A 171,032-nucleotide genomic window follows, 5' to 3' on the forward strand; every position below is an offset into this window, starting at 1 on the left:
AGCGACCTGTTCTGCGCGCGCAGCTGGTTCACCCACAGCGAGGACTCCGGCAGCCAGGCCGAGGGCGGCTGGCCCAGCTTGCTGGTGTCCCAGCCCTGGGTCAGCGCGGTGAGCACGCTGGCGGAGTCCAGCGCCTGCACGTCGGCGCGCAGGCAGTAGTCGTCGATCACCGGGCGCTGGCCGTTCCAGGCGATCGCCGCGCTGTTCAGCGGCTCGAACACGCTGGGCGTGACCACCACCCGCATGGTCAGCTCGCCCTGCCTGCACTCCCCGGCCTGCGCGGCCGCCCTGCGGTCCAGGATGCCGCCCAGCCAGGTCCAGCTGAGGTAGCCGAGGACGACCAACGCGACCACGCCGACGACCACGAAGGGCCATCGAGCCATCCCGCGCCGGGTGCCTTCCCCAGCCGCGCGGTGTCGAGCCATCCGACATCCCCTTCAGCCCTGCGTGATCGACCGGCATTTCCGTACCGGGATCACCATCAAACCGTTGGTAATCAACAGCCACGAACCGTCAGCGTGTCACGCTAACAGGTGACAGAAGAGCGTCAAGATATGTCACGGAGAGTGGATAGCGGCTGAGGTTTGCGGAAACTTGTTGTGATCGTCGCCCGGGGAGCCCCCCACTGGCGGCTCCGGCCATCCGAGCAGCGTGCGGCACAACTCGACCAGCGCCGCGCGCAGCGGCTCGGCCCGGCGCGAAAATGCACTTTGCATTTTGACGTACTCCGCCCGGCCTTCCCCTGTTTCGATCCGGACCGGCGGATAACCCAGTGCCGCGAGATCGTAGGGGCTGGCCCGCATGTCGAGTTCGCGCACCGCCAAGGCCAACTCGAAACAGTCCGCGATCAGTGCCGACGGCGTGTGCGGCGCGAGTTTGTAACCCCACCGGAACAGGTCCATGGTGGCGTGCAGGCAGCCCGGCTGCTCCAGCTCCAGCTGGCCCTCGCGGGTGGGTTGCAGAGTGTTCAGCGGCCGCGCGGGCTCGGTGAAGAACCGGAAGGCGTCGAAGTGCGAGCAGCGCACCTGGCTGTTCTCCACCAGCCGGTCGGTGCCCTCGTGCCCCAGCCGCAGCGGCCAGCCCACGTGCCGGACCTGCTCCGGCGAGGTCCGGTAGACCATCGCCCATTCGTGTAGTCCGAAGCAGCCCAGCCGCGGCGGCCTGCTCGCGGTCGCGCTGAGCAGGGCCACCACGAACTCCGCGGTGCGCCGCCGGGCGGGCGGGAAGGCCGCCGGGTCCAGCGTGACGCCCTCGGCCGTGCGCGTGTAGGCGGGCCAGCGCAAATACTCCAGCGCCGAGTCCCCGGCCAGGGTCACCCCCGGCCCCGGATGCCACCGCTCCAGCTGCGCGGGCTTGAAGCTGTAGTAGGTGAACATGAAGTCCAGCACCGGGTGCTTCTCGCCGCCGGCCTTGCGGGCGCGGTGCCCCTCGGTCCACGGGCGGATGCGCTCCAGGTAGGTGGCGCGCTGTGCGTGCCAGTCCGCCTCGTCCAGGACGAGGTGCTGGGCAGGCGTGGCGACCACCTGCCGATTCTAGGTCACGCCAACCCGAGCACCGCCCAGCAGATCTTGCCGCCGGCGCTGGGGGTGCGGCCGTGGGAAAGGGCGAGCTGGCCGACCGCCGGTGGCGCGGGGGGAGTGGTGCCCGGCACCCGGTCGCGCACGGACAGGCTGAGCCGGTTCTCGCGCAGCCGCACCCGCACCCACACCTCCGGGCTGCCCTCGGCCACCGCGCCGGCCACCAGCTCGTCGACGATCAGCAGCGCGTCGCCGAGCACCTCGTGCCAGCCCCAGTCCAGGCAGGCGTCGGTGACGAACAGCCGGGCCCGCAGCGCGCTGATGTCCCCGCCGGGCAGGTGCACCTCCCGCTGCCGGACCGCCGGTGGCGCCCGGCAGACCCGCACCGCCTCGGCCAGCGTCGCGCACACCGGCATCACCTTGGGCAGCACGCCGCGCAGCAGCACCTCCCGCAGCTCCGGCTCCGGGGCGACCAGGGCCATCGGGATGCCCGGCCACTCGTTGACCCGCTGCCAGACCCGGTAGAACAGGCCGACGCCGTGCGCGGGACCGACCTCAAGACGGGCCAGGTTGACCACCAGCGCGCCCGGTTCCTCCGCGGCCACCTTGAGCAGCCCGTCCAGCAGCCGGTGGTGGGTGGACAGGTCGAGCCGGCCCATCGGCTGCACCACGGCGAGGTGACGACGGCTCCAGGTGATCAGCCGGAGCGGGCTGGGCCCGGTCATGCCTCCGCGGAGTCCCGCCGTGCGAGCCTGCGCCGGATCCGCCTCCTGCCCGCCTTGGCCGCCGCTTCCACCGCGGCTTCGCTGAGCCGCAGCCGCTGCGCGACCTCGCGGAAGGAGCGGCCCTCGGCCAGCAGCAGGAGCAGGACGCGGTCCGACTCGTCCACCAGGTCCTTCTGGTCGAGCATCCACACCGCGTGCATCCGGTCCACCACCACCTCCGCGGGGCCGCTGGTCTGCAGCGGGGCCAGCATCGGGTGGTCGAACACCCGGTTGGCCACCGACTGCTTGCGGAGGTGGTCCACGCACAGGCGTTTGACCACGGTCATCAGGAACTGCCGCAACCGGCTGCGATCCAGGCCAGGATGCGCGGCGGTGCGGATGAAGGCTTCGTGCACGAGATCCTCGGCGTCGTCCCCCGCGCCGCGTCGGGCGGCGAGGCGGACCAGTTCGGGGCGCAGCAGCGCGCACTGTCGCCAGTCGTGGGCGGAGAAGGACAGGGTGTTCGGTGACGTGGTGCTCATGGCGGCCCCACTGATCAAAGTTGTTACCCTCTGTGAGTATGTCGCTACTGTGTCTACCCGCGCGCCGCCCGGCGGGGTGTGAGCCAGTTCACAGTTCAAGCAGGACGTGATCGTTCGTAGTTCTTCATGGGGGATGAGCTACAGGTCGTCAGCGGGACGCCACGCCGGAGTAGGGAGGGTGCGGGCGTTTCCGTCGCTGGCAACCACAGGGTGGGATGGCGCGACCCGAGCGGGCGGATGTCACGATTTGCCCCGGGCGCGGACCGTCCCGCACAACAGAGCCCGGCGTCCGGCATGTGGACGCCGGGCTCTGTTGCATTGGGCGTGCTCCGCACGCCAGATTTTTCGCTCTTGAGTCGCCTCGTCACGCATCCGCCGCACGCGAAGCAAGCTTCGGATGCGTCGGACGCGTGACAAGGCGACGCGAAAAATCAACCCCACCGCGATGTCAGAGGCCCGCCGTGTCGCTGGCGCGCCACGCCTCTTCGCGACAAGTCATCGCGAGTGATGATCCGCGGGCCGTTGTCGCTGGCCTGGTGCGCCGCTTGGGCCGACACGCCGCCCCGCTTCGGCCTACGCCCGTCCCAGTTGGGCTCACGTCCCGCCCCGCTTTGGCCAACCCCCCGTCCGGCATGGCCAACCCCCCGCCCCGCTTTGGTCAACGCCCTGTCCGGCATGGTCAACCCCCGTCCGCAACGGCCAATCCTCCGTGCCGCGACGGCCGAATTCCCCCTCCCCCGGGTGCCAGAACGGCCAACGCTCCGGGCGAGGTGTTCGCCGGAGGGTTGGCCGTTCTTGTTCCGTGTGTGGCTAGCTGGGGACGTGGGTTGCGTCTCGGACTGTGCCCACGTACTCCTCGACCAGGTCCTCCAGAGCGACCACGCCGAGCATGGTGCCGTCGGCGGCGACCGCGCCGGCCAGGTGGCTTTGGGCTCGGCGCAGGGCGGCGACCGCCTCGTCCAGGCGGGCGTCGGCTGGCAGTTCCGGCAGGCCGCGGATGCGGTTGCGGGGGACCGGGGTCGCTGGGTCCGCGCCTGCCAGGTCCAGGACGTCCTTGACGTGCAGGTAGCCGCGGACCGAGCCGGTGCTGGTGCGGACCGGGAACCTGGAGTAGCCGGTGCTGATCACCGCTTGTTGCACGTCGCCGACCGTGGGCTGTTCCGGGACCGTGGTCAGCTTGTCCAGGGGGACCAGGACGTCAGCGACCGTGCGCTGGGCTGAGGACAGGGTCTGGGTGAGCCTGCGGTGTTCGGAGTCGTCGAGCAGGCCCTCGCGGCGGGACTCGGCGATCAGCTCGGACAGCTCGGTGGGGGTGTAGGCGCTGTCCAGCTCGTCCTTCGGCTCCACCTTGAGCAGCCGGAGCACGCCGTTGGCCAGCCAGTTCAGCGTGGTGATCACCGGGCGGACCACCCGGACGAAGAACACCAGCGCGGGCACCATGCGCAGCGAGGTGCGTTCCGGGCCGGCGATGGCGATGTTCTTCGGCACCATCTCGCCGAGCACGATGTGCAGCATCACCACGATCAGCACCGCGGCCACGAAGGCCAGCACGTCGGCCACCGCCTCCGGCACGCCCAGCGGCACCAGCAGCGGACTGAGCTGCGCGGCCACCGCGGGCTTGGCGATGGCGCCCAGCGCGATCGAGCACAGCGTGATGCCCAGCTGCGCCCCGGCCAGCATCAGCGAGATCCGCTCGCTGGCCGCGATCACCGTGCGCGCCCCGGCCGAACCGGCGTCGGCGAGCAGTTCCAGGCGGTCCCGGCGGGCGCTGATCAGGGCGAACTCCGCGCCCACGAAGAAGGCGTTGAGCGCCAGCAACAGCACCGAGACCAGCAGGGCCACTCCGCCGCTCATGCCCGCACCTCCTCAGGCGCGACCACAGAACCGACCGGGGCCTGCTCGGGCACGCGGGTGACCCGCAGCTCGGCGATCCGGTTGCGGTCCATTCGCATCACGGTCAGCCGCCAGCCGTCGTGCCGGACCTCGTCGCCCACCTGCGGGATGCGGCCCAGCCGGTAGAGCACGTAGCCGGCGATGGTCTCGTAGTCGCCGTCGGGCAGGTCAAAACCGGTGGCCTCGGCCACCTCGTCGCCGCGCAGCAGACCCGAGACCATCCAGCTCTGCTTGCCCAGCGGGCGGACCGGGTTGACCTCGCCGCGGTCGTGCTCGTCCCGCACGTCCCCGACGATCTCCTCCACCAGGTCCTCCAGGGTGACCAGGCCCGCCGTGCCGCCGTACTCGTCGACCACCAGCGCCACCTGGAGACCCGAGGCGCGCAGCCGGTCCAGCAGCGCGTCCCCCTCCAGGGTGTCCGGCACCGTCGGCACCGGGCGGGCCAGCGAGGCGACCCTGGTGGTGTCGCGTTGCGCCACCGGGACGCCGAAGGCCTGCTTCACGTGCACCACGCCGATCACGTCGTCCAGGTCGCCGCTGTGCACCGGGAACCGGGAGAACCCGGTGCGCTGGCTCAGCTCGATCAGGTCCAGCACGCTGGCGTCCGAGCGCAGCGCCTGCACGTGCACCCGTGGCGTCATCAGCTCATCGGCCAGCCGGTCGCCGAAGCGCAGCGAGCGGTCCAGCAAGGTGGCGGTGCTCTTGTCCAGGGTGCCGCGCACCGCGCTGGTGCGCACCAGCGAGCCCAGCTCGTGCGGGGACCGCGCCGAGCGCAGCTCCTCCACCGGCTCGACGCCGAACATGCGCACGATCCAGTTCGCCGCCCCGTTCAGCCCGGTGATCACCCAGCCGAAGGCGCCGGAGAACCCGGCCTGCAAGCCCGCGGTGGCGCGGGCGGTGGACAGCGGCCTGGCGATGGCCAGGTTCTTGGGCACCAGCTCGCCGAAGACCATGGACAGCACGTTGGCCATCAGCACGGCCAGCGCCAGGGCGATCACCAGCGAGGCCGACTGGGGCAGCCCCAGCCAGCTCAGCAACGGGCCGAACAGCCTCGCCAGCGCCGGTTCGGCCAGGTAACCGGTGACCAGGGTGGTGATGCTGATGCCCAGCTGGGCGCCGGAGAGCTGGAAGGACAGCGTCCGGTGCGCGTGCTGGACCTGCTTGGACCTGCGGTCGCCGACATCACGCGCGTGCGCGTCGACAGTGCTGCGCTCCAGCGCGGACAGGGAGAACTCGGCGGCCACGAACAGGCCGGTGCCCAGGGTCAGCACCACCAGGCCGACCAGGCTGAGCACGATGGAAAGCGTTCCGGTCACCTCGGGCCTCCGAGGAGACGGGTGTCCGGGTTGCTATGACAGCCGGGGCTTTCCCCCGGCTCGCTACTGTTTCCGGGGGACCGCGCGTCTGGCACGGGGTGCTTCACTCCTCAAACAGGATGGATCACAGGATCGGACCCGCGTGCGCGGATCGTACCCAGTGTAAGCGCTGGACAAACGCGGTCCGGCGGCAAAGCTGTGACCCATGTCCCCTCTTCGCGGGAACATCAGCGCGGCGGCGCCGTGGAGTCGCGCAGCACGACCTCGCCGTTGACCCGCACCGACCGGGCCTGCGGCGGCGGGTCCTCATCCAGCGCCAGCCTGGCCGCGCGCTCGCCCATCTCCTCCAGCGGCAGCCGGACCGTGGTCAGCGAAGGCACCAGGTCGGACAGGGTGGGGATGTCGTCGAACCCGGCCACCGAGATGTCCGCCGGGATGGTCAGCCCGGCCGCGCGGAAGGCGGCCATCGCGCCCAGCGCCATCACGTCGTTGACGGCGAACACGCAGGTCGCCCTGGTCTTGCCGGCCAGCAGCCGCTCGGCGGCCGCGTAGCCGCCGTCGCGGGTGAACCCGCCGTGCAGCACGTCCTCGGCGCCCAGCTCGATACCGGACTCGGCCAGCCCGGCCCGGAAGCCCGCCAGCCGGTCCCTGGCGCTGACCAGCTCCGGCGGCCCGGCCAGCACGGCGAAGCGGCGGTGGCCCTGCTCGATGAGCGCGCGGGCCAGCTTGGTCGCACCCAGCTTGTTGGCCGGGATCACCGTGTCCGCGGGCAGCCTGGCCTGGGACACGCAGGCCAGCCTGCCGCCCTGGGCGGTGAAGGCCTGCACCTCGGCGGCCAGCTGCGCGGTGGTGTTGCGGTCGGTGGTCCTGGTGCCCGCCAGCACGATCGCCCTGGCCCGGTGCGCGCGCAGGGTGGACAGCAGCGCCAGCTCGCGGCCGGGGTCGCGGTTGGTGGTGCCGAGCACCACGATCAGCCCGTTCTCCTCGGCCACCCTGGTCACCCCGGCGGCGATGGAGGAGAAGTACGGGTCGGCGATGTCGTGCACCACCAGGCCGACCAGCACGCTGGAGTTGCGGGCCAGCGCCTGCGCGGAGGCGTTGGGCAGATAGCCGAGGACGCGCGCCGTGGTCAGCACCCGGTCGCGCAGCTCGGTGCTCACCTGCCGGGTGCTGCCGTTGAGCACCCGGGACGCGGTCGCCAAGGACACGCTCGCCTGTCTGGCCACCTCGGCCAGCGTGACCTGCCGTTGCGTCACTGGTCTACCTCCATACTCGCGGTACGCAGAGTAGCGGTCGCGCGCCTTGACGGTGGCGATCCGGTGACCGTAGCGTGTTGGAAAGCGCTTTCCAGACTGCCGCCGAAGTTCACGGGAGGTCGACATGTCGGTGCGCCCCATCGGGATCGCACTCAACGGGGTTACCGGGCGGATGGGATATCGGCAACACCTGGTCCGATCCCTGCTGGCCATCCGCGCCGAAGGCGGCGTCCGGTTGCCCAATGGGGACACCTTGTTGCCGGAGCTCGTCCTGCTCGGCCGGGACCCGGCCAAGCTCAAGGACATCGCCGACCGGCACGACCTGCCGAACTGGAGCACCGATGTGGACGGTGTGCTCGCCGACCCCGCGGTCGAGGTCTACTTCGACGCGCAGGTGACCAGCGCGCGGGCCGAGGCGGTGCACCGGGCGGTCGCCGCGGGCAAGCACGTCTACGCGGAGAAGCCGATCGCGCCGGACGTGCCGACCGCGCTGGCGCTGGCGCGGGCCGCCGAGGCCGCGGGCATCCGGCACGGGGTGGTCGCGGACAAGCTGTACCTGCCCGGCATCCAGAAGCTGCGGCGGCTGATCGACGGTGGCTTCTTCGGCCGGGTGCTCAGCGTGCGCGGCGAGTTCGGTTACTGGGTGTTCGAGGGCGACTGGCAGCCCGCGCAGCGGCCCAGCTGGAACTACCGCGCGCAGGACGGCGGCGGCATCGTGCTGGACATGTTCGCGCACTGGAGCTATCTGCTCGAAGGCCTGTTCGGGCCGATCACCGCGGTCACCGCGCGGGCGGTCACCCATGTCCCGCAACGGTGGGACGAGCAGGGCCGGCCGTACGAGGCCACCGCCGACGACGCCGCCTACGCCATCTTCGAGCTGGGTGACGGGGTGGTCGCGCAGGTCAACTCCTCCTGGTGCACCAGGGTGCGGCGGGACGAGCTGGTGGAGTTCCAGGTGGACGGTGTGCAGGGCAGCGCGGTCGCCGGGCTGCGCGAGTGCGTGGCCCAGCACCGGGCGCACACGCCGAAACCGGTGTGGAACCCGGACCTGCCGGTGGACTCGGACTTCCGGTCGCAGTGGCAGCCGGTGCCGGACAACACCGTCTTCGACAACGGGTTCAAGGCGCAGTGGACGGAGTTCCTGCGGCACCTGGCCGATCCCGAGCCCGCCGCGGCCTACCCGCACAACTTCCACACCGCCGCCCGCGGGGTGCAGCTGGCCGAGCTGGGCCTGAAGTCCTCGGCGGAGGGCCGCCGACTGAGCGTTCCGGAGCTGACGTGACCGAGGTCCTGCTGCCCCAGCCCGACGGCACCCTGAGCCGCCACGCACTCGACACCGGCGGCTGGCGCTGGTCGCGGCCGGCCAGGGCGGCCACCTCGCGGCAGGTGCTGGCCGCCGCGCACGTGGTCGCCGACCCCTTCGCCGACAACACCCCCGGCTCCCCGGCCGCCCTGGACTGGGACAGCACCCTGGCCTACCGGCACCACCTGTGGCGGCACGGGCTCGGCGTGGCCGAGGCGATGGACACCGCCCAGCGCGGCATGGGCCTGGACTGGCCGACCGCGGCCGAGCTGATCCGCCGCAGCGCCAAGGAGGCCCGCGCCTGCGGCGGCCGGATCGCCGCCGGGGTGGGCACCGACCAGCTGACCGGACCGGCCACCCTGGACCAGGTCGCCGATGCCTACCTCGAACAGCTCGAGGTGGCCGCCGAGGCCGAGGTCCAGCCGATCCTGATGTGCAGCAGGGCACTGGCCGCCGCGGCGGGCTCGGCCGAGGACTACCACCGGGTCTACGACCGGGTACTGGGCCAGGCCGATCAGCCGGTGATCCTGCACTGGCTCGGCCCCGCCTTCGATCCCGCGCTGACCGGCTACTGGGGATCGACGGAGGTCCCGGAGGCCACCGGGCACTTCCTGGACCTGATCCACGCGCACCGGTCCAGGGTGGACGGGATCAAGGTCTCGCTGCTGGACGCCGGGCACGAGATCGGCCTGCGCCGCAGGCTGCCCGAGGGCGTGCGCTGCTACACCGGCGACGACTACCACTACCCGGAGCTGATCGCCGGCGACGAGCAGGGCCACAGCGACGCCCTGCTCGGCATCCTGGACGGCATCGCGCCGATCGCGGCCGCCTCACTGTCCCTTTTGGACTCCGGGGACACCGCGGGGTTCCGCGCGCAGCTGGCCACCACGGTCCCGCTGTCCAGCCACCTGTTCGCCACCCCCACCTATCACTACAAGACCGGTCTGACCTTCCTGGCCTGGCTGACCGGCCACCAGTCCGCCTTCGCCATGGTCGGCGGCGCGCAGTCGGCCCGCTCCCTGCCGCACCTGGCCGAGGTGCTGCGCCTGGCCGACCGCACCGGTCTGCTGCCCGACCCCGAGCTGGCCGCGCGCCGCTGGACCGCCCTGCTCGCCACGGCCGGAGGCCTGTGATGCACCGCCTGTCGATGAACCAGATGACCGTGCGCAGCCTGTCCATCCCGGAGCTGCTGGCGGCCTGCCTGCGCCACGAGGTCCCGGCGGTGGGCCTGTGGCGCGATCCGGTGCAGACCCACGGGGTGACCCGGACCGCCCGCGAGGTCAGGGAGTCCGGCCTTGAGGTCTCCTCCCTGTGCCGGGGCGGTTTCCTCACCAACCCGGCGAACCAGCCCGAGGCCCTGGCCGACAACCGCCGCGCCATCGACGAGGCCGCCGAGCTCGGCGCGCAGTCCCTGGTGCTGGTCGTCGGCGGCCTGTTCGACCGCGATCTGCCGGCCGCCCGGACCCGGGTCGCCGACGCGGTGGCCGAACTGGCCCCCTACGCCGCGGAACGGGAGGTCGTGCTGGCCCTGGAGCCCATGCACCCGGTGTTCTGCGCGGACCGGGGCGTGCTGTCCACGTTGAAACAGGCGCTGGACATGGTGGAGGCGATCGGCAGTCCGGCGGTGCGGGTGGTGGTGGACACCGTGCACGTGTGGTGGGACCCGGAGGTCGAGGCGCAGATCGCGCGGGCGGGGGAGCGGATCGCGCTGTACCAGGTATGCGACTGGATCACGCCATTGCCGGCGGATGTGCTGGCCGGACGCGGGATTCCGGGGCAGGGGCATATCGACTTCGGACATCTGGGGCGGTGCGTGGCCGGGGCCGGTTATGCCGGGGTGGCCGAGGTGGAGGTCTTTCACGAGGAGGTCTGGGCGGCGGATCCGGACGAGGTGTTCGCCAGGGTGGTCGCGGCGCACCGGGAACTGGTGCTGCCCGGATTGACGTCGGGCTGAACCGCGCAAATCTGGCACCGGTGCTGAACAAACCATTTACCGGTGAATGAGACCTGTGTCACCAGGGCCTTTGGTGTGCCTCAATTCGGTGAAACACGGGCCGTTGTCGGGCGAAATCGGACGCGCGTACTCTTTCGCCCTTGACAGGTCCGGTTGACCCGGGCGGTGTGACATCAGGAGGGACCTCACCGTGAGCGCGACCGTCAACGAAGCGGCGCCGCAACGCGGCTTCTTCGGCCAACCACGAGGGCTGTCCAGCCTCTTCTTCACCGAGATGTGGGAGCGGTTCTCCTACTACGGGATGAAGGCGCTGCTGGTCATCTACCTCTACAAGGCCGTGAGTGAGGGCGGCCTGGGCATTCCCAAGGAGACCGCGATCGCGGTCGGCTCGGTGTACGCCGCCGCGGTGTACATGGGGTCCCTGCCCGGTGGCTGGATCGCCGACCGGTTGCTCGGCGCGCAGAAGGCGCTGCTCTACGGCGGCATCCTGATCATGTTCGGGCACATCAGCATGGCCATTCCGGCCGGGGCGTCCACGACCTACCTCGGTCTGGTGCTCATCGTGCTCGGCACCAGCCTGCTCAAGCCGAACATCTCCAGCATCGTCGGCCGCCTCTACGCCGAGGACGACCCGCGCCGCGACGCCGGGTTCACCATCTTCTACATGTCGATCAACATCGGTGGCGGCATCGCGCCGCTGCTGTGCGGCTTCCTGGCCGCCCAGTGGGGTTACCACGTGGGCTTCGGCGCGGCCGCGGTCGGCATGTTCTTCGGTCTGCTGCAGTACGTGCTCACCCGCAAGAACCTCGGCGAGGCCGGTCTGCGCCCGACCAACCCGCTGCCGGAGGACCACCGCGCCAAGATCGTCGGCCGGCTGGTCGGCATCGTGATCGCGGTGGTGCTGGTGATCGTGGCCGCGATCTCCCTTGGCTGGCTGGCCGTGGGCGGCGTGGTCGACCTGATCAGCCTGCTGTCCATCCTGCTGCCCGCTGGCTACTTCGTGTTCATGCTGCGCAGCGGCAAGACCACCGACGTGGAGCGGGACCGGGTCAAGGCCTACATCCCGCTGTTCATCGGCGCCACCCTGTTCTGGATGATCTTCGAGCAGGCTGGCACGGTGCTCAACATCTACGCCGAGGAGCGGGTGGACCGCAACATCTTCGGCTGGGAGTTCCCGGCGCCGTGGTTCCAGTCGGTCAACCCGGCCTTCATCGTGCTGCTGGCCCCGCTGGTGGCCGCGCTGTGGCTGCGCATGGGCACCCGCCAGCCGACCACCCCGCGCAAGTTCGCCGTGGCGCTGGTGCTGGTCGGCGCGTCCTTCGGCATCCTCGCGGTGGCCGGGCTCAGCGGTGAGAAGGTCGGCGCGCTGTGGCTGCTGCTGGTCTTCGCGGTGCAGACGGTCGGCGAGCTGTGCCTGTCCCCGGTGGGCCTGTCCGCCACCACGAAGCTGGCCCCGGCCGCCTTCGCCTCGCAGATGATGGGCCTGTGGTTCCTGGCCACCGCGGCAGGCAACGGCATCGCGGGCCAGATCGCGCCGCTGTCCACCACCATGTCCGAGCTGGCCTACTTCGGTCTGCTCGGCGGTGCGGCGATCCTGCTCGCGGTCTGCCTGTGGATCGGCGCCAACCGGGTGAAGCGGCTGATGCACGGCGTCAACTGACGCACCCGCTGCCCGCGCCGGGTCAGGCCGCCGAACTGGCCGCCCGGCGCGGGCAGCGCGTCGGCAGGCTGGTCAGCATCGGCAGCGTCCGGCCGTCGCCGCGTTGCGGCGGCCCGGCCAGCTCCAGGCCGGGGTGCCGCTGGAACAGCTCGCGCAGCGCGATCGTGCCTTCCAGTCGGGCCAGCGCCGCGCCGACGCAGAAGTGGATGCCGCCGGAGAAGGCCAGGTGCTCCCTGGCGTTGGGCCGGGCCGGGTCGAACCTCGCCGGGTCCGCGAACACCGCGGGATCCCGGTTGGCCCCGGCCAGGGAGAGCACGATCTGCTCGCCGCGCCGGATCCGCCGCCCGCCCAGCTCCAGCTCGGTCCTGGCGTAGCGCTCGGTCAGGTGCACCGGCGGGTCGTAGCGCAGCGTCTCCTCCACCACCGCCCCGGCCAGGCCGGGATCGTGGCGCAGCCGGTCCAGCGCCTCCGGGTGGGTCAGCAGTGCCAGCGCGCCCTTGCCGATCAGGTTCACCGTGGTGCCGAATCCGGCCAGCAGCAGCAGTCCGCTGGTGGCCAGCAGCTCCCGGTCGCTCAGCGGCTCCCCGTCCACCTTGGCGTGCACCAGTCCGCTGAGGATGTCCTCGGCCGGATGGCGGCGGCGGAAGGCGATCAGCTCGGTGAAGAACTCCTGCAGCTCGGCCATCACCTGGCGCAGCCGCTGGTGCTCGCCGACGGAGTGCACCCCGTCGAAGGCGGGCGCGATCCGGTTCGCCCAGCCGCGGAAGCGCTCGTGCTCCGGCGCGGGCACGCCGAGCAGGTCGCAGATCACCTGCACCGGCACCCGGTTGGCGAAGGCCGGGATCAGGTCGACCTCGCCGCCGAACTCCGCCAGGCTGGCCCGCACGGTCTGCTCGATCCGCTCGGTGTGCTTGACCACCGCGCGCGAGGTGAACCAGGGTGCGGCCAGCCTGCGCAGCCGGGTGTGCGCCGGCGGGTCCAGCATCAGGAACGAGTCCTCGATGGGGTGCACCAGCTCGTCCTCGGCGCGCACGACCGGGGGCGCGTCCGGGTGGCGCATGCCGAAGCGGTCGTCCCGGAACACCCGCGCGGCCAGCGCGTGCTCGGTGGTCACCCAGAAGCCGAACCGGCTGCGCACCAACGGGCCTGCCGCGCGGATCTGCTCGTAGAGCGGATAGGGGTCGCCGGTGCCGCGGCGGACCAGCCGCGCGCCGGGGTCGCCCAGCGCCGAGCCGCCCCACAGCAGGGCGCGGTGGGTCAGGAAGGTCAGCTGTTCCCGCAGGTGTGTCAGCACGGTCATCGGGCGACCCCTCTCAACACGGTCTCCACCACCAGTTCCGGCGCCTGCTTGGGCGCGAGCTCGCCGTTGTCCACGGCCTCCCAGGCCGCGCAGACCACCGCCACGAACACCTGCACCACCCAGTTCGGCGACAGCTTCGGCGTGAAGTGCCCGCTCGCCTGCTGCCGGATCACCAGCGCGCGCAGCGGCTCGGCCAGCCGCTCGAACCCGGCCATCACCTCGCGGTCCCTGGCCAGCGCGCTCTCGTTGGCCAGCCAGGACACCCTCGGCCCCATCGGCAGCAGCGCGGCGGCCAGCTGGGAGAGGGCGCACTCCGGCGGTTCGGCGGTCATGTCGACCTCGGCCAGGCCCTCGGCGATGGTGGCCAGCGCGTCGAAGGCCAGCGCCTGCAACAGCACCTCCCTGGTCGGGAAGTGCCGGTGCACGGTGGTGCGGCCGATGCCCGCGGCCGCCGCGATCTCGCCGAGGCTGGCGCCGGAGTCCTTGGCCAGCAGGCGGGCGGCGGCGTCGAGCACCCGGCTCCGGGTGCGGTTACCGCGTGGTGTGGTGGACATCCCCTGTCCCATCTGGAACAACTTTGTTCCACTGTCTCGTCACGCCCTGTCCTGGGCAAGGGGCCGGATGGCGGATGCGGATGCCGCCGTTCGGTGGTGTCCCGGCTGCTTGACGTGAACTCACCGTCACGAAAGAATCTCGCGCACTGAGAGAAGTGGGGGGCGGCATGGCTGGCGAGGACACGCGTCCGGTGGTGCGGATCAGCGACCAGGAGCGGGAGGCCGCGGTCGCGCGGCTGAACACCGCGGTCGCCGACGGCAGGCTGACCTGGCCGGAACACAACGACCGGCTGGCCAAGGCCTACGCCGCCCGCACCGCGGCCGAGCTGGCCCCGGTGCTGGCCGACCTCGGCAAGCCCGCGCCGCCTGCCCAGCGGGTGGTCGCGGTGGGCAGCAAGATCCAGCGCGCGATGGAGCCCGGCCGGGTCGAGGTCAAGGCGGTCTTCGGCGCGGTGATCCTGGACCTGTCCGGGCTCTCCGGCGACATCGAGGTCGAGGTGGTGGCCAACGCCTTCTGCGGCAAGGTGATCATCACCGTGCCCGGCGACGCCACCGTGCTGGACGAGGGCAGCGCGGTGCTGGGCAAGCGCGCGCTGCCGGGCGCCACGGCCACGCCGGGGCCTCGGGTGCGGATCACCGGCCGCAGCACGCTGAGCAAGCTCGCCGTGCTGCGCGGCTGAACCCGCCTGTGACGAACCCGTGACACGGCCCGCACGGAACGCGGACTCCGCTTTCCTAGCGTGCTGGCATGATCACGACAACGAGGGTCCTGCGCCTGGGAATGGTGGCCGCCGCGGTCGCCGTGCTCCCCGCGCCCGCGGCCCAGGCGGCACCGGAGATCAACTGGCGGCCCTGCGCCCAGGTGGCGAAGGACTGGCCCTACAAGGACGACAGCAGGACCGAGTGCGCGGAGCTGACGGTCCCGCTGGACTACGCGAAACCACAGGGCCGCAAGACCACGGTCGCGGTGAGCCGGGTCAAGGCCACCGGTCCGGCCCAGCGCAAGGGCGCGATCTTCTTCAGCACCGGCGGCCCCGGCATCGGCAACCTCACCGGTCCGCACGACATGACCGAGCGGCGGATCAGCGGGCTCAACACCGAGTACGACTTCCTCGGCATGGATCCCCGGGGCACCGGCTACAGCGAGCACATCTCCTGCCCGGCCCCCGATCCCGGGCAGCTGCCGCCCACCGCCACCGCCAAGGAGCGCGCCAGGAGCAGCTTCGACTACGAGGCCGGGCACAACAAGCGTTGCGCGGCAACGGATCCCGAGTTCGTCCGGCAGCTCACCCCGGACAACGCCGCCCGCGACGTGGACGCCTTCCGCGCCGCGCTCGGTGAGCAGAAGATCGGCTTCTACGGCATCTCCTACGGCACCCTGATCGGCACCCGCTTCCGCGCGCTGTTCGACGACCGGGTGGACAAGATGCTGCTGGACTCCGGCATGCCACCGGTCCAGGACCACACCTGGATGGACGAGAGCATCGACCAGCAGTCCGAGGCGGCGTTCCCGGCCTTCCTCACCTGGCTGGCCAAGCACGACCCCGAGTACCACTTCGGCAGCACCGCGGCCGCGGTCCGCAAGACCCTGTTCGACCTGCGTGCCGAGCTCGGCCGAAACCCCCGCCTGGTCGGCGGGATCCGGCTGGACGCGGAGTGGGCGAGCAGCCACTTCAGTGCCAGTCCCGCCGGCTACGGCCATGCCGCGAGCGAGCTGGCCAAGGCGCTGGAGGGTGGCGCGCCCGCGCCGGCGCCGGACCAGCCGGCGAAGCGGGCCTTCGGCCTCGGCGACCCGCACAATGGCATGAACGCCTTGCAGTACAACGCGATGATGTGCAACCAGGGCACCGGCGCCAGGGACTTCGACGCGATCTGGGCGAACAACGAGGACCGGCAGCGGCGCTACCCGGCCACCGGTGGCGGCAACCTCACCGTGTGGTGCGCGCAGTGGCCGTGGCCCGGCCAGGCGCTGCGACCGGTGCGCGGCAAGAGCCCGCTGCAGCACGTGGGCCACCTCGACGAGGGCAGCACGCCCTACCCGTGGACCGTGGCCACCAGGAACGCCGTCGGCGGCGCGCTGCTCACCGTGCTGGACGACTCGCACGGCTCGCTGTCCAAGATCCCCTGCGCGGCCAAGGCCGTCGACTTCTTCCGCACCGGCCGCACCACCGAGGGCAGCTGCCCCGGCACGAGCTGACCCAGCAACGGAGTTCTCCCATGCGTACTCTCCCCGCCCTCGGCGCCGCCCTCGCGGGCCTGCTCCTGGCCGCCCCCAGCGCCCAGGCCGCGACCGTGGACTTCACCGGCGCGGTCAACGTCAACGGCTGCTCCGGCTCCGTGGTGCGAATGCCCAGCTCCCGCGACCACGACAAGGCCCTGGTGCTGACCAACGGCCACTGCCTGGAACGAGGCCGCCCGATCCCGGACGAGGTGCTGGTGGACCAGCCCTCGCACCGGCTGTTCGACCTGCTGGACGGCTCCGGCAAGGTGGTCGCCGGGGTGCACGCCGCGCGGGCCCTCTACGCCACCATGACCGGCACCGACATCGCGCTGTACCGGCTGCACGACAGCTACGCCGACCTGGCCAGGCAGGGCGTCCGCCCGCTGACCGTCTCGGCCAAGCGACCCGCCCGCGGCGCCGACATCCGGGTGGTTTCCGGCAGCTGGAAGCAGATCTTCTCCTGCAAGATCGACCAGTTCGCCTACCGGGTGCTGGAGACCGGCTACGTCACCAAGGACGTGGTGCGCTACACCCCGGACTGCAAGACCGGGCCCGGCACCTCCGGCTCGCCCGTGGTGGACGCGGCCAGCGGTGAGATCGTGGCCATCAACAACACCAGCAACCGCGAAGGCGAGCAGTGCACGGCGAACAACCCGTGCGAGATGGACCGCGACGGCCGGATCACCGTGCGCAAGGGCATCGGCTACGCCACCCAGACGCACTGGCTGGTGGACTGTTTTGGGCCAGGCAACCGGTTCGACCTCCACCGCAAGGGCTGCCTGCTGCCCAAGCCCTGAGCCGCAATCCCGCTGGAGGCCAGGCCGGTCGGTCTGGCCTTCAGTCCTTGGTCCGCACCATCCGGTAGGCCGTGAAGGCCAGCAGCGCGGCGAACAGCAGCACCGAGACCCTGGGCGGCAGCAGCAGCGCCAGCCGCACCCCGCCGTAGGCCGAGACCACCCCGGCCAGCCCGAGCAGCGCGGCCGAGCGCAGATCGGCGTTGCCGCGCTTGAGGTTCTGCACGGTGGCGATGATCCCGGTCGGGATGACCACCAGCAGCGAGGTGCCCTTGGCCACCACGTCGCTGATGCCGAAGAGCAGGATCATGGCGGGCACCATGATGATCCCGCCGCCAACGCCGAACAGGCCGGACAGCGTGCCCACCAGCAGCCCCAGCGCCAGCATCAGCACCGCGCCGCCGACGTCCAGCTCCGCCTCGGCCAGCCGGTGCGGGGTCTCCAAACCCAGTCGCACCGCGGTGAGCAGCAGCAGCGCGGCGAAGCCGTAGCGCAGCCAGCGCACCGGCAGCACGTGCAGCAGCCAGGTGCCGATCAGCGCCCCCGCCATCGACCCGGCCGCGAGCAGGGCGGCCACCACCCAGTTGACCGAGCCCTCCATGGCGTAGCCGAGGGCGCCGGTGACCGAGATGGGCACCACCGCGGCCAGTGAGGTGCCGTGCGCGAGCTTCTGGCCAAAACCAGCCAGCAGCACCAGTGCGGGCACGATGAGCACCCCGCCGCCGACCCCGAACAGGCCGGAGAGCAGACCGCTGGTCAGCCCGATGGCGAGCAGGGTGACCGGGGCCTGCCGGAGTGGGGACTGCTGGACCTGGTTTAGCTGGTCGGGCATGCGCTTCCTCGGTTTGGCGGCTGGCGGAACTGGCTACAGTATTTGTGGCGGATTGTTGATATGGCAACTAGGAGGCGCTCGTGCCCAGGCCGCGCAAAAAATCGCCGACGGCCAAGGTAACCGAGCTGCCCGGACTCAGCGCGCCGACCCCCTTGGGCAACCAGCTCTACCGCCTGCTGGAGGAGGCGATCCTGGACGGCACCCTGGCCCCGGGCCAGCGCCTGGACCCCGACGAGCTGGCCCGGCACTTCGGGGTCAGCCGGGTCCCGGTCCGGGAGACGCTGCGCGCGCTGGACGTGGCGGGCTGGATCGAGCAGCGCCCGCGCGAGGGCGCCTGCGTGCGCACCTGGTCCGCCCAGGAGGTGGTGGACCTGTTCGAGGCCAGGACCGTGCTGGAGGGCGAGATCTCGGCCAAGGCCGCGCTGCGCCGCACCGAGCCGCAGCTGACCAGGCTGACCGAGCTGGTCGCGCTGGGCCGGGAGGCGCTGGACTGCGAGGAGCCGGAACGCCTGCCCGGCATCAACGAGCACTTCCACGCCGCGATCGCGGCCTGCGCGCACAACGAGGTGCTGGCCGGCATCCGCGAGGGCCTGGCCAAACGGGTCCGGTTCTACTTCGCCGCGGTGGCCCCGGCCCGTGGCGCGGACAGCATCGCCGAGCACCAGGCCCTGGTCACCGCGATCCGCAACCGCGACGCGGGTCTGGCCGCCGAACTGGCCCGCCAGCACGTCCGCCGCACCAGGGCCGCCCTCGGCGAGCTGCTCGCCGACGCGGGCGCCGGTCCCTGACCCGGCTATGGCGTCGAGCGGCGGTGCCTGCGGACGGTCTCCTCGACCAGGTCCAGCACCGGGTCCAGGTCGTCGGCGGGCAGCCCCATCGCCAGGTGCGAGACCAGGCCCTCCAGCACCAGCTCCAGGAACGCGGTCAGCACGTGCACGTCCACGTCGTCGCGCAGGTTCCCGGCCTCGCGCTGCCGTTGCAGGCGGGCCCGGGTGGCGGCGGTCAGCGCCTCGGAGCGCTCGGCCCAGCGGCTGCGGAAGTCCGGGTCGGTGCGCAGCCGCCGGGAGACCTCCAGCCGGGTGCCCAGCCAGTCCGCGGGATGCTCGCCGCCCTCGTGCGACTCGTGCTTGAGCAGCTCGCGCATCACCTGCACCAGGCCCTGCTCGGCGACCACCTGGGCCATCCGGAGCGCGTCGTCCTCGGCCAGGGCCAGGAACAGCGACTCCTTGTCCCGGAAGTGGTGGAAGATGGCCCCGCGCGACAACGCGGTGGCTTCCTCCAGGCGGCGGACCGTGGCACCCTCGTAGCCATAGCGGGCGAAGCAGGTCCGCGCGCCGTCGAGGATCTGGCGGCGGCGCGCGTCGAGGTGGTCCTGGCTTACCCGTGGCACGGGACTGATCGTGACAGTCCGCACCAGGCCGGTGCAAACCGTACGTACGTACTTCACAGTCGCCCGTAGGCAGCAAACGCTTTCATTTCCGCCAACCGGCCGTTGACAGCCCCGCCTGGCGGTGGTGTTATTCGGCCCGCGGGATTGGAAACTTTATTTACTGTCCCAGTTGGTCTTGTCGTACCAGGTGAGTCCGCCAGCTCGCGCACCTCCGCCGCCGCCCCTGCAGACGACCGCTTTTCCGCAAGCTGTGAGGTAACCGTGGCAACGAGTCCAGCCCGGTCACGACGTGTGACCGCGGCCTCCATCGCGGTGGCGCTGGCCGCCTTCGCCGTCTCCGCCGCTCCCGCCGCCAGCGCGGCGCCCACCGACTACCAGGCCGAGGACGCGACCATCTCCCAGGGCGTGGTGGAGTCCAACCACGCCGGGTTCACCGGACGTGGTTTTGTCAACTACACCAACGCGGTCGGCGGCTACGTCGAGTGGACGGTCAACGCGGCCGCCGCGGGCACGCACGCACTCACCCTGCGCTACGCCAACGGCACCGCGGCCAACCGGGCCCTGGACGTCACCGTGGACGGCGCGACCGTGGCCAACGACCTGGCCTTCGCCGGCACCGGCGCCTGGACCACCTGGGCCACCAAGAACATCACCGCCCCGCTGAAGGCGGGCGCGAACAAGATCAGGGCCACCGCGGTGACCGCCGACGGCGGCCCGAACCTGGACAAGCTGACCGTGGACAGCAGCGACACCCAGGCGCCGGGCGCGCCGCCGAACCTGCGCGCCACCGGCAAGTCGGCCACCTCGGTCTCGCTGGCCTGGGACGCGGCCAGTGACAACGTCGGCGTCACCGGCTACGACATCTACCAGCACGGCCAGCTGATGAAGAGCGTCGGCGCGGTGCTGGCGGCCACGGTGGAGAACCTGGAGCCGGACACCCTCTACGACTGGACGGTCTTCGCCAAGGACGCCGCGGGCAACGTCTCCCCGGCCTCCAACGCGGTGCCGGTGCGCACCGACGCGGCCCCGCCGGACAACGAGAAGCCCACCGTGCCCGGCGCGCTGCGCTCGACAGGCAAGACCGCCACCAGCGTCGACCTGGCCTGGACCGCCTCCACCGACAACGTGAAGGTCACCGGCTACGAGATCCTCACCGACGGCGCGCAGACCGGCACCGCCGACGGCAACACCACCACGCACACCGCGGCCGGCTTGCAGCCGAACAAGGCCTACACCTTCCAGGTCCGCGCCAGGGACGCCGCGGGCAACCGCTCGGACCTCTCCACCCCGATCACGGTGACCACGGGCGCCAGCGGCGGCACCGGCGTGCCCGAGCCGGGCGCGGTGAGCCAGATCGCCGGCGGCGTGGACGTGGCCTGGGGCGTGGGCTTCCTGCCGGACGGCTCCGCGCTGGTCACCGAGCGGGAGACCTTCAACGTCCTGCGCGTCACCCCGTCCGGCCAGAAGACGGTGCTGGGCAAGATCCCCGGCGCGCAGAGCACCGGCGGCGAGGGCGGCGCGCTGGGTCTGGAGATCTCCCCGAACTTCGCCGCCGACGGATTTGTGTACATCTACCACACGGCCAGCTCCGGCAACCAGCTCGTGCGGGCCAAGCTGACCGGCAACACCCTCTCCGGCTGGCAGACCCTGCTCGGCGGCACCCCGAAGAGCCGCTTCCACAACGGCGGCAGACTGCGCTTCAGCCCCGACGGCAAGTACCTGTTCGTCTCCACCGGTGACGCGCAGAACGGCCCGAACGCGCAGAACCTGAACAACAACGCGGGCAAGATCCTGCGTCTGAACCCCGACGGCACCATCCCCGCGGACAACCCCTTCCCCGGCAAGGCGATCTGGAGCTACGGCCACCGCAATGTGCAGGGCCTGGACTTCGACTCCCAGGGCAGGCTGTGGGCCTCGGAGTTCGGCAACTCCCAGCAGGACGAGGTCAACCTGATCACCAAGGGCGGCAACTACGGCTGGGACAAGTGCGAAGGCACCTCTGGCACCGGCTGCGCGGGCACCATCCCACCGAAGAAGACCTGGTCCACCAGCGCCGCCAGCCCCAGCGGCCTGACCATCATCAACGACCACGTCTTCGTCGCCACCACCAAGGGCGAGCGGATCTACCGGATGCGCATCGACGCCAACGCCAACCTGGTCGAGCAGAAGGTCTACTTCCAGGGCAGCTACGGCCGCCTGCGCACGGTCGAGGTGGACAAGCAGGGCGACATCTGGCTGACCACCAGCACCGACAAGGACGGCACCCCGGGCAACGACCGCATCCTGCGCATCGACATCCAGTACTCCGGCGGCGACCCCCAGCCCGGCGACTTCAAGCTGACCAGCACCGCCTTCACCGACAACGCGATGATCCCCACCCGCCACACCTGCGCCGGCGACAAGGTCGCGGGCCAGGACCCCAGCCCGCCCCTGTCCTGGGGCGCGGGCGCCACCGGCGCCAAGGCCTACGCGATCGTCTTCGCCGACCGCGTCAACAACGGCAACAAACTCCACTGGGCGATCTGGGACATCCCAGCCGCCACCCTGGGCCTGCCGGACAACCTCCCAGCGGGCTTCACCGTCCCCGGCCAAGGCGGAGCCAAGCAGAAGGCCATGGGCAGCGGCGCCAACACCCAGAAGTTCTTCGGCCCCTGCCCCGGCGGCAACACCAACCCCTACACCTTCACCCTGTACGCCCAGAACACCACCACCATCCCCGGCCTGACCGCCAGCTCCTCCATGGCCCAGATCGAGTCCGCGATCAAGGCCAGCAGCACCGCCAACACCGTCCTGCGCGGCCGCTCCAACGCCAAGGCAGGCTGACCCACAATCAACCGGCACCGCTGCCGGGGCGAGGAAATTAACCCCGCCCCGGCAGCGGCAGTCCCCCCTTTCGTCGCCGGAAAGATTCGCCGGGCCTCGAAGAGATCGCCGTCAGCGCGGACCGCCCGAGAAAAGTGAAGCCGCAAGGCGGGAACCGAGAACAAAGCAACGCCGCAGGTAGAAACACGAACAGCGATCCCCAGAACCGCCAGCGCAATATGCGCAAAAGCGTGGCGGTGGATTTCTTGATTTTGTTTGGGGGAAGGCCATCCCATAAGCTAGCCCAGCGATTGGGCAGGCCTCACCGCCTGCCCCGAAAGCCCAATCAGGGATGGCCTAGGGGCCCCAAACCAAATCGAGAAATCCACCGCAACCCAGCGACGACCCAGCGACCCCAACGTGAGACAGCCAACCCCCCAGATCGACGGAGTGCGAGGTTCACCTTCGCCGTGTAGCTTCGGATGTCGGTCGATCACAAGGGGTGATCAAAAGTGCTGTCGTCCGATACAACAACGTTCGCCGAACCGCAAGCCCAACCGCTCCACGACCGAGCGGAAGCAGAGGCATATGTCGCTTCTGTCTGCTTCAAAACCGGCCCACCCGCCCTCGTCGGCGTCGAGCTGGAATGGACCGTGCACCACGCGGACCACCCTCGCCGCCCACTCACCACCGACACGCTCCGTAACGCCCTGGGCACCCACGCGCCGCCCCTCCTGGCGCCGGAGAGCCCGCACCACCCGCTCCCGAACGGCTCCCTGATCACCGTCGAACCCGGTGGCCAGGTCGAGATCTCCACCCAACCGGCGCCGAGCCTGGCGGGCCTGCTGCCCGTGGCCACCGCCGACATCGCCTACCTCGTCGAACTGCTCCGCTCGGCCGGTCTCCGGCTGGGCAAGCACGGCATCGACGCGCACCGGCTACCGAACCGCCTGCTCCAGGTCCCGCGCTACGCGGCGATGGAGTCCGCGTTCAACCGGCGTGGCCCGGACGGCCGGACCATGATGTGCAGCACCGCCGGACTCCAGGTGTGCGTGGACGCGGGTGAACCCGGCCGGGTCGCCACCCGCTGGGCCACCGCACACGCGCTGGGACCGCTGATGCTGGCGGCCTTCGCCAACTCCGCCGAGTTCGCCGGGCGCCGCACCGGCTGGGCCTCGGCCCGGATGCGCGCCCTGTTCGGCACCGACCCCAACCGCACCCGCGCGGGCGAGGTCAGCGAGGATCCCGGCGGCGACTGGGCGCGGCGGGTGATGGACACGCCGGTGATCTGCCTGCGGCGCCCGGGAACCTGCTGGGACGCCCCGCCGGGCCTGACCTTCGGCGCGTGGGCCGACGGCGCGCTGGACCGCCGTCCGACCACCGACGACCTGGACTACCACCTCACCACCATGTTCCCGCCGGTCCGCCCGCGCGGGTATCTCGAGATCCGCTACCTGGACACCCAGCCGACCGGCGAATGGGTGGTCCCGGTGGCGCTGCTGCTCGCCCTGTTCCACCGCGAGTCCACAGTGGACAGCGCGCTGGACGCGGTCAGCGCGGCCGCCGACCGCTGGCACGAGGCGGCACGGCACGGGCTGACCGATCCGGTGCTGGCCATGGTGGCGCCACAGGTCTTCGACCTGGCGCTGCGCGCGTTGCCCGAGCTCGGGCTGCCAGCCGCCACCGCGGCGCTGGTCGAGGAGACAGTGGGATACCTGTTGGCCGGCCGTGCTCCGGTCGGCGCCGCCGAGGAGCTGGCATGACCGTCAACCCGATCGAGCTGCCCATCGAGAAGCTACGCGGATCCGTCGGCGAGGCGTTACAGCGCGCCCGCGCCCGCAGCACCACCCTGACCAACGCCGTCGACGAGTCCGACCTGGTCAAGCAGCACTCCAAACTGATGTCCCCGCTGATCTGGGACCTGGCGCACATCGGCAACCAGGAAGAGCTCTGGCTGGTCCGCGACGTCGGCGGCCGCGAGCCGGTCCGCTCCGACATCGACGAGCTCTACGACGCCTTCAAACACCCGCGCGCGGGCCGCCCGGAGCTCCCGCTGCTCAACCCGCGCGAGGCCCGGACCTACGTGCGCGAGGTGCGGGAGAAGGTGCTGGACGTGCTGGACACCTCACCGCTGGAGGGCGGACGGCTCCTCGACGGCGCGTTCGCTTTCGGCATGATCGCCCAGCACGAGCAGCAGCACGACGAGACCATGCTGGCCACTCACCAGCTCCGCGTCGGCGCCGCCGCCCTGCACGCCCCGCCACCACCGGACCCACCGTCCGATGTGGACGAACTACCGGCCGAGGTGCTCATCCCGGGCGGCCGTTTCGAGATGGGCACCTCCACCGAGGCGTGGGCGCTGGACAACGAACGACCGGCGCACACCGTGCACGTGGACCCGTTCTTCCTGGACACCACCCCGGTCACCAACGGCGCCTACCGCGAGTTCATCGCCGACGGCGGCTATGACGACCAGCGGTGGTGGACCGAGGCGGGCTGGGCGCACCGCCAGCGAGCGAACCTCTCCGCCCCGCTGTTCTGGCGCGCCGACGGCCACCACGGCTGGCTGCGCCGCCGCTTCGGCGTGCTGGAGACCTTGCCGGACAACGAACCCGTGCTGCACGTCAGTTTCCACGAGGCCAAGGCCTACGCCACCTGGGCGGGCAAGCGGCTGCCGACCGAGCCGGAGTGGGAGAAGGCCGCCCGCTTCGACCCGGCCACCGGCCGCTCCCGCCGCTATCCCTGGGGCGATGAGGATCCCGGTCCCGAGCACGCCAACCTCGGCCAGCGGCACCTGCGACCCGCGCCCGCCGGGTCCTATCCGGCCGGGACCTCCCCGCTGGGCGTGCGGCAGCTGATCGGCGATGTCTGGGAGTGGGTGGACAGCGACTTCAAGCCCTATCCCGGTTTCGCCGCCTTCCCCTACCGAGAGTACTCCGAGGTCTTCTTCGGCGGTGACTACAAGATGCTGCGCGGCGGCAGCTTCGGCACCGACCAGGTCGCGGTGCGCGGCACCTTCCGCAACTGGGACCACCCGATCCGCAGACAGATCTTCAGCGGGTTCAGGTGCGCACGCGATGTCCGCCAAGGGGAAGTGAACCGCTAGGCGTGTGCCGCCATCTGGCTTACCTCGGCCCCGCCATGCCCTTGGCCGACCTGGTGCTGACCCCGGCGCACTCGCTGCTGCGGCAGTCCTGGGCGCCGGCGGACATGCGCGGCGGCGGCACGGTCAACGCCGACGGCTACGGCGTCGGCTGGTACCCCGCGCCCGGCGCGGACCCGGTCCGGCACCGCAGCGCCCGTCCACTGTGGACGGACACCTCGTTCGCCTCCTGGGCGGGCGCGGTGTCCTCGGGCGCGGTGCTGGCCGCGGTCCGCTCGGCCACCGTCGGCATGCCGGTGACCGAGACCGCCAGTGCCCCGTTCGCCGACGGGCGCTGGCTGTTCAGCCACAACGGCCGGGTCACCGGCTGGCCGCACTCACTGGCCGCGCTGGCCGGGGCGCTGCCGGTGACCGACCTGATGACCCTGGACGCCGCGACCGACTCGGCCCTGCTGTGGGCCGTGCTGCGCAACCGGCTGCGCGCGGGCGAACCCGCCGCGGCCGCGGTCGCCGACCTGGTCCGGATGGTGGCGGAGGCCGCCCCGGACTCCAGGCTCAACCTCTTGCTGACCGACGGCACGAGCATCGTGGCCACCACCTGGTGGCACTCGCTGTCCGTGCGCCACACGGGAAGTTCCGTGATCGTCGCCTCCGAACCCTCTGATGAGCGCGACTGGCAGCCGGTCCCCGACCGGCACCTGGTGGTAGCCACTCCGTCCACTCTGGACACGACTCCCCTAGAGGATCTTCGATGACCCTGCCCGTGCTCGACATCCACCTGACCGAGAACGACGCGGCCGCCGCGCTGCGCGCCGATGTCCTCAGTGGACTGACCGCCAACCCGAAAACTTTGCCGCCCAAGTGGTTCTACGACGAACGCGGCAGCGAGCTGTTCGAGCAGATCACCGAGCTGCCCGAGTACTACCCGACCGGAGCCGAACGCGAGGTGCTGGCCGCGGTCGCGGACGAGATCGCCGCGACCACCGGCGCGGAGACCATGGTCGAGCTCGGCTCCGGCTCCTCGGCCAAGACCCGCCTGCTGCTGGACGCCTTGCGCGCCAACGGTTCCCTGCGCCGGTTCATCCCGCTGGACGTCTCCGCCGCCGCCCTGGTCCAGTCCACCCAGGCGCTGGCCGAGGACTATCCGGGCCTGGAGATCCGCGGCGTGGTCGGCGACTTCACCCGTCACCTGGAACGGCTCCCGGTCGGCGGCAGGCGGCTGGTCGCCTTCCTGGGCGGCACCATCGGGAACCTGCTGCCCGCCGAACGCGCCGAGTTCTTCGCCAGTGTGCGCGCCACGCTCAAGCCGGGGGAGTGGCTGCTGCTGGGCACCGACCTGGTCAAGGACCCGGACACGCTGGTGCGGGCCTACGACGACGGTCAGGGCGTGACCGCGGAGTTCAACCGCAACGTGCTGCGGGTGCTCAACCGGGAGCTGGCGGCGGACTTCGAGGTGGAGGCCTTCGAGCACGTCGCGGTGTGGGACGAGGACTGGGAGTGGATCGAGATGCGGCTGCGCGCCACCAAGGCGATGAGCGTGCGGGTCGAGGAGCTGGGCCTGGAGGTCAAGTTCGACGCGGGGGAGGAGCTGCGCACCGAGGTCTCGGCCAAGTTCCGCCAGTCCGGTGTCCGCCGCGAGCTCGCCGCGACAGGCTTCGACCTGCGCAAATGGTGGACCGACCCGGCCGGTAGGTTCGGGGTCTCGCTCGCCCGCGCGGAGGGGTAATAGGGTCTAAACATGAATCTTGTTCGCAACCTGGCGGTCAAGCTCGGCCGCCAGGAGTGGTTCGCCAAGCTCGGCCGCAAGCTGGTCCCCCTGGACGTCAAGATCCAGCAGCGCACCAAGGGCAAGATCAGCGTGTCCGAGCTGCTCGGCCTGCCCGCGCTGCTGCTGACCACCACCGGCCGCAAGAGCGGTCAGCCGAGGTCGGTGCCGCTGCTGTTCGTGCCCTACGGCGAGGAGTTCATCGTCACCGGCTCGAACTGGGGCCAGCAGCAGCACCCGGCCTGGTCGGCAAACCTGCTGGCGAACCCCGACGCCGAGATCACCCTGCGCGCCAAGCGTTTCCCGGTGACCGGCCGCCTGGTCACCGGCGAGGAGCGAGCCAAGGTCTGGTCCGAGATCGTCAAGGTCTGGCCCGCCTACGACACCTACGCCGAACGCGCGGGCGACCGGGAGATCCGCGTCTTCCTGCTCCGGAAGAAGTAGCGGGACCCCTCCCGGTCGACCCACGGTCCACTCCACCCCGTGGCCGCACCCCCGTCCCCGCCCCGCAAGCTCTGGCTGCTGGCGGGAGCGGGGGTGCTGGTGGCGGCCGCGCTGGTGGTGGTCCCGTTGCTGCGCAGGGGAAACCCGATCGAGGACGTGGCCACCGCGGTCGCCGAGGCGATGACCGACTACGACGAACTCGCCTTCGCCGCGCAACTGTGCCCCGTGACGCCCCGCCCGGAGTGGCCGGCCGCTGACCTGGCCGCCGCGCCCGATGTGCCGGTCGAAGTGCTGACCGTCGAAGGCCGCACCGTCCGCCCCGCCACTGATGCCACCCGAACCGCCGCCATTCCCGCGCGGCCGGGTGCCGAGCCCACCCAATCTGGAGCCGAGTCCGCCCGGTCGACGCCCGTCCCAGCTCAGTCGACCGGCGCTTCTGCTCAGTCCGGTGCTGGGTCTGCTCGGTCGATCACCGGCCCAGCTCAGGCGACCGGCGCTTCCACTCAGTCCGGTGCTGAGTCCGCCCGGTCAACCATCGGCCCAGCTCAGCTGACCAGTGCTTCCGCCCAGTCCGGTGCCAAGTCCGCCCCGCCGATCGCCGCACCCGGTCAGCCGACCAGCACTTCCGCCCACCCCGGTGCCGCGCCCGCCCCGTCGACCGCCGCTCCCCCGCCGAGCACCGCCGGTCCTCCTTGGCCGACCCCCGTTCCTGCCCGGCCCACCGCCAGTCCAGCTCAGCCGACCGCCGCTTCAGGTCAGCCCACCGCCACTTCCGCCCAGCCCGCCACCGCTTCAGCCCAGCCGACCGGCGCGTCCACCGCGTCCGCCCGCCCCACCCCCGACCCCGCGGTGCCAACCGCGGTCCTCGCACTCGGCACCATCCGCTTCACCCTGCACATCGACCGCGCCGGCTTCGACCGCCCCTGCGTCATCGCCCTGCACCGCGCCCCCGCGCCCGGCTAGGCCCTGCCCTCCAGGTACCGCTTCGCCAGCCGGACCTCCTCCGCCACCTCGCCGGTCACCTTGCGGCGCAGCACCGGTTCCAGCCAGCGCAGCCATGGCCGGAAGTGGAAGTTCAGCGTCCGCGTCAGCCGGGTCCCGCGCTCGACCGGGGTGCACACGAAGCTCGCGTCGAAATCCGAGAACAGCCGGGTCAGCCGGTTGGCGGGGGCGGGTGCCAGGCGGACGTCGACCCGTTCGCCGGGGGTGCGGCGCATCTGGGACACGGTGGGCGGCACCGGCAGGCCGGCCAGGCGGGGCCGGAAGGCGAACTCGGTCAGGTCGCCGTCGCGGCGCATCCACACCACGGGGCGGATCTTGCGGTCGACCTCGGCGTAGCGCCGGGCGTCCATGACGAACTCCAGCAGTTCGTCCGGGGTGCAGCCGATCGTCTCGGTGACCTCGATGGTGAGCATGTAGCCACGCTACCCATGATTCAGTCCCGTAGTCCGGCGAACAGGTCCGACTCCGGGATGGTCGTCGGCACCGTGGACCAGGCCAGGTGGTAGTCCTCGGTGGGCCAGACCTCGCGTTCCAGGTCCCTGGGGTGGGCGAAGAACGGGTGGGCCGGGTCGGACTGGGTGGCGTGGGCGCGCAGGGCGCGGTCCCTGGTGGCGAAGTGTTCGGGGCAGTGGATCTTGGTGGTGATCGGGTGTGGTGGTTCGGGTGGGAGTTCGACGAGCACCTCGCCCATCGCCGAGTCCCGGCCGCTGGCGAGGATGGCCTCGTGCAGGGTCTGGAACCAGGCTCGGCTGAGTCTGGCGTGGTAGTAGAGCTTGCTGGGCTGCCAAGGGGTTCCGGCTTCCGGGAACTGGTTCGCAACGGGGGCGGCGGCCAGCGCGGCGAGGGTGACCTCGTGGGTGCGCAGGTGGTCGGGGTGTGGGTAGCCGCCGGTCTCGTCGTAGGTGAGCACCACGTGGGGGCGGAACTCGCGGAACTGGCGGACCAGGGCCGCGGTGACCTCGGTCAGCGGGCGGGTGGCGAAGCAGTCCTGGGGGAGTTCTTCGCCGTTGGCGGGCAGGCCGGAGTCGGGGAAGCCGAGGAAGTGCTGGCGGACGCCCAGGATCCGGGCGGCCTCGGCCATCTCCCTGCGCCGGATCGCCGGCAGGTCGGCGCGCACCTCGGGACGGTCCAGTGCCGGGTTCAGCAAGTCACCGCGTTCGCCGCCGGTGCAGGTGACCACCAGGATCTCCACACCCAGGCTCGCGTAGTGCGCCAGCGTGGCCGCGCCCTTGCTGGACTCATCGTCGGGATGGGCGTGCACGGACAGCAAGCGGAAGTTGGGCATGACCTAAACTTAGGTCGGACCTACAGATGGGTCAAACCTATTAGTAGGTCGGACCTAAGGTATGCTGCGCGCATGGGACTGCGGGAGCAGAAGAAGCGGGAGACCCGGCAGGCCATCTCGGACCTGGCCACCCGGTTGTTCATCGAGCGCGGTTTCGAGGCGGTCACCATCGCCGAGGTCGCCGCCGTGGCCAAGGTGGCCAAGATGACCGTGACCAACCACTTCCCGCGCAAGGAAGACCTGGTCCTGGACATCCACGCCGAACTGGCCGGCAGCCTGGCCAACACGGTCCGGGCCAGGGCCAAGGGCGTCACGGCCTGGGCGGCTCTGCGCGCGGCGTACCTGGCCGCCATCCCGCGTCACGACCCGCTGCTCGGCTTCGCCGAACCGGCCTTCATCTGGATGATCAACGACTCGCCGACCCTGCTGGCCCGCCTGCGCGAGTTGCACGAGGCCCGCGAGCAGGCGCTGGCCGCCACCCTGGCCGCCGAGGAGACCGCGGCCGACGACTTCCTGGTCCGCGCCGTGGCCGGACAGCTGGCCAGCGCGCACCGGGTGCTGTTCGAGGACGCCTTCCGCGCCATCCAGGCCGGGGTCAGCCACGACGAGCTCGCCGAACGCCTGCTGGTGACGGGGCGAGCGGTGTTCGAGCTGCTCCGGCCGTCGATCGGCGACTTCGCGCCGCGCAAGTGAGGTTGCCGCGCGGGTGACGGCGCGGCGCGGGTGACGCTCCCGGGCAGTGCGACGGGCGGTGCGCCGCCGCGGGAACGTCACCCATCGGGCATCCGGTGACCCTCGGTGGAGGTCGCCAGCACCGGACACCCAGCCTGGTGGGAAGGATCAGCGCCTAGCGGCTCACAGCGGCAGGGCCTGCTCGATGTCCGACCACAGGTCCTCGACGTGCTCGATCCCCACTGACAGCCGCACCATCCCGGCCCCGATGCCCGCCGCCGCCAGCTCCTCCTCGTTCAGCTGCCGGTGCGAGGTGCTGGCCGGGTGCAGCACCGTGGTCTCCACCCCGCCCAGCGAGGCCGCCAGCTGCACCACCCGCACGCCCTTGCTGAACGCGTGCCCGGCCTCCCGCCCGCCGGCCAGCTCGAAGGCGATCATCCCGCCGAAGTCGGCCAGCAGCCGCGTGGCCACCTCGTGGTCCGGGTGTGAGACCAATCCCGGCCAGTGCACCGCGGTGACCGCCGGGTGCTCGGCGAGCCGTTCGGCGAGCACGGCGGCGTTCGCGCAGTGCTGGCGCATCCGGATCGGCAGGGTCTGGATGCCGCGGATGGTCAGCCAGGCAGCGAAGGGATCGGCCATCGCGCCCAGTTCCATGGCGTGGTGCCAGACCTTGCGGTGCAGGTCCTCGTCGGCGAAGGCCAGGATGCCGCCGGTGATGTCGCTGTGGCCGCCCAGGTACTTGGTCGCCGAGTGCAGCACGATGTCAGCGCCGTGGGCGAGGGGCCGGCACAGCAGCGGGGTGGCGAAGGTGTTGTCCACGATGGTGGTCAGGCCCGCGGCCTTGCCCTCGGCCAGGAAGGCGGGCAGGTCGATGACCCTGGTGACCGGGTTGGCGATGGTCTCCAGGTACAGCAGGCGGGTGTTGGGGCGCACCGCGGTGGCCACCTCGGCGGGGTCGTCGCCGGGGATGTAGGTGACCTCGATGCCGAAGCGGGCGGTCAGGTCGGCCAGGGTGGCGAAGGTGCCGCCGTAGAGGCACCGTTGCGCGATCACGTGGTCCCCGCTGCGCAGCAGGCCGAGCAGGGCGGAGTTGATCGCGCCCATGCCGGAGGCGGTGGACACCGCGCCGACCCCGCCCTCCAGCGCGGCGACCGTCTCCTCCAGGGCCCGGGTGGTCGGGTTGGCGTAGCGGCTGTAGACGAAGCCGGTTTCCGGGGAGTCCAGTGCGGCGGCCAGCGCGTCGGGGTCGTCGAAGGCGAAGTTGGACGCCTGGTAGATCGGCACGCTGATCGGGCGCGAGTTCGGCAGCGCCGGGGCGGTGATGTGGACGGCTCGGGTCTCGGGGCGCGTGGGCGTCATGCGTTTCAGCCTGCTCGGGCAACAGGGGCGGGGACAGCGCCAATCCCGGGTAGATTGGTTTGCCTATGGAGCCAATACCGTGGCCGGTGGACCGGCTCGTCGCTCAACTCGGCCGCTGGTCGGCCGGGCGCGGTCCGCTGTACCTGCTGCTGGCCGAGCGACTGCGCCAGCTCATCGACTCCGGCCAGCTGCCCCCGCGCGCCACGCTGCCGCCGGACCGCACCCTGGCCGAGCGGCTCGCCGTCGGCCGCACCACGGTGGTCGCCGCCTACGACCGGCTGCGCCAGGAACGCAAGTTGGAACGGCACCAGGGCCGGGGCACCTGGGTCGCGCCCGCGGTGCTCTCCGGCTGGCGCGGCGCGCAGATCGCCCCGGCCAGCCCGCTGTTCCTGAACTACCTGGAACCGCTGGACGACGTGCTGCCGCTGGCCTGCGCCGCCCCGCACGGCCCGCCGCCGGAGCTGGCCGCGGCCTACCAGCGCGCGCTGCCGCTGCTGCCCGAGCTGGACAGCGGCGACATCGGCTACCACCCGCTGGGCCACCCCGCGCTGCGCGCCGCGCTCGCCGAGCGGCACACCAGCCGCGGCCTGCCCACCGATCCCGGCCAGATCCTGGTCACCACCGGCGGCCAGCAGGCGCTGGCGCTGCTCGCCCGGCTGTTCCTGAAACCCGGCGACCAGGTGCTGGTGCAGGCCCCCACCTATCCCGGCGCGCTGGAGCTGTTCCGGGAGGCCGCCGCGCTGGTCCGCTCCGTGCCGACCGGGCCGGACGGCCTGGACGTGGCCGCGTGGACCGCCGCCGTGGCCGCCGACCGCCCCGGCCTGGCCTACCTCAACCCCACCCACCACAACCCGACCGGCGCCACCGTGCCCACGCTGGCCCGCCGCCGGATCGCCGAGGTGGCCGCCGAGCACGGCGTGCCGCTGATCGAGGACGACATCCTGGCCGGGCTTTCCCTTGACGGCAGCGAGGATCCGCCGAACGTCGCCTCCTTCGCCCCGCCCGGCGCGGTGATCACCGTCGGCTCGCTGAGCAAGGTGGTCTGGGGCGGCATGCGGGTGGGCTGGATCAGGGCCGCGGAGGGCCAGATCGCCCAGCTGTCCCGGATCAAGTCCATCCACGACCTGGGCAGCGCGGTGCTGGAACAGCTCGCCGCCGCCGAGCTGCTGCCCGCGCTGCCGGAGATCGCGGCCCGCCGCGGCGCGCAGCTGCGGGCCCGGCACGACCACCTGTGCGCCCAGCTGGCCGAGCAGCTGCCCGGCTGGCGGTTCCGGCGCGCCGGTGGCGGGCAGTGCCTGTGGGTGCGGCTGCCCGGCTGCGACGCCTCGGCCTACGCGCAGGTCGCGCTGCGGCACGGGGTCGCGGTGCTGCCGGGGGACGCGCTGGCCACCGACGGCAGCGGTGCGGACCACCTGCGCATCCCGTTCACCGCCCCGCCGGAGCAGCTGACCGAGAGCGTCACCCGGTTGGCCGCGGCCTGGCGGGCCTTCCGGCGAACGGGGCACAGCCCGGCCGCGGTGCATGCGATGGTCGTGTGATCTGGGTCAGTTAACCCTGCGTTCGGCCCTTGTTCCGACTCGGGCTTGTCCCCATCTATGTTGATGTTCCTAACATCCGCTCATGAGTGACGGATTCTCGGCGAACCGGCGCGCGTTCCTGCGCACCACCGGACTGCTCGGCATGAGCGCGACCATGCTGGGCGGCGCGGGACTGAGCGCGCAGGCCACGCCCGAGGACGACGCGCGGCACAGCGGGGACGGCGCCGGCGCGGCGGCGCGTCCGGCGGACGTGCAGAACCCGCGCTTCACCCTGGCCGTGGTGCCGGACACCCAGTACCTCTTCGACCGCGACCGCGGCGACCGGGAACCCCTGGAAGCCACCTTCGAGCACGTGCTGGACCAGGCCAGGGAGCACAACATCGTGTTCCTGGCGCACCTGGGCGATGTCACCGAGAACGGCCTGCCGGACGAGGTCGCCGAGGCCGACCGGGCCTTCCGCGTGCTGGACCGCAAGCGCTTCCCGTACAGCGTGCTGGCAGGCAACCACGACATCAACTCCCGCACCGACGACCAGCGCGGCCGCAGCCCGTACCTGGATGCCTTCGGCCCCAAGCGGTTCGAGCACTCGCCGACCTTCCGCGGCGCCTCGCCCGGCGGCTACAACAGCTACCACGTCTTCCGCGCCGGTGGCCGGGAGTGGCTGCTGCTGGCGCTGGACTGGCGGGTCTCCGCGGTCGGCTACACCTGGGTCCGGCAGGTGCTGGACAAGCATCCCGGGCTGCCGGTCATCCTCACCACGCACGAGTTGGTGCACGCCGACGGCGGCACCGGCGAGGCCGAGCTCTCCGCCGCCGGGAAACAGATGTGGGACAAGCTGATCGCCGGTGAGGACCGGATCTTCCTGACCCTCAACGGCCACTTCTGGCCACCCGGCCGCACCACGCTGCGCAACAAGGCCGGCAACGAGGTGCACCTGCACATCACCAACTACCAGGACCGCTACTACGGCGGCGGCGCGATGCTGCGGCTCTACCACTTCGACCTGGCGCGCAACGTGATCGACGTGGAGACCGTCGCACCCTGGCTGCTGCGGCGTCGCCCGGAACGGCTCAACGTGCTGGAGCAGCAGGAGATCCGCCGCACCGGCGCGGCCGACCGGTTCACCGTGGAGATCGACTTCACCGAGCGGTTCCGCCGGTTCGCGCCGCCGCCGGTGCGCCCGGCCCGGCCCGCGCCGGAGGTGGTCATCCCCGGCACGGTGGCCTACTGGCGGTTCGAGGACGCCGAGCGCTTCGCCGACCTCTCCGGCAACGGCAACCACCTCACCCGCGCCACCTTGCCCGGCGCGCCGACCGACGCGCTCAGCCACAGCGAGGAGCACCACCCCGACCAGCCCGGTCACGGCAGCCTGCGTATGCACGGCGGCGGCTACCTGCGCACCGCCGCGGACGCGCCGCTGACCAAGCTGACCTTCCCGCGCGGCTACACCATCGAGGCATTTGTCAAGCTGCCCAAGGACTTCGACCACCGGCACGCCTGGTGCGGCCTGTTCACCACGGTGGCCACCGGCGCGGACGCGGGCAAGACCGGCGACGACCCGAGGGAACCGCTGGCCACGCTCAACCTCTCCGACGGGGCCGCCTTCCAGTGGGCGGTGTTCCCGCGCAACCAGGAGGGCCTGTCCACCAACTGGGGGCACGAGCTGCCGCGCGCGCACTGGTGGCACGTCGCGGTGGTCAACGACGGGCGGCGCAGCGTGTTGCACGTCGACGGCGCGCCGGTGCTGCGCAACCCCGACACGCCGGCGGTCGGCATCCCGGCGGCGGTCGGCGGCTGGCTGGTCGGCGCGTACGCCTATGACCGGAAGGTGGAGAAGAGCTTCACGGGGTGGCTGGGCGATCTGCGGATCGTGGACCGCCCGCTGCGCCGGGAGGAGTTCCTGACCGGGCGCTGACGGACTCGCCCCGCCGCCACAGGGCGACTCCGGTGGCGATCATCCAGGCCCAGGCGGCCACGGTGCACGGCAGCGCGCCGCTGAGCCAGCCGAGCCCGCCGCGGTCACCCGGCGCGAGCAGCCGGGTCGACGATCCCGTTGGCGTTCGTGGTGGTGGTGCTGGCGGCGCGGCTGGCCGAGCCGGCGGCCGGCACGCTGGACTGGGACGCCGGGGCGCTGCTCGGCCGCATTCAGTGAAATGCCTGCTCTTGCCGCTGCACTGGCGAGCTGTGAGGGTTCGACACAAACTTGTGTTCGACCCAGCTTAAGGAGTACGCGGTGGCCCGACAGGGTTTCCCATGGCTGCGCGGGGCGGGGGCGGTGACCGCGATGGCGGTGGTCGCGGCCACCGCGCTGACCGGCACCGGCGCGGCGGCGCCCGAACAGGAGAGCACCGAGCGGTTCGCGCTGGAGTCGGTGAAGTGGGCGCCGTGCCCGGACGCGGTGTTCGTCAACGACCCGCAGGCCGACCGCACCCGGTTCGGCTGCGCCACCTACAAGGTGCCGATCGACTACCGCAAGCCGTCCACCGGCTCGGTGGAGATCGCGCTGCTGCGGCGGCTGGCCGATGACCCGGCGCGCCGGATCGGCTCGATGTTCATCAACCCCGGCGGGCCGGGCGGTTCCGGCTACCTGGGGCCGATCCGCGCGGACCGGCGCTACGGCGCCGAGGTGCTCAAGCGCTTCGACATCGTCGGCTTCGACCCGCGCGGGGTGGCCCGCAGCAGCCCGCTGCGCTGCTTCACCACCGCCGAGGAGGCCAACGCGGTCGGCGACCGGCAGATCGCGGTGCCGTTCACCCGGCAGGAGGTCAGGGACGCGGTCCAGGCCGGCCAGGACCACAGCGCGGCGTGCGCCAAGAACGCCGGTCCGCTGCTCCGGCACATGTCCACCAAGAACGTGGCCAGGGACCTGGACGTGCTGCGCCAGGCCGTCGGCGACGCCAAGCTGACCTTCGTCGGCTTCTCCTACGGCACGCTGATCGGCTCCACCTACGCCAACATGTTCCCCAGCAAGACCAGGGCGATCGTGATCGACGGCAACGTCGACCCCGAGCTGCGCACCGGGGACGGCCTGGAGTCCGACCGGCAGCGGGCCGAGGGCTTCGAGCTGGCCCTGGACGGCTTCCTCAAGCGCTGCACCGCGGCCGGGCCCAAGTGCGCCTTCAGCGAGGGCGACACGCGGAAGAAGTTCGACGAGCTGCGCACCCGGCTGCAGCGCGAGCCGATCACCCTGCCCACCGGCGCCAAGCTGACGCTGAGCGCGTTCACCAGCAACGTGAGCACCGCGATGTACGCCGCGGACCGCTTCGCACCGCTGGCGGTGGCGCTGCAGCAGGCATACGCCGCGATGAGCCCGGTGGACGTCCTGGACCGGGGCAGGTCCGAAGCGCCCTCGGACTTCCTGACCAGGGAAACGCCGAGGAACAGCCTGGACGCGCTGGCCGACACGCCCTACACCGGCGACGACTCCTTCTACGGCGTCAACTGCATCGACAAGCCCTACCTGCGGCTGCCCGCCGCCTACCCGGTGATCGCGAAGATCTGGGAGCGCCAGTTCCCCACCTTCGGCCGGTTCCAGGCCTTCGACGCGGTGCCGTGCGCGACCTGGCCGGGTGGTTCGGACCGCTATGACGGGCCGTGGCACAAGAAGACCGAGCACCCGATCGTGGTGATCGGGAACTATTACGACCCGGCCACCCCGTACTCGTTCTCCCAGCGGATGGCCAAGCAGCTCGGCTCGGCGCGGCTGGTCAGCGTGGACTCCTTCGGCCACGCGATCCTGGGCCGCTCCAAGTGCGTGGACGACCTGACCACGGCCTACCTGGCCGAGTTGAAGGCCCCGGCGAACGGGATCGTCTGCCAGCCCAACGCGCAGCCCTTCGCCTGACCCGCTGGTCCACGACGCGGCCCCGTCCGGTTCACCGGGCGGGGCCGTTGTCGATTCCCCAACTGGAAGGCCTTCCAGCCAGCGAGTTTCGGATGATCTCGGAGAACGGACGGTCGAGTAGCCGCAGCGCAACGTGCCCGCATCGGAACGGTCACGAGGGGTGAAATCCTTTGCCCGCGCATGACCAGACTGCACGCCTGCAACAAACGGGCGGGAGGACACAAGGAGATGCGCAGATCAGGCAGGCTCGGCCTCCGCGCGGCCGCGATCGCCGCACTGGCGGTGGCACTGGTCGCCGGGTGCGGGTCCGCGCCGGAGGAAACCAGGGACGCCTCGGTGGTCAACCGGGCCGCCAAGACCAAGAAGCTCACCATCGGTATCGCCTACGACCAGCCTGGCCTGTCCGAGCGGGTGGGGGAAGGCAAAATCGAAGGATTCGACGTCGACGTCGCCGAGTACGTGGCCCGCGAGCTCGGCGTGCAGGCCGACAACATCACCTGGAAGGAGAGCAGGGCGGGCGAGCGGGAGAAGGCGATCATGGACGGGTCGGTGGACCTGGTGGTCACCACCTTCTCCATCACCGAGGACCGCAAGACCAGGATCGCCTTCGCCGGGCCGTACTTCATCGCCGGGCAGGGACTGCTGGTGCGCATGACCACCAACGACATCACCGGCCCCGAGTCGTTGAACGGCAAAAAGCTGTGCACGGTGCCGAACACGACCTCGGCGCAGACCATCAAGGACCGTTTCGCCAAGGGCACCCAGCTGGTGGAGTACTTCCGCTACTCCGAGTGCATCAGCGCGCTGCTGCTGGGCAACGTGGACGCGGTGACCACCGACGACGTCATCCTGGCCGGGTACGCCGCGCAGAACCCGGAGCTGCTGAAGGTGGTCGGCAAGCCGTTCAACCCGGAGCGGTACGGAATCGGCCTGGCCAAGGACGACGTCTCGGGCAAGGGCAAGGTCAACTCCGCGATCGAGAAGATGATCAGCTCAGGGGAGTGGAAGAAGTCCCTGGACAAGCACGTCGGCCCGTCGGGCTACCCGGTGCCCACGCCACCGGAGGTGAACGAGCGCTGAGCGCGCTCCTGCCTGCCAAGGCGGCGGCGGACGCTTCGGCCGGGGTTTGAAAACCCACAAAGCGGGTCTCTCGTCTTCTCCGTACGGCCTGGAGACTGCTAACCACATCCCCGCGAGCAGACGCTCACAGCAACCGCCGCCAAGGCCACGCCACGTGACGGCGGCTGGTCGCGGGGATGTGGTTCGCTGTCGGAAGGTCGTGCGGAGAAGACGAGAGGGCCGCGAGCACGCTGGGTCTTGAGTCGGCAGCCCAAACCCCGCCCCGCAACCTGCTCATCCGGGTGTTGATCTGCCCCACCCCTCCGGGGGTCTGCCCGTCCGGCGAGGACATTCTTTTGATCTTGGTCTTGGGTTTTCAGTCAAGAGCGAAGATCAAGAGCGTCCTCGCCGGACGGGCAGAGATCAAAGCATGGGGGGAAAGTCAAAGTCAAAGGCCAAGACGCAGGCGGGTCTTGAGGTTCCCCATGCCCGTCAACCTTCCGAAATCACACCACATCCCAGCCCACGGCCGCCGTTGCGTGGCGTGGCCTTGGCGGCGGTTGCTGTGTGCGTCCGTGGGCTGGGATGCGGTCTGATGTCTCCAGGTTGACGGGCATGGGGAACCTCAAGACTTCGGACAGGTTTTGAAAAGCCACCCCGGTCGCTGGTCCCTGGTCGCGAGCGTGAAAAAGCGGGCGGGAAGACCTTTGGCCTTCCCGCCCGCCCCGTTCACGAGCCCCGGTGGGGGATCGCTCAGCTGCGGACCATCTTCCGCAGCACGTACTGCATGATCCCGCCGTTGCGGTAGTAGTCGGCCTCACCGGGGGTGTCGATGCGGACCACCGCGTCGAACTCGACCTTGCCGCCGTCGGTCTTGGTCGCGGTGACCTTGACCGTGCGGGGGGTGGTGCCGTTGTTCAGCTCGGTGACGCCGGTGAAGTCGTAGGTCTCCGTGCCGTCCAGGCCCAGGGTGGCCGCGGTCTGGCCTTCCGGGAACTGGAGGGGGAGCACGCCCATGCCGATCAGGTTGGACCGGTGGATGCGCTCGAAGGACTCCGCGATGACCACCCGGACGCCCAGCAGGCTGGTGCCCTTGGCGGCCCAGTCGCGCGAGGAACCCGAGCCGTACTCCTTGCCGGCCAGCACCACCAGCGGGATGCCTGCCTCGGCGTAGGCGACGCTGGCGTCGTAGATGGTGGTCTGCTCGCCGTTGGCCAGGAAGTTGCGGGTGAAGCCGCCCTGGACGTCGTTGAGCAGCAGGTTGCGCAGGCGGATGTTGGCGAAGGTGCCGCGGATCATGACCTCGTGGTTGCCGCGGCGGGAGCCGTAGCTGTTGAAGTCCTTGCGCTCCACGCCGTGTTCGCTGAGGTACTTGCCCGCGGGGGAGTCCGGCTTGATGGAACCGGCCGGGCTGATGTGGTCGGTGGTGACCGAGTCGCCCAGCAGGGCCAGCACCCGGGCGCCGCTGACGTCCGTCACCGGCTTCGGGTCCATCTCCATGCCCTCGAAGTACGGGGGCTTGCGGACGTAGGTGGAGTCATCGGCCCACTCGAAGGTCTTGCCCGTCGGCGTGGGCAGCGACTTCCAGCGCTCGTCGCCTGCGAAGACGTCCGCGTAGTCCTTGACGAACATCTCCGAGCTGATGGAGCTGGCGATGACGTCCTGGATCTCCTGCGGGGTCGGCCAGATGTCGGCCAGGAACACCGGCTTGCCGTCCGGGTCGTTGCCCAGCGGCTCGGTGTTGAGGTCCAGGTCCATGGTGCCGGCCAGGGCGTAGGCCACCACCAGGGGCGGGGAGGCCAGGTAGTTCATCTTGATGTCGGGGCTGATCCGGCCCTCGAAGTTCCGGTTGCCCGACAGCACCGAGACCACCGACAGGTCGTTGTCGTTGATGGCCTTGGAGATCTCCTCCGGCAGCGGGCCGGAGTTGCCGATGCAGGTCACGCAGCCGTAGCCGACCAGGTGGAAGCCGAGCTTCTCCAGGTACGGCAGCAGCTGGGCCTTCTCGTAGTAGTCCATGACGACCTTGGAACCCGGCGCCAGGGAGGTCTTCACCCACGGCTTGCTGGACAGGCCCCGCTCCACCGCGTTCTTGGCCAGCAGCGCCGCGCCCAGCATCACCGAGGGGTTGGACGTGTTGGTGCAGGAGGTGATCGAGGCGATCGCCACGTGCCCGTGGTCCAGCGTCGTCTCGGTGCCGTCGGCCAGGGTCACCGGCACCGTGCGGTGCGGGCGGGCGCCGTTGGCGCGGGCGTTGGACGCCGGGGCGTCCGAGGCCGGGAAGCTCTCCTCGCTGGCCTCGTCCACGCCGTCCTCGTCGGCGACGTAGTTGCGGATGTCGACCCGGAACTTCTCCTTGGCCTCCGACAGCGAGATCCGGTCCTGCGGCCGCTTCGGGCCCGCGATGGACGGAACCACGGTGGACAGGTCCAGCTCCAGGTGCTCGGAGTACTCCGGCTCCACGGACGGGTCGTGCCAGAGGCCCTGCTCCTTGGCGTAGGCCTCGACCAGCGCGAGCTGCTCGGCCGGACGGCCGGTCAGGCGCAGGTAGTCCACGGTCTCCTGGTCGATCGGGAAGATCGCGGCGGTGGAGCCGAACTCCGGGCTCATGTTGCCGATGGTGGCGCGGTTGGCCAGCGGCACCGCGGTCACGCCGGAGCCGTAGAACTCGACGAACTTGCCGACCACACCGTGCTTGCGCAGCATCTCGGTGATGGTCAGCACCAGGTCGGTCGCGGTGGCGCCGGGGGGCAGCTCACCGTGCAGCTTGAAGCCGACCACCCTGGGGATGAGCATCGAGACCGGCTGGCCCAGCATCGCGGCCTCGGCCTCGATGCCGCCGACGCCCCAGCCGAGCACGCCGATGCCGTTGACCATGGTGGTGTGGCTGTCGGTGCCGACCACGGTGTCCGGGTAGGCCTGGCCGTTGCGGGTCATCACCACGCGCGCCAGGTGCTCGATGTTCACCTGGTGCACGATGCCGGTGCCCGGCGGCACCACCTTGAACTCGTCGAAGGCGGTCTGGCCCCAGCGCAGGAACTGGTAGCGCTCCTTGTTGCGCTGGTACTCCAGGTCCACGTTGCGCTCGAAGGCGTCCGGGCGGCCGAAGATGTCGGCGATCACCGAGTGGTCGATCACCAGTTCGGCGGGCGCCAGCGGGTTGACCTTCGTGGGGTCGCCACCGAGCTGGGTGACGGCCTCGCGCATGGTGGCCAGGTCAACGACACAGGGCACGCCGGTGAAGTCCTGCATGATCACCCGGGCCGGGGTGAACTGGATCTCGGTGGCGGGGTCTGCCTTGGGGTCCCAGCTGCCCAGCGCGCGGACGTGGTCGGCGGTGATGTTCGCCCCGTCCTCGGTGCGCAGCAGGTTTTCCAGCAGGATTTTCAGGCTGTACGGCAGGCGCTGGGCGCCCTCCACGGCGCTGAGCCGGAACACCTCGTAGGAGGCGTCACCGACGGTCAGCGTGCCGCGTGCGCCGAAGCTGTCCTTGCTCACGGGTGCGGTCACGTGCAACTCCATCTCGCGGCGGTGCAAGTTCGGGGAACGAGGGCGAGTCTTGCGCACCCGAGCCGAGCGCGCCGCCGTGCCCTCCTGGCTCTAACAGTACGCTTGTCCTATATTCACGTTCAACCGGGGGTGGCGCGTGTCGGGTTACATGGCACGTGTCGCCGGACACACCGGGACGCGAAGGGACTGGGGATGCTCCGTCTGGAGGGAGTGGGCAAGCGCTACGGACGCGGCCCGCTGGTGCTCGCCGAGGTCGACCTGGCGCTGACCGCCGGCCAGACCACGGTGGTGCGCGGCCGCAACGGCTCCGGCAAGTCCACCCTGCTGCGAGTCGTGGCCGGGGTGTGTCAGCCCAGCCTGGGCCGGGTGCGCGGGAGACCGGCCCAGGTGGGCTACGTGCCCGAACGTTTTCCGGCACACCTGCGGCTTTCCCCGATCGGCTACCTCCGACACCTCGGCGCCGTCCGCGGCCAGTCCCGCGCGGCCACCGAGGCCCGGATGACCGAGCTGCTCACCAGGCTGGCCTTCGCCGGGGAGCCGGACGAGCCGATGAACCGGCTGTCCAAGGGCAACACGCAGAAGATCGCCCTGGCCCAGGCCCTGCTCGCGCCGGTCGGCCTGCTGGTCCTGGACGAGCCGTGGACCGGCCTGGACACCACCGCCGCCGGCGTGCTGGGCGAACTGCTCGCCGAGGAGGCCGCGCGCGGGGCCGCCGTGCTGCTCATCGACCACGAGGAGCACCACGAGCTGATCCGCCGGGACCGCCTGGTGGAGATCGCGCAGGGCCGGATCCGGGTGCACGACACCCCGCCGGAGGACCTGGTCGAGCTGACCCTGCGGGTGCCCGCGCGCGCCGCCGACACGCTGCGCGCCACCGCCCGCGAGCTCGGCGGCACGGAGGTCACCCGATGACCGCGCTGCTCCGCTACCTGGCCGCCGACCTGCTGCGCTCGCAGGCCTTCTTCCTGCCCGCGCTGCTGTTCCTGGCCGTGCTGGGCATGCTCAACAGCGGCGACCCCGGCCCGCCGCTGTCGGCCTACCAGGGCACCGCACTGGTCATCTACCCGGTCGCGGCCGCGCTGACCATGGTCATCGCCAACGCGGAGGACCCGGTCGCCCGCCAGGTCACCCTGGTCACCGCGCGCGGCTGGGGCCGGGTGCTGGCCGCGCTGCTGGCGCTGGCGGTGCTGGCCCTGCTGCTGCTCACCGCGCTGGCCCTGCTGGTCCCGCTGCTGGTCAACCCGCGCCCGCAACCGCCGAGCCTGCTGCTGGCCGGCGCGCTGGCACACCTGGGCAGCGGCCTGCTCGGGGTCGCGGTCGGCCTGCTGTGCGCCCGGCCGCTGCTGCACCGCCCGGTGCACGCGGTCAGCACCATCCTGCTCGGCGTGGTGCTGGTCGTCTTCCTCGGCCGGGTGCCGCCGATCGGCAACCTGATGACCCTGCTGGAAGGCGGCGACGGCAGCCACGCGCTGGCCGCGCTCACCGGCAACCTCGCCCTCTCCGCCGGGCTGCTCGCCGCCACGGCCGCCCTGGTCTACGCCATCGGCCGCAAACGACTGTGAGACAAGGAGAACCGCGATGATCCACCACGTGCAACTGGCCGGTCCGCCCGGCTGCGAGGACAGCATGCGGGCCTACTACAGCGGCGTGCTCGGCTGGACCGAGATCCCCAAGCCGCCGCTGCTGGCCGCGCGCGGCGGCTGCTGGTTCGCCGTGCCCGGCGGCGGCGAGCTTCACATCGGCGCCGAGGAGGGCTTCCGCCCCTCGGCCAAGGCGCACCCCGCCTTCGTCACCGACGTGCACGCCCTGGCCGCCACCCTCACCGCCGCCGGCCACCAGGTGACCTGGGCCGACCCGGCCGAGATCCCCGGCCGGGACCGCTTCCACACCACCGACCCGGTGGGCAACCGTCTGGAGTTCCTGGCCGGCTGACCCCGGGGCGGGCCGCCACCCGCCCGACCGCTTGCCGCCGCCAGCCGCGCACCCGCCGCTGCGTCACCCACCAGGGGGATCAGGCGAGCTGACACCGGGTACCCCCGCTGACTACCGTCTGTGCCCATTCGGACGAACCGGAGGAGCCTCAACGATGCGGGTACCGTTGACCGTCGCCGACTTCCTCGACCGGGCGGAGACCGTCTTTCCCACCAGCACCGCGGTGATCGACGAACCCAGCCAACCGGCCGCGGCGGTGCCGACGACCACCTATGGCGAACTGGCCCGGCGGGCGCGGGCCTGGCAGGCCGGGCTGGACCGGCTCGGGGTGGGCGAGGGCGAACGCGTGGCCGTGGTCAGCCACAACTCCGCCCGGCTGCTGGAGTTGCTGCACGCCGTGCCGGCCAGCGGGCGGATCTGCGTGCCGGTGAACTTCCGGCTGCGGCCGGAGGAGATCGAGTACATCGTCGGCCACAGCGGCGCCTCGGTGCTGCTGGTCGACCCCGAGCTGGCCCCCGCGCTGAGCGGGATCTCCGCGCCGCACAAGCACATCCTCGGCGAGGAGACCGAGACCGAGGTGATGCGCTTCGGCACCGAGCCGCGCCCGTGGGCCGCGCCGGATGAGGACGCCACCGCCACCATCAACTACACCTCGGGCACCACCGCCCGCCCCAAGGGCGTGCAGATGACCCACCGCAACATCTGGATCAACGCGATGACCTTCGGCCTGCACGCCAGGGTCTGGGAACGCGACGTCTACCTGCACACCCTGCCCATGTTCCACTGCAACGGCTGGGGCATGCCCTTCGCCGCCACCGGCCTCGGCGTGCCGCAGGTGGTGCTGCGCAAGGTCGACGGCGCGGAGATCCTGCGCCGGGTCGAGCGGCACGGCGTCACCCTGGCCTGCGGGGCGCCCGCGGTGTGGAACATGGTCCTGGATGCCGCGCAGGAGTGGGACGGCGAGATCCCCGGCCGGGACCGGGTGCGCATCGTCTGCGCCGGCGCGCCGCCGCCCACCCGCACCATCGCCCGCATCGAGGAGGAGCTGGGCTGGAGCTTCCAGCAGCTCTACGGCCTCACCGAGACCTCCCCGTTCCTCACCTTCAACCGCACCCGCCCCGCCGACCTCGACCTGCCCGCCGAGGAGCGGGCCCGCAAGCTCTCCCGCGCGGGCGCGCCCGGCATCGGCGTGCGCCTGAAGATCTCCGACAGCGGCGAGGTGCTGGCCCGCGGCAACACCGTGCTCGCCGGGTACTGGGAGAACCCGGCGGCCACCGAGGCGGCCCTGGAGGGCGGCTGGTTCCACACCGGCGACGGCGGCACCCTGGACGAGGAGGGCCACCTCAGCATCTCCGACCGGAAGAAGGACGTGATCATCACCGGCGGGGAGAACGTGTCCTCCATCGAGGTCGAGGACTGCGTGTTCAGTCACCCGTCCGTGGCTGAGGTGGCGGTCATCGGGGTGCCGGATGACAAATGGGGCGAAACGATCAAGGCACTGGTCGTGGTGAGCGAGGGCGCGCAGGTCAGCGAGGCCGAGATCATCGCGCACTGCAAGGAGAAGCTCGCCGGGTACAAGGCCCCGACGACGGTCGAGTTCCGCGAGTCCATACCGCGTACGGCGACCGGGAAAATCCAGAAGTTCAAGCTCCGTGAGCCCTACTGGGCCGGTTTGGACCGCAAAGTGAACTAGACCGTTTACCGAATCGTTTCCGCAGCTCGGGGCACCTCGCGTGCCCCGAGCTGTTTTGTGCACGGCGCGTGTGCTGAATGCCTCTTTCGGGCGACATTGTCCCCAGTAAATGTGACACGTGTGAGGGATGAGGCGCGTGTTCATGCTGGGATCACTGGCGACTGGTGGGACGAAATGTCACAGTTGCTCAGCGTGTCCGACCGCTGCCGTTCGGTACCCGGCGTGTAGGCCGAGCGGGCGTTGTCGGCTGGGCGCTACCGGCGGAGGAAAGGTTCGGAGGTGGGCGTGATGCCGACGCGACGGAACCTGGTTCTGGGGCTCGTGACGACCGCGATCGCGGGTGTGCTGCTGGCCGGCACGCCCGGCGTGGGCGCGGCCGTGCCGCCGCCACCGCCCAACCCGAGCGACGCCGACATCCGCAACGGCCGCGCCCAGGTCGACTCCAAGGCGGGCGAGGTCGGCAGGCTCACCAACGAGCTCAGCCGCGCCGAGGCCCGCCTGGCCGAGCTGATGGCCGATGTGGAGCTGCGCCGCGAAGAGGCGATGAAGGCCCTGGTCGACCTGGAGGCCGCGCAGGAGGCCGCGGACCGGGCCAAGGCCGAGGCCAGGGGCGCCCGCGCCGAAGCCGACGCCGCCGCCAAGTCGGTGGAGGACCTGCGCGCCAAGGCCGACGCCTTCGCCGCCGCGACCTACCAGAACGGCAACCTGCTGGACACCACCGGCGCGCTGCTGACCGCCAAGGGCCCGCAGGAGGTGCTGGACCGCTCCGAGATGCTGGAGCTGATCAGCGGCTCGCAGGCCGACGTGCTGGAGGTCATGCGCCGGGCGCGCACGGACAAGGCGAACAAGGACTCCCTGGCCCGCAAGGCCCTGGAGGCCGCCGAGGCCAAGCAGAACGCCGCCGAGCAGGCCAAGCGGGTCGCCGACGCGGCGCAGGCCATCGCGGTGCAGGCGGGCAGCACCCAGGAGCAGCGGGCCAACGAGATCGAGGCCACCAGGGTCGCGGTGGAGAAGCAGCTGTTCGAGGCGCGCGACCACGTCTCCGGCCTGCAGGGCCAGCGGCAGCGCTACGAGGACTGGCTGGCGGCCAAGAAGCGCGAGGAGGAGGAGCGGCAGCGCCGCGAGGCCGAGGAGGCCCGCAAGGCCGCCGCGGCCGCCGCCGCGCAGAACCGCCCGGCCGCCCGCCCGCAGACCGCGGCCCGGCCCACGGTCGCCCCCGCGCCCGGCCGCGGCGTGCAGATCGCGATCAACCGCGCGCTGTCCCAGCTCGGCGTGATCTACGCCTGGGGCGGCGGCAACGGCTCCGGCCCGACCCGCGGCATCCGCGACGGCGGCGTGGCCGACACCTTCGGCGACTACCGCAAGGTCGGCTTCGACTGCTCCGGCCTGATGATCTACGCCTACGCCGGGATCGGCGTCAACCTGCCGCACTACAGCGGCTACCAGTACAACTACGGCCGCAAGGTGCCGCTGTCCCAGATGGCCGCCGGCGACATGCTGTTCTGGGCCACCAACGGCCGCATCCACCACGTGGCGATGTACCTGGGCGGCGGGCGGATGGTGGAGGCCCCGCACTCCGGCGCGCGGGTGCGGATCTCGCCGGTGCGCTACGGCGGCCTGATGCCGTACGCGGTGCGCCTGGTCTAGTCCGGAAAAGGAGTCGACAGGTCGCGGCGCGGGCTTGTAGCTTGCGGCCGACCGCGACACCGCCCGAGGAGGTGAGACCCATGACCGCTGTAGCGATGTGGGTGCTCCCCCTTCCCGTCCCGGTCTGGCGACTGACGTAGGTGTCGCCGGGAGCGCCGCCACCAAGGCACTCCCGAAGGGCAACACCATGTTCGACGTGATCATCGCCGGTTGTGGGCCGACCGGCGCGATGCTGGCCGCCGAGCTGCGGCTGCACCAGGTGCGGGTACTCGTGCTGGAGCGGGACACCGAGCCCGCTTCCTTCGTCCGCATCGTCGGTCTGCACATCCGCAGTCTTGAGCTGATGGCGATGCGTGGACTGCTGGACCGCCTGCGGCCACACGGAAGACAGCGTCCGGCCGCCGGTTTCTTCGCCGCCATCGCCACACCCGTGCCGCGGGGCCTGGACTCCGCGCACGCCTACCTGCTGGGCATTCCGCAGCCGGTCATCGTCCAGCTCCTGGAAGAACACGCGGTGCGGCTGGGCGCGCAGGTCCGGCATGGCTGCGCGGTGGCCGGTCTGGAGCAGGACGAGGAGGGCGTGACGGTCGAGCTGGCCGACGGTGAGCGGCTGCGCACGCGCTACCTCGTCGGCTGTGACGGCGCGCGCAGCACGGTGCGCAAGCTGCTCGGCGTCGGCTTCCCCGGCGAGCCCGCGCGGACCGAGACGCTGATGGGCGAGCTGGAAGTCGGTGTGCCGCAGGAGGAGATCGCCGCCCAGGTGGCCGCGATCCATGAGACCAACAAGAGTTTCAGCCTGAGTCCCTTCGGCGACAAGGTCTACCGCGTGGTGGTCCCCGCCGTGGGCGTCAGCGATCGCGCGGAACCGCCCACCCTGGAGGACTTCCGGCAGGGGTTGCGCGCGATCGCGGGCACCGACTTCGGCGTGCACTCCCCGCGCTGGCTGTCCCGTTTTGGCGATGCCACCCGGCTGGCCGAGCGATATCGCATTGGGCGGGTGCTGCTGGCAGGCGACGCGGCGCACATCCACCCACCCCTCGGCGGGCAGGGCCTCAACCTCGGCGTGCAGGACGCGGTCAACCTCGGCTGGAAACTGGCCGCGCAGGTCCGCGGCTGGGCCCCGGAAACGCTGCTGGACACCTACCAGGCCGAACGTCATCCGGTCGCCGCGGACGTGCTGGACAACACCCGGGCCCAGCTGGCGCTCTCCGCCCCCGAACCGGGCGCGCGGGCAATGCGCAGGCTGCTCACCGAACTGCTGGACTTCAACGAGGTGAACCGGCACCTGATCGAGAAGATCACCGCGATCGGCATCCGCTACGACTTCGGCGAGGGCCCCGACCTGCTCGGCCGCCGCCTGCCCGACCTCGAGCTGGCACAGGGCACCCTCTACGGGTTGCTGCACCGCGGCCGCGGCCTGCTGCTGGACCGCACCGGAGGCCTGACCGCCGGTGGTTGGGCAGACCGCGTCGACTACCTCGCCGATCCCACCGCGGCACTGGACGTGCCGTGCGTGCTGCTGCGCCCCGACGGCCACGTGTCCTGGATCGGCCACGATCAGCGGGATCTGGACCGGCAACTCGCCCGCTGGTTCGGCAAGCCGGCCGGCTGAGGTCGTTAGCGTGGCGGGATGTCGTTCACCGTCCTGATCACCGGGGGCAACGCGGGCATCGGGTACTTCGTCGCCGAACAGCTGGCGGCTGCCGGGTGCGCCGTGCTGATCGGCAGTCGCAGCCCGGCCAAGGCCGAGGCCGCGCTGTCCGCCCTGCGCGCGCGGGTGCCCGGCGCCGAGGTCGGCCAGGTCTCGCTCGACCTGGCCGACCTGCCCTCGATCAAGTCCACTGTGGACGGTCTGCGGCTGGACCGGCTGGACGCGGTGGTGCACAACGCCGGGGTGCTGCTCGACGACCCGCCGCGCCAGGAGACCCCGCAGGGCCACGAGTTGATGTTCGGCACCAACCACCTCGGCCACTTCGCCCTCACCGCCCTGCTCGCCCCGCTGCTCTCCGCCGCCCCGGCCGCCAGGGTGGTCACCACCGGCAGCTTCACCGCCAAGTCCGAGACCTTCGACTTCGACGACCCGCAGAGCACCCGCGACTACCGGTCCAAACGCACCTACGCCCGGTCCAAGCTGGCCCAGATGCTCTTCGGCTTCGAGCTGGACCGCCGCCTGCGCGCCACCGGCAGCCCGGTGCTCAGCGTGGTCACCCATCCCGGCGGGGCGCTGGACTCGCTCACCCCGTCCCGCCCGCCGGTGCACGTGCGCGGCGCCGGTCAGCGGCTGCTCGGCCTGCCGGCCGGGATCATGGTGCACGGCAAGGACAAGGCGGCCAGGGTCGCGGTCAGGGCGGTGCTCGACCCCGCGGTGCGCGGCGGGCAGCTGTGGGGGCCGAGGATGTTCGGCCTGCGCGGCGCGCCCAGGGTGGAACCGGTGCGCGGGCCGCTGGCGGACCTGGCAGCGGCGGCCCGGGTCTGGGACCTCAGCGTGGAGCTGACCGGGCTGGCGCCGGACTTCGGTTGACCCGCGCGGCCAGCAGCACCGCGAGCAGTGTCAGCCCGGCCCCGGCCCAGGTCGCCACCGTGGGCTGGGGCCCGGTCACCAGGTCCAGGGCGATCGCCCCGAGCAGCTGCCCCGCCACGCTCGCCAGCCCATAGACCAGCACCCCGATCTCGCCGACGGCCAGGGTGGCCACCGCCACCACGCCGATCCCGATCAGCCCGGCCAGGTAGAACCACGGCTCGGCCGGGAAGGCGCCGGTGGGCAGCCCGCGCACGGCGAACCCGGCCAGCAGCAGCACCGCGAGGGTCGCCGTGGCCACCACGAAGTTCACCATGGTGGCCGGCCACGGCGAGCCCGCGGCCGCGGCCACCCGCCCGTTGAACGCCGACTGCACCGCCCCCGTCACCCCCGCCAGCAGCGGCAACGCCACCAGCACCAGGGTGCTCGCGCCGCCGATCCGGTCCGTCCCGGCGATCAGCACCGCCAGCACGCACAGCACCGCCCCGCCCAGCCGCGCCGCGGTCACCGGCCGCACCCCGCCCGGCCCGAGCCCCCACCGGTCCGCGGCCAGGCTGCCGCCCACGGTGCCCGCCACGACCGCCACCGTGAACAGCGCGACGCCCAGCGAGGTCACCGTGATCCCCTGGCCGCCGACGATCAGCGCGCCACTGATCCCGCCAAGGCAGTGCCACCAGCGCAACTGCCCTGCGCGCACCGCCGTCCGCAGCCGCCGGATACCGCGACGTCCGGCGGGGAAGGCGGGCACCAGCGCCAGCAGCACGACCATGCCCATGGCGGTGGTCAGCAGCGGCGCGCCGATCCCGTCCCCGAGCCGCGCGCCGAACTCCCCGTTCAACCGGGCCTGCCCGGCCAGCCCGACCCCGGCGGCCACGGTCGACGCCACCGCCAGCACGCGCCGCGATCTGATCTCCACAACTGTCACGTACGCCGAGTCTGACCTACCGGGACCGCCGGGTCGCGCGGATTTCCCGGTCTAGGCCGAACGGCGGATTTGCGCCGGTTCCCGCCACCCCGGCCGGCCAGTCGGCCGACACTGTCCGCGCGAGATGTGAACGTGGGGGAGGCCGTCATCAGCGGGCTGGAAGTGCTCGACCTCGGCAAGATCATCGCCGAGAAGGCGGTGACCGCTTGGCTGCGCAGGCACCGGGCCCGCAAGCAGCGCACCGCCACCCTGGCCGAGCTGGCCGCCGAGGAACTGGCCAGTCCCGTCCAGCGCAACAAGCTGGAGCGGCTGCTCGGCAACGTCGGCGGCCAGGTCGCCGAACGCCTGGAACTGGTGCTGGAGACCCGGTTCAGGTCCCTGCCGGAGCACGAGGTCGCCGCCGCGCTCGCCGGGGCGGGCGACGCACTGGCCGAGGTCAAGCTGAGCGACGAGCTGATCTTCGCCACCGACGCCGACGGGGACAAGCTCGCCGCGCACGTCCGCTCGGTCTGCCCGCCGCCGGCCGGCCTGGCCGAACCCGCGGGCCAGCTCTACGACATCGCGCTGGACCAGTCCTGCCGCTACCTGGCCCAGGTCATCCAGCACCTGCCCGCGCTGCCGCCGCGCGCGCTGGCCGAGACGCTGTCCCGGCTCACCGCGCAGACCGCCCAGCTGGACGAGCTGCTGGCCAGGGTGCCCCGCTCCACCCTGCACGCGCCGCGCGGCACCGACCACGACGCCGAGTTCACCGCCGCCTACCTCCGGCACATCGAGTCCACTTTGGACAGTGTGACGCTGCTCGGCCTGGCCGCCCACGAGCAACCGAAGCTGGCGCTGAGCACCGCCTACCTGAGCCTGAGCGTGGCCAGCGTGCTGGACCGGCACAGCCGCGCTACCCGCCGCCGCCCGGACCGGCACTGGTTCGCCGAGACCGGGGACGGCGGCACCAGCAGCGGCCGGGTGGAGGCCGCGCTCGGTGGCGCGGACCGCGCGTTCGTGCGTGGCGAGGCGGGTTCGGGCAAGACCACGCTGCTGCACTGGCTCGCCGTCACCGCGGCCCGCTCCGCCTTCACCGACCAGCTCGCGGACTGGAACTCCTGCGTGCCCTTCGTGATCCGCCTGCGCGGCCACGCCACCGGCGACCTGCCGCGCCCCGAGCAGTTCCTCCAGGACGCCTGGCCTGCGCGCTCGGCGGAGATGCCCGAACTGTGGACGCACCGCCGCCTGGACGAGGGCAGCGCGCTGCTGCTGGTCGACGGGGTGGACGAGGTGCCGCCGAACCGCCGCCCGCAGGTGCACGCCTGGCTCTCCGAACTGGCCCGCGAGTTCCCCAAGGCCCGCATGGTGGTCACCGCCCGCCCCGCCGCGGCCGAGGCGAAGTGGCTGGCCGCCGAGGGTTTCACCGCGGTCACCCTGGAACCGATGAACCGGGAGGACATCACCCGGTTCGTGGCCTGCTGGCACCAGGCCGCCCAGCGCGCGCACAGCCTGCCCGGCGACCCGGCCGAGCTGCCCGCCGCCCAGCGCCGCCTGCTCAACCAGCTCGCCAGCCGCCCGCACCTGCGGGTGCTGGCCGCGAACCCGTTGCTGTGCGCCATGTTGTGCGCGCTGAACCTGGACCAGGTCAGCGAACTGCCGCGCAACCGGATGGAGCTCTACCGCCGCGCGCTGGAGATGCTGCTGGAGACCAGGGACCTCAAGCGCGGCATCGCCGGCCTGCTGGACGTCAGCCGCAAGCGGGTCCTGTTGCGGGACATGGCCTGGCGGCTCACCGAGGCCAACCGGATCGAGCTGGACCGGGCCCGCGCGGAGGAGCACGTGGCCCGCAAGCTGCTGGCCATGCCCAATGTCACCGATCCGGCCGGGGAGATCCTGGACCACCTGCTGGAGCGCAGCGGGGTGCTGCGCGAACCGGTGCCCGGCAAGGTCGACTTCGTGCACCGCACCTTCCAGGAGTACCTGGCCGCCAGCGAGGCCACCGAGCAGGGCCGGATCGAGAAGCTGGTCTCCCAGGCGCACCTGGACGTCTGGTGGGAGACCATCGTGATGGCCTGCGGCCACGCCAAACGCACCCAGGCCGACGCCCTGCTCACCGAGATCCTGGACCGCGCCGACACCGAACCCCGCCGTGCCCGCCACCTCCGCCTGCTCGCCGCGGCCTGCCTGGAAACGGTGGAGGAGCTGGACCCCGCGGTCCGCGCGCGGGTGGACACGCTGATCGAGACGCACCTGGTGCCGCCGCGCAGCGTCCGCGAGGCCGGATCGCTGGCCGCGATCGGGCACCGGGTGCTGCGCTACTTCCCGTCCACTGTGGACAATCTGTCCGAGGCCTCGGCGGCGGCCACCGTGCGGGCGGCGGCCTTCACCGAGAACGAGGACGGCCTGCGGCTGCTGCGCGGGTACGCGGCCGACCCGCGGCACCGGGTGCAGGAGGAGCTGGCCGCGGCCTGGCGCTACTTCGAGCCCGCGCGGTACGCCGAGGAGGTGCTGGCCGGGGCGCCGTTGCGGGACGGGCACATCCGGGTCCGCGACGAACACCTGCTGTCCTACGTCGACCGCCTGACCAACCTGCGCAGCCTGGAGCTCGACCTGGAGTCCGGCCGTCACCGGGTGCCCCTGGACGTCATCGCGGACCTGCCATGCCTCACCGTGATCCGGCTCGACCTGCTGCCGGAGACCGTTGACCTGACCCCCCTGCTGGAACACCCGCTGCTGCACACGGTGGAGCTGTTCGCCGCCGAGGACTACCGGGGGACCGAGTTGCTGTGCCGGCTGCCCCGCCTGGCCAACCTGGCCCTGTTCTGCGCCGTGCCCATGCCCGACCTCGGCTTCGTCCGGGAGCTGCCGGGCTTGCAGACCCTGTCCCTGGACTACCTGGGACAGGTCGAGGACTATTCCCCGCTGGATGGGCTGACCTCGTTGTGGCGCTTGAACCTCTGGCGGGAAGCGAGCCTGGCGTCGGAGTCCGGACGGTCCTGGCCGAGCATCCGGCAGCTGCTGTTGTCCAGGACCGGCGCCGAGGTGCTGCACCGGCTGCCGGAGCTGATGCCCAACTTGCAGACCCTGATCATCGACGAGCTCACCGCGGGCGACCTGGCGGCCGTGGCGGAGTTCCCGTTGCACACCTTGGAGATCCGGGATCACCTGGCGGCGCTCGACCTGCGCGCGCTGGCCGGCCGGGAGCTGAGGCTGCGGCTGGACCGCGGCGGCTCCTACCTCGGCCTGGACGAGCTGGGTCCCGGCGTGCGGATCAGCTACCTCTGAGCCGTGTTGCCCGCTCTCCCCGTGGAGAGCGGGCAAACCCCCAGTCAGCACCTCACACCGAGGCGAAGAAGACCTTCGCGTTGTTCATCGCCTCGGTGTCGGCCAGCACGTCGCCCGGCTTGCTCCCGTTCCCGGTCAGCGCCCCCGCGAACTCCATCTTCAGGTACGCCGCCGACCGCCGGAGCTGGTCGATCAGCGCGTCCGCCTGGTGCGGCTCCTCGCTCAGCGCGGTGATCACCCACAGCCGTTTGCCAGCCATCCGGCCCTTGAAACCGAGCTCCTCGATGTCGAACCAGTCGCTCCAGTAGTCGAGGTAGCGCTTGGTCGGGGTGGACACCGAGTACCAGTAGGTGGGCGAGGCGATCACGATGTCGGTGGCGGCCAGGGTCGCGTCCAACAGTTGCCGCTCGGTGCCGATCGGGGCGGGATGCAGACGATTGCCGGGCGCATGGCGGCGGTCCACGTACTCCGGAAGGGGCAGCGCGGCCAGGTTGAGCCACTGTTGCTCGACGTTAGTAGGGAGATTTTCCGCTGCGTTACGTGCCAATGTCTCTGTGTTACCACCTTGGCGCGTGCTGCCGAGCAAGAACAGGAACGAACGCATGAGAAGGGGACCTTTCTAGGGGATAGAGTAGATGCATGCACCTACATGTACTTCTGGCCGAGATACTGGCACCGGAGGTAGGCTCCGGTCAAGGGGCGTGGTTGTGGGGTCAACAGTGACAGCGGAGAACACAGTGGCCGCGCGGGACGCGGTGGACGAACCGGCCTGGCGCAGGGTGATCACCCTGCACGGGCGGATCGAGCAGGAGCTGGCCAAGGCCCTGCAACGGCGGTTCGGGCTCGGGCTGACCGAGTACCGGGCGCTGAGCAGGCTGGCCGAGGTGGACGGGTGCAGCCTGCGCATGCAGGTGCTCGCCGACGCCATCGGGCTCAACCAGAGCTCGGTGTCCCGGCTGGTGGCGCGGCTGGAGGAGGCCGGGCTGACCGTGCGCGACCCCTGCGAGAACGACCGCAGGGGCGTGTACTCGATGCTCACCCCCGAGGGCAGACAGCGGCAGGCCCTGGCCGAACCGGTCTACCGGGAGACGCTCAGCGCCGCGCTGGACAAGGCCGCCAACGATCCCGACCTGGCCGACGCGGTGGCCGCGCTGCGGGCGGCGACCTGAGCGGTGGACGTGCGCTTGACGGCCGTGGTGCTCGCCGGGGGAAGGGCGAGCCGGATGCGCGGCGTGGACAAACCGGGGCTGCTGCTCGGCGGGCGCAGCCTGCTCGAGCACGCGCTGGCCGCCGTCGCGGCCGCGTCGCTGGTGGTCGTGGTTGGTCCACAACGGACGGTCAGCCGTCCGGTGTCCTGGACACGTGAGGTACCAGTCGGATCGGGGCCGCTCGCGGCACTGGGGGCCGGACTGGCATCACTGTCCGAAGTGGACGGTCTGGTGGCGGTGCTGGCCGCCGACCAGCCAGGTGTCACCGCGGACACGGTGTCCCGCCTGTGTGCGGCACTGTCCGATGTGGACGGTTCGGACGGGGCGGTGCTGGTGGCCGACGGGCGGAAGCAGTGGCTCACCGGGGTGTGGCGGCTGGCCGCGTTGCGGGCGGCGATGCCCGCCGAGCTGGCCGACGCGCCGCTGCGCGCGGTGTTCGGTGGTCTGCACGTCGTCGAGGTGCCCGCGGTGGTGCGGGAGGGGCGCGACGTGGACACGCCTGAGGATCTGGCCGCCTGGCGGGCGGCTCACCCGGACTGAGGCGGTGGCGCGCTGGCCAGCATGGCCCCGTAGGCGCGCTCGATCAGCTTCGCGGGATCGTAGGCCTGGCCGAGGGTCCAGGGCATCAGCATGCTCAGCTGCAGGCCGCGCAGGAAGATCCCGATCAGGTCCAGGGTCTCCCGGTCATCCGGCAGCTGCTGGAGCCGGTGGTTGATCCCCATCTGCTTGGTGACCAGCTCGTTGAGCTCGTGCAGGGTCGGCCGCAGGCCTGGTCGCCGGATCGCCTCCAGGTTCAGCTCCAGCATGGCCAGGTTGAAGATCCGGCCCTCCTCCTCCAGTCCGGTCAGCATCAGGCTGATCGCCTCGGATGCCTCTATCGGCGTGGCCATCTTCTCCGGGAAGCCCTCGATGGTGCCGATGATCTCCCAGTGCCGCTCGGCCACCCGGTGCGCCACCGCCGACCACAGCGCGTCCCTGGTGCGGAAGTAGTTCGAGGTCGTGCCGGTCGGCACCCCGGCCTCCTTGTCCACCGTCCGGTGGGTCAGGCCGTGGCCGCCCTCGCGGGCCAGCACGTCGATCGCGGCGTCCGCGAGGTGCTTCTTGCGCTGCTCGTTCTGGGGTGGCACCCGCACAGTCTGCCCCACGCCGCGCACCGCCGACAGATTCACTGCTACAGTAGTACTACGTTCGTAGTGAACGGGCGTTGAGGAGGGGAAATGTCGACCAAGCAGGACCAGACCGAGCACATCGCGGAGGCCCTCGCGGCCCTGGGGCCGGCGGTCGCGGAGATCACCGAGCCGCAGCCGCCCAAGCTGCTCTGGGAGCTCGGCGGCCGGCAGCACTGGGCGGTCAGCAGGCACGCCGACGCGGTCGCGGTGCTGGCCGCGCCGCAGGCCACGGTGCGCATCCACCAGCCGGAGACCCCACCGGAGTCGTCGGCGGAGTCGCCGACGGGGGAGATCGGCGAGGCGCTGATGGCCATCGGCGCGCTGGTGGGCGGCTCGATGCTGCACCTGGACCCGCCGGAGCACACCCGGCAGCGCAAGCTCGTGGTGCGCGCCTTCAGCGCCCGCCGGGTGGACGCGCTGCGGCCGCGGATCGAGCAGATCACCGCCGAGCTGCTGGACCGGCTGGCCGAGCGCACCGAACCGGTCGAGCTGATCGAGGAGTTCGCCTTCCAGCTGCCCATCACGGTGATCTGCGAGCTGCTCGGCACCCCGGTCGAGGACCGCGCGCTGTTCCGGGACTGGTCGCACGCGATGACCGCGCTGTTCGCCGACCTCGCCCAGGCGCCGGTGCACATCCCGAAGCTGCTGGAGATGGGGGAGTACCTGCGCGAGCTGATGGTCCACAAGCGCGGTGACGCCGCCGCCGGGGACCTGCTCGGCGACCTGGCCGCGGTGGAGGTCGACGGCCAGGCGCTCACCGACGCGGAGATGGTCGCGATGGCCGCGCTGCTGATCTTCGCCGGGCACGAGACCACCACCCACCTCATCTCCCTGGGTATGCGCGCCCTGCTCACCCACCCCGACCAGCTCCAGCTGCTGCGCGAGCGCCCCGAGCTGCTCAACCCGGCCATGGACGAGCTGCTGCGCTTCGACGGCCCGATCAACCCCGGCCTCAACCGGGCGCTCACCGAGGACCTGCGGCTGGGTGACACGGTGATCCCGGCGGGCAGCGCGGTGTTCATCGCGGTGCCGGTGGCCAACCGGGACCCCGAGCTGTTCACCGACCCGGACCGGCTGGACGTCACCAGGGACGCGGGCAAGCACCTCGGCTTCGGCCACGGCATCCACTTCTGCCTCGGCGCGCGGCTGGCCAGGCTGGAGGGCGAGGTGGCCATCGGCACCCTGATCCGGCGCTTCCCGGAGATCAGGCTCGCGGTGCCGCCGGAGGAGCTCAAGCTGCGGGTCAGCGGCATGCGCGCGCTGGCCGAGCTGCCGGTCAGGCTGAACTGATCTTCACAGGGGTCATACCCAACGAGGGGTTTGCTGTGTACCGGCACAGGTGGGGTTATGTGCCGGTACACAGTTCTTCGTTCTAGGAGGTTCGCCAGTGACCGAGCCCGGGTACGCCGAGGGCGCGGCCGCGACCACGCCCGCGCGCGACGCACAGCTGCTCGAGCGCACCGTGTTCGAGGTCAAGCGCGTCATCGTCGGCCAGGACCGGTTGGTCGAGCGCATGCTGGTGGGCCTGCTGGCCAAGGGACACCTGCTGCTGGAGGGCGTGCCCGGCGTGGCCAAGACCCTCGCGGTGGAGACCTTCGCCAAGGTCGTCGGCGGCTCCTTCTCCCGCCTGCAGTTCACCCCCGACCTGGTGCCAGCCGACATCCTCGGCACCCGCATCTACCGGCAGGGCACCGAGAGCTTCGACGTGGAGCTGGGCCCGGTGGTGGCCAACTTCGTGCTCGCCGACGAGATCAACCGCGCGCCCGCGAAGGTGCAGTCGGCGATGCTGGAGGTGATGGCCGAGCGGCACGTCTCCATCGGCGGCCAGACCTTCCCGATGCCTGCCCCGTTCCTGGTGCTGGCCACCCAGAACCCGATCGAGAACGAGGGCGTCTACCCGCTGCCGGAGGCGCAGCGCGACCGCTTCCTGTTCAAGATCATCGTCGAGTACCCGACCGCCGAGGAAGAGCGCGAGATCGTCTACCGGATGGGTGTGACCCCGCCGGAGCCGTCCCAGGTGCTCAGCCCGGAGGAGCTGTCCCGGCTGCAGGGCGTGGCCAGCAAGGTCTTCGTGCACCACGCGCTGGTCGACTACGTGGTCCGCCTGGTGCTGGCCACCCGCGCGCCCGCCGAGAACGGCCTTGGCGACGTGGCGGGCTGGATCGCCTACGGCGCCTCCCCGCGCGCCACCCTGGGCATCGTGGCCGCCGCCCGCGCGCTGGCCCTGGTCCGCGGCCGCGACTACGTGCTGCCGCAGGACGTGGTGGACGTGGTGCCGGACGTGCTGCGGCACCGCCTGGTCCTCTCCTACGACGCGCTGGCCGACGGCGTGCCCATGGACCACCTGGTCTCCCGGGTGCTGCAGACCGTGCCGCTGCCCCAGGTCTCCGCGCGCCCGCAGCTGCCGCAGCCGCAGCACTCGCCCGTGCCGCAGGCGCCCGTCGTCCCGCAGGCCGCGCCGGTCCAGCGCCCGTGACCGGCACGCCCAGCCCCGAGAACCCCGACGCCGGGCCGGTGCGCGCCACCAGGCCGTCCTGGGCCCCGCCAGCGCTGGACGAGTCCCGCCTGGACGTGGCGCTGCGCACCCTGGAGCTGACCGTCCGGCGCAGGCTGGACGGGCTGTTGCAGGGCAACCACCTCGGCCTGGTGCCCGGTCCCGGCACCGAGCCCGGTGAGGCGCGGCCGTACCAGCCCGGCGACGACGTGCGCCGGATGGACTGGGCGGTCACCGCGCGCACCACCGTGCCGCACATCAGGGAGACGGTGGCCGACCGCGAGCTGGAGACCTGGGTCGTGGTCGACCTCTCGCCCAGCCTGGACTTCGGCACCGCCGCCTGCGAGAAGCGGGAGCTGGCGGTGGCCGCGGTGTCCGCGGTGACCCACCTGACCGGGGGCGGCGGCAACCGGATCGGCGCGATCGTCTCCACCGGCGAGCACACCGAACGCGTGCCCGCCCGCGGCGGCCTGGCGCACGGCAGCGGCCTGCTGCGCCGGATCGCGCAGACCAAGCGCGCCCCTGACGGCACCCGCGGCGACCTGGCGCTGGCCCTGGAACAGCTGCGCCGCCCGCCCCGGCGGCGCGGCCTGGCCGTGGTGATCTCCGACTTCCTCGGCCCGCTGACCTGGGAGCGCCCGCTGCGCGCGCTTTCGGCCCGGCACGACCTGCTGGCCATCGAGGTGCTCGACCCGCGAGACGTGGAGCTGCCCGACGTGGGAACCGTCGTCCTGTCCGACCCGGAGACCGGCAAACAGCGCGAGGTGCACACCACCCCGTTGCTGCGCAAGGAGTTCGGCGCCGCGGCGGCCGCGCACCGGGAGCAGGTGGCCACCGTGCTGCGCGGCGTGGGCGCCGGTCACCTGGTGCTGCGCACCGACTCCGACTGGGTGGCCGACACGGTCCGTTTTGTGGTCGCCCGCAAGCGCCGCTGGTCGGGAGGGGTGGCCTGATGTTCGGGCTCAGCCTGCGCGGGTTCACCGCGCCGTGGTGGTTCCTGCTCGCGATCGCGGTCGCCGTGCTGGTCGTGGTGTACCTGCTGGTGCAGCGCAGGCGGCGGCGCTACGTCATGCGCTTCACCAACCTGGAGCTGCTGGAGAAGGTCATCCCCAAGCGGCAGAACTGGGTCCGGCACGTGCCGCCCGCGCTGCTCGGGGTCGCGCTGCTGCTGCTCACCATCGCGCTGACCGGGCCGACCTCCGAGCAGCGGGTGCCGCGCAACCGGGCCACCGTGATGCTGGTGATCGACGTGTCGCTGTCCATGCAGGCCACCGACATCACGCCGACCCGGCTGGACGCGGCGAAGAAGTCCGCGAAGTCCTTCACCGACGGCCTGACCAAGGGCGTCAACCTGGGCCTGATCTCCTTCGCCGGTTCCGCGGTGGTGCTGGTCTCGCCCACAGTGGACCGCAAACCGGTGGCCGAGGCCATCGACACGCTCAAGCTCGGCCCGGCCACCGCCACCGGTGACGCGCTGAACGCGGCGATGGCCACCATCGAGTCCTTCGGCAAGCTGCTCACCGGCGCCGACGGCCCGCCCCCCTCGCGCATCGTGCTGATGACCGACGGCAAGAAGACGGTGGGCGCCGACCCGGTCGAGGTCGCGCAGCGGGCGGGCAAGGCCAAGATCCCGGTCTCCGCGATCGCCTTCGGCACCGACTACGGCACCATCGAGAGCGAGGGCCGCACCACCCAGGTGCCTGCCGACGTGGAGACCATGAAGGAGATCGCCGAGGCCTCCGGCGGCGACTTCCACCGCGCGGACTCCGCCGAACAGCTGCAGAAGGTCTACGACACCCTGGGCGAGCAGATCGGCTACGAGACCAAGGAAGACGACGCCAGCCGCCCCTGGCTGATGCTCGGCACCCTGGCGCTGATCATCGCCGCGGGCACCTCGCTGCTGATCGGTCAGCGCCTGCCCTGAACCACTGCTCGCCGCGGCCGGGCTCCCCGGCCGTGGCGAGGCGGCTTCACTGTGAGAACACGCCCCAGGGGCGTCCCAGTGTGGTCAGCGCCTCGCGGTGCGCGCGGTCGAGCGCTTCCCCGGCTGGTACCGCGATGTCGGGGACGACGCCGACTTCTTCCCAGTTCGTGCCGGATATGGGGTTGATCGCGCGGGCGGCCGGAATGGTCGCCTCCAGGTGCGGGTGGACGGTGAAGCCGCGGCACGGGTGCGCGCCACCGCGGGTCGTCTCGCCGATGATCGTGGCACGCCCCAGTTGCTGGAGGTCGTAGCTGAGCTCTTCGGCGGCGGAGAACGTCGTGCCGCTGGTGAGCACGTACACCGGCTTGGCGCTGCCGAACCTCGTCCCCGGCACGTGCGGCAGGCTCCAGAACTGGCGGTATGACTCGTCCTCGCGGGCGTAGAACGTGTTGAGGTGCGTCGGCTCGTCCAGCAGGTAGCCGCACACCAGCGCGACGGTGTCCGGGTCCCCGCCGCGGTTGCGCCGCAGGTCGATGATCAGTGCGTCGGCGTGCGCGACGAGGGTGAAGGCCGCCGCGATCGACTCCGCGACCATCGCCACCGGGAACAGCATCGGCGCGAGTTCCAGGTGCGCGACGCCGCCGTCGAGCAGGCGCACCAGCGGCACGCCGCCCATGCTGTCGTCGAACGTCTTGGCGTCATGCTGCCGGGACGCCGCGTCGTCACCCTCGGGCACCTCGTCGACGTGGTGCTTGAGCCGCAGGTGCCGGTCGCCGTTGACCGACTGGAGGTCCGCCGTGACGAGCCCAGCCAGCTCCTTCGGCGTGGTGGCGCTCGCGTAGTGGCCGGCGCGCGCGGCGAGGTGGGCGTCCAGTCTCGCCGCGACCTCGGGGAAGACGTAGTGCCCGATCAGCAGCTCGCGGGTCCTGGTGACGATCGACGGGATGTCCATGCCGGGCAGTAGAGCAGCGGCCTTGCAAAAGCGTCAATGGAATTAGACACTTTCTGGTGTGGATGACTGGCTGGAGATCGGCAGCCCCGAGCAGTTCAAGGCACTGTCGCACCCGCTGCGCCAGCGGCTGCTCTTCGTGCTGGGCCGCGAACCCGCGACGACCAGCCAGTTGGCCGTGTCCCTTGGCGAGCGCAAGGGCAACGTCGGACACCACCTCAAGGTGCTGCGCGAGGCCGGGCTCGTCCGCATCGTGCAGACCCGGCAGGTCCGCGGCGGAACGGAGCAGTACTACCAGCGCACCGCCCACCGCATGTCCTACACCGAATCGCCGCCCGAACACACCCAGGCGATGTTCGCCGCCGTGGCCGAGGAGATCGGTCGCGCCGCCGGGGAACCGCTCGTGGTGCTGCGCCACCTCCGGCTCACTCCGGAGGTGGCCGCCCGGACAGCCCACGCCTTGCAGCAGATCGTGGACGAGACAGCGGATGCCGGTGAGGGCGAGGCCGTCCACGGGATCCTGGTGACCCTCTATCGGCGGGCGGTCACACCCTGACGCCGGAGCCCAGGCCGGGGCCGGGCCATGATCGCCGAGCGTCGGCTTCCGGCCCCGGCGTCGTTGCTCACCAGGCGATCGGCATGCTCTTGGGTCCGCGCACGATCATCCGGTTCTTCCAGGTGATGTCCCCGGCCAGGTGCAGCCCCGGCAGCCGGGCCAGCAGCACCCGCAGCGCCTCCTGCAGCTCCATCCTGGCCAGCATCGCGCCGAGGCAGTGGTGCACGCCGTGCCCGAAGCCCAGGTGCTGGATGTTGGTCCTGGTCACGTCGAGCACGCCGGGCTCGGTGAACTTCAGCGCGTCCCGGTTGGCCGAACCCACCGACACCAGCACCGGCTCACCCGCCTTGACCAGCACCTCGCCCACCTGCACGTCCTCGGTGGCGTAGCGCGGGAAACTGGCGCCGACACCGAGTGGCACGAACCGCAGCAGCTCCTCCACCGCGTTCGGGATCAGCTCCGGCTCGGCCCGCAGCTTCTTCAGCTGGTCCGGGTGCTCCAGCAGCATCCACAGGAAGTTCGGGATCTGGGTCGCGGTGGTCTCGTGGCCGGCCACCAGGATGCCCACGCACAGGTCGACCAGCTCCAGCTCGGTCAGCCGGTCGCCCACGTCGCGGGCCTCGATCAGCGCGGTCATCAGGTCGTCCCGCGGCCGCTCGCGGTGCTCGGCGATCAGCCCGGACATGTAGCCGCGCAGGTCCTCCTGGTTCTGCTCCATCTCCTGCGGGGTCAGCCCGGAGGTGGACAGCGCGGCGTCGCTCCACACCCGGAACTGAGGCCGGTCCTCCGGCGGCACGCCGAGCAGCTCGCAGATCACCACCACCGGGATGGGCAGCGCGTACTCCTCCACCAGGTCGGCCGGCGGGCCCTTCTCGATCAGCCCGGCGACCAGGTCCTCGGCCAGCTGGGCCACCCTGGGCCGCAGCGCCTCGACCCGGCGCATGGTGAAGCCCTTGGCGGCCAGGGTGCGCAGCCGGGTGTGGTCCGGCGGGTCCATGCCCAGGATGCCGCCGGGCCGGACCACGGGCACCGCCCGGGGCGCGTCCCTGGTCTCGGCCATCGCGCGGCTGAACCGCTTGTCGCCCAGCACAAATCGGGCGTCGGCGTAGCGGGTGGCCAGCCAGGCGGGCTCGCCGTAGGGCAGTCGCACGCGCAGCATGCCGGGGGTGTTGCGGATCTGTTCGTAGAGGTCGGACAGGCCGAGGCCCTCGGCTTCGTTGAACGGGTACGGGATCGGGTCCAGATCCCTGGCGGCGGCAGGTGTGGTGGTCATGTGCGAGCTCCCGACGTGGCTTTGTAAGCACTCGCTTACAAAGTTAGGCCGGTGTGGGTGAGCCGTCAATGCGCGATCGGGTGGAGTCGGTTCCCACCGCCTGGCTCTGGTGGCGGCGGGCACTAAGAGGCAGAATTCTTGCCCTATTTCCCCCGGTTTACGCCGAACGGGTGGGTGGGCAAGTGGTCTATACCGCTACTCTCGGTACTAGCCCGATGTGAGCCACGCCATGGGTAGGGGGCCCAATGAGCGGTGCAGAGGAACGCGATCCACCGATCCCATCCTCGACCTGGGATGAACCGGAGATGCGCATGGCGCTGGTGCGCCGCGATATCTCACGCGTTTACCAGCTATTGCGCCGTCTCGGCATCACTCAGAAGCGTATTGCCGCCCGGACCGGACAGTCGCAGTCCGAGGTCTCCGAGATCACCAAAGGCCGCCAGGTGATGGCCTATGACGTGCTCGCCCGTATAGGTGATGGGTTGGGCATTCCGCGTGGTTACATGGGGATGGGTTACTCACCTGGAGTAGCCGTGGATGGGCCATCCGGCGGGAGGGAGGACGAGGACGTGCAACGCCGCAGGTTCCTCGCCGCCGCCGCGAGCGCTGTCGTCGGTGCGACGCTGGACTTCGGCTGGGGGCAGCTGGGGCCGTTGCGCGATGTGACCAGCCCGACCCCCGTGCCGGGGCGGCTGGGGCTGGAGGACGTACGGCGGATCGAGGCTGCGACGGGGGCGTTGAAGGCCCTGGACTACCAGCAGGGCGGGGGGTCGGTCCGGGACGCGGCGATCGCGCATGTCTCCTGGTGCAGACGATTGCTCTCCGCGGACTGCACGGAGGCCGTGCGCGGGCGGCTGCTCAGCGCGGTGGCGAACGCGCATCGCTTCGCCGGCTGGACCTCCTTCGACGTCGGACTGGCCGACGCCGCCCGCTACCACTACGTGCAGGCGGTGGAGCTGGCCAAACAGGCCGATGACCACGGGCTGATGTGCAGCGTGCTCTACGCCGCGGCCCGCATCGAGCTGCACAACGGCGCGGTCAACGACGCGCTGAAGCTGTTCCAGCTCGGCGAGATCCCGGCCGCGGACGCCGGCGACGCGCGCGCCGGCGCGGTGCTCGCGGCCAACCAGGCCTGGGCCTACGGTCGCCTCAACCGGCCCGGCCTGGCGGCCTCGGCGATGGCCCGCGCGCGCAGGGACTTCGCCCGCGCCCAGGAGTACGGCGAACCGGAACGGCCCAGCTGGGCCGCCTTCTTCACCGCCGCGGACCTGGCCGCCAGCGAGGGCATGATGCACCTGGAGATGCGCGACGGCGACCCGTTCCGGGCCATCCCGCTGTTCGAGCACTCCATCGGCCTGCGCACCGAGCTGACCGCGCGCAGCCAGACCTTCGAGCGGATCGCCCTGGCCACCGGGTATCTGCGCGCGGGGGACCACCGGCTCGGCGTGCCCGCGGCGGTGGCCGCGGTCTCCGCCGCCGAACAGCTCCAGTCCCGCCGGGTGCTGGACCGGCTCACTCCGCTGAAGGAGGAGGCGGCCCGCCGCCGGGACCCGGACTGCCAGCAACTGGTGCACGAGATCACCACGGTGCAGTCGCAGTACGCCGCTTAGGCCGTTCCTGGCCCGGCCTCCCGCTGGGCCAGGACCCGCTCCAGCCCGGTGATCAGCAGGTCCAGCCCGAACTCGTACTGGGCGTCGCCGTTGCTGCGGTTGAGCTCCGGCACCAGGTCCACCAGGGTCGGATACCTGGTGCGGGACAAGGAGTCCATCGTCTCGCGCAGCTGGCGGCGGCCCTCCCGGTCGGCCAGCTGCCGGCTCAGCTGCACCTCCCAGGCGGCCACCCCGAGCACGTGGTTGAACAGGGTCAGGTAGGCCCGGGTGGCGGAGTCGCGGTCGAAGCCGGCCGAGCGCAGCACGCTGAGCAGCGCCTCCACCGCGTGCGGCACCTCGTGCCCGGCCAGCGGGCGCGCGGTGAACAGCTGCACCAGGCACGGGTGGGCCAGCATCATGCCGCGGATGCCCCGGCAGGTCAGCCGGACCCGCTCCTGCCAGGTGTCCCCGCCCAGCTGGATCGGGTGCTGGGCCATCGCGTGGTCGCGCACGGCATCCAGGAGCTCGTCCCGGCCGCGGAAGTAGGTGTAGAGGGCCATCGGGCCGACGCCGAGCCGTTTGGCCAGAGCGCGCATGCCGAAGGAGTCGACGCCCTCGGCGTCCATCAGTTCCAGCGCGGTGCGCACGATCAGCTCGGGGTTGAGCGTGTTGCGGGGCGCGCGCTTGCGCTGGAGCTGTTCGGTCATGGTTGCCTCCTCCTTACTGTACAGCGTACTGTACGGCGTAAGTTAGAAGTCGGCACTGGGGCAGGCAGAGGGAGCGGCACGTGCGCGCGGTACAGATCACCGAGTTCGGCGGACCCGAGGTCATGACCCTGGTCGAGCTGCCGGACCCGGTCGCTGCGGAGGGGCAGGTGCTGGTCGAGGTCGACCGCGCAGGCGTCAACTACGGCGACACCCACAACGTGGAGAACTCCTACCTGGCCCCGGCGAAGCTGCCGCTGATCCCCGGCGGCGAGGTCATCGGCCGCACCGCGGACGGGCGCAGGGTGATCGCGCTGATCGACTCCGGCGGCTACGCCAGCAAGGTCGTCGCCGCGCCGCAGCGCCTGTTCGAGGTGCCCGAGGACATCTCGCACGGTGACGCGCTGGCGCTGATCTGCCAGGGCACCACCGCCTGGCACATCCTCAGGACCTCGGCCCGGATCCAGCCCGGCGAGTCCGTGGTGGTGCACGCCGCCGCCGGTGGCGTCGGCTCCCTGGCCGTGCAGCTGGCCAAGGTCTTCGGCGCGGGCACCGTGATCGCCACCGCCTCCACCGAGGACAAGCGCAAGCTGGCCCTGGACCTCGGCGCGGACGTCGCGGTCGACGGCGACCCCGACGGCCTGGCCGAGCGGCTGCGGGAAGCCAACGGCGGCAAGCGGATCGACGTGGTCCTGGAGATGGTCGGCGGGCCGGTCTTCGACGCCTCGCTGAGCGTGCTGGCCCCCTTCGGCCGGATCGTGGCCTACGGCAGCGCGGGCCGGGTGCAGCCCACCCCGGTGCTGCCCGCCAAGCTGATGCGCGGCTCGCTGTCCATCGTCGGCTTCTGGCTGATCGACTGCCTGCGCAACCCGGCCGAGCTGGTGCAGGCCCCCTTCGACGAGATGGTCGAGCTGGTGCGCGCGGGCAAGCTGCGCCCGCAGATCGGCGGCGAGTACCCGATGTCGGCCGCCCGCACCGCACACGAGGACCTGCGCGCCCGCCGCACCGTCGGCAAGCTCGTGCTGGACCCCGCCCAGTGACCGCGCTGCGGGAGCTGACCGGCAAGGTCGCCGTCATCACCGGCGCGGCCGGCGGCATCGGCACCGCGCTGGCGCACACCTTCGCCGCGCAGGGCGCTCAGCTGGTTCTGTCCGATGTGGACGGTGACGCGCTGGACGCGCTGGTGGAGTCCTTCGGGGACAAGGCCATCGGCGTCCGGGCCGACGTGGCCAAGGCCGAGGACGTGGAGGCCCTGGCCGAGCGGACCTACGCGGAGTTCGGCGCCGCGCACGTGCTGTGCAACAACGCGGGCATCGGCACTTCCAACCTGTTCTGGCGGATCAGCCTGGCGGAGTGGAAGCGCGCGATCGACATCAACCTGTGGGGCGTGATCCACGGCATGCACGCCTTCCTGCCCAGGATGATGCGCCAGGACCAGGGCCACATCGTCAACACCGCGTCCATGAGCGGCCTGCTGGCCGGCATGGGTACCAGCGCCTACGCCGCGACCAAGCACGCGGTGGTCGGCCTGACCGAGACGGTGCAGCACGAGCTGGCGCTCACCGGCTCCCCGCTGCGCACCTCGGTGCTCTGCCCGGCCTGGACCCGCTCCAACATCGCCGCCAGCACCCCGCCCGCGGCCGGGGAGGGGCCGGAGGCGGAGCTGATGGCCAAGTCCAGCGAGGCGATCAGCGCCGCGGTGCGGAATGGCAAGCCCGCGTCCGAGGTCGCCGAGGCGGTGCTGGACGCGGTGCGGGAGCAGCGGTTCTGGGTGCTCACCCACCCGGAGTTCTCGCCGGTGGTCACCGACCGGTTCGCCAGGGCGGTCACCGGCGCGGACCCGGTGGTGCCGCCGGTGATCCCGAAGCAGCGCTGAGCTCAGCCGTGCAGCTCGCGGTACACCGCCGCGGCCCCCGGGTGCAGGGGGATCGCGGCGGTGCTGATCAACGTCCGCTGGTCCAGGAACTGGATGCCCAGCGCCTCCTGCGGGATCAGCCGGTCCGCCCTGGTGAGCAGCACCCTGGTCACCGCCGCCGCCACTTCGGCCGGCAGGTCTTCCCGGCACACCACCAGGTTCGCCACCCCGATGGTGGGCACCGCCCGCGGCGCGCGGTACACCCCGCTGGGCACCGACACCTGCTCGTACACCGGCCCGTGCGCCTCGCGCAGCGCGGGCAGCACATCTTCCAGGGGTAGCAGGCGGATCGGGGTGCGGATGTCCAGCTGTTCCAAGGCCGGGGTGGGCACGCCGCCGGACCAGACCAGGGCGTCCACCGAGCCCTCGGCCAGCGCTGAGGCCGCCTCGGCCAGGCGCAGCTGCGGACCGGGTGTCAGGCCGAGCCGGGCGGTGATCCGCTGGGCGAGCAGGGCCGCGCCGGAACCCGGTGCGCCCATGGCGATCCGGCGGCCGGCCAGGTCGGCCATCCGGCGGGCCGGGCTGGCGGCCGGGACCGCGACCTGGAGGTAGTTCTCATAGATCCGGCCCAGCGCGCGCAGCGGCACCGGCCCGGTGAACGGGCTGGTGCCGCCGACCGCGGCCTCGCAGGCGTCGGCGTGTGCCAGCGCCAGGTCGACCTGCCGCGCGCCGAGCTGGCGCAGGTTGTCCACGCTGGCCTGGGTCTGGGCCGGGGTGCAGCGCAGTTTCGGGGTGGCTGAGGAGACCTCGGCGGCCAGCCGGGTGGCGAAGGCCAGGTACGGGCCGCCGGGTTCGCCCGCGCCGATGGACAGCGGCCGGGCCGGACCGGTGTAGTCGGCGGTGGTGCAGGCCACGGCGGCCAGCGGGACGAGCAGGAAGGCGCGGCGGGACAGGCTCATCCGGCCGCCCTGGGGAGTCCGATGTGGACGGACAGGCCGTGCGGCTCGGCCCGGTGCAGGATCAGCTCGCCGCCGTGCGCGGTGAGCAGCTGTTCGGCGATGGCCAGGCCCAGCCCGCTGCCCCGGCTGCCGCGGTGCTCCTGGGACCGCCAGAACCGTTCGGTGGCCAGCGCCAGCTCCTCGGCGGTGAGGCCGGGGCCGGTGTCGGTGACGGTGAGCCGCAGCGTTTCGGGCTCGGCCAGCAGGCGCAGGGTGACCGTGGCGCCGGACCCGGCGTACTTGATCGCGTTGTCCAGCACCACATCGAGGACCTGGGCCAGCTCCTCGGCCGGGAACGCGGCCAGCACGGGCGTGGCCGGAGCGCCGCCGATCCGCAGGGTGATCCCGGCGGCGTCGGCCGCGGCCGACCAGGCGTCCCTGCGGTCGGCCAGCACCAGCAGCGGCTCGCAGTCGGCCGCGGGCTCCTCCGGGGTGGCGGGGGCGCGCAGCTCGGCGGCCCGGTTCTCCGCGCTGGCCAGGGTGAGCAGCCCGTCCAGCAACGACTCCAGCCGGTCCACCTCGCCGAGCACCGACTGGTAGGAGCGCTGCGCGGGCTCGGCCACCGAGGGCCCGAGCGCGTCCACCCGCAGCCGCAGCGCGGTCATCGGGTTGCGCAGCTGATGGGAGGCCTCGGCGACCAGGCGGCGCTGCCGTTCGGCCGCGTCGGAGACCGAGTCCGACATCTGGTTGAAGGCCGCGGCCACCGTGCGCAGCTCGCTCGGCCCGTGCACCGCGACCTGGGCGTGCGGCTCCCCGGAGGCGACCGCGCGCACCCCGCGTTCCAGCTCCCGCAACGGCCGCAGCACCCAGCGGGAGACCCCCAGCGCCAGTGCGGCGCAGGCGATCGCGGCGGCCAGCGCGCCCAGCAGCACCACCACCCAGCGGCGCGCGATGTCCCCCGCCGCCGCGGTCACGTCGGCGCGCAGCACCACCGCGCCGGTGACCCGGATGCCGGTGCCGACCGGGCGGGCCAGCAGCACCGGCTCGGCCGACCACGGCGTCAGGGAGTCCACTGTGGACGCTCGCTCGTTGCGCAGCGCGCCGTCGACCAGGCGCACCACCGCCGGGTCAGTGGGGCGCAGGTCGCCGGTGGCCACCAGGGACTGCCGCCGGGTGTCCACCACCAGCACCGCCTCGCCGTAGAGCTCGCCGTAGCGGCGGACCTCCGCGGTCAGCGTGCCCAGGTCGGCGGTGGCGTTGGCGGTGTCGGCCAGCGCGGCGAAGCGGTCCAGGTCCGCGGTGCGGGAGAGCAGCAGCTGCTGGGTGCGTTCGGCCGCGGTGCTCATCAGCAGCGGCCAGGCGAAGGCGGCCACCGCGAGCACCGCGAAGGCCAGCAGCGCCGCCAGCAGCCGCCCGCGCACTACAGCTCCAGCCGGTAGCCGAAGCCGCGGATGGTGCTGATCAGGTTGGGGCGGCCCAGCTTCGCCCGCAGCTGCGCGATGTGCACGTCCAGCGACCGGGAGATCGCCAGGTAGGCGTCGCCCCACAGCTCGTCCATCAGCTGCTGGCGGCTCACCGCCGCGCCCGCGCGCCGGGCCAGCGCGGCCAGCAGGTCGAACTCCTTGGCGGTCAACGAGACCAGCTCTCCGCCTGCCTCCACCCGGCGACCGGCCAGGTCGATGCGCACATCGCCCGCGGTGATTTCCTCGGGCGGATCCTCGGCACTGGCGCGGTGCGCGGCGCGGCGGGTGACCACGTCCATCCGGGCCAGCAGCTCGGCCAGCCGGACCGGTTTCACCAGGTAGTCATCCGCCCCCAGGCGCAGCCCGCGCACCACGGAGCGTTCGTCACCGCGGGCGGTCAGCACCATCACCGGCACCGAGGTGACCCGGCGCAGCTTGTGCAGCACCTCCAGGCCGTCGCCGTCGGGCAGGCCCAGGTCCAGCAGCACCAGGTCCGCCTCGCGGTGGCCGGTGAGGGCGTCCGCGCCGTGCCGGACCCGGCGCGGCTGGTGGCCGTGCGCGGTGAGGACTTCGAGGAGGGCCTCGGCGACCCCGTCGTCGTCCTCCACCAGCAGCACCTTCATGCCGGGCAGCCTATTTGGGCTGGCCGACCTCGTACTCACCGGAGTCGTTGGTCACCTTCACCGGCACCTGCCGCTGCTTGCCGTCGATGCTGGCGGTGCAGGTGAAGGTGTTGCCGGCCTTGATCGCGGGCTGGTTCGGGCAGCTCACCCCGGTGACCTTGGCGATGCCGAAGTTCTCGGTGAGCACCTTCTGCACGCCCTGCTGGACCGCCTTGGTGTCGAGCACCTTGCTGGTGAACACGCCCAGCACGGCCAGCACGCCGAAGACCACGCCGATCAGCACCAGGCCGACGATCCCGTACAGCAGCGGCTTCTTCATGCCGCCGTCGGACTTCTTCGGCTGCTGCTGCGGCCCGCCGTAGGGCGCGGAGCCGTACGGCGCGCCACCGGGACCACCGGGGCCCTGCGGCTGCTGGTACCCGGGCGGCGGGGTGGGCGCGCCCTGCTGCGGATAGCCGGGCTGCGGGGCGGGCTGGCCGCCCCACTGGGGCTGCTGGTACGGGTTCGGCTGCTGCGGCTGGCCCCACTGCGGCTGCTGCGGCTGGTACGGGTTGTTCATCTCTGACCTCGGTTCTACAGCGCGGCGAGCCGGTTGAAGAAATCCTTGCGGGCGTTCACATCGGGCAGATCGGTGCGGTCCAGCGGCGAGGGCTCCGGCGGGAAGTCCTTCGCGGTGGCCTTGCCGAGGATCTCGTAGCCCACCTGGATCTCGATCTTCGGACCGCCCTTGTCCACGATCCCGTTGATCTCGATCTTCTTCAGCAGGCCCTGCGGGTCCAGCACCACCGTGGTGCGCAGGAAGGACTCCAGCATCGGCGGCGTCATCTGCTTCTTGTAGTCCTCGGGGAAGCTCAGCACCCGAGCGTCCACAAAGGACTTCAGGGTGACCCCGGTGAGCAGCTCCGCGCTGCCGTCGGCCTGCTGCCGGTACTCCTTGACCAGCCCGGCGGGCGAGGACTTCTGGGTCGCCTTCATCGCGTCCTGCATGGCGCACACCGTCTGCACGCCGGTCAGCAGGCACACGTTGAAGCCGTCCTTGGGCGTGAAGGTCGGGAACCGCACCCACGGCGTGGTGGCCAGCGACCGGAACCGCTCACCCAGCAGCAGGTAGTCCCACTCCGAGCCGCTCGGGTGGTACTGGTCCAGGTTGTCCTTCATCTCCTTGCTGGTGCGGGACTTGGTGAAGATCGCGGGCGGCTCCGGCTTGCCCTTGTCCGCCGCCTGGTAGCGGAAGATGTCGATCTCCTTGTCCGTCTTCTTCTCGTTGAACCGCCCGTGCCAGTACACAGTGGACTTCTCGTCCCTCGGCTTGACCAGCTCCTGGTCCAGCTTCTTGAACGCGCCGTCGAACTGACTGGCCATGTAGGCGCTCACCGCCTGCTGGTCGGCCAGCGCGAGACCGGGGGAGGCGCTGCTGCACCCGGACGCGGTCACCGCCAGCACCAGGGCACAGGCCACTCCCGTGACCCGCCCGCTTCGCCGGTTCATCCTCATGCTCCCGAGTCCGCCTGCTTGTAGAGGTTGTGCGCCACCTGGCCGAGCACCGCGCCGGAAAGCGTCCTGGCGTTGCCCACCGAGGACACCGACACCACGATCCCCGCGCCGCGCCCCGGGTCGAACCGGGTGAACCACGGCCCGCCGGAACAGCCCGGCGTCATCACGCAGTTGATGGTGTAGTCGCCGAAAGGTCCCTTGACCCAGTTCGGCGAGGAGCAGTACCGCATCACCTTGCCGTCGAAGGGCGGCGCGGTCGGGTAGCCGATCGCGGTCAGCCCCTCGGCCATCACCCCGAAGGCCATGCCCTGCGCGCCCAGCGCGTCCTGGATCTTCTGCCCGTTCAGCGGCCGCATCCGCAGGAAGGCGATGTCGTAGGCCCAGCCCTCGCCGGAGGTGCCCCGGTCGGTGCTCTCCGCCTTGGTCATGAACTCGCGGGTGGTGTAGATCGACTCCGCCGCCCACTTGCCGTGCGGGGCCTGCCCGGCCCGGTCGCCCGGCACGAACATCACGTTGTCGGCCCACATCTTCTCGCCCTGGGTCTCCCAGATGCAGTGGCCGGCGGTGGCCACCAGGCTCTTCGAGGGCGAGCTGACCACCGACGCGGAGCACACATACGGCTTTCCGCCGAAGGTGTAGTAGAGCCGCCCGACCGTGGTCTCGCTCAGCCCGGCCCGTGACCACGCGTCACCGCGCGGATTGGTTCCGTTGGAGTCCGGTTTCACCTGACCGATGACCCCGTCGCTGGGCTGGATCACCACCTGGGCGCCCGGGTTCTCCTTCGGCACGTCGCTGCCGCCCTCGCTGGGCCCCGGCTGCTTGGGCCGGGCGTCCTTGAGCCGGTCGCTGTTCCAGTAGTCGTTGACCTGCTGCGGGGTCGAGGAGAAGGTCTTGCGCAGCTCCGAGGTCGGGCCGCCCTTGATCTCATCCGCGATGTTGCGGGTGGAGGGCCCAGCCTTCGGCTGCCCAGGTGAGACCTGGACGCAGGCGGTGAGCGCGGCAGCGGTGAACAGCACCGCCACGACGGCACTCAGATGTCGCATCGTCAATACCCCAGATGGCCGTGTAACGCGGATACCGCGGGCAGATTAGCCCGATCGGAGCCACCGCACCCGGGGAAGTGGCGAAAAGCCCGCCGGGTGGGCGACACGCGCCACCCGGCGGGCCCGGCCTCGTCCCGTTGATCAGCGGAAAGAGCCCTCTTCCAGCGGCGAGGACTTCGAGGTCTCCCGCATGCTGCCGTAGACGATCAGCGAGACCAGCACGCAGCCGGCCACGTAGTAGAAGTACACCGACTCCATCCCGGCCTGCTTGAGCCAGAGCGCCACGAACTCCGAGGACCCGCCGAAGATGGCCACCGTCAGCGCGTACGGCAGGCCCACGCCCAGGGCGCGGATGTTGGTCGGGAACAGCTCGGCCTTCACGATCGCGTTGATCGAGGTGTAGCCGGTGACGATGACCAGCCCGGCCAGCATCAGGAAGAACGCGCCCACCGGCGAGTTCGTGCCGGCCAGCGCGGTCAGCAGCGGGACCGTGCCCAGGGTGCCGCAGACGCCGAAGAACAGCAGCAGCGGCCGCCGCCCGATCCGGTCGGAGAGCTTGCCCGCCAGCGGCTGGATCACCACGAAGACCACCAGGGCCAGGAAGTTGATCCAGGCCGCGTTCTGCTTGCTGATCCCGCTGGTGTTGACCATGAACTTCTGGAGGTAGGTGGTGTAGGTGTAGAAGGCCACCGTGCCGCCCAGGGTCAGGCCCACCACCAGCAGGCACTCCTTGGGGTGCTGGAGCAGGGCGCGCAGGGTGCCGCGCTGCGGGGCCTTGCCGTCCTCGGACTGGGCGACCTTCTTGAAGCTCTCCGACTCGTCCATGCTGCGCCGCAGCCACATCACCACGACCGCGCCGGCCGCGCCGATGACGAAGGCGATCCGCCAGCCCCAGGAGTGCATCTGCTCGTCGGTGAGCACCTGCTGCAGCACGATCTGCACACCCAGCGCGAGCAACTGGCCCGCGGTCAGCGTGACGTACTGGAAGCTGGAGTAGAAACCGCGCTTGCCGGGCGAGGCCACCTCGGAGAGGTAGGTCGCCGAGGTGGCGTACTCACCGCCCACCGACAGGCCCTGCAACAGCCGCGCGGCCACCAGCAGCGCGGGCGCGGCCAGGCCGATCGTGGTGTAGGACGGGGTGATCGCGATGATCAGCGAGCCCACCGCCATCAGCGTCACCGACAGCGTCAGCGCGGCCCGGCGGCCGTACCGGTCGGCGTAGCGGCCCAGCATCCAGCCGCCCAGCGGGCGCATCAGGAAGCCGACCGCGAACACCGCCGCGGTGTTCAGCAGCTCGGCGGTGGGGTTGTTCTTCGGGAAGAACGAGCTGGCGAAGTAGATGCTGAACGCCGTGTAGGCGTACCAGTCGTACCACTCGATCAGGTTGCCGATGGAGCCGCGCAGCACATTGGCCACGACCCGCCGCTCACCCTGCTTGTTTCCCTTGGGCAGTCCCCCGCCGTTGGGGACGTCCTCGCTGACGCCTACCGACATGTGAGTCCTCCTTGAGACCCCTGTCACGGTGGGTGGCGGCATCGTGATCGGCAAGCGGAGGCCGGCAGAACTTACCTCTCCTTGAGGTAACCCGTTGGCGAACGCCCGGCGCGCGCCCGGGATACTCGAACCACCGGCCCGACGACGACTTTGAGGTGAGCAGCGACGTGTGTGGAGTGCTGGGACTGATCTGCGCCACGCCCGCGGCGGCGGCGAACGCGCGCGGCGCGGTCGCGGCGGCCATGCGCTGCCAGCGGCACCGCGGTCCCGACGAGCACGACACCTGGCAGGGCGCCGAGGTCGTCTACGGCTTCAACCGCCTGGCCTTCATCGACCTGGAGCACTCGCACCAGCCGCTGGTCTGGGGCCCGCCGGAGAACCCGACCCGGTACACGCTGAACTTCAACGGCGAGATCTACAACTACCGCGAGCTGCGCCAGGAGCTGACCGCCCGCTTCGGCACCCGCTTCAACACCCAGGGTGACGGCGAGTCCATCGTGGCCGGTTACCACCACCTCGGCCCGGCCATCCTGCCCAAGCTGCGCGGCATGTTCGCCTTCATGATCTGGGACAACCAGGAACGGATCGTCTTCGGCGCGCGCGACCAGTTCGGCATCAAACCGCTCTACTACTCCGCCGGCCCCGGCGGCATCGCCTTCGCCAGCGAGAAGAAGAGCCTGCTGGAGCTCTCCGGCGTGCTCGGCGTGGCCGAGGAGCTCGACCGCACCGCGCTCCAGCACTACCTGGTGCTGCAGTACGTGCCCGAGCCCGAGTCGCTGCACGCCGGCATCCGGCGGATCGAGTCCGGCACCGCCTTCCGGGTCCGGCCCGGCGGGCAGCTGGAGACCGCCCGCTACTTCAACCCGACCTTCACCGCCCAGCCGGTCCGCGGCGAGGCCGAGGCCGAGGCGCTGTACCAGCGGATCGCCGACGTCATGCGCGACTCGGTGGGCAAGCACATGATCTCCGACCCCGAGGTCACCGTCGGCGCCTTCCTCTCCGGCGGCATCGACTCCACCGCCACCGCCACCCTGGCCAAACAGTTCAACCCCAACCTGATCGCCTTCACCGCCGGGTTCGAGCGAGAGGGCTACTCCGAGGTCGACGTGGCCGCCGAGACCGCGGCCGCGATCGGGGTCAAGCACGTGGTCCGCACCGTCTCGGCCAGGGAGATGATGCAGGCGATGCCGCTGATCATCTGGTACCTGGACGACCCGGTGGCCGACCCGGCGCTGGTGCCGCTGTGGTTCATCGCCCGCGAGGCCCGCAAGCACGTCAAGGCGGTGCTCTCCGGCGAGGGCGCGGACGAGCTCTTCGGCGGCTACACCGTCTACGGCGAACCGCTGTCCCTGGCCCCGTTCGAGAAGATGCCCGGCGGCGTGCGCAAGGTGCTGGGCAAGGTCTCCACCAAGATCCCCGAGGGCGTGCGCGGCAAGGACCTGCTCCGCCGCGGCGCGCTCACCCTGGAGGAGCGCTACTACGGCAACGCGCGCAACTTCCGGGACGCCCAGCTGCGCGCGGTGCTGCGGCACTACGACGAGCGGATCGGCTTCCAGGACGTCACCGCGCCCTGGTACGAGATCTCCCGCGGCTGGGACCCGGTGGCCCGGATGCAGCACATCGACCTCTACACCTGGCTGCGCGGCGACATCCTGACCAAGGCCGACAAGGTCACCATGGCCAACTCCCTGGAACTGCGGGTGCCGTTCCTGGACATGGAGGTCTTCAAGGTCGCCTCCAGCATCCCGCTGGACCAGAAGCTGGCAGGCGGCACCACCAAGTACGCGCTGCGCCAGGCCCTGGCCAAGATCATCCCGCCGCACGTGCTCAACCGGCGCAAGCTCGGCTTCCCGGTGCCTATCCGGCACTGGCTCAAGGACGAGATGCACGACTGGGCCTGGGGCATCATCGCCGACTCCAAGACCGAGGACCTGCTGGACAAGAAGGCGGTGTTCCAGCTGCTCGCCGAGCACAAGGCCGGGCAGCAGGACCGCAGCCGCCAGCTCTGGGCGGTGCTGATGTTCATGATCTGGCACGGCATCTTCATCGAACACCGGATCAAGGTCGAGGTGCCGGAGCCGGTCTACCCCGTCCGGCTGTGACCGAGCTCCGCACCGCCCGCCTCGCTCTGCACCGCCCCGCGCCTGCCGACGTCGAGGCCATCCTGGCCATCCACGCCGACCCGCTGGCCTGCGCGCACAACCCCGCCGACGCGCTGGCCACGCTGGCCGAGGCCGAAGGGCTCTACCGGCGCTGGGACGCGCACTGGCGGCGGCACGACTACGGCTACTGGGTGCTGCGCCGCTACCACGAGGCCGGCCCGATCGGCTTCTGCGGCCTCAAGGCCATGCGGCTGCACGGCAGGCCCGTGCGCAACCTGTTCTACCGCCTCGCCCCGGCCGCCTGGGGCCAGGGCCTGGCCACCGAGGCGGTCGCCGCCGTGCTCGACCAGGCGCGGGCACAGGGGGCGGACCCGCCGGTCATCGCCAGGGTCCGCCCGGCCAACCTGGCCTCACACCGGGTCGCGGCCGCCGCCGGGCTGCGGCGCGCGCCCCACCTGGACACCGGCGGCCCAGATGGTCCAGACCAGATTTACCAACTACCTACTTAAGTCACTTCCGCCAAAGCGCTCGACTGTGGCGAAATGGGTCCCGCAGTCGAGCTGAGCCTGTTGTCACCACCGCCGCCCGGAAGTGGTTATTGGGGCCACCCCTGCGCTTCGCCCTTCCGTGGTGCCCGGTGAAGTCCTGCTGCGAATTCGCGGGTCCCTGCCCGCGCATTTCCCTGTGCAGCGAGGAGCGTGTGATGAAACGTCGTCTGCTCGGAATACTGGTCGCGCTGATGGCTGCGGCCGGGTTCGCCGCCGTGGTGCCCGCCGCCGCGGCGCCCACCGCGTTCATGATCAGCGAAGCCCAGTTCAACCAGATGTTCCCCGGCCGCAACGGCTTCTACAGCTACGCCGGCCTGCGCAACGCCGCCCAAACGTTTGGCGCCTTCGCCAACCAGGGCAGCGCCACCGTGCAGAAGCAGGAACTGGCCGCCTTCCTGGCCAACGTCAGCCACGAGACCGGCGGCCTGCGCCACGTGGTGGAGCAGAACACCGCCAACTACCCGCACTACTGCGACCGGAGCCAGCCCTACGGCTGCCCCGCCGGGCAGGCCGCCTACTACGGCCGCGGCCCGATCCAGCTCAGCTGGAACTTCAACTACAAGGCCGCGGGCGACTACCTCCGGGTCAACCTGCTGGGCAACCCCTGGCTGGTGCAGAACGACGCGACCATCTCCTGGCGCACCGCGATCTGGTACTGGATGACCCAGAACGGCCCCGGCTCGATGACCCCGCACAACGCGATGGTGAACAGCCGCGGCTTCGGCGAGACGATCCGCAGCATCAACGGCTCGCTGGAATGCAATGGCAAGAATCCGGGACAGGTGCAGAGCCGGGTCAGCAACTACCAGCGCTTCACCGGGATCATCGGTGTCGCGCCGGGCGGGAACCTGTACTGCTGAGGTAATTCACTGCTCCATTCGGGGGTGTGGCCGGAATGGGTCGCGCCCCCCGTTTTCCCGAGCGCCGGGGCGCGAGGCGGCGAGGGGGCCGCCAGATCTGCCGGTTGCGCGTCTTCGATGCCTATTCCAGCAGGTCCGGGGCGACCGACTAGCCTGACGCCGTCCGCATCCCGCGAGTCATGGAGGACCAACGGTGTCAAGGTCGGTACTGGTCACTGGCGGCAACCGAGGCATCGGCCTGGCGATCGCCCGTGCCTTCGCCGAGCAGGGTGACAAGGTCGCCATCACCCACCGCGGCTCCGGCGCGCCCGAGGGCCTGTTCGGGGTCCAGTGCGACGTCACCGACGCCGAGGCGGTCAACCGCGCCTTCGGCGAGGTCGAGGCCCAGCACGGCCCGGTCGAGGTCCTCGTCTCCAACGCCGGGATCATCGACGACGTGCTGCTGCTGCGCATGTCCGAGGACTCCTTCACCAAGGTCCTGGACGCCAACCTCACCGGCGCCTACCGGGTGGCCAAGCGCGCCGCCTCGGGCATGCTGAAGAAGCGCTGGGGCCGCATGATCTTCATCTCCTCGGTGGTCGGCCTCTCCGGCCAGGCCGGGCAGGTCAACTACGCGGCGAGCAAGGCCGGGCTGGTCGGCGTGGCCCGCTCCATCGCCCGCGAGCTGGGCTCCCGCAACATCACCGCCAACGTGGTCTCGCCCGGCTTCATCGAGACCGACATGACCGCCCACCTGGCCGACTCGCTCAAGGAGCAGATGGCCGTGGTCCCGGCCCGCCGCGCGGGCAAGGCCGAGGAGGTCGCCGCCGCGGTCACCTGGCTCGCCTCCGACGGCGCCGCCTACGTCAACGGCGCAGTTCTGCCGGTCGACGGGGGCATGGGTATGGGTCACTGACCTGTTCTGCCAGGCTAGGGCCGTCGTCATCAACTTCAGTTCAACTCGGAGGAAGAGCACGTGACCGGACTGCTCGAAGGCAAGCGGGTGCTGATCACCGGAGTGATCACCGAGGCGTCCATCGCCTTCCACGCCGCAAGGATCGCGCAGGAGCAGGGGGCCGAGGTCGTGCTCACCGGCTTCGGGCGCCTCCGGCTGGTGGAGCGCATCGCGCAGCGGCTGCCCAAGCCCGCGCCGGTGATCGAACTGGACGTCACCAACCAGGAACACCTGGACGGCCTGGCGGACAAGATCCGCGAGCACGTGCCCGCGCTGGACGGCGTGCTGCACTCCATCGGCTACGCCCCGCCGTCCTGCCTCGGCGAGAACTACATGGACGTGCCGTGGGAGGACGTCTCGGTCGCCGTGCACACCTCGGCGTACTCGATGAAGGCGCTGGCCAAGGCGGTGCTGCCGCTGATGGGCGAGGGCGGCTCGATCGTCGGCATGGACTTCGACGCCCGGGTCGCCTGGAGCAGCTACAACTGGATGGGCTTCGCCAAGGCCGCGCTGGAGAACTGCACCAAGTACCTGGCCAGGGAGCTTGGCAAGCAGGGCATCCGGGTCAACCTGGTCGCCGCCGGTCCGCTCGAAACGATGGCCGCGCGGTCCATCCCCGGCTTCAGCGACTTCAACAACCTGTGGACCGAGCGCGCCCCGCTGGGCTGGGACACCTCGGACCGCACCCCGGCCGCCAAGGCCATCTGCGCGCTGCTGTCCGACTGGTTCCCGGCCACCACCGGCTCCATGGTGATGGTCGACGGCGGCATGCACGCCGTCGGTGACTGACTGACAACTGCCTGACAATCCCTGCCCCCGCCCGGTGCGCGAAACCGGACGGGGGCAGGATTGTGCGGTGAGCTTCGACGCGTTGCTGTTCCTGTCCTTCGGCGGGCCGGAAGGACCTGAGGACGTCCGGCCGTTCCTGGAGAACGTCACCAGGGGACGCGGGGTCCCGCCCGAACGCCTGGACGAGGTCGCCCAGCACTACCTGCACTTCGGCGGCGTCTCGCCGATCAACCGGCTGAACCTGGCCATCATCGACGCGGTCCGCGCCGAGCTGGCCCGGCACGGCCTGGACCTGCCGGTCTACTTCGGCAACCGCAACTGGCACCCGATGGCGGAGGACACCGCCGCCAAGATGGTCGCCGACGGCGTTCGCTCGGCGCTGGTGTTCCCGACCAGCGCCTACGGCGGCTACTCGGCCTGCAGGCAGTACGACGAGGACATCCTGCGCACCCGCTCCGCCGTGGACGGCGCGCTGGAGCTGGTCAAACTCCGCCAGTTCTTCGACCACCCGCTGTTCATCGCGGCCTTCGCCGACGCCGTCCGCGCCGCCACCGCCGAACTGCCGGCCGAGCACCGCGAGCAGGCCCGTCTGGTCTTCACCGCGCACTCGGTGCCGAACTCCGCCGACCAGGCCGCAGGCCCGCCGGAGGAAGGCGGCAAGCGCTACTCCCGGCAGGTCGCCGAGGCCGCCCGGCTGGTCGCCAATGCGGTCGGCGTGGACGGGTACGACGTGGTCTGGCAGTCCCGCTCCGGCCCGCCCCAGGTGCCCTGGCTGGAACCGGACATCGTCGACCACCTCGACACCTTGCACGAGCAGGGCGTGCCCGCGGTCGTGGTGTGCCCGGTCGGCTTCGTCAGCGACCACCTGGAGGTCATCTGGGATCTCGACGCCGAGGCCAAGGACCGCGCCGCCGAGCTCGGCCTGGCCTTCGCCCGCGCCGCCACCCCCGGCCCGGACCCGCGCTTCGCCGAACTCGTGGTGGAGCTCATCCGCGAGCACACCGACGGCGTCCCCGCGCGCAAGCTCTCCGACTTCCCGGCCGCGGGCTGCACCCGCAACGGAGCGCCCTGCGCGCCGCTGTGCTGCGAACCCCCGGCCCGCCGCCGCCCGGCCCCAGCCTGACTCGTGGCTAGTGCCGTCCCGCCTGGTCGCTGAACAGGCGGACGGCCTCGGCCACCGCGGCGTAGCGGGCCGCGCGCACCGCGTCGGAAAGTGGGCGCAGTGCGGCGACCCGAGCCCTGGCGGCGGAGGCGGACACCGTGCCGCCGTCCGGGTCGCCCATCGCGGCTTGCACGATCGCGGCCACCTCCGCGGCTCGTTCCAGCACCCGCAGCGACCGGCCCGGCATGCCGTGCGGCCAGGGGTCGCGGGGACGGGCGCGCAGGGCCGCGTCGATCTCGGTGCGCACGCCAGGGCGGTGCCGGGCCACGTCCAGGGAGACCAGGGTGGCCGCGGCCGCGCGGACCGCCTCGGCCATCCGGTGCTCGGCCTCGCCGATCGGCACGTACTCCAGGTTCGGCGGCGCGGGCAGGGCGAACACCGACCAGCGCAGCACCCCCTCGGCCACCTCCGCCGGCACCAGGCCCATGGCGGCCGAGGGCAGCACCACCGCCTCCTCGGCGTGCAGCGCGGCCACCTGGAACGGGCCAGGCCCGCCGAGCCCGCGCACGTCTCCAGGGGCGGGCAGGACCAGCGCGCCGGTGCGCGCCCCGGCCCGGCGCAGGCAGGCCAGCAACAGGGCGGGGCCCACCGGGCGGTCGTCGGGCAACGGCAGGTCGAACCGTTCGGCGGCGTGTTCGTCCCCCGCGGTGACCTCCTGGAGCTCACCCCACGCCTGGAGGGCGTCGAGCACGTCATCAGAGGCCGCGGAACCGTTCAGCCACGCGGAGGTCCAGACCGCCATGGTCGCGCTGGCACAAGGCACCGGACGAGGTTACTAGGCTGGCCGCCGTGCCCAGCTTCTCTGGTGATCCCTATGGACGTGACGTACTCGCCGGCGGCCCCAAGCGCCGCGCCGTCCCTGAGGTGCCTGCCGAGCAGGACCTCGTGGTGGAGGACCCCGCCAGCGGTTTCTGCGGCGCGGTGCTGCGCGTCGAAGGCGGCAACGTGGTCCTGGAGGACCGGCGCGGCAGGCAGCGGCTGTTCCCGCTGCGCCCGGCCGCCTTCCTGCTCGACGGCCAACCGGTGACGCTGGTCAAACCCGCGGCCAAGCCCGCCGGACCCGGCACCTCGGCTTCCGGTTCGGTGCGGGTCGACGGGCTGCGCGCCAAGACCGCCGCCGCCAGCCGGATCTGGGTGGAGGGCATCCACGACGCCGAGCTGGTGGAACGGGTCTGGGGCCACGACCTGCGAGTGGAGGGCGTGGTGGTCGAGCCGCTGGACGGCATCGACGCGCTGGCCGAGCGGATCGCGGAGTTCCAGCCCGGTCCGCGCAGGCGGCTCGGCGTGCTGGTGGACCACCTCGTCGAGGGCAGCAAGGAGTCGCGGATCGTGGCCGCCGCCGCGCACCCGGACGTGCTGGTCACCGGCCACCCGTACGTGGACATCTGGCAGGCGGTCAAACCCGCCTCGGTGGGCATCCGGCAGTGGCCGGTGGTGCCGCGCGGCCAGGACTGGAAGACCGGCGTGTGCGCCGAGCTGGGCTGGGGCGAGCCGCCGGCGGGCTGGCGGCGGGTGCTCTCCGGGGTGCGCGGGTTCCGGGACCTGGAGACGCCGTTGGTCGGAGCGGTGGAACGGCTCATCGACTTCGTCACTGTCGGTCCACAGGACTGAACCCGGATCGGGTGATACCCGTCGCCCGGTAGATCACACGTCGGTCACGGCGGCTGGTCACGGTCGGCAACGGCATGGGCACTCTGACACGATGGGCGTCATGGCGGCCCTGGTCTGGTTGGTAGCCGGAGTCTTGTTGCTGGCAGCGGAAATGCTCTCCGGTGACTTCGTGCTGCTCATGATCGGCGCGGCGGCTCTGGCCGCGGCGGGCTCGGCCGCGGTGATCGACGTGCTGTGGATCGACGTGGCCGTGTTCGCGGTGACCTCGGTGGTGCTGCTGGCCGCGGTGCGGCCCTCGCTGCGCCGCCGGATGCTGGCCGGGGACCACGTCAAGACCAACGTCGAGGCGCTGGTCGGCGGCAAGGCCGTAGTACTGTCCACTGTGGACGCTCACAGTGGTCAGGTGAAGATCGGTGGCGAGATCTGGTCGGCCCGCGCCTACGACGAGACGCAGGTGATCGAGGCCGGACGGGCCGTCACCGTCATGGATATCGCTGGAGCGACCGCGGTCGTGTGGGCGGAAGGCTGAGGCGTTGGAGGCTGGGTTGGGCGCGGTCATTGTCGTCGCCGTCATAGTCCTGCTGGTGCTGGTGGCTGTCGTCAAGGCAGTGCTGGTCATCCCGCAGGCGCAGGCGGCGGTCATCGAGCGGCTGGGCCGCTTCCGCACGGTCGCGGCCCCAGGGCTGAACGTGCTGGTCCCGTTCCTGGACCGGGTGCGGGCCCGGATCGACCTGCGCGAGCAGGTGGTCTCCTTCCCGCCGCAGCCGGTGATCACCGAGGACAACCTCACGGTGTCCATTGACACGGTGGTCTACTTCCAGGTCACCGACCCGCGGGCGGCGGTCTACGAGATCTCCAACTACATCATCGGCGTCGAGCAGCTCACCACCACCACCCTGCGCAACGTGGTCGGCGGCATGAGCCTGGAGCAGACGCTGACCTCGCGTGACTCGATCAACGGCCAGCTGCGCGGCGTGCTCGACGAGGCCACCGGCCGCTGGGGCATCCGGGTCGCCAGGGTCGAGCTCAAGGCGATCGACCCGCCGCCCTCCATCCAGGACTCGATGGAGAAGCAGATGCGCGCCGACCGGGAGAAGCGCGCCATGATCCTCACCGCGGAAGGCCAGCGGGAGTCCTCGATCAAGACCGCGGAAGGTCAGAAGCAGGCCCAGATCCTGGCCGCCGAGGGCGCCAAGCAGGCCGCGATCCTCTCCGCCGAGGGCGAGCGGCAGAGCCGCATCCTCAAGGCCCAGGGTGAGCGGGCCGCGCGCTACCTGCAGGCCCAGGGCCAGGCCAAGGCGATCGAGAAGGTCTTCGCCGCGGTCAAGGCGGGCAGGCCGACGCCGGAACTGCTGGCCTACCAGTACCTGCAGACGCTGCCGCAGATGGCGCAGGGCGACTCCAACACGGTGTGGATGGTGCCCAGCCAGTTCGGCGACGCGCTGCAGGGCTTCGCGAAGATGTTCGGCAGCAAGGGCGAGGACGGCGTCTTCCGCTACGAGGCCCCGCCGGCCGACACCGAGTCCAAGCCGGAGGAGGACGACGAGTCGATCGCGTCCTGGTTCGACACCGCGCCCGACCCGGAGATCGCCCGCGCGGTCAAGGAGGCCACCGCGGTCGCGCAGAAGGACGTGCCCCCGCCCGGCCGCTCCTCGGTCCCGCCGCCGGTGCTGCCCCCGATCGCCGAGCCCGAGCCCGTCCCGTCGCCCGCGCCGGAACCTCCGGTCCCGGCCCCGGCGCCAGCCCAGGCCCCGGCACCGGCTGCTCGGGGTGACTCGACCGAGCTGTCCGACGGCGAGACCAAGTAACGCCGAGAATTTCCCGCCGAACGCCGCTCCCGCGAAACCGGGGGCGGCGTTCGGCGTTTTCACTCACCGAGGGTATGCATTCATCGCAATACCGCTAACTGTTTCCGACAAAAGTCGGGTACCGCCCACGGTCACCCCCGTTCGAGACTCACCGTGACGCTGATCGCAACCCTGCGCGATCAGCCTGATCGGGAGGTCTGCGTGAAACTCCGACTCGTTCTCGGCTCGGTGACGGCCACCGCCGCACTGGTCGTCAGCGGCATCGCCGGCACCGCGACCGCGGCCGCGCCCACCGCGCCGCCGACCATTCCCACCGCGAGCATCCAGGCGCACCTCACCGAGCTGGGCAAGATCGCCGCGGCCAACGGCGGCAACCGGGCGCACGGCCGTCCCGGCTACAAGGCCTCCGTCGACTACATCAAGGCCAAGCTGGACGCCGCCGGTTACCGCACCACCATCCACACCTTCACCCAGAGCGGCGCCACCGGCTACAACCTGATCGCCGACTGGCCCGGCGGCGATGAGAACAACACCATCATGTTCGGCGGCCACCTGGACAGCGTCAGCGCGGGCGCGGGCATCAACGACAACGGCACCGGCTCGGCAGGCCTGCTGGAGGTCGCGCTGACCGCGGCCCGGCAGCAGCTCAAGACCACCAAGCACCTGCGCTTCGGCTGGTGGGGCGCGGAGGAGCTGGGCCTGATCGGCTCCACCCGGTGGGTGGCCAGCCTGTCCGCGGCGCAGAAGGCCCAGATCAAGGCCTACCTCAACTTCGACATGATCGGCTCGCCCAACCCCGGCTACTTCGTCTACAGCAGCGCGGGCCAGCCCACCGGCTCGGCGGCGTTGACCACCCTGCTGGAGAACTACTTCCGCGGCGCCGGGGTGCAGACCGAGCAGACCAGCGTCGGCGGCCGCTCCGACCACGCCGCCTTCGCCAGGGCGGGCATCGCCACCGGCGGCACCTTCACCGGCGCCGAGGGCCGCAAGACCGCGGCGCAGGCGCAGAAGTGGGGCGGCACCGCCGGTCAGGCGTTCGACCCCTGCTACCACCGTTCCTGCGACGGGGTGAACAACGTCAACGCCACCGCGCTGACCCGCAACACCAACGCGATCGCGCACGCGGTGTGGAGCCTGACCGCGCCGGCCGCGCTGCGTTCGGCCGCCTAGCCGCAACCCGCTGGACCACCTGGTCGTATCCGCTGCGCTGAACGGGGTCAGCCCGCGCGCCGGTCTCGGTGCGTGCGGTTTCATCTGTTCGTGGCGGGCCGGGCAGGGGACGAGTTCCACGATGTCGCTGCTTTGCGCGGCGCACTGCACGGCTCGCTGTCCCCGCCCAGCCACCACGACGACACCGCGCACTGGCAACGGCTGCACCAGGTGGTCCAGTCCCTGCACGACCTCGTCTCCGACGGCCGCGCCCAGGAGGCCGTGCAGTTCGCCGAACAGGTCGTCGACGTGCTCGCCGGGGCCGCGCACCAGGTCACCGGCCAGTGGGACGAGCTGGCCGACCTGGCCCAGCGGGCGCTGGCCGCGCACGCCACCGCCTGCCGCCTGGCCCGCCCCGACCCCTACCGGCTGGCCGGCTGGCTGATCCGGCTCCAGCTCACCCACCCCGACGGCCCCGAGGTCCGGCTCGCCGAGTACGCCGAGGCGCTGGGCAGCGCCGGGCTCGCCTACTACCGGCAGGGCGCGGAGTCCGCCTGCCGCGGCCTGCCCACCATCCGCTTCGGCCAGCCCGGCCGCTACGACCGGCACCGCGCCGCGGTCACCAAGCTGGTGGAGCAGCTGGCCGCGCACACCGGCGACCCCGACCTCACCGTGCAGATCCTGGCCACCGACCTGTCCAACGCCTGGCAGTACCTGCGCATCGCCTCCGTGCTGGAGGAAGCCGGCCGCAGCGAACAGGCCCTGGCCTGGGTGGAACGCGGCCTGGTCGCGGCCAAGGGCACCAGCGCGGTGCCCAGGCTGGTCGACCTCGCGGTGGACCAGTGCGTCCGCCTGGGCAGGCTGGACCGCGCGGTCGAACTGCGCCGCACCGCCTTCCGCGCCCGCCCCGGCCTGGACGCCTTCCTGCGCCTGCGCGCGGTCGCCGATCACGACAAGTCCTGGGAACGGGAACGCCAACGTGTGCTCAGATGGCTGCGCCAGCCCGGCGAGGACGAGCTGACCCGCAACACCGCGCTGGTGGAGATCCTGCTCTGGGAGGGCGACCGGGACGCCGCCCGCCGCGCCGCCGCCGAACGCGGCTGCACCCCCGAGATCCGCGCCAGGGTTGACCGTTTCGAGGACTAGACACATTCCGGGGTTTTCTTAGGATGTGCGGCATGTCGACGCCGTTACCCCGCCGAACGGTCCTGTGCGGACTACTCGCCCTGGCCGGTTCCGCGGCCGCCTGCGGCGACGGCAAGCCCCCGCGCACCGGCGGCACCGGCACCGCCAAACCCGGCGCCGAGCTGGCCCGGCTGTCCGCGCTGCCCTCCGTCGGCGGCGCGCTGGTGGAGACCGAGGGCAACGGCATCCTGCTCATCGTGCGGGCCAAGGACGGCGCGGTGCGCGCCTTCGACCCACGCTGCCCGCACAAGGGCAACCTGATCAGCCCACCGGTCGGCGGCGTGATCGACTGCCCGACCCACGGCAGCGCCTTCGACGGTGAGACCGGCGAAATCCGCAAGGGGCCGTCGAAAGCGGGACTCACCCAGATCCCGGTGAAGGTCGACGGGGAGCGGATCATCCTGATCTAGCCAGACCTGGCAATCCGGTGTCGGTGACTCGCCGTAGGCTTACCGCGTGCCCGATCCGTCCACCTACCGCCCCGCGCCAGGGACCATCCCGGACTCCTTCGGCGTGTACAAGTTCCGCGACGGCACCGGGCGGGTCATCTACGTCGGCAAGGCCAAGAGCCTGCGCAGCCGGCTCAACTCCTACTTCGCCGACCTCGCCGGCCTGCACCCGCGCACCCGGCAGATGGTCACCACCGCCGCCTCGGTGGAGTGGACCGTGGTGTCCTCCGAGGTGGAGGCGTTGCAGCTGGAGTACTCCTGGATCAAGGAGTTCGACCCCCGGTTCAACGTCCGCTACCGCGATGACAAGTCCTACCCGATGCTCGCGGTCACCGTCGGCGAGGAGTTCCCGCGGCTGCACGTCTACCGCGGGCCCCGGCGCAAGGGCGTGCGCTACTTCGGCCCGTACTCCCACGCCTGGGCGCTGCGCGAGACCATCGACCTGCTGCTGCGGGTCTTCCCCGCGCGCACCTGCACCGGCGGGCTGTTCAAGCGGCACAGCCAGATCGGCCGCCCCTGCCTGCTCGGCTACATCGACAAGTGCTCCGCGCCCTGCGTCGGCAAGGTCAGCGCCGAGGAGCACCGGGACATCGTCGAGGACTTCTGCGACTTCTTCTCCGGCCGCACCGACACCATGATGCGCCGCCTGGAAAAGCAGATGCAGGCCGCGGCCGAGGAGCTGGAGTTCGAGAAGGCCGCCCGGCTGCGCGATGACCTGGACGCGCTGCGCCGGGCCATGGAGAAGCAGGCCGTGGTGCTCGGCGACGGCACCGACGCCGACGTGATCGCCTTCGCCCAGGACGAGCTGGCCGCTGCGGTGCAGGTCTTCCACGTGCGCGGTGGCCGGGTCCGCGGGCAGCGCGGCTGGGTGATCGACAAGGTCGAGGAGGTCGACACCCCCGGCCTGGTCGAGCAGTTCCTCACCCAGTTCTACGGCGAGCAGAACGAGCTCGGCGAACAGGCCGACGGCGGTGGGGCAGAGGCGGTGCCGCGCGAGGTGCTGGTGCCCGAGCTGCCGCCGGAGGCCGAGGCGGTCACCGAGTGGCTGTCGAAGCTGCGCGGCTCCCGGGTGCAGCTGCGGGTGCCGCAGCGCGGGGACAAGCGCGCGCTGGCCGAGACGGTGGCCCGCAACGCCGCCGAGGCATTCACCCAGTTCAAGCTCCGCCGCTCCGGCGACCTCACGGCCCGATCCCTTGCCCTGCAAGAACTTCAGGACGCGCTGGCGCTGGACACCGCGCCGCTGCGGATCGAGTGCGTCGACGTCAGCCACATCCAGGGCACCGACGTGGTCGCCTCACTGGTGGTCTTCGAGGACGGGCTGCCGCGCAAGTCCGAGTTCCGGCACTTCGCCATCCGCGGCGACGCCGACACCGGTGACGTGGGCGGCGACGTCGGCTCCATCGCCGAGGTGGTGCGCCGCCGCTTCGCCCGGCACCGCGCCGACGTCGAGGAGATCGCCCAGACCGCCCCGGTCTCCGGCGAGGTGGACGCGGCCGAAGCCGAGGCCCGGCCCGGCATCGACCCGGCCACCGGCCGCCCCAAGCGGTTCGCCTACCCGCCCAACCTGCTCGTCATCGACGGTGGCGCGCCCCAGGTCAACGCCGCCGCCGACGTGCTCGCCGAGCTCGGCGTGCAGGACGTGGCGGTCATCGGCATCGCCAAGCGGCTGGAGGAGATCTGGCTGCCGGCCGACCCCGATCCGGTGATCCTGGCCCGGAACAGCGCGGCGATGTACCTGCTGCAGGAGGTTCGGGACAAGGCTCACGACTTCGCCATCCGCTACCACCGGCAGAAGCGGTCCAAGCGGATGACCACCTCGGCGCTGGACGACGTGCCGGGCCTGGGCGAGTCCCGCAAGACCGCGCTGCTCAAGCACTTCGGCTCGGTGCGCAAGCTCCGCGCGGCCAGCGTCGAGCAGCTCACCGAGGTGCCCGGGGTCGGGCGGCAGACGGCGCTGGCGGTGCTGGTGGCGTTGCAGAACAAGGACGACAAGCAAGTCCCGCGACAGCAGGAGGACGGGTGACCGAGGAGAAGTCCGGCGTCGAGGTGGCGGTGGTGACCGGCCTGTCCGGAGCCGGCCGCAGCACCGCCGCCAAGTGCCTGGAGGACCTGGGCTGGTTCGTGGTGGACAACCTGCCGCCCGAACTGGTCGCCACCATGGTCGAGCTGGGCGCGCAGGCCCAGGGCGTCATCTCCAGGGTCGCGGTGGTGATGGACGTGCGCAGCCGCGCCTTCACCGACGACCTGGCCGCGGTGATCAAGGACCTGGACGCGCGCGGCTACAAGCCCAAGGTGCTGTTCCTGGAGGCCACCGACGCGGTGCTGATCCGCCGCTTCGAGCACGTCCGCCGCGGCCACCCGCTGCAGGGCGACGGGCGGCTGGCCGACGGCATCGCCAATGAGCGCAGGCTGCTGACCCCGTTGCGGGAGGAGGCGGACCTGGTGCTGGACACCTCCGCGCTGTCCGTGCACCAGCTGCGCGCCAAGATCGAGGACGCCTTCGGCAGCGAGACCTCGGCCAGCACCAGGGTCACCGTGCTCTCCTTCGGCTACAAGTACGGCCTGCCGATGGACGCCGACCTGGTGATGGACGTGCGGTTCCTGCCCAACCCGTTCTGGATCCCGGAACTGCGCGACTTCACCGGCCTGGACGAGGCGGTGCGCAACTACGTGCTCTCCCAGGAGGGCGCGGAGGAGTTCCTGGAGCGCTACCACGAGCTGCTGCGGCTCATCGGCGCGGGCTACCGGCGCGAGGGCAAGCGGTACCTGACCCTGGCGATCGGCTGCACGGGTGGTAAGCACCGCAGTGTGGCGATCTCCGAACAGCTGGCCGGGCTGCTGGCCAAGGAGGACGGCATGGCGGTCAAGGTCGTGCACCGGGACCTGGGGCGGGAGTGACGCCGGCACCCGACGACGAGCCAGGCAGGCCGCTGCGCGCCGTCGCGCTGGGCGGCGGCCACGGCCTGCAGGCCACGCTGTCCGCGCTGCGGCGGCTCACCGACGACGTCACCGCCGTGGTCACGGTGGCCGACGACGGCGGCTCCTCGGGGCGGCTGCGCCGCGAGCTCGGGCTGCTGCCGCCGGGCGATCTGCGCAAGGCGCTGACCGCGTTGGCGGATGAGGACGAAGATCGTCTACTGTGGACGGACGTGTTCCAGCACCGCTTCGGCGGTTCGGGCGCGCTGGCCGGGCACGCGGTGGGCAACCTCGTGCTGGCCGGGCTCCTCGAGGTGCTCGGCGATCCGGTGGCGGTGCTGGACGAGGTGCGCAAACTGTTGGGAGTGCGTGGACGGGTGCTGCCGATGTGCCGGGTGCCACTGGACATCGAGGCCGACGTGGTCGGTCTCGACGAGGACCCCAGGTCGGTGCGCCGGATCCGCGGGCAGGTCGCCGTGGCCAGCACACCCGGCCGGGTGCAGCGGGTCCGCCTGCAGGGCGCGGCGCCCGGCGACGAGGCGCCCCGGGCCTGTGAGGAGGCGGTGGCCGCGGTCGAGGCCGCCGATGTCGTGCTGCTGGGCCCCGGCTCCTGGTTCACCAGCGTGCTGCCGCACCTGCTGGTCCCGGAGTTGCACGAGGCGCTGGTGCACACCCAGGCGCGCAAGGTGGTCGTGCTCAACCTGGTCCCGCAGCCGGGGGAGACCGAGGGTTTCTCCCCGGAGCAGCACCTGCACGTGCTCGCCGAGCACGCGCCCAGGCTCAGGGTGGACGCGGTGGTGGCCGATACCGACTCGGTGTCCACCCCCGACCGCCTGCGCCGGGCCGCGGCCGCCCTCGGCGCGGTCACCACACTGCGCAAGATCTGTCACCACGGCAGCCCGGACCGGCACGACCCGGCGGCGCTCGCGGTGAGTCTGCAGGAAGCACTAGCCGAGATCCCCGGTCCGGGCAGGCCGGCTCCCGGCGAAGAGAAGGAGGGCCGGCCATGGCGATGACCGCCTCGGTCAAGGACGAGCTGAGCCGTCTCACCGTCACCAAGACCTGCTGCCGCCGCGCCGAGGTGTCCTCGCTGCTGCGCTTCGCCGGCGGCCTGCACATCGTGGCGGGGCGCGTGGTGGTGGAGGCCGAGATCGACACCGGCTCGGCCGCGCGCAGGCTGCGCAAGGAGATCCAGGAGCTGTTCGGCCACATCAGCGACGTGCACGTGATCACTTCGGGCGGCCTGCGCAAGGGCACCCGGTACGTGGTCAGGGTGGTCAAGGACGGCGACGGCCTGGCCCGCCAGACGGGTCTGCTCGACCCCAGGGGCCGCCCGGTGCGCGGCCTGCCCGCGCACGTGGTCAGCGGCGGCACCTGCGACTCCGAGGCCGCCTGGCGCGGGGCCTTCCTCGCGCACGGCTCGCTCACCGAACCGGGCCGCTCCTCCGCCCTGGAGGTCACCTGCCCCGGCCCGGAGGCGGCGCTGGCCCTGGTCGGCGCGGCCCGCCGCCTGGGCATCCAGGCCAAGTCCCGTGAGGTCCGCGGCGCCGACCGGGTCGTGGTCCGCGACGGCGACGCCATCGGCGCGCTGCTGACCAGGCTCGGCGCCCACTCCAGCGTGCTGGCCTGGGAAGAACGCCGGATGCGCCGCGAGGTCAGGGCCACCGCCAACCGCCTGGCCAACTTCGACGACGCCAACCTGCGCCGCTCCGCCCGCGCCGCGGTCGCCGCCGCGGCCAGGGTCGAACGGGCCCTGGACATCCTCGGCAACGAGGTCCCCGACCACCTGGTCGCCGCCGGCCAGCTCCGCCTGGCCCACCGGCAGGCCTCCCTGGAGGAGCTCGGTCAGCTGGCCGAGCCGCCGATGACCAAGGACGCGGTGGCGGGCAGGATAAGGCGTCTGCTGGCCATGGCGGACAAGAAGGCCCGCGAGCTCGGCGTCGGCGACACCGAGAGCGCGGTCACCGCGGACATGCTGGACGCCTAGCGCACCCCCGGGCAGGAGCGGGCTGGGCGCGAGCAGGACCGCGCCCAGCCCGCTCCCCGCGCCGCCCGGTTCGGCGCTGGTCGTCCTCAGGTCGCGGTCCCGAACCGGAGGAACCCCGCCACCCGCGGCGCCAGGGACAGCTCACCCTCGCCGATCCCGTCCCGCACGCCGGCCAGCACGTCCGGTTCCGGCTCGCCGTAGACCTCGAAGCGGTCCACCCGGCAGTGCGCCATCACCTCCTGGATGTAGGGGTCGGCCAGCCGCCAGTGCGCCCGGACCGCCTCCGAGTCACCGAAGAGCTGGAAGCTGTGCGCGGTCATCCGGTCCTCGTCGATGAAGACCTCGACCATCAGCTGCGGCCCGTGCCGCCGGGCGAAGGCCACCGCCTCGGCGATGGCGGCGCGGAACCCGGCCAGGTGGCCCTCGGTGATCCGCATCGTGTTGTGGAAGAGCAGGATGCCGTTGTCGTCCATGGCTCCATGCTCGAACCTCCACCTTGCTGGAGGGCAAGCGCGGGGGCCTCTCGGTGACCTTGGTCTCTGTCTCGATCAAGCCAGTTCCCCGGGTGGCCGTGACCAGCGCGATTCCGGCCCGCTAGGGTGAATGCGGAAACGCCGGTATGCGCCCGGTCTTGGACGGCCGGGACGAACCTCGAGGAGACGCACCGTGACGGTTCGCGTAGGTGTGAACGGCTTTGGTCGTATCGGCCGCAACTTCTGGCGCGCGCTGGCCGCCAGCGGCCGGGACATTGAGATCGTGGCCTTCAACGACCTGGGTGACGTGGCCACGATGGCGCACCTGCTGAAGTACGACTCCATCCTGGGCCGCCTCGACGGCGAGGTGAAGGTCACCGACGAGGGTATCTCCGTCAACGGCAAGGTCATCAAGGCGCTGGCCGAGCGTGACCCGGGCAAGCTGCCGTGGAAGGACCTGGGCGTCGACGTGGTCGTCGAGTCCACTGGCTTCTTCACCGACGCCTCCGTCGCGCGCAAGCACATCGACGAGGGTGGCGCCAAGAAGGTCATCATCTCCGCCCCGGCCAAGGGCGAGGACCTGACCGTGGTGCTGGGCGCCAACGACGAGAAGTACGACGGCTCGCAGAGCATCATCTCCAACGCCTCCTGCACCACCAACTGCCTGGCGCCGATGGCGAAGGTCCTGCACGACACCTTCACCATCCAGGGCGGTCTGATGACCACCATCCACGCCTACACCCAGGACCAGAACCTGCAGGACGCCCCGCACAAGGACCTGCGCAGGGCGCGCGCGGCGGCGCTGAACATCGTGCCGACCAGCACCGGCGCGGCCAAGGCCATCGGCCTGGTGCTGCCGGAGCTCAAGGGCAAGCTGGACGGCTACGCGCTGCGGGTGCCGGTGCCGACCGGGTCGGCCACCGACCTGACCGTCACCGTCGGCCGCGAGACCTCGGTCGAGGAGGTCAACGCGGCGGTCAAGGCGGCGGCGGAGGGCGCGCTGAAGGGCATCCTGCGCTACAGCGAGGAGCCGATCGTCTCCACCGACATCGTCACCGACCCGGCGTCCTGCATCTTCGACGCGCCGCTGACCAAGGTCATCGGCAACCAGGTCAAGGTGGTCGGCTGGTACGACAACGAGTGGGGCTACTCCAACCGCCTGGTCGACCTGACCGCGCTGGTCGCCTCCAAGCTCTGACGGAGAGAAAACTGTGAAGACCCTGGCAGATCTTCTGGCCGAGGGTGTTGCGGGTCGGCGCGTCCTGGTGCGCGCCGACCTCAACGTTCCTCTGGACGGTTCCGTCATCACCGACGACGGCCGGGTACGCGCCTCGCTGCCCACCATCAAGCAGCTCTCCGAGGCCGGTGCCCGGGTCGTGGTGATGGCCCACCTCGGCCGTCCCAAGGGCAAGCCGGACCCGAAGTTCTCCCTCGGCGTGGTCGCCGTCCGCCTCGGCGACCTGCTGGGGCGCGAGGTTCTCGGCATCACCGAGATCACCGGCCAGGCCGCGCAGGCGGCGGTGGACGGGCTCGCCGACGGCGACGTGGCGCTGCTGGAGAACGTGCGCTTCGACCCGCGCGAGACCAGCAAGGACGAGGCCGAGCGGACCGGGTTCGCCCAGGAGCTGGCCGCGCTGGCCGGCCCTGACGGCGCCTTCGTCTCCGACGGTTTCGGCGTGGTGCACCGCAAGCAGGCCTCGGTCTACGACCTGGCCAAGCTGCTGCCGCACTACGCCGGTGGCCTGGTGCTGGCCGAGGTCGAGGTGCTGCGCAAGCTCACCGCGGACACCGCGCGCCCGTACGTGGTGGTGCTCGGCGGGTCCAAGGTCTCCGACAAGCTCGGCGTGATCGAGAACCTGCTCGCCAAGGTCGACCGCCTGCTCATCGGCGGCGGCATGGCCTACACCTTCCTCAAGGCCCAGGGCCACGAGGTCGGCAAGTCCCTGCTGCAGGAGGACCAGCTCGACACGGTGCGCGGCTTCCTGGCCGAGGCGGACAAGCGCGGCGTGGAGCTGGTGCTGCCGGTCGACGTGCGCACCGCCGAGCAGTTCCCCGACTTCGGCGCCGAGAGCCAGCCGGACCCGGTGGTCGTGCCGGCCGGCGGCATCCCGGCCGAGCGGATGGGCCTGGACATCGGCCCGGACACCGAGCGGCTGTTCGCGGACAAGCTCGCCGACGCCAAGACCGTGTTCTGGAACGGGCCGATGGGCGTGTTCGAGGTCGCGGAGTTCGCAGGCGGCACCCGCGCCGTGGCGCAGGCCCTGGTCGACTCCTCGGCCTTCACCGTGGTCGGCGGCGGCGACTCCGCGGCCGCGGTGCGCCAGCTCGGCCTGCCCGAGGACGGTTTCTCGCACATCTCCACCGGTGGTGGAGCCTCTCTGGAGTTCCTTGAGGGCAAGGAACTCCCCGGCGTTACCGTCCTGGAGGACTGATGGCGCGCAAGCCGTTCATCGCAGGCAACTGGAAGATGAACCTGAACCACCTGGAAGCCATCGCGCTGGTCCAGAAGTTCGCGTTCTCCCTGCCGGACAAGTACTACGACAAGGTCGACGTGGCGGTGCTGCCGCCGTTCGTGGACATCCGCAGCATCCAGACCCTCAAGGACGGCGACAAGCTGCTGCTCACCTATGGTGCGCAGGACCTCTCGCCGCACGACTCCGGCGCCTACACCGGGGACATCTCGGGTCCGATGCTGGCCAAGCTCGGCTGCGCCTGGGTGGTCGTGGGCCACTCCGAGCGCAGGGAGATCCACGGCGAGACCGACGAGCTGGTCAACAAGAAGGTGCGCGCGGCGCTCAAGCACGGCATCTCGCCGATCTTCTGCATCGGCGAGAAGCTGGAGATCCGCGAGGCGGGCACGCACGTGGAGTACACCACCGACCAGCTCATCGCCGGGCTCAAGGGCCTCAAGGCCGAGCAGGTCCAGCAGGTCGTGGTGGCGTATGAGCCGGTGTGGGCCATCGGCACCGGCCGGGTGGCCAGCGCGGCCGACGCGCAGGAGGTCTGCGGCGCGATCCGCGCCAAGCTCGCCGAGAAGTACGGCCCCGAGGTGGCCGGTGCGGTGCGCGTGCTCTACGGCGGCTCGGTCAAGTCCGGCAACATCGCCGAGCTGATCAAGCAGGAGGACATCGACGGCGCCCTGGTCGGCGGAGCCAGCCTGGACGCCGAGGAGTTCGCCAAGCTCTGCGCCCTCGCCGCGGGCGGCCCGCTGCCGTAAGGCCGCGATCTGCCATTACGTAGTGCAATCGCCATTACGTACGGCAATGATCCGGAGGGCGGTCCAAGTCGGCCGCTCTTACCGGTACTCTGTGACGTCTACCGCGGTACGGCGAGGATGAGATGAAGCTGACTCTTCAGATTGTGTTGATCGTGTCCAGCGTGGTGCTGGTGCTCCTGGTGCTGCTGCACCGCGGCCGTGGCGGCGGGCTTTCCTCGCTGTTCGGTGGCGGCATGCAGTCGAGCCTGTCCGGCTCAAGCGTGGTGGAGAAGAACCTGGACCGGCTCACGCTGTTCTTCGGCGCGATCTGGTTGATCTCCATCATCGGTGTCGGCCTGTTGATGAAGCTCGCGCCAGCGGCGGCAGGCTGAGGGAACCGGATCCGGCCGTCGACCGTTCCCACTGTTGACAGTCCGGATCCGGACTTGACAAGTGAACACAGGCACCAGGGGCAAATACATGACGGGGGAAGTGAGGGTCGATGGCTGGCGGTAACGCGATCCGCGGCACCCGAGTCGGTGCTGGCCCGATGGGCGAGTCCGAACGAGGGGAGTCGGCGCCGAGGCAACGGGTGGCCTACTTCTGTGCCAACGGGCACGAGGTCCGGCCGTCGTTCGCCTTGGAGGCCGAGGTACCGGAGAGCTGGGACTGCCCGCGCTGCGGGCTCCCGGCAGGCCGCAACGAGCAGGCGCCCCCGGCCGCGCCACGCAACGAGCCCTACAAGACTCACCTGGCCTACGTGAAGGAGCGCCGCTCCGACGCCGACGGCCAGGCGATCCTGGAGGAGGCGCTGGCCCGCCTGCGGGCCCAGCGCGGCGAGGGCTAGCCGGCGGGTGCAGCCTTGCGGGTCGGGTAGGTGTCGCAGTCCGGCGCGCGTTGCAGCAGTGAGCGGGACGGCCGTGGGGGCATGGCCGGGTAGTGGGTAAGTAGCAGGGGTCAGAACAACGACAGGCCCGGGGGCGGGTACGCCTCCGGGCCTTCTGCTGTCCGCCCCGAGCCCAGCATCGAGCCTGGCTCCGCCTCGCCACGGCACCCCTCTCGCTCTCCTCCTCCTCCCCGCGCCGGCCCCGCCCCCCGCCCCCGCCGCCAAGACGACCGGTCATATTCAGCGTGCTGTGGGCACCCACGGCCAGGTAACGCCAGATGACCGGTCGTCTTGAGCCACCGCTGAATATGACCGGTCGTCTTGATCCCCGTGCCTGCGCCCGCGCCGCGACCGCCCCGATGGTCGTTGTGGGTGGACTACCTCGATCGCCCCCACCCACCCCGTCCCGCCCTCGGTAGCGTCCACCCCATGGCCGAACACCTGATCGTCACCACCACCGTCAACACCCCCGAGGCCGCACACGCGCTCGCCGCCGCCGCCGTCGAGGCGCGGCTGGCCGCCTGTGTCCAGATCGTGCCGGTGACCAGTGTCTACCGCTGGGACGGGGCGACCCAGACAGACGGTGAGTGGCGGGTGGAGTGCAAGACCGTGGCGGGGCGGGTGGAGGAGTTGCTGGCGCAGTTGCGGGGTTCGCACAGCTATGACGTGCCGGAGCTGATCGTGACGCCGGTGGTCGGGGGCGGGGCGGACTACCTGGACTGGGTCGCCGCGGAGACCCGTTAGCCGGCGGTGAACCGGGTGACCGCGCGGTAGAAGCGCTCCGGTTCCTTCCCGGTCGGGGTGGTCCAGGACGCCGTCGACGAACTCGGCGTAGCGGCGCATCGTCTACTGGCCGGCGGGCAGCCTGCCGCTCTGACCGGTGCCGACCGGTTCGAGGTAGACCATGGTCAGGTGACGCTCCGGCTCCGGCATCCGCAGGTACTCCCAGTGGATGCCGGGACCGCCGGAGTGGACGAGGCAGACCAGTCTCGCGCCCGTCACGTGCTAGCGCTGGCGGATGCCGCCGATCTCGATGGTGTGCGTTCCGGGGGACAGGACGTCGGTCATGCGCTCAGCATGAGCCGGTCCGGCGCCCCCGGAACGCGCCGGTCAGGGCTTGTCACCGCGAGACAGGGAACCTTGCCCCCGGTGTCATTGGGCTGACAGGTGGAGTTCCGCCGGGCTGGGTTCGCGGGGCCGGGGGTGGCGCAGCATCGCCAGGTGCTCGCTTGAGGTCAGCGCGGGCGGTCCGGCGGCGGGAGCGTGCGTGGTCCGCCGGATCGGGACCGGTGGCGGGGCTGGGTCGGGTGCCGGCGGGGGAGCCGACGACGCGGAGTGCTTGGCCGTGATCGGCAGCGGCGCGGTGGTGTGGGCCGCGGTTGCCGGAGCCGGGACCGCGCGGGCCGCAGCCGCATGGGCCGGGACTGAGCGGGCGGGGCCCGGGTCGGTCGGCACTGAGCGGGCCGGGGCCGTCGTGGCCGGGACCGAGCGGGCCGGGGCCGAGTGGGCTGGGACTGAGCGGGCCGGGGCCGGATCGGCCGGGCCTGAGCTGGCCGGGACCGAGCGGGCCGCAGCGGAACGCGCCGGAACCGAATGCGCCGGAGTGGAGTTCGCCGGAGCCGAATGCGCCGTCACCGAGTAGTGGGCCGGGGCCGGGGGGATCGGCGCCGAGTGCGCAGCGGGGATCGGCGTGGCCGGTGCGGGGGCGGCCAGGTTCTCCGGGGTGAGCGGGAAGCTGGCGCGGACCACGTAGCCGCCGTCCTCCGTGGGCTGCGCGGTGAGCGTGCCGCCGAGCATGGCCGCGCGCTCGCGCAGGCCCATCAGGCCGTGGCCGCCGGGGGGCAGCGGTGCGAGGCCGTCCTGGGCGCGGGGGCAGGCGTTGCGCACCTCCACGTGCAGGCTGCCCGAGGCCAGGCCCAGGTGCACCGTGACCGGGGCGCCGGAGGCGTGCTTGCCGATGTTGGTCAGTGCCTCCTGCACCGTCCGGTACACCGCGCAGCCCAGCTGCGGGGACACCGGGCCGGGCATCGGGCCCATGGTCAGCGTGGCGGGCAGGCCGCAGTCGGCGACCAGCTGGGGCACGTCTTCCAGGGTCGGTTGCACGGCTTCGCAGTCCAGGGTGGAGGAGCGCAGCAGGCCGACCAGGTTGCGCAGCTCTTCCAGGGTGCGGTTGGACAGCTTGCGGATGGTCTGCGCGATCTCCTTGGAGTCCGCGTCCTCGGCCACCATCTGCAGCGCGCCTGCCTGGATCGCGATCAGCGTGACCTGGTGGGACACCACGTCGTGCATCTCGCGGGCCAGCCGGGTCCGCTCCTCGGCGCGCACCGCGTGGTCGTGCAGCCGCTGCTGCTTCTCCCGGCCGGCGGCCAGCTCGGTGAGCCTGCCGGTCAGCTCGCACCGGGCCCGCACCAGCAGGCCGACGGTGACCGGGGTGCCCGACAGCAGCGCGGCGTACAGGGCGCGCAGGAGCGCCTCGTGCGGGGCCACGTCGGGGAAGACCTGCATCGGGCCCAGGGTGAGGCAGCCACCGAAGACCAGCAGTGCGCCCGCGACGGTCTGCCAGTCCAGCTTGCGCGACCTGGCCACCGTGTACAGCGCGACCATCGCGGCCAGCACGGTGAAGCCCACCACGAGGCCGGGAATGGTCAGCACCAGCGCGGTGCGCGGGAACTCCCTGCGGAACAGCAGCGCCAGGCAGGCCAGCGCGGGCAGCAGGAACGTGTAATGCGTCGAGGGCGCCGTGTTCACCACGACGTCCAGACCCGCCAGGGTGAGCAACCCCAGGTCGGTCAGCGTGCGCCGCAGGCAGCGCAGTCCGTCCGGCCCGCGGTCGCCGCGGGTTTCCGTGCTCACGTTTGTCCTAGGGGCGGCCTGACGCAGGCCGGGCCCGGACAACCTCTTCGTGACCAGAGCAGCACCTCCGAGTCACCCGTCCGATCGACCCCACCGTACGGCAGCTTGCTGCCAAAAAACAGAGCCAGTTGACAAGTCTGTCCAGCTTGTCATGATCTGCGGGCAGCTGACTCGGCAGGCAGCCTGAGGACTTGTCAAAGTTTGTCAGATTGACCAAGTCATGCGTGACTACGCAGCGTGTTCCCTGTTCGGCTGCTCGACCGACTCGTTGCTCCGAACGTGGGCGTGTCATCAGTTTGACAACTTTGAACCAGTTGTCCGGCCATCGAACGGTCCAGTAACCCCTGGTGTTGACCGGGCAAATGGTACAGACCATTACGTCCGGTGGCGGTGCGCGGGAAATCGGCACACAGTTACCGCCGTCCGAGGGAACCGAGCGGGCCGTTGCCTAGTCTGACCGGGCGACAGGGTGGAATGGGGGGCGAGTGAAAGGTGAATGTTTGTGGACCCCGAAGCGTGGGTAGCGCGCATGGAGCGGGAGAACCGGGCCCGGCTGGCCGCCGTGGACGCGGTCTCCGGTGAACTGCAGCAGCTGAGCGGCCGCGCCAGCACCCCGGACGGGAAGATCAGCGTCGAGGTGCACGTCAACGGGACGCTCAAGGACGTGCAGATCCACCCCTCGCTGGTGGACGCCTCACTGCGCAACCTCGGCCAGCTGCTCGTGCAGCTCGCCCAGCAGGCCCAGGCGCAGGCGGGCCGCCAGCTGGAGGAGGTGGTCACGCCGCTGTTCGGCGACGCCACCCAGACCATGGCCATGCTGCGCGGCTACCTGCCGCCCGCCGAGGACGAGGACGCCCCCGGCCAGCCAGGTCAGCCGCCGCAGGCCCAGCGGGAACCGAACGCCCCGCCGCGCCCGTCCCAGCCGCCGCGGCAGCCGCGGCCGGACCGGGACGAGGACGAGGACGACTTCGGCGGCCCGATCCTGCGCTGAGCGGGTTCGGCTGGCACACCCACTGGGGAAGGCAGTTATGACGGCTGACAAGTTCACCACCAAGAGCGCCGAGCTGGAGAAGTACGCGGCCACCCTCCAGCGCATCGGCGAGGGCCTGTCCGGGCAGGCCACCGCCGCGGCGGGCATCCAGCTGGGCCACGAGGCCTACGGCGTGATCGGCATGCGCTTCGCAGGCGACCTGAACAAGCAGGCCGCCGAGGCCAGGGCGCAGATCGAGGACGGCGCGCAGGGATTGCAGGACGTGGCGAAGTCGCTCAAGGACGCCGCGCTGACCTACCAGCAAGCGGAGGACGGCATCCGCGACTCCTTCGACGGGAAGAAGTGAGCTGACGATGGAGTGGTTCTCCAACTTCGACGGCGCGACCAAGTCCCTGGACGGCTCTGGCGCGATCGGCAGCACTGCGGAGACGGTCTCGGCGCTGGTGCAGGGCGAGTTCCCGGAGGCGGGCGCCTCCGCGGCCGGGCTGGCCTTCGACGCGGTGGGCGTGGTCATGGACCCGTTCGGCTCGCTGCTGGAGGCAGGCATCGGCTGGGCGATGGAGCACATCGGCCCGCTCAAGGAGTGCCTGGACTACGTCAGCGGGGACGACGGCGAGGTCAAGAAGGGCGTGCTGGCCTGGCACAACGTGTCCAAGGAGATCACCGACCTGGCCACCGACACCCGCAACGAGCTCAACGCGCAGATCGGCGGCTGGAGCGGTGACGCGCAGCTGGCGTTCAAAGAGCAGATGACCATCGTCAACGACAGCCTGCTGGCCATCAGCGGCGAGGCCAAGGCCACCTCCGAGGCCGCGGGCGGACTCGGCCAGGCGATGGCCGTGGTGCGCGCGATCGTGCGGGACACCATCTCGATCGTGGTCGCCGAGATCATCAAGGCCATGGTCGCGGCCGGCCTGACCGCCTTCTTCACCTTCGGCGCCTCCATCGCCGCCGGGGTGTCCTGGGTGATCGCCAGGGTCGGCATGGCGGTCTCGAAGATCATGAAGTACTTCACCAAGTTCCTGCGCCTGTGCCAGGGCGTGAACCGGGTGCTGTCCACGATGATCCAGAACATGGCCAAGGCGGCCAGCAAGATCAAGGGCCTCGGCGGCCTCGGCAAGTACAGCCGCAGCGGGTTCGACCTGTCCAAGAGCGTCAGCAAAACCAACCAGAGCATGTTGCGCGGGCTCAGAGGCAACAGAGGCGAGCAGATACCCCGGCTGGACGGCTTGAAGGACGACTACGGGCAGGCCGCCGAGTACGGCAAGCAGGTCGGCAAGGAAGTCGGCAAGGAGTACCTGTGGCAGGCCCCGATCAAGGTCGGCCTTGAGGCGGGCAAGACCGCGGTGAAGGACGACTTCAACCCGGAGAACATCGAGCAGAACGAGAAGAAGGGCTGGTGGGAGAAGTAGCTCCCGCCCGCTGACGCGAAGGCCCGGTCCCGGCGGACCGGGCCTTCCGCGCGTTCAGGAGCGGTAGAAGCGGCGGGCGCGCCGCCACCCGGCCGGGTTGAGCCGCCTGGCCAGCGCGGGCCCGAACCGCCGGGACACTCCCAGCGCCAGCAGCAGCGCGCCGACCAGCAGGAAGGTGATCCGCAAGCCCCACTGCGGGCCGCGCGGAGCCAGTGGCGTGGTGGACAGCTCGGTGCGTCCCCACAGGCTGGGTTGCCGGCCCCACACCTCGATGTCCCCGGCCTCGCGCTGGGCGCGGGTGAGGCTCAGGTTGCCGCGCTCGGTGCTGCGGTCGTCCCAGGTGACGGTGACCGCGCAGTAGCCGGTGGCGCAGGGTTCGGCGAGGGTGGCCCGGCCGTGCAGTGGGGCGGGTTCCGGCCGGAAGGTCAGGGCGAACAGGGTGAGCAGGGTCAGGCCGAGGAGTCCGGCGATGAGCCGGACGGTGATGATCACCGCGTAGGCCAGGCGGGGGAAGCGGCGGTAGAGCTGCTCGTGGTCGGGGTGTGCGCCGGGGTAGGGCATGGCTCAGGCGGGGACCCGGGCGGCGGCGGTCCGGTCGAGCAGCCACAGGGTGCGCTCGGCGCCGCGGGCGCCGGCGGCCGGGATGTCGACCTCGGACACGCCGGTCAGGGCCTGGGCCACGGGGTCGGCCTTGGCCTCGCCGGTGGTCATCAGCCAGACCTCGCGGGCCGCCCGGATCGCGGGCAGGGTCAGGCTGACCCTGGTGGGCGGGGGCTTGGGGCAGTCGCGGACGGCGACCACGGTGCGCTCGGTCTCGTGCACGGCGGGGGAGTCCGGGAAGATCGAGGCGGTGTGGCCCTCCTCGCCGACGCCCAGCAGGCACACGTCGAAGGCGGGCACCGCGCCGGCACCGGCCGCGGCCAGGATCTCGGCGTAGGCGGCGGCCGCGGCGTCCGGGTCGTCGCCGAAGCGGCCGTCACTGGGCTCCATCGCGTGCACGCGGGCCGCCTCGACCGGGATGTGGTCGAGCAGGGCGGCCCGGGCCTGGGTCTCGTTGCGGTCCGGATGGCCGGCCGGCAAGAACCTTTCGTCCCCCCAGTACAGGTCCACCCGGCCCCAGTCCACCGCGTCCCTGGCGGCCAGGTGGCGCACCTGCTCCAGCACCGCGTTGCCGGTGCGGCCGCCGGTGAGCACCAGCGAGGCCGCGCCGCGCGCCGACTGGGCGTCCACCAGCGCCGTGACCAGGCGCGCGGCGGCCGCGGCGGCGAGCAGTTCCTGGTTGGCGTGCACCACTACCTGCGGTCGGCTCATGGTCATCCATCCTGCCCTATCGGCCTACGGAGTGAGCCCGTAGGGGACCGGGGTCGCGGATCATCCCCGGGGTGGCAGACGGGGACCCGGCCGGTGCGCGAGCGTCGGTGCGGTCATCGTCACCACGAGGAAGGGGGACTCGATGCGGTCGACCACCCGAGCGCTGGGCGTGCTGCTGACCGGTTCGGCGCTGCTGCTGTCCACCGGTACGGCTGCCGCGCGGCCCGGCCCGGACCGGAGCATCACCTGGGCGCCATGCCCGGAGGACAAGAACGTCGAGTGCGGCACGCTGCGGCTGCCCGTCGACTGGGCCGATCCGGCGGGGGAGGAGTTTGATCTCGCCGTCGCCCGGCGGAAGGCGCTGGACCCGGCGCGGCGGATCGGCGTGCTGCTGGTCAACCCCGGTGGCCCTGGCGGTTCGGGCGTCAGCTTCGCGTTGCGGGCCGACTCGACCTTCAGCCCGGAGGTGTTGCGGCGCTTCGACATCGTCGGGTTCGACCCGAGGGGTGTGGCGCGCAGCCATCCGGTGCGCTGCTCGGCGGAGCTGCTTCGGCGCCAGCCCTCCCGGTACCCGGGGACCCAGGCGGAGTTCGACCGGCTGGTCGCCTTCAACCGGGAGGTCCAGGCCGACTGCCGGGCCCGGACCGGGCCGCTGGCCGGGCACGTCGACGCCAAGGCGGTGACCACGGACATGGACGCGCTGCGCGCCGCCCTCGGTGAGCGGCAGATCAGCTACTTCGGGGTCTCCTACGGCTCGCTGTACGGCCAGCGCTACGCCGAGGACCACGGCCACCGGGTCCGGGCGATGGTCCTGGACTCGGGCATGGACCACAGCCTGGGCGCGACCGCCTTCGCCGCCACCGAGGCCGCCGCGGCCGGGGACTCCTTCCACGAGTGGGTCCGCTGGTGCGAGCGCACCCCCGGCTGCGCCCTGCACGGCCGGAACCTGGTGCGGGAGTGGGACGAGCTGCTGGCGCGGGCCGACCGGGGCGAGGTCAGGGACCCCGCCGATCCCGGCCGCTCGCTCACCTCGGCCGAGCTGACCGAGCGGGCGTTCATGCACCTGCGCGACCCGGCCTGGGCGGAGCTGGCCGACTACGTCAAAGCCGTGCTGGACCAGCGGCCGCGGGCGCTGGCCGCGCCACCGGAGACCGCGCCGAACCCGTTCCCGTTCGTCTTCTGCCAGGACTGGCGGATGGCGGTGCGCACCCTCGGCGACCTGACCCGGATCACCGAGCTGACCCGCCGGATCGCGCCGCGCCTGCGGGGCTCCCTGGCCGGGCAGCTGGCGGTGACCGGCTGCCTCGGCGCGCCCCCGGCCACCAGCCCGCAGCGCGAGCCCCGGCTGACCACCGCGCCCAGGCTGTTGCTGCTGCACGCCGCGCACGACCCGATCAGCCCGTACGCGTGGGCGGTCAACCTGCACCGGCAGGCCCGCGGCGGCACCGCGTTGCTCACCTACGACGGCTGGGGCCACGGGGTCTACCGGCGCAGCGCCTGCACCAGGGCCGCGCTGGAGGAGCACCTGGTCCACGGCAGGCTGCCCGCCGAGGGCGCGCGCTGCGCCGCGGTCGAGTGAGCGGGTGGCGGCACCGACCATCGGCCGGTGCCGCCGCGCCCCCGCTGGACCTAGGCAGGAAGCACAGCCTGGACGAGGAGGGGACACCGTCATGCGAGGACGAGCCACCGTAGTGCTGACCGCGGCCGCGCTGCTGCTGGTCGGGCCGCAGAGCAGCGCCCTGCCCGAGCAGCCGACCGCGCCAGGTGGGGCCGAGGCCGAGGTTGCCGAAGCCGAGGGCCGACGCCCCGCCCCGGACGCCCGCAACGTGGTGCTGGCCGTGCACGGCGGCGCCGGCGGCGGCCTGGTGCGCAAGGACACCAAGCCCGAGGTGGAGAAGGCCTACCGGGACGGCCTGACCGCCGCGCTGCGGGCGGGGCAGAAAGTGTTGCAGGGCAAGGGGACCAGCGTGGACGCGGTGGAGGCCGCGGTCAAGGTCCTGGAGGACGACCCGTTGTTCAACGCGGGCAAGGGCGCGGTGTTCACCGAGGACGCCGGGCACGAGCTGGACGCCTCGATCATGCGCGGCAAGGACCTGGCCGCCGGGGCGGTGGCCGGGGTGCGCAACGTGCGCAACCCGATCTCGGCGGCGCGGCTGGTGATGGACAAGAGCAAGCACGTGCTGCTCGCCGGTGAGGGCGCGGACGACTTCGCCGCCCGCAACGGCCTGCCCACGGTCACCCAGGACTACTACTGGACCCAGGCCCGCTGGGACGCGCTGATGAAGGCCAAGAACCCGGCCACCAGGGACCTGGCCGACCCGCAGGCGCACGGCACGGTCGGCGCGGTCGCGCTGGACCGCTCCCGCGACCTGGCCGCGGCCACCTCCACCGGCGGCCTGACCAACAAGATGACCGGTCGTCTCGGGGACTCGCCGGTGATCGGCGCGGGCACCTACGCGCGCAACGACACCGCCGCGGTCAGCGCGACCGGGGCCGGTGAGGTGTTCATCAGGGGAGCGGCCGCGGGCACCATCTCGAACCTGGTCGAGTTCGGGCGGCGGTCACTGGCCGAGGCCGCCTTCGACGTGGTGGTCAAGCGGCTGCCCGCGCTCGGCGGCCAGGGCGGGGTGATCGCGCTGAACCGGGCCGGGGAGTTCGACGCGCCGCACAGCACGCCGGGCATGCTGCACGGCTACCTGACCGCGGATGGCCGGGTCGTCACGAAGGTGTTCCTGGACGAGACCCCGGCCAACCGCTGAGGTCAGGTCAGGAACCGGAGCCCGGGGTCACCTTGAGCACGTCGATGACGAAGATCAGGGTCTCGTTCGGGCCGATGTCGCTCTGGCCGCGCTCGCCGTAACCCAGGTTCGGCGGCACCACCAGCACGCGGCGGGCGCCCGCCTTGACACCGATCAGGCCCTGGTCCCAGCCCGGGATGACCCGGCCCGCGCCGACCTGCACCGGGAACGGCTTGCCCGCGTCGTAGGAGGACTGCTTGAAGGCGCGGTCGGAGAAGGTGGTCAGGTGGTAGTGCGCCTCGATCGAGTCGCCTGCCTTGACCGCGGGACCGTTGCCGGGGGTGATGTCCTTGGACAGCAGCTCGGTCGGCGCGGAGCAGCCGGTGGGCACGGTCACCGTGGGCTTGGCGTTGGCCGCGCCCTCGACCTTGAACGCGTCCAGCGCGCAGGCCGGGCCGGTGGGCTTCGGCGCGGCGCTGGTGCTCGGGGCCGCGGCGCTGGTGGCCGAGGTCGGCGTCTGGTTGGCCTTGGCCAGCTCTTCCGGCGAGGCGGGCTCTTCGCTGGGCGTGCAGCCGGCGAGCAGGCCCAGCGCGGTCACCGCGCCGAGGGCGAGCAGCCGGACCCGGGAGGTCGTGTGAGAAGTGGACACGGCACGCAGCCTAGACGGCCCCGGCCCGCCGGGTGGCGGACCGGGGCCGTGCGCTGCTCAGATCCAGGGCGCGAGCAGCCGGGTGAACTGCTCGTCGGTCAGGTTGAGCGGTCCTGGCTGGTGGAAGCCCTGCCAGGTCTCGGCCTCCAGCAGCACCTTGAGCGGGATGCCGAAGGCCCGCCGGAACGAGGCGATGAACAGCATGGTGGGCAGCTCGCCGAGCCGCTGCCGGAGCAGCTCCACGAGCTCGACCGCGCCCGCACCGTCGGCCTTCGCCGCGCGCAGCAGCTCAGCCGCGACCTCGATCCGGTCGGGTTCCCGCGTGGTCACGATCGATCTCCTCACTGGTGCGCCGGTCAGGAGAACCGGACCTTCACCTTGGTGTACGCGCCGCGCGTGCCCTCGGGGGTATCCAGGAACTCGACCTTGGTGAAGCCGTACCTGCCCGCCATCTTCCCAGTGAAGGTGCCGCGGGCCGCGTCGTCGTCCGACTTGCCCGCCTTGATCAGCTCGTTGAACGTGTTGAGGTTGTCGACCATGCTCCCGCCGGCGATCCAGGCGCCGTCGACGGCCTTGACCTTCGCGCCGAAGTGGTCCATCGCGGAGCTGAAGAACTTGCCGCCGAGACCCGGTACGCCGGTGGTGTTCTGCACGGCCAGCGCCAAGTGGCCTGAGTTGTCCAGGGTGGCGAAGATCCCGTTCTTGTTGTCGGGCAGGAACATGCTGAACTCGGTGTCGGTGTTCTCGCCGAGCCGGGCCGACTTGGCCAGCAGTTCGGCCGAGCGCAGGATCCGCGCGGGCGGGATGACCGAGGCCGCGACCCACGCGCACGCCTCGGCCTGGCCCCAGCCGGTGTCGGTGGCGCACCGGATGAAGTCGTCGAGCATGCCCTTGGCCAGGGCGAGCAGGATCTGGCCGCTGACCACGGCGGTGTTGAACATCTGCTCGGTGGTGTAGTGGAAGTCGATCGGGCTGGTGCCGATCTCCACCCGGCGGCACTGGCCCTTGCCGGTGGCTCCCGGCGGGCAGTCGAAGGTGAAGAACCGCAGGGTGCCGGTGATGTGGTGGTCGACCTTGTAGAAACAGGTCGCCGAGCTGGCGCCGAAGCCGAGGCCGCTGCCCCAGCAGCGGGCCGACTTGGGGTCGACCGTCGGGGTGTCCTTCATGTTCTCCGGCACCTTCTCGATGCCGAAGGGGCTGACCTCGGTCTCCTTGGGGACCTCGCCGACGTTCTCCCGTTGTTCGCCGACCTGGTGGAACCGGGCCGCGGCGTCCTTGGCCTCCTGGGCGGCGCGTTCGGCCGCCTCGGCGTCCTTGCCTGCCTGGATGGCGTCGGCGCGGGCCTGGTCAGCGGCGCGCTGGGCCGCGGCGGCCGCGGTGTTCGCCCTGGTCGCCGAGGCCGAGGCCCGGGCGGCCGAGGCGTCGGCGCTGCGGGCGCTCTTGGCGGCGTTGGCGGCGGCGTCGCGGGCCCGCTTGGCCGACTGCGCGGCCTGGTCGGCTGAGCGCTGGGCGGCCTCGGCGGAGGCCTTGGCCGCGTCGGCGGCGAGCTTGGCCTGCTCGGCCGACTCCTGGGCCTTGGCTGCCCACCGCGCGGCCTCGTCGGCGGCCTGGCGGGCGATGGCCGCGTGCTCGGCGGCCAGGTTGGCGTTCTGCCTGGCCAGTGCCGAGGACTGGTCGGCCCTGGCCAGGTAGCTCTCGATCTGGGCGCGGTGGGTGGCGGTGTCGGCGTCGCGCAGCCGGGCCTGGGGCAGCTCGACGTGCAGGAAGCGGGTGAGGTAGCTGTCCGGGCCGGAGAGCGCGGCCTGCGCGCCCGCGGCCACCTCGCGCAGTCCGTCCCGCTGCGCCTCGGCCAGGATCTTGTTGACCTGCCTGCGGTCCTCGGCCTTGGCCGCGGTGAACCGGCCGGTCTCCAGGAACCGGTGCAGCGCCTCGGTGTCACCCCTGGAGTCGGCGTTGAGGGCCTCGTTGCCCGCGGCGTGCACCAGCGAGTCCGGTCCGGCCGCGGCCATCACCTGGTTGACCTGCTTGCGGTCGTCGTTCACCTTTCCGGGGTAGTTCCGCAGGCGCAGGAACTCCTTGACCTGCTCGTGCGTTCCGGTTTGCGTGGCGAAGGCGGCCGCCTGCTGCGCGGGCCGGTCGGTAGATCCGGCGATGATGCCGAGCCCGGCCCGGTCGTCCTGTTCCACGGCCTGGCCGAGCGCGGTGCTGACGAACAGCCGCACCGCGGGGTCGGGGCCGCTCAGCGCGGTGGTGGCCGCGGTTTGCGCCCAGGGGCCGCCCCGGGTGAGCAGCCGCAGCGCGGCCGCGCGGCCGTCGCGCAGGGCGTCGGGCCCCGGCTTGGCGGCTTCGGTGAGCAGGCGCTGGGTCTCCTGGTCGAAGGTCTCGGCCTGACCGCCCTGCCAGCGGCGCTGGTCCTGCGCCTCGGCCTCGGCGCGGGCGGCCTCCTCGGCGTCCCGGACCGCCTGCGACTCCTGCTGTTTGACGCGTTCGTCGTCGGCGGCCCTGGCGGTCGCGGCGACCTGGTGCGCCTGGTCGGAGGCCGACTTCGCCTGCTGGGCGGCGCGATCGGCCTCGGTGGCCGCGGTGGCCGCTCGCCGGGCGGCGGCCTCGGCGTTCTCGTAGGCGTCCGCGGCGGCGATCGCGGCATCGGCGGCGGCCTCGGCGTGGCCGGCGGCGGAGCTGGCCGCGTCCCTGGCGTCGAAGGCGGCTCGCGCGGCCTGTTCGGCCAGTGCCTGGGTGCGGCCGGCGGCGCGGGCCGCCTCGGCGGCGGCCTGGCGGGCCCTGGCCGCTGCGCGTTCCGCCTCGGCCGCGCTGGCGCCCGCGCGCCTGGCCGCCGCGGCGGCGTCCTCGGCGGCCTTGGCCGCGGCGTCGGCGTGTCCGCTGGCCCCACGGGCCGCTTCGGAGGCCTTGCCCGCCTCGGCGACCGCGCGACCGGCGGCGTCGGCGGCGGCCGCGGCCTGTTTGGCCGACTTGGCCACGTCCCTGGCCTGCTCGGCGGCCACCCTGGCCGCGTGCGCCTTGGACTTGTCCCTGGCCGCGCCCGCGGCGGCGTCCTGCGCCCTGGCCGCGGCGCGCTCGGTCATGGACGCGGCGATCGCGGCCTGCCCGGCGGCGTTCGCGGCGACCCTGGCCGCGGCGTTGGCCCGGCCTGCCGCGTTGATCGCGGTCTGCGCGGCCGCGGCGGCGCCCTGGGCCGCGGTGGCCGCCCGGCTCGCCGCCTGCGCGGCCTTGCGCGCGTCGCCCTGGGCCGCGGCGGTCTCGGCGGCGGCCCGCTCGGCGGCCTCCTTGGCCTTGCCCGCGGCGGCCAGCGCCTGGTCGGCGTTGTCCTTGGCGATGTCGGTCTGCTCGGCGGCCCTGACCTGGGCGTCGGCGGCCAGTTCGGCCAGCCCGGCGACGGTCAGCGTCTCCTCGTCCCGCTGCACCGCGACCGGCCAGCCGCTGCGCAGGAACTCCCGGATGTCCTCCGCGCCGCCGTCCAGGGCGCGCTGGGCGGTGACGTGGACCGCGGAGCCCTCCTTGGCCGCGGCCAGGATCTTGTTGACCCGGATCCGGTTGTCCTGGTCCTCGGCGACCAGCCGGCCCTTGGCGAGGAAGGCCTCGACGTCGGCGTCGGTGCCGTCGAGCGCGGCCTGCCCCGCCTTGGCCAGCTGGGTGCCGCCGCGGGCGATCAGCTGGTTGACCAGCCTGCGCTGGTCGTTGCGGTGCGGCTGCTGCCAGCCGGTGTCCAGGAAGGCCCGCAGTTCGGCCATCTTGCCGTTGAGCGCGGTGTCGGCCGCCGCCCGCACGGCGGGTCCGGAGGCGGCCAGCAGCCGGGTGACCTCGATCCGGGCGTCGTGCTCGGCGGCCACCGGACGCTGTTCGGTGAGGAAGCGCCGCACGTCCTCCTCGCTGCCCAGCAGCGCCGCCTCGGCGGCCCGCGCGGTGACCTGGCCGCCGGCCCGGTAGGCGGCCAGCACTTCCGCCCGGGAATGGGCCGGTGCCGGTGCGGCATTCACCGGTAGTGGCGCCAGCAAGCCCGCGCCCATGGTCAGCGCCGTCGCCAGGACGGCTGCACGTGTTATAGCTTTCATAATGAAGTCAGTATCGGTTCGCGGCGCGGCAAAAAGCTCTACTACCTGCATCCAGAGAAATTGAGGACATTTGTCATGAGCGCATTACTGCGGTTGGCCTATTTCGTGGCGGTCGTTGTTTCCGGCACGATTCTGGGCGCGGCCACGCCTGCTGCGGCGGCGGAGAACCCGCCGCCGGTGGAGGAGGACTACGCCTATCCGGGCGCGGACAAGATTTTCGCCGAACGCGGTATCCGGCTGTTGAAGGGAAATGGCGTTATTCTGCTGACCACCTGCGTGCCGGGGCACGCCAACCAGATCGTGCTCAGCAGTTCCGCTTTCGCCGACCCGATTTGTTTCGTGGCCGGACCGGGTGCCGGATTTGTCAGCATGGACATTCCCGAGGTCTACTCGGTCAAGGGCGACAGCCACCGCGGGTCGGTCACGGTGCGGGTCAAGGACGTCACCAGCACCTCGCCGATCACGCCGAACCGGTGGAACCCGGTCAACAACGGCGACGGCGGGACCCTGCTGGAGCTGCGCACCCAGCCCTGAGCGCGGCTCAGCCCAGCAGCTCCCTCAGCGCGGTCTCCACGGCGTTCGCCGAGGTCAGCCCCTTGACCAGGGTGCCGCCGGGGGCGATGACGGCCAGCAGCGGCGGTTCGGCCACGGCGTAGCTCCGGCCGACGGTCTGCTGCTGGTCGTCGTGGCCGACCGGATAGGGCACCTGGTGTTGCTCCAGGTAGCCGCGCAGGTCGGCCTCGGTGTCCCTGGCGGCGACCCCGAGGAAAGCCACCTTGTCCCGGTAGGTGTTCGCCAGTTCGGTGAGTTTGCGCTGCTCAGTGCCGCACTTGGCGCACCAGGAGCTGAAGAACACCACCACCAGAGGCCGGTCCTTCCACAGCGTGGCGGCGGTGACCTTGGTGCCGTCGGTGAGCGGCACGGTGAAGTCAGGGGCCGCACCCGCTTCTGGCGGCGGCGGGCGGAAGGTGACCCCCGGCGGCAGCGGGCCGGGCAGGGCGGCGGCCCCGCCGCGCGCGGGCGCGGGCGGCGGGGCCGCGGTGCAGGCGGCCAGCAGCGCCGCCAGCAGCAGGGCGAGGACGGTTCTCACGTGGTCAATCCCACCAGGGGCGCCCGCTCGCCCAGACTCGGGTCGCGGGCCAGCTCGATCGGCGGCAGGTCGCCGACCAGCAGCCGGTAGCCGTCGGCGGCAGGCAGTTCGGCGGTGAACTCGACCTGGCAGAACGTGGGCTCCCTCGGCACGTCGAGCTGCTCCTCGATGGCCTTGACCGCCTTGCCCGGCGGCAGCGTGCCCTCGGCCAGCCGCTTGCCCCCGGCGTCCTGCACGCGGAAGCCGGCCTTGGGGTGGATGGCCTGGTAGGCGCCGGTGCCGGAGCACTCGGCGCCCACCTCGCGCATCGCCCCGTCCCGGACGAGCAGCTTCACCGGCGCGGCGGTGGGGGCGGGCGTGCTCGCGCAGCCCGCCACCACCAGTGCGGTGAGCAGGATCAGGACAGGACGGTGCACGTCGCCGTCGCGGTCTTGCTCGGGTCGGACTCCGAGGTCGCGGTCAGCTTGACCGTGGCGGGCTCGACCGGTTTCGCGGTGGTGCGCTCCACGTTGACCGCCACGTTCGCCTTCTCGCCGAACTTCGCCGTCGCGAGGGCGTTGGGCAGCTGGACCTGCCAGCCCGCGCCGCTGACCTCGGCCTTGAGCCGGTAGACGTCCGAGCGCAGGTGCGCGGCCGGGCTGCCACTGGCCTTGCCGGTGTTGGTCAGCGGGAAGGAGCACGCGGTCGCGCCGCGGTGCCCGATCCAGCCGGTGCGGGCGTTGTCCAGCTTGACGCCCCGGGTGTGCGGGCCAGCGCCGTCCAGGGAGCGGACCGCGACGGTGTAGGAGAGCACGCCCTGGGCGTCCCGCTTGATGTCGAGCACGTAGAAGTGCAGCCGGTTGTGGGTGTCGGTGTACTCGTAGATCGACTTGGACCCGGTGCCCGCCTTGAGCAGCGCGTCGGCCAGCTGGCGCGGGTCGCCCACGGTGACCTTCACCGGGGTGCCGTCCGGCTTGTAGTAGTCGACCAGGTTGATGTCCTGCGGGTTGGCGTCGATGACCCACTTGAACGGGGCGGCGTCGGCGTTCTTCGTCTTGGCCAGCAGCACGCCGCTGTCCGGGGTGAAGGAGTCCGCCCCCATCCGGTCCACGACCTCCAGGGTGTAGTTCTGGTAGCCGCGGCCGTCGCAGAGCGGATCCTTGGCCTGGCTGCACGCCGGGGCCTTGTCCCCGCCGGGCATGACCACGTTGATCCCGGCCAGCCCGCCGGGTCCCGGCTGCGCCGCGCGGGCGGTCACCGTGGCCACCGCGAGGCCGGAGGTGGTCAGCGTGCCGCGGTCCAGCCGCAGCACGTGCGCCTCGTCCACGATGCCGAGCTTCATCTTGTTGCGCAGCATGTGTTGCGCGCCCATGGACGCCCCGGCCGTCGGTGGGATGAACCAGCGGGTGTGGGTGCCGCCGGGGCCGTTGAAGGTGCCGCGGCTGAGCATGTCCCACGGGCCGCTGTAGGCGCGCACCGGCGGGTTGCCGAAGGGGTTGTTGTAGTTGTCGCCGATGCCCAGGATGTGGCTGAACTCGTGCGCGTACACGCCCTGCCCCGAGCTCTCCGCCTGGGTGGAGGAGCCGCCGCCGGCGTTGGGCCAGATGGAGGCCGCGGCCTTCCACGAGGTCCACTCCACGTAGCGGGTCTTCGCCCAGTTCGGGAGGTTGGGGTCGGGCGGGCCGAAGGAGTCCGGCACGTCCTCCTTCTTGGCGAACATCATCGGCCCGAACTCCTGCCAGGTGCCCGACTCGTCCTGTCCCGCGGAGAGGAAGAAGACGAAGTCGAAGCCCTTGGGCACCTCGGTGCCGACGTCGTCGCGCCAGGCCTTGCCGGCGTCGGTGCGCAGGTCCTTGGTGCAGTTGGACCCGGCCGGGCAGGCGCCGGAGCCCTGGAACTCCATCGCGTACTCGTAGGACTTGCCGGGTAGCTGGTACGCGCCGAAGGCCTTGAGGTCCACGCCGAAGCGGCCGCCGGAGTCCTCCATCCAGTACTCGTTGATGGTGTGCCCGTTGTTGATCTTGCCGGGCTTGTTGAGGAAGTCCTGGTAGAACTGCGCGACCTGGGCGCGCGGGATGTTGTTGGCCAGCTGGGTGGGGTTGCCGAAGACGGTGGACTTCGGTGGCTGGGTGACCGCGAAGGGCTGGTCGGGGTAGTCGACGAGGACGAGCGCGCCCTTGAACATCCGCTTGGTCGGCTTGCGCGCCGGGTTCGCCCAGTCGGTGCCCGGCGGCTTCTTGTAGTCCGACCACGTCATGTCAGCGGGGTTCTCCCACTGCTGCGGGTCGATCGGCGCGAGGGAGACCGGCGAGCCCCACCCGGCGGGCGCGGCGGCGGCCGTGCCCGCCACCGACACCGACAGGGCGGCGGCCAGCACGAGGGCTCCGGTTCGCCTGACCCGGAAACGACGACGTAGCTGCATGAACCCGGATCCTAGGAACCCCCTGGCGGGCAACCCAGCCGCCGAAGGGACTGTGTCCCGCTCAGTCCGGGATCAGCACGAACCGGCTGGCGGGCAGCGCGGGCACCCGGCGCAGCGATATCCGCAGGTCCTGGGGCGGCACCTGGTAGTCGAGCCGGGCCAGCCGGGTCGTCAGCGCCTCCAGTAGCCCGAGGGTGAACGCCTCGCCGGGGCAGCGGTGGCCGGTGCGCGGATCGCCCGCGCCCTGTGGGACGAGCTCGAACTCGCCGATCGTGCGGTCGAGGAAGCGGGCCGGGTCGAAGCGGTAGGGGTCGGGCCAGAGCCGGGGGTCGTGGTTCTGGCCGTAGAGGTCCAGCAGCACCAGCGCCCCGGCCGGGATGTCCTCGCCCTGCCAGGTGAGGTCGCGGGCGGCGCGGCCGCCGAGGAACGGGGCGAAGGGGTAGAAGCGGCGCAGCTCCTGGGCGAAGGCGGTGGCGTAGCCCGGTTCGCCCGCGCGCAGCGGTTCCCGGTGCTGCGGCCAGCGGTGCAGGGCGTGCCCGGCGAAGGTGACGAACCAGCTGACCGCGACGGTGGGCCGGATGATGTTGAGCAGCTCCACCGCGGCCAGCCGCGGGTCCAGCGGCTGCCCGTCGGCGTCCCGGTGGCTGGCCACGGCCAGCAGCGCGGAGCCGGGCAGCGCCGGCGCCGCGCCCGCGCGGACCTGGGTCACCAGCTGCCCGAGTCGTTCCTCCTGGCGGGCGCGGGCGCGGCGGGCCCGCCAGTGCCGGGGACCGGGGGTGGCGAAGCCGTCGACCATGGCGGTCAGGTCGCGGGCCACGGCGGGGGTCTCGGCCTCGGTCAGCGGTATCCCGGCCCAGCGGCAGACGCCCTGGGTGAGCACCCTGGCGGCGGCCTCGAACAGCACGATCCGCTGGCCGCCGCGCCAGGAGCCGGTCTCCTGCTTCCAGCAGGTGGTGGCGTGTTCGACCAGGTCGGCGGCGGTGTCCGGGCCGACCACGGAGAGGAACAGGTCCTTGCGGCAGCGGTGCTCGTCCCCGTCCAGGGTGTGCACCGCGCCGCGGCCGAACAGGGTGCTCTGCACCGGCCCCGGGATGGCGGTCTGCCTGCGGATGTTGTGCTCGTCGTAGAAGAACCGGGCCGCCTCGGGACCGGTGAGGCAGACCGTGGGCTGGCCCATCAGCCGGGTGTGCACGACCGCGCCGTCGGCCTGGCGCAGCCGGTCCGGCAGCCAGGCGTAGCCCTCGACGAGGAGCGCGGCCGAGTTGTCCGTCAGCGGTGCCTGGAGAAGTCGCATGGACAGGGAGTGCCCGCTGTGCCGCGATCGACTCCTGCCGTTTGTCCGGGCGGCGCGGGGGTAGCCGGAACGCACCGCGTACCAGGGAAGGAGCGACGATGTCCGAGCACGCCGAGCTGCCGCTGCCCGACTACGACCACCTGCCGCAGGGCAGCCTGGTTCACCGGATCCGGGCCCTGGACCGGCCGCAGCTGGCCACGTTGCGCGAGTACGAGGCGGCGCACGCGAACCGGCCGGCCGTGCTGGCCGTCTTCGACGCCCGGCTGGCCGAGCTGGACGCCGGCGCCCAGCCCTCCGGTGGCGACCAGCGGCGGCAGCCGGAACAGGCCCCGCCGCCCAGTGCTGGATCCCCGGTGGGCTCCGGCACCGGCGCGGAACCCAGCGCGCCGCCGCACCAGGGTGTGCACGAGCAGGCCGCCCGCCACCAGCGGTCCTGACCGCGCCGATGGCTCCCGGACTCGCCGCGGTGGCGGCCTCCCGCGAGTGGACCGGCGAGGACGGCGTCCGGCTGCCCGCCGGTGACGTGCACGCCTGGTGGCCGCGGACCAACCAGACGGTGTGCGGGCTGGCGCTGCGCCGGTCCCAGCTGGCGCCGTTCCCGCACGTGGTCTGGCCGGACGCGGTGTGGCTGACCCAGTCTGAGGAGGCGCGGGATCAGCTGCTGCGGCTGTGCCACCGGTGCACGGCGGCCATGGCTCCTCGGCCGCGGCGGCGGGAGCGGGTTCGCCGGTGACGAGCTCAGCCGGGTATGAGGACGAGTTGAGCAGGGTTGCCGCGGAGAAGTTCGGCTGGCCGGAGCTGCGCCCGGAGCAGCTGCGCGCGATGGCGTTGCTGATGGCAGGGCACGACGTGCTCGCGGTGCTGCCCACCGGCGCGGGGAAGTCCGCGATCTACCAGGTGCCCGCGCTGCTGCTGGCCGGGCCGACCGTGGTGGTCTCGCCGCTGATCGCCCTGCAACGTGACCAGGTGGACGGCATCGCCGGCAGCGGGGCTCCGGCGGCGGTGGCGGTGAACTCCGCGCTGCGGGCCGCCGAGCGGGACCAGGCCTGGCGGTCGCTGCGCGCGGGCGAGGCCGAGTACCTGTTCCTCGCGCCCGAGCAGCTGGCCAAGGAGGACCTGGTGGCCGAGCTGGCCGGGCTGGGGGTGTCGCTGTTCGTGGTGGACGAGGCGCACTGCGTCTCGGCCTGGGGCCACGACTTCCGGCCGGACTACCTGCGGCTGGCCCCGGTCATCGCCCGGCTCGGCCGGCCGAGGGTGCTCGCCCTGACCGCCACCGCGGCCCCACCGGTGCGCGCGGACATCGCGGAGCGGCTCGGCCTGCGCGAGCACCGCGAGGTGGTCACCAGCTTCGACCGGCCCAACCTGACCCTGTCCGTGCGGCGCTGCGCCGACGAGGCCGCCCGGCGGGCCGCGGTGCTGGCCAGGGCGGCCGAGCCGGTGCGCGGCCGGGGACTGGTCTACACGGCCAGCCGCAAGGACGCCGAGCAGTACGCCGCCGACCTGGCCGCGGCCGGGGTCCGGGCCGCCGGGTACCACGCCGGGATGAAGGCGGCCGACCGCGACCGGGTGCAGGAGCGGTTCACCGCGGGCGAGCTGGACGTGGTGGTGGCGACCTCGGCCTTCGGCATGGGCATCGACCTGCCGGACGTGCGGTTCGTGCTGCACGCGGCGATGCCGGAGTCGGTGGACTCCTACTACCAGCAGATCGGGCGGGCAGGCCGGGACGACGAGCCCGCCGAGGTCGTCCTGTTCCACCGCCCGCAAGACGCTGCCCTGCAACGGTTCCTGACCAGCAGCCCGCCGCAGGCGGACACCCTGGCCGAGGTGGCGCGGGCGATCGAGGACCACGACGGCCCGCTGCCGCCCGGCGAGCCCGCGGAGCTGCCCCCTGCCCGGCGCACCAGGGCGGTCAACCTGCTGGCGGAGGCCGGGGCGGTGAACACCGGCGCGGACGGCCACGTCGAGTACGCCGACCCCGGGCTGACCCCGGAGCAGGCGGTGGCCAGGGCCACGGCCACGGCCGAAGCGCGGCAGCGGCTGCTGCGGTCCAGGGTGCGGATGATGAGCGGCTACGCCGAGACCACCGGCTGCCGCCGCCAGTACCTGCTCGGCTACTTCGGCGAAGCGCACGACGGCGGCTGCCGCGCCTGCGACAACTGCCTCAGCGGCGTGGCCGAGCCGCGACCGGCGGAAGACCCGGAGTTCCCGCCCAACAGCGCGGTGCGGCATCGGGAGTGGGGGCACGGCGTGGTGGTCTCCGCCGAGGGGGACCGGCTGACCGTGCTGTTCGACGAGCAGGGCTACCGGACGCTGTCCCTGGCGGCCGTGCGCGAGCGGAACCTGCTCAGCGCGGCGGACTGAGACGACAGGAGCGGACCAGCCGGCCCGGCGGACGGCCTCGTCCATAGCGGATCGCGCCGGGGCGAGGCCGTCACCGCGCGGCGTTCAGCCCAGCAGCCCCGTCCCGGGGGCATCGGGATCGGAGCTGGTGAACAGCTCCCGCAGAGCCGCCACGAACTCGGCGTAGTCGATCACGCCGTCACCGTTCTGGTCGATCCGGTCGAATGCCGCGCCCGCGATGTCGTCACCCACGTCCGCGGAGCGGTACAGCTCGATGTACTCCCCGCGGTCGACTTGTCCGTCGCCATCCCGGTCAATCGCCTCGAACACCGATTCGGCGGCCTTCAGATAGGACTGTTCCAGATAATCCGGGTTTTCCGCCAGGCCACGTTCGGTGGCCGCGATGAACTCCTCTCTGCTCACCTGTCCGTCACCATCGGAGTCGGCGTCCCGTTCGATCTGCGCCCACCAGCCGCGGAAGGCGGCGGTGATGTTCTCCCTGCGGTGTGCCGCCGCTCCCGGTGCGAGCCGGTCGGCCATCTGCGTGGCCAGCGCGTCGAAGTCCTCGGCGGTGATGATGCCGTCCCTGGTGATGTCGAGCGTGTCGAACGCTTTGCCGAGGTTGGCGTCCTGAATCGGTGATTCGGTGCTCACGTGCTGCCTCCCGGTCGCTGACTCCTCTTGGAGTAAACCGCTTCCGCTCATCGGCATACCAGGGTGATTCCACGGTGCACGCATTCGGCCGTACCCGGCCGGGAAGCCTAGATATCCGGTGTTGTCAGCGGGCCGCGGTGCCACCGGCGCGGGTGGCCGGAAACGTCACGCCCGTGTGGCAGAGGCGGCGCACCCAGCCGGCCACCGCGCGCGGCGGCGGCCGGTGCTCGCCGTCCAGGCGGGCCACCACCTCCAGGTCCGCGCCGCAGCGGGTCTCCACCGCGACCGCCCAGCCGCGGTCCGCTGCCCACAGCAGGGCGACATCGCGGCCGGGGAAGTCCGGTAGTCGCTCCTCCAGTGGCAGGTACACGCTGACCGGGCGCTCCTGCTCCACGCACAGGCAGTCCCCGCGCAACCCGAGCGCGGCGGCGACCCGCCGGAGGTAGTGGCGCGCGGCGCGCACCGGTTCGTCGTCGTCCTCGAACCGAAGCTCCATCCAGACCGCCGCCCTTCGCCCAGCCGGGCCCTCCGGCGTGTCTGCCTGATACCCGGACCGGGCTAGCGCAACCGCCCGTCCGGTCCCGGCAGGTCACTGTTCCGATCCAGTGCGGCCTCGGCGATCAACCGGGAGGTCAGGCCGCCCTGGCCGTAGGGGAAGGCGTGCGCGCCGGGCAGGGTGCGGGACACCGCCTCCGGTGCGGCGGCGGCGAGCCGGTCGACCCAGTCCTGCGGGGCGAAGCCGTCCTGTTCGCCGCGGGCCAGCAGCACCGGGCAGCCAACGCGGGTGATCAGCTGTTCCGGCCGGTCCCGCTGGGCGGAGCGGACGAACCGGGCGACCTGCCGCGCCCCGCCGCGCAGGTAGTAGGGCACGGTCACCGGGAGCAGCCCGAGCGGTTCGTGCCGGGAGCTGTGCAGGTAGCCGCGGAAGAGTCCGGGCAGCCTGCGCTGCTCCGGCGGGAAGGTCGGGCCCAGCAGCACCAGGGAGCGCACCCGGTCCGGCCGGTCCACCGCCGCCCGCAACGCGGCCTGCGCGCCGGTGGAGTGCCCGACCAGCACCACCGGCTCGTCCGGCACGTCCAGCCAGGCGGCCACCGTTTCGGCCACCGCGCCCAGTTCGGCCGGACAGGCCAGCGGGCCGCGCTTGCCGAAGCCGGGCACGTCCAGCAGGAAGGCCCGGGCCCACGCGCCGCAGCCGGCCAGGGTGTCGTGCAGGTAGCCCAGCGCGCCCAGCCCCGGCACCAGCACCACCACCGGGCCCCGCTCGCCCGCGGTCAGGCTGCGCACGCTGGCGTCCGCCACCTCGTCCCACCGCTCCCGCCACGGCTGCTCGGTCATCGCGCCTCCTCCGCCGGTCTGCCCGAAGCAGGCCTACCGCCGACAGGCGCGGCCCAAACCGAGGGGCAGGACAGAAGTACTGGTCACCACGCACCCGGCTGGTGGCTGGTGGTTCGGCCGTGCGGCTGCTGCACGCCCCGGCCGCGGGTGCGAGGTTGAGGTCGTTGACCGAACAACTGGGGGAGAGTCCCGCATGTCCTCGACCACCCGGCTACCCGCCGGACTGCTCGCCGTGCTGATCGCGCTGCTGGCCGCGCCGACCGCGCAGGCGGTCAGCGGCGCTCCGGTGCCCGACGGCGGCCACCGGTTCACCGTCAAGCTGGACACCGGCGACGGGGCTCGCGCCTGCTCCGGCGCGCTCGTCGACCCGCAGTGGGTGCTCACCGCCGCCTCCTGCTTCACCTTCGAGCCGGGGGAGACCCTGCGGCCCGGCCCGCCGGGCAGGCCCGCGCGGGCCACGGTCGGCCGGACCGCGCTGTCCCAGACCGGCGGCCAGGTCCTCAGCGTGGCCTACCTGGAGCCGCGCGCGGACCGGAACGTGGTGCTGGCCAAGCTGGCGCACCGGGTCCTGGACGTGCCGGTGGCGCCGATCGGCGGGGCGCCGGCGGCGGGGGAGAAGGTGCGCGTGGCCGGGTTCGGCCGCACCGCCACCGAGTGGACCCCGGACCGGTTGCACGCCGCGCCGTTCACGGTGAGCGCGGTCGGCGCGACCACGGTCGATCTCACCGGTGACGGCGCGAACACCGGTGTGTGCAAGGGAGACTCGGGCGGTCCCGCGTTCCGCGAGCGGGACGGCCGGGCCGAGCTGGTGGCCGTGCACCACACCTCCTGGCAGCGCGGCTGCCTCGGTGAGACCGAGCAGCGCAACCTGGCGGTGGAGTCCAGAGTGGACGATCTCGCGGGCTGGGTGCGCGAGCGGATCGCCGTCGACGACCCGGATCCCGGTCCCGGCAACGGCCCCGCCGCGCTGGCCGCGGGCGATCAGCTCAACTTCTTCGGCCGCGGCACCGACAACCAGCTGCACCGCTGGTGGTATGCGCCCGGCCAGCCCACCCAGCGGGAGGTGCTGGGCGCGGGGATCGCGGGCAAACCGGCCGCGGTGCTCTACCGCGACCAGCTGACCGTCTTCGCCAGGGGCGCGGACGGCACGCTGCGGCACTGGTGGCACGACGGCACCCGGTTCCACCACGACGTGTGGGGCGAGGGACTGGCCGGTGACCCGACAGTGTTGCTGTACAAGGGAGAGCTGACCGTCTTCGCCAGGGGCACCGACGGTTCGTTGAAGCACTGGTGGTTCGACGGCCAGCTGCGCCACGACACCTGGGGCACTGGTCTGGCCGGCGATCCGGTGGCCACGCAGTTCGGCGAGGAGCTGACCGTGTTCGCCCGCGGCGGCGACAACAGCCTGCGGCACTGGTGGTTCAACGGCAGCCTGCACAGCGACACCTGGGGCACCGGCATCCTGGGCAACCCGGCCGCGCTGGTCTACCGCAACGAGCTGACCGTCTTCGCCAGGGGCACGGACGGTTCGCTGAAGCACTGGTGGTTCAGCGGGAGCCTGCGGCACGACTCCTGGGGGCTGGGCATCAGCGGCAACCCGGCCGCGGTCGTCTTCGGCGACCACCTCACCGTGTTCGCCCGCGGCAGCGACAACAGCTTGCAGCACTGGTGGTTCGACGGGCAGCTGCACCGGGACTCCTGGGGCGGCGGGGTGACCGCGACGCCGAGTGTCACGGTGTACCGCGGGCAGGAGCTGACCGTGTTCGCGCGCGGGGACAACGGCGGTCTGGAGCACTGGTGGTTCGTCGCGGGCGGCGCGGCGCACCAGCGGGACTCCTGGGGCGCGGGGCTCCAGGACTGACCGATGGGCGTGCCCGGCCGCGATGGGCCGGGCGCACCCGGTCCAGGTGCACGGCGGTGACCGCGCTGTGCAGGGTGGTGTGCCTGATCACCGTGCGCCCGCCGCCGGTCCGCTCGCCGGTGCGGATCCCGTTGGCCACCACGGTCCAGCCCTCCGGCGCGTCCACCCGGTCCGGCTGCGCCCACAGCGCGCCCCCCGTTGCCCAGGCCCGGCAGCAGCGCGGCGGCCCGGCGGCCACCTCCACCGATCGGTCGGCAAGAGCGGCCGTTCGGCTACACCCTCCGCAGCACCCACAGCAGGTACTCCTTGCGGTTCAACGGGTTGTGGTCGGTGCGCGGCCGCTCCGGCACCGGTCCGCGCACCGGCCGGTGCCCGGCGAAGACGCACTCCAGCACCCCCTCGCCGCGGGTCAGGCCGGGCAGTTGCCGTTGCAGGGTGTGCACCGCGGCCGCCGGGATGTCCCCGGTCAACCGGTAGGCGGCGCCGTGCGCGGTGGTCTCCCTCGGCACCGCGCCCAGCGGCGCGAGCGCGGCCCGGACCGGGGCCAGGGTGTCGGCCGGGATGTCCAGCTCGAAGCGGTGCAGCGGCTCGTGCACGGTGGTCCCGGCCTGGCGCAGCGCGGTCATCAGCACCAGCGGGGTGAGCAGCCGGAAGTCGCCCGCGGTGCTGGACATGCTCTTGTCGAAGGTGGCGTGCGCGTGGCTCTGCCTCGGCGCGTAGCCGGAGCGGACCAGGGTGACCGCGCAGTCGGTGACCGGCCAGCCGTGCAGGCCCTGGCGCAGGGTCTCGTGCACGGTCTCCTCGATCGCCTTGAGGAAGGCCGGCGGCAGCGAGCCCAGTTCGATCTCGTAGCCGAAGCGCACCCCCGACCCCGGCGGCGTCGCCTCCAGGCGCAGGCCGATGGTGGCCAGGAACGGGTTGACCTCCTTGTCCTTGGTCATCACCTCCACCGCCGTGCCGGTGCCGGCCGGGCGTTCCAGGCAGATCGTGGTGGTCTCCCGGAACTCCACCGCGATGCCGAACTCCTCGGCCAGGGTCGCCTCGATGACCTCCTTCTGCACCTCGCCGTAGAGGGAGACCGCGATCTCCTGGCGGGTCTCGTCCCGGCGCAGGTTGATCAGCGGATCGGCCTCGGCGAGCTGGCTGAGCGCCAGGTGCAGCGCGCCCCGATCGGCCGGATTCCTGGGCAGCACCACGGTTTCCAGCGTCGGCGGCGCGAACTGCCTGCTGAGCGAGGAGCGGGGATGCGGCTGCCCGACCGGGTCGCCGATGCGGATCTCGTCCAGTCCGCGCAGCAGCCCGATCCGGCCCGCGGCCACCGCATCCGCGGGCGTGGCCGTGCCGTCGGCGAACACGCTGACCCCGGTGACCTTGCCCTGGCGACCGCGGCCGAAGTCCAGGCGGTCGCGGGTGCGCACGGTCCCGGCGAACAGCCGCAGGTAGGCCAGCTTCTCCCCGGCCGGGCCGCGGTCGACCTTGAACACGGTGCCGGAGACCGGCGCGGCCGGATCGCCGGTGTCCGCGGGCAGGAACTCGCGGATGCCCTCGATGAGCGCGTCCACCCCGGCCCCGGTCATCGCCGACCCGGCGTACACCGGGTGCACCAGCGCCTGCCGGGTCTGCTCGGTGAGCGCGGCGCGCAGCCGGGGCCACGTCACCGAGCGCTCGTCGGCCAGGTAGTCGGCCAGCAGCGCGTCGTCCTGCCGGGACAGCACGTCCACCAGGCGGTCGGCAGGGCGAGCGCCCAGGTCCACCACGGAGGGGGTGAGCCGTTCGGTGATCTCGCCCAGCACCCGCGCCGGGTCCGCGCCGCGCCGGTCGGTCTTGTTGATGAAGATCAGCGCCGGGATGCCCAGCCTGCGCAGCGCGCGCAGCAGCACCCTGGTCTGCGCCTGCACGCCCTCCACCGCGGAGACCACCAGCACCGCGCCGTCGAGCACGCTGAGCACCCGCTCCACCTCGGCGATGAAGTCCGGGTGGCCGGGGGTGTCGATCAGGTTGACCGTGGTCCCGCCGAGGGCGAAGGACACCACGGCGGACTTGATGGTGATGCCGCGCCTGCGTTCCAGCGCGAGGGAGTCGGTCTGGGTGTCACCGTGGTCGACCCGGCCGATCCGGTCGATGACCCCCGCGGTGTGCAGGAGTCGTTCGGTGAGGCTGGTCTTACCGGCGTCGACGTGCGCCAGGATGCCGAGGTTGATCGTGTGCGAAGCCAAGCGTCGTGTCCTTGAGGTAGAGGGGGACTCCTTCCCGGTGGCACACGAACGAGGGACGCATGATCATCTCCTAGGTCGGGGGCTGGCAGCCCTAGGCTGCGCAGCAGACCAGAGTCCGGATTGGGCAGGCAACCGAATATCGGGGGAAGTCATGAGCCAGGCGCTGCGCACGGCCGCGGAGATCGCCGACACCGTGCTGTTCCCGGCGGCGAACGCGGTGGACACCGCCGACCGGGTGCCTGTCAGCCACCTGGACCTGTTGGCGGACAACGGCTTCCACGGACTGTCCACATTGGACATCGAGGACTATTCCTCGGTGCTTCGGCTGGTGGAGATCCTGGCCGGTGGCTGCCTGAGCACCACGTTCGTCTGGCTGCAACACCACGGCCCGGTGCGCGCCCTGGACCGCTCGGCCAACCAGGCCCTGCGCGAGACCTACCTGGCCGAGCTCACCGCGGGCCGCCGCCGCGCGGGCATCGCGGTCGGCGCGGCGGTGCGCCCCGGCCCGCCGCTGCTGCGCGCCGAACCGGTCGAGGGCGGCTACCGCTTCGACGGCAGCGCGCCCTGGGTCTCCGGCTGGGGCATGGTCGACCTGCTCCAGGTGGCCGCCCGCGACGAGCAGGACGTGCTGGTCTTCGCCCTGCTCGACGCGGTGGCAGGCGACACCCTGTCGGTGGCGCCGCTCGACCTGCTCGCGGTCCAGGCCAGCCGCACGGTCACCCTCACCTTCGACGGCTGCTTCGTGCCGCACGAGCGGGTGGTGCACACCGTCCCGCAGGCCGAGCACCTCACCGGCGACGCCGAGTCCCAGCGCTTCAACGGCGCCCTCGCCCTCGGCGTCGCGGGCCGCGCGATCACCCTGCTCGGCGACGCGGCTGGCACGCTGCCCGATCAGCTCGACGCGGCCCGCGCCCAACTGCACACCGCCGCGCCGGAGGACGTGCCACTGGCCCGTGCCGCGGGCGCGGAGCTGGCCCTGCGCGCGGCGAACGCCTGCGCGGTGCACCAGGGCAGCCGCAGCCTGCTGCCCGGCTCCGACGCCCAGCGCCTGGTCCGCGAGGCCACCTTCCTGCTGCTGTTCGGCTCCCGGCCGGCCATCCGGTCAGCCCTGCTGAACAGGCTGACCCAGTGCTGACCCGCCCGCGCCGCGCACCGCCGACGCGAAGTGCCGCCGGGCCGGTCCCCACAGCAGGACCAGCACAAACGCCGACAGCGCCCATCCGCAGACCAGGTCCGCCCGCACCTCCAGGTCCGGGTAGGCCAGGAACACGAAGTACCGGCCGACCGCCTGGAAGCCGAGCAGCACGGTGATCGCGATCCGCCCCCAGTTCCGGCCCCGGTAGACCACCGTGGCCAGCCACACGTACAGCACCGCGCTGATCGGGTGGTAGACGGTGCCGGGATTGACGCCCGCGGCGGCCGGCTCGGCTATGAAGCGCCACACGTCCTGCACCACCACGGTCAGATGGTTGAACGCGTGGGTGGCGATCCCGGCGGCGGCCACCGCGGCCGAATCGGGGGTGTTGCGGTGCATCGGACCTCCTCGAAGTGCGAACACTCCGGGGACGCCCTCGGGCGATGGTCAGGCCGTGTCGGCTGGATCACAGCCCGGACGGGTGGCTCAGAACGGCAGGCCGAGCACCGGCAGGCCGATCGCGGAGTCCACCGCGAGCACCACGAACACCGCGGTCAGGTAGGTGTTCGACATGTGGAACAGCTTCATCGGGTTGGCCGGCTCGCCGTCCCGCACCGCCTTGTACAACCGGTGCGCCAGCAGCAGGAACCAGGCCCCGGCGAGCACCGCCGCGCCGGTGTAGAGCCAGCTGGTGGCGGGCGCGAGCAGCAGCGACCAGGCCACCATCACCCAGGAGTAGATGACGATCTGCTTGGCCACCTGCACCGGGGTGGCCACCACCGGCAGCATCGGCACCCCGGCCGCGGCGTAGTCGTCCTTGAACTTCATGGCCAGCGCCCAGAAGTGCGGCGGGGTCCAGAAGAAGATCACGCCGAACATGACCAGCGCGGGCCAGTCCACCGAGTTGGTCACCGCGGACCAGCCGATCACCACCGGCATGCACCCGGCCGCGCCGCCCCACACGATGTTCTGCGCCGTGCGGCGCTTGAGCACCATCGTGTAGATGAGCACGTAGAACAGGATCGCGCCGACCGCCAGGATCGCGGAGAGCAGGTTCGTGGTGGCCCACAGCCAGCCGAAGCTGGCCACGCCGAGCACGATGCCGAAGATCAGCGCGTTGCGGGTGGGCACCGCGTGCCTGGCCAGCGGCCGGGACTTGGTGCGCTTCATCACCGCGTCGATGTCGGCGTCGGCCACGCAGTTGAGCGCGTTCGCGCTGCCCGCGGCCATGGTGCCGCCGACCAGCGTGGTCAGCACCAGCCACACGCTCGGGATGCCCCGCTGGGCCAGCAGCATGGCCGGGATGGTGGTCACCAGCAGCAGCTCGATGATCCGCGGCTTGGTCAGGGCCACGTACGCCCCGACGGTGGTCTTGACCCTGGCGAGGGGGCGCTGCGGTGGCGCGTCGAGGGTGGCGCTCATCGGACCCTCTTGACCACGGTCACCGGCGGCATCTCGCTCCTCATCGGCCCGGCCGCTGCGGATGGGTGGGGCGGGCCGGGTAGATCCTCGTCAGGTTCGGGGAGACCCAGCTGCGGGTCCCATCGGATGGTAGCCGCGCTACCTAAGCGGGGCGCGCACGGGGGTCCGGGCGCGCCAACATCTGGATCGAGTCCGGTGAGCTGCCAGCCGAAGGACTAGGCTGAGCCGAAAGAGGGAAAACAACGGTTCGGGGCTGGTCAGTCCGCCGGTTCCGCCGCTATGGCAACCAAGTTGGGAGCAGCGTCAAGTGTCCGGTTCAGAGGACTCCGTCACCATCGCCGAGCTGACCACCGCACACCTTCCCGCCGACTGGACCGAGCTGGACAAGCGCGCGGTCGACACGGTCAGGGTGCTCGCCGCCGACGCGGTCCAGAAGGTGGGCAACGGCCACCCCGGCACCGCGATGAGCCTGGCCCCCGCCGCGTACACGCTGTTCCAGCGGGCCATGCGGCACGACCCGGCCGACCCGGACTGGCCGGGCCGCGACCGCTTCGTGCTCTCCTGCGGGCACTCCAGCCTCACCCTGTACATCCAGCTCTACCTCTCCGGCTACGGCCTGACCCTGGACGACCTCAAGGCGCTGCGCACCTGGGGCTCGGCCACGCCGGGCCACCCGGAGCACCGGCACACCCCGGGCGTGGAGATCACCACCGGCCCGCTGGGCCAGGGCCTGGCCTCCGCGGTCGGCATGGCCATGGCCGCCCGGCGTGAGCGAGGTCTCTTCGACCCGGACGCCGCACCTGGTGAGAGCCCGTTCGACCACCACGTCTTCGTGATCGCCTCCGACGGCGACATCGAGGAGGGCGTGACCTCCGAGGCGTCCTCGATCGCGGGCCACCAGCAGCTCGGCAACCTCGTGGTGATCTACGACGACAACCAGATCAGCATCGAGGACGACACCGCGATCGCCCTGTCCGAGGACGTGGCCAAGCGCTACGAGGCCTACGGCTGGCACGTGCAGACCGTGCTCGGCGGCGAGAACGTCGACGGCCTGCTGCAGGCCCTCGAGGCGGCCAAGGCCGAGACCGGCAAGCCCTCGTTCATCCTGCTGCGCACCATCATCGGCTTCCCCGCGCCGACCAAGCAGAACACCGGCAAGATCCACGGCTCCGCGCTCGGCGAGGACGAGGTCGCCAAGGTCAAGGAGATCCTCGGCTTCGACCCGGCGCAGACCTTCCAGGTCGACGCCGACGTGCTCGCCCACGCCCGCGAGGTGGTCAAGCGCGGCGAGGCGGCCAAGGCCGAGTGGCAGAAGGGCTTCGACGCCTGGGCCGAGGCCAACCCCGAGCGCAAGGCCCTCTACGACCGCCTGGTCCGCAAGGAGCTGCCGGAGGGCTGGGCGGCCAAGCTGCCGAGCTGGCCGGTCGACGCCAAGGGCGTGGCCACCCGCAAGGCCTCCGGCGACACCCTCGCCGCCATCGGCGAGGTGCTGCCCGAGCTGTGGGGCGGCTCGGCCGACCTGGCCGAGAGCAACAACACCACCATCAAGGGCGCGGACTCCTTCGGCCCCGAGAGCAGCTCCACCAAGACCTGGAAGGCCAACCCGTACGGGCGGACGCTGCACTTCGGCATCCGCGAGCACGCGATGGGCTCCATCCTCAACGGCATCGCGCTGCACGGCCCAACCCGCCCCTACGGCGGCACCTTCCTGGTCTTCAGCGACTACATGCGCCCCGCGGTGCGCCTGGCCGCGCTGATGAAGTCCCCGGTCATCTACGTGTGGACGCACGACTCCATCGGCCTGGGCGAGGACGGCCCGACCCACCAGCCGATCGAGCACCTGGCCGCGCTGCGCGCCATCCCCGGCCTGTCCGTGGTCCGCCCGGCCGACGCGAACGAGACCGCCTTCGCCTGGAAGAAGGTCCTGGAGACCCAGGACGGCCCCACCGGCCTGGCGCTGACCCGGCAGAACGTGCCCACCCTCGAAGGCACCGACGCCGAGGGCGTGGCCAAGGGCGGCTACGTGCTGGCCGAAGCCGAGGGTGGCGAGGCGAAGGTTGTGCTGATCGCCACCGGCTCCGAGGTGCAGATCGCGGTCGCGGCCAGGAAGATCCTGCAGGACGGCGGCGTTCCCGCGCGTGTGGTGTCCATGCCGTGCGTCGAGTGGTTCGACCAGCAGGAGCAGAACTACCGCGACCAGGTGATCCCGCCCGCGGTCAAGGCGCGCGTGGTGGTGGAGGCGGGTATCGCCCAGCCGTGGCACCGCTTCGTCGGCGACGCCGGGGAGATCGTCTCCATCGAGCACTTCGGCGCCTCGGCGGACTACCAGACGCTGTACCGCGAGTTCGGCCTGACCGACGACGCCGTGGTCGCCGCGGCACAGCGCAGCATCGCGCGAGTGGAGGGAAACAAGTGACTGCCAAGAGCCCACTGGCCGCGCTGAGCGAGGCCGGCGTCTCCATCTGGCTCGACGACCTGTCCAGGGAGCGGCTCAACACCGGCAACCTGGTCTCGCTGATCGAGAACCAGCACGTGGTCGGCGTGACCACCAACCCGACCATCTTCGCCGCCGCCCTGTCCAAGGGCGAGGCCTACGACGAGCAGGTCCGGGAGCTGGCCGCGCGCGGCGCGAACCTGGACCAGGCCGTGCGCGAGCTGACCACCGCCGACGTGCGCAACGCCTGCGACGTCTTCCGCGGCGTCTACAACGGCACCGACGGCCTGGACGGCCGGGTCTCCATCGAGGTCGACCCGCGCCTGGCGCACGACACCGAGCGCACCACCGCCGAGGCCCTCGACCTGTGGAAGACGGTCGACCGGCCCAACCTGATGGTCAAGATCCCGGCCACCGTCGAGGGTCTGCCCGCCATCACCAGGGCCCTGGCCGAAGGCGTCAGCGTCAACGTCACGCTGATCTTCTCGGTGGCCCGCTACCTGGACGTGATGGACGCCTACCTCACCGGGCTGGAGCAGGCCAAGGCCAACGGCCACGACCTGTCCACGATCGCCTCGGTGGCCTCCTTCTTCGTCTCCAGGGTGGACACCGAGATCGACAAGCGGCTGGCGGACAAGGGCACGCCCGAGGCGCAGGCGCTGCGTGGCCAGGCCGCCATCGCCAACGCCCGGCTGGCCTACGCCGCCTACGAGGACGTCTTCGCCTCCGAGCGCTGGCAGCGCCTGGAGCAGCAGGGCGCCCGGCCGCAGCGGCCGCTGTGGGCCTCCACCGGGGTGAAGGACCCGAACTACTCCGACACCCAGTACGTGGACCAGCTGGTCGCGCCGAACGTGGTCAACACCATGCCGGAGAAGACCCTGTTCGCGGTCGAGGACCACGGCCGGATCGAGGGCGACACCGTGCGCGGCACCGCCGAGGCGGCCCAGGAGCTCTTCGACGCCCTCACCGAGGCCGGCATCGACGTGGACGACGTCTACGCGGTGCTGGAGCGGGAAGGCGTGGAGAAGTTCGAGAAGTCCTGGGAAGAACTGCTGCAGACCGTCACCGACCAGCTCGCACGCGCGAAGGGCTGAGACCACAGATGACCGAGCAGATCTCGGTTGAGATCGTCCACAGTGGACTGAACGCCGAAGCGGAACCGTTGGCGGCGCAGCTCGCGGAGGAACAGGTCGCGAGCAAGCTCACCGCCCAGGACGCCACCCTGTGGGGTCCTGAGGCCGAGTCCGAGGCCGCCATCCGGCTGTCCTGGACCACGCTGCACGAGAGCTCCCGGCCGCTGGTCGCCGAGATCCTCCAGCTGCGCCAGGAGCTGCACGCCGACGGCGTGGACCGGGTGGTGCTGGCCGGCATGGGCGGCTCCTCGCTGGCGCCGGAGGTGATCTGCGAGACCGCCGGAGTGCGGCTGGTCGTGCTGGACACCACCGACCCCGGCCAGGTGGCCGACGCGCTGGCCGGTGACCTGTCCCGCACCGTGATCGTGGTCTCCTCCAAGTCCGGCGGGACCGTGGAGACCGACAGCCACCGGCGGATCTTCGCCAAGGCCTTCGCCGACAACGGCATCGACGCGGCCAGCCGGATCGTCGTGGTCACCGACCCCGGCTCCCCGTTTGAGAAGCTCTCCGCCGAGGCGGGCTACCGCAAGGTGTTCCTGGCCGATCCGAACGTGGGCGGCCGCTACTCCGCGCTGACCGCGTTCGGGCTGGTCCCGGCCGGTCTGGCCGGGGCGAACATCGCCAGGCTGCTGGACGAGGCCGCCGCCGCGGCGGCCGTGCTGTCCCAGGACCGCGCGGACAACCCGGCGCTGCGCCTGGCCGCGGCCTTCGGCGCGGCGCACGCCCGCGGCGCGGAGAAGGTGGTGCTCACCGACACCGACTCCGGCATCAAGGGCTTCGGCGACTGGGCCGAGCAGCTGGTCGCGGAGTCCACCGGCAAGAACGGCACCGGCCTGCTGCCGGTGGCGGTGGAGAACCCGGGCGCGCCCGGCTTCGCCGACGCCGGTGAGGACGCCACCACCGTGGGCATCGCCCCCGGCACGCCCGGCGCCCAGATCACCACCTCGGGTCCGCTCGGCGGGCTGTTCCTGTTGTGGGAGTACGCCACCGCGGTGGCCGGGCGGCTGCTCGGCATCAACCCCTTCGACCAGCCCGACGTGGAAGCGGCGAAGAAGGCGGCCCGCGCGCTGCTGGACGCGCCCACCGGCGAAGCGGCTGATCCGTCCTTTGTGGACGGCCCGGTCGAGGTCTACGCCGCGGGCGACTTCCTGGCCGGGGCGGGCACGGTGGCCGAGGCGCTGCGCGCGCTCAAGGCCGCGCTGCCCGAGCACGGCTACCTGTCGGTGCAGGCCTACCTGGACCGGCTCGACGACGCCTCCGCCGCGGTGCTGCGGCCCGAGCTGGCCAAGCGCTTCGGCGTGCAGACCACCTTCGGCTGGGGCCCCCGGTTCCTGCACTCCACCGGCCAGTACCACAAGGGCGGACACCAGAACGGCGTCTTCCTCCAGCTGACCGGCGCGAACGAGCAGGACCTGGAGGTGCCGGAGCGCCCGTACACCCTCAGCGTGCTCCAGCTGGCGCAGGCCAAGGGCGACGGCTCGGTGCTCGCCGAGCACGGCCGCCCGGTGCTGCGCCTGCACCTTACCGACCGCGCGGCCGGTCTGGCGCACGTGGTCAAGGCCGTCCAGGAGGTCGCTGAGTGAGTCGGCAATGGCAGAACCCGTTGCGGGACCCCAGGGACAAGCGGCTACCCCGGATCGCCGGCCCCTGCGGCCTGGTGATCTTCGGCGTGACCGGTGACCTGTCCCGCAAGAAGCTCATGCCCGCCATCTACGACCTGGCCAACCGCGGCCTGCTGCCGCCCGGTTTCGCGCTCACCGGGTTCGCCCGCCGCGAGTGGGAGAACCAGGACTTCGAGCAGGTCGTCTACGAGGCGGTCAAGCAGCACGCGCGCACCCCGTTCCGCCAGTCGGTGTGGGACTCCCTGGCCGAGGGCTGCCGGTTCGTGCAGGGCACCTTCGACGACGACGACGCCTTCGACCGGCTCGCCGCCACCATCAAGGAGCTCGACGAGCAGCGGGGGACCGGCGGCAACCACGCCTTCTACCTGTCCATCCCGCCCGGCGCGTTCCCCACGGTGTGCAAGCAGCTGGCCCGCTCCGGCCTGTCCGAGCAGGCCCCGGACCAGTGGCGCCGGGTCGTCATCGAGAAGCCGTTCGGCCACGACCTGGCCAGCGCGCGCGAGCTGAACCGGATCGTCAACGAGGTCTTCCCCGAGGAGTCGGTGTTCCGCATCGACCACTACCTCGGCAAGGAGACCGTGCAGAACATCATGGCGCTGCGGTTCGCCAACCAGCTGTTCGAGCCGATCTGGAACGCCAACTACGTCGACCACGTGCAGATCACCATGGCCGAGGACATCGGCCTCGGTGGTCGCGCCGGGTACTACGACGGCATCGGCGCGGCCCGCGACGTGATCCAGAACCACCTGCTGCAGCTGCTCGCGCTGACCGCGATGGAGGAGCCCAGCTCCTTCGCGCCCAAGGACCTGCGCGCGGAGAAGGCCAAGGTCCTCGCGGCCACCGCGCCGATGGAGCCGCTGGCCGAGACCACCGCGCGCGGGCAGTACGTGGGCGGCTGGCAGGGCGGGCAGAAGGTGCCCGGCCTGCTGGAGGAGGGCGGCTTCGCCAAGGACTCGATCACCGAGACCTACGCGGCGATGACCGTGGAGGTCAAGAACCGCCGCTGGGCCGGGGTGCCGTGGTACCTGCGCACCGGCAAGCGCCTTGGCCGGCGGGTCACCGAGATCGCGGTGGTGTTCAAGCGCGCCCCGCACCTGCCGTTCGACTCCACCTCCACCGAGGAGCTGGGGCAGAACGCGCTGGTCATCCGGGTCCAGCCGGATGAGGGCATCACCATGCGGTTCGGCTCCAAGGTGCCGGGCACCTCGATGCAGATCCGCGACGTGACCATGGACTTCGGCTACGGCCACGCCTTCACCGAGTCCAGCCCCGAGGCCTACGAGCGGCTGCTGCTGGACGTGCTGCTCGGCGAGCCGTCGCTGTTCCCGGTCAACGACGAGGTGGAGACCTCGTGGGAGATCCTGGAGCCGGTGCTCAAGTTCTGGGAGCGCGACGGCAAGCCCGAACCGTACGCCGCGGGCACCTGGGGCCCGGACTCCGCCGAGGAGATGATGGCCCGCACCGGACGTCACTGGAGGCGACCGTGATCATCGACCTGCCCTCGACCACCACCTCGGTGGTCAACAAGAAGCTCGTCGACCTGCGCGAGCAGGGCGGCGCGGTGGCGCTCGGGCGGGTGCTGACCCTGGTCATCGTCACCGACGACGGCGAGCGCACCGAGGAGGCCATCGACGCGGCCAACGACGCCAGCCGCGAACACCCCTGCCGGGTGATCGTGCTGGCCAGGGGCGCGCGCAAGGCCGCGCCCCGGCTGGACGCGCAGATCAGGGTCGGCGGCGACGCCGGGGCCAGCGAGGTCATCGTGCTGCGCCTGTACGGCCCGCTGGCCGAGGAAGGAGCCAGCTGTACCATCCCGCTGCTCCTGCCCGACGCCCCGGTGGTCGCCTGGTGGCCCTTCGCCGCCCCCGCGGTCCCGTCCCAGGACCCGATCGGCAAGCTCGCCCAGCGCCGGATCACCGACGCCGCCGCCGAGCGCAACCCGATCAAGGCCCTGGAACAGCGCCGCAAGGCGCACGTGGCCGGCGACACCGACCTGGCCTGGACCCGGCTGACCAGCTGGCGGGCCGTGCTCGCCGCGGCACTGGACCTGCCGCCGTATGAGAAGGTCACCGCGGCCGTGGTGACCGGCGCGGGCGACTCGCCGTCCACCGAGCTGCTGGCCGCCTGGCTGGCCGCCAGCCTGAAGATCCCGGTCGAGCGGGCCAAGTCCGCCGACGGCCAGGGCATCTGCTCGGTGGTGCTGGAACGCCGCTCGGGCAAGGTGGAGCTGGTCCGGCCGGACGGCAAGGTCGGCCTGCTCACCCAGGCCGGTCAGCCGGAACGCCGGGTGGCGCTGCAACGCCGCGAGGTCCGCGACTGCCTGGCCGAGGAGCTGCGCAGGCTGGACCCGGACGAGATCTACGAGCACACGCTCAAGGGCCTGGCCAAGGTCGTCAAGCCCACCGCCAAGCGCGCGGCCAAACCCGCCGCCAAGGCCGAGCCGAAGCCCGCGGCCAAGGCGGAGCCCAAGCCCGCCGCGAAGGCCGAGGCCAAGCCCGAGGCCGCCAAGCCCGAGCCGAAGCCTGCCGCCAAGGCGGACCCGAAGGCCAACGGCAAGGCCGAGACCAAGGCCGAGCCGAAGCCGGAGGCCAAGGCCCCGGCCAAGCCGAAGCGCGTGAAGAAGGCCGAAGCCTGATCCCGTTGTCCTGAAACGACTGTGGCGTTCCCGCACCGCGCGGGAACGCCACAGTCGTCTTCGGCTCAGTCCGCGGCGGCCTCGGCGGCCAGCCGGTCCAGCCCGCTCTGCGTCTTCAACGGGATCGGCTTGAGGAAGACCACTGCCACGACCACCAGCACCGCGATCGGCGCGGAGATCAGGAACAGCTCCCCGGTGGCCGTGCCGTAGGCCTCCTGCACCACCGCCTTCACCGGCTCGGGCAGCAGCGCCAGGTTCGGCACCCCTTCACCACCGCCCGGCAGCGCCGCGCCCGCGCCCAGCTTCGCCGACAGCGTGCTGCCCACGTTGCTCGCCAGCACCGCGCCCAGCGCGCTCACCCCGATGGTGCCGCCCAGGCTGCGGAAGAAGGAGAGCACCGAGGTCGCCGTGCCCAGGTCCTTGGCAGGCACGTCGTTCTGCGCGGCCAGCACCAGGTTCTGCATCAGCATGCCCACGCCGACCCCGAGCAGCACCATGTACGTGCCGAGCAGCACCAGGCTGGTGTGCGCGTCGATGGTGCCCAGCAGCGCCAGCCCCGCGGTCATCAGCGACGCGCCCGCGACCAGGAAGTGCTTCCACCGCCCGGTCCGGCTGATCAGCTGCCCGGCGATGGTGGAGGAGACCAGCATGCCCACGATCATCGGCAGGCTGAGCAGCCCGGCCACCGTCGGCGAGTGCCCCAGCGCGAACTGGAAGTACTGCGAGAGGAACACGGTGCCGCCGAACATGGCCACGCCGACCAGGAAGCTGGCCACCGTGGCCAGCGTGACGGTGCGGTTGCGGAAGATGGTCAGCGGCACGATCGGCTCGGCCACCCGCGACTCCACGAACACCGCGAGCGCCAGGATCAGCAGGCCGCCGCCGAGCAGGCCCAGCGTGGCGGTGGACATCCACTCGAACTGCTTGCCCACCAGCGAGGACCACACCAGGGTCAGCGAGACGCCCGCGGTGATCAGGAACGCGCCCAGGTAGTCGACCTTGACCTCGCGGCGGACCACCGGCAGGTTCAGCGTGCGCTGCAACAGGATGATCGCGGCCACGGCCAGCGGCACGCCGAGGAAGAAGCACCAGCGCCAGCCCAGCCAGGAGGTGTCCACCAGCACGCCGCCGATCAGCGGACCGGCCACCGTGCCGACCATGAACACCGCGCCGAACACCCCGGAGTAGCGGCCCAGCTCCCGCGGCGAGAGGATCGCGGCCATGATCACCTGCGCCAGCGCGGTGAGCCCGCCCGCGCCGACGCCCTGCGCGATCCGGCTGATGATCAGCACGTCCATGCTGGTGGCGAACCCGGCCACCAGCGAGCCGATGACGAACAGGCCCAGTGAGAGCTGGATCAGCAGCTTCTTGCTGTAGAGGTCGGAAAGCTTGCCCCACAACGGAACCGTGGCGGTCATCGCCAGCAGCTCGGTGGTCACCACCCAGGTGTAGCTGGCCTGGGAGCCGCCCAGTTCGGAGATGATCCGGGGCAACGCGTTGGCCACCACGGTCGAGGCCAGGATGGCGACGAACATGCCCATCATCAGGCCGGAGAGCGCTTGTAACACCGCACTCCGGTTCGTCGCCGCGGTCGCCGGTTCCGGCGCCGCAGCGGTCACAGTCATTGGTTTGTCCTTAGTTGCCAAGGGAAATCGGTCCGCCGCGCGGGGTCGCGTCGGCAGGCAGGGGGAGGCCGCGTTCCAGCGCGGCGCAGGCGGTGTCCACGAGCTCGGCCAGCGACTCGGCGCCGTCTATCCGGTACCAGCGGCGCAGCGCCGAGCGCATCGCGCCACCGGCGGTGTAGAACAGCAGCGCCGGGTACAGCGACTCCGCGGGCAGGCCGCACCAGCGCGCGATCCCCTCGATCAGCCGCTGCTCGTCGTCGGACTGCAGCGCGGCGCTGCGGGCCAGCAGCTGTGGGTAGCGGGTGCACACGGTCATCCGCAGCAGCCACTCGTCCCGGTCGGCGTCGATCCGCTCCAGGTCCGGCCGCCAGGAACGCACCAGCGCGAGCAGCGGTCCGGACTCGGGGGAGAGCTCCCGCAGCCGCTCCAGGCCGCGCTCGACCCGGCTGGCGTGGTCGGGGTAGGGCGTGGTGACGGCGTCTTCCTTGGTGCCGAAGTAGTTGAAGAAGGTGCGCGAGGAGACGCCGACCGCCCCGGCGATGTCCTCCACCGTCACCTGGTCCAGCCCGCGCTCGGCGACGAGTTCGAGCGCGGTCAGCGCCAGCGCCCGGTGGGTCTCCTGCCGCTTGCGCTCCCGCAGTCCCAGCGGTCGGTCGGTGCTCGTCACAACAACCAAGAAACCAGAAAACTTCACAGTCTGCAAAGTTTCAGACTGTGAAGCAGACGACAGCGCCCCCCGGCCCGCACGGACCAGGGGGCGCCGAAGAGGCCGAGATCAGCCCAGGAGCAGCACCTTCCCGGTGGTGCGTCGCCCCTCCAGGTCCTCGTGCGCCTGCCGCGCCTCGCTCAGGGCGTACCGCGCGCCGATCCGGATGTTCAGCGAGCCGTCGGCCACCCCGGTGAGCACCTCGGAGGCCCGCCACACCAGCTCCTCGCGGTTGGCGGTGTAGTGGCCGAGGCTGGGCCGGGTGACGAACACCGACCCGGCCTGGTTGAGCCGCTGCAGGTCCACCGGCGGCACCTGCCCGCTGGCCGCGCCGTAGAGCGCGAGCACCCCGCGCGGCCGCAGGCTGGCCAGGCTCGCGTCGAAGGTCGAGGCCCCCACCCCGTCGTAGACCACGGCCACCCCGCGCCCGCCGGTCAGCGCCCGGGCCTGCTCGGCCACATCGGCCTCGGTGTACCGGATGATCTCGTCCGCCCCGGCCTCACGGGCGAGTTTCTCCTTCTCCGCGGTGGACACGGTGCCGATCACCCGCCCGCCCTTGGCCTTGACGAACTGGGTGAGCAGCAGCCCCATGCCGCCCGCGGCCGCGTGCACCAGCACGTCGTCCCCGGCCTGCACCGGGTAGGTGGAGGTGGTCAGGTAGTGCGCGGTCATGCCCTGCAACATCGAACCGGCGGCCACCACCAGGTCGACCCCGTCCGGCACCGGCACCACCGCCGAGGCGGGCACCGCGACCAGCTCGGCATAGGACCCGATCGCCGAGCCCCAGGCCACCCGCGCCCCCACGGAGTGCTCGGTGACCCCATCACCGACCGCGACCACCTCGCCCGCGCCCTCCAGGCCGGGGGTGAACGGCAGCGGCACGGGGTAGACGCCGGTGCGGTGGTAGGTGTCGATGTAGTTGACCCCGCTGGCGGCCACCCTGACCAGCAGTTCCCCCGGCCCGGCGACCGGATCGGCCACCTCGGCCGCCACCAGCACCTCGGGTCCACCGTATGCCTGTACCTGCACCGCTCGCATGAACCGCACCTCTCACCTGATCTTCGCCGGTCACTGTTGCCAACAGAAGCGGTCACGGACGTGTTCCCGCACGCCGAACTTGGCGGTCCCAGCGGCTAGAGTGACCCGGGTGAGTGAGCCTTCGAAGGCCGCGGTCGCCGCCGCCACCGCGTTTGTCGCTGCCCACGGGAAGTCCGCCCGCGCCGTTGTGGAGAACATCGGCCGAGCCGGCGTCCGCGTAGTCCTGGTCGGAGACGACGGAGCCCTGGGCGACGTGATCGTCCCCGACGTCGCCACCGGCGAAGCCCTGGTCGCCAAGGTCGAAGGCCTCGACGGCAAGGAATGGGACCGCGAGACCATCGCCGCCACCAAGATCGGCCCCGCCCACCGCCGAAAGATGGCAGGCCCCCGAGCCCGCGGCTGACCCACGCCCGACCCCACCCCGCGCGGACCCCACCCCGCGTTCCACCCCGTTCCGTGCCTCACCCGGCCCGGCCCGCCTCACCCCGGCCCGGTCCGGCCCGCCTCGCGCCCGACCCCGCCCTGCGTCCCACCCCGTTCCGCGCCTCACCCCGGCCCGGTCCGCCTGGCCCCGTGCCCGACCCCGCCCCTGCGTCCCACCCGTCCCGCGTCCCGCCCTGCCCTGGCCCGGCCGATCCGGCCCTCTCCTGTCCTGTCCTCTCCTGTCCGCCCAACACTCCACGATCACTTCCGCACACCCAGGCATCTCCATTGCTACCATCCCTTCAGTTCCAACTGAAGAAAATGGGGAGGTCCCACGGTGTCCGACATCAGCCGCACTGGTGGTCGCCAGCCGTCCGACTGGATCGAAACGTTCGCGGCCAAGTTCGAAGCCCAGGAGGGCATGCCCCTCATCGCCGGCCGAATCCTGGGCTTCCTACTTATTTGCGACCCCCCAGAACGCACGGCCGCGGAACTCTCCGCCGCCCTGTCCGCCAGCAGCGGTTCGGTCAGCACCAACGTCCGCCTGCTGATGGCCCGCGGCCTGGTGAGCAAAACAACCCGCCGAGGCCGCGAAGCCGCCGTCTACCAGGTCCGCGCGGAAGCCTGGGCCGAGGTCATGCTCCAGCGCCTGGAAGCCATCGCCGCGGTCAACGAACTGACCCACGAGGGTCTCCGCCTGCTCAGTGGCCAGGGCGACCGGGCGCAACGCCTGCGCATCGTCGACGCCTACTACCGCTGGCTGGCCACCGAAGTGGCCGAACTCCCAGCCAAGTGGTCCGCCGCCAAACCTCGCTGACCCGCGCCGTTCCGCCCCGCCTCCCCGGCCGTTCGCCCTGTCGGCCGACCGTTCGCCCCGCCGGTCCGGCCGCTTACCCACCGGTCCGGCCGCTTACCCACCGGTCCGGCCGCTTACCCACCGGCCCGGTCCCTTGCCCGCCTGCCCGGCCGCTTGCCCGCCCGGCAAGCCACCTGCTCCGACGGTCAGCCCCGCCGAGCGTCCTCCGCGACCAGTTCCGGCCGCCCAGCCGCCACGCCCCGATCCCCGGTCGCCGCCCACACATTGCCCATGGCCAGCGTCACCAACGCCGCCCCCAGCACGTGCAGCGACACCAACGCCTCCGGCACCCCGGTGAGGTACTGCACCATCCCGATCGACCCCTGCGCGAGCACGGTCACGATCAACCACGCGTAGGCCCGCCACACCCCACGAGGCGCCCCCACTGCCCGCAACGCGAACCCAAAGGCGATCAACAACCCCAGGTACAGGAACAACAGATCGGCATGCGCCTGCGCCAACCCCGACACCGAGACGTTCAACCGAGCCGTCTCCGCGTCCCCAGCGTGCGGCCCCGCCCCGGTCACCATGGTGCCCACCACCAGCACGCCGCCGAGCACCACGGTGCTCACCACCAGCAGCTGGCGCAACGCCGCGGGCACCAGGGGCCGCACCGCGTCATCGCTCTCGAACTGCGCCCGCACCAGCAACACGGCCAGCCACACCAACACCATCGACACCAGGAAGTGCCCGGCCACGGTCCACCAGACCAGCCCCGCCAGAACGGTGATCCCGCCGATAACCCCCTGGCTGATGGTCACCAGCAGCGTGGCCGCCGCCAGTCGCGTCAGCCGCTGCCGCCGAGGCCGGTGCAACCAGACCAGCACGAAGCAGAGCAGCGCGACCAGCCCCACCACCCCACTGAGCAGCCGGTTCCCGAACTCGATCCACTGGTGGAACCAGGCAAACTCCGGATGCTCAATCGGCACCAAACTCCCGGGAAAGCAGTTAGGCCAAGTAGGACACCCCAACCCAGACCCGGTAACCCGAACCACCGACCCGGTGACCGCGATCACCACCTGCAAAACCAGGTTCGTCACCAGAAAACCCCTGGTCAAACCCCAAGAAGGCGCAGACTTCCCTTGAGCGTCAGCCGCACCTCCAGCCTCCCCCCGAACCCCGGCCGCCGCTCGAGTCGTGGCCCCAGCCCGAGCTCCAGCGCTGACCTCAGCCCCGCTGCTCGCCCCCGCCCCGGCCCCGCCGTCGGCCCCGGCCCTGGCCCCAGTTCCAGCCCCAGCCTCGCCGCCAGCGCTGATGTCGCCCGTAGCCGCTCCGGGTTCCCCCGGCTCGCTTGCCGATCTCTGTTCCTTCGCGTCCCCGCCCCGCGACGCACCTGTGGCTGACCCCGCGTCCTTCGACGGCGCGGCGGCCCTCGATGGGCTGGCGTCAGAGTTGGCTGGCGGCTCGGCGTCAATGGGAGGCACGGCACCCGATGGTAGGCCGCCCCACCCCGCCACCTGTCGCCGGGCTACGTAATAGCGCTCCACCCCACCCGCCGGCTCAGCTCCCGGTCAGTGAGCAACGCCGTGCTGTCCGCCCACTGATCGACGGCCCCCGGCCCTCGCAACCCCGGATCCGTCACAGTGGCCAACAACGCCGCGCTGAACCGGTCTGCTCGCAACACCCGGAACGGCCGCGAGTGATACCCCCGCACAGCCGGATCAACCACCTCGGTCAACCCCAGCCGATTGTGTTCCCCCGCAACAACCTCGTAGGCCCGAACCAGCCCCGCCTCCCGCTCCCGCCAGTCCCGCGCCGCCAGCACCTCCCGGAACACCGGCGCCAACTCCGCCGCAACCGGCAGCCGCCCAAACGCACTCCCCAACCACTTGCCATAGGGCGGATACCGCCGCCCCATCAACAGGCACAACCGCATCAGGTCCCGAACCACCCGCGCCGCGACCACCGCGGACCCAACCTCATCCCCAACCTCCCCGCACCGCCCGACAAACGCCTCCTCCTCAGCCACCCGCCCCCACTGCCGCGCCAACACAAACCGCCACACCTGCGCCGGGTACCATCGCAACCGCTCCCGAGCCCGCCCCAAGTCCCCAGCCCACGCCGACTCCGCGCTCCGCCGATCCGCGCCTAGCTGCACCGGGTCTGCGCGATCCGCGCGCTCGCCGCCCGCACCGCTGTGCTCCGCGAGCCCGTCATGGAAGACCGCTCCGGCAGTGATCTCCGCCAGCGTCTGCGTAGGCGTGACAAGCCAATCCCCGGTCGAGACCGCCACCCGTGGATCAAACCCCAACATCCGTCCGAACCAGTCACCAAGTCCGCTGACCTCAACGCGGTGATTCACCGTCCCCTCGGTGAGCCGCATGACGCCAACGCCCTGATCCTCGGTCGACTCGAAATGCGTCGGAAACCCCAGGAACTCCTTCGGCAACCGCTCAGCCAACATCACCCGGATCGACTCGCCGAATCGCCGACCATCCTGCGCGTCCAGGAACAACTGCAGCCGAGGCCCCCATTCGTGGTCCGCGGACCGCTCGGTGTCGAACCCAAGCACCTCCGAGCCACTGCCGATTCGCGCCGCGGTGTGGGGCAGGTCCCCGAAGTGCCTGCGCAGCAACGGTTCGACCACCTCCCAGTAGTACCGCCGAGACAGCTCCAACCCGGGAACGAACGCGGAGTCCATGCCCAGCATCGTGCGCTGCCCCCTCGGCGAGCAGCGACTGGATTTCCCGTGCCGCAGCCGTCTTCTCCAGGAGCATGCTTCCCGAGCCCCGAGCCCCGAGCCCCGAGCCCCGAGCCCCGAGCCCCGAGCCGGGGATGCAGCCCCCTCCAGTTACAGCCCCTCTCTGGGCGCGTTTCCCTGTCCGATGCAGCCGTTCCGTCGACTGCTCCGGCCCCGGCGATCAGGCGCGGCCGGCATTCAGCGCCGCCGGAACCAGGCGTTGGCTCCGGGCGCGAACATCAACGCCGATGCCCCGAGCACTGCCACGATGTGCAGTGCCCGAACCGCGGCGAACATCAGGAATCCAGCATCGGCGCCCGCGAAGACGGCGATTGGGTCGTTGCCCTCGGCCAGCCACGAGATCGGCTCGACTACCAGGGACAGCATGCCCAGCACGCCCAGCAGCAACGCCAGCGCGATCCGCGCCCACCCACGGCCTCGGTGCAGGGCCAGGATGATCGGGACCAGGACCGCGGTAACCGCGATGCGAACTCCCACGGGCACAACGGCTTCGGCGAACGTGGGCTGGTGCTCAATCATGCCGAGCACGGTCTCGACCACGCCTGCGCCCACCGCGACGAACCACAACGCGGCCGCTCGCCGCACGGCGACGGGCACAATCTGCGGGGCAACCAGTGTCTGCGTCATGCCAGGAACTCTGCTCCCGGACAACCGCCGAGTCAGGGGTTGCAGGCTCCGGACAGCAGGTAGGGAAAAGTCCCGTAGATCAAGGTTCCTCACCTACCGGTGCGCGGGCGATGCACAGTACGCAGGGCATGCCCGCGCTCCGTGGTTCCACGGCGGTCGTCGGCGCGCGGTGCCCGCAGATCGCGGTCAACTCAACCGGCGGCTGTCGTGGGTCAAGTCCACTGACGATGAAGGCATGCACCTGGCGGTCACGCCAGGAACGCCACCACGCCAGATCGTTCACGGTCACCACGGTCATGCCTCCATCCGGTCGTCGCCGATGTGACGACTGGCCTAAGGCTCAATGACGTTGCCTCCCAAGGTTCTCTAGAGCCGTGGTCCTATTTCGTCGTCCTGGCGGCCTCGGGTGGAGCTGCCGTTCACCCGTGGAGCTGCGCGGCACACTCGCTGGAGTTGTCGCCTGGGCGCCCAGGCGGTTCCACGACTTCGGTGCGCGTCGGGTTATCCGGTCACACCACCTTTCTCGATCACGTAGTTGTCCGGGCTTCGTAGGGTGGGGCGTCAGCGTCTGGTTCGCCGTGGGATCGCCCGCTTGCTCGCCAGTCGCTCTCGTCGGCTGGGGTGCGCCGTTGGGCGGGGAAGCCGCGGCGTGTGGACCGCGGAACCGCTTATTTGTGGTCGAGTTGGTGGCGTGGTGCCGGCACGCCGACAGCTCGACGGTGTCGTTCCAGGTGCCTCCTTGCGGTGATCTTCGTTGTCCCGATTGGTTAGATGCGGGTTCGGAGGTACGTGGTCAGCGCCTCCCAGCGGAGTGCCTCGGCGTGGTCATCAGGGGTCACCTCCAGGGGCAAACGTTTCTTCCTGGTGTATGCCGACAGGCGGCTCCTCGGTGGGGTGGTCAGCAGGTCCAAGATCGGGGTGAGTGCCTGTTCCGGGGAGGGCGCTAATCGGAACAGGACCCGGATGATCCGGCGATGGACCGGGGAGAGGTCGCCGGAGAGGCTGCTCCGGACGAACAGTGGGTTGTACAGCACGTACTTCAGCCGGGGCTCGGCCTTGGTGAGCAAGAGCGCGGACAGCTCGTTGGCGCGTCGGCTCTGCTGGTTGGCCGCCCGCCAGTTGTAGTTGTTCGCCAGGCTGGGGTCCTGCCAGCGCATGGCCGTCTTGGGCGCTCCCGGGACTGAGGTGTTGATGATGACCGGGCGCGGCGAAGCGCTCAGCTGTGGGAGCAAGGCGGTGGCCAGGATGTGGCGGCTGAGGGCGTAGAGGGCCAGGTTGTGTTCGACGCCCTCGGTGGTCAGCGTGCGGGAACGGGCCACATGGGCGGCGGCCAGGAACAGGGTGTCGATCCTCGGGGGCTCGCTGGCTATGTGGGCGGCGACCCGCTCCGCCTCCCGCTGTAGGCGCAGGTCGGCTTGGACGAAGTGCGCGCGAGTGGCCGCCAGCGTCTTGAACTTCTCGACGTCCCGGCCGATCACCACGACCGTTTCACCTGCTCGGAGCAGGTGTTGGGCCAGTGCGCGACCCAGGCCGTCGGTGCCGCCGGAGATCACTGTGGTGGCCATGGCGTCCTCTCGTTTGCAAGGGAGCAGCTGCTCCGTATAGTCAACCTAGCAGAGGCGGAGCAGATGCTCCAGTTGGCGACTAGAGTGGAGGAATGAGTGCGGCGGACAATGCGGGAACCAAGCCACTCCGGGCCGATGCTGCGCGGAACCGGGCCCAGATCCTCGATGCGGCCACGGAGGCGTTCCGGGAGCGCGGGCTGGAAGTGGATGTCCGGGAGATCGCCCGACTTGCTGATGTGGGCATGGGTACTCTTTATCGCCACTTCAGCACGAAGAAGTCGCTGGTCGAGGCGGCACTGGAGGCGAAGATCGTCGAGTGGGAGCAGCGCGCCGCCGCTGCTCGGAACTCGACCGCGGCATGGGACGGGCTTCGTGCCCTTATCGAGCACACGATCGAGTTGATGGCCGCCAACCGGGCTTTCCTGGACGGCCTCACCGTGGCGGAGTCCGCGGTGGAGGCGTGTCAGGGGCACCTGAAGCAGTCGCTGGGTGATTTGGTCGAACGTGCTCATGAGGAAGGGTCGTTGCGAGCCGATGTCAGTGCCGGAGACATCGGGTTGTTCGTCCTGTCCTTCGGGCCGATTGTGTTGGCCACTAAGGACTCCGAGTCCGACGCCTGGCGCAGGCTGCTGGCGGTGCTGCTGGACGGCCTGCGTGCGGCATGAGTTCTTCTCATGACAAGCATGAGAACGAAGAGTTGGACTCATCGCTGAAGTGATCCGAAGATCTCCCCATGAGCACTGCGGGGAAGGTCGCGTTGGTCGTCGGCGCGAACGGCGTCATCGGCGGCAACCTGGTCGAGCATTTGCTCGAACTCGGGGACTGGGAGGTGATCGGGCTGTCCCGACGGGGCGGCACTGACCGGGAACGGCTGCGGTATGTCGCGGTTGATCTGCTGGATCCGGCGGACACGCGAGAGAAGCTGGCCGAGTTCGATTCGGTGACGCACGTCTTCTACGCCGCCTACCAGGACCGTCCGAGTTGGGCGGAGTTGGTGGCGCCGAACCTGGCGATGCTGGTCAACGTCGTCGAGGCGATCGAGCCGGTCGCGGCCGGACTCGAACACATCAGCCTCATGCAAGGCTACAAGGTCTACGGCGCGCACCTCGGGCCGTTCAAGACCCCGGCCCGCGAGGACGACGCTGGCCACATGCCGCCGGAGTTCAACGTGGACCAGCAGGACTTCCTGGTGCGGCGCCAGGCCGGCAAGAGCTGGACCTGGTCGGCGATTCGTCCGTCGGTGGTCGCCGGGTTCGGGCTCGGCAACCCGCTGAACCTGGCCATGGTGATCGCGGTGTACGCCTCGATCTCCAAGGAACTCGGCCTGCCGCTGCGTTTCCCTGGCAAGCCGGGTGCCTATGACGCGCTGCTGGAGATGACCGACGCGGGGTTGCTGGCCGAGGCGACCGTGTGGGCGGCAACGGATCCGGCGTGCGCCAACCAGGCGTTCAACATCAACAACGGTGACTTGTTCCGGTGGAGCGAGCTGTGGCCGAAGATCGCCGACTACTTCGAGTTGCCGGTCGCGCCGCCATTGCAGATGTCGCTGACCACGGTAATGGCTGACAAGGAACCGTTGTGGGACAAGATGACCGAGGTGCACGGACTGGCTGGACACAGCTACCGCGAGGTGTCCTCGTGGGCCTTCGGGGACTTCGTGTTCTCGTGGGACTACGACATGTTCGCCGACGGATCCAAGGCGCGGCGATTCGGGTTCCATCGATACGTGGAGACCGAGCGGATGTTCTTTGACATCTTCACAGAGATGCGCAAACGGCGGGTCATTCCCTGATCCGGCCGAAGTACTGGCCGGGCGGCAGGCCGACCGCGGCGCGGAAGGCGGCCACGAACGCGCTGGTGCTCTCGTAACCAACGCGTCTGGCCACTGTGGACACCGCGATTCCGTGTGCCAGCAACGGAAGCGCGGCCTGGATTCGCAGTTGGGTTCGCCACCGGCCGAACGGCAGGCCGGTCTCGGTGCGGAACAGGCGTGCCAGGGTTCGCTCGCTGGCGCCGACCTGGCGGCCCCACTCGCCCAGGGTGCGTGGGTCGGCCGGGTCGGCGGTCAGGGCGGTGCTGATCGCCCGGGTGCGCGGATCATGTGGGCTGGGCACCGCCAGGGTGGTCACCGGCAGCGGCTCCAGCAGGTCGAAGACCACCGCCTCGGCGCGGGCTCGTGCCTGCGGGGACAGGGTTTCCTGGCCCAGGTAGGGGATCAGCTCGCGCAGTAGCGGCGGGGCGGCGACCACGGTCGGCCGCGCCCAGGTCGCCGGCCAGTCCGGTGGGCAGGCAGCAGGGGCGAGGTAGAGGCTCCGCATGGTCGCGCTGCCGATCGCGGCGGTGCTGTGCCCGACGCCCGCGGGCAGCCACAGCGCGCGGTTGGTCGGCAGCACCCACGTGCCGTCCGGCGTCGTCACGGCCAGGACTCCACTGGCGGCCCAGGCGAGCTGGTGCACCGGGTGCAGGTGCCAGTCGAAGCGGGTGCCGAGGGGCAAGTCGAAGCTGCCGACCAGCACCGCTCCCGAGGCGGGCACCAGCATGGGCGTGGCCTGTCTGGATGGCGACATCAGTTGGCAGGTTAGCTCGTAGCGGTCACCGCAGGGTGGTTCCTAGTGTCGGGAACATGCCGATGAACCGCTATCACCGCTGGTTGTGCCGTTCGGATCTGTGGGCTCGGGCGGTGGCCCGCGACATGATCCCGTGGGCGCTGGACGGCGTCGATCTGGGCACGGATGTGCTGGAGATCGGCCCGGGTTACGGCGCGACGACCGTGGCCCTGGCGACGCGGGTGCCGAGGCTGACCGCGGTGGAGATCGATGTCGAGCTGGCGCGTGGGCTGCGAGCTCGGCTCGGTGACCAGGTGCGTGTGCTGGAGGGCGACGGAGCGGCGATTCCGTTGCCGGACAACAGTTTCACCGGGGTCGGTAGTTTTACCATGCTGCACCACGTGCCGTCGGTGGCCTTGCAGGACAGGGTGTTCGCCGAGGCATTCCGGGTGTTGCGGCCGGGTGGCACGTTCGCCGGGATGGACGGGGTGCCGAGCCTGGGTTTCTGGCTCATCCACCTGAACGACACCTACGTCCCGGTCAATCCGGACACACTCGCGCCACGGCTCCGGGCGGTGGGGTTCCGGGACATCTGGCTGACCGCGGTGTCTGGCCGGTCGTTCCGGTTCCGTGCCCGTAAACCCTTGTCGTGACAGCGGTCTGACGTGGGGCCGTGACCGGACCGGCGGAGGCGCTGGTGGGCGCGGGCCTCGGGTGGTGCCGTTGGGCGAGGTGGGCGCGCGGGAGTGGTCAGGAGGGCTTGCGGCGGTGGTAGTGCCGGGCGGCCCGGGCCCGGTTGCCGCAGGTGGTTGAGCACCATTCGCGGCGGGGGTGGTCCTTGGTGAAGTAGATGACGCAGGCCGGAGCCAGGCAGGCGTGCAGGGGTGCGGTGGTGAGCACCGGGATGGACTGGGTGGCGAAGGCGGCCAGGGTTTGAGCGGTGAGGGTGCCCTTGTTGGTGGTGGTGCTGCTCAGGGTGTTGTCCGCCAGGGACAGCTGAGGGCTGGTGGAGGATTGGGTGATGGCGCGGTTGATGATCGCCACCGCCTGGTGCGGGGTGAGCGGACTGGTGGTGGCTCGGGCGCGCGGGTCGTCGGTGCGGTGGGCGGCCAGGCGGCGCAGGGCGTTGCGCAGAGTGTGGAAGTAGGGGATATCGTCCTCGGTGATCCGTTGCGCGGTGGCGTCGTCGTGTACGACAGCGAGCCAGCCGCGGAGGGAGTCCAGGGTGGCCAGGGTGTCGTGAATGCCGTTGCGGTTGGCCCAGATGGTGTTCATCAGGTGTACCGGGAGCGGCTCACCGGGAAGTATCACGTTCTCACGGTTGAAGTTGGTTCAATCCGTCAGATAGAGGTGGAGTTTTCGATGACTCGTGCGCCGGTTCCCCCGTTTGACGAAGCCACCGCCCGGCAGAAGGTGCAGGCCGCTGAGGACGCCTGGAACACCAGGGAGCCGGCCAGGGTGGCGGCGGCGTACACGCCGGACTCGGTGTGGCGCAACCGGTCTGAGTTCGTCACCGGTCGGGCGGAGATCGAGGAGTTCCTGACCCGGAAGTGGGAGAGGGAGCAGGAGTACGCGCTGCGGAAGGACCTGTGGACCTTCGCGGGGAACCGGATCGCGGTGCGCTTCCAGTATGAGTGGCGGGACGCGCAGGGGCAGTGGTGGCGCAGTTACGGCAACGAGAACTGGGAGTTCGACGACGAGGGGTACATGCGGCGGCGGGAGGCCAGCATCAACGACGTGGCCATCGCGGAGTCGGAGCGGCGGATCTTCGGGCCCCGGCCGGAGAGCGAGCGCGGACAGGGGATTCCGCTGCGGTGACAGGGTAGGCGGGTCGGGCGGGAAGTGTGGGTAGGAAAGTCGGACATGCGGACATGCGGACATGCGGGCACGGGCAGAGGGGCAGGGGGCCGAGGGGCACGGGCAGGCGGGCGGAGACAGGGGCAGAGGGCACGGGCAGGGGGGGCAGAGCGCCATGTGGGCGACCAAAGAGGCTGGGTTCGCCTAGGGCGGCGCGGATGGCTCGGTTTGGCTGGGCGGTGCGGCGGGCTGGAGCTGGGTTGAGCAGTTGCTGCGCGCCCTGAGGTGGGCGGTTGGCTCGGTCGGCCAGGCCGTCGGGGCAGGGGGCGTGGCTGTTCGCGGAGGCTGGCTGAGTCGGACTTGGGAACCGGGGACGGCGTGGGGTCGCTGGAGTTGGGCGAGTTCACCGGGGATAGCTGAGGGCATCGGTTTGGGGATGCCGGGCTGAGGGCGTCCGGGTGAGTGGGCTGCCTAGGCGGTGGAGATTGCCTGGGCGGGGGCGGGCTTGTGGTGGTGTGGGTCAGCTGAGTTTGGTGGTGCGGCAGGCCAGGGTGGTGGCTGCGGCACCCCACACCACGAGCACCAGGACGGGGTGGGCGCTGGGCCAGGAGCCGGTGGCGGTGATGGTGTGCAGGCTGTCGGCCAGGGCAGCGGTGGGGAGGTAGGTGGCGATGTCGGCCCAGGCGCCAGGGAGTTGGGCCGTGGGCAGGGCCACGCCGCCGCCGAGGAGGAGGGCGAACCAGATGATGTTGGCCAGGGCCAGGACGATGTCGGCGCGGAGGGCTCCGCCCAGGAGGACGCCGAGGGCGGCGAAGGTGAGGGCGCCCAGGAGGGTCAGCAGTAGCGCCGGGAGGAGTCCTGCGAGGGCGGGGCGCCAGCCGAGGGCGGTGGCCACCAGGGTGATGAGCAGGAGTTGCACGGCTACCACGCCCAGGACGGCGAGGATGCGGCCGGAGAGGAGCATCCAGCGGGGCACGCCGGTGGCGGCCAGCCTTTTCACCACGCCGTAGCGGCGGTCGAAGCCCAGGGCGATGGCTTGGCCGGTGAAGGCTGAGGACATGACCGCGAGGGCGATGATCCTGGGGGCGATGGTGGCTACCCGGGGTTCGGCCAGGGGGAGGATCGGCAGCAGGGTGAGGCCGATGAGCAGAGCCAGGGGGATCAACAGGGTGAGCAGGACCTGTTCGCCGTGGCGGAGGTGCAGGCGCAGCTCGGTGCCGGACTGGGCGGCCAGCATGCGCAGGGGGGCGCCGGGGGCCGGGTTGGGGCGGAAGGTGCCTGGGGCGAATCGGATGGTGGCGGTCATGAGCGCAGCTCCCGTCCGGTCAGGTCGAGGAACACGTCCTCCAGGCTGCGGCGGGCCACCGTCAGCTCATGTGCCAGCACCCCGTGCTGGGCGCACCACGAGGTCACCGTGGAGACCACCTGCGGGGTGATCGTGCCCTCCACCAGGTAGTCGCCGGGGCGGGGTTCGCTGGTCCGGCAGCCCTCGGGCAGGGCCGCGGTCAGCAGGGTCAGGTTCAGGCCCGGCAATGAACGGAAACGCAGCTGCTGGTGGTCTGGTTCACCGCTGGTCAGTTCGGCCGGGGTGCCCTCGGCGACGACGCGGCCGTGGTCGACGATGGCTACCCGGTCGGCCAGGCTCTCCGCCTCGTCCATCAGGTGGGTGGTCAGCAGGACTGTGACGCCGTCGGCGCGCAGGGCGCCGATGAGCTCCCAAACGAGTCTGCGGGCCTGGGGGTCCATGCCGGCGGTGGGCTCGTCCAGGAAGACCAGCTCCGGGCGGCCGACGATGGCGCAGGCCAGGGCCAGGCGCTGCTGCTGGCCGCCGGAGAGGCGCTTGAACGGGGTGCGGCGGGACTCGGCCAGGCCGAGGACGTCCAGCAGCCATTCCACGTCCAGGGGCTCGGCGGCGCAGGTGGCGACCAGGCGGAGCATCTCGTCGGCGCGGACCGAGGGGTAGGCGCCGCCGCCCTGGGGCATCACGCCGATGCGCGGGCGCAGGCGGTCGGCCTCGGTGGCCGGGTCCAGGCCGAGCACCCGGATCGAGCCGGCGTCCGGGCGGAGGAAGCCCTCGCACAGCTCGATGGTGGTGGTCTTGCCCGCGCCGTTGGGGCCGAGCAGGGCCAGCACCTGGCCGCGCGGGACGGTCAGGTCGAGGTGGTCGACCGCGACCGTCGAGCCGTATCGCTTGACCAGCCCGGTGATCGCCACAGCTGGGTCGTCGAGATCCGGGCGCACGAGAGCCAAGCCTAGGCCGAGAGCGGGGTCACCCGGACGGCGGGTTTCAGAACAGGACACGCTTCCGGCCGTTGTTGGGTTCGGGCATGTGCTTGCGGACCGCCCAGACCAGCAGGGCGCACATGATCAGGCCGGCGATCACCGACAGCGGGATGACGTAGGCGCGGCCCTCGTAGGTCATGCCAGGTGGCGGGTCGGGCACGGCGAGCACGATGCTGAGCACGATGGCCGCGGTGCGGAACCGGCGCGAGTTCGTCGCCGCGGCCAGCGGGATGGCGGCCCAGATCATGTACCAGGGGTGCACCACCGCGCCCAGCAGCATCACGCAGCCCAGCGCGATGCCCAGCGCGGTCAGCGAGTTGCGGCCGGGCTGGCGGGTGCGGAAGGCGATCCACAGCAGCGCGGCGCAGATGATCGCGATGATCACGTAGCCCAGGCCGCGGCCGATCAGGATGGCCGAGTCGATGTGGTTGCCGACGCCGAGCAGGATGCCGATGCCGCCCGCGGCCATGCCCAGGGCGGTGGTCGGGGACTTGAACGTCTTGACGATGTTGGGCACGTCCAGCGCGCCTATCCAGCCGAACCCGATGCCGGTGACCAGCGTCAAGGCCGCCAGGGTGAGGCCGAAGACGATCAGCAGCTTGATTGTGACACGCACCAGGTCGCGGAACTCCCCGCCCATCCGGCGGGCCAGCACCGCGCCGAGGAAGCCCAGCGCGAGCACCGCGGGCAGCTTCACCAGCGCCGCGGTGGTGATGATCACAGTGCCCAGGATGACCGAGCGGGACAGCGCCAGCTCGAAGCCCGCGAGCATCAGGCCGATCGCCAGCGCCTCGTTGTGCACGCCGCTGACCAGGTGGAACAGCACCAGCGGGTTGGCGGCGCCGAGCCAGAGCGCGGCCACCGGGGGCACCCCGAAGCGGCGGGCCAGGCGGGGCAGCGCCCACACGATCATCGCGATGCCGGCCAGGGCGAGCAGGCGGTGCAGCAGGATGCCGACCATCAGGTGGTCGCCGACCAGGCTGGCGATGCCGCGGCCGATGGCCAGGCCGACCTGCCCGTACGGGGAGGGCGTGTCCCGCCAGATGTTGGGCACGCCCCTGGTCAGCGGGTGGTCCACGCCGAGGGTCTCGGCCGGGCCCTGGGTGTAGGGGTCGAAGCCGCGTGCGGCCATCTCGCCGATGGCCAGGTAGCTGTAGACGTCCCGGCTGAACATCGGCAGCGACAGGCTCAGTGGGACCAGCCACATCATCAGCGTGCGGTCCATCTGCGAGCGGGAGACCAGCCGCGCCCGGCCCGGGCTGGCGAAGCGGCCCAGCCACAGCCAGGACACGATCAGCAGGCCCATGCCGGTGTAGACCGCGGCCATGGACACCGTGCCCACCCGGATGAACAGGTTGAGCACCGGGAAGTCCTGGAACGGGTTGACCACCGGCGCGGCGCCTGCGCCGATCGCCCCCGCGGCCATCAGCAGCGAGCCGAGGGTGCCGAACCGGCGCACCAGGTCCAGCTGCCGTCGTTCGGCCTCGTTCAGCCCGGCCGGACGGCCGTGGCTGGACCGGCCTAGTTCTGCCGGTCGCCCTTCCACCACTGATCCACTGACACCACTGCCCACCTCGCCGGACGCCACGTCCGGAAGGGTAGTGCGTAGGCGTGGGGGGTGAGTCGGGTCACCTCCCGCCACCCCGCCTTTGCCGGTTGCGGGGAAATAAGCAAGACTTGTGTTGTGAAAAACGCCGGGACCCCGCAGCGGTCCGCCCACGAGGCGGAACGTGCTGATGGGCGCACCCGGCAGGCGGTCGCCAAGCAGCTGCTGGAGCAGGGGCCGATGACCGCCATGAGCATCGCCGAGGAGCTCGGCCTCAGCCCGGCCGCGGTGCGCAGGCACCTGGACGCGCTGCTGGCCGACAAGGAAGTGAGCACCAGGGAGGCCTCGCGGCGTCAGCCGAGGGGACGGGGCCGCCCGGCCAAGCTGTTCCTGCTCACTGAGAGTGGCCGCGCGCAGTTCGGGCACGCCTACGACGACCTGGCCGTGGCCGCGCTGCGTTACCTCGCCGAGTTCGGCGGGGAGGACGCGGTACGCGCCTTCGCCGAGCGCCGGATCGCCACCCTGGTGGACCGGCACCGCGAGGTCGTGTTGTCCATTTCCGACCCGGTGCGCAGGGCCGAGGCCCTCGCGCAGGCGCTGAGCAGCGAGGGTTACGCTGCCTCGACGCGCCGCGTCGGCCACGGTGAGCAGCTCTGCCAGCACCACTGCCCGGTCGCGCACGTCGCTGCCGAGTTCCCGCAGCTCTGCGAGGCCGAGACCACGGCGTTCGCCGAGCTGCTCGGATCGCACGTGCAGCGCCTGGCGACCATCGCCAGGGGAGACGCGGTGTGCACCACGCACCTGCCGCTGATCCCCGTGGCGGTTTCCCAGAACGACCCGGTCCCGCCGACGGCGGGCACCACCACCACGCGTCCGGAACCGGCCGAGAAACCGGTGCCGGGCCAGACCGCACGGATCCCGGACGGAGGGGAGCCCGCATGACTGCCGCTGCCGAGCAGCGTCCCACCACGGAGCCCATGACCCAGGAGGAGACGCTCGCCACCCTTGGTCGTTACGAGTACGGCTGGGCCGACTCGGACACGGCCGGCGAGACCGCTCGACGTGGCCTGAGCGAGGAGGTCGTTCGCGACATCTCCGCGCGCAAGGGTGAGCCCGAGTGGATGCTGGAGTCCCGGCTCAAGGGCCTGAAGCTCTTCGAGCGCAAGCCGATGCCGCACTGGGGCGCCGACCTCACCGGGATCAACTTCGACTCGATCAAGTACTTCGTGCGCTCCACGGAGAAGCAGGCCACCAGCTGGGAGGAACTGCCCGAGGAGATCAAGAACACCTACGACCGCCTGGGCATCCCGGAGGCGGAGAAGCAGCGCCTGGTCGCCGGTGTCGCCGCGCAGTACGAGTCCGAGGTCGTCTACCACCAGATCCGCGAGGACCTGGAGGAGCAGGGCGTCATCTTCCAGGACACCGACACCGCGCTCAAGGAGCACCCTGAGCTGTTCCAGGAGTACTACGGCTCGGTGATCCCGCACGGGGACAACAAGTTCTCCGCGCTCAACGGCGCCGTGTGGTCCGGTGGCTCGTTCATCTACGTGCCCAAGGGCGTCAAGGTGGACATCCCGCTGCAGGCCTACTTCCGGATCAACACCGAGAACATGGGCCAGTTCGAGCGGACGCTGATCATCGTCGACGAGGACGCCTACGTCCACTACGTCGAGGGCTGCACCGCCCCGATCTACTCCTCCGACTCGCTGCACTCCGCGGTCGTGGAGATCATCGTGAAGAAGGGCGGCCGCTGCCGCTACACGACGATCCAGAACTGGTCGAACAACGTCTACAACCTGGTCACCAAGCGCGCCAAGGCCGAAGAGGGCGCGACCATGGAGTGGATCGACGGCAACATCGGCTCCAAGGTGACCATGAAGTACCCGGCCGTCATGCTGATGGGCCCGCACGCCAAGGGCGAGGTGCTCTCCATCGCCTTCGCCGGCGAGGGCCAGCACCAGGACGCCGGCGCCAAGATGACCCACCTCGCCCCGCACACCTCCTCGACCATCGTGTCGAAGTCGGTGGCCCGTGGCGGCGGCCGCACCTCCTACCGCGGCCTGGTCAGGGTCAACAAGGGCGCGCACCACTCCGCCTCGACGGTGAAGTGCGACGCGCTGCTGGTCGACCAGATCAGCCGCTCGGACACCTACCCCTACGTCGACGTCCGCGAGGACGACGTGTCCATGGGGCACGAGGCCACGGTGTCCAAGGTCAGCGAGGACCAGCTGTTCTACCTGATGTCCCGCGGCCTGACCGAGGACGAGGCCATGGCGATGGTGGTGCGCGGGTTCGTCGAGCCCATCGCGCGCGAGCTGCCCATGGAGTACGCCCTTGAGCTCAACCGCCTGATCGAGCTGCAGATGGAAGGGGCAGTCGGCTGATGACTGCGATTGTTGAAGGGGTGACGCCGCACTCGCACGGGGCGGGTGCGGTGGTCCCTGACGCCTCCCGCGCGGAGTGGTTCTCCTCGTTCGACGTCAACGCGTTCGAGGTGCCCACCGGCCGTGAGGAGCTGTGGCGGTTCACCCCGCTCAAGCGCCTGCGCAACCTGCACGACGGTTCGGCCCCGGCCAACGGGACCACCACGGTCGAGGTCACCGCCGCGCCCGAGGTGAACGTCGAGACCATCGAGCGCGGGGACACCCGACTCGGCGTGGCCGGCGTGCCCGCCGACCGGGTCGCGGCCCAGGCCTGGTGCTCCTACCCGTCGGCGACCCTGGTGACCTTCCCGAAGGACACCAAGGCCACCACGGCCACCATCGTCACGGTGACCGGCGCGGGTGCGGACAAGACCGCCTACGGGCACATCCAGCTGCGCGCCGAGGCCTTCGCCGAGGGCATCGTGGTGCTGGACTACCGCGGCTCCGGCGTCTACGCGGAGAACGTGGAGATCGTCGTCGGTGACGGCGCCAAGCTGACCGTGGTCTCGGTGCAGGACTGGGCCGACGACGCGGTGCACGTGGCCAGCCACCACGCCAAGCTCGGCCGCGACGCGGTGCTCCGGCACACCGCCGTGACCCTGGGCGGCGACCTGGTCCGGTTGTCCCCGACGGTGACCTACGACGGTCCCGGCGGCGACGCGGAGATGCTCGGCGTCTACTTCGCCGACGCGGGCCAGCACCTGGAGCACCGGCTCTTCGTCGACCACTCGGCCTCGCACTGCCGGTCCAACGTGGTCTACAAGGGCGCGCTGCAGGGCGAGGGCGCGCACACGGTGTGGATCGGCGACGTGCTGATCCGGGCGAGCGCGGAGGCGACCAACACCTACGAGCTCAACCGCAACCTGCTGCTGACCGACGGGGCGCGCGCCGACTCGGTGCCGAACCTGGAGATCGAGACCGGCGAGATCGAGGGCGCGGGCCACGCGTCGGCGACCGGCCGCTTCGACGACGAGCAGCTGTTCTACCTGCAGGCGCGGGGTATCCCGGTCGAGCAGGCGCGACGGCTGGTGGTGCGCGGGTTCTTCAGCGAGATCCTCGCCAAGATCACCGTGCCCGAGGTCCGCGAGCGCCTTGAGGCCGCCATCGAGGCAGAGCTCGAGGCGGTCGGCGCATGACCGAGTTCAGGGTGTGCCCGCTGGCCGAGCTGGCCGAGGGCAAACCGTACGGCACCGAGGTGGACGGCACGCCGGTCGTGCTGGTCCGCCTCGGCGAGCAGGTGCACGCGCTGCACGATGTCTGCTCGCACGCCGAGGTCACCCTGAGCGACGGTGGCGAGGTCAGTGACGGCGCCATCGAGTGCTGGCTGCACGGTGCGGGTTTCGACCTGTGCACCGGCGAGCCGCTGACCCCGCCGGCCAGCGACCCGATCGACGTGTACGCGGTGAGCGTGCGCGAGGGCGAGGTCTACGTGGACCCGGCCACCCCCACGAACCGCTGACTGCTTCCACCAGGAGAAACGAAAGACCATGGCTACTCTGGAGATCAAGGACCTGCACGCAGAGGTCGTCACCAATGAGGGGAACAAGGAGATCCTCAAGGGTGTCAACCTCACGGTGAAGGCCGGCGAGACCCACGCGATCATGGGGCCCAACGGCTCCGGCAAGTCCACCCTGGCCTACGCCATCGCCGGGCACCCCAAGTACGTGATCACCAGCGGCTCGGTGCTGCTCGACGGTGAGGACGTGCTGGAGCTCAGCGTGGACGAGCGCGCCCGCGCCGGCCTGTTCCTCGCCATGCAGTACCCGGTCGAGGTGCCCGGCGTGTCCATGTCCAACTTCCTGCGCACCGCGGCCACCGCGGTCCGTGGCGAGGCCCCCGCGGTCCGCCACTGGGTCAAGGAGGTCAAGGCGGCGATGACCGACCTGGACATCGACCCGACCTTCGCCGAGCGTTCGGTCAACGAGGGCTTCTCCGGCGGTGAGAAGAAGCGCCACGAGATCCTGCAGCTGGCGCTGCTCAAGCCGAAGATCGCGGTGCTGGACGAGACCGACTCCGGCCTGGACGTCGACGCGCTGCGCGTGGTCTCCGAGGGCGTGAACCGGTTCAAGGCCGACGGTGAGGTGGGCGTGCTGCTGATCACCCACTACACCCGGATCCTCAAGCACATCAGCCCCGACTTCGTGCACGTCTTCGCCGGCGGCCGCATCGTCGAGTCCGGCGGCGCGGAGCTGGCCGAGCGCCTGGAGAACGAGGGCTACGTCCGCTACGCGGGCAAGCCGGAGGCCGCTGCCCTCTGAGGGAATTTCCCTTGATCGGCAACGGTTTCCCGTACTGACACCCACCACCACATGCGGACAGCGAAAGGAGGCGGCTCCCTGTGACAGCTGTTGCCGCACCTTTGGACGTCGCCGCCATCCGGGCCGACTTCCCCATCCTGGGCCGGACCGTGCGCGACGGCAAACGGCTGGTCTACCTCGACTCGGGGGCCACCTCCCAACGTCCGCGTCAGGTGCTCGACGCCGAGCGGCGCTTCCTGGAGACCAGCAACGCCGCCGTGCACCGCGGCGCGCACCAGCTGGCTGAGGAGGCCACCGACGCCTATGAGGAGGCGCGGGCCAAGATCGCCGCGTTCATCGGCGCCGGCGTCGAGGAGGTGGTGTTCACCAAGAACGCCACCGAGGGCGTCAACCTGGTGGCCTACGCGATGAGCAACGCGGCCACCTCCGGTTCTGAGGCGGCCAGGTTCATGGTCGGTCCCGGTCACGAGATCCTGGTGACGGAGATGGAACACCACGCGAACCTGGTGCCCTGGCAGGAACTCTGCCGCCGCACCGGCGCGACCCTGCGCTGGTTCGGCGTCACCGCGGACGGCAGGCTCGACCTGTCCGATGTGGACGAACTGATCAATGACAACACCCGGGTGGTGGCCTTCACGCACCAGTCGAACGTGCTGGGCACGGTCAACCCGGTCAGCGCCATCGTGGCCAAGGCACGGGAGGTGGGCGCGTTCACCGTGCTGGACGCCTGCCAGTCGGTGCCGCACGCCCCGGTGGACTTCCAGGCGCTCGGAGTGGATTTCGCGGTCTTCTCCGGGCACAAGATGCTCGGGCCGTCCGGAGTGGGTGTGCTCTACGGACGGCACGAGCTTCTTTCCGCGATGCCCCCGTTCATCACCGGCGGCTCGATGATCGAGCTGGTCAAGATGGAGGGCTCCACCTACGCCCCGCCGCCGCAGCGGTTCGAGGCAGGCGTGCCGATGACCTCGCAGGTGATCGGGCTGGGCGCGGCGGTGGACTACCTCAACGCGGTGGGCATGGACAACGTCGCCGCGCACGAGCACCACCTCACCGAGCTGACGCTGGCCGGGCTCAAGGAGATCCCCGGCGTGCGGATCATCGGGCCGGCGGAGGCGGTGGACCGCGGCGGCGCGGTGTCCTTCGTCATCGACGGGGTGCACGCCCACGACGCCGGCCAGGTGCTGGACAGCCTGGGCGTGGAGGTCAGGGTCGGGCACCACTGCGCGTGGCCGCTGCACCGCGCGCTGGGCGTGGCCGCGACCGTGCGCGCCAGCTTCTACCTGTACAACACGCCGGATGAGGTCCAGGCGCTGCTGGACGGGGTGCGCGAGGCGCAGCGGTTCTTCGGGGTGAGCGCCTGATGCAGCTGCAGCAGATGTACCAGGAGATCATCCTGGACCACTACAAGAACCCGCACCTGCGCGGCCTGCGTGAGCCGTTCCAGGCCGAGGTGCACCACGTGAACCCGACCTGCGGCGACGAGGTCACCCTGCGCGTGCAGCTGGAGGGTCAGGGCCGCGAGGCCAAGATCGTCGACGTCTCCTACGACGCGCAGGGCTGCTCCATCAGCCAGGCCGCCACCTCGGTGCTGACCGATCTGGTGGTGGGCACCACGGTGGAGTCGGCGCTGACCAAGCACGAGGCCTTCCGCGAGCTGATGCAGGGCCGTGGCAAGGTGGAACCGGATGAGGATGTGCTGGAGGATGGCATCGCCTTCGCCGGGGTAGCCAAGTACCCGGCGCGCGTGAAGTGCGCGCTGCTGGGCTGGATGGCATTCAAGGACGCGGTGGCGCAGGTCGTCGGGGAAGGAGCCGGTGCACGATGAGCGCCGAGGAGCAGAAGGTCCAAGAGCAGGAAGTCCAGGAGCAGGACGTGCAGCGGGGGGTGGCCGGGATGCCGGAGCCGCCAGCCGAGCAGAAGGCGGAGCTGCCCCTGATCGCCGACGTCGAGGAGGCCATGCGCGATGTGGTCGACCCCGAGCTGGGCATCAACGTGGTCGACCTGGGCCTGGTCTACGGGATCCACGTGGAAGAGGACAACGTCGCCATCATCGACATGACGCTGACCTCCGCGGCCTGTCCGCTGACCGACGTCATCGAGGACCAGACCCGCGCGGTGCTCACCGGGCCGGGCCTGGTGGACGACGTGCGGATCAACTGGGTGTGGATGCCGCCGTGGGGTCCGGACAAGATCACTGACGACGGTCGCGAGCAGCTGCGCGCACTCGGTTTCACCGTCTGACAATCATTTTTCGCCACCGCCCGGCACGGACTCCCGTGCCGGGCGGTGGCGCGTTTTCTGGAGAGGACAGGGATGACCGGAGTTCTCTGGCGGCGCGTGCTGGGGGTTGTGCTCGCGCCGGTGCTGCTGACCGGGTTGCTGGCGCAGCCGGCGACGGCCGCGGCGGGCATTGTGGGCGACATCGTGCGGGAGCCGGGTGCGTACGAGGCACGGTTCCCGGACCTGCTGAAGCTGCGGGACAACCGGCTGCTGGCGGTGTGGCACCGGGCCACGGCGCACGAGGAGGTGCTGGGCACCATCCGGATGTCGATCGGCACCGCCAACGGCCGGAGCTGGAGCGAGCCCGTCTCCGCGCTGTGGCCAGGCACCCTGGGCACAGTGGACACCCGCGACCCCAAGCTGGCGCTGATGCCGGACGGCCGGGTGATGCTGACCTTCTTCGTGGCGGGCCGCGGCCAGGTCTACTACTCGATGTGGACACCCGGCGAGGCCCACTTCAGCCCCCCGAAGCTGATCGAGGTGCCCGACGTCGAGGTCGGGCTGCTCAGCCACGGCAGCCCGCTCGTGCTGGCCAACCGCGGATCCCAGGTCAACCAGGTGCTGCTGCCGGTCTACACCGTCAGCGAGTCCTCGGCCGGGCACAAGGCCGGCGCGCACTTCATCCGGGCCACCTACCTGCCGGGGGTCAACCCCGCCTTGCAGGTGGCCTCGATGCACCAGATGATCGCCAACGGCAACCCGGCGGGCCGGTGGTACGGCGAGCCGAGCTTCGTGCAGTACGGCGACCAGGTGGTCGCGGTGGTGCGGGCCGAGCAGGCAAGGCCGGGCGTCGAAGCCAGGGACCCCTCCCCGGCGATCGTGGTGCGCTGGAACCCCTACACCGCCACCCCGCAGTACAGCTACCAGAGCTTCAGCGACGTGCTGGCCAGCTCGCACCACCTGCTCAAGACCGCCAGCGGCAAGCTGCTGTTCACCTACGGCGACCGGTCCCGCACCGGGCGGCCCACGGTGGGCATGATGATCAGCAACCCCACCGCGAACTGGACCAAGGGCAAGGTCGTGCCGATCTACAACTCCGGCGTGTACGACCAGGCCAACCCGTCCAGTGTGGAGATCGCCAACGGGACCTTCCTGACGCTGGGCTACAACGCCAAGCCGAAGACCGGCGTCGGCGGGGACCCCACCTACGGCGGCACGCTCTGGGTCGTGGAGAGCCACGCCACCGACTACTAGACCGGGCCGACTACTAGACCGGACCGAAGACCAGGGTGCCGGGGGCGTTCGCGTCGTCCCCGGCCCAGAACTCCAGCCACAGCTCGCTGAACTCGGCGCGGGAGAGGCAGCCGTCGCCGTCGGTGTCCAGGGCGGGGAAGACCGGGCCGGTGTCGGTGGGGCGGCCGTTCCAGGCCTCGATCAGCTGGCGGTACTCATCGGCGGAGATCAGGCCGTCCCGGTTCTCATCCACCGCCTCGAACATGGCCTCCGCGGTCGCGATGACCGCCTCGGGCATGGCGGGCAGCTGGTCGACCACCAGCAGCACCTCTTCCAGGGTGACCTTGTTGTCCCGGTTCTCATCCGAGGCGGCCAGCAGGGTGGACCACCAGCCGAGCATGATCTGCGCCAGGCGCTGGTGGTCGCCGGGGCCGCGCAGCCGGCTCCAGCGGGTGGCCAGGGCCTGGAAGTCGCGCTCCTCCAGGAAACCGTCGCCGTCGGCGTCCATTGCCGCGAAAACGCCGTTGATCTTGCGTCGTTGCAGGTCAGAGGCCATGCGACGACGGTAATGTGAGGACTGGCCGGTCGGGTTAGGCCAGGTGGGTGGTCAGGAAGTCCGTCAGGGCGGTGTTGAACTCGGCCGGGCGTTCCAGGTTGGGCAGGTGGCCCGCGCCCTCGATGACGACCAGGGTGGCGCCGGGGATGCCCTGCTGGATGGTGCGGGCGTCGCGGACCGGGGTGAACTCATCGGCGCTGCCGACCACCACCAGGGCGGGCACGGTGATCGTGGGCAGCAGCGGCCGGTAGTCCGGGCGTTCGGCGCGGCCGCGCAGGGCCGCCGCCGCGCCCTCGGGCGGAGCGGCGCGCATCATGCGCAGCACGTGCGCGGCCACCTCGGGCGGGGCCTGCGGCGCGATCATCTTGGACAGCACCTCCTCGGCGTAGCCGGCCATGCCCTCGCGCAGCAGCCGGTCGGCCTGGGCGTTGCGGCCGGCCTTGCCCTCGGCGGTCTCGGCCTCGGCGAAGGTGTCGGCCAGCAGCAGGGCGCGCACGCGGTGCGGGAACAGCCGGTAGCACTCCAGCACGATCTGCCCGCCCATGGACAGGCCGCCCAGCACGAAGTCCTCGATGCCGAGGCGGTCCATCAGCCCGGCCAGGTCGGCGGCGAAGACGTTCAGGCCGGTGACACCGGGGACCACCGGGCTGGCCCCGTATCCGCGCAGGTCAGGGGTGATCACTCGGTAGCCGAGGGCGGTGAGATGGGTGACCTGTGGCTGCCACATCGAGCGGTCGAAGGGGTGGCCGTGCACCAGCAGGACCGGCTCGCCGGAGCCCTGGTCGTTGAAGCTCAGTTCCATGGGTGGGACGCTAGGCGGAGCACTGAGTCGGTGCAATGAAAACAATGTGCTCGGAGCAATGATGCGGGACTACCGGGTGATCGCGGACCGGATCGCGGCCGACATCGCCAGCGGGCGGCTGAAGCCGGGGGACCGGCTGCCGCCGCAGCGCCAGTTCGCCCGGCGGCGCGGGCTGGCCCCCTCCACCGCGGCCAGGGTGTACGGGGAGCTGGTGCGGCGCGGGCTGGTCACCGGCGAGGTCGGGCGGGGCACCTTCGTGCGCGCGGCCGGGCCGGGGGTGACGCCCGCGCTGGCCGAACCGGCCGCCGCGCCGGTGGACCTGGAGCTGAACTTCCCGGTCCTGCCCGGCCAGCCCGAGCGGCTGGCCGCCGCGCTGGCCGGACTGGCCCGGCCGGAGGCTCTGGCCGGGGCGCTGCGTCCGGTGGGCGTGACCGGCGATCCGGAGCTGCGCGAGGCGGCCGCGGCGGCGCTGAGCCGGGGCGGCTGGACGCCCGATCCCGGGCAGATCCTGTTCCCGGGCAACGGAAGGCAGGGCCTGGCCGCGGCGATCTCCGCGCTGGTGCCCACCGGCGGGCGGCTGGGCGTGGAGGCGCTGACCTACCCGGTGGTCAAGGGCATCGCGGCCCGCCTGGGCATCACCCTGGTGCCGCTGCCGATGGACGAGCACGGCGTGCTGCCCGCCGGACTGACCGAACTCGCCGCGGTCTACCTGCAACCCACCCTGCACAACCCGCTGGGCGTGACCATGTCCGGCCCGCGCCGGGCGGAGGTGGCCGAGGCGTTGCGCCGCAACGACATTCCGCTGATCGAGGACGGCATCTACGGCTTCCTGCGGCCGGAGTCGCCGCCGCTGGCCGCGCTGGTGCCCGAGCGAGCCGTGCTGGTGGACAGCCTGTCCAAGCGGCTGGCCCCCGGGTTGACCCTGGGTTTTGCCGTGGCGCCAACGGGCGTGGCCGACCGGCTGGCCGCGGCGCTGCGGTCCGGGGCCTGGGCCGGTGCCGCCTTCGCCATGGCCGCGGCCCGGCGCTGGCTCGGCGACGGCACGGCCGCGGCCATCGAGGCGGCCAAGCGCGCGGACGCCGCGGACCGGCAACGCCTTGCCGCACAACACCTTTCCGGGTTCGACCTGAGCGTGGACCCGGGCGCCTACCACCTGTGGTGGCGGCTGCCCGCGCCGTGGCGGGCGGAGACCTTCGTCGCGGCCGCGGCCCGCAGGGGCATCGCGGTCACCCCGGCCGCGGCCTTCGCGGTGGTGCCGGGGCACGCGCCGAACGCGGTGCGGCTCGCGCTGTCCGCGCCGCCGCCCGGCGCACTGGCCGCGGCCCTGGATGTGTTGGCCGAACTGGGCCGCGGTGTGCCCGAGGACACCACAGTGGACTGATCAACGGCCGGCTTGGGCCGCGCGCGAACGGAATCCGGACATTAGGGTCGAGGTGTGAACCCGCCGACCGACACCGCTCCCGACACCTCGGCCGCGTTGCCCAGGTGGAGTCTGCTCGTCCCGCCGCTGGCGCTGGTGCTGCTGGTGGTGTCCTGGGGCCGGGACCTCAACCCGGTGCTGCTCATACTCGTCTGCGCCGCCCTCGGCGGGGCGGTGGTGGCCGCGGTGCACCACGCCGAGGTGGTCGCGCACCGGGTCGGCGAGCCCTTCGGCACGCTGATCCTGGCCATCGCGGTGACCGTGATCGAGGTCGCGCTGATCGTCACCCTGATGTCCTCCGGCGGCCCGGACAGCTCGACCCTGGCCAGGGACACCGTGTTCGCCGCGATCATGATCACCTGCAACGGGATCGTCGGGCTGGCGCTGCTGGCAGGCGCGCTGCGGCACCGGGTGCAGGAGTTCCGCGCGCACGCCTCCGGTGGCGCGCTCGCGGTCACCCTGGCGCTGGTCACGCTGAGCCTGGTGCTGCCTGCCTTCACCACCAGCTCCGCGGGGCCGACCTTCACCGGTCCGCAGCTGGCCTTCGCCGGGGTCGCCTCGCTGACCATGTACGGCGTGTTCGTCTTCGTGCAGACCAAGCGGCACCGCGACTACTTCCTGCCCAAGACCGACAGCACCCCCGACGAGCACGCCCCCGCGCCGAGCGCGCGCACCGCGTGGGTGAGCCTGGGCCTGCTGGCGGTGTGCCTGGTCAGTGTGGTCGGCCTGGCCAAGGCGGTGTCCCCGGCGCTGGAGGCCGCGGTGGACGGCCTCGGCGCGCCGCGCACGGTGGTGGGTCTGCTGATCGCGTTGCTGGTGCTGCTGCCGGAGACGGTGGCCGCGGTCCGCGCCGCGCTGCGTGACCGGCTCCAGGTCAGCCTCAACCTGGCGCTGGGCTCGGCGCTGGCCAGCATCGGCCTGACCATCCCGGCCATCGCGGTGGCCTCGATCTGGCTGACCGGGCCGCTGGTGCTGGGCCTGGGCGCCAAGGAGATGGTGCTGCTCGCGCTCACCGGCGTGGTGGGCACGCTGACCCTGGTCTCCGGCCGGGCCACCGTGCTGCAGGGCGCGGTGCACCTGATGGTGTTCAGCGCCTTCCTGTTCCTGGCGGTCACTCCCTGACCGCGTGCGCGATGCGCACCAGCAAGCGATCGATCTCGCGGCGCCGCCGGGCCGCCCGGCGGCGCAGCTCCTCGCCCGCCGCGGCCTGCCTGCGCTCGATCTCTTCCTCTTGCAGGGTGAGCTCCTCGGCCGGCATCGGCACACCTCCTGGATAAGAATGCCCAAAGCGGGCGATGGCCCCGGCTGGACGCGCGCAGGACCATCGCCCGGTGTCGGTTCGTCAGTGCGCGGGATCAGGCCTTGATCTGCTTGCGGTCGCCCTGCGCGCCGCCGATGGCGATCTTGCGCGGCTTGGCCTGTTCGGCCACCGGGATCCGCAGGGTCAGCACGCCTGCCTCGTAGTCAGCCTTGATCTGCTCGGTGTCCAGGGTGTCGCCGAGGAACAGCTGGCGGGAGAACACGCCCAGCGGCCGCTCCGCGACCTGCATCTCGACGTTGTCGCCAGTGACCACCGGACGGCGCTCGGCCTTGACGGTCAGCACGTTGCGCTCCACGTCCAGCTCGATCGCGTCCGCGGAAACGCCCGGCAGGTCGAAGGACACCACGAACTCATCGCCCACCCGGCAGGCGTCCATCGGCATCGCCGTCGGACGGGACCAGGTTCCGGTCTGGTGGCTGCCGAAGAACTGCTGGGCGAGCCGGTCGAACTCCCGGAACGGGTCAGTGCGCATCAACATCGTTCCACCTCCTGTGATCCCCGTTTGGTGTCAACGCGCACCGTCACTGTAGCGCGTCATCGATGTGATGACAAGTGGCGTGTCATCGGTAAGATGACGTCATGAACGACAACCCGGAGACCGCGCTGGCCGAGATCCGCGAGGTGCTGCTGGCCGCGCGAGCGGGCCAGGCCGAGGTGCCGCGACTGCTCGGCGCGCTCACCGCCCTGCGCGAGCTGCGCGAGGAGCTGAGCGCCTGGGAGCCCGAGCTGATCAACGCCGCCCGCGGGCACGGCGCCAGCTGGGCCGCGCTCGCGCCCGCGCTGGGCGTGGCCAGCAGACAGGCCGCCGAACGCCGCTTCCTCCGGCTGCGCCCCTCGGCCACCGGCGGGCTCACCGCGGAGGGCCGGGTGGACGCCGAACGCGGCAAGCGCGCAGGCGACCGCGCGGTGGCCGCCTGGGCCCGGCGCAACGCCGCGGTGCTGCGCCAGCTGGCCGGGCAGGTCAGCGCGCTGGGCGAGCTGGGCGGGGCCGGGCAGGCCCAGCTGGACCGGGTCGGCCACGCGCTCGGCGAGGACGACACCGCCAAGCTGCTGCCCAGCCTGCTCGAGGCCTACCCGTACCTGACCGGCGGGCACCGGGGGCTGGCTGAGCGGGTGCTGGCCATCTCCGACCACGTGGACCAGGTGCGCCGGGACGCCACCGAGGCCAGGGGGCGCTGACCGCCGCATATACGCTTCGTGGCCGCGTGCCGCCCGTCTCTGTCTGTCATGTCACCCGGAATGCACCAAGATCACCCTGTGGCGTCTTCTCCTGTGTACAGCGCGTTCTGTAAAGGAGATCGTCATGAACAACATTCTCCGGCGTGGCCTCGCCGCAGGGGCCGCGCTCGCCGCCACCGCCGCCGTGGGTCTGCTCGGTGCGGGCGTGGCGCTGGCCAACCCCACCGACCAGCCCTGCCAGGCGGGACAGCTGGACACCACCCTGGTGGCCGGCTCGCCCGGCGCCGGCCAGCGGTACGCCTCGCTGCAGTTCACCGCCAAGCCCGGCAACTCGTGCAAGCTGACCGGCCCGCTGCCGGTGACCCTCAACGGCGCGCCCAGCGTCACCGTGGTCCCGGACGCCGGCGAGGCCACGCCGGTCTACGTCACCTCGGGCAAGCCCGCGCACGTGCTGCTGCACTGGACCGGCATCGGCGCGCCCGAGCAGCAGCAGACCCCGGCCAGCGTCACCGTCGGCTTCCCGGCGCAGCGGCCCGGCTCCACCACGCTGCCCTGGAATCAGGGCCCGGTGGACGCCTTCGCCGAGGCGCACACCCTGCGCGTCGGCCCCGTGCAGGCCGGTCCGGCCGAGAGCTGAGCGGTGCCGCCTGACCGAGACCCTGCCTCGGTCAGGCCGGTCGCGGCGGCGGCCTCCTGGCGGGTGAACCTCGGCGCCGCCCGGAATAGTCAAGATCGGTTCCGGTGTTGCCCCGATGACCGACGCTGTCGAGGTGAAGGGATCAGTGGCATGCCGCTGACCGGCGAGTACGAGCCCAGCCCTACCGAATGGGTGCGCAAGCAGGTCGAGGAGTACGAGAGCTCGGGTGGCACCAAGGGCACCACCATGATGGACCTGCCGGTGATCATCCTGACCACCAAGGGCACCAAGTCCGGCAAGCTCCGCAAGACGCCGCTGATGCGGGTGGAGCACGACGGGGCCTACGCCGCGGTGGCCTCGCTCGGTGGCGCGCCCAAGCACCCGGTCTGGTACTTCAACGTCAAGTCCGAGCCGCTGGTGGAGCTCCAGGACGGTCCGGTGCGCAAGGACTACCTCGCGCGCGAGGTCACCGGCGAGGAGAAGGCGCTGTGGTGGGAGCGCGCGGTGGCCGCCTACCCGCCGTACGCGGAGTACCAGGAGAAGACCGACCGGGAGATCCCGGTGTTCGTGCTGGAACCGGTTCAGGACTGAGTTTACTGGACCAAGCGTTCTGGAATCTGCTACGGTTCTGACCATGGGCAGGACCAAGGAGTTCGACCCGGACGTGGCGCTGCGGGCCGCGATGGAACTGTTCTGGCGGCAGGGCTACGAGGCCACCTCCATGCAGGACCTCGTCGACCACATCGGCGTCAACCGGGCCAGCATCTACGCCACCTTCGGCGGTAAGCACGAGCTGTACCTGCGCGCGCTGGACCGCTACGCCGAGGACACCGACGCGATCATCCTCAGTGGACTGTCCAAGGCCGGTCCGGTGCTGCCCGAGGTGCGCGGCGTGGTGCGGCGCTACGTCCAGGACTCCTTGCAGGACCAGGAAAGACGCGGCTGCCTGGTCACCAACACGGCGGTGGAGCTGCTGCCCGGCGACCCGGCGGCCGGGCGCCGCGTCGAGCTCAGCCTGGACGGCCTGGAGCGGGTGCTCACCGGCGCGCTGATCCGCGCCCAGGACCAGGGCGAGCTGGCCGCGGACCGGGATCCCCGGGCGCTGGCCCGGTTCCTGGTCACCTTCCTGCAGGGCATCAGGGTGATCGCCAAGACACCCGACCCGCGCCGCCTGGCTGACGCCGCCGCGCAGGCCCTCTCCTTGCTCGACTGACCGGCCCCGGTTCGGGCCGGTCTTGCGCTGCCCTTTTATTGGAACGCTCATTCTGAAAAATGGAGACTACTGTGATCGATCAGTTCACCGACACCGCTCTTGCCGCCTCGCTGCCGGGGGAGTTCCGCAGCGAGCACGCCGAGGTCAACGGCACCCGGCTGCATTACGTGCACGGCGGCCAGGGCAGCCCGCTGGTGCTGCTGCCCGGCTGGCCGCAGACCTGGTGGCAGTTCCGCAAGATCATGCCCGCGCTGGCCGAGCGGCACCGGGTGATCGCGGTCGACCTGCGCGGCATGGGCGGCTCGGCCATCGCCGAGGACGGCTACGACAAGAAGACGATGGCCCGCGACATCCACGAGCTGATCCGCCACCTCGGCTTCGAGCGGGCGGCCGTGGCCGGGCACGACATCGGCGCGATGGTCGCGCACAGTCTGGCCGCCAACCACCCGGAGACGGTCAGCCGGATCGCGCTCATCGACGTGCCGCACCCGGACGAGAGCCTCAACGAGATCCCGATGCTGCCCCCGCACCCCGACCGCGTGCACCCGTGGTGGTTCGCCTTCAACCACCTGCACGGCCTGCCCGAACAGCTCCTGCGCGGCCGCTCCCGGCACGTCATTGACTGGCTCTACCAGGCCATGCTGCTGGACCAAGACAAGATCGACGACCACGCCCGCACCGTCTACGCCCGCGCCTACGACCGGCCGGGACGCGTCACGGCGGGCAACGGCTGGTACCAGAGCTGGCGGCAGGACATCGCGGACAACCACGGCTACCCGAAGCTGACCACCCCGGTGCTCGGCATCGGTGGCGCGCAGGGATATCACTACGCCACCGTGCGCGCGCTGCCCGCGCAGGCTGTCGAGTACGAGTTGGTGGAGATCCCGGAGTGCGGGCACTACGTGCCGGAGGAGCAGCCGGAGCGACTGGTGGCTGAACTGCTCCGGTTCTTCGCGGGCCAGTGATCGGCGGCGCGGTCGGGAGGTCCTCCGCCGTGGGGTGATCAGTAGCCTGCGTGGCATGAGTGTCAGCGTTGAGGTGCTGGGCGAGGTCACCGACGAGGTGCGGGAGGCGTTCGACCGCCTGCTGTCGCAGTTGTCCACCTCGGCCGCGCCACTCGACCACGCGGCGCTGGTCCGCCTGGCAACGTGTGAGACCAACACGGTCCTGCTGGCGCGCGGCGGCGGCAGGATCGTGGGCACGCTGACGCTGGTGATGTTCCCGGTGCCCTCCGGCCTGCGGGCGCGCATCGAGGACGTCGTGGTCGACGAGGCCGCGCGCGGCCGGCGGGTCGGCGCGGCGCTGACCGAGGCGGCGCTGCGCATCGCGCGCGAGGCCGGCGCCCGGACCGTGGACCTGACCTCCCGCCCGTCCCGCGGCGCGGCCAACCGGCTGTACGAACGGCTGGGCTTCCAGCCGCGCGAGTCCCGGGTGTACCGGTTCCCGCTCGGCTGAGTCGCGGCTCAGTTCGCCGGGTTGGTGGGCAAGGGGCCGGTGGTAGTCGAACGAAACGAAATGTGTTACGTTTTGTTCGATTGGGAGGTGGTGATGACGGTGACTTCGCAGCAGGAGACCTACCTGCCGCCGGTCGAGGGGCGGGCGCGGGTCGCGGATGTGCGCGACTTCCTGCTGGCGCATGTGACGGTGGAGCGCGAACGGCCGCCGTGCTTCCTCAGTGGCGCCACACCGGGTGACCGGGTCGAGTTGCCCGCTGAGCTCTACCAAGTGCTGCTGAAGGTGGCCGAGGCGTTGCAGAGCGGCCTCGCGGTGTCGGTGAGCCCGGTCTCGACCACGCTCACCACCCAGCAGGCCGCGGAACTGCTCGGGGTGAGCAGGCCGACCGTGATCAGGTTGCTGGACGGCGGTGAGATCCCGTTCGAGCGGGTTGGCAGCCATCGCCGCGTCCTGCTGCGCGACCTGCTGGACTACCGCGAACGCCGTCGGGCCGCCCAGTACGCCGCGCTGGAGGTCACCGCGGTGGATGAGGACGAGGACCTCGAGGCGTCCCTGCTGAGGCTGCGCGCGGCCCGTCGGGAGGTCGGCAGGCGGCGACGCGAGCAACCGTGAACGTCACCGCGGCGGTGCCGACCGGCATCCAGGTGCGGTCGCCGGCGGAGTTCGCCGCGGACGCCGTGGCGCTGCGGCCGGTCGCAGCCGTCACCGCGCTCGGGAAGATCGCCGCCCGGTCCGGGCGAACCGGTCCACGGCGGAGCGTGCCGGAACTCCTGGACCTGCTGGCGGACCGCTACGACATGGTCGCCGTGGCGGACCTGCTTCGTCCGTTCCGCCAGGGCGGGGGCTGAGTCGCGGCTCAGTTCGCCGGGTGCACCTCAAGGCAGTTGTCGCTGCCGAGCACCACCCGGCGGCCGGGGTAGGCGCGGGCGGCGATCTGCACGTCGCGTTCGTCGAAGAGGCCCTGGAAGATCAGCACTCCGTCGTACAGCTCCGCTTTTTCCACGGCGGTCGGCCAGCGGTGCTGGTAGACGTCGACGTCGATGGGCTCCGACGGCGGCGGCAGGTCCGGACCACGATGCATTCACCCAGTATCAACCGTCTGTCCACCCCCTGCCAGAGGGAATGGCGGGCTCCGGCGTCCGGCCAGCCGGGCTGCGCCAGACGGTCGACGGATTGACAGCGGAGTGGCCCAACGGTTTGCATTGTGGTCCGCCGCCATGTTGAGAGCGCTCTCTCGGAGTCTTCGGGAGCGTGCCCTGACCTCAACTGGAGGCTGCATGTCAACGAGGACGAGCCGACGGCTGCGTGCCACCGTCGCGCTGGCCACCCTCCTCGCCGCGGTCGGTGTCTCCGCGCCAGCGGTTCCCGCCACGGCCGGGCCCGCCGCCTGGGCGCAGGTGTGGAGCGATGAGTTCAACGGTCCCAACGGCGGCGGGGTGGACCGGAACAAGTGGAACTTCGACATCGGCAACGCCCAGGCCAACGGCTGGGGCAACAACGAGTTGCAGTACTACACCGACCGGACCTCCAACGCGGCCACCGACGGCGCGGGCAACCTGGTGATCACCGCGCGCCGGGAGACCCACGGCCAGTGCTGGAACGGCAGGGCCTGTGACTACACCTCGGCCCGGCTGCTGACCAAGGGCAAGTTCGAGCGGGCCTACGGGCGGTTCGAGGCCAGGATGAAGCTGCCCTACGGCCAGGGCATCTGGCCCGCGTTCTGGATGCTGGGCAACAACTTCCCCGGCACCCGGTGGCCGGACTGCGGCGAGATCGACATCATGGAGAACATCGGCCGCGAGCCCACCACCGTGCACGGCACCATCCACGGGCCCGGCTACTCCGGCGCCCAGGGCATCGGCGCGAGCAAGGCCTCGCCGGATGGGCGGCCGTACTCGCAGAACTTCCACACCTTCGCCATCGAGTGGTCGCCGACCGACATCAAGTGGTTCGTCGACGGTCAGCTGTTCCAGCGCCGCACCCCCGCGGACCTCGGCGGGCGCCGGTGGGTGTTCGACCACCCGTTCTTCATGATCCTCAACCTCGCGGTGGGCGGGAACTGGCCGGGCAACCCCGACGGCAGCACCGTCTTCCCGCAGCGGCTGACCGTGGACTACGTCCGCGTGTTCGAGTGGCGCTGACCGGCTGATGGCCTGTGCGGTCCTGGCCTGACCGGGGTGGGACCGCACAGGCGGTGTCCGGGGGATAACCTTGCGTCATGAGCGAGGGGTCCTGCTCACCCCGGCGTCGGTGGCGTCCGCCGCGCGATCTCTGGCTGGTGCTGCTGGCCGCCTGCCTGGTCGGCGGGCTGTACCTGCTCCAGCCCGCGCTGCGCGACGTGCCGCCGGAGAACGCGCCGCGACTGGCCAGCGCACAGGTCAACGACTGCGTGGGCACCTCGGACCGGGACTACGACGGCAACGCGCACTCGCACTTCCGGCCGGTGCCCTGCTGGTACCGCTCGGCCCGGTTCCGGGTGACCGGCATCGGCGTGCCCGGCCAGCGCGCGGCGGTCGAGGACTTCTGCCGGAGCTTCCCGGGCTGGGACGCCGGCCGCTGGGTGCCCGCGCCGCGTGA

167 protein-coding genes (1 of these 167 cut by a window edge) are annotated in these 171,032 nt (G+C 71.5%); 103 read left to right on the forward strand and 64 right to left on the reverse strand.

The features are described 5' to 3' along the window. The 7 genes from M8C13_RS16935 to M8C13_RS16965 all read right to left on the reverse strand — a co-directional run. Positions 1-383 carry the start of a substrate-binding domain-containing protein gene (locus M8C13_RS16935; RefSeq protein WP_252481567.1) on the reverse strand. The gene continues 1,363 nt to the left of window position 1, outside the view, so only the first 383 of its 1,746 coding nucleotides appear in the window; the start codon lies at positions 381-383; the stop codon falls past the left edge of the window. A 174-nt stretch (positions 384-557) separates the two neighbouring features. Further along, positions 558-1,523: a 3-methyladenine DNA glycosylase gene (locus tag M8C13_RS16940; protein WP_252481568.1), complete on the reverse strand. Its 966-nt coding sequence runs from the start codon at positions 1,521-1,523 to the stop codon at positions 558-560. Positions 1,524-1,537: 14 nt separating this feature from the next. Beyond that, a complete protein-coding gene (locus M8C13_RS16945) occupies positions 1,538-2,242 on the reverse strand; it encodes an STAS domain-containing protein (RefSeq protein ID WP_252481569.1) in 705 nt (234 codons plus the stop codon). Beyond that, a complete protein-coding gene (locus M8C13_RS16950) occupies positions 2,239-2,763 on the reverse strand; it encodes an RNA polymerase sigma factor (protein ID WP_252481570.1) in 525 nt (174 codons plus the stop codon). The genes M8C13_RS16945 and M8C13_RS16950 overlap by 4 nt, the downstream gene beginning before the upstream one ends. An 810-nt stretch (positions 2,764-3,573) precedes the next feature. Then, positions 3,574-4,617, reverse strand: coding sequence for a hemolysin family protein (locus tag M8C13_RS16955; protein ID WP_252481571.1), 1,044 nt, complete (start codon positions 4,615-4,617; stop codon positions 3,574-3,576). Continuing rightward, complete coding sequence (locus tag M8C13_RS16960; protein WP_252481572.1) at positions 4,614-5,972, reverse strand: hemolysin family protein; 1,359 nt, start codon at positions 5,970-5,972, stop codon at positions 4,614-4,616. The genes M8C13_RS16955 and M8C13_RS16960 overlap by 4 nt, the downstream gene beginning before the upstream one ends. A gap of 227 nt (positions 5,973-6,199) precedes the next feature. Then, positions 6,200-7,228, reverse strand: coding sequence for a LacI family DNA-binding transcriptional regulator (locus M8C13_RS16965; RefSeq protein ID WP_252481573.1), 1,029 nt, complete (start codon positions 7,226-7,228; stop codon positions 6,200-6,202). Positions 7,229-7,352: 124 nt separating this feature from the next. Here M8C13_RS16965 and M8C13_RS16970 point away from each other — a divergent pair, with 124 nt between their 5' ends. The 4 genes from M8C13_RS16970 to M8C13_RS16985 all read left to right on the forward strand — a co-directional run bounded on the left by M8C13_RS16970 (position 7,353) and on the right by M8C13_RS16985 (position 12,145). Then, the gene (locus M8C13_RS16970; RefSeq protein WP_252481574.1) at positions 7,353-8,510 is read left to right on the forward strand and encodes a Gfo/Idh/MocA family protein; all 1,158 of its coding nucleotides are present in this window, start codon (positions 7,353-7,355) and stop codon (positions 8,508-8,510) included. Beyond that, on the forward strand, positions 8,507-9,664 hold the full coding sequence (locus tag M8C13_RS16975; RefSeq protein WP_252481575.1) for a dihydrodipicolinate synthase family protein: 1,158 nt from the start codon (positions 8,507-8,509) through the stop codon (positions 9,662-9,664). The genes M8C13_RS16970 and M8C13_RS16975 overlap by 4 nt, the downstream gene beginning before the upstream one ends. Continuing rightward, positions 9,664-10,485 (forward strand): sugar phosphate isomerase/epimerase, encoded by an 822-nt coding sequence (locus M8C13_RS16980; protein ID WP_252481576.1) that lies wholly within the window; start codon positions 9,664-9,666, stop codon positions 10,483-10,485. Before M8C13_RS16975 ends, M8C13_RS16980 begins: the two co-directional genes overlap by 1 nt. Before the next feature lie 190 nt (positions 10,486-10,675). Next, positions 10,676-12,145 (forward strand): peptide MFS transporter, encoded by a 1,470-nt coding sequence (locus tag M8C13_RS16985; protein WP_252481577.1) that lies wholly within the window; start codon positions 10,676-10,678, stop codon positions 12,143-12,145. A gap of 22 nt (positions 12,146-12,167) precedes the next feature. On the opposite strand, the gene M8C13_RS16990 is transcribed toward M8C13_RS16985, so the two are convergent. After that, entirely contained in the window at positions 12,168-13,445 is a 1,278-nt protein-coding gene (locus M8C13_RS16990; protein ID WP_252481578.1) for a cytochrome P450, read from the reverse strand. After that, the gene (locus M8C13_RS16995) at positions 13,442-13,999 is read right to left on the reverse strand and encodes a TetR/AcrR family transcriptional regulator (protein WP_252481579.1); all 558 of its coding nucleotides are present in this window, start codon (positions 13,997-13,999) and stop codon (positions 13,442-13,444) included. Before M8C13_RS16995 ends, M8C13_RS16990 begins: the two co-directional genes overlap by 4 nt. A 167-nt stretch (positions 14,000-14,166) precedes the next feature. Here M8C13_RS16995 and M8C13_RS17000 point away from each other — a divergent pair, with 167 nt between their 5' ends. From M8C13_RS17000 to M8C13_RS17010, 3 genes are all read left to right on the forward strand, one after another. Continuing rightward, entirely contained in the window at positions 14,167-14,679 is a 513-nt protein-coding gene (locus tag M8C13_RS17000; RefSeq protein WP_252481580.1) for a DUF1707 domain-containing protein, read from the forward strand. A gap of 68 nt (positions 14,680-14,747) precedes the next feature. Then, a complete protein-coding gene (locus M8C13_RS17005) occupies positions 14,748-16,196 on the forward strand; it encodes an alpha/beta fold hydrolase (protein WP_252481581.1) in 1,449 nt (482 codons plus the stop codon). A 20-nt stretch (positions 16,197-16,216) separates the two neighbouring features. Continuing rightward, entirely contained in the window at positions 16,217-17,017 is an 801-nt protein-coding gene (locus tag M8C13_RS17010; protein ID WP_252481582.1) for a serine protease, read from the forward strand. 40 nt (positions 17,018-17,057) lie between these two features. Here M8C13_RS17010 and M8C13_RS17015 read toward each other — a convergent pair whose 3' ends face one another. Beyond that, positions 17,058-17,846 (reverse strand): sulfite exporter TauE/SafE family protein, encoded by a 789-nt coding sequence (locus tag M8C13_RS17015; RefSeq protein ID WP_252481583.1) that lies wholly within the window; start codon positions 17,844-17,846, stop codon positions 17,058-17,060. An 80-nt stretch (positions 17,847-17,926) separates the two neighbouring features. Between M8C13_RS17015 and M8C13_RS17020 the strand changes: the two genes are divergently transcribed. Beyond that, a complete protein-coding gene (locus M8C13_RS17020) occupies positions 17,927-18,634 on the forward strand; it encodes a GntR family transcriptional regulator (protein ID WP_252481584.1) in 708 nt (235 codons plus the stop codon). Between the two features lie 5 nt (positions 18,635-18,639). On the opposite strand, the gene M8C13_RS17025 is transcribed toward M8C13_RS17020, so the two are convergent. Next, positions 18,640-19,236, reverse strand: a complete 597-nt coding sequence (locus M8C13_RS17025) for a TetR/AcrR family transcriptional regulator (RefSeq protein WP_252481585.1) — start codon at positions 19,234-19,236, stop codon at positions 18,640-18,642. A 291-nt stretch (positions 19,237-19,527) separates the two neighbouring features. Here M8C13_RS17025 and M8C13_RS17030 point away from each other — a divergent pair, with 291 nt between their 5' ends. The 7 genes from M8C13_RS17030 (at position 19,528) to M8C13_RS17060 (ending at position 28,313) form a co-directional block, all read left to right on the forward strand. Then, a complete protein-coding gene (locus M8C13_RS17030; protein ID WP_252481586.1) occupies positions 19,528-22,059 on the forward strand; it encodes a PQQ-dependent sugar dehydrogenase in 2,532 nt (843 codons plus the stop codon). Between the two features lie 491 nt (positions 22,060-22,550). Beyond that, positions 22,551-23,801 carry an ergothioneine biosynthesis glutamate--cysteine ligase EgtA gene (gene egtA / locus M8C13_RS17035; RefSeq protein ID WP_252481587.1) on the forward strand — a complete coding sequence of 417 codons (1,251 nt, stop codon included), beginning with the start codon at positions 22,551-22,553 and terminating at the stop codon, positions 23,799-23,801. After that, a complete protein-coding gene (gene egtB / locus M8C13_RS17040; RefSeq protein ID WP_252481588.1) occupies positions 23,798-25,144 on the forward strand; it encodes an ergothioneine biosynthesis protein EgtB in 1,347 nt (448 codons plus the stop codon). The genes egtA and egtB overlap by 4 nt, the downstream gene beginning before the upstream one ends. Before the next feature lie 2 nt (positions 25,145-25,146). Further along, positions 25,147-25,896 (forward strand): ergothioneine biosynthesis protein EgtC, encoded by a 750-nt coding sequence (gene egtC, locus M8C13_RS17045; RefSeq protein ID WP_252481589.1) that lies wholly within the window; start codon positions 25,147-25,149, stop codon positions 25,894-25,896. Continuing rightward, positions 25,893-26,867: an L-histidine N(alpha)-methyltransferase gene (gene egtD / locus M8C13_RS17050; protein WP_252481590.1), complete on the forward strand. Its 975-nt coding sequence runs from the start codon at positions 25,893-25,895 to the stop codon at positions 26,865-26,867. Before egtC ends, egtD begins: the two co-directional genes overlap by 4 nt. A 12-nt stretch (positions 26,868-26,879) precedes the next feature. Beyond that, positions 26,880-27,350, forward strand: a complete 471-nt coding sequence (locus tag M8C13_RS17055; RefSeq protein WP_252481591.1) for a nitroreductase family deazaflavin-dependent oxidoreductase — start codon at positions 26,880-26,882, stop codon at positions 27,348-27,350. A 39-nt stretch (positions 27,351-27,389) separates the two neighbouring features. Next, positions 27,390-28,313 (forward strand): hypothetical protein, encoded by a 924-nt coding sequence (locus M8C13_RS17060; protein ID WP_252481737.1) that lies wholly within the window; start codon positions 27,390-27,392, stop codon positions 28,311-28,313. Here M8C13_RS17060 and M8C13_RS17065 read toward each other — a convergent pair. Together M8C13_RS17065 and mca are read right to left on the reverse strand one after the other, a co-directional pair. Then, positions 28,310-28,765 carry an SRPBCC family protein gene (locus M8C13_RS17065; RefSeq protein ID WP_252481592.1) on the reverse strand — a complete coding sequence of 152 codons (456 nt, stop codon included), beginning with the start codon at positions 28,763-28,765 and terminating at the stop codon, positions 28,310-28,312. The genes M8C13_RS17060 and M8C13_RS17065 overlap by 4 nt on opposite strands. 20 nt (positions 28,766-28,785) lie before the next feature. Continuing rightward, positions 28,786-29,637, reverse strand: coding sequence for a mycothiol conjugate amidase Mca (mca, locus tag M8C13_RS17070; protein ID WP_252481593.1), 852 nt, complete (start codon positions 29,635-29,637; stop codon positions 28,786-28,788). 72 nt (positions 29,638-29,709) lie between these two features. Between mca and M8C13_RS17075 the strand changes: the two genes are divergently transcribed. Next, a complete protein-coding gene (locus M8C13_RS17075; RefSeq protein WP_252481594.1) occupies positions 29,710-30,330 on the forward strand; it encodes a TetR/AcrR family transcriptional regulator in 621 nt (206 codons plus the stop codon). Between the two features lie 162 nt (positions 30,331-30,492). On the opposite strand, the gene M8C13_RS17080 is transcribed toward M8C13_RS17075, so the two are convergent. Beyond that, a complete protein-coding gene (locus M8C13_RS17080) occupies positions 30,493-31,668 on the reverse strand; it encodes a PLP-dependent aspartate aminotransferase family protein (protein WP_252481595.1) in 1,176 nt (391 codons plus the stop codon). Positions 31,669-31,754: 86 nt separating this feature from the next. Between M8C13_RS17080 and M8C13_RS17085 the strand changes: the two genes are divergently transcribed. The 4 genes from M8C13_RS17085 to M8C13_RS17100 all read left to right on the forward strand — a co-directional run bounded on the left by M8C13_RS17085 (position 31,755) and on the right by M8C13_RS17100 (position 38,130). Then, on the forward strand, positions 31,755-33,206 hold the full coding sequence (locus M8C13_RS17085) for a PLP-dependent aminotransferase family protein (protein WP_252481596.1): 1,452 nt from the start codon (positions 31,755-31,757) through the stop codon (positions 33,204-33,206). A gap of 82 nt (positions 33,207-33,288) precedes the next feature. After that, the gene (locus tag M8C13_RS17090; protein ID WP_252481597.1) at positions 33,289-35,121 is read left to right on the forward strand and encodes a LamG-like jellyroll fold domain-containing protein; all 1,833 of its coding nucleotides are present in this window, start codon (positions 33,289-33,291) and stop codon (positions 35,119-35,121) included. 318 nt (positions 35,122-35,439) lie between these two features. Next, complete coding sequence (locus M8C13_RS17095) at positions 35,440-37,050, forward strand: alpha/beta hydrolase (protein WP_308202809.1); 1,611 nt, start codon at positions 35,440-35,442, stop codon at positions 37,048-37,050. Positions 37,051-37,278: 228 nt separating this feature from the next. Beyond that, a complete protein-coding gene (locus M8C13_RS17100; protein WP_252481598.1) occupies positions 37,279-38,130 on the forward strand; it encodes a glutamate ABC transporter substrate-binding protein in 852 nt (283 codons plus the stop codon). 732 nt (positions 38,131-38,862) lie between these two features. Here the strand turns inward: M8C13_RS17100 and acnA are convergent. Beyond that, entirely contained in the window at positions 38,863-41,619 is a 2,757-nt protein-coding gene (gene acnA, locus M8C13_RS17105) for an aconitate hydratase AcnA (protein WP_252481599.1), read from the reverse strand. Between the two features lie 192 nt (positions 41,620-41,811). Between acnA and M8C13_RS17110 the strand changes: the two genes are divergently transcribed. From M8C13_RS17110 to M8C13_RS17140, 7 genes are all read left to right on the forward strand, one after another. Further along, positions 41,812-42,531, forward strand: a complete 720-nt coding sequence (locus M8C13_RS17110) for an ATP-binding cassette domain-containing protein (protein ID WP_252481600.1) — start codon at positions 41,812-41,814, stop codon at positions 42,529-42,531. Beyond that, positions 42,528-43,181 (forward strand): hypothetical protein, encoded by a 654-nt coding sequence (locus M8C13_RS17115; protein WP_252481601.1) that lies wholly within the window; start codon positions 42,528-42,530, stop codon positions 43,179-43,181. The genes M8C13_RS17110 and M8C13_RS17115 overlap by 4 nt, the downstream gene beginning before the upstream one ends. A 16-nt stretch (positions 43,182-43,197) precedes the next feature. Then, on the forward strand, positions 43,198-43,551 hold the full coding sequence (locus tag M8C13_RS17120; RefSeq protein ID WP_252481602.1) for a glyoxalase: 354 nt from the start codon (positions 43,198-43,200) through the stop codon (positions 43,549-43,551). A gap of 154 nt (positions 43,552-43,705) precedes the next feature. Continuing rightward, positions 43,706-45,244: an AMP-binding protein gene (locus M8C13_RS17125; protein ID WP_252481603.1), complete on the forward strand. Its 1,539-nt coding sequence runs from the start codon at positions 43,706-43,708 to the stop codon at positions 45,242-45,244. Positions 45,245-45,532: 288 nt separating this feature from the next. Next, positions 45,533-46,891: an NlpC/P60 family protein gene (locus tag M8C13_RS17130; RefSeq protein WP_252481604.1), complete on the forward strand. Its 1,359-nt coding sequence runs from the start codon at positions 45,533-45,535 to the stop codon at positions 46,889-46,891. A 187-nt stretch (positions 46,892-47,078) separates the two neighbouring features. Then, positions 47,079-48,503 carry an FAD-dependent monooxygenase gene (locus tag M8C13_RS17135; protein ID WP_252481605.1) on the forward strand — a complete coding sequence of 475 codons (1,425 nt, stop codon included), beginning with the start codon at positions 47,079-47,081 and terminating at the stop codon, positions 48,501-48,503. An 18-nt stretch (positions 48,504-48,521) separates the two neighbouring features. Next, on the forward strand, positions 48,522-49,412 hold the full coding sequence (locus M8C13_RS17140) for an SDR family NAD(P)-dependent oxidoreductase (RefSeq protein ID WP_252481606.1): 891 nt from the start codon (positions 48,522-48,524) through the stop codon (positions 49,410-49,412). Here M8C13_RS17140 and M8C13_RS17145 read toward each other — a convergent pair. Next, positions 49,372-50,334, reverse strand: coding sequence for a DMT family transporter (locus M8C13_RS17145; RefSeq protein WP_252481607.1), 963 nt, complete (start codon positions 50,332-50,334; stop codon positions 49,372-49,374). The genes M8C13_RS17140 and M8C13_RS17145 overlap by 41 nt on opposite strands. A 132-nt stretch (positions 50,335-50,466) precedes the next feature. Here M8C13_RS17145 and M8C13_RS17150 point away from each other — a divergent pair, with 132 nt between their 5' ends. Continuing rightward, a complete protein-coding gene (locus tag M8C13_RS17150; RefSeq protein ID WP_252481608.1) occupies positions 50,467-53,598 on the forward strand; it encodes an NACHT domain-containing NTPase in 3,132 nt (1,043 codons plus the stop codon). A 52-nt stretch (positions 53,599-53,650) separates the two neighbouring features. Here M8C13_RS17150 and M8C13_RS17155 read toward each other — a convergent pair whose 3' ends face one another. Beyond that, entirely contained in the window at positions 53,651-54,202 is a 552-nt protein-coding gene (locus M8C13_RS17155) for a flavodoxin family protein (protein ID WP_256509195.1), read from the reverse strand. A 115-nt stretch (positions 54,203-54,317) separates the two neighbouring features. Here M8C13_RS17155 and M8C13_RS17160 point away from each other — a divergent pair, with 115 nt between their 5' ends. Together M8C13_RS17160 and M8C13_RS17165 are read left to right on the forward strand one after the other, a co-directional pair. Continuing rightward, complete coding sequence (locus tag M8C13_RS17160) at positions 54,318-54,767, forward strand: MarR family winged helix-turn-helix transcriptional regulator (protein ID WP_252481610.1); 450 nt, start codon at positions 54,318-54,320, stop codon at positions 54,765-54,767. Between the two features lie 9 nt (positions 54,768-54,776). Continuing rightward, positions 54,777-55,346, forward strand: coding sequence for a molybdenum cofactor guanylyltransferase (locus tag M8C13_RS17165; RefSeq protein WP_252481611.1), 570 nt, complete (start codon positions 54,777-54,779; stop codon positions 55,344-55,346). Here M8C13_RS17165 and M8C13_RS17170 read toward each other — a convergent pair. After that, complete coding sequence (locus M8C13_RS17170) at positions 55,334-55,933, reverse strand: TetR/AcrR family transcriptional regulator (protein ID WP_252481612.1); 600 nt, start codon at positions 55,931-55,933, stop codon at positions 55,334-55,336. The genes M8C13_RS17165 and M8C13_RS17170 overlap by 13 nt on opposite strands. A gap of 90 nt (positions 55,934-56,023) precedes the next feature. Here M8C13_RS17170 and M8C13_RS17175 point away from each other — a divergent pair, with 90 nt between their 5' ends. The 4 genes from M8C13_RS17175 (at position 56,024) to M8C13_RS17190 (ending at position 60,393) form a co-directional block, all read left to right on the forward strand. Then, positions 56,024-57,265: a cytochrome P450 gene (locus M8C13_RS17175; protein WP_252481613.1), complete on the forward strand. Its 1,242-nt coding sequence runs from the start codon at positions 56,024-56,026 to the stop codon at positions 57,263-57,265. Positions 57,266-57,362: 97 nt separating this feature from the next. Beyond that, positions 57,363-58,451 carry a MoxR family ATPase gene (locus tag M8C13_RS17180; protein ID WP_252481614.1) on the forward strand — a complete coding sequence of 363 codons (1,089 nt, stop codon included), beginning with the start codon at positions 57,363-57,365 and terminating at the stop codon, positions 58,449-58,451. Continuing rightward, on the forward strand, positions 58,448-59,422 hold the full coding sequence (locus M8C13_RS17185; RefSeq protein WP_252481615.1) for a DUF58 domain-containing protein: 975 nt from the start codon (positions 58,448-58,450) through the stop codon (positions 59,420-59,422). The genes M8C13_RS17180 and M8C13_RS17185 overlap by 4 nt, the downstream gene beginning before the upstream one ends. Further along, positions 59,422-60,393 carry a VWA domain-containing protein gene (locus tag M8C13_RS17190; RefSeq protein WP_252481616.1) on the forward strand — a complete coding sequence of 324 codons (972 nt, stop codon included), beginning with the start codon at positions 59,422-59,424 and terminating at the stop codon, positions 60,391-60,393. Before M8C13_RS17185 ends, M8C13_RS17190 begins: the two co-directional genes overlap by 1 nt. Before the next feature lie 46 nt (positions 60,394-60,439). Here M8C13_RS17190 and M8C13_RS17195 read toward each other — a convergent pair whose 3' ends face one another. Beyond that, positions 60,440-61,345: a S41 family peptidase gene (locus M8C13_RS17195; RefSeq protein WP_252481617.1), complete on the reverse strand. Its 906-nt coding sequence runs from the start codon at positions 61,343-61,345 to the stop codon at positions 60,440-60,442. A gap of 58 nt (positions 61,346-61,403) precedes the next feature. Here M8C13_RS17195 and M8C13_RS17200 point away from each other — a divergent pair, with 58 nt between their 5' ends. Further along, on the forward strand, positions 61,404-61,898 hold the full coding sequence (locus tag M8C13_RS17200; protein WP_252481618.1) for a transcriptional regulator: 495 nt from the start codon (positions 61,404-61,406) through the stop codon (positions 61,896-61,898). A gap of 67 nt (positions 61,899-61,965) precedes the next feature. Here M8C13_RS17200 and M8C13_RS17205 read toward each other — a convergent pair whose 3' ends face one another. After that, positions 61,966-63,171 (reverse strand): cytochrome P450, encoded by a 1,206-nt coding sequence (locus M8C13_RS17205; RefSeq protein WP_252481619.1) that lies wholly within the window; start codon positions 63,169-63,171, stop codon positions 61,966-61,968. 311 nt (positions 63,172-63,482) lie between these two features. Here M8C13_RS17205 and M8C13_RS17210 point away from each other — a divergent pair, with 311 nt between their 5' ends. Next, positions 63,483-64,781 carry a helix-turn-helix domain-containing protein gene (locus M8C13_RS17210; protein ID WP_374213086.1) on the forward strand — a complete coding sequence of 433 codons (1,299 nt, stop codon included), beginning with the start codon at positions 63,483-63,485 and terminating at the stop codon, positions 64,779-64,781. On the opposite strand, the gene M8C13_RS17215 is transcribed toward M8C13_RS17210, so the two are convergent. Further along, positions 64,778-65,467 (reverse strand): TetR/AcrR family transcriptional regulator, encoded by a 690-nt coding sequence (locus tag M8C13_RS17215; protein ID WP_252481621.1) that lies wholly within the window; start codon positions 65,465-65,467, stop codon positions 64,778-64,780. The two genes, M8C13_RS17210 and M8C13_RS17215, sit on opposite strands and share 4 nt — an antisense overlap. An 80-nt stretch (positions 65,468-65,547) precedes the next feature. Here M8C13_RS17215 and M8C13_RS17220 point away from each other — a divergent pair, with 80 nt between their 5' ends. Together M8C13_RS17220 and M8C13_RS17225 are read left to right on the forward strand one after the other, a co-directional pair. Next, a complete protein-coding gene (locus M8C13_RS17220; RefSeq protein WP_252481622.1) occupies positions 65,548-66,504 on the forward strand; it encodes a zinc-binding dehydrogenase in 957 nt (318 codons plus the stop codon). Further along, complete coding sequence (locus M8C13_RS17225) at positions 66,501-67,340, forward strand: SDR family NAD(P)-dependent oxidoreductase (RefSeq protein WP_252481623.1); 840 nt, start codon at positions 66,501-66,503, stop codon at positions 67,338-67,340. The genes M8C13_RS17220 and M8C13_RS17225 overlap by 4 nt, the downstream gene beginning before the upstream one ends. Positions 67,341-67,342: 2 nt before the next feature. Here the strand turns inward: M8C13_RS17225 and M8C13_RS17230 are convergent, their stop codons facing one another. The 7 genes from M8C13_RS17230 to M8C13_RS17260 all read right to left on the reverse strand — a co-directional run bounded on the left by M8C13_RS17230 (position 67,343) and on the right by M8C13_RS17260 (position 74,374). Then, entirely contained in the window at positions 67,343-68,278 is a 936-nt protein-coding gene (locus M8C13_RS17230; protein ID WP_252481624.1) for a TAXI family TRAP transporter solute-binding subunit, read from the reverse strand. Continuing rightward, the gene (locus M8C13_RS17235) at positions 68,275-69,678 is read right to left on the reverse strand and encodes a HAMP domain-containing sensor histidine kinase (RefSeq protein ID WP_252481625.1); all 1,404 of its coding nucleotides are present in this window, start codon (positions 69,676-69,678) and stop codon (positions 68,275-68,277) included. Before M8C13_RS17235 ends, M8C13_RS17230 begins: the two co-directional genes overlap by 4 nt. Next, on the reverse strand, positions 69,678-70,343 hold the full coding sequence (locus M8C13_RS17240) for a response regulator transcription factor (RefSeq protein ID WP_252481626.1): 666 nt from the start codon (positions 70,341-70,343) through the stop codon (positions 69,678-69,680). The genes M8C13_RS17235 and M8C13_RS17240 overlap by 1 nt, the downstream gene beginning before the upstream one ends. A 10-nt stretch (positions 70,344-70,353) precedes the next feature. Next, positions 70,354-70,902, reverse strand: a complete 549-nt coding sequence (locus M8C13_RS17245) for a DUF4333 domain-containing protein (RefSeq protein ID WP_252481627.1) — start codon at positions 70,900-70,902, stop codon at positions 70,354-70,356. A 14-nt stretch (positions 70,903-70,916) separates the two neighbouring features. After that, entirely contained in the window at positions 70,917-71,831 is a 915-nt protein-coding gene (locus tag M8C13_RS17250) for a hypothetical protein (protein WP_252481628.1), read from the reverse strand. A gap of 2 nt (positions 71,832-71,833) precedes the next feature. Continuing rightward, entirely contained in the window at positions 71,834-72,880 is a 1,047-nt protein-coding gene (locus M8C13_RS17255; RefSeq protein ID WP_252481629.1) for a serine protease, read from the reverse strand. Positions 72,881-73,021: 141 nt separating this feature from the next. Then, positions 73,022-74,374 carry an MFS transporter gene (locus M8C13_RS17260; protein ID WP_252481630.1) on the reverse strand — a complete coding sequence of 451 codons (1,353 nt, stop codon included), beginning with the start codon at positions 74,372-74,374 and terminating at the stop codon, positions 73,022-73,024. Positions 74,375-74,541: 167 nt separating this feature from the next. Between M8C13_RS17260 and asnB the strand changes: the two genes are divergently transcribed. The 6 genes from asnB (at position 74,542) to M8C13_RS17290 (ending at position 80,730) form a co-directional block, all read left to right on the forward strand. Then, positions 74,542-76,476, forward strand: coding sequence for an asparagine synthase (glutamine-hydrolyzing) (gene asnB, locus M8C13_RS17265; protein WP_252481734.1), 1,935 nt, complete (start codon positions 74,542-74,544; stop codon positions 76,474-76,476). After that, complete coding sequence (locus tag M8C13_RS17270; RefSeq protein WP_252481631.1) at positions 76,473-76,985, forward strand: GNAT family N-acetyltransferase; 513 nt, start codon at positions 76,473-76,475, stop codon at positions 76,983-76,985. The genes asnB and M8C13_RS17270 overlap by 4 nt, the downstream gene beginning before the upstream one ends. A gap of 230 nt (positions 76,986-77,215) precedes the next feature. Continuing rightward, positions 77,216-77,884 (forward strand): chitinase, encoded by a 669-nt coding sequence (locus M8C13_RS17275; protein WP_308202813.1) that lies wholly within the window; start codon positions 77,216-77,218, stop codon positions 77,882-77,884. Between the two features lie 193 nt (positions 77,885-78,077). Beyond that, positions 78,078-78,779, forward strand: a complete 702-nt coding sequence (gene fabG / locus M8C13_RS17280; RefSeq protein ID WP_252481633.1) for a 3-oxoacyl-ACP reductase FabG — start codon at positions 78,078-78,080, stop codon at positions 78,777-78,779. 60 nt (positions 78,780-78,839) lie between these two features. Next, positions 78,840-79,607 (forward strand): enoyl-ACP reductase FabI, encoded by a 768-nt coding sequence (gene fabI, locus M8C13_RS17285; RefSeq protein ID WP_252481634.1) that lies wholly within the window; start codon positions 78,840-78,842, stop codon positions 79,605-79,607. Between the two features lie 67 nt (positions 79,608-79,674). Beyond that, on the forward strand, positions 79,675-80,730 hold the full coding sequence (locus tag M8C13_RS17290) for a ferrochelatase (RefSeq protein WP_252481635.1): 1,056 nt from the start codon (positions 79,675-79,677) through the stop codon (positions 80,728-80,730). Between the two features lie 7 nt (positions 80,731-80,737). Here M8C13_RS17290 and M8C13_RS17295 read toward each other — a convergent pair whose 3' ends face one another. Next, complete coding sequence (locus M8C13_RS17295) at positions 80,738-81,511, reverse strand: hypothetical protein (RefSeq protein ID WP_252481735.1); 774 nt, start codon at positions 81,509-81,511, stop codon at positions 80,738-80,740. 47 nt (positions 81,512-81,558) lie between these two features. Here M8C13_RS17295 and M8C13_RS17300 point away from each other — a divergent pair, with 47 nt between their 5' ends. The 10 genes from M8C13_RS17300 (at position 81,559) to whiA (ending at position 91,874) form a co-directional block, all read left to right on the forward strand. Then, positions 81,559-82,380, forward strand: a complete 822-nt coding sequence (locus tag M8C13_RS17300; RefSeq protein WP_252481636.1) for a DUF3097 domain-containing protein — start codon at positions 81,559-81,561, stop codon at positions 82,378-82,380. 100 nt (positions 82,381-82,480) lie between these two features. Next, positions 82,481-82,909 carry an NfeD family protein gene (locus tag M8C13_RS17305; protein WP_374213087.1) on the forward strand — a complete coding sequence of 143 codons (429 nt, stop codon included), beginning with the start codon at positions 82,481-82,483 and terminating at the stop codon, positions 82,907-82,909. Between the two features lie 4 nt (positions 82,910-82,913). After that, positions 82,914-84,188 carry an SPFH domain-containing protein gene (locus tag M8C13_RS17310; RefSeq protein WP_252481638.1) on the forward strand — a complete coding sequence of 425 codons (1,275 nt, stop codon included), beginning with the start codon at positions 82,914-82,916 and terminating at the stop codon, positions 84,186-84,188. A 201-nt stretch (positions 84,189-84,389) separates the two neighbouring features. After that, positions 84,390-85,358, forward strand: coding sequence for a M28 family metallopeptidase (locus M8C13_RS17315; protein WP_252481639.1), 969 nt, complete (start codon positions 84,390-84,392; stop codon positions 85,356-85,358). A gap of 72 nt (positions 85,359-85,430) precedes the next feature. After that, a complete protein-coding gene (locus tag M8C13_RS17320) occupies positions 85,431-86,483 on the forward strand; it encodes a lipopolysaccharide assembly protein LapB (protein WP_252481640.1) in 1,053 nt (350 codons plus the stop codon). A gap of 32 nt (positions 86,484-86,515) precedes the next feature. Then, positions 86,516-86,932 carry a Rieske (2Fe-2S) protein gene (locus M8C13_RS17325; protein ID WP_252481641.1) on the forward strand — a complete coding sequence of 139 codons (417 nt, stop codon included), beginning with the start codon at positions 86,516-86,518 and terminating at the stop codon, positions 86,930-86,932. A 46-nt stretch (positions 86,933-86,978) separates the two neighbouring features. Next, positions 86,979-88,994 (forward strand): excinuclease ABC subunit UvrC, encoded by a 2,016-nt coding sequence (gene uvrC / locus M8C13_RS17330; protein ID WP_252481642.1) that lies wholly within the window; start codon positions 86,979-86,981, stop codon positions 88,992-88,994. Next, complete coding sequence (rapZ, locus tag M8C13_RS17335; protein ID WP_252481643.1) at positions 88,991-89,869, forward strand: RNase adapter RapZ; 879 nt, start codon at positions 88,991-88,993, stop codon at positions 89,867-89,869. Before uvrC ends, rapZ begins: the two co-directional genes overlap by 4 nt. Before the next feature lie 32 nt (positions 89,870-89,901). Next, positions 89,902-90,903: a uridine diphosphate-N-acetylglucosamine-binding protein YvcK gene (gene yvcK, locus M8C13_RS17340; RefSeq protein WP_252481736.1), complete on the forward strand. Its 1,002-nt coding sequence runs from the start codon at positions 89,902-89,904 to the stop codon at positions 90,901-90,903. Continuing rightward, positions 90,894-91,874 carry a DNA-binding protein WhiA gene (gene whiA / locus M8C13_RS17345; protein ID WP_252481644.1) on the forward strand — a complete coding sequence of 327 codons (981 nt, stop codon included), beginning with the start codon at positions 90,894-90,896 and terminating at the stop codon, positions 91,872-91,874. The genes yvcK and whiA overlap by 10 nt, the downstream gene beginning before the upstream one ends. Before the next feature lie 86 nt (positions 91,875-91,960). Here whiA and M8C13_RS17350 read toward each other — a convergent pair whose 3' ends face one another. Next, entirely contained in the window at positions 91,961-92,347 is a 387-nt protein-coding gene (locus tag M8C13_RS17350) for a hypothetical protein (protein ID WP_252481645.1), read from the reverse strand. Positions 92,348-92,540: 193 nt separating this feature from the next. Between M8C13_RS17350 and gap the strand changes: the two genes are divergently transcribed. From gap to cutA, 6 genes are all read left to right on the forward strand, one after another. Beyond that, a complete protein-coding gene (gene gap, locus M8C13_RS17355) occupies positions 92,541-93,545 on the forward strand; it encodes a type I glyceraldehyde-3-phosphate dehydrogenase (RefSeq protein WP_252481646.1) in 1,005 nt (334 codons plus the stop codon). A 13-nt stretch (positions 93,546-93,558) separates the two neighbouring features. Then, positions 93,559-94,779 (forward strand): phosphoglycerate kinase, encoded by a 1,221-nt coding sequence (gene pgk, locus M8C13_RS17360; protein WP_252481647.1) that lies wholly within the window; start codon positions 93,559-93,561, stop codon positions 94,777-94,779. Then, a complete protein-coding gene (gene tpiA / locus M8C13_RS17365) occupies positions 94,779-95,564 on the forward strand; it encodes a triose-phosphate isomerase (protein ID WP_252481648.1) in 786 nt (261 codons plus the stop codon). Before pgk ends, tpiA begins: the two co-directional genes overlap by 1 nt. Positions 95,565-95,686: 122 nt before the next feature. Next, positions 95,687-95,935, forward strand: coding sequence for a preprotein translocase subunit SecG (gene secG, locus M8C13_RS17370; protein ID WP_252481649.1), 249 nt, complete (start codon positions 95,687-95,689; stop codon positions 95,933-95,935). Between the two features lie 110 nt (positions 95,936-96,045). Then, positions 96,046-96,390, forward strand: coding sequence for an RNA polymerase-binding protein RbpA (locus tag M8C13_RS17375; RefSeq protein ID WP_252481650.1), 345 nt, complete (start codon positions 96,046-96,048; stop codon positions 96,388-96,390). Between the two features lie 468 nt (positions 96,391-96,858). Continuing rightward, on the forward strand, positions 96,859-97,173 hold the full coding sequence (gene cutA / locus M8C13_RS17380; protein ID WP_252481651.1) for a divalent-cation tolerance protein CutA: 315 nt from the start codon (positions 96,859-96,861) through the stop codon (positions 97,171-97,173). A gap of 102 nt (positions 97,174-97,275) precedes the next feature. Here the strand turns inward: cutA and M8C13_RS17385 are convergent, their stop codons facing one another. Next, positions 97,276-97,431, reverse strand: coding sequence for a hypothetical protein (locus tag M8C13_RS17385; RefSeq protein WP_252481652.1), 156 nt, complete (start codon positions 97,429-97,431; stop codon positions 97,276-97,278). Between the two features lie 150 nt (positions 97,432-97,581). Continuing rightward, entirely contained in the window at positions 97,582-99,282 is a 1,701-nt protein-coding gene (locus M8C13_RS17390) for a sensor histidine kinase (RefSeq protein WP_252481653.1), read from the reverse strand. A gap of 502 nt (positions 99,283-99,784) precedes the next feature. On the opposite strand from M8C13_RS17390, the gene M8C13_RS17395 reads away from it, so the two are divergent. The 3 genes from M8C13_RS17395 to M8C13_RS17405 are packed head-to-tail and all read left to right on the forward strand — an operon-like array spanning position 99,785 to position 101,685. Further along, on the forward strand, positions 99,785-100,273 hold the full coding sequence (locus tag M8C13_RS17395) for a YbaB/EbfC family nucleoid-associated protein (RefSeq protein ID WP_252481654.1): 489 nt from the start codon (positions 99,785-99,787) through the stop codon (positions 100,271-100,273). A gap of 37 nt (positions 100,274-100,310) precedes the next feature. After that, positions 100,311-100,619, forward strand: a complete 309-nt coding sequence (locus M8C13_RS17400; RefSeq protein ID WP_252481655.1) for a type VII secretion target — start codon at positions 100,311-100,313, stop codon at positions 100,617-100,619. Positions 100,620-100,626: 7 nt separating this feature from the next. After that, complete coding sequence (locus M8C13_RS17405; RefSeq protein ID WP_252481656.1) at positions 100,627-101,685, forward strand: WXG100 family type VII secretion target; 1,059 nt, start codon at positions 100,627-100,629, stop codon at positions 101,683-101,685. 54 nt (positions 101,686-101,739) lie between these two features. Here the strand turns inward: M8C13_RS17405 and M8C13_RS17410 are convergent, their stop codons facing one another. After that, entirely contained in the window at positions 101,740-102,246 is a 507-nt protein-coding gene (locus M8C13_RS17410) for a hypothetical protein (RefSeq protein WP_252481657.1), read from the reverse strand. A 3-nt stretch (positions 102,247-102,249) separates the two neighbouring features. Continuing rightward, positions 102,250-102,996 (reverse strand): 6-phosphogluconolactonase, encoded by a 747-nt coding sequence (gene pgl, locus M8C13_RS17415; RefSeq protein ID WP_252481658.1) that lies wholly within the window; start codon positions 102,994-102,996, stop codon positions 102,250-102,252. A gap of 142 nt (positions 102,997-103,138) precedes the next feature. Here pgl and M8C13_RS17420 point away from each other — a divergent pair, with 142 nt between their 5' ends. After that, positions 103,139-104,575, forward strand: a complete 1,437-nt coding sequence (locus tag M8C13_RS17420; RefSeq protein ID WP_252481659.1) for an alpha/beta fold hydrolase — start codon at positions 103,139-103,141, stop codon at positions 104,573-104,575. 91 nt (positions 104,576-104,666) lie between these two features. Next, on the forward strand, positions 104,667-105,755 hold the full coding sequence (locus M8C13_RS17425; protein WP_252481660.1) for an isoaspartyl peptidase/L-asparaginase family protein: 1,089 nt from the start codon (positions 104,667-104,669) through the stop codon (positions 105,753-105,755). 7 nt (positions 105,756-105,762) lie between these two features. Here M8C13_RS17425 and M8C13_RS45450 read toward each other — a convergent pair whose 3' ends face one another. From M8C13_RS45450 to M8C13_RS17440, 3 genes are read right to left on the reverse strand one after another with little or no spacing between them, the layout of a single operon-like run. Further along, the gene (locus tag M8C13_RS45450) at positions 105,763-106,383 is read right to left on the reverse strand and encodes an FKBP-type peptidyl-prolyl cis-trans isomerase (RefSeq protein ID WP_252481661.1); all 621 of its coding nucleotides are present in this window, start codon (positions 106,381-106,383) and stop codon (positions 105,763-105,765) included. Positions 106,384-106,440: 57 nt separating this feature from the next. After that, positions 106,441-106,713, reverse strand: a complete 273-nt coding sequence (locus M8C13_RS17435) for a hypothetical protein (protein WP_252481662.1) — start codon at positions 106,711-106,713, stop codon at positions 106,441-106,443. Between the two features lie 26 nt (positions 106,714-106,739). Beyond that, positions 106,740-110,453, reverse strand: coding sequence for an ALF repeat-containing protein (locus tag M8C13_RS17440; protein WP_252481663.1), 3,714 nt, complete (start codon positions 110,451-110,453; stop codon positions 106,740-106,742). A 75-nt stretch (positions 110,454-110,528) separates the two neighbouring features. Here M8C13_RS17440 and M8C13_RS17445 point away from each other — a divergent pair, with 75 nt between their 5' ends. Continuing rightward, on the forward strand, positions 110,529-110,987 hold the full coding sequence (locus M8C13_RS17445) for a hypothetical protein (RefSeq protein WP_252481664.1): 459 nt from the start codon (positions 110,529-110,531) through the stop codon (positions 110,985-110,987). A 7-nt stretch (positions 110,988-110,994) separates the two neighbouring features. Here the strand turns inward: M8C13_RS17445 and M8C13_RS17450 are convergent, their stop codons facing one another. The 4 genes from M8C13_RS17450 to M8C13_RS17465 form a co-directional block, all read right to left on the reverse strand. Then, on the reverse strand, positions 110,995-111,543 hold the full coding sequence (locus tag M8C13_RS17450; protein ID WP_252481665.1) for a TlpA disulfide reductase family protein: 549 nt from the start codon (positions 111,541-111,543) through the stop codon (positions 110,995-110,997). After that, positions 111,540-111,959, reverse strand: a complete 420-nt coding sequence (locus tag M8C13_RS17455) for a hypothetical protein (RefSeq protein WP_252481666.1) — start codon at positions 111,957-111,959, stop codon at positions 111,540-111,542. The genes M8C13_RS17450 and M8C13_RS17455 overlap by 4 nt, the downstream gene beginning before the upstream one ends. Further along, positions 111,941-113,944: a M6 family metalloprotease domain-containing protein gene (locus M8C13_RS17460; RefSeq protein WP_252481667.1), complete on the reverse strand. Its 2,004-nt coding sequence runs from the start codon at positions 113,942-113,944 to the stop codon at positions 111,941-111,943. The genes M8C13_RS17455 and M8C13_RS17460 overlap by 19 nt, the downstream gene beginning before the upstream one ends. Before the next feature lie 61 nt (positions 113,945-114,005). Beyond that, complete coding sequence (locus M8C13_RS17465) at positions 114,006-115,238, reverse strand: cytochrome P450 (protein ID WP_252481668.1); 1,233 nt, start codon at positions 115,236-115,238, stop codon at positions 114,006-114,008. 98 nt (positions 115,239-115,336) lie between these two features. Between M8C13_RS17465 and M8C13_RS17470 the strand changes: the two genes are divergently transcribed. Genes M8C13_RS17470 through M8C13_RS17480 form a run of 3 tightly spaced genes read left to right on the forward strand, consistent with a single transcriptional unit; the run spans position 115,337 to position 117,599 of the window. Next, a complete protein-coding gene (locus M8C13_RS17470; protein WP_252481669.1) occupies positions 115,337-115,675 on the forward strand; it encodes a hypothetical protein in 339 nt (112 codons plus the stop codon). 8 nt (positions 115,676-115,683) lie between these two features. Then, positions 115,684-115,971 carry a hypothetical protein gene (locus M8C13_RS17475; protein ID WP_252481670.1) on the forward strand — a complete coding sequence of 96 codons (288 nt, stop codon included), beginning with the start codon at positions 115,684-115,686 and terminating at the stop codon, positions 115,969-115,971. After that, positions 115,968-117,599: an ATP-dependent DNA helicase RecQ gene (locus tag M8C13_RS17480; protein ID WP_252481671.1), complete on the forward strand. Its 1,632-nt coding sequence runs from the start codon at positions 115,968-115,970 to the stop codon at positions 117,597-117,599. Before M8C13_RS17475 ends, M8C13_RS17480 begins: the two co-directional genes overlap by 4 nt. Before the next feature lie 84 nt (positions 117,600-117,683). Here the strand turns inward: M8C13_RS17480 and M8C13_RS17485 are convergent, their stop codons facing one another. The 3 genes from M8C13_RS17485 to M8C13_RS17495 all read right to left on the reverse strand — a co-directional run bounded on the left by M8C13_RS17485 (position 117,684) and on the right by M8C13_RS17495 (position 119,567). Next, positions 117,684-118,283: an EF-hand domain-containing protein gene (locus M8C13_RS17485; RefSeq protein WP_252481672.1), complete on the reverse strand. Its 600-nt coding sequence runs from the start codon at positions 118,281-118,283 to the stop codon at positions 117,684-117,686. A gap of 73 nt (positions 118,284-118,356) precedes the next feature. Then, the gene (locus M8C13_RS17490; protein WP_252481673.1) at positions 118,357-118,728 is read right to left on the reverse strand and encodes a DUF6292 family protein; all 372 of its coding nucleotides are present in this window, start codon (positions 118,726-118,728) and stop codon (positions 118,357-118,359) included. 62 nt (positions 118,729-118,790) lie between these two features. After that, positions 118,791-119,567: an alpha/beta fold hydrolase gene (locus M8C13_RS17495; RefSeq protein WP_252481674.1), complete on the reverse strand. Its 777-nt coding sequence runs from the start codon at positions 119,565-119,567 to the stop codon at positions 118,791-118,793. A 193-nt stretch (positions 119,568-119,760) separates the two neighbouring features. Between M8C13_RS17495 and M8C13_RS17500 the strand changes: the two genes are divergently transcribed. After that, positions 119,761-121,428, forward strand: a complete 1,668-nt coding sequence (locus M8C13_RS17500) for a trypsin-like serine protease (RefSeq protein WP_252481675.1) — start codon at positions 119,761-119,763, stop codon at positions 121,426-121,428. 272 nt (positions 121,429-121,700) lie between these two features. On the opposite strand, the gene M8C13_RS17505 is transcribed toward M8C13_RS17500, so the two are convergent. Then, a complete protein-coding gene (locus M8C13_RS17505; protein ID WP_252481676.1) occupies positions 121,701-123,644 on the reverse strand; it encodes a translation factor GTPase family protein in 1,944 nt (647 codons plus the stop codon). Positions 123,645-123,795: 151 nt separating this feature from the next. Between M8C13_RS17505 and M8C13_RS17510 the strand changes: the two genes are divergently transcribed. Beyond that, positions 123,796-124,779: an acyl-CoA dehydrogenase family protein gene (locus M8C13_RS17510; protein WP_252481677.1), complete on the forward strand. Its 984-nt coding sequence runs from the start codon at positions 123,796-123,798 to the stop codon at positions 124,777-124,779. Here the strand turns inward: M8C13_RS17510 and M8C13_RS17515 are convergent. Both M8C13_RS17515 and M8C13_RS17520 read right to left on the reverse strand, forming a co-directional pair. Beyond that, complete coding sequence (locus tag M8C13_RS17515; RefSeq protein ID WP_252481678.1) at positions 124,747-125,178, reverse strand: hypothetical protein; 432 nt, start codon at positions 125,176-125,178, stop codon at positions 124,747-124,749. The two genes, M8C13_RS17510 and M8C13_RS17515, sit on opposite strands and share 33 nt — an antisense overlap. A gap of 87 nt (positions 125,179-125,265) precedes the next feature. Continuing rightward, a complete protein-coding gene (locus M8C13_RS17520; RefSeq protein WP_252481679.1) occupies positions 125,266-126,201 on the reverse strand; it encodes a heme o synthase in 936 nt (311 codons plus the stop codon). A gap of 307 nt (positions 126,202-126,508) precedes the next feature. On the opposite strand from M8C13_RS17520, the gene tkt reads away from it, so the two are divergent. From tkt to opcA, 5 genes are read left to right on the forward strand one after another with little or no spacing between them, the layout of a single operon-like run. Then, entirely contained in the window at positions 126,509-128,617 is a 2,109-nt protein-coding gene (gene tkt / locus M8C13_RS17525) for a transketolase (protein WP_252481680.1), read from the forward strand. Next, positions 128,614-129,729 carry a transaldolase gene (tal, locus tag M8C13_RS17530; RefSeq protein WP_252481681.1) on the forward strand — a complete coding sequence of 372 codons (1,116 nt, stop codon included), beginning with the start codon at positions 128,614-128,616 and terminating at the stop codon, positions 129,727-129,729. The genes tkt and tal overlap by 4 nt, the downstream gene beginning before the upstream one ends. Positions 129,730-129,737: 8 nt before the next feature. After that, positions 129,738-131,351: a glucose-6-phosphate isomerase gene (locus M8C13_RS17535; protein ID WP_252481682.1), complete on the forward strand. Its 1,614-nt coding sequence runs from the start codon at positions 129,738-129,740 to the stop codon at positions 131,349-131,351. Next, positions 131,348-132,877 carry a glucose-6-phosphate dehydrogenase gene (zwf, locus tag M8C13_RS17540; RefSeq protein ID WP_252481683.1) on the forward strand — a complete coding sequence of 510 codons (1,530 nt, stop codon included), beginning with the start codon at positions 131,348-131,350 and terminating at the stop codon, positions 132,875-132,877. Before M8C13_RS17535 ends, zwf begins: the two co-directional genes overlap by 4 nt. Continuing rightward, entirely contained in the window at positions 132,874-134,025 is a 1,152-nt protein-coding gene (gene opcA, locus M8C13_RS17545; protein WP_252481684.1) for a glucose-6-phosphate dehydrogenase assembly protein OpcA, read from the forward strand. Before zwf ends, opcA begins: the two co-directional genes overlap by 4 nt. A gap of 65 nt (positions 134,026-134,090) precedes the next feature. On the opposite strand, the gene M8C13_RS17550 is transcribed toward opcA, so the two are convergent. The 3 genes from M8C13_RS17550 to M8C13_RS17560 form a co-directional block, all read right to left on the reverse strand. Further along, positions 134,091-135,650, reverse strand: coding sequence for an MDR family MFS transporter (locus tag M8C13_RS17550; protein WP_252481685.1), 1,560 nt, complete (start codon positions 135,648-135,650; stop codon positions 134,091-134,093). A 10-nt stretch (positions 135,651-135,660) separates the two neighbouring features. Further along, complete coding sequence (locus M8C13_RS17555) at positions 135,661-136,317, reverse strand: TetR/AcrR family transcriptional regulator (RefSeq protein ID WP_252481686.1); 657 nt, start codon at positions 136,315-136,317, stop codon at positions 135,661-135,663. Positions 136,318-136,425: 108 nt separating this feature from the next. Next, positions 136,426-137,394 (reverse strand): quinone oxidoreductase, encoded by a 969-nt coding sequence (locus M8C13_RS17560; RefSeq protein ID WP_252481687.1) that lies wholly within the window; start codon positions 137,392-137,394, stop codon positions 136,426-136,428. A gap of 109 nt (positions 137,395-137,503) precedes the next feature. On the opposite strand from M8C13_RS17560, the gene M8C13_RS17565 reads away from it, so the two are divergent. Then, on the forward strand, positions 137,504-137,797 hold the full coding sequence (locus tag M8C13_RS17565; RefSeq protein WP_252481688.1) for a hypothetical protein: 294 nt from the start codon (positions 137,504-137,506) through the stop codon (positions 137,795-137,797). Between the two features lie 357 nt (positions 137,798-138,154). Continuing rightward, positions 138,155-138,634 carry a MarR family transcriptional regulator gene (locus M8C13_RS17570; protein WP_252481689.1) on the forward strand — a complete coding sequence of 160 codons (480 nt, stop codon included), beginning with the start codon at positions 138,155-138,157 and terminating at the stop codon, positions 138,632-138,634. Positions 138,635-138,819: 185 nt separating this feature from the next. On the opposite strand, the gene M8C13_RS17575 is transcribed toward M8C13_RS17570, so the two are convergent. From M8C13_RS17575 to M8C13_RS17590, 4 genes are all read right to left on the reverse strand, one after another. After that, positions 138,820-139,713 carry a COX15/CtaA family protein gene (locus M8C13_RS17575; protein ID WP_252481690.1) on the reverse strand — a complete coding sequence of 298 codons (894 nt, stop codon included), beginning with the start codon at positions 139,711-139,713 and terminating at the stop codon, positions 138,820-138,822. A gap of 428 nt (positions 139,714-140,141) precedes the next feature. Next, positions 140,142-141,314, reverse strand: coding sequence for a DUF4037 domain-containing protein (locus tag M8C13_RS45075; RefSeq protein ID WP_305883966.1), 1,173 nt, complete (start codon positions 141,312-141,314; stop codon positions 140,142-140,144). 237 nt (positions 141,315-141,551) lie between these two features. Continuing rightward, the gene (locus tag M8C13_RS17585; protein WP_252481691.1) at positions 141,552-142,001 is read right to left on the reverse strand and encodes a hypothetical protein; all 450 of its coding nucleotides are present in this window, start codon (positions 141,999-142,001) and stop codon (positions 141,552-141,554) included. A 767-nt stretch (positions 142,002-142,768) separates the two neighbouring features. Continuing rightward, positions 142,769-143,566 (reverse strand): SDR family NAD(P)-dependent oxidoreductase, encoded by a 798-nt coding sequence (locus tag M8C13_RS17590; protein WP_252481692.1) that lies wholly within the window; start codon positions 143,564-143,566, stop codon positions 142,769-142,771. Positions 143,567-143,658: 92 nt separating this feature from the next. Between M8C13_RS17590 and M8C13_RS17595 the strand changes: the two genes are divergently transcribed. Beyond that, positions 143,659-144,231, forward strand: coding sequence for a TetR/AcrR family transcriptional regulator (locus M8C13_RS17595; protein ID WP_252481693.1), 573 nt, complete (start codon positions 143,659-143,661; stop codon positions 144,229-144,231). A 68-nt stretch (positions 144,232-144,299) separates the two neighbouring features. Beyond that, positions 144,300-145,358 carry an SDR family oxidoreductase gene (locus M8C13_RS17600; protein ID WP_252481694.1) on the forward strand — a complete coding sequence of 353 codons (1,059 nt, stop codon included), beginning with the start codon at positions 144,300-144,302 and terminating at the stop codon, positions 145,356-145,358. Here the strand turns inward: M8C13_RS17600 and M8C13_RS17605 are convergent. Continuing rightward, on the reverse strand, positions 145,348-146,133 hold the full coding sequence (locus tag M8C13_RS17605; RefSeq protein WP_252481695.1) for a helix-turn-helix transcriptional regulator: 786 nt from the start codon (positions 146,131-146,133) through the stop codon (positions 145,348-145,350). The genes M8C13_RS17600 and M8C13_RS17605 overlap by 11 nt on opposite strands. Before the next feature lie 56 nt (positions 146,134-146,189). Here M8C13_RS17605 and M8C13_RS17610 point away from each other — a divergent pair, with 56 nt between their 5' ends. After that, positions 146,190-146,765: a class I SAM-dependent methyltransferase gene (locus tag M8C13_RS17610; protein ID WP_252481696.1), complete on the forward strand. Its 576-nt coding sequence runs from the start codon at positions 146,190-146,192 to the stop codon at positions 146,763-146,765. A 97-nt stretch (positions 146,766-146,862) separates the two neighbouring features. Here the strand turns inward: M8C13_RS17610 and M8C13_RS17615 are convergent, their stop codons facing one another. Next, a complete protein-coding gene (locus M8C13_RS17615) occupies positions 146,863-147,423 on the reverse strand; it encodes a CGNR zinc finger domain-containing protein (protein WP_308202811.1) in 561 nt (186 codons plus the stop codon). Positions 147,424-147,474: 51 nt separating this feature from the next. Here M8C13_RS17615 and M8C13_RS17620 point away from each other — a divergent pair, with 51 nt between their 5' ends. After that, the gene (locus M8C13_RS17620; protein ID WP_252481698.1) at positions 147,475-147,930 is read left to right on the forward strand and encodes a nuclear transport factor 2 family protein; all 456 of its coding nucleotides are present in this window, start codon (positions 147,475-147,477) and stop codon (positions 147,928-147,930) included. Between the two features lie 499 nt (positions 147,931-148,429). Here the strand turns inward: M8C13_RS17620 and M8C13_RS17625 are convergent, their stop codons facing one another. Genes M8C13_RS17625 through mptB form a run of 3 tightly spaced genes read right to left on the reverse strand, consistent with a single transcriptional unit; the run spans position 148,430 to position 151,780 of the window. Next, positions 148,430-149,215, reverse strand: coding sequence for an ABC transporter permease (locus M8C13_RS17625; RefSeq protein ID WP_252481699.1), 786 nt, complete (start codon positions 149,213-149,215; stop codon positions 148,430-148,432). Continuing rightward, positions 149,212-150,150, reverse strand: a complete 939-nt coding sequence (locus M8C13_RS17630) for an ABC transporter ATP-binding protein (RefSeq protein WP_252481700.1) — start codon at positions 150,148-150,150, stop codon at positions 149,212-149,214. The genes M8C13_RS17625 and M8C13_RS17630 overlap by 4 nt, the downstream gene beginning before the upstream one ends. 46 nt (positions 150,151-150,196) lie before the next feature. Next, positions 150,197-151,780 (reverse strand): polyprenol phosphomannose-dependent alpha 1,6 mannosyltransferase MptB, encoded by a 1,584-nt coding sequence (gene mptB / locus M8C13_RS17635; RefSeq protein WP_252481701.1) that lies wholly within the window; start codon positions 151,778-151,780, stop codon positions 150,197-150,199. Between the two features lie 96 nt (positions 151,781-151,876). Here mptB and M8C13_RS17640 point away from each other — a divergent pair, with 96 nt between their 5' ends. The 9 genes from M8C13_RS17640 to M8C13_RS17680 all read left to right on the forward strand — a co-directional run bounded on the left by M8C13_RS17640 (position 151,877) and on the right by M8C13_RS17680 (position 159,893). Then, entirely contained in the window at positions 151,877-152,680 is an 804-nt protein-coding gene (locus M8C13_RS17640) for a metalloregulator ArsR/SmtB family transcription factor (protein ID WP_252481702.1), read from the forward strand. Next, positions 152,677-154,122, forward strand: coding sequence for a Fe-S cluster assembly protein SufB (sufB, locus tag M8C13_RS17645; RefSeq protein ID WP_252481703.1), 1,446 nt, complete (start codon positions 152,677-152,679; stop codon positions 154,120-154,122). The genes M8C13_RS17640 and sufB overlap by 4 nt, the downstream gene beginning before the upstream one ends. Then, positions 154,122-155,297 (forward strand): Fe-S cluster assembly protein SufD, encoded by a 1,176-nt coding sequence (gene sufD, locus M8C13_RS17650; RefSeq protein WP_252481704.1) that lies wholly within the window; start codon positions 154,122-154,124, stop codon positions 155,295-155,297. Before sufB ends, sufD begins: the two co-directional genes overlap by 1 nt. Next, complete coding sequence (locus M8C13_RS17655; protein ID WP_252481705.1) at positions 155,294-155,620, forward strand: non-heme iron oxygenase ferredoxin subunit; 327 nt, start codon at positions 155,294-155,296, stop codon at positions 155,618-155,620. The genes sufD and M8C13_RS17655 overlap by 4 nt, the downstream gene beginning before the upstream one ends. A gap of 28 nt (positions 155,621-155,648) precedes the next feature. After that, positions 155,649-156,419, forward strand: coding sequence for a Fe-S cluster assembly ATPase SufC (gene sufC, locus M8C13_RS17660; RefSeq protein ID WP_252481706.1), 771 nt, complete (start codon positions 155,649-155,651; stop codon positions 156,417-156,419). A gap of 80 nt (positions 156,420-156,499) precedes the next feature. Next, positions 156,500-157,780 (forward strand): cysteine desulfurase, encoded by a 1,281-nt coding sequence (locus tag M8C13_RS17665; protein WP_252481707.1) that lies wholly within the window; start codon positions 156,500-156,502, stop codon positions 157,778-157,780. Next, positions 157,780-158,244: a Fe-S cluster assembly sulfur transfer protein SufU gene (sufU, locus tag M8C13_RS17670; protein ID WP_252481708.1), complete on the forward strand. Its 465-nt coding sequence runs from the start codon at positions 157,780-157,782 to the stop codon at positions 158,242-158,244. Before M8C13_RS17665 ends, sufU begins: the two co-directional genes overlap by 1 nt. After that, entirely contained in the window at positions 158,241-158,660 is a 420-nt protein-coding gene (locus tag M8C13_RS17675) for a metal-sulfur cluster assembly factor (RefSeq protein WP_252481709.1), read from the forward strand. The genes sufU and M8C13_RS17675 overlap by 4 nt, the downstream gene beginning before the upstream one ends. 72 nt (positions 158,661-158,732) lie before the next feature. Continuing rightward, positions 158,733-159,893 (forward strand): sialidase family protein, encoded by a 1,161-nt coding sequence (locus M8C13_RS17680; RefSeq protein WP_252481710.1) that lies wholly within the window; start codon positions 158,733-158,735, stop codon positions 159,891-159,893. Between the two features lie 13 nt (positions 159,894-159,906). Here the strand turns inward: M8C13_RS17680 and M8C13_RS17685 are convergent, their stop codons facing one another. Both M8C13_RS17685 and M8C13_RS17690 read right to left on the reverse strand, forming a co-directional pair. Beyond that, the gene (locus tag M8C13_RS17685; RefSeq protein ID WP_252481711.1) at positions 159,907-160,428 is read right to left on the reverse strand and encodes an EF-hand domain-containing protein; all 522 of its coding nucleotides are present in this window, start codon (positions 160,426-160,428) and stop codon (positions 159,907-159,909) included. A 34-nt stretch (positions 160,429-160,462) separates the two neighbouring features. Further along, positions 160,463-161,230 carry an alpha/beta fold hydrolase gene (locus tag M8C13_RS17690; RefSeq protein ID WP_252481712.1) on the reverse strand — a complete coding sequence of 256 codons (768 nt, stop codon included), beginning with the start codon at positions 161,228-161,230 and terminating at the stop codon, positions 160,463-160,465. 61 nt (positions 161,231-161,291) lie between these two features. On the opposite strand from M8C13_RS17690, the gene M8C13_RS17695 reads away from it, so the two are divergent. Both M8C13_RS17695 and M8C13_RS17700 read left to right on the forward strand, forming a co-directional pair. After that, positions 161,292-162,611 carry a PLP-dependent aminotransferase family protein gene (locus tag M8C13_RS17695; RefSeq protein WP_252481713.1) on the forward strand — a complete coding sequence of 440 codons (1,320 nt, stop codon included), beginning with the start codon at positions 161,292-161,294 and terminating at the stop codon, positions 162,609-162,611. Between the two features lie 54 nt (positions 162,612-162,665). Further along, positions 162,666-163,772 (forward strand): calcium:proton antiporter, encoded by a 1,107-nt coding sequence (locus tag M8C13_RS17700; protein WP_252481714.1) that lies wholly within the window; start codon positions 162,666-162,668, stop codon positions 163,770-163,772. Here the strand turns inward: M8C13_RS17700 and M8C13_RS17705 are convergent. Both M8C13_RS17705 and M8C13_RS17710 read right to left on the reverse strand, forming a co-directional pair. Further along, positions 163,762-163,908 carry a hypothetical protein gene (locus tag M8C13_RS17705; protein ID WP_252481715.1) on the reverse strand — a complete coding sequence of 49 codons (147 nt, stop codon included), beginning with the start codon at positions 163,906-163,908 and terminating at the stop codon, positions 163,762-163,764. The genes M8C13_RS17700 and M8C13_RS17705 overlap by 11 nt on opposite strands. A 97-nt stretch (positions 163,909-164,005) precedes the next feature. After that, positions 164,006-164,449, reverse strand: coding sequence for an Hsp20/alpha crystallin family protein (locus tag M8C13_RS17710; RefSeq protein ID WP_252481716.1), 444 nt, complete (start codon positions 164,447-164,449; stop codon positions 164,006-164,008). 101 nt (positions 164,450-164,550) lie between these two features. On the opposite strand from M8C13_RS17710, the gene M8C13_RS17715 reads away from it, so the two are divergent. The 8 genes from M8C13_RS17715 to M8C13_RS17750 all read left to right on the forward strand — a co-directional run bounded on the left by M8C13_RS17715 (position 164,551) and on the right by M8C13_RS17750 (position 169,303). Beyond that, positions 164,551-165,150 (forward strand): HSP18 transcriptional regulator, encoded by a 600-nt coding sequence (locus M8C13_RS17715; RefSeq protein WP_252481717.1) that lies wholly within the window; start codon positions 164,551-164,553, stop codon positions 165,148-165,150. A 124-nt stretch (positions 165,151-165,274) separates the two neighbouring features. Continuing rightward, positions 165,275-165,787, forward strand: a complete 513-nt coding sequence (locus tag M8C13_RS17720; protein WP_252481718.1) for a DUF4232 domain-containing protein — start codon at positions 165,275-165,277, stop codon at positions 165,785-165,787. Positions 165,788-165,937: 150 nt separating this feature from the next. Continuing rightward, positions 165,938-166,378: a nitroreductase family deazaflavin-dependent oxidoreductase gene (locus tag M8C13_RS17725; protein WP_252481719.1), complete on the forward strand. Its 441-nt coding sequence runs from the start codon at positions 165,938-165,940 to the stop codon at positions 166,376-166,378. Between the two features lie 43 nt (positions 166,379-166,421). After that, a complete protein-coding gene (locus tag M8C13_RS17730) occupies positions 166,422-167,000 on the forward strand; it encodes a TetR/AcrR family transcriptional regulator (RefSeq protein WP_252481720.1) in 579 nt (192 codons plus the stop codon). A 71-nt stretch (positions 167,001-167,071) separates the two neighbouring features. Continuing rightward, complete coding sequence (locus M8C13_RS17735) at positions 167,072-167,965, forward strand: alpha/beta fold hydrolase (RefSeq protein WP_252481721.1); 894 nt, start codon at positions 167,072-167,074, stop codon at positions 167,963-167,965. A gap of 55 nt (positions 167,966-168,020) precedes the next feature. Beyond that, positions 168,021-168,455: an N-acetyltransferase gene (locus tag M8C13_RS17740; protein WP_252481722.1), complete on the forward strand. Its 435-nt coding sequence runs from the start codon at positions 168,021-168,023 to the stop codon at positions 168,453-168,455. A gap of 93 nt (positions 168,456-168,548) precedes the next feature. Continuing rightward, positions 168,549-169,067 carry a helix-turn-helix domain-containing protein gene (locus M8C13_RS17745; RefSeq protein WP_252481723.1) on the forward strand — a complete coding sequence of 173 codons (519 nt, stop codon included), beginning with the start codon at positions 168,549-168,551 and terminating at the stop codon, positions 169,065-169,067. After that, the gene (locus M8C13_RS17750) at positions 169,064-169,303 is read left to right on the forward strand and encodes a hypothetical protein (RefSeq protein WP_252481724.1); all 240 of its coding nucleotides are present in this window, start codon (positions 169,064-169,066) and stop codon (positions 169,301-169,303) included. The genes M8C13_RS17745 and M8C13_RS17750 overlap by 4 nt, the downstream gene beginning before the upstream one ends. An 8-nt stretch (positions 169,304-169,311) precedes the next feature. On the opposite strand, the gene M8C13_RS17755 is transcribed toward M8C13_RS17750, so the two are convergent. Then, complete coding sequence (locus tag M8C13_RS17755; protein ID WP_252481725.1) at positions 169,312-169,536, reverse strand: hypothetical protein; 225 nt, start codon at positions 169,534-169,536, stop codon at positions 169,312-169,314. Positions 169,537-169,732: 196 nt separating this feature from the next. Here M8C13_RS17755 and M8C13_RS17760 point away from each other — a divergent pair, with 196 nt between their 5' ends. Next, positions 169,733-170,596 (forward strand): family 16 glycosylhydrolase, encoded by an 864-nt coding sequence (locus tag M8C13_RS17760; RefSeq protein WP_252481726.1) that lies wholly within the window; start codon positions 169,733-169,735, stop codon positions 170,594-170,596. 77 nt (positions 170,597-170,673) lie between these two features. Next, positions 170,674-171,032: hypothetical protein (locus M8C13_RS17765; protein WP_252481727.1), on the forward strand; the 359-nt coding region annotated here is incomplete at its 3' end.

It is taken from the genome of Crossiella sp. SN42 (assembly GCF_023897065.1).
Lineage (GTDB): Bacteria > Actinomycetota > Actinomycetes > Mycobacteriales > Pseudonocardiaceae > Crossiella.

Excerpts from the sequence above, each read along its gene's own strand:
- M8C13_RS17550 (WP_252481685.1), bottom strand. The coding sequence starts at position 135,650 with ATGACTGTGACCGCTGCGGCGCCGGAACCGGCGACCGCGGCGACGAAC.
- M8C13_RS17175 (WP_252481613.1), top strand. The coding sequence starts at position 56,024 with ATGTCGACCAAGCAGGACCAGACCGAGCACATCGCGGAGGCCCTCGCG.
- secG (WP_252481649.1), top strand. The coding sequence starts at position 95,687 with ATGAAGCTGACTCTTCAGATTGTGTTGATCGTGTCCAGCGTGGTGCTG.
- M8C13_RS17155 (WP_256509195.1), bottom strand. The coding sequence starts at position 54,202 with ATGCGTTCGTTCCTGTTCTTGCTCGGCAGCACGCGCCAAGGTGGTAAC.
- M8C13_RS17230 (WP_252481624.1), bottom strand. The coding sequence starts at position 68,278 with ATGAGCCTGTCCCGCCGCGCCTTCCTGCTCGTCCCGCTGGCCGCCGTG.
- M8C13_RS17425 (WP_252481660.1), top strand. The coding sequence starts at position 104,667 with ATGCGAGGACGAGCCACCGTAGTGCTGACCGCGGCCGCGCTGCTGCTG.
- M8C13_RS17705 (WP_252481715.1), bottom strand. The coding sequence starts at position 163,908 with ATGCCGGCCGAGGAGCTCACCCTGCAAGAGGAAGAGATCGAGCGCAGG.
- M8C13_RS16945 (WP_252481569.1), bottom strand. The coding sequence starts at position 2,242 with ATGACCGGGCCCAGCCCGCTCCGGCTGATCACCTGGAGCCGTCGTCAC.
- M8C13_RS17745 (WP_252481723.1), top strand. The coding sequence starts at position 168,549 with ATGACGGTGACTTCGCAGCAGGAGACCTACCTGCCGCCGGTCGAGGGG.
- M8C13_RS16970 (WP_252481574.1), top strand. The coding sequence starts at position 7,353 with ATGTCGGTGCGCCCCATCGGGATCGCACTCAACGGGGTTACCGGGCGG.
- M8C13_RS17075 (WP_252481594.1), top strand. The coding sequence starts at position 29,710 with ATGGGACTGCGGGAGCAGAAGAAGCGGGAGACCCGGCAGGCCATCTCG.
- M8C13_RS17680 (WP_252481710.1), top strand. The coding sequence starts at position 158,733 with ATGACCGGAGTTCTCTGGCGGCGCGTGCTGGGGGTTGTGCTCGCGCCG.
- M8C13_RS17510 (WP_252481677.1), top strand. The coding sequence starts at position 123,796 with ATGAGCCAGGCGCTGCGCACGGCCGCGGAGATCGCCGACACCGTGCTG.
- sufB (WP_252481703.1), top strand. The coding sequence starts at position 152,677 with ATGACTGCCGCTGCCGAGCAGCGTCCCACCACGGAGCCCATGACCCAG.
- M8C13_RS17755 (WP_252481725.1), bottom strand. The coding sequence starts at position 169,536 with ATGCATCGTGGTCCGGACCTGCCGCCGCCGTCGGAGCCCATCGACGTC.
- M8C13_RS17625 (WP_252481699.1), bottom strand. The coding sequence starts at position 149,215 with ATGACCGCCACCATCCGATTCGCCCCAGGCACCTTCCGCCCCAACCCG.
- M8C13_RS17595 (WP_252481693.1), top strand. The coding sequence starts at position 143,659 with ATGAGTGCGGCGGACAATGCGGGAACCAAGCCACTCCGGGCCGATGCT.
- M8C13_RS17260 (WP_252481630.1), bottom strand. The coding sequence starts at position 74,374 with ATGTCGGTAGGCGTCAGCGAGGACGTCCCCAACGGCGGGGGACTGCCC.
- M8C13_RS17255 (WP_252481629.1), bottom strand. The coding sequence starts at position 72,880 with ATGCGACATCTGAGTGCCGTCGTGGCGGTGCTGTTCACCGCTGCCGCG.
- pgl (WP_252481658.1), bottom strand. The coding sequence starts at position 102,996 with ATGAGCCGACCGCAGGTAGTGGTGCACGCCAACCAGGAACTGCTCGCC.
- M8C13_RS16980 (WP_252481576.1), top strand. The coding sequence starts at position 9,664 with ATGCACCGCCTGTCGATGAACCAGATGACCGTGCGCAGCCTGTCCATC.
- M8C13_RS17410 (WP_252481657.1), bottom strand. The coding sequence starts at position 102,246 with ATGCCCTACCCCGGCGCACACCCCGACCACGAGCAGCTCTACCGCCGC.
- M8C13_RS17015 (WP_252481583.1), bottom strand. The coding sequence starts at position 17,846 with ATGCCCGACCAGCTAAACCAGGTCCAGCAGTCCCCACTCCGGCAGGCC.
- M8C13_RS17090 (WP_252481597.1), top strand. The coding sequence starts at position 33,289 with ATGAGTGACGGATTCTCGGCGAACCGGCGCGCGTTCCTGCGCACCACC.
- M8C13_RS17520 (WP_252481679.1), bottom strand. The coding sequence starts at position 126,201 with ATGAGCGCCACCCTCGACGCGCCACCGCAGCGCCCCCTCGCCAGGGTC.
- M8C13_RS17005 (WP_252481581.1), top strand. The coding sequence starts at position 14,748 with ATGATCACGACAACGAGGGTCCTGCGCCTGGGAATGGTGGCCGCCGCG.
- M8C13_RS17465 (WP_252481668.1), bottom strand. The coding sequence starts at position 115,238 with ATGCGACTTCTCCAGGCACCGCTGACGGACAACTCGGCCGCGCTCCTC.
- M8C13_RS17250 (WP_252481628.1), bottom strand. The coding sequence starts at position 71,831 with ATGAACCGGCGAAGCGGGCGGGTCACGGGAGTGGCCTGTGCCCTGGTG.
- tpiA (WP_252481648.1), top strand. The coding sequence starts at position 94,779 with ATGGCGCGCAAGCCGTTCATCGCAGGCAACTGGAAGATGAACCTGAAC.
- M8C13_RS17620 (WP_252481698.1), top strand. The coding sequence starts at position 147,475 with ATGACTCGTGCGCCGGTTCCCCCGTTTGACGAAGCCACCGCCCGGCAG.
- M8C13_RS17690 (WP_252481712.1), bottom strand. The coding sequence starts at position 161,230 with ATGGAACTGAGCTTCAACGACCAGGGCTCCGGCGAGCCGGTCCTGCTG.
- M8C13_RS17100 (WP_252481598.1), top strand. The coding sequence starts at position 37,279 with ATGCGCAGATCAGGCAGGCTCGGCCTCCGCGCGGCCGCGATCGCCGCA.
- M8C13_RS17245 (WP_252481627.1), bottom strand. The coding sequence starts at position 70,902 with ATGAACAACCCGTACCAGCCGCAGCAGCCGCAGTGGGGCCAGCCGCAG.
- M8C13_RS17460 (WP_252481667.1), bottom strand. The coding sequence starts at position 113,944 with ATGCAGCTACGTCGTCGTTTCCGGGTCAGGCGAACCGGAGCCCTCGTG.
- M8C13_RS17515 (WP_252481678.1), bottom strand. The coding sequence starts at position 125,178 with ATGCACCGCAACACCCCCGATTCGGCCGCGGTGGCCGCCGCCGGGATC.
- M8C13_RS17350 (WP_252481645.1), bottom strand. The coding sequence starts at position 92,347 with ATGGACGACAACGGCATCCTGCTCTTCCACAACACGATGCGGATCACC.
- M8C13_RS17215 (WP_252481621.1), bottom strand. The coding sequence starts at position 65,467 with ATGACCGAACAGCTCCAGCGCAAGCGCGCGCCCCGCAACACGCTCAAC.
- M8C13_RS17715 (WP_252481717.1), top strand. The coding sequence starts at position 164,551 with ATGAACGACAACCCGGAGACCGCGCTGGCCGAGATCCGCGAGGTGCTG.
- whiA (WP_252481644.1), top strand. The coding sequence starts at position 90,894 with ATGGCGATGACCGCCTCGGTCAAGGACGAGCTGAGCCGTCTCACCGTC.
- M8C13_RS17135 (WP_252481605.1), top strand. The coding sequence starts at position 47,079 with ATGTTCGACGTGATCATCGCCGGTTGTGGGCCGACCGGCGCGATGCTG.
- M8C13_RS17605 (WP_252481695.1), bottom strand. The coding sequence starts at position 146,133 with ATGTCGCCATCCAGACAGGCCACGCCCATGCTGGTGCCCGCCTCGGGA.
- sufU (WP_252481708.1), top strand. The coding sequence starts at position 157,780 with ATGCAGCTGCAGCAGATGTACCAGGAGATCATCCTGGACCACTACAAG.
- M8C13_RS17420 (WP_252481659.1), top strand. The coding sequence starts at position 103,139 with ATGCGGTCGACCACCCGAGCGCTGGGCGTGCTGCTGACCGGTTCGGCG.
- M8C13_RS17000 (WP_252481580.1), top strand. The coding sequence starts at position 14,167 with ATGGCTGGCGAGGACACGCGTCCGGTGGTGCGGATCAGCGACCAGGAG.
- M8C13_RS17600 (WP_252481694.1), top strand. The coding sequence starts at position 144,300 with ATGAGCACTGCGGGGAAGGTCGCGTTGGTCGTCGGCGCGAACGGCGTC.
- M8C13_RS17720 (WP_252481718.1), top strand. The coding sequence starts at position 165,275 with ATGAACAACATTCTCCGGCGTGGCCTCGCCGCAGGGGCCGCGCTCGCC.
- M8C13_RS17275 (WP_308202813.1), top strand. The coding sequence starts at position 77,216 with ATGGCTGCGGCCGGGTTCGCCGCCGTGGTGCCCGCCGCCGCGGCGCCC.
- M8C13_RS17485 (WP_252481672.1), bottom strand. The coding sequence starts at position 118,283 with ATGAGCGGAAGCGGTTTACTCCAAGAGGAGTCAGCGACCGGGAGGCAG.
- M8C13_RS17655 (WP_252481705.1), top strand. The coding sequence starts at position 155,294 with ATGACCGAGTTCAGGGTGTGCCCGCTGGCCGAGCTGGCCGAGGGCAAA.
- M8C13_RS17240 (WP_252481626.1), bottom strand. The coding sequence starts at position 70,343 with ATGAAGGTGCTGCTGGTGGAGGACGACGACGGGGTCGCCGAGGCCCTC.
- M8C13_RS17695 (WP_252481713.1), top strand. The coding sequence starts at position 161,292 with ATGCGGGACTACCGGGTGATCGCGGACCGGATCGCGGCCGACATCGCC.
- M8C13_RS17130 (WP_252481604.1), top strand. The coding sequence starts at position 45,533 with ATGCCGACGCGACGGAACCTGGTTCTGGGGCTCGTGACGACCGCGATC.
- M8C13_RS17560 (WP_252481687.1), bottom strand. The coding sequence starts at position 137,394 with ATGCGAGCGGTGCAGGTACAGGCATACGGTGGACCCGAGGTGCTGGTG.
- M8C13_RS17010 (WP_252481582.1), top strand. The coding sequence starts at position 16,217 with ATGCGTACTCTCCCCGCCCTCGGCGCCGCCCTCGCGGGCCTGCTCCTG.
- M8C13_RS17080 (WP_252481595.1), bottom strand. The coding sequence starts at position 31,668 with ATGACGCCCACGCGCCCCGAGACCCGAGCCGTCCACATCACCGCCCCG.
- M8C13_RS17445 (WP_252481664.1), top strand. The coding sequence starts at position 110,529 with ATGAGCGCATTACTGCGGTTGGCCTATTTCGTGGCGGTCGTTGTTTCC.
- M8C13_RS17475 (WP_252481670.1), top strand. The coding sequence starts at position 115,684 with ATGGCTCCCGGACTCGCCGCGGTGGCGGCCTCCCGCGAGTGGACCGGC.
- sufD (WP_252481704.1), top strand. The coding sequence starts at position 154,122 with ATGACTGCGATTGTTGAAGGGGTGACGCCGCACTCGCACGGGGCGGGT.
- M8C13_RS17115 (WP_252481601.1), top strand. The coding sequence starts at position 42,528 with ATGACCGCGCTGCTCCGCTACCTGGCCGCCGACCTGCTGCGCTCGCAG.
- sufC (WP_252481706.1), top strand. The coding sequence starts at position 155,649 with ATGGCTACTCTGGAGATCAAGGACCTGCACGCAGAGGTCGTCACCAAT.
- M8C13_RS17325 (WP_252481641.1), top strand. The coding sequence starts at position 86,516 with ATGTCGACGCCGTTACCCCGCCGAACGGTCCTGTGCGGACTACTCGCC.
- M8C13_RS17065 (WP_252481592.1), bottom strand. The coding sequence starts at position 28,765 with ATGCTCACCATCGAGGTCACCGAGACGATCGGCTGCACCCCGGACGAA.
- M8C13_RS17490 (WP_252481673.1), bottom strand. The coding sequence starts at position 118,728 with ATGGAGCTTCGGTTCGAGGACGACGACGAACCGGTGCGCGCCGCGCGC.
- M8C13_RS17110 (WP_252481600.1), top strand. The coding sequence starts at position 41,812 with ATGCTCCGTCTGGAGGGAGTGGGCAAGCGCTACGGACGCGGCCCGCTG.
- M8C13_RS17585 (WP_252481691.1), bottom strand. The coding sequence starts at position 142,001 with ATGACGCAGACACTGGTTGCCCCGCAGATTGTGCCCGTCGCCGTGCGG.
- M8C13_RS17195 (WP_252481617.1), bottom strand. The coding sequence starts at position 61,345 with ATGGACATCCCGTCGATCGTCACCAGGACCCGCGAGCTGCTGATCGGG.
- egtD (WP_252481590.1), top strand. The coding sequence starts at position 25,893 with ATGACCCTGCCCGTGCTCGACATCCACCTGACCGAGAACGACGCGGCC.
- M8C13_RS17375 (WP_252481650.1), top strand. The coding sequence starts at position 96,046 with ATGGCTGGCGGTAACGCGATCCGCGGCACCCGAGTCGGTGCTGGCCCG.
- M8C13_RS17730 (WP_252481720.1), top strand. The coding sequence starts at position 166,422 with ATGGGCAGGACCAAGGAGTTCGACCCGGACGTGGCGCTGCGGGCCGCG.
- M8C13_RS16950 (WP_252481570.1), bottom strand. The coding sequence starts at position 2,763 with ATGAGCACCACGTCACCGAACACCCTGTCCTTCTCCGCCCACGACTGG.
- mca (WP_252481593.1), bottom strand. The coding sequence starts at position 29,637 with ATGCCCAACTTCCGCTTGCTGTCCGTGCACGCCCATCCCGACGATGAG.
- M8C13_RS17710 (WP_252481716.1), bottom strand. The coding sequence starts at position 164,449 with ATGTTGATGCGCACTGACCCGTTCCGGGAGTTCGACCGGCTCGCCCAG.
- M8C13_RS17760 (WP_252481726.1), top strand. The coding sequence starts at position 169,733 with ATGTCAACGAGGACGAGCCGACGGCTGCGTGCCACCGTCGCGCTGGCC.
- M8C13_RS17740 (WP_252481722.1), top strand. The coding sequence starts at position 168,021 with ATGAGTGTCAGCGTTGAGGTGCTGGGCGAGGTCACCGACGAGGTGCGG.
- M8C13_RS17190 (WP_252481616.1), top strand. The coding sequence starts at position 59,422 with ATGTTCGGGCTCAGCCTGCGCGGGTTCACCGCGCCGTGGTGGTTCCTG.
- M8C13_RS16990 (WP_252481578.1), bottom strand. The coding sequence starts at position 13,445 with ATGACCGTGCTGACACACCTGCGGGAACAGCTGACCTTCCTGACCCAC.
- M8C13_RS17500 (WP_252481675.1), top strand. The coding sequence starts at position 119,761 with ATGTCCTCGACCACCCGGCTACCCGCCGGACTGCTCGCCGTGCTGATC.
- M8C13_RS17440 (WP_252481663.1), bottom strand. The coding sequence starts at position 110,453 with ATGAAAGCTATAACACGTGCAGCCGTCCTGGCGACGGCGCTGACCATG.
- M8C13_RS17725 (WP_252481719.1), top strand. The coding sequence starts at position 165,938 with ATGCCGCTGACCGGCGAGTACGAGCCCAGCCCTACCGAATGGGTGCGC.
- M8C13_RS17210 (WP_374213086.1), top strand. The coding sequence starts at position 63,483 with ATGGCGCTGGTGCGCCGCGATATCTCACGCGTTTACCAGCTATTGCGC.
- M8C13_RS17590 (WP_252481692.1), bottom strand. The coding sequence starts at position 143,566 with ATGGCCACCACAGTGATCTCCGGCGGCACCGACGGCCTGGGTCGCGCA.
- M8C13_RS17495 (WP_252481674.1), bottom strand. The coding sequence starts at position 119,567 with ATGACCGAGCAGCCGTGGCGGGAGCGGTGGGACGAGGTGGCGGACGCC.
- M8C13_RS17685 (WP_252481711.1), bottom strand. The coding sequence starts at position 160,428 with ATGGCCTCTGACCTGCAACGACGCAAGATCAACGGCGTTTTCGCGGCA.
- M8C13_RS17295 (WP_252481735.1), bottom strand. The coding sequence starts at position 81,511 with ATGGCGGTCTGGACCTCCGCGTGGCTGAACGGTTCCGCGGCCTCTGAT.
- egtB (WP_252481588.1), top strand. The coding sequence starts at position 23,798 with ATGACCGTCAACCCGATCGAGCTGCCCATCGAGAAGCTACGCGGATCC.
- cutA (WP_252481651.1), top strand. The coding sequence starts at position 96,859 with ATGGCCGAACACCTGATCGTCACCACCACCGTCAACACCCCCGAGGCC.
- M8C13_RS17610 (WP_252481696.1), top strand. The coding sequence starts at position 146,190 with ATGCCGATGAACCGCTATCACCGCTGGTTGTGCCGTTCGGATCTGTGG.
- M8C13_RS17055 (WP_252481591.1), top strand. The coding sequence starts at position 26,880 with ATGAATCTTGTTCGCAACCTGGCGGTCAAGCTCGGCCGCCAGGAGTGG.
- M8C13_RS17470 (WP_252481669.1), top strand. The coding sequence starts at position 115,337 with ATGTCCGAGCACGCCGAGCTGCCGCTGCCCGACTACGACCACCTGCCG.
- M8C13_RS17405 (WP_252481656.1), top strand. The coding sequence starts at position 100,627 with ATGGAGTGGTTCTCCAACTTCGACGGCGCGACCAAGTCCCTGGACGGC.
- M8C13_RS45075 (WP_305883966.1), bottom strand. The coding sequence starts at position 141,314 with ATGGACTCCGCGTTCGTTCCCGGGTTGGAGCTGTCTCGGCGGTACTAC.
- M8C13_RS17120 (WP_252481602.1), top strand. The coding sequence starts at position 43,198 with ATGATCCACCACGTGCAACTGGCCGGTCCGCCCGGCTGCGAGGACAGC.
- M8C13_RS17400 (WP_252481655.1), top strand. The coding sequence starts at position 100,311 with ATGACGGCTGACAAGTTCACCACCAAGAGCGCCGAGCTGGAGAAGTAC.
- M8C13_RS16955 (WP_252481571.1), bottom strand. The coding sequence starts at position 4,617 with ATGAGCGGCGGAGTGGCCCTGCTGGTCTCGGTGCTGTTGCTGGCGCTC.
- M8C13_RS17205 (WP_252481619.1), bottom strand. The coding sequence starts at position 63,171 with ATGACCACCACACCTGCCGCCGCCAGGGATCTGGACCCGATCCCGTAC.
- M8C13_RS17140 (WP_252481606.1), top strand. The coding sequence starts at position 48,522 with ATGTCGTTCACCGTCCTGATCACCGGGGGCAACGCGGGCATCGGGTAC.
- M8C13_RS17675 (WP_252481709.1), top strand. The coding sequence starts at position 158,241 with ATGAGCGCCGAGGAGCAGAAGGTCCAAGAGCAGGAAGTCCAGGAGCAG.
- M8C13_RS16995 (WP_252481579.1), bottom strand. The coding sequence starts at position 13,999 with ATGTCCACCACACCACGCGGTAACCGCACCCGGAGCCGGGTGCTCGAC.
- M8C13_RS17305 (WP_374213087.1), top strand. The coding sequence starts at position 82,481 with ATGGCGGCCCTGGTCTGGTTGGTAGCCGGAGTCTTGTTGCTGGCAGCG.
- M8C13_RS17535 (WP_252481682.1), top strand. The coding sequence starts at position 129,738 with ATGACCGAGCAGATCTCGGTTGAGATCGTCCACAGTGGACTGAACGCC.
- M8C13_RS17125 (WP_252481603.1), top strand. The coding sequence starts at position 43,706 with ATGCGGGTACCGTTGACCGTCGCCGACTTCCTCGACCGGGCGGAGACC.